This window comes from Bacillus sp. RSS_NA_20 (assembly GCF_020165915.1).
Taxonomy (GTDB): Bacteria; Bacillota; Bacilli; order Bacillales; family Bacillaceae; genus Bacillus; species Bacillus altitudinis.
Genome location: NZ_JAIUKW010000005.1, coordinates 574,124 through 804,809 on the forward strand (window position 1 = coordinate 574,124; position 230,686 = coordinate 804,809).

General features: G+C 41.2%; 223 protein-coding genes, 1 other RNA gene and 3 pseudogenes (2 of these 227 cut by a window edge). 68 read left to right on the top strand and 159 right to left on the bottom strand.

Annotation, left to right across the window (positions count from 1 at the left end):
- Positions 1-1,465: the 3' portion of a DNA topoisomerase IV subunit A gene (parC, locus tag LCD32_RS08470; protein ID WP_224563502.1), read on the top strand. The gene continues 977 nt to the left of window position 1, outside the view; only the last 1,465 of its 2,442 coding nucleotides appear in the window; its start codon lies off the left edge, out of view; it ends in the stop codon at positions 1,463-1,465.
- 53 nt (positions 1,466-1,518) lie between these two features.
- On the opposite strand, the gene LCD32_RS19245 is transcribed toward parC, so the two are convergent.
- The 3 genes from LCD32_RS19245 to LCD32_RS08480 form a co-directional block, all read right to left on the bottom strand.
- Entirely contained in the window at positions 1,519-1,644 is a 126-nt protein-coding gene (locus LCD32_RS19245; protein ID WP_008343787.1) for a hypothetical protein, read from the bottom strand.
- Positions 1,645-1,673: 29 nt separating this feature from the next.
- Positions 1,674-2,021 carry a hypothetical protein gene (locus LCD32_RS08475; protein ID WP_008343786.1) on the bottom strand — a complete coding sequence of 116 codons (348 nt, stop codon included), beginning with the start codon at positions 2,019-2,021 and terminating at the stop codon, positions 1,674-1,676.
- A 195-nt stretch (positions 2,022-2,216) separates the two neighbouring features.
- A complete protein-coding gene (locus LCD32_RS08480; RefSeq protein ID WP_060832363.1) occupies positions 2,217-3,389 on the bottom strand; it encodes an MFS transporter in 1,173 nt (390 codons plus the stop codon).
- 77 nt (positions 3,390-3,466) lie between these two features.
- Between LCD32_RS08480 and LCD32_RS08485 the strand changes: the two genes are divergently transcribed.
- From LCD32_RS08485 to LCD32_RS08495, 3 genes and pseudogenes are all read left to right on the top strand, one after another.
- The gene (locus LCD32_RS08485) at positions 3,467-4,630 is read left to right on the top strand and encodes an isocitrate/isopropylmalate dehydrogenase family protein (protein WP_056703236.1); all 1,164 of its coding nucleotides are present in this window, start codon (positions 3,467-3,469) and stop codon (positions 4,628-4,630) included.
- A 2-nt stretch (positions 4,631-4,632) separates the two neighbouring features.
- Complete coding sequence (locus tag LCD32_RS08490) at positions 4,633-5,187, top strand: sugar O-acetyltransferase (protein WP_224563504.1); 555 nt, start codon at positions 4,633-4,635, stop codon at positions 5,185-5,187.
- 489 nt (positions 5,188-5,676) lie between these two features.
- Positions 5,677-6,394, top strand: a pseudogene (locus LCD32_RS08495) (DUF421 domain-containing protein).
- A gap of 193 nt (positions 6,395-6,587) precedes the next feature.
- On the opposite strand, the gene LCD32_RS08500 reads toward LCD32_RS08495, so the two are convergent.
- Positions 6,588-7,253, bottom strand: a complete 666-nt coding sequence (locus LCD32_RS08500; protein WP_035700953.1) for a potassium channel family protein — start codon at positions 7,251-7,253, stop codon at positions 6,588-6,590.
- A 130-nt stretch (positions 7,254-7,383) separates the two neighbouring features.
- On the opposite strand from LCD32_RS08500, the gene LCD32_RS08505 reads away from it, so the two are divergent.
- On the top strand, positions 7,384-8,721 hold the full coding sequence (locus tag LCD32_RS08505; protein WP_224563506.1) for a TrkH family potassium uptake protein: 1,338 nt from the start codon (positions 7,384-7,386) through the stop codon (positions 8,719-8,721).
- Between the two features lie 69 nt (positions 8,722-8,790).
- On the opposite strand, the gene arsC is transcribed toward LCD32_RS08505, so the two are convergent.
- The 7 genes from arsC to LCD32_RS08540 all read right to left on the bottom strand — a co-directional run bounded on the left by arsC (position 8,791) and on the right by LCD32_RS08540 (position 14,371).
- A complete protein-coding gene (arsC, locus tag LCD32_RS08510) occupies positions 8,791-9,210 on the bottom strand; it encodes an arsenate reductase (thioredoxin) (protein ID WP_224563508.1) in 420 nt (139 codons plus the stop codon).
- A gap of 14 nt (positions 9,211-9,224) precedes the next feature.
- Entirely contained in the window at positions 9,225-10,523 is a 1,299-nt protein-coding gene (locus LCD32_RS08515) for an arsenic transporter (RefSeq protein ID WP_224563511.1), read from the bottom strand.
- A 12-nt stretch (positions 10,524-10,535) separates the two neighbouring features.
- Positions 10,536-10,883 carry an ArsR/SmtB family transcription factor gene (locus tag LCD32_RS08520; RefSeq protein WP_411908496.1) on the bottom strand — a complete coding sequence of 116 codons (348 nt, stop codon included), beginning with the start codon at positions 10,881-10,883 and terminating at the stop codon, positions 10,536-10,538.
- Between the two features lie 697 nt (positions 10,884-11,580).
- Positions 11,581-12,033 (bottom strand): VOC family protein, encoded by a 453-nt coding sequence (locus tag LCD32_RS08525; protein ID WP_224563514.1) that lies wholly within the window; start codon positions 12,031-12,033, stop codon positions 11,581-11,583.
- A 106-nt stretch (positions 12,034-12,139) separates the two neighbouring features.
- A complete protein-coding gene (locus LCD32_RS08530; RefSeq protein ID WP_224563517.1) occupies positions 12,140-12,853 on the bottom strand; it encodes a DsbA family oxidoreductase in 714 nt (237 codons plus the stop codon).
- Positions 12,854-12,978: 125 nt separating this feature from the next.
- Entirely contained in the window at positions 12,979-13,599 is a 621-nt protein-coding gene (locus LCD32_RS08535) for an FMN-dependent NADH-azoreductase (protein WP_058337567.1), read from the bottom strand.
- Between the two features lie 127 nt (positions 13,600-13,726).
- Positions 13,727-14,371, bottom strand: a complete 645-nt coding sequence (locus tag LCD32_RS08540) for an NAD(P)-dependent oxidoreductase (protein WP_224563522.1) — start codon at positions 14,369-14,371, stop codon at positions 13,727-13,729.
- A 225-nt stretch (positions 14,372-14,596) separates the two neighbouring features.
- Here LCD32_RS08540 and LCD32_RS08545 point away from each other — a divergent pair, with 225 nt between their 5' ends.
- Positions 14,597-15,184 (top strand): TetR/AcrR family transcriptional regulator, encoded by a 588-nt coding sequence (locus LCD32_RS08545; RefSeq protein WP_017359569.1) that lies wholly within the window; start codon positions 14,597-14,599, stop codon positions 15,182-15,184.
- A gap of 218 nt (positions 15,185-15,402) precedes the next feature.
- On the opposite strand, the gene LCD32_RS08550 is transcribed toward LCD32_RS08545, so the two are convergent.
- Complete coding sequence (locus LCD32_RS08550; RefSeq protein WP_224563524.1) at positions 15,403-15,984, bottom strand: NAD(P)H-dependent oxidoreductase; 582 nt, start codon at positions 15,982-15,984, stop codon at positions 15,403-15,405.
- A 123-nt stretch (positions 15,985-16,107) separates the two neighbouring features.
- Here LCD32_RS08550 and LCD32_RS08555 point away from each other — a divergent pair, with 123 nt between their 5' ends.
- On the top strand, positions 16,108-16,452 hold the full coding sequence (locus LCD32_RS08555; protein WP_017359567.1) for a winged helix-turn-helix transcriptional regulator: 345 nt from the start codon (positions 16,108-16,110) through the stop codon (positions 16,450-16,452).
- A gap of 62 nt (positions 16,453-16,514) precedes the next feature.
- On the opposite strand, the gene LCD32_RS08560 is transcribed toward LCD32_RS08555, so the two are convergent.
- The 5 genes from LCD32_RS08560 to LCD32_RS08580 form a co-directional block, all read right to left on the bottom strand.
- Positions 16,515-16,769 (bottom strand): hypothetical protein, encoded by a 255-nt coding sequence (locus LCD32_RS08560; protein ID WP_224563526.1) that lies wholly within the window; start codon positions 16,767-16,769, stop codon positions 16,515-16,517.
- A gap of 78 nt (positions 16,770-16,847) precedes the next feature.
- Complete coding sequence (locus LCD32_RS08565) at positions 16,848-17,951, bottom strand: threonine synthase (RefSeq protein WP_224563529.1); 1,104 nt, start codon at positions 17,949-17,951, stop codon at positions 16,848-16,850.
- 72 nt (positions 17,952-18,023) lie between these two features.
- A complete protein-coding gene (locus LCD32_RS08570) occupies positions 18,024-18,398 on the bottom strand; it encodes a RidA family protein (RefSeq protein WP_035700977.1) in 375 nt (124 codons plus the stop codon).
- A gap of 11 nt (positions 18,399-18,409) precedes the next feature.
- On the bottom strand, positions 18,410-19,060 hold the full coding sequence (locus LCD32_RS08575) for a transcriptional regulator (RefSeq protein ID WP_008343772.1): 651 nt from the start codon (positions 19,058-19,060) through the stop codon (positions 18,410-18,412).
- An 830-nt stretch (positions 19,061-19,890) separates the two neighbouring features.
- Positions 19,891-20,784 carry a multicopper oxidase family protein gene (locus tag LCD32_RS08580; RefSeq protein WP_007499295.1) on the bottom strand — a complete coding sequence of 298 codons (894 nt, stop codon included), beginning with the start codon at positions 20,782-20,784 and terminating at the stop codon, positions 19,891-19,893.
- 195 nt (positions 20,785-20,979) lie between these two features.
- Between LCD32_RS08580 and LCD32_RS08585 the strand changes: the two genes are divergently transcribed.
- Entirely contained in the window at positions 20,980-21,570 is a 591-nt protein-coding gene (locus LCD32_RS08585; protein ID WP_035701085.1) for a DUF421 domain-containing protein, read from the top strand.
- A gap of 63 nt (positions 21,571-21,633) precedes the next feature.
- Here the strand turns inward: LCD32_RS08585 and LCD32_RS19295 are convergent.
- Positions 21,634-21,978 (bottom strand): annotated as a pseudogene (locus LCD32_RS19295) (choline esterase); the annotation flags it as partial.
- Positions 21,979-22,277: 299 nt separating this feature from the next.
- Between LCD32_RS19295 and LCD32_RS08590 the strand changes: the two are divergent.
- Entirely contained in the window at positions 22,278-22,910 is a 633-nt protein-coding gene (locus LCD32_RS08590; RefSeq protein ID WP_224563531.1) for a pentapeptide repeat-containing protein, read from the top strand.
- A gap of 43 nt (positions 22,911-22,953) precedes the next feature.
- Here the strand turns inward: LCD32_RS08590 and LCD32_RS08595 are convergent, their stop codons facing one another.
- The 6 genes from LCD32_RS08595 to LCD32_RS08620 form a co-directional block, all read right to left on the bottom strand.
- Positions 22,954-23,376 carry a cytidine deaminase gene (locus LCD32_RS08595; RefSeq protein WP_224563533.1) on the bottom strand — a complete coding sequence of 141 codons (423 nt, stop codon included), beginning with the start codon at positions 23,374-23,376 and terminating at the stop codon, positions 22,954-22,956.
- A 224-nt stretch (positions 23,377-23,600) separates the two neighbouring features.
- Positions 23,601-24,527: an alpha/beta hydrolase fold domain-containing protein gene (locus tag LCD32_RS08600; RefSeq protein WP_035700990.1), complete on the bottom strand. Its 927-nt coding sequence runs from the start codon at positions 24,525-24,527 to the stop codon at positions 23,601-23,603.
- A 26-nt stretch (positions 24,528-24,553) separates the two neighbouring features.
- Positions 24,554-24,955 carry a MerR family transcriptional regulator gene (locus tag LCD32_RS08605; protein WP_017367349.1) on the bottom strand — a complete coding sequence of 134 codons (402 nt, stop codon included), beginning with the start codon at positions 24,953-24,955 and terminating at the stop codon, positions 24,554-24,556.
- 236 nt (positions 24,956-25,191) lie between these two features.
- Positions 25,192-26,667 carry a glycoside hydrolase family 1 protein gene (locus tag LCD32_RS08610; protein ID WP_035700993.1) on the bottom strand — a complete coding sequence of 492 codons (1,476 nt, stop codon included), beginning with the start codon at positions 26,665-26,667 and terminating at the stop codon, positions 25,192-25,194.
- Positions 26,668-26,681: 14 nt separating this feature from the next.
- Entirely contained in the window at positions 26,682-28,574 is a 1,893-nt protein-coding gene (locus LCD32_RS08615) for a beta-glucoside-specific PTS transporter subunit IIABC (protein ID WP_224563535.1), read from the bottom strand.
- Positions 28,575-28,692: 118 nt separating this feature from the next.
- Complete coding sequence (locus LCD32_RS08620) at positions 28,693-29,535, bottom strand: PRD domain-containing protein (protein WP_008343748.1); 843 nt, start codon at positions 29,533-29,535, stop codon at positions 28,693-28,695.
- 374 nt (positions 29,536-29,909) lie between these two features.
- On the opposite strand from LCD32_RS08620, the gene LCD32_RS08625 reads away from it, so the two are divergent.
- A complete protein-coding gene (locus tag LCD32_RS08625) occupies positions 29,910-30,218 on the top strand; it encodes a DUF4870 domain-containing protein (protein ID WP_007499277.1) in 309 nt (102 codons plus the stop codon).
- A 54-nt stretch (positions 30,219-30,272) separates the two neighbouring features.
- On the opposite strand, the gene LCD32_RS08630 is transcribed toward LCD32_RS08625, so the two are convergent.
- The 18 genes from LCD32_RS08630 to LCD32_RS08715 all read right to left on the bottom strand — a co-directional run bounded on the left by LCD32_RS08630 (position 30,273) and on the right by LCD32_RS08715 (position 51,147).
- Positions 30,273-31,676 (bottom strand): sensor histidine kinase, encoded by a 1,404-nt coding sequence (locus LCD32_RS08630; protein WP_224563538.1) that lies wholly within the window; start codon positions 31,674-31,676, stop codon positions 30,273-30,275.
- Positions 31,677-31,678: 2 nt separating this feature from the next.
- The gene (locus tag LCD32_RS08635) at positions 31,679-32,386 is read right to left on the bottom strand and encodes a response regulator transcription factor (RefSeq protein WP_017367353.1); all 708 of its coding nucleotides are present in this window, start codon (positions 32,384-32,386) and stop codon (positions 31,679-31,681) included.
- A 131-nt stretch (positions 32,387-32,517) separates the two neighbouring features.
- Positions 32,518-33,783, bottom strand: coding sequence for a glycoside hydrolase family 30 beta sandwich domain-containing protein (locus tag LCD32_RS08640; RefSeq protein ID WP_081298151.1), 1,266 nt, complete (start codon positions 33,781-33,783; stop codon positions 32,518-32,520).
- A gap of 40 nt (positions 33,784-33,823) precedes the next feature.
- On the bottom strand, positions 33,824-35,368 hold the full coding sequence (locus LCD32_RS08645; RefSeq protein WP_017359553.1) for a glycoside hydrolase family 43 protein: 1,545 nt from the start codon (positions 35,366-35,368) through the stop codon (positions 33,824-33,826).
- A 223-nt stretch (positions 35,369-35,591) separates the two neighbouring features.
- Positions 35,592-37,052 (bottom strand): CoA-acylating methylmalonate-semialdehyde dehydrogenase, encoded by a 1,461-nt coding sequence (locus LCD32_RS08650; protein WP_224563542.1) that lies wholly within the window; start codon positions 37,050-37,052, stop codon positions 35,592-35,594.
- Positions 37,053-37,426: 374 nt separating this feature from the next.
- Positions 37,427-38,758: an alpha-glucosidase/alpha-galactosidase gene (locus LCD32_RS08655; protein WP_224563545.1), complete on the bottom strand. Its 1,332-nt coding sequence runs from the start codon at positions 38,756-38,758 to the stop codon at positions 37,427-37,429.
- Positions 38,759-38,789: 31 nt separating this feature from the next.
- The gene (locus tag LCD32_RS08660; RefSeq protein ID WP_113747417.1) at positions 38,790-39,620 is read right to left on the bottom strand and encodes a carbohydrate ABC transporter permease; all 831 of its coding nucleotides are present in this window, start codon (positions 39,618-39,620) and stop codon (positions 38,790-38,792) included.
- Positions 39,620-40,552, bottom strand: a complete 933-nt coding sequence (locus LCD32_RS08665) for a carbohydrate ABC transporter permease (protein WP_224563548.1) — start codon at positions 40,550-40,552, stop codon at positions 39,620-39,622. Before LCD32_RS08665 ends, LCD32_RS08660 begins: the two co-directional genes overlap by 1 nt.
- 30 nt (positions 40,553-40,582) lie before the next feature.
- Complete coding sequence (locus LCD32_RS08670) at positions 40,583-41,839, bottom strand: ABC transporter substrate-binding protein (protein WP_113747419.1); 1,257 nt, start codon at positions 41,837-41,839, stop codon at positions 40,583-40,585.
- A gap of 217 nt (positions 41,840-42,056) precedes the next feature.
- Positions 42,057-43,097, bottom strand: a complete 1,041-nt coding sequence (locus tag LCD32_RS08675; RefSeq protein WP_224563550.1) for a LacI family DNA-binding transcriptional regulator — start codon at positions 43,095-43,097, stop codon at positions 42,057-42,059.
- A gap of 183 nt (positions 43,098-43,280) precedes the next feature.
- Positions 43,281-43,973, bottom strand: a complete 693-nt coding sequence (gene alsE, locus LCD32_RS08680; RefSeq protein ID WP_008343724.1) for a D-allulose 6-phosphate 3-epimerase — start codon at positions 43,971-43,973, stop codon at positions 43,281-43,283.
- A gap of 17 nt (positions 43,974-43,990) precedes the next feature.
- Entirely contained in the window at positions 43,991-45,253 is a 1,263-nt protein-coding gene (locus LCD32_RS08685) for a PTS ascorbate transporter subunit IIC (protein ID WP_025207436.1), read from the bottom strand.
- A gap of 26 nt (positions 45,254-45,279) precedes the next feature.
- Positions 45,280-45,546 carry a PTS sugar transporter subunit IIB gene (locus LCD32_RS08690; RefSeq protein ID WP_017359544.1) on the bottom strand — a complete coding sequence of 89 codons (267 nt, stop codon included), beginning with the start codon at positions 45,544-45,546 and terminating at the stop codon, positions 45,280-45,282.
- Positions 45,547-45,561: 15 nt separating this feature from the next.
- The gene (locus LCD32_RS08695; protein WP_263485887.1) at positions 45,562-47,634 is read right to left on the bottom strand and encodes a BglG family transcription antiterminator; all 2,073 of its coding nucleotides are present in this window, start codon (positions 47,632-47,634) and stop codon (positions 45,562-45,564) included.
- A gap of 398 nt (positions 47,635-48,032) precedes the next feature.
- Complete coding sequence (locus LCD32_RS08700) at positions 48,033-48,332, bottom strand: contact-dependent growth inhibition system immunity protein (RefSeq protein ID WP_035391876.1); 300 nt, start codon at positions 48,330-48,332, stop codon at positions 48,033-48,035.
- Positions 48,333-48,492: 160 nt separating this feature from the next.
- Entirely contained in the window at positions 48,493-48,948 is a 456-nt protein-coding gene (locus LCD32_RS08705) for a hypothetical protein (RefSeq protein ID WP_051626171.1), read from the bottom strand.
- Positions 48,949-48,963: 15 nt separating this feature from the next.
- The gene (locus LCD32_RS08710; RefSeq protein ID WP_171465451.1) at positions 48,964-50,520 is read right to left on the bottom strand and encodes a T7SS effector LXG polymorphic toxin; all 1,557 of its coding nucleotides are present in this window, start codon (positions 50,518-50,520) and stop codon (positions 48,964-48,966) included.
- Positions 50,521-50,727: 207 nt separating this feature from the next.
- The gene (locus tag LCD32_RS08715) at positions 50,728-51,147 is read right to left on the bottom strand and encodes a MarR family winged helix-turn-helix transcriptional regulator (protein WP_046527668.1); all 420 of its coding nucleotides are present in this window, start codon (positions 51,145-51,147) and stop codon (positions 50,728-50,730) included.
- 170 nt (positions 51,148-51,317) lie between these two features.
- Here LCD32_RS08715 and LCD32_RS08720 point away from each other — a divergent pair.
- Positions 51,318-52,890, top strand: a pseudogene (locus tag LCD32_RS08720) (MDR family MFS transporter).
- Here LCD32_RS08720 and LCD32_RS08725 read toward each other — a convergent pair.
- From LCD32_RS08725 to LCD32_RS08745, 5 genes are all read right to left on the bottom strand, one after another.
- Positions 52,884-53,753 (bottom strand): ketose-bisphosphate aldolase, encoded by an 870-nt coding sequence (locus tag LCD32_RS08725; RefSeq protein ID WP_019744149.1) that lies wholly within the window; start codon positions 53,751-53,753, stop codon positions 52,884-52,886. The pseudogene LCD32_RS08720 and the gene LCD32_RS08725 sit on opposite strands and share 7 nt — an antisense overlap.
- 2 nt (positions 53,754-53,755) lie before the next feature.
- Entirely contained in the window at positions 53,756-54,214 is a 459-nt protein-coding gene (locus LCD32_RS08730; RefSeq protein WP_056703185.1) for a PTS sugar transporter subunit IIA, read from the bottom strand.
- 15 nt (positions 54,215-54,229) lie between these two features.
- Entirely contained in the window at positions 54,230-55,645 is a 1,416-nt protein-coding gene (locus tag LCD32_RS08735) for a PTS fructose transporter subunit IIC (RefSeq protein ID WP_079919852.1), read from the bottom strand.
- A gap of 12 nt (positions 55,646-55,657) precedes the next feature.
- Positions 55,658-56,572 (bottom strand): 1-phosphofructokinase, encoded by a 915-nt coding sequence (gene pfkB, locus LCD32_RS08740; RefSeq protein WP_224563554.1) that lies wholly within the window; start codon positions 56,570-56,572, stop codon positions 55,658-55,660.
- A 130-nt stretch (positions 56,573-56,702) separates the two neighbouring features.
- Positions 56,703-57,479: a MurR/RpiR family transcriptional regulator gene (locus tag LCD32_RS08745; protein ID WP_007499235.1), complete on the bottom strand. Its 777-nt coding sequence runs from the start codon at positions 57,477-57,479 to the stop codon at positions 56,703-56,705.
- Between the two features lie 160 nt (positions 57,480-57,639).
- Here LCD32_RS08745 and LCD32_RS08750 point away from each other — a divergent pair, with 160 nt between their 5' ends.
- A complete protein-coding gene (locus LCD32_RS08750; protein WP_041507183.1) occupies positions 57,640-59,046 on the top strand; it encodes a phospholipase D-like domain-containing protein in 1,407 nt (468 codons plus the stop codon).
- A gap of 12 nt (positions 59,047-59,058) precedes the next feature.
- Here LCD32_RS08750 and LCD32_RS08755 read toward each other — a convergent pair whose 3' ends face one another.
- From LCD32_RS08755 to LCD32_RS08765, 3 genes are read right to left on the bottom strand one after another with little or no spacing between them, the layout of a single operon-like run.
- On the bottom strand, positions 59,059-59,544 hold the full coding sequence (locus LCD32_RS08755) for a DMT family transporter (protein ID WP_039167841.1): 486 nt from the start codon (positions 59,542-59,544) through the stop codon (positions 59,059-59,061).
- A gap of 21 nt (positions 59,545-59,565) precedes the next feature.
- Complete coding sequence (locus tag LCD32_RS08760; protein WP_025207452.1) at positions 59,566-60,252, bottom strand: Crp/Fnr family transcriptional regulator; 687 nt, start codon at positions 60,250-60,252, stop codon at positions 59,566-59,568.
- 13 nt (positions 60,253-60,265) lie between these two features.
- On the bottom strand, positions 60,266-60,691 hold the full coding sequence (locus LCD32_RS08765) for a DMT family transporter (RefSeq protein ID WP_008343684.1): 426 nt from the start codon (positions 60,689-60,691) through the stop codon (positions 60,266-60,268).
- Between the two features lie 212 nt (positions 60,692-60,903).
- Between LCD32_RS08765 and LCD32_RS08770 the strand changes: the two genes are divergently transcribed.
- From LCD32_RS08770 to cysI, 3 genes are all read left to right on the top strand, one after another.
- Positions 60,904-62,331: an aldehyde dehydrogenase family protein gene (locus LCD32_RS08770; RefSeq protein ID WP_224563556.1), complete on the top strand. Its 1,428-nt coding sequence runs from the start codon at positions 60,904-60,906 to the stop codon at positions 62,329-62,331.
- 213 nt (positions 62,332-62,544) lie between these two features.
- Complete coding sequence (locus LCD32_RS08775) at positions 62,545-64,356, top strand: assimilatory sulfite reductase (NADPH) flavoprotein subunit (protein ID WP_224563558.1); 1,812 nt, start codon at positions 62,545-62,547, stop codon at positions 64,354-64,356.
- A 33-nt stretch (positions 64,357-64,389) separates the two neighbouring features.
- Positions 64,390-66,108 carry an assimilatory sulfite reductase (NADPH) hemoprotein subunit gene (gene cysI / locus LCD32_RS08780; RefSeq protein ID WP_224563560.1) on the top strand — a complete coding sequence of 573 codons (1,719 nt, stop codon included), beginning with the start codon at positions 64,390-64,392 and terminating at the stop codon, positions 66,106-66,108.
- Between the two features lie 223 nt (positions 66,109-66,331).
- Here cysI and LCD32_RS08785 read toward each other — a convergent pair whose 3' ends face one another.
- The 10 genes from LCD32_RS08785 to LCD32_RS08830 all read right to left on the bottom strand — a co-directional run bounded on the left by LCD32_RS08785 (position 66,332) and on the right by LCD32_RS08830 (position 78,538).
- On the bottom strand, positions 66,332-68,266 hold the full coding sequence (locus LCD32_RS08785; RefSeq protein ID WP_224563562.1) for an AMP-binding protein: 1,935 nt from the start codon (positions 68,264-68,266) through the stop codon (positions 66,332-66,334).
- Between the two features lie 14 nt (positions 68,267-68,280).
- Positions 68,281-69,804 carry an acyl-CoA carboxylase subunit beta gene (locus tag LCD32_RS08790; RefSeq protein WP_224563565.1) on the bottom strand — a complete coding sequence of 508 codons (1,524 nt, stop codon included), beginning with the start codon at positions 69,802-69,804 and terminating at the stop codon, positions 68,281-68,283.
- An 18-nt stretch (positions 69,805-69,822) separates the two neighbouring features.
- Positions 69,823-70,605 (bottom strand): enoyl-CoA hydratase, encoded by a 783-nt coding sequence (locus LCD32_RS08795; protein ID WP_224563567.1) that lies wholly within the window; start codon positions 70,603-70,605, stop codon positions 69,823-69,825.
- A 15-nt stretch (positions 70,606-70,620) separates the two neighbouring features.
- Positions 70,621-71,526, bottom strand: coding sequence for a hydroxymethylglutaryl-CoA lyase (locus LCD32_RS08800; protein WP_224563570.1), 906 nt, complete (start codon positions 71,524-71,526; stop codon positions 70,621-70,623).
- 12 nt (positions 71,527-71,538) lie between these two features.
- Positions 71,539-71,754: an acetyl-CoA carboxylase biotin carboxyl carrier protein subunit gene (locus LCD32_RS08805; protein ID WP_017367387.1), complete on the bottom strand. Its 216-nt coding sequence runs from the start codon at positions 71,752-71,754 to the stop codon at positions 71,539-71,541.
- Entirely contained in the window at positions 71,751-73,100 is a 1,350-nt protein-coding gene (locus LCD32_RS08810; protein ID WP_046527657.1) for an acetyl-CoA carboxylase biotin carboxylase subunit, read from the bottom strand. Before LCD32_RS08810 ends, LCD32_RS08805 begins: the two co-directional genes overlap by 4 nt.
- Positions 73,101-73,108: 8 nt before the next feature.
- Entirely contained in the window at positions 73,109-74,746 is a 1,638-nt protein-coding gene (locus tag LCD32_RS08815; protein WP_025207461.1) for an AMP-binding protein, read from the bottom strand.
- A gap of 42 nt (positions 74,747-74,788) precedes the next feature.
- Complete coding sequence (locus LCD32_RS08820; RefSeq protein ID WP_008346640.1) at positions 74,789-75,931, bottom strand: acyl-CoA dehydrogenase family protein; 1,143 nt, start codon at positions 75,929-75,931, stop codon at positions 74,789-74,791.
- Between the two features lie 159 nt (positions 75,932-76,090).
- Positions 76,091-77,626 carry a glycoside hydrolase family 10 protein gene (locus LCD32_RS08825; RefSeq protein WP_224563572.1) on the bottom strand — a complete coding sequence of 512 codons (1,536 nt, stop codon included), beginning with the start codon at positions 77,624-77,626 and terminating at the stop codon, positions 76,091-76,093.
- Positions 77,627-77,650: 24 nt separating this feature from the next.
- Entirely contained in the window at positions 77,651-78,538 is an 888-nt protein-coding gene (locus LCD32_RS08830; RefSeq protein ID WP_212047452.1) for a tyrosine-protein phosphatase, read from the bottom strand.
- 90 nt (positions 78,539-78,628) lie between these two features.
- Here LCD32_RS08830 and LCD32_RS08835 point away from each other — a divergent pair, with 90 nt between their 5' ends.
- The gene (locus LCD32_RS08835; RefSeq protein ID WP_212047454.1) at positions 78,629-79,381 is read left to right on the top strand and encodes a DeoR/GlpR family DNA-binding transcription regulator; all 753 of its coding nucleotides are present in this window, start codon (positions 78,629-78,631) and stop codon (positions 79,379-79,381) included.
- 121 nt (positions 79,382-79,502) lie between these two features.
- Positions 79,503-79,892: a tautomerase family protein gene (locus LCD32_RS08840; protein ID WP_076821573.1), complete on the top strand. Its 390-nt coding sequence runs from the start codon at positions 79,503-79,505 to the stop codon at positions 79,890-79,892.
- A gap of 33 nt (positions 79,893-79,925) precedes the next feature.
- Here LCD32_RS08840 and LCD32_RS08845 read toward each other — a convergent pair whose 3' ends face one another.
- Complete coding sequence (locus LCD32_RS08845; RefSeq protein ID WP_224563576.1) at positions 79,926-80,480, bottom strand: branched-chain amino acid aminotransferase; 555 nt, start codon at positions 80,478-80,480, stop codon at positions 79,926-79,928.
- A 125-nt stretch (positions 80,481-80,605) separates the two neighbouring features.
- Here LCD32_RS08845 and LCD32_RS08850 point away from each other — a divergent pair, with 125 nt between their 5' ends.
- The 6 genes from LCD32_RS08850 to LCD32_RS08875 all read left to right on the top strand — a co-directional run bounded on the left by LCD32_RS08850 (position 80,606) and on the right by LCD32_RS08875 (position 88,345).
- Positions 80,606-81,739 (top strand): CdaR family transcriptional regulator, encoded by a 1,134-nt coding sequence (locus tag LCD32_RS08850; RefSeq protein ID WP_318010836.1) that lies wholly within the window; start codon positions 80,606-80,608, stop codon positions 81,737-81,739.
- 77 nt (positions 81,740-81,816) lie between these two features.
- Positions 81,817-83,226: a glycolate oxidase subunit GlcD gene (glcD, locus tag LCD32_RS08855; protein WP_019743948.1), complete on the top strand. Its 1,410-nt coding sequence runs from the start codon at positions 81,817-81,819 to the stop codon at positions 83,224-83,226.
- Positions 83,223-84,569: a (Fe-S)-binding protein gene (locus LCD32_RS08860; protein ID WP_076821565.1), complete on the top strand. Its 1,347-nt coding sequence runs from the start codon at positions 83,223-83,225 to the stop codon at positions 84,567-84,569. Before glcD ends, LCD32_RS08860 begins: the two co-directional genes overlap by 4 nt.
- 78 nt (positions 84,570-84,647) lie before the next feature.
- Positions 84,648-86,135 carry a spore germination protein gene (locus LCD32_RS08865; protein ID WP_041507167.1) on the top strand — a complete coding sequence of 496 codons (1,488 nt, stop codon included), beginning with the start codon at positions 84,648-84,650 and terminating at the stop codon, positions 86,133-86,135.
- Between the two features lie 12 nt (positions 86,136-86,147).
- Complete coding sequence (locus LCD32_RS08870) at positions 86,148-87,248, top strand: GerAB/ArcD/ProY family transporter (protein WP_007499199.1); 1,101 nt, start codon at positions 86,148-86,150, stop codon at positions 87,246-87,248.
- Positions 87,245-88,345, top strand: coding sequence for a Ger(x)C family spore germination protein (locus LCD32_RS08875; RefSeq protein ID WP_224563578.1), 1,101 nt, complete (start codon positions 87,245-87,247; stop codon positions 88,343-88,345). The genes LCD32_RS08870 and LCD32_RS08875 overlap by 4 nt, the downstream gene beginning before the upstream one ends.
- 43 nt (positions 88,346-88,388) lie before the next feature.
- Here the strand turns inward: LCD32_RS08875 and LCD32_RS08880 are convergent, their stop codons facing one another.
- Complete coding sequence (locus LCD32_RS08880) at positions 88,389-88,619, bottom strand: excisionase family DNA-binding protein (RefSeq protein ID WP_017367401.1); 231 nt, start codon at positions 88,617-88,619, stop codon at positions 88,389-88,391.
- Positions 88,620-88,786: 167 nt separating this feature from the next.
- On the opposite strand from LCD32_RS08880, the gene LCD32_RS08885 reads away from it, so the two are divergent.
- From LCD32_RS08885 to LCD32_RS08895, 3 genes are read left to right on the top strand one after another with little or no spacing between them, the layout of a single operon-like run.
- A complete protein-coding gene (locus tag LCD32_RS08885) occupies positions 88,787-89,194 on the top strand; it encodes a GtrA family protein (protein WP_025207470.1) in 408 nt (135 codons plus the stop codon).
- A gap of 4 nt (positions 89,195-89,198) precedes the next feature.
- The gene (galU, locus tag LCD32_RS08890; RefSeq protein WP_017359504.1) at positions 89,199-90,080 is read left to right on the top strand and encodes a UTP--glucose-1-phosphate uridylyltransferase GalU; all 882 of its coding nucleotides are present in this window, start codon (positions 89,199-89,201) and stop codon (positions 90,078-90,080) included.
- 53 nt (positions 90,081-90,133) lie between these two features.
- The gene (locus tag LCD32_RS08895; RefSeq protein WP_007499192.1) at positions 90,134-90,736 is read left to right on the top strand and encodes a DedA family protein; all 603 of its coding nucleotides are present in this window, start codon (positions 90,134-90,136) and stop codon (positions 90,734-90,736) included.
- Positions 90,737-90,775: 39 nt separating this feature from the next.
- Here LCD32_RS08895 and LCD32_RS08900 read toward each other — a convergent pair whose 3' ends face one another.
- Positions 90,776-91,597: a uroporphyrinogen-III synthase gene (locus LCD32_RS08900; protein WP_024719426.1), complete on the bottom strand. Its 822-nt coding sequence runs from the start codon at positions 91,595-91,597 to the stop codon at positions 90,776-90,778.
- A gap of 148 nt (positions 91,598-91,745) precedes the next feature.
- On the opposite strand from LCD32_RS08900, the gene LCD32_RS08905 reads away from it, so the two are divergent.
- A complete protein-coding gene (locus LCD32_RS08905) occupies positions 91,746-92,366 on the top strand; it encodes an acetate uptake transporter (RefSeq protein ID WP_007499188.1) in 621 nt (206 codons plus the stop codon).
- Between the two features lie 39 nt (positions 92,367-92,405).
- On the opposite strand, the gene LCD32_RS08910 is transcribed toward LCD32_RS08905, so the two are convergent.
- Complete coding sequence (locus tag LCD32_RS08910) at positions 92,406-93,425, bottom strand: LLM class flavin-dependent oxidoreductase (protein WP_035704454.1); 1,020 nt, start codon at positions 93,423-93,425, stop codon at positions 92,406-92,408.
- Between the two features lie 184 nt (positions 93,426-93,609).
- Here LCD32_RS08910 and LCD32_RS08915 point away from each other — a divergent pair, with 184 nt between their 5' ends.
- Positions 93,610-99,624, top strand: coding sequence for a BclA C-terminal domain-containing protein (locus LCD32_RS08915; RefSeq protein ID WP_411908497.1), 6,015 nt, complete (start codon positions 93,610-93,612; stop codon positions 99,622-99,624).
- Positions 99,625-99,655: 31 nt separating this feature from the next.
- On the opposite strand, the gene LCD32_RS08920 is transcribed toward LCD32_RS08915, so the two are convergent.
- The 9 genes from LCD32_RS08920 to nirB (LCD32_RS08960) all read right to left on the bottom strand — a co-directional run bounded on the left by LCD32_RS08920 (position 99,656) and on the right by nirB (LCD32_RS08960) (position 112,367).
- On the bottom strand, positions 99,656-100,216 hold the full coding sequence (locus LCD32_RS08920) for a CatB-related O-acetyltransferase (RefSeq protein WP_035703200.1): 561 nt from the start codon (positions 100,214-100,216) through the stop codon (positions 99,656-99,658).
- Positions 100,217-100,280: 64 nt separating this feature from the next.
- A complete protein-coding gene (locus LCD32_RS08925) occupies positions 100,281-101,648 on the bottom strand; it encodes an MATE family efflux transporter (protein ID WP_035703202.1) in 1,368 nt (455 codons plus the stop codon).
- Between the two features lie 19 nt (positions 101,649-101,667).
- The gene (gene dacB / locus LCD32_RS08930; RefSeq protein ID WP_224563582.1) at positions 101,668-103,152 is read right to left on the bottom strand and encodes a D-alanyl-D-alanine carboxypeptidase/D-alanyl-D-alanine-endopeptidase; all 1,485 of its coding nucleotides are present in this window, start codon (positions 103,150-103,152) and stop codon (positions 101,668-101,670) included.
- Between the two features lie 131 nt (positions 103,153-103,283).
- Positions 103,284-104,264, bottom strand: a complete 981-nt coding sequence (locus tag LCD32_RS08935) for a pectinesterase family protein (protein ID WP_171465470.1) — start codon at positions 104,262-104,264, stop codon at positions 103,284-103,286.
- A 99-nt stretch (positions 104,265-104,363) separates the two neighbouring features.
- Positions 104,364-105,056, bottom strand: coding sequence for a DUF421 domain-containing protein (locus tag LCD32_RS08940; RefSeq protein WP_024718337.1), 693 nt, complete (start codon positions 105,054-105,056; stop codon positions 104,364-104,366).
- A 66-nt stretch (positions 105,057-105,122) separates the two neighbouring features.
- Positions 105,123-105,446 carry a nitrite reductase small subunit NirD gene (gene nirD, locus LCD32_RS08945; protein WP_048002871.1) on the bottom strand — a complete coding sequence of 108 codons (324 nt, stop codon included), beginning with the start codon at positions 105,444-105,446 and terminating at the stop codon, positions 105,123-105,125.
- A gap of 23 nt (positions 105,447-105,469) precedes the next feature.
- A complete protein-coding gene (nirB, locus tag LCD32_RS08950) occupies positions 105,470-107,881 on the bottom strand; it encodes a nitrite reductase large subunit NirB (protein WP_224563584.1) in 2,412 nt (803 codons plus the stop codon).
- Positions 107,882-107,970: 89 nt separating this feature from the next.
- Positions 107,971-110,109, bottom strand: a complete 2,139-nt coding sequence (gene nasC, locus LCD32_RS08955; RefSeq protein WP_135227079.1) for an assimilatory nitrate reductase catalytic subunit NasC — start codon at positions 110,107-110,109, stop codon at positions 107,971-107,973.
- Positions 110,106-112,367, bottom strand: a complete 2,262-nt coding sequence (gene nirB / locus LCD32_RS08960; RefSeq protein ID WP_224563586.1) for a nitrite reductase large subunit NirB — start codon at positions 112,365-112,367, stop codon at positions 110,106-110,108. Before nirB (LCD32_RS08960) ends, nasC begins: the two co-directional genes overlap by 4 nt.
- 169 nt (positions 112,368-112,536) lie before the next feature.
- On the opposite strand from nirB (LCD32_RS08960), the gene LCD32_RS08965 reads away from it, so the two are divergent.
- Entirely contained in the window at positions 112,537-113,739 is a 1,203-nt protein-coding gene (locus LCD32_RS08965) for a nitrate/nitrite transporter (RefSeq protein ID WP_017367412.1), read from the top strand.
- A 63-nt stretch (positions 113,740-113,802) separates the two neighbouring features.
- Here the strand turns inward: LCD32_RS08965 and gltD are convergent, their stop codons facing one another.
- Positions 113,803-115,287, bottom strand: a complete 1,485-nt coding sequence (gene gltD, locus LCD32_RS08970) for a glutamate synthase small subunit (protein WP_008346585.1) — start codon at positions 115,285-115,287, stop codon at positions 113,803-113,805.
- 16 nt (positions 115,288-115,303) lie between these two features.
- Positions 115,304-119,875 (bottom strand): glutamate synthase large subunit, encoded by a 4,572-nt coding sequence (gene gltB, locus LCD32_RS08975; protein WP_171465473.1) that lies wholly within the window; start codon positions 119,873-119,875, stop codon positions 115,304-115,306.
- Positions 119,876-120,028: 153 nt separating this feature from the next.
- Here gltB and LCD32_RS08980 point away from each other — a divergent pair, with 153 nt between their 5' ends.
- From LCD32_RS08980 to LCD32_RS08990, 3 genes are all read left to right on the top strand, one after another.
- A complete protein-coding gene (locus LCD32_RS08980) occupies positions 120,029-120,931 on the top strand; it encodes a LysR family transcriptional regulator (RefSeq protein WP_065460521.1) in 903 nt (300 codons plus the stop codon).
- A gap of 94 nt (positions 120,932-121,025) precedes the next feature.
- Positions 121,026-122,759, top strand: coding sequence for an ABC transporter ATP-binding protein (locus LCD32_RS08985; RefSeq protein ID WP_224563588.1), 1,734 nt, complete (start codon positions 121,026-121,028; stop codon positions 122,757-122,759).
- Positions 122,756-124,585 (top strand): ABC transporter ATP-binding protein, encoded by a 1,830-nt coding sequence (locus LCD32_RS08990; protein WP_216942686.1) that lies wholly within the window; start codon positions 122,756-122,758, stop codon positions 124,583-124,585. Before LCD32_RS08985 ends, LCD32_RS08990 begins: the two co-directional genes overlap by 4 nt.
- A 59-nt stretch (positions 124,586-124,644) precedes the next feature.
- On the opposite strand, the gene LCD32_RS08995 is transcribed toward LCD32_RS08990, so the two are convergent.
- Positions 124,645-125,466: a MerR family transcriptional regulator gene (locus tag LCD32_RS08995; protein ID WP_224563591.1), complete on the bottom strand. Its 822-nt coding sequence runs from the start codon at positions 125,464-125,466 to the stop codon at positions 124,645-124,647.
- 88 nt (positions 125,467-125,554) lie between these two features.
- Between LCD32_RS08995 and LCD32_RS09000 the strand changes: the two genes are divergently transcribed.
- Positions 125,555-126,124 carry a GNAT family N-acetyltransferase gene (locus LCD32_RS09000; RefSeq protein ID WP_224563608.1) on the top strand — a complete coding sequence of 190 codons (570 nt, stop codon included), beginning with the start codon at positions 125,555-125,557 and terminating at the stop codon, positions 126,122-126,124.
- 197 nt (positions 126,125-126,321) lie between these two features.
- On the opposite strand, the gene LCD32_RS09005 is transcribed toward LCD32_RS09000, so the two are convergent.
- The 3 genes from LCD32_RS09005 to proC are packed head-to-tail and all read right to left on the bottom strand — an operon-like array spanning position 126,322 to position 129,552.
- Positions 126,322-127,590, bottom strand: a complete 1,269-nt coding sequence (locus LCD32_RS09005; protein ID WP_212337993.1) for a glutamate-5-semialdehyde dehydrogenase — start codon at positions 127,588-127,590, stop codon at positions 126,322-126,324.
- A gap of 18 nt (positions 127,591-127,608) precedes the next feature.
- A complete protein-coding gene (gene proB / locus LCD32_RS09010) occupies positions 127,609-128,727 on the bottom strand; it encodes a glutamate 5-kinase (RefSeq protein WP_019743320.1) in 1,119 nt (372 codons plus the stop codon).
- Positions 128,728-128,754: 27 nt separating this feature from the next.
- Entirely contained in the window at positions 128,755-129,552 is a 798-nt protein-coding gene (proC, locus tag LCD32_RS09015; RefSeq protein ID WP_019743319.1) for a pyrroline-5-carboxylate reductase, read from the bottom strand.
- A gap of 471 nt (positions 129,553-130,023) precedes the next feature.
- On the opposite strand from proC, the gene LCD32_RS09020 reads away from it, so the two are divergent.
- Together LCD32_RS09020 and LCD32_RS09025 are read left to right on the top strand one after the other, a co-directional pair.
- The gene (locus LCD32_RS09020; protein ID WP_224563611.1) at positions 130,024-131,220 is read left to right on the top strand and encodes a cytochrome P450; all 1,197 of its coding nucleotides are present in this window, start codon (positions 130,024-130,026) and stop codon (positions 131,218-131,220) included.
- Between the two features lie 118 nt (positions 131,221-131,338).
- Positions 131,339-133,378, top strand: a complete 2,040-nt coding sequence (locus LCD32_RS09025) for a molybdopterin oxidoreductase family protein (protein WP_017367422.1) — start codon at positions 131,339-131,341, stop codon at positions 133,376-133,378.
- A gap of 46 nt (positions 133,379-133,424) precedes the next feature.
- Here the strand turns inward: LCD32_RS09025 and LCD32_RS09030 are convergent, their stop codons facing one another.
- From LCD32_RS09030 to xylA, 3 genes are all read right to left on the bottom strand, one after another.
- The gene (locus tag LCD32_RS09030) at positions 133,425-134,111 is read right to left on the bottom strand and encodes a glycoside hydrolase family 11 protein (protein WP_007500674.1); all 687 of its coding nucleotides are present in this window, start codon (positions 134,109-134,111) and stop codon (positions 133,425-133,427) included.
- A 94-nt stretch (positions 134,112-134,205) separates the two neighbouring features.
- Positions 134,206-135,699, bottom strand: a complete 1,494-nt coding sequence (gene xylB, locus LCD32_RS09035) for a xylulokinase (protein ID WP_224563614.1) — start codon at positions 135,697-135,699, stop codon at positions 134,206-134,208.
- A gap of 33 nt (positions 135,700-135,732) precedes the next feature.
- The gene (gene xylA, locus LCD32_RS09040; RefSeq protein ID WP_202734395.1) at positions 135,733-137,070 is read right to left on the bottom strand and encodes a xylose isomerase; all 1,338 of its coding nucleotides are present in this window, start codon (positions 137,068-137,070) and stop codon (positions 135,733-135,735) included.
- Positions 137,071-137,283: 213 nt separating this feature from the next.
- Between xylA and LCD32_RS09045 the strand changes: the two genes are divergently transcribed.
- Complete coding sequence (locus LCD32_RS09045; RefSeq protein WP_047946553.1) at positions 137,284-138,444, top strand: ROK family transcriptional regulator; 1,161 nt, start codon at positions 137,284-137,286, stop codon at positions 138,442-138,444.
- 46 nt (positions 138,445-138,490) lie between these two features.
- On the opposite strand, the gene LCD32_RS09050 is transcribed toward LCD32_RS09045, so the two are convergent.
- From LCD32_RS09050 to csaA, 3 genes are all read right to left on the bottom strand, one after another.
- On the bottom strand, positions 138,491-140,098 hold the full coding sequence (locus LCD32_RS09050) for a glycoside hydrolase family 43 protein (RefSeq protein ID WP_224563617.1): 1,608 nt from the start codon (positions 140,096-140,098) through the stop codon (positions 138,491-138,493).
- Between the two features lie 24 nt (positions 140,099-140,122).
- Positions 140,123-141,514 carry an MFS transporter gene (locus tag LCD32_RS09055; protein WP_007500679.1) on the bottom strand — a complete coding sequence of 464 codons (1,392 nt, stop codon included), beginning with the start codon at positions 141,512-141,514 and terminating at the stop codon, positions 140,123-140,125.
- Positions 141,515-142,030: 516 nt separating this feature from the next.
- Positions 142,031-142,363 carry a chaperone CsaA gene (gene csaA / locus LCD32_RS09060; RefSeq protein WP_017367427.1) on the bottom strand — a complete coding sequence of 111 codons (333 nt, stop codon included), beginning with the start codon at positions 142,361-142,363 and terminating at the stop codon, positions 142,031-142,033.
- Between the two features lie 264 nt (positions 142,364-142,627).
- Here csaA and LCD32_RS09065 point away from each other — a divergent pair, with 264 nt between their 5' ends.
- Positions 142,628-143,107 carry a hypothetical protein gene (locus LCD32_RS09065; RefSeq protein ID WP_007500681.1) on the top strand — a complete coding sequence of 160 codons (480 nt, stop codon included), beginning with the start codon at positions 142,628-142,630 and terminating at the stop codon, positions 143,105-143,107.
- Here LCD32_RS09065 and LCD32_RS09070 read toward each other — a convergent pair.
- From LCD32_RS09070 to LCD32_RS09100, 7 genes are all read right to left on the bottom strand, one after another.
- Complete coding sequence (locus tag LCD32_RS09070) at positions 143,104-144,729, bottom strand: YndJ family protein (RefSeq protein ID WP_224563620.1); 1,626 nt, start codon at positions 144,727-144,729, stop codon at positions 143,104-143,106. The two genes, LCD32_RS09065 and LCD32_RS09070, sit on opposite strands and share 4 nt — an antisense overlap.
- A complete protein-coding gene (locus LCD32_RS09075) occupies positions 144,722-145,327 on the bottom strand; it encodes a DUF4166 domain-containing protein (RefSeq protein WP_017359476.1) in 606 nt (201 codons plus the stop codon). The genes LCD32_RS09070 and LCD32_RS09075 overlap by 8 nt, the downstream gene beginning before the upstream one ends.
- On the bottom strand, positions 145,290-146,171 hold the full coding sequence (locus tag LCD32_RS09080) for a hypothetical protein (RefSeq protein ID WP_224563623.1): 882 nt from the start codon (positions 146,169-146,171) through the stop codon (positions 145,290-145,292). The genes LCD32_RS09075 and LCD32_RS09080 overlap by 38 nt, the downstream gene beginning before the upstream one ends.
- 150 nt (positions 146,172-146,321) lie before the next feature.
- Positions 146,322-146,894 (bottom strand): TetR/AcrR family transcriptional regulator, encoded by a 573-nt coding sequence (locus LCD32_RS09085; RefSeq protein ID WP_050827299.1) that lies wholly within the window; start codon positions 146,892-146,894, stop codon positions 146,322-146,324.
- Positions 146,895-146,897: 3 nt separating this feature from the next.
- Positions 146,898-147,617 (bottom strand): MBL fold metallo-hydrolase, encoded by a 720-nt coding sequence (locus LCD32_RS09090; RefSeq protein WP_224563625.1) that lies wholly within the window; start codon positions 147,615-147,617, stop codon positions 146,898-146,900.
- 38 nt (positions 147,618-147,655) lie between these two features.
- The gene (locus tag LCD32_RS09095) at positions 147,656-148,132 is read right to left on the bottom strand and encodes a GyrI-like domain-containing protein (RefSeq protein ID WP_035703240.1); all 477 of its coding nucleotides are present in this window, start codon (positions 148,130-148,132) and stop codon (positions 147,656-147,658) included.
- A 54-nt stretch (positions 148,133-148,186) separates the two neighbouring features.
- Complete coding sequence (locus tag LCD32_RS09100; protein WP_046343770.1) at positions 148,187-149,110, bottom strand: helix-turn-helix transcriptional regulator; 924 nt, start codon at positions 149,108-149,110, stop codon at positions 148,187-148,189.
- A 118-nt stretch (positions 149,111-149,228) separates the two neighbouring features.
- Between LCD32_RS09100 and LCD32_RS09105 the strand changes: the two genes are divergently transcribed.
- Positions 149,229-149,753 (top strand): hypothetical protein, encoded by a 525-nt coding sequence (locus LCD32_RS09105; RefSeq protein WP_035391760.1) that lies wholly within the window; start codon positions 149,229-149,231, stop codon positions 149,751-149,753.
- Positions 149,754-149,788: 35 nt separating this feature from the next.
- On the opposite strand, the gene czrA is transcribed toward LCD32_RS09105, so the two are convergent.
- Positions 149,789-150,118, bottom strand: coding sequence for a Zn(II)-responsive metalloregulatory transcriptional repressor CzrA (gene czrA / locus LCD32_RS09110; protein WP_007500691.1), 330 nt, complete (start codon positions 150,116-150,118; stop codon positions 149,789-149,791).
- Positions 150,119-150,305: 187 nt separating this feature from the next.
- On the opposite strand from czrA, the gene LCD32_RS09115 reads away from it, so the two are divergent.
- Entirely contained in the window at positions 150,306-151,631 is a 1,326-nt protein-coding gene (locus LCD32_RS09115; RefSeq protein WP_017367435.1) for an APC family permease, read from the top strand.
- A 97-nt stretch (positions 151,632-151,728) separates the two neighbouring features.
- Positions 151,729-152,391: a lysozyme family protein gene (locus tag LCD32_RS09120; RefSeq protein ID WP_017359484.1), complete on the top strand. Its 663-nt coding sequence runs from the start codon at positions 151,729-151,731 to the stop codon at positions 152,389-152,391.
- A 36-nt stretch (positions 152,392-152,427) separates the two neighbouring features.
- Here the strand turns inward: LCD32_RS09120 and prpB are convergent, their stop codons facing one another.
- The 4 genes from prpB to LCD32_RS09140 form a co-directional block, all read right to left on the bottom strand.
- Complete coding sequence (prpB, locus tag LCD32_RS09125) at positions 152,428-153,345, bottom strand: methylisocitrate lyase (RefSeq protein WP_035391757.1); 918 nt, start codon at positions 153,343-153,345, stop codon at positions 152,428-152,430.
- Between the two features lie 12 nt (positions 153,346-153,357).
- Complete coding sequence (locus tag LCD32_RS09130; RefSeq protein ID WP_025207494.1) at positions 153,358-154,794, bottom strand: bifunctional 2-methylcitrate dehydratase/aconitate hydratase; 1,437 nt, start codon at positions 154,792-154,794, stop codon at positions 153,358-153,360.
- A 2-nt stretch (positions 154,795-154,796) separates the two neighbouring features.
- The gene (gene mmgD, locus LCD32_RS09135) at positions 154,797-155,939 is read right to left on the bottom strand and encodes a citrate synthase (protein WP_019743303.1); all 1,143 of its coding nucleotides are present in this window, start codon (positions 155,937-155,939) and stop codon (positions 154,797-154,799) included.
- Between the two features lie 167 nt (positions 155,940-156,106).
- Positions 156,107-156,646: a DUF420 domain-containing protein gene (locus LCD32_RS09140; protein ID WP_008346516.1), complete on the bottom strand. Its 540-nt coding sequence runs from the start codon at positions 156,644-156,646 to the stop codon at positions 156,107-156,109.
- 204 nt (positions 156,647-156,850) lie between these two features.
- Between LCD32_RS09140 and LCD32_RS09145 the strand changes: the two genes are divergently transcribed.
- The gene (locus tag LCD32_RS09145; RefSeq protein ID WP_019743302.1) at positions 156,851-157,357 is read left to right on the top strand and encodes a GNAT family N-acetyltransferase; all 507 of its coding nucleotides are present in this window, start codon (positions 156,851-156,853) and stop codon (positions 157,355-157,357) included.
- A gap of 152 nt (positions 157,358-157,509) precedes the next feature.
- Here LCD32_RS09145 and LCD32_RS09150 read toward each other — a convergent pair whose 3' ends face one another.
- From LCD32_RS09150 to LCD32_RS09185, 8 genes are all read right to left on the bottom strand, one after another.
- Positions 157,510-158,301, bottom strand: a complete 792-nt coding sequence (locus LCD32_RS09150; protein ID WP_007500712.1) for a LysM peptidoglycan-binding and 3D domain-containing protein — start codon at positions 158,299-158,301, stop codon at positions 157,510-157,512.
- Between the two features lie 256 nt (positions 158,302-158,557).
- On the bottom strand, positions 158,558-160,339 hold the full coding sequence (gene recQ, locus LCD32_RS09155; RefSeq protein ID WP_224563628.1) for a DNA helicase RecQ: 1,782 nt from the start codon (positions 160,337-160,339) through the stop codon (positions 158,558-158,560).
- A gap of 135 nt (positions 160,340-160,474) precedes the next feature.
- Positions 160,475-160,660: non-coding RNA, 6S RNA (gene ssrS / locus LCD32_RS09160), on the bottom strand.
- Positions 160,661-160,793: 133 nt separating this feature from the next.
- Positions 160,794-161,294 carry a TraR/DksA family transcriptional regulator gene (locus LCD32_RS09165; RefSeq protein WP_224563631.1) on the bottom strand — a complete coding sequence of 167 codons (501 nt, stop codon included), beginning with the start codon at positions 161,292-161,294 and terminating at the stop codon, positions 160,794-160,796.
- Positions 161,295-161,383: 89 nt separating this feature from the next.
- Complete coding sequence (locus tag LCD32_RS09170; RefSeq protein WP_007500715.1) at positions 161,384-162,031, bottom strand: SDR family oxidoreductase; 648 nt, start codon at positions 162,029-162,031, stop codon at positions 161,384-161,386.
- A gap of 177 nt (positions 162,032-162,208) precedes the next feature.
- Positions 162,209-162,550 (bottom strand): PH domain-containing protein, encoded by a 342-nt coding sequence (locus LCD32_RS09175; RefSeq protein WP_008346505.1) that lies wholly within the window; start codon positions 162,548-162,550, stop codon positions 162,209-162,211.
- A 277-nt stretch (positions 162,551-162,827) separates the two neighbouring features.
- Positions 162,828-162,965 carry a YozQ family protein gene (locus LCD32_RS09180; protein WP_017359491.1) on the bottom strand — a complete coding sequence of 46 codons (138 nt, stop codon included), beginning with the start codon at positions 162,963-162,965 and terminating at the stop codon, positions 162,828-162,830.
- 49 nt (positions 162,966-163,014) lie between these two features.
- Positions 163,015-163,227 (bottom strand): DUF6501 family protein, encoded by a 213-nt coding sequence (locus tag LCD32_RS09185; protein WP_025207497.1) that lies wholly within the window; start codon positions 163,225-163,227, stop codon positions 163,015-163,017.
- 209 nt (positions 163,228-163,436) lie between these two features.
- On the opposite strand from LCD32_RS09185, the gene LCD32_RS09190 reads away from it, so the two are divergent.
- The 4 genes from LCD32_RS09190 to LCD32_RS09205 all read left to right on the top strand — a co-directional run bounded on the left by LCD32_RS09190 (position 163,437) and on the right by LCD32_RS09205 (position 168,815).
- Positions 163,437-164,921, top strand: coding sequence for an aldehyde dehydrogenase family protein (locus tag LCD32_RS09190; protein WP_017359492.1), 1,485 nt, complete (start codon positions 163,437-163,439; stop codon positions 164,919-164,921).
- A 100-nt stretch (positions 164,922-165,021) separates the two neighbouring features.
- The gene (locus tag LCD32_RS09195; protein WP_058214057.1) at positions 165,022-166,899 is read left to right on the top strand and encodes a prenyltransferase/squalene oxidase repeat-containing protein; all 1,878 of its coding nucleotides are present in this window, start codon (positions 165,022-165,024) and stop codon (positions 166,897-166,899) included.
- Complete coding sequence (locus LCD32_RS09200) at positions 166,892-167,713, top strand: superoxide dismutase (protein ID WP_025207499.1); 822 nt, start codon at positions 166,892-166,894, stop codon at positions 167,711-167,713. The genes LCD32_RS09195 and LCD32_RS09200 overlap by 8 nt, the downstream gene beginning before the upstream one ends.
- 151 nt (positions 167,714-167,864) lie before the next feature.
- Positions 167,865-168,815 carry a bile acid:sodium symporter family protein gene (locus LCD32_RS09205; protein WP_041091269.1) on the top strand — a complete coding sequence of 317 codons (951 nt, stop codon included), beginning with the start codon at positions 167,865-167,867 and terminating at the stop codon, positions 168,813-168,815.
- A 31-nt stretch (positions 168,816-168,846) separates the two neighbouring features.
- Here LCD32_RS09205 and odhB read toward each other — a convergent pair whose 3' ends face one another.
- The 7 genes from odhB to cdaS all read right to left on the bottom strand — a co-directional run bounded on the left by odhB (position 168,847) and on the right by cdaS (position 179,089).
- Entirely contained in the window at positions 168,847-170,103 is a 1,257-nt protein-coding gene (gene odhB, locus LCD32_RS09210; protein ID WP_007500721.1) for a 2-oxoglutarate dehydrogenase complex dihydrolipoyllysine-residue succinyltransferase, read from the bottom strand.
- A gap of 14 nt (positions 170,104-170,117) precedes the next feature.
- The gene (gene sucA, locus LCD32_RS09215; RefSeq protein ID WP_035391743.1) at positions 170,118-172,952 is read right to left on the bottom strand and encodes a 2-oxoglutarate dehydrogenase E1 component; all 2,835 of its coding nucleotides are present in this window, start codon (positions 172,950-172,952) and stop codon (positions 170,118-170,120) included.
- Between the two features lie 224 nt (positions 172,953-173,176).
- Complete coding sequence (locus LCD32_RS09220; protein WP_135227102.1) at positions 173,177-175,093, bottom strand: vWA domain-containing protein; 1,917 nt, start codon at positions 175,091-175,093, stop codon at positions 173,177-173,179.
- A gap of 11 nt (positions 175,094-175,104) precedes the next feature.
- Entirely contained in the window at positions 175,105-175,983 is an 879-nt protein-coding gene (locus LCD32_RS09225; RefSeq protein WP_017367449.1) for an ATP-binding protein, read from the bottom strand.
- A gap of 89 nt (positions 175,984-176,072) precedes the next feature.
- Positions 176,073-176,651, bottom strand: coding sequence for a superoxide dismutase family protein (locus tag LCD32_RS09230; protein WP_008346485.1), 579 nt, complete (start codon positions 176,649-176,651; stop codon positions 176,073-176,075).
- Positions 176,652-176,728: 77 nt separating this feature from the next.
- Positions 176,729-178,060, bottom strand: a complete 1,332-nt coding sequence (locus LCD32_RS09235; RefSeq protein ID WP_224563633.1) for a LysM peptidoglycan-binding domain-containing protein — start codon at positions 178,058-178,060, stop codon at positions 176,729-176,731.
- A 402-nt stretch (positions 178,061-178,462) separates the two neighbouring features.
- On the bottom strand, positions 178,463-179,089 hold the full coding sequence (cdaS, locus tag LCD32_RS09240) for a sporulation-specific diadenylate cyclase CdaS (protein ID WP_224563649.1): 627 nt from the start codon (positions 179,087-179,089) through the stop codon (positions 178,463-178,465).
- An 81-nt stretch (positions 179,090-179,170) separates the two neighbouring features.
- Here cdaS and LCD32_RS19250 point away from each other — a divergent pair, with 81 nt between their 5' ends.
- Both LCD32_RS19250 and LCD32_RS09245 read left to right on the top strand, forming a co-directional pair.
- Positions 179,171-179,296: a hypothetical protein gene (locus LCD32_RS19250; RefSeq protein ID WP_003215647.1), complete on the top strand. Its 126-nt coding sequence runs from the start codon at positions 179,171-179,173 to the stop codon at positions 179,294-179,296.
- 59 nt (positions 179,297-179,355) lie between these two features.
- The gene (locus LCD32_RS09245; RefSeq protein ID WP_017359498.1) at positions 179,356-180,723 is read left to right on the top strand and encodes an MATE family efflux transporter; all 1,368 of its coding nucleotides are present in this window, start codon (positions 179,356-179,358) and stop codon (positions 180,721-180,723) included.
- Between the two features lie 21 nt (positions 180,724-180,744).
- Here the strand turns inward: LCD32_RS09245 and bshB2 are convergent, their stop codons facing one another.
- The 4 genes from bshB2 to rarD form a co-directional block, all read right to left on the bottom strand.
- Positions 180,745-181,410: a bacillithiol biosynthesis deacetylase BshB2 gene (bshB2, locus tag LCD32_RS09250; protein WP_007500738.1), complete on the bottom strand. Its 666-nt coding sequence runs from the start codon at positions 181,408-181,410 to the stop codon at positions 180,745-180,747.
- A 17-nt stretch (positions 181,411-181,427) separates the two neighbouring features.
- Positions 181,428-181,778 carry a YojF family protein gene (locus tag LCD32_RS09255; RefSeq protein WP_008346474.1) on the bottom strand — a complete coding sequence of 117 codons (351 nt, stop codon included), beginning with the start codon at positions 181,776-181,778 and terminating at the stop codon, positions 181,428-181,430.
- The gene (locus LCD32_RS09260) at positions 181,775-182,056 is read right to left on the bottom strand and encodes a hypothetical protein (RefSeq protein WP_224563652.1); all 282 of its coding nucleotides are present in this window, start codon (positions 182,054-182,056) and stop codon (positions 181,775-181,777) included. Before LCD32_RS09260 ends, LCD32_RS09255 begins: the two co-directional genes overlap by 4 nt.
- Before the next feature lie 78 nt (positions 182,057-182,134).
- Positions 182,135-183,046, bottom strand: coding sequence for an EamA family transporter RarD (rarD, locus tag LCD32_RS09265; protein WP_224563655.1), 912 nt, complete (start codon positions 183,044-183,046; stop codon positions 182,135-182,137).
- Positions 183,047-183,132: 86 nt separating this feature from the next.
- Here rarD and LCD32_RS09270 point away from each other — a divergent pair, with 86 nt between their 5' ends.
- Positions 183,133-183,606 carry a germination protein GerT gene (locus LCD32_RS09270; RefSeq protein ID WP_008346468.1) on the top strand — a complete coding sequence of 158 codons (474 nt, stop codon included), beginning with the start codon at positions 183,133-183,135 and terminating at the stop codon, positions 183,604-183,606.
- Between the two features lie 40 nt (positions 183,607-183,646).
- Here LCD32_RS09270 and LCD32_RS09275 read toward each other — a convergent pair whose 3' ends face one another.
- On the bottom strand, positions 183,647-183,865 hold the full coding sequence (locus LCD32_RS09275) for a hypothetical protein (RefSeq protein WP_003215921.1): 219 nt from the start codon (positions 183,863-183,865) through the stop codon (positions 183,647-183,649).
- Between the two features lie 75 nt (positions 183,866-183,940).
- Complete coding sequence (locus LCD32_RS09280) at positions 183,941-184,273, bottom strand: winged helix-turn-helix transcriptional regulator (protein WP_017359678.1); 333 nt, start codon at positions 184,271-184,273, stop codon at positions 183,941-183,943.
- Positions 184,274-184,414: 141 nt separating this feature from the next.
- Between LCD32_RS09280 and LCD32_RS09285 the strand changes: the two genes are divergently transcribed.
- The 3 genes from LCD32_RS09285 (at position 184,415) to LCD32_RS09295 (ending at position 186,966) form a co-directional block, all read left to right on the top strand.
- Positions 184,415-185,032 carry a nitroreductase family protein gene (locus LCD32_RS09285; protein ID WP_035703274.1) on the top strand — a complete coding sequence of 206 codons (618 nt, stop codon included), beginning with the start codon at positions 184,415-184,417 and terminating at the stop codon, positions 185,030-185,032.
- A 237-nt stretch (positions 185,033-185,269) separates the two neighbouring features.
- The gene (locus LCD32_RS09290) at positions 185,270-185,488 is read left to right on the top strand and encodes a DUF3311 domain-containing protein (protein ID WP_224563658.1); all 219 of its coding nucleotides are present in this window, start codon (positions 185,270-185,272) and stop codon (positions 185,486-185,488) included.
- Positions 185,473-186,966, top strand: a complete 1,494-nt coding sequence (locus tag LCD32_RS09295) for a sodium:solute symporter (protein ID WP_224563660.1) — start codon at positions 185,473-185,475, stop codon at positions 186,964-186,966. Before LCD32_RS09290 ends, LCD32_RS09295 begins: the two co-directional genes overlap by 16 nt.
- A 245-nt stretch (positions 186,967-187,211) precedes the next feature.
- Here LCD32_RS09295 and LCD32_RS09300 read toward each other — a convergent pair whose 3' ends face one another.
- Entirely contained in the window at positions 187,212-188,597 is a 1,386-nt protein-coding gene (locus tag LCD32_RS09300) for a S41 family peptidase (protein WP_008346456.1), read from the bottom strand.
- A 151-nt stretch (positions 188,598-188,748) separates the two neighbouring features.
- Between LCD32_RS09300 and LCD32_RS09305 the strand changes: the two genes are divergently transcribed.
- Together LCD32_RS09305 and LCD32_RS09310 are read left to right on the top strand one after the other, a co-directional pair.
- Complete coding sequence (locus tag LCD32_RS09305; protein ID WP_035703277.1) at positions 188,749-189,447, top strand: class I SAM-dependent methyltransferase; 699 nt, start codon at positions 188,749-188,751, stop codon at positions 189,445-189,447.
- 92 nt (positions 189,448-189,539) lie between these two features.
- Positions 189,540-189,803: a hypothetical protein gene (locus LCD32_RS09310; protein WP_017359682.1), complete on the top strand. Its 264-nt coding sequence runs from the start codon at positions 189,540-189,542 to the stop codon at positions 189,801-189,803.
- 49 nt (positions 189,804-189,852) lie between these two features.
- Here LCD32_RS09310 and LCD32_RS09315 read toward each other — a convergent pair whose 3' ends face one another.
- The 5 genes from LCD32_RS09315 to LCD32_RS09335 all read right to left on the bottom strand — a co-directional run bounded on the left by LCD32_RS09315 (position 189,853) and on the right by LCD32_RS09335 (position 192,760).
- Positions 189,853-190,683, bottom strand: coding sequence for a D-alanyl-D-alanine carboxypeptidase family protein (locus tag LCD32_RS09315; RefSeq protein WP_007500752.1), 831 nt, complete (start codon positions 190,681-190,683; stop codon positions 189,853-189,855).
- Between the two features lie 68 nt (positions 190,684-190,751).
- Entirely contained in the window at positions 190,752-191,447 is a 696-nt protein-coding gene (deoD, locus tag LCD32_RS09320) for a purine-nucleoside phosphorylase (protein ID WP_007500754.1), read from the bottom strand.
- Between the two features lie 110 nt (positions 191,448-191,557).
- On the bottom strand, positions 191,558-191,875 hold the full coding sequence (locus LCD32_RS09325; protein WP_007500756.1) for a YodL domain-containing protein: 318 nt from the start codon (positions 191,873-191,875) through the stop codon (positions 191,558-191,560).
- Between the two features lie 54 nt (positions 191,876-191,929).
- Positions 191,930-192,538: a phosphatase PAP2 family protein gene (locus tag LCD32_RS09330; RefSeq protein WP_017359684.1), complete on the bottom strand. Its 609-nt coding sequence runs from the start codon at positions 192,536-192,538 to the stop codon at positions 191,930-191,932.
- A 51-nt stretch (positions 192,539-192,589) separates the two neighbouring features.
- Complete coding sequence (locus tag LCD32_RS09335; RefSeq protein ID WP_008346445.1) at positions 192,590-192,760, bottom strand: YozD family protein; 171 nt, start codon at positions 192,758-192,760, stop codon at positions 192,590-192,592.
- Positions 192,761-192,879: 119 nt separating this feature from the next.
- Here LCD32_RS09335 and LCD32_RS19255 point away from each other — a divergent pair, with 119 nt between their 5' ends.
- On the top strand, positions 192,880-193,014 hold the full coding sequence (locus LCD32_RS19255) for a hypothetical protein (RefSeq protein ID WP_017359686.1): 135 nt from the start codon (positions 192,880-192,882) through the stop codon (positions 193,012-193,014).
- Here the strand turns inward: LCD32_RS19255 and LCD32_RS09340 are convergent.
- The 7 genes from LCD32_RS09340 to cgeC all read right to left on the bottom strand — a co-directional run bounded on the left by LCD32_RS09340 (position 193,011) and on the right by cgeC (position 199,111).
- Positions 193,011-193,691, bottom strand: a complete 681-nt coding sequence (locus LCD32_RS09340; RefSeq protein WP_008346441.1) for a hypothetical protein — start codon at positions 193,689-193,691, stop codon at positions 193,011-193,013. The two genes, LCD32_RS19255 and LCD32_RS09340, sit on opposite strands and share 4 nt — an antisense overlap.
- 147 nt (positions 193,692-193,838) lie before the next feature.
- Positions 193,839-194,063 (bottom strand): YozE family protein, encoded by a 225-nt coding sequence (locus LCD32_RS09345; RefSeq protein ID WP_008346438.1) that lies wholly within the window; start codon positions 194,061-194,063, stop codon positions 193,839-193,841.
- A gap of 79 nt (positions 194,064-194,142) precedes the next feature.
- Positions 194,143-194,424 (bottom strand): YokU family protein, encoded by a 282-nt coding sequence (locus LCD32_RS09350; RefSeq protein ID WP_008346437.1) that lies wholly within the window; start codon positions 194,422-194,424, stop codon positions 194,143-194,145.
- 2 nt (positions 194,425-194,426) lie between these two features.
- Positions 194,427-195,827, bottom strand: a complete 1,401-nt coding sequence (ablA, locus tag LCD32_RS09355) for a lysine 2,3-aminomutase (RefSeq protein ID WP_008346434.1) — start codon at positions 195,825-195,827, stop codon at positions 194,427-194,429.
- 116 nt (positions 195,828-195,943) lie between these two features.
- Positions 195,944-197,320, bottom strand: a complete 1,377-nt coding sequence (locus LCD32_RS09360; protein ID WP_065460575.1) for a sigma-54 interaction domain-containing protein — start codon at positions 197,318-197,320, stop codon at positions 195,944-195,946.
- Positions 197,321-197,476: 156 nt separating this feature from the next.
- A complete protein-coding gene (locus LCD32_RS09365) occupies positions 197,477-198,772 on the bottom strand; it encodes a glycosyltransferase family 2 protein (protein WP_065460577.1) in 1,296 nt (431 codons plus the stop codon).
- An 18-nt stretch (positions 198,773-198,790) separates the two neighbouring features.
- Positions 198,791-199,111: a spore maturation protein CgeC gene (cgeC, locus tag LCD32_RS09370; protein ID WP_007500768.1), complete on the bottom strand. Its 321-nt coding sequence runs from the start codon at positions 199,109-199,111 to the stop codon at positions 198,791-198,793.
- Between the two features lie 207 nt (positions 199,112-199,318).
- Between cgeC and LCD32_RS09375 the strand changes: the two genes are divergently transcribed.
- Complete coding sequence (locus LCD32_RS09375; protein WP_007500770.1) at positions 199,319-199,720, top strand: hypothetical protein; 402 nt, start codon at positions 199,319-199,321, stop codon at positions 199,718-199,720.
- A 183-nt stretch (positions 199,721-199,903) separates the two neighbouring features.
- Positions 199,904-200,698 carry a DUF3880 domain-containing protein gene (locus LCD32_RS09380; protein ID WP_224563673.1) on the top strand — a complete coding sequence of 265 codons (795 nt, stop codon included), beginning with the start codon at positions 199,904-199,906 and terminating at the stop codon, positions 200,696-200,698.
- Between the two features lie 28 nt (positions 200,699-200,726).
- Here the strand turns inward: LCD32_RS09380 and LCD32_RS09385 are convergent, their stop codons facing one another.
- Entirely contained in the window at positions 200,727-201,449 is a 723-nt protein-coding gene (locus tag LCD32_RS09385; RefSeq protein ID WP_017367462.1) for a cytidylyltransferase domain-containing protein, read from the bottom strand.
- A 253-nt stretch (positions 201,450-201,702) separates the two neighbouring features.
- Here LCD32_RS09385 and LCD32_RS09390 point away from each other — a divergent pair, with 253 nt between their 5' ends.
- Positions 201,703-202,731, top strand: coding sequence for an SDR family NAD(P)-dependent oxidoreductase (locus LCD32_RS09390; protein WP_017359692.1), 1,029 nt, complete (start codon positions 201,703-201,705; stop codon positions 202,729-202,731).
- Positions 202,732-202,783: 52 nt separating this feature from the next.
- Here LCD32_RS09390 and msrB read toward each other — a convergent pair whose 3' ends face one another.
- Complete coding sequence (gene msrB, locus LCD32_RS09395; RefSeq protein ID WP_007500777.1) at positions 202,784-203,215, bottom strand: peptide-methionine (R)-S-oxide reductase MsrB; 432 nt, start codon at positions 203,213-203,215, stop codon at positions 202,784-202,786.
- Positions 203,215-203,748 carry a peptide-methionine (S)-S-oxide reductase MsrA gene (msrA, locus tag LCD32_RS09400; RefSeq protein ID WP_065460583.1) on the bottom strand — a complete coding sequence of 178 codons (534 nt, stop codon included), beginning with the start codon at positions 203,746-203,748 and terminating at the stop codon, positions 203,215-203,217. The genes msrB and msrA overlap by 1 nt, the downstream gene beginning before the upstream one ends.
- Positions 203,749-203,886: 138 nt before the next feature.
- Between msrA and LCD32_RS09405 the strand changes: the two genes are divergently transcribed.
- The 3 genes from LCD32_RS09405 to LCD32_RS09415 all read left to right on the top strand — a co-directional run bounded on the left by LCD32_RS09405 (position 203,887) and on the right by LCD32_RS09415 (position 205,417).
- The gene (locus LCD32_RS09405) at positions 203,887-204,318 is read left to right on the top strand and encodes a MarR family transcriptional regulator (protein WP_041091282.1); all 432 of its coding nucleotides are present in this window, start codon (positions 203,887-203,889) and stop codon (positions 204,316-204,318) included.
- Between the two features lie 52 nt (positions 204,319-204,370).
- Positions 204,371-204,631, top strand: a complete 261-nt coding sequence (locus LCD32_RS09410) for a DNA alkylation repair protein (RefSeq protein ID WP_065460586.1) — start codon at positions 204,371-204,373, stop codon at positions 204,629-204,631.
- 117 nt (positions 204,632-204,748) lie between these two features.
- Entirely contained in the window at positions 204,749-205,417 is a 669-nt protein-coding gene (locus LCD32_RS09415; protein WP_008346411.1) for a DUF4397 domain-containing protein, read from the top strand.
- A 188-nt stretch (positions 205,418-205,605) separates the two neighbouring features.
- Here the strand turns inward: LCD32_RS09415 and ypmT are convergent, their stop codons facing one another.
- The 7 genes from ypmT to ilvA form a co-directional block, all read right to left on the bottom strand.
- Complete coding sequence (ypmT, locus tag LCD32_RS09420; RefSeq protein WP_008346409.1) at positions 205,606-205,803, bottom strand: protein YpmT; 198 nt, start codon at positions 205,801-205,803, stop codon at positions 205,606-205,608.
- A 24-nt stretch (positions 205,804-205,827) separates the two neighbouring features.
- Complete coding sequence (locus LCD32_RS09425) at positions 205,828-206,394, bottom strand: YpmS family protein (protein ID WP_024718556.1); 567 nt, start codon at positions 206,392-206,394, stop codon at positions 205,828-205,830.
- 9 nt (positions 206,395-206,403) lie between these two features.
- Positions 206,404-207,165: an SGNH/GDSL hydrolase family protein gene (locus tag LCD32_RS09430; RefSeq protein WP_025207511.1), complete on the bottom strand. Its 762-nt coding sequence runs from the start codon at positions 207,163-207,165 to the stop codon at positions 206,404-206,406.
- Positions 207,166-207,234: 69 nt separating this feature from the next.
- The gene (locus LCD32_RS09435) at positions 207,235-207,825 is read right to left on the bottom strand and encodes a cytochrome c oxidase assembly protein (protein ID WP_007500791.1); all 591 of its coding nucleotides are present in this window, start codon (positions 207,823-207,825) and stop codon (positions 207,235-207,237) included.
- 22 nt (positions 207,826-207,847) lie between these two features.
- The gene (locus LCD32_RS09440; protein WP_017359697.1) at positions 207,848-208,690 is read right to left on the bottom strand and encodes a DegV family protein; all 843 of its coding nucleotides are present in this window, start codon (positions 208,688-208,690) and stop codon (positions 207,848-207,850) included.
- Positions 208,691-208,877: 187 nt separating this feature from the next.
- Positions 208,878-209,129 (bottom strand): YpmP family protein, encoded by a 252-nt coding sequence (locus tag LCD32_RS09445; RefSeq protein WP_008346400.1) that lies wholly within the window; start codon positions 209,127-209,129, stop codon positions 208,878-208,880.
- A gap of 36 nt (positions 209,130-209,165) precedes the next feature.
- Positions 209,166-210,434, bottom strand: coding sequence for a threonine ammonia-lyase IlvA (gene ilvA / locus LCD32_RS09450; protein ID WP_008346398.1), 1,269 nt, complete (start codon positions 210,432-210,434; stop codon positions 209,166-209,168).
- Positions 210,435-210,614: 180 nt separating this feature from the next.
- Between ilvA and LCD32_RS09455 the strand changes: the two genes are divergently transcribed.
- Together LCD32_RS09455 and trhA are read left to right on the top strand one after the other, a co-directional pair.
- A complete protein-coding gene (locus tag LCD32_RS09455; protein WP_008346396.1) occupies positions 210,615-211,583 on the top strand; it encodes a sigma 54-interacting transcriptional regulator in 969 nt (322 codons plus the stop codon).
- Positions 211,584-211,596: 13 nt separating this feature from the next.
- The gene (trhA, locus tag LCD32_RS09460) at positions 211,597-212,232 is read left to right on the top strand and encodes a PAQR family membrane homeostasis protein TrhA (protein WP_008346394.1); all 636 of its coding nucleotides are present in this window, start codon (positions 211,597-211,599) and stop codon (positions 212,230-212,232) included.
- A 38-nt stretch (positions 212,233-212,270) separates the two neighbouring features.
- On the opposite strand, the gene LCD32_RS09465 is transcribed toward trhA, so the two are convergent.
- The 12 genes from LCD32_RS09465 to LCD32_RS09520 all read right to left on the bottom strand — a co-directional run bounded on the left by LCD32_RS09465 (position 212,271) and on the right by LCD32_RS09520 (position 223,129).
- Complete coding sequence (locus tag LCD32_RS09465) at positions 212,271-212,894, bottom strand: lysophospholipid acyltransferase family protein (RefSeq protein WP_035703293.1); 624 nt, start codon at positions 212,892-212,894, stop codon at positions 212,271-212,273.
- A 19-nt stretch (positions 212,895-212,913) separates the two neighbouring features.
- Positions 212,914-213,402 carry a type 3 dihydrofolate reductase gene (gene folA / locus LCD32_RS09470; RefSeq protein WP_017359700.1) on the bottom strand — a complete coding sequence of 163 codons (489 nt, stop codon included), beginning with the start codon at positions 213,400-213,402 and terminating at the stop codon, positions 212,914-212,916.
- On the bottom strand, positions 213,399-214,193 hold the full coding sequence (locus tag LCD32_RS09475; protein WP_035703295.1) for a thymidylate synthase: 795 nt from the start codon (positions 214,191-214,193) through the stop codon (positions 213,399-213,401). Before LCD32_RS09475 ends, folA begins: the two co-directional genes overlap by 4 nt.
- 103 nt (positions 214,194-214,296) lie before the next feature.
- Positions 214,297-214,824, bottom strand: a complete 528-nt coding sequence (locus tag LCD32_RS09480; protein ID WP_008346387.1) for a phosphatidylglycerophosphatase A — start codon at positions 214,822-214,824, stop codon at positions 214,297-214,299.
- A gap of 18 nt (positions 214,825-214,842) precedes the next feature.
- Positions 214,843-215,460, bottom strand: a complete 618-nt coding sequence (locus LCD32_RS09485; RefSeq protein ID WP_007500816.1) for a YpjP family protein — start codon at positions 215,458-215,460, stop codon at positions 214,843-214,845.
- A gap of 266 nt (positions 215,461-215,726) precedes the next feature.
- Complete coding sequence (locus LCD32_RS09490; RefSeq protein ID WP_035703297.1) at positions 215,727-216,524, bottom strand: class I SAM-dependent methyltransferase; 798 nt, start codon at positions 216,522-216,524, stop codon at positions 215,727-215,729.
- Positions 216,525-216,590: 66 nt separating this feature from the next.
- The gene (locus LCD32_RS09495; protein ID WP_008346384.1) at positions 216,591-217,025 is read right to left on the bottom strand and encodes a BrxA/BrxB family bacilliredoxin; all 435 of its coding nucleotides are present in this window, start codon (positions 217,023-217,025) and stop codon (positions 216,591-216,593) included.
- Positions 217,026-217,106: 81 nt separating this feature from the next.
- Positions 217,107-218,783 (bottom strand): dihydroxy-acid dehydratase, encoded by a 1,677-nt coding sequence (gene ilvD, locus LCD32_RS09500; protein WP_007500822.1) that lies wholly within the window; start codon positions 218,781-218,783, stop codon positions 217,107-217,109.
- Positions 218,784-219,093: 310 nt separating this feature from the next.
- On the bottom strand, positions 219,094-220,233 hold the full coding sequence (locus tag LCD32_RS09505) for a conserved virulence factor C family protein (RefSeq protein WP_058214046.1): 1,140 nt from the start codon (positions 220,231-220,233) through the stop codon (positions 219,094-219,096).
- A 30-nt stretch (positions 220,234-220,263) separates the two neighbouring features.
- Complete coding sequence (locus LCD32_RS09510) at positions 220,264-220,887, bottom strand: HD domain-containing protein (protein ID WP_058214045.1); 624 nt, start codon at positions 220,885-220,887, stop codon at positions 220,264-220,266.
- Between the two features lie 2 nt (positions 220,888-220,889).
- Positions 220,890-221,372, bottom strand: a complete 483-nt coding sequence (locus LCD32_RS09515) for a glutathione peroxidase (protein ID WP_035703303.1) — start codon at positions 221,370-221,372, stop codon at positions 220,890-220,892.
- Positions 221,373-221,446: 74 nt separating this feature from the next.
- On the bottom strand, positions 221,447-223,129 hold the full coding sequence (locus LCD32_RS09520; RefSeq protein ID WP_058214044.1) for a formate--tetrahydrofolate ligase: 1,683 nt from the start codon (positions 223,127-223,129) through the stop codon (positions 221,447-221,449).
- A gap of 138 nt (positions 223,130-223,267) precedes the next feature.
- Here LCD32_RS09520 and metA point away from each other — a divergent pair, with 138 nt between their 5' ends.
- Positions 223,268-224,176 (top strand): homoserine O-acetyltransferase MetA, encoded by a 909-nt coding sequence (gene metA, locus LCD32_RS09525; RefSeq protein ID WP_058214043.1) that lies wholly within the window; start codon positions 223,268-223,270, stop codon positions 224,174-224,176.
- Between the two features lie 228 nt (positions 224,177-224,404).
- Positions 224,405-225,556 (top strand): diglucosyl diacylglycerol synthase, encoded by a 1,152-nt coding sequence (locus tag LCD32_RS09530; protein ID WP_007500831.1) that lies wholly within the window; start codon positions 224,405-224,407, stop codon positions 225,554-225,556.
- Between the two features lie 35 nt (positions 225,557-225,591).
- On the opposite strand, the gene LCD32_RS09535 is transcribed toward LCD32_RS09530, so the two are convergent.
- Positions 225,592-226,293, bottom strand: coding sequence for an AIM24 family protein (locus tag LCD32_RS09535; protein WP_017359709.1), 702 nt, complete (start codon positions 226,291-226,293; stop codon positions 225,592-225,594).
- Positions 226,294-226,560: 267 nt separating this feature from the next.
- On the opposite strand from LCD32_RS09535, the gene cspD reads away from it, so the two are divergent.
- Complete coding sequence (gene cspD, locus LCD32_RS09540) at positions 226,561-226,761, top strand: cold-shock protein CspD (protein ID WP_003215784.1); 201 nt, start codon at positions 226,561-226,563, stop codon at positions 226,759-226,761.
- A 51-nt stretch (positions 226,762-226,812) separates the two neighbouring features.
- On the opposite strand, the gene LCD32_RS09545 is transcribed toward cspD, so the two are convergent.
- The 3 genes from LCD32_RS09545 to LCD32_RS09555 form a co-directional block, all read right to left on the bottom strand.
- Positions 226,813-226,995, bottom strand: a complete 183-nt coding sequence (locus LCD32_RS09545; RefSeq protein WP_008346368.1) for a hypothetical protein — start codon at positions 226,993-226,995, stop codon at positions 226,813-226,815.
- Between the two features lie 171 nt (positions 226,996-227,166).
- Complete coding sequence (locus tag LCD32_RS09550) at positions 227,167-227,349, bottom strand: zinc-finger domain-containing protein (protein ID WP_008346366.1); 183 nt, start codon at positions 227,347-227,349, stop codon at positions 227,167-227,169.
- A 1-nt stretch (position 227,350) separates the two neighbouring features.
- Entirely contained in the window at positions 227,351-228,022 is a 672-nt protein-coding gene (locus tag LCD32_RS09555; protein WP_017367474.1) for a ribonuclease H family protein, read from the bottom strand.
- Positions 228,023-228,116: 94 nt separating this feature from the next.
- Here LCD32_RS09555 and LCD32_RS09560 point away from each other — a divergent pair, with 94 nt between their 5' ends.
- Genes LCD32_RS09560 through LCD32_RS09570 form a run of 3 tightly spaced genes read left to right on the top strand, consistent with a single transcriptional unit; the run spans position 228,117 to position 229,372 of the window.
- A complete protein-coding gene (locus LCD32_RS09560; protein ID WP_017359711.1) occupies positions 228,117-228,806 on the top strand; it encodes a queuosine precursor transporter in 690 nt (229 codons plus the stop codon).
- A 1-nt stretch (position 228,807) separates the two neighbouring features.
- On the top strand, positions 228,808-229,203 hold the full coding sequence (locus tag LCD32_RS09565) for a reverse transcriptase-like protein (RefSeq protein WP_017359712.1): 396 nt from the start codon (positions 228,808-228,810) through the stop codon (positions 229,201-229,203).
- Between the two features lie 43 nt (positions 229,204-229,246).
- Positions 229,247-229,372, top strand: a complete 126-nt coding sequence (locus LCD32_RS09570; protein WP_008346357.1) for a hypothetical protein — start codon at positions 229,247-229,249, stop codon at positions 229,370-229,372.
- Positions 229,373-229,412: 40 nt separating this feature from the next.
- Here LCD32_RS09570 and LCD32_RS09575 read toward each other — a convergent pair whose 3' ends face one another.
- Positions 229,413-230,300: a 5'-3' exonuclease gene (locus tag LCD32_RS09575; RefSeq protein ID WP_060781131.1), complete on the bottom strand. Its 888-nt coding sequence runs from the start codon at positions 230,298-230,300 to the stop codon at positions 229,413-229,415.
- Between the two features lie 274 nt (positions 230,301-230,574).
- A protein-coding gene (locus LCD32_RS09580; RefSeq protein WP_008346351.1) for a YpbS family protein crosses the window boundary here: on the bottom strand, positions 230,575-230,686 show its 3' end. Its footprint extends 152 nt past the window's final position; the window shows 112 of its 264 coding nt (coding positions 153-264); its start codon lies beyond the right edge, outside the window — the gene reads right to left on this strand; its stop codon occupies positions 230,575-230,577.

The following is a 230,686-nucleotide window of genomic DNA, read 5'->3' on the forward strand; positions in this document are numbered from 1 at the left end:
CCCATATAACTTTAATATGGTCGCGATACATAACAGAAGACCGACTTTAATGACGCTTACAACTGTACTAGACGCTTACATTGCTCATCAAAAAGAAGTGGTGACGAACCGCTCAGCATACGAGCTTCGAAAAGCGAAAGAGCGTCATCATATTGTAGATGGGTTAATTAAAGCTCTTTCCATTTTAGATGAAGTCATTGCGACGATTCGTTCGTCTAATGATAAGCGTGATGCGAAAAACAATTTGATGGAGAAATATGATTTTACAGAAGCTCAATCAGAAGCGATTGTTTCTCTCCAGTTATATCGTTTAACAAATACAGATATCACTCAACTAAGAGACGAAGCAAGAGAGCTTGACGTGCGAATTGCAGAGCTGGAAGACATTTTAGCGAATGAGAAGAAGCTGTTTAAAGTCATTACGAACAACTTGAAGAAGTTGAAAAAGATGTATGCTGATGAAAGACGATCTGTCATTGAGGAAAAAATTGAAGAAATTAAGATTAACCTTGAAGTGATGATCGCATCAGAGGACGTGTACGTCACAGTCACAAAGGATGGATACATCAAACGGACAAGCCAGCGTTCCTATGCTGCATCAAACGGTAAGGACTTCGGTATGAAGGATACAGACCGACTGATTCACCAGTTTGAAATGAATACAACAGATGTTCTTCTGCTCTTTACGAATAAAGGGAGCTATATTTACTGTCCAGTTCACCAGCTGCCAGATATACGCTGGAAAGACATGGGGCAGCATATTACGAATATTATTTCGATTGATCGCGATGAATCCATTCAAAAAGCGATCCCAATTAAAAAATTCGATGAATCATCGTATCTCCTGTTCTTCACAAAAGGCGGTATGGTGAAGAAAACAGAGCTTCTCCAATATAAAGCGCAACGCTATTCAAAACCGCTTGTCGCCTTGAATTTAAAAGGTGATGATGAACTTGTAGATGTTCATGTTACAACAGGTCAGCAAGAATTGTTTATTGCAACGAAAAATGGCTATGGATTATGGTTTGATGAAGAAGAAGTGAGTGTGGTCGGTCCGAGAGCGGCTGGTGTGAAAGGCATCAATTTGAAGGACGGAGACGAGGTGGTCTCTGGACAAATCATTGATCCGAAGAACAATGTGCTTGTGCTCACGACACAAAGAGGTGCTGTGAAGCGGATGAACCTCTCTGAATTTGATAAGACATCAAGAGCAAAACGTGGAGTGATCATGCTAAGAGAATTAAAGAAAAACCCTCACAGAATTGTTGCTGTGATTGCTGCTTCACTGCACGATACACTTGAGATTGATACGGAAAAGGGTGCCACGATCCCGCTCGATATTTCCACACTAAGGGCAAATGATCGTTATAGCAATGGATCGTTTATTTTAGATGAGGAAGAGCAGGGAGAAGTAACTCAAGTTCTTTTATCACCTGCTGCATCTGACCAAGATGACAATAAATAAGCAAAACGAAAACCCCCTGCGTAAGGCAGGGGGTTTTTTATGATGAGGTCAATTTAACTCTCGTGATTGCCAAACATGCTTGTGATGGCATGCACTACTTCAATTCCTTGGTAAACGAAAAGAGAAAGTGAAGTGACAGAGAATAGACCTAGAATGAATACTCTTAAGAAAAATAACATCGTGTAAAACCTCCCAATTTTTGTTTGATTTAAATGGTTGGGTTAACACGAGCTACTCGGAAATTCGAAGACTGGTAGAACACTGCAAGTAAATGCTTCTTTTTCCGGTCAAATCGATCAGTATAAGTGATGCGTGCAAATCCAGCTGCCATACTGCCAATGACTAGCAGTGCTGTAAATGCCGCAAATACTGCGTTCACATGTTTTTGTTTCTTTTCATCGCCTGCTGTCTGAACGATTTTCATTTCATGTGATTCTTGATCAGCAACCACCTTTGCATGATGGTATACCTGAACGGAATGAGGCATTGAGAACAAATGAAAACTTGCAAGTGCTATGAATAAGACTGCTAATTTTAACAGCATATTTTTTTTCATTTTTCTCACCCCTTCCTGTTTATTTTCATGATCTTACCACGTTTTCAGTTATTTGAAAAGTCTTATTTTTTTACTTTCCCTCTTTAAAAAAGCGATAAACATCAAGACATCTATAAGACTGTTTCACTTCATGAAAGGTTTCAATTTTATTTTTTAAATTTAAAAAAAGTACCGAGATCAAAGATCTGGCACTTGTCAAAAAGAATGTATTGATGTCGGTTTTGCAACAGCTTTTGTGAAGATTCCCGCAATACAAATGGCAAACAGAACAAAAATAAACGCATGAAGCAGTCCGACTTGATTGGCGAGCAGTCCTAAAACAGGGGGCCCTGATAGAGAGGCTGTATACCCAGATAAAGTGACGATACTGACACGCTTGACAGCATAGCGGCTATCATCACCAGCTGCTGAAATGGTCAGCGGGAAGCCTAAGGACGCGCCAAGTCCCCATAAAAAGATAGATATCATACACACGACGAGTGAAATCTTTAAAATCACCAAGAATAGTCCGGCGGCAGCAGATAAAATCGCGATTCTTAGCAATAGCACCCTGCCAAAGCGATCAATGAAACGTCCGCTCAGTAGTCTGCCACTAATCATCCCGCACAAAAATAATGCATAGATGACCGTACTCATTGAATGAGAAACCTGATAGCCATCAACCATTGCTAGTGGAATCCAATCATTTGCAGAACCTTCTACAAATGCGAGACATAAGGCAATCATCGCTAATGAGATCGTTCGTTTGTTCAGCCATGATGTTTGAGAAGCCTCAACTGATTCTGTCTGCGTCTCATCCTGATCTTTTCCTGTCCCGTGCGGAATAAACCGTGTACAAATCAGGATACTGAGAAAGAAAAGGAGTGCAATGGTGAGAAGGTGAATGAAGACAGACACACCTAAATAAATAAAGAGTATTCCGGCACCTGCACCAATTAACGTTCCAATACTGAAAGAAGCATGCAAAATCGGCAGGATCGTTCTCTTGATCTGATACTCAATCTCCGTTCCTTCTAAGTTCATGGCTACATTGCACATGCCTGAGCCTGAACCAAAAAGAAAAAGACCAGCAGTGACAATCAGCGTAGAAGAGAGGGCGGCGCCGATTGCAAGGGTTGAGAATCCAATAAACATCAAAAAAGCGCTGACCACAATCGCCACTCGGCCGCCTTTTTTGCGAACGAATACATTGGAAAGAATCAGCCCGACAATGGAACCTACAGATAGGCCGAGTAAAATGAGTCCCATTGTGCCTGTATCTGCTTGCAACAAATCTCTCACTTCTGGTGTCCTTGAAAACCAAGTGGAGATGGAGATCCCAGACATCGTAAAAATAACAATGATCGCTTTATACCACTTTAATTTCATCTAATCCCTCATATCTATGTAGTCTTACAGAACAAATCTACTCGATTATAAAGGAGACTTCTTGATTCGTAAATAACATGAGGGAGGATCATCATGAAGAAAATATTCCAACTTCATCATTCTTTGATAGAATAAAGACAAAAGGGGCGATACATATGTCATATCGAATAGGTGTTTTAAAGGGAGACGGGATTGGACCGGAAATTGTTAATTCTAGTATGCGTATTTTTAAGACAGCGCTGTCACAGTTCAATGAACCATTTGTGGAATTTGTAGAGTGTCCTATCGGTGCTGAAGCCATTCATTCTCATCAAGATCCAGTGCCAGCTTCTACGATAGCCGCCTTGAAAAAATGCCATGGCTGGATATTAGGACCTCATGATTCAGCTTCATATCCTGATCAATTGAAAGAAAGAAGAAATCCAAGTGGAGAACTGCGTCATACATTTGATTTATTTGCAAATATTCGTCCATCGCAATCGCTACCAGGTGTGAAAAGCGTTGCCAGTGGCGTCGACCTTGTCATTTTTCGAGAAAATACAGAAGGCTTTTATCCAGACCGGAATATGTATCAGGGGACAGGAGAGTGGATGATTACACCAGATGTCGCCATATCTACAGGTGTGTTTACAAAAAAAGCAATTACCCGTATTACCCACGCGGCCTTTCAACGTGCAGTGGAGAGGAGGGGGAAAGTCACCATTGTTCATAAAGCGAACGTGATCAAATTAGGATCTGGCTTGTTTTTACGAACATGTCAAGAGGTAGCGAAAGCATATCCGCAAGTGGAGGTTGAGGATATTCATATTGATGCGATGGCTGCTCATTTAGTGAGACGTGCAGGTGATTTTGATGTGATTGTGACAGAAAATATGTTTGGCGACATATTATCTGATCTTGCAGGGGAACTAGTCGGCAGTTTAGGAATGGCACCCTCATTAAATTGTAACGAAAATCAAGCGATGGCACAGGCGGCACATGGTTCAGCACCGGATATTGCTGGTCAAAATATCGCCAATCCAATGGGCATGATTCTTTCTACAGTGATGCTTTGTAACTGGCTACATGTGAAATATCAAGATGAAAGATTAAAACAGACAGCCAGTCTGATCGAACATACTCTTGGTGAGACCTTAAAAAAGAACTTGAAAACGAAGGATTTAGGAGGAAATGAGACGACGACACAATTCACCGAGGCATTCATTCAAACGATGAATGAAGTTTCAATAAAAGGGAGATGAACATGAAAACAGAAAAAGAAAAGATGATCAAGGGAGAATACTATCATCCAAATGACCACACATTGATGGCAGATCGAGCAAAAGCGCGACAATTGACATTTGCCTATCAGCAAACAAATGAGCCATCACAGAGAAAGGCCATTTTAAAGGAGCTTTTAGGCGCTTGCGGAGAAGATGTGGTGTTTGAAGGCAGAATACAATGTGATTATGGATACAATATCGAGGTTGGTGAGCATTTTTTTGCGAATTTTGATGCTGTGTTATTAGATGTTTGCAAGATTACAATTGGAGATCATTGTTTGTTTGGTCCGAATGTACATATATATACAGCTGGACATCCATTAAATCCAGAAGAACGTCAAACAGGTATTGAATTTGGCAAACCAGTCACAATTGGACATCATGTATGGATTGGCGGCGGTGCCATTATCAATCCAGGTGTGACAATCGGAGATCATGCTGTCATTGCATCAGGAGCCGTTGTGACAAAAGATGTTCCGGCAAATGTGATTGTTGGCGGGAATCCTGCAAAAATCTTAAAACATTTAGAGGAATGAAAATCTGACGAATCAACCGTTGGATTTTCATTTTTTATTTTATCTCAATAAGATAAGTATACTTAATAATGAGACAAAGAAAATTCAATTGTTTCTTAACTTCCTAGAATATATATTATGTAAACTAAAAAGAAAATATAAAGGTGAATTTAGATCAATTATTTTATACCCATCTTTCTATACATGTTTCCAATGATAATTACGTCTTTTACTTGCTTGAACAGCTCCCTTGTCTCTATGACAAAAATTCAATCATGTTCTTTCCTCCCATCAGTGGTCTTCATTATCAAAGTTTATTTACATGAAAATCTGTATCAATTTACCATGATAAAAAAACGTTCTAACCATAAAATAAGAACTCTCCTTACCATTATCCAAAAAGTTAAGAAAGGTTGTTGAGTGATTGAAGATGAAAAACAAATTGATCATTCCAAATATCGCCTCATCTACTAGAGAATTGGGGCTTAGATACAATGGTGATAATAAATAATGGAAACATTAATGGAAATCTTAAAGGTGTATGGAAGGATCATTACTATCATCCCCTGTCTTTTAATTATGACATTGTTTATGGGAAAACGGGCCATCGGAGAAGTGCCTGTATTTGATTTCTTGATCATTATTGTACTTGGTGCTGTGGCAGGGGCAGATATCGCTGATCCGGATATTCCTCATGTGTATACATTTTTAACAATAATAGCTATAGGGGTCTTACAAATTATTGTCAAAATTGAAATTAAAACACCGAGCTTTTGGACGAATGATAACATTTGAACCAACTATTGTTATCCGAAATGGTGTTTTTATTGTAGGAAATTTAAAAAAAATCCGATATTCCTTAGATAATGTCTTACAAATGTTAAGAGAAAAAGATATTTTTGATGTAAATGATGTAGAGATAGCCTTAATCGAACCAAATGGGAAACTAACGGCTTTTAAAAAACCACATAAATTGACTATTACTGCAGAGGATTTAGGAATTAAAAAAGCATCTGATAATATTGCTTATCCTGTTATTATTGAAGGTAACATAGAAAATCAGATTCTCACTCAATTACATTTAAATGAACAGTGGCTTATTCAGGAGTTACAAAAGAAAGATCTGAAAATGGGTGATATTTTTTATGCATCTGTTAATGCGAACCATGAATTGCACGTATCATTAAATAGTCACCACAAATCCTTTAAGCCGGAGATAAATCATTAGTCTCACTTTTTTGTATATCCAGTACTGCTTGTAGAAATTCTCCAATAGCAATTAATCATCACTCCCCTTCACCCTGTAAACGTTTAAAAGAGCGATGTGCAATGTCGTATGCTACGACATCATAAGTCCTCCAAATAGGCTTTAGGCGAACTCCATCGCCCCGTTCACAGATGTATTGGACTTAGGGTGATCATTAACCTTGTAATTCATTTCTTTCAAAACGAGCGATATCTTTCATTGCTCCAATTACAATTAAGATATCGTTTTTCTGAATTTGTTCATGAGCAAGCGGGGAAATAATCACTTCTTTCCCTCGTTTGATAGCTACAATATTGATTTGATATCTTGCTCTAATATCAAGGTCAAGTAATGACTGATTTTCTAAATGGCCGTTTGCTTCAACCTCAATTAGTCCATATTCATCAGATAACTCCAAGTATTCGATGACATTATTTGTAATGATTTTATGCGCGATTCTTTTCCCCATATCTCTTTCTGGATGAACAACTCGATCGGCCCCAATTTTATTTAGTAACTTTTCATGGTAGTCGTTTTGTGCTTTTACCGTTACCAGCTTAACACCAAGTTCCTTTAATATAATGGTTGTTAAAATACTAGCCTGGATGTTTTCACCTATAGCCACTATGACATGATCAAAGTTTCGCATTCCTAAGTTTTTCAATACGGCTTCATCTGTTGAATCGCCAATGACTGCATGCGAAGCGATTTGCGCATATTCGTTTACACGATCTTCATTTAGATCTATAGCTAGCACTTCAAGTCCCTCTTCACTTAATGCTTTACATATACTTCCCCCGAAACGACCTAACCCGATAACAGCAAATTCTTTTTTTGGCATTTTAATGACTCCTTTTGTTGTCTATCAAATCTTTTCTCTATTTAAATAAAAACATCAGAGATAAACATTCCTATCCCTATTCGTTATATAATAACATTAAAATTTCAAGTGAGTGAAAGTAGGATAGGAAATGTTTAAATACGATCATTTTTTAAAAAAACCAGTAAAATTAACGCCTCCTCAAATTTTATTGTTTGGATTTTTGACGGTCATAGTGATAGGGGCATTTTTTTTAACTCTACCGTTCTCTACTGTTGAACCCATCTCAATCATTGATGCTTTCTTTACAGCTGTTTCCGCAACAACGGTTACAGGTTTAGCTGTGGTTGATACAGGAACAACCTTTACTTTATTCGGGCAAATTGTCATTATGCTGATGATACAAATTGGTGGGCTTGGTTTTTTAACTTTAGCCGTCATGGTCATCTTGTTATTTGGTAAAAAGGTAGGTTTACGAGAGAGATTATTGGTTCAAGAGGCTTTTAATCTGACAAATATAGGTGGTATTGTACGTCTTATAAAGGTTTTGTTTATCTTTTCAATAACATTCGAGTTAATGGCTATGTGTCTATTATCATTTCGGTGGGTACCAGAATATGGTTTTTCGAAAGGGGTATACATCAGTTTATTTCATTCCATTTCTGCTTTTAACAACGCAGGTTTTTCTCTTTTTTCAAATAGTTTGATGAACTATGTAAATGACCCACTGATAAATTTGACCATCACCATCCTGTTTATCATTGGTGGTCTTGGATTTACAGTGATATTTGACATTTGGAATAAGCGGAGATTTAAATTGTTATCAATCCATTCGAAACTGATGATCATAGGAACCCTCATAACAAATGGTGTTGCGCTTTTACTCATCTTTTTAATGGAATATGGAAACCCCCATACTCTAGGTTCTATGAATCTTCTTGATAAATTTTGGGCCTCTTATTTTCAAGCTGTAACACCAAGAACTGCAGGTTTTAATTCGCTTGATATAGTACATATGCATGAAAGCTCTTTAACTCTTATGATGCTTCTTATGTTTATTGGTGCGGGAAGTGCGTCCACAGGAAGCGGGATTAAGTTAACAACGATGATGATCATTTTGATCTCTGTCCTGCATTTTCTGAAAGGGAATAAAGAACCGGTTATCTATAGACGTACAATAAAACATGATGTAGTTATTAAGGCATTATCTATTAGTTTTATCAGTTTATGTTTTGTGTTCATCACCATTTTTTTATTGACGATGACTGAAAAGGCTCCTTTCATTGATATTGTTTTTGAATCTTTCTCAGCGTTTGGTACGGTAGGACTTTCAATGGGATTAACACCGGATTTAACGTTTTTAGGTAAGGTTATTCTTTCGATTCTGATGTTTATTGGTAGAGTAGGTTCTCTCACCATCGTATTTATCTTTATGAAACGAACGAAAAGCCCAATACGTTATCCTGAGGGAGAAGTATTTGTCGGTTAAAGTTAAAATAAACTTTAATGGATTCACCTTCACCATGCTGAAGGTGAATCCATTTTTCATTACAAGAAGTTACTTTCCAGTCTCAGCAAACTGTTTCAATCGATCTCCAATTTCATCTCTTACCCTTTGGAAAAATGACCACTTCTCTTCTTCTGTTCCTTCTGCTTTTGCTGGATCATCAAAGCCCCAATGGACACGTTCGACATGAGGAGGAGTCATCGGGCATTTATCAGCTGCGTCACCGCATAGTGTTACGACTAAGTCAGCGTGATGCAATATTTTCTGATTAATCAGGTCAGACGTTTGATTAGAAATATCAATCCCTATTTCTTTCATTGCTTTTACAGCATTCGGATTTAATCCATGAGCTTCGATACCAGCACTATAGACCTTCCACTCATCTCCAAGATGTTTTTTAGCCCAACCTTCAGCCATTTGACTGCGGCAAGAATTACCGGTACATAAAAAGTATATTGTTTTCTTTGACATGTTGATCGTCTCCTTTAATGTATAATCAATAGCCAGAAATACAAAGCTAAAAGTGTAATGAATAGTGTTGGTACAGTTAAAATGACCCCTATTTTGAAATATGTCCCCCAGGAAATCTTCACACCTTTTTGAGAAAGGACATGAAGCCATAGAAGTGTTGCTAAGGAGCCAATGGGCGTAATTTTTGGTCCTAAATCAGAACCAATGACATTTGCGTATATTAACGCTTCTCTCATCATTCCTTGTGTATCGGTGCCGGATATGGCTAATGCATCGATCATGACCGTCGGCATATTATTCATGACAGATGAAAGAATCGCTGCGATAAATCCCATACCAAGAGTCCCTGCCAATAAACCTTGATCTGCTACAGCTTGAATTACGCTTGAAAGAGCATCAGTAAGTCCTGCATTTCGCATGCCATAGACAACAACGTACATACCTATGGAAAAGAAAACGATCGCCCAGGGAGCTTCTTTTAGAACGCTTTTTGTTTGAACAGAAGGGCTTTTTTGTGCAATGACCAAGAATAAAATGGCGATCACACCAGCTATGACAGATACAGGTATAGATAAGAATTCGCTTGCAAAATAACCAATCAATAAAAAAGCTAATATATACCAAGATAATCTAAACATCTTTGGATCTTTTATTGCTTCACTCGGGTGTTTTAAATCATTCATATCATAGCGTTTAGGTATACTCTTTCTAAAGAAAAGGTACAGTACAGTGATACTCGCAAGCAATGAAAAAAGGTTTGGAACAACCATTCTGGATGCATATTCAATAAACGTAATGTTAAAATAGTCGGCTGTTACAATGTTCACTAAATTACTAACGACAAGGGGCAGTGAGGTTGTGTCTGCAATAAACCCACTCGCGATAATAAAAGGGAATACTATTTTTTCATTGAAGTTTAATGCTCTGACCATGGCTAAAACAATGGGTGTCAAAATAAGTGCTGCACCATCGTTTGCAAATAAAGCAGCGACGATTGCCCCAAGGATGGTCACATACACAAACATACGTAGCCCACTGCCTTTTGCAGCCTTTGCCATATGCAATGCTGCCCATTCAAAAAAGCCGATTCGATCAAGGATGAGTGAAATGACGATAATGGCGACAAAAGCTAAAGTCGCATTCCAAACAATGCCTGTCACGGTGATCACATCGTCTACATTCACAACACCTACGATTAATGCTAAAATAGCTCCTCCACAAGCGGACCACCCTATGGATAAATTTTTTGGCTGCCAAATAACCAGTACCAAAGTGAACAAAAATATGATTAATGATAAAACGGCAAAACTCAAACCCATCCCTCCTTACGAACAAGAAATGTTTGTTGCTTTATGTTGTATACTTTTTAAAAGGTCATCTTCTTTATTAATTTGATTTAAGATGATCCGAATCGTCTCAAATTCTGGAGACAGTGTATTGATTGAATAATAACGCCACTGCCCTTTTCTGTTCTCATGAACAAATCCAGCTTTTTTTAATTTTCGTAGATGCTGACTAATCGCTGGTTGACTCATTTCGAACATATCTACCAGTTCACAAACACAATATTCTTTCTCCAAAAACAATTTCATCATGATCAGTCTTGTTTGATCACTGAGTGTTTTTAAACAATTCGACATATGTGTCACACCAATTGAAACATCTGTAGTCACAATGATTCCCCCTCTTTTCAACTCCTTCAATAGTATATAACTGAAAACTTATATAATCAATTGATTATATGAATTCAAACAAAAATTGATTCGTGTGAAAATGATTGATTTAAATACCGACTTCTCTTCTTCAAATGAAACCACATAGTTATTTAAATAGCCCAGTTCTCTATATTGGCAAAAAAGGTGTTGATAAAAACAAAAGACAGAGGTCTTGTGCCTTTTATCATTCGAGTGAAATTAAATAATCAAGAAGAAAAAACTTACGAGGCAAAGACGGTTATACATGCCACTGGTACGTGGAAAAACCCTAACCCAATAAATGCTGAAGGGATTATGACAGAAAATGAAAAAAGAGTTGCTAATCGAATGGCATTCCTGATATTTTAAATCGCGATCTGACTCGGTATCAGAATTGCATTGGGCATTCTGCTGTTAACACTTTGCTAGAGCTGCCAAAGCTAAAAGAGACATCAAAAAGCACAGAAATGATATGGATTTTAAGAAAGCAGGATATTAGTGAGGTATTAAGAGGAGAAAACAATGATCAATTGCCTGTAAGAGGTCAACTAGATGGAAAGGACCCTTCTTGGTGTCCTTTGATCAGAAGGAGAAAGAGGGTCCATTAATAAAAATACAGTTATTGTTTCAACTAATTAAAGGACCCTTGTTCTTGTCTTGGTACAAATTAGATAGGTCATAAAGGTTTTTGGGGTAATTCCATTATTTGAATCTCCATCCCCCATGAAGTTGTGATATAGAAAAATCCAAGAGGGCTCAGCTCTCTAACTTTAACATCAGACTGTTCTGCAAAATATTTTAAAGCTTCTTCTATATCGGTAACTGTAATAGCTAGATGAGCTACACCGATATCACTGGGTTTTAGGTGAACATTCTGTTGATCTGGCGTCGACCATTGAACCAGTTCGATCTTTCTACCGCCATATTGCAAAAATGCCGCCCCTTCTACAACTGACTGTTCGTGAACCCCAAAGTATCTTTTTAAACTATCGTCCTCAAACTGCATCCGTCTTGGCCGGAACAAGACTTCAAAACCCAAAATATGAGTGAAGAATTCAACTGCTACTTCGATATCGGGTACTACAAATCCTGAATGCTCGATTGTGCCTTGGAAAATTGTATTTTTCATATCGCTAAACCCCTTTGATTTTTGGAAGTAAATGTTTCATTATAAAGTGGTATTTAAAGTAGCTATATCAATCTTTTGTGATTTCTATATCTTTTTTGAATATCCATTAAAATTTACATGTTCCATCTGAACAATATTCATCGAGCGACGACTCTAATTTATGCTCTTCAACCTTACGATTCCCGTACTCTTCTTTCCATACCTGTTGTAATGTTTCTAAAAACACTTCGCTAGGTTGTGCTCCTGAGATGACATATTTATCATTCACAACGTAAAAGGGCACGCCCTGAATCCCAATTTTTGATCCCTCGGCTCTATCAGCTGCAATATTCTCGCTATATTGATCATTTGCTAAAACATCCAAGGCTTCGTTGCCATCAAGACCTATTTCACTTGTAAGTTGAGCAAGTGTTGCGTGATCACCGATATCTAGTGAATCCGTGAAATGAGCTTTCAAAATACGCTCCATAAACTCCCGTATCTTCCCTTTCTCTTTTGCATAATAAGAAAGACGAAGTGCATCATATGAATTCGTAGGAATCATTGTATCAAATTGATAATCTAACCCAATCTCTTTTGCTTTCTGTTTCAATTGATTGTTTCTTGCTTTTGCTTTTTCATATGGAATACCATGCTTGGAAGATGCTACTTGATGGATATCCATTCCTGTATTTTTTTTCGCATATGGATCTAATTGAAAATGACGAAATAAGACTTCGACCTCTTCTTTATGTTCAAACTGTTCTAACCCTATTTCAAATTGACGTTTGCCAATATAACAAAACGGACAAACAAAATCAGACCAAATTTCTACTTTCATCATATGTTCCCCCTTTATGATTTTGATGAATGTATTTTGTCTATTCTTCTTTATTACGCTTTTGAACGTGCGAGGTGGGATGATGTTAATTAAAATCTTTTTAACTAATCCCACCAAAGCTTTTTTTAAAACGTTCGTGCTACCTCTTTTGCTTTTTCAATTGTTGAAGTAACAATTTCTTCTTCTTTAGTTGGATCATAGTCAATACCTTCAACAAAAATCGTTGGTTCCACTTCAATTCCTACAAACTTTAGCGCACCTCTTACGTAAGAATCAGAATGTTCCATTCCAATTGCCTGCGAATAAAATCCTCCCATTCCATGAATATGGATTGCTTTTTTCCCTTTCATCAATCCTTCTGGACCTTCTGATGTATATTTAAACGTTTTTCCAGCACTCATGATTGTATCAAAATAGGCTTTTAATAAAGGTTGGATTCCTAAATTCCACATTGAAGACTGAATGATGTATTTATCTGCTTCCATAAATTGCTTTGTGAATGCATTCACTGCTTCTATTTTTTGTGCTTCAACATCTGTTAGCACTTCCCCACTTCTTAACTTCTTTTGTCCAGTTAAAAAATCAGCATCGATTAATGGCACATTTGCATAATAGACATCTACTTCTATTATTTCATCTGTTGGATTTACTTCCTTATATTCATTGATAAATGCTCTAGCAACTTGCGTACTTCTTGATTGTTCCTCACTTTGAGGTGTTCCTTTAACAAATAATACTTTTGACATGATCATTTCCCCTTTATGATTTTGATTTTGAATACTTATAAAAAGAATTCACACGCAATGTTTTGGTATGACTCTAAATGATTCCTATAATTTCTGCTGAATCAACAACCTCATACAAAAAGCTGATTTAATCATTATAAACAATGGGCATTTTTCCGATTAATTGGTGTTGCCTAGCAGCGTCATACATGAGTTTAGCGACATTTTCCCTAGATACGGACATTTTAGCTGGCTGATCGCCGAATGAATAACCGTAAGATTGCCCGTTGTATTTGATATTAGGATTAATGATTCGAACGACTGTCCAATCCAGGTTCGATTCTTTAATCAGTTCTCCTATCTTCTTCATTTCGGCATAACCATTTGGCATGAGAAGTTTAGGCAATATTCTTGGCAATATCGTCGATAAGCTTTTCTTATCGTCTTCAGATTGCAAGGCTGGCGTCGCGAGTGTAATCAACCTTTTTTTGGTGAACTTCTTCATCGCTTTGACAATTCGGTTATGTCCGTCGGCGATCGGTGTACCTTTTTGTTTTCGAGACAAATCAATGCCGGGACCTAAGGTGCTTATCACGACATCAGCTTCTGAAACTGCCGTTTCAATAGCTGAAGTGTTCGTTAGTTCACCCGTTACAATGCGTAAATTCGAATGCTTTTGCTTGATTTTCTCAGGGTTTCTAACATATACCGTAACGATATCTCCGTTTTCTAATGCAAACTGTGTTAAAAGTTGACCGATTGCACCAGTTGCACCAAAAATAGTGATGTTCATGGTCGTCTATCTCCTTTTGTTATTCAGAATGATCACAATGATTTCCTTGATCAAAAATCTTTCGTAATAACATGTGTTATTTAAGCAACGCGCGTTGTATAATTGATGATAAGATGAAAAAGAATAATAAACAATAACCAAAATAGCCAATATGTAGTTTACGCAACACTTCTAATGTATTGTCGTTTTTAGACAAGATGATGAACCCTAAAAGGAGAAGAAAAAATGATTATGCCAAAAAAAGATCCGAGAATACTTCGTACAAGACAATTGATTGTAGACTCTTTTCTTTCGTTAGCTAGTGAAAAAGATTTCAACCATATAACGGTACGTGATATCACAGAAAAGGCTACTATTAACCGGGCTACATTTTATGCGCACTTTGACGATAAATTTGATTTGTTACATTCTACAATCACCAATACATTTACAGACAAATTGAAAAAAAGAATCAATGATCACGATGCATTCAATGAAAAAGTCATTGCAAATATTTTTCTAGCCATGTGTGATCACCATAAAGAGATAAGCGACCTATGTCCCAAAGGTTATCATTCTTTAGGAACTATTATCGAAAGTAAAATTAAAGAGGAGTTACAGAAACTAATAGCTGATCTTATGCTAAAAGGAACTAAAAACATCATCGAATTCGAGGATAAACAAATGGTAACAACCCTATCTACTATGCTAAGTTGGGGGATATACGGAGCTGCATACACATGGAATAAGGATGGAAGACTTATTTCATCAGAAGAGCTAGTGACTAAGACCCTGCCTATCTTTAAAAATGGCATGAGTCAGTATTATCTTTAATGAAAATGATGTTAACAATCTGCTTGAGCCGGCAGTGCTATAAAAAATATTAAAAAAACACAGAAATGGTATGGGTTTAAATAATGGGGTATTTGGAGGAGATCAAGAGGTCAATTAGGCAGGCTCGATTTGTTGTTGCTTAAATGACAAAACTTCTACGACCTTCTCAATAAATTAAATCGGTCGTAGAAGATGGCCCTTATTTGTTGTACTGTAAATCAAATATTCTGGGATATTTCTTTTAAGAATTGCTTTCTCTTTTCATCTGTTGTTAAATTCACTCTAGAAAAATGAATCCATTTCGTGGATTCATTTTTCAATCCCAAATCTGCTAGCGTTCTGTTAATAAAAACGCTTTGAATGGCATTTCCAGCTTCAGATTCTATATACTTTTTATCTGTAGTTGATGTTGAGATCACGGTTGTTTTTTTTATATTTGTTAATAAACCTTTTAAAGTACCAGTATTTTGATCTTCAATGAATGCGAAACCGCTTAACATCACTTTATCAATAAATCCTTTTAAAATAGCAGGTAGATCCCACCACCAGACTGGGAATATAAATACCAATTCTGTTGACTGTTTTAATTTTTCTTGATAATCCTTCACTAATAGATAAGGCGTTTCTCCTTTATGAAAATGCTTTAATTCTTCAGCTGTAAAAACAGGATTAAATCCATCTTTATATAAATCGATTACTTGAAACGGTTCTCTCTTTGTTTCTAATTTTTCTGTTATGGAAGTCAAAATGGCATGATTATAGCTTCCATCCCAAGGATGTGCATAGACAATCGTTTTCATTATTCATTCACCCTTTTTCTGAGTTTTGTATCATTTTTTGATGTACATTCATTTTATTATGTGCTATAACATACTACAAGTACGGTAATCAAAGTGCGATACTAATCCAAAGGAGAGTATAAAATGAATGAGGAGTCCTTCCAGACGAAAGCTGAGCTAAAAGATACTGGTTTTGGGTATACTTTGTCATTAATTGGTGGGAAATATAAAATGCCAGTTCTGTATGCTTTATATTCAAACGATGGTCCTGTCCGCTATAATCAGCTGAAACGTAAGCTCGGAACGATTTCTTTTAAAACATTAACCAATACACTAAAAGAGCTTGAAGCGGATCACTTAATTCATCGTAAAGAATATCCCCAAGTGCCTCCAAAAGTAGAATATAGTTTATCTGAAAAGGGTTTATCACTGATGCCTGTATTAGATGAGATATGTTATTGGGGAGAGGAACAAATGAAAAATAATTAGGTAGAGTGGAAAGAAAGCTACTACGGTTTAAACATGCTTTCTAAAGTAGCTTTCTTCTCATCTTATATCAATCCGATTGGCTCATTTTGTTGATGCGCTAACTCCATTCCTTCTGCCAGATAGAGAGCGTTCTTCTTATCTATATCATCATCAGGCCAATTGTGGATCAGTTGACGTAATCTAACTGCAACGGTCTTACAAACATCTGGCATTAAGTAACTATCAGAATCCGAAAGATTCAGCAAAGGAATGATGTCATCTGTATAGTTCTCAAATGGTATGTCCCCGCCAAAACCCTCCATATCATCTAAATTCATTTCGCAAATATTACTCCTGATTGAACCTATAATAGGACAACGAGGCACGCAACGCTCTATTCTACCAGAGTCCTAAGGTTATTTTGATTTAATCCCTGCACCACAAAGAGGAATGATGATGGTTTCTTCTGATTCCTTTTGATATTTCATGTAGCCAGCAAAATTGATGGCAGATGTCACTTCGACATAAAATCCTTTCTCACTCAGTTTAGAGCGTGCATGTAGAATTTCTTCTTCTTCAATATCAATGAACGTACCATTCGTCTTGTATACAGCTTCTAAAATTTGTTTAGAACGCGCTGGGGCAGCAATAGCGATCCCTTCTGCTACAGTCCCTTTATTTATCACAGGTGTTGCTGATTCCTCCGCATGTTGAAAAGCTTTCACAAGTGGTGCGCAGTTCTTTGCTTGTACGGCAATAATTTTCGGTATTTTATGAATGAGACCATTTTCGAATAACTCTCTAAAGCCATAATACGCACCGAGCAGCAGAGTGCCGTTTCCAACCGGAATGATTAAAGCATCCGGTGCCCCTTTTAATTGTTCGTAGATTTCATAGGCGTATGTTTTTGTACCTTCGAAAAAATAAGGGTTATAGACATGGCTTGCATAAAAAACATTTTCTTCGTCTACTGCCTTTTGGGCCGCAGCTGCAATGTCCTCTCGTGTACCATGAATTTCTTTAATCGTTGCTCCGTGGGCTTTGATTTGAGCGACTTTTTTAGGTGATGTTTTATCACTTAGATAGATGTCACAGGCAATACCACAACGCGCCGCATACGAAGCAATTGCCGTTCCTGCATTCCCGCTGCTATCAGCAATGACTTTTGTTACCCCTAATTCCTTAGCTTTTGTCATTAACACAGCTGCTCCACGGTCTTTAAATGATAGTGTAGGCATCATATAATCAACTTTTACATAAGTGTTTGGTTCATTAGGATCTAGAACGATTAAAAGAGATTGGCCCTCGCCCATTGTCACAGTTTCCCACGTCTTAGAACCTTTTGGAAATGGCATGGTTTCAACATAACGCCATAATGAATTTGGATAGTGATCCCAAGCTATGACGTCTATTTTCGGGGTATCTTTCACTAGATTGAATACTCCACCACAATCACATTTCCATAGAGTTGGTGTCATCTCATATTTTTTCCCGCAATCGTTACAACTTAATTGATTCATTCTTCATCTGCCCCTTTGAATATTTTTTTATACAAAATATAATTTTTTATATAGGGTGGTCAAAAAAATATTCTAAACATATGCAATGGCATCCATTTCAATTTTGAAACCAAAATGTAATTCATTCGTTGGTACAATCGTACGTGCTGGTTTATGTTCACCGAAAAATTCGGTATAAACCGCATCTACTTTGTCCCATAATTCAATATCTGAAATGTATAATGTCATGCGCAAAATCTTTTCTTTTTTACTTCCAGCAGCCTCTACAATCATCTCTACATTCTTAAGCGCTTGTAATGTCTCTTTTTCAATGGGGCCGAACTCTTTTTCTGTCGTTTCAGGATTGATGGCAAATTGTCCCGACACATAGACCGTGTTTTGATGAATGGTTGCGAATGCATAGTGTCCGTTTGATTTTAGATTTCCTACCTCGAGTACGCTTTCCATTTTGACACTCCTTACCTCGATTTATTTTTGATTTCATCCAAATAGCTATAGACGGTTACTTTGGAAATGCCTAACATAGATGCGACCTTCTCAACAGATCCTTTCATTAAAAAAATGCCCTTTTCATCCATGAATTTGATTAGTTCAATTTTTTCATGACGTTTCATAACTGGATGAACACTGTTTTGAATGATTTGTTGAATCAATTGATCTACTATTTCTTCCACATTTTCAAGATCATCATTTGATGTTGTTTCTTTTTCTTGAGCTTCCACTTGTGTAGAAAGAAAAGTATCCATAAATTGCTGCATTTGATTCAGTGCTTCAACATCAAAATTGATACAGAAAGCACCGATCACTTTTTGCTTTGAATCACGTATTAATGAAGTCGAAGAACGAATCGTACGCTTATCTTCTGTTATAAATGTATAACCAGCCAGATAATCTTCTTTAAAATCTTCTGATTGTAATACAGTCTTGACTAGATGATCAAATGATTGGCCGATTTCTCTTCCTGTCACATGGTTATTTACTGTAAACATGACAGATGCTTGAGGATTCGTTAAATCATGAATCACCACTTCACAATTTGGTCCAAACATTTTTGCAGTAGATTTTGCTAAAGGAATATAACTCTCTAATAACTTTTTAATATGTTCCATGCCTAAGCACCTCATTTTTTTATTCCACTAGATTATATAATTTTTTATATATAAAAACAATATATAGATTTATTTATATATTGTAATGCTCACAAGATCATAAAACGTTTGTTTCACGATTGTGTTTTAATGAAAAGAAACCAATCGCTCACCAGCATATGATACACTCCATTTAGGATGGTTAAAGGTTGTCAAATCATAACAATGATACTTGGATCAGTAGATCTCCATTGTTCTCACTCTAAGTTAAGAGGTGTTTCTATGAATAAATTATTGGCCATGTTGATATTAGGATTGAGCTTTAGTGGTGCCGCGCTCATTCTTTCAGTCCCTTTGTTATTCAAATCCAAACTAGACCAAACTGAGCTGATGTTTGCTGCTGGATCATTGGGCGCTTTCGCAGTATTTGCTGTCTCATGCCTAGTTCTTCGAAAACGATTCAAGCGCTTGACTAAGTGACATCGTAATGATCACCTATCAGCTTCATAAAGCTCGATAAAATCGTTACCTGATTCAATCCATCTTTTTGAGGTTTGTTAAGGCGTTTGAACGTTTTAAAATGAAACAAAAATAAGCCATTGATCCAGCATGGCTTATCAAATACACTCATCTATTGAAATCAAGATAGTGGCGACAAAAACTGATGTTAGAAAGACAATCGTATCCCTGGTTTTGGATTTACCGGATATATGGGTTAAACGTAAATATAAATTATTATGCATCCATTCAAAGCTTATGATCATAGGAACTCTTGTCACCGAGGGTATTGGAATATTATTTATATTTATAATGGAGTTTGTAATCCTCATACTTTAGGTCCAATTAATACTTCATGATGTGTAAACTAAAGTGGTGAACATACCACCAGCTCCATCGGTAAGGTTATTAGAAATATGATGTGAAATATGGCAATGAAAAGGCCATACACCTGGATTATAGGCTTTAAATAAGACATCCCAAGTTTCACCAGCAGCCACTAATATTGTGTTTTTTAACAATCTATTATGATCAGGAATTGGATTACCGTCTGCTTTTTCAACTAAAAATTGATGCCCATGAATATGCATTGGATGATGGTTGATTTGTATCGCTCCTAATCTCAAGCGTACAATATCACCATATTTAATTGGCATAGGTGATGTAGAAGGGAAGCATTTTCCATTAATAGTAAACATGTTGAAGTCCATGGCAAAAGGCTTTAAATCATATTGACCTGGCTCTACTTTTTCCCCTTTTTCTAAACCATCAAGGCTCCATTCCTGCATTAACATTAGATAATCTTTATTAATATGTCTTTCCTTCGGGTCTAGTATGACAAAACCTCCTAGTAATCCTAGCATGTCTTGCTTTGCTACATTAACGTGCGAATGATACATATGTGTGCCAGGAGGATTTGTTATCCTAAAATGATAATCATAATAATGACCTGGTTCTATTCTAGGAGATGCCTCCACATCTGGGACACCGTCCATCACATTTGGAACATCTAAGCCATGCCAATGAATACTTGTAGATTCTGGTAGGTGGTTAATGACTCTTATACTGATGTAGTCATCTGGATATACTTGAATAGTTGGTCCGGGTATACTCCCGTTGTATCCCCACCCTTTAATAAAAACACCAGGAAGTATTTCTTGACTTACAGGTTCAGCTACTAATTCGAAAAATTTAATACCATTTCTAAAGCTATATTCAAGCGCAGGAATATCTGGTGTTGTTACCATTTAAACACCTCATTAATAGATTGTTTATACAATGAAGAATAATACATTATATTAAAGGCTGTTTTATTTCATGACCAATTTAAAGGTTGTGACGCTGTTTTAGGAAGCAGTATGTATTTCTCTGATAAATTAAAAAGTGTATAAATTTTGGAACCAGACATACTATAAGAAAAAAATGCAGAAGGGATCATCATGATGGATGTAACATTAATTTGGAAAACACTTTTAATATTTATTGTCGGAACAATTATCTTAAGAATTGGTGGAAGAAGAACAATTTCTCAAATGACGATTCCCCAAACAGTTATGATGGTTGCTATCGGTACCTTATTAATCCAACCCGTCGCTAGTCAGAGCCTTTGGAGTACTTTTGGTATAGCTGGATTATTAGTGCTTTGTCTAATTATTACTGAACTTATCCAATTAAAATATGACAATGCAGAAACAGTTCTATCTGGTAAGGCTGTATTAGTGATTGAAAATGGTGAACTAATTGAGAGACATTTAAAAAAACTTAGATTACCCGTTGATAAATTAGAAGAACGATTACGACAAGCAGGAATTTCAAATATTAGTGATGTTCAATATGCTACATTAGAATCTAACGGGCAATTAGGATATACTTTAAAATCAGAAAAACAGCCTGCCACAAAGGAAGATATTCAAAACCTGATGAACCTTATTCAAAAGGGACAACTGGTCAATATCAAAAATCCATCAAAAGATCATCTTTTCACTGAAATTTTAAACGAAAATTCAGATGCTGACCTTAAACATTTACAATAGGCTCTACATTAATATTTGAATGCGATCATTGGTGTTAACAACAGCATGAAAACCTAACTCTTGGCTTGCCATGTCTGTACAGATGGCTGTCCCCCATTCAGGCGAATCCCCCCCCGCCGCAAACATAAAATAGTACTGGATAGCCCTCTTCCTTACGAGAAAGAGCCACGTCGTCGTAAAAATGCGTTTAGATATCAAATATTTAGTGACAAGCGGCTAGTCATGAAGCATTTCGTACACTTCAGGAAACATGTATGTGGTTGGAGTCTTTCCTTCACTGCTATCAGATGGATAGTACATAAATGCGGTCAGTTCTCTTTTGGATTGATCTGATGCCGTTTACTCAAAATCCATCTGGATTCCTATGTAGCTAACGATTGGTTCTGGAAATGTGTCAAACCTTTTCATTCTTTTATGCCCCTTTCATCATGAAAATGAATATCGGTTCTTTGCTGGCTGAGTATCGTATTGTGATATAATCTTGAGTCAAAGACAAGAGCTGATGGAAAATGAACTTGCTGAATGAACATCATGATGGTGAAAAATTTCTGAAGAAATGATAGGGTGATAGCGATGAGAAGACTTGAGTCTGGTATATCAGTAGACAACGAAGCTTTTCTGATGTGACCAGGTATGAAAACGAAACAATCAGCAGAACGACAATCATCAACTCAAATGTTCGTTCTCCTATTTTTTGGAGCTGTCACTTGGATCATCTTGTATTTGATACGTGTGATCTGACGAATGCGAGATTTTTTGCCGGTAGTACGATTGATCATTGTACTTTTAGTCATTCAGACTTGCGCTCTGTGGGCATTGGCAAAAACGAAGCTGTCTTCACCAATTGCGAATTTTCTTCCTGCGATATGAGGGGAATGACATTGGAGAATGCTACGTTTATCGATTGTACTTTCTCTAATTGTAGATTCAATGACCGTGTTTTACAGGCAGCGAACATCGTCAATTGTACCTTTGCTGGTAAGCTAATAGATATAACGTTTGAGGGAAATGGCAAACAAAAGCTGATCGCCAATTTTGAAAACTGCACCCTTGATGGTGTTCGTTTTTTAGGCTGTGACCTAGCGGTATGTATTCCGCCAGCATCCAAAAACCATTTATATGTTGAACATGTATCTGCACGTGTGAAAAAGGCCTTAGAGAAGATAGATGATGATCCTACTCTGTCTGATCATGATCGGAAAATACTAGTGCGGAGTCTGCGGAAGCTTGAACAAATGGAACAGTATATTTTTAACACGAAATATATGGAGAACATACATGGGGCCGCTTTTGTTGAACGCTTTTTCAGTCATCTTGGATGTAGCAAGGATCACATGTAACGTTTGCTACATCCCTTTTCCTACTTTATCTTTATGTCGTACATCAGCTTCTAGTATATTTGAGCGGAATGAGTTCTTCGATTTTCACCTTGACCAGCTCCCCATCCATATCAAGGATGACAAAACACGTTGGTCCAAAGTCTGAAATGAGCTCTCGGCAGATGCCACAAGGGCTGACTACCCTAATTCTTCTATCTTTTTCATCTGAATAAGGGTGTCTCACTGCAACGATTGTATCAAAATCTTTGTATCCATTCGATAAAGCGCTGCCAATCGCAATGGCTTCTGCACAAACAGTTACCCGTCCGATATAGGCTTCTATATGGACAGCTGATATGATTTCTCCTGTTTTCATGCGGATCGCTGCCCCTACATGATGCTTGTCATCTTCATAAAGACTGATCATCTTCTTTTTTGCTTCGTCTATTAATTCGATATCTTCATGTGATAGATCAAACGTTTTCATTTCGTTCCCCTTTCACCTCACTGCTCGTATGTATTATACCAAACATGAGGTGATGAACTAAACTTCACTCCCCTTTACTAACCAGCCAAAAGACCGTTTGTTCTGTAGTGAATGGCCATTCTGAATGTATTTCATATTCAATTGAAAAAGGCTGCTTTCAAGTAAGCAACCTTTTCCCTTATTTACATCAGAACATGTACCCTTTCTAGGTGTGAACTGAATCCCTATCGATTGATCGCTTGAATGATTTTCTTCAGAGCATCTGCCGCTTCTGGAATTGGCATGACAACAAACACATGCAGCATTTCAGGATAAACAAAGGTTTTGATGTCCATTCCTTGTGCTGTTAATTTTTCATCAAGCTTGATGGCATCTGGATATAACATATCATGTGTTCCAATGAAATGAGTGATCTTCGCTAGTCCTTTGAAGTCGCCGTATATGGGACTGATCAATGGATCTGTGAGACTTTGATCAGCTGCCCACAATTTTGTGATGACTTCCATTCCTTCATGACCTAGAATCGGGTCCTTTTTTGCATATTCAAAAATGAGAGGGTTGCTCATACTCATATCAACACACGCAGATAGTAACACGATATCCTTTGGCTGCGGCAGATCTTCCTTCTTTAAAAGGTGCGCAAGACCAAGTGAGATGTTTCCGCCAGCTGAATCTCCCATGATCGTCAATTGATTGGCACTTCCGGCAGTTTTCAGAAGGTCTTTATATAGGTTAAGCATTTTCGGATACGTATCCTGGTTGCTATAATGAGGTACTTTTGGGTAAATAGGAGCGACTACTTTCGCACCTAGTGATTGCGCCATTTTATCCATGAACCACCAATGGACATTCAAAGGCTGATTTGTCCACGCGCCACCATGTAGATAGAGAATGACTTTTTGATTTTGTGATGCTTGTTCATTCAATGTGAAAACTTGCATGCCTTCGAAAGTCTGCTCTTGTACCTCACTGATTAAATTCACATCATCCCCAATGGCATAAGGCTGCGTATTTTCAATTCCTTTTTGCTCAAGAAATTTTTTTGTCTGTTCGATACTAGAAAAACTCTCTTTATTACTTTGCGAAGCGAATAATGTTTCAAATTGAATACTTTCTTTAGAACGTTCACCATGATACATTTCTACACTCATTTTTTTCTCTCCTTCACCCAATAGGTTTATTGATCATCCTGCTTCGGAACACGAAATGATTCCAAGTAGACTTGTACTTTTTTTTCAGGGGTTTTTAATAAGTTAGATAAAAGGTCTTGAATGAGACGAAGGCTTTTAATTTTCTTTTCAATTTCTTCATGTTTAAGATGGACAATTTGTCTTAGGGTATCAAGGTCTATGTCTTGACTTAGCATGTCCATAATTTCAGCTATTTCCTTTAATGAATAACCGAGCGTTTTCGCATCTTTGATCAATTGAATTTTCACAACATAGTCGTCTGTATAGAATCTGTAACCGTTTGAACGTCGTCTTGGAGCAGGTAATATGTTGTGCTCTTCATAGTAACGAATTGCGGCAGGACTTACTCCTGTTTTTTTGGCAAGTTCTCCTCTAGTCATCAACTCCATCGTTACTCCTTTTTTATTATTTTGTTTTACTATATGTACATTATAAAGGTTGAACTATACTTCAAGGTCAAGGTGAAACATTTTTCGGCCAACTTTTGTTATCAAATGATTGTAGCAAAGAGATCTCTAGTGCTTGCTATGACATAATTGAGGTTACTTTTTGGGTAAACAAAAAAACACCATCGCACCCGGCCAAATAAGGCGGATGCAATGGTGTCATCATCATTCCATCTGGATTATGATAAATCTTCCCCATTTGTTGCAATCACTTTTTTGTACCAGTAGAAGGAATCTTTTTTGTAACGATTTAATGAACCATTCCCTCTGTCGTCTTGATCTACATAGATCAAACCATAGCGCTTACTCATTTGAGATGTTCCGCAGCTAATTAAGTCAATACAACCCCATGGTGTATACCCCATTAAGTCGACACCTTCTTTGACTGCTTCTTTCATCTGTTCAATATGTTGTTTTAAATAATCAATTCGATAATCGTCGTGAATTTCTTTGTCTGTTGTCAATGTATCTCTTGCGCCAAGTCCGTTTTCACAAACAAATAAAGGTTTTTGGTATCTGTCATACAATTTAATTAATGAAATGCGCAGACCCATTGGATCAATTGGCCAATCCCATTGTGATAACTCCAAATGCTCATTTTTAATTGGACTATCAAATGTACCCGCTAGCTCGGCTGCATCTTCTCGGGCTTCTGCTACGTGGGACATATAGTAGCTGATCGCCACAAAATCAACGATGCCCTCTTTCAAAATTTGCTCATCCTGCTCTTCGATATCAAGTTTGATGTCGTTGTCAGCAAAATATTTCACCATGTATGTTGGATATTCACCTCTAGCTTGAACATCCGGATAGAACATATTCAATTGGTTCGATTTTACCGCTTGCAACTGGTCCTCTGGTTTCGTTGTTTTTGCATAGGCTTCAATTTGGTTTATCATACAGCCAATTTGGACATTTGGAATGATTTCTTTTGCAGCCTTCACTGTGAGAGCGCTGGCGATAAATTGGTGATGTGATGCTTGATACGCAGCCTGTAATTTATGGTCTACTAGGTCCTCTAAAATTCCAGCACCGGTGTAAAGGCTGTTGAGGTTCATATTCATTTCATTGAATGTAATCCAATACTTCACTTTATTTTTATATCTTTCTAAAATGGCACGGGCATATTTTTCAAACAACGGGACAAGCTCTCTACTCATCCAGCCATTATATTTCTCTGTTAAAGTAATCGGCATTTCGTAATGAGACATCGTGACTAGCGGTTCAATTCCATATTTCGCACACTCATCAAATACGTTATCGTAAAAAGCCAATCCTTCTTCGTTCGGCTTGTCTTCTAAACCAGTTGGAAAGATTCTTGCCCATGAAATAGACAAGCGAAACACTTTAAAGCCCATCTCTGCAAATAGTGCAATATCCTCTTCATATCGATGGTAAAAATCGATTCCGCGTCTTTTCGGAAAATCAAATTCATCGGGTTGTTCCTTGTATCTTGTTAATTCAGCTGAACTCACATCGAAAGTAAAGTTGTTCACTTTTCCTTTTTCATAAGGATCTTTATATGCAGCAAAGTCTGACGTCGACAGGCCCTTGCCACCTTCTAAGTATGCGCCCTCTATTTGATTGGCAGCAGTTGCGCCACCCCATAAAAAATCATCTGAAAATCCTTTTTTTAATTCTTTCATTTCAATCATCCCTTCTCTTTATATTAGTGAATAAGCATTAAGAGCTTATTTTGACCTGCGGTGACATGAGCGTCACCTGTATGAATCACATCAAGATATTGCGTTGAATTTGTGACGATAATAGGTGTCACTACATCTAAATGGTTTGATTGAATGCCTTCTATATCAAACGATAATAAATGATCCCCCGTCTTTATCTTATCGCCCTCTTTTACCAGTACATCAAAGAATTGGCCGTTTAGGCTGACCGTATCAATCCCCACGTGGATCAATAATTCAATCCCATCATCTGAAACGAGTCCGATGGCATGTTTAGTAGGTGTAACAGTCACTACTTTTCCTGAGAACGGTGCTTGTACCACCCCCTTATCAGGCAAAATTGCGACTCCCTTCCCCATCATTTCACTTGAGAACACGGAATCATTCACTTCAGATAAAGGAATGACCTTTCCACTCATAGGTGCTTGAACTTCATAAGGGTTTGTTTGCTTAGACATTTGTTGATTCTCTGTACTCTCAGTGTGATTTGGCTTTTCTGCAGCTTGCTCGTTAAAAGCCGTTACAGACTCCTGAAATCCAAGGAGAATGGTGATGAGAAGTGACACGATGAAGCTAAGGGCGATTCCAATCAGAGCCAGCTGAAAATTATTTGTCCCTTTCATAATGTAAGTTGGCAGTGAAGTAATGCCTGGGATCGAAAAGGCTGTCGTTTTAACTGAAAATAAACCGTAAAAACATCCACCGACTGCGCCGCCAATTAATGAAGCATAAAAAGGTTTTTTTAGTCTAAGTGTGACTCCATAAATGGCTGGTTCTGTGATCCCGAAGAAACTAGGAAGCAATGTTGAAAGCGCTAAAGACCTTGTTTCTACCCGCTTGGTGCGGATGATGACACCTAACACAGCGCCTGCTTGTGCCATATTCGCAATGAAATTCATTGGAAGCAGCATGATATCGTAACCCACTTTTTCAAAGCTGGCTAACGTGCTTGGGAAGAATGCGTAATGCATTCCAGTTAACACAATGAGTGGCATAAGGCCCCCCATTAATAAACCGGCAATCGGACCAGCGAAATTGAACAATGAAGTGAAAAAGATTTCTAAATATTGCCCAGAAACGTTCCCAATAGGAGCGATAAAAGCCAGTGTAAGAGGAGCCGTGATCATCAGGCTCAGTACCGGTGTAAATACGATACTTAAGGATTTTGGGATCGCTTTTGTTATCCACTTATCGACAAAACTTAGTAATAGCACACCTAAAATAATTGGTAATACAGAAGATGTGTAATTATTTAGTGGAATACTTAACCCTAAAAAATTTAACGGATCTGCTCCTTTTGCTGCACCTTCGATCATCGTTGGATATAGTAAAATCCCTGCTAATGCGAGCGCAAGAGATTCTCGCGTTTTAAATTTCTTCGCTGCCGAATAAGCAATGAGGAAAGGTAAAAAGTAAAAGACAGCATTTGAAAAAATTTGAAGTACTTGATAGGTAGAACTTGTCTCCGTCAGCCAGCCTAAGCTAACGAACAGTGCCATGATCCCTTTGATCAATCCACTACCAACAATCGCTGGCAAAATAGGTGTGAAAATCCCGCTGATCACATCGAATACGACTTCAATTGGGTTCATCTTTGACGTGTTTTTAACAGGAGCAGAATTATTGCTACTATGACCGGCCAGATGATCGATTTCCTCATAAACCTCTGCTACCTTTGCTCCAATAATGACTTGGAACTGTCCACTTTGGAATTGAGCACCTAAAACACCATCTAATGTTTTCAGCTCATCTACTTTTACCTGACTTTCATCGTTGAGATTAAATCTTAGCCGTGTGATACAATGCCAACTTTGAGATATATTTTCGGTTCCACCGATTAATTTCACAATTTTTCCAGCCAATTCTTTGTTTTCCATGCTTTCACCCCTTCATTTTCACAAAAAAAACCTAAACAAAATCCACCATAGAAAAGATCATTCTTTCTCATGGAGATTTGTTTAGGTTAATGCTTTTTCATAACACGCCTAAAAGAAATCATTTATTTTTTTGGTGTTCCTTTGTGATTCTCTCAATATGGATGACTAAAAAAACAAGTTCGTCTTCTGTCACATTCCAATTGAATTCTCGTTTTAACATTTCTTTGATGATCAATCCGCAGGCATAACTCTTCATATAACGATCCTGTATTAATTCTTTTAACGAGTCATCCATCTGCTGCGGTGGTTGATTGGTTTCCTGCCTGACAATAAAATATCTCAAGTGGGTAATAAACCTCGAATAATTAATGGATGATTTATCCAATATCATCTCGAAAATATTTTGAATGATTTTGACGATTTCTTTCGTCAGGTGAGTCATCTTAATGGTGTCTCCCATAGACTGACCATCTATTTGAGCGTTTACAAAATGCAGGGCAATGAGTGAAGCTTCAGTATCTTCAAAAGAAATGCCCATCATCTTTTGAATAATTGTCAGTGCTTTTTTCCCGACTTGATATTCTTGAAAATAGAGATGTGGAATTTCCCACACAATGGGGTTTTCATACGCCATTTTTTCTTCGTGCCTTTGAATAGCGAAGGTGAGATGATCGGATAGCGAAAAGAGCGCGCTGGAACCTAACTTCTTATTCAACATCTCTTCGCCTACGCGAATGATTTTTTCAGTTAATAAAAGGATATCAGTTGGGATAGCGGCAAGTTGAGATTCTAATGGAGACGTCTGATCAGAATAAAATGTCTTACTGACAGCGCTCTCATCAAGTGTATCACCTTTCTTCTTTTTAAAACCTATTCCTGTTCCAAACACAACGACTTCATTTTGAGCCTCTGTTAGAGCTAATACGATATTATTATTTAAAACTTTAACGACGGTGAACATCCTCATCCCACCTTACCTAAAATGCTAAAAAAAGCATAAAAAAACACCAAAATCTCAGCAAACAACGTACAAATGTACAATCTGTTTACCTGACTTGGTGGTGCCTGATCATATCAGTAACACTCCTGCATCGGTTACGACTTTATTTTAAATAGAGGAATGACCAAAGTCAACTATTTTTTTCTGAAAAAATAGATTGAAATACCCAGAATCATTTTATCTTTCCTTGTCTTTTTAAAGTTTAACATATTTAAGGTTGCTGTAAGGTTCGGATTAATACAAGTTAAGGTTGAGGTTGTACAATGGGTTTGTAAGGAATTGAGGGATGAGTCAAATGGTCCCCTCTTCTAAATCAATCATAGAGGTGAAAAGCTTTGAGAGAAAATAAAATTTTGTCTTCATTATGTTACTTCAGTATCTTTTTTGCACCGTTTCTATTTCCGATTATCGTTTATTTCTTAGGAAAAGACGAAGTGAAATACCATGCGAAAAAATCACTATGGACACATATTATTCCTTATTTGATTTTCGGTCTTGGTATTGCCGGTTCAGGTTTACTTGGCATGAACGATATCAGTCATGCTGGTCCGTTCTTAATTGCAACGTATGCTGTGACATTCCTTGTGGCGATCTACTTCTTCATTTGGAACATTGTGAAAGGCATAAAAGTGTTTTCAGAATAAGAGTTAGAAAAAACGGTTCTGTGATTGAGCAGAACCGTTTTTTTGTATGTCCGTTTAAGCGGGTAATTGGATATCAATCGTTGTTCCTTCTCCTATCATACTTTGTATTGTCATATCTCCCCCGTGTTTTTGGATGATATCTTTTGCAATCGCCATTCCAAGGCCTGAGCCTGCATGTGTCCCTCCAGTATTCGTCCCTCTATAGTAGCGGTCAAACACTTTTTCTAGCTCTGCCTCTTCAATTCCTTTGCCGTTGTCTTGAATGGTGATGTGGGTATGTTCTTTTTGTTCAAGCTGTACAATGATTTTCACATCAGCATCATTGTGAACAAGGGCATTTAAAATGAGATTGGTGACCGCTCTTCGTATGAGGATCGTATCAATATTTAGCATAAGCTTGTCTACATTCGTTTGCAGCTCAATGGTCTGATCTGCATATCTCGAATCGTTGAGGATATCAATTAACGTTTCACGCAGCAATGGCACAATGTTCACCAGTTCTTTATGCAACATCACGTCGTTATTTTTCAGCCTTGTTGTTAAATTGAGATCCTCCATCACATCTTTGATGTACAATGATTTATTCTCTATGATGCTGGCATAATGTCTAATGTCTTGATTTGAAAGAGGATAATTTGGATCTTTCATGATTTCTGCATAGCCTTGAATAGAGGATAATGGTGTTTTAATATCATGAGAAATATGACTGATCCACTCTTCCCGCATTTGCTCTAATTTGTCTTTTTCTTTTTGGCTTGAAGCGAGCTGCTCGGATAAGTGATTGACATTATAGAACACATCTTTATATATCCCCTTCGTTGGCAGCTTCGTCGTATAATCTCCGTTTGCGAGCCGCTGAATGCCGTAAATGGCACGGCCGAGCGGTTTGATGAGTTGCCGGCTGAATAAGTATCCAATGAATAAGGCAATGATGGCATCAATCGATAATAAAATCATCGTCCCGATATTGAATTGCGATATTAATTCTTTCGTATCAAAAGAAAATAAATATTTTCCGATGGAAGGGTCCTTAAATCCGATGAAGTAGCTGTATTCTTTACCCTTTCCATTTTTCCCTCCAGCATAGATCGTCGACATCAATTGCTTATCTTTATATTTATGTAAGTTTACAATTTCTATAGGTGTGTATTTGCTCTTTAAGCCTTTAGGTGCTAGTGCATGATAGACGTCTTGTCCATTTTCGTCTAATATTTGAATCCACGCATTTTGTTGTTTTAAGGCTTGCTGTCCTTCTTTATTCACAGTGATATTTTGATTAGACAAGGTGATGTATTGTTCAAATGTTCTTGTGAAGGTTTCCGGCGTATTTTCTTCGTTTTGCTGACTGCTTGCTTGTAGTACAAGCCATATCATGAATCCAAATAAGTTAATAAAGACCGTGATAATGGTCACGATAATGACAGAGACCATGTATCTGCCTGTTAATCGCCATTTCATCTTTATGCATCCTTTACAACAAATTTATAGCCAAGCCCTTTGACCGTCACGAGAAATTCTGGTGTAGATGGGGAATGTTCTATTTTTTCCCGCAGTCTTCGTATATGAACCATTACCGTATTATCAGAACCGAAGAAATCCTCTCCCCAAACCGTTTGATAAAGCGTTTCTTTACTGATGACGCGATTCGGATGCTGCAAGAAATAAGTCATCAACATAAGTTCTTTCGGAGTGAGTTCAATTGTCGCTCCGTTTTTCGTCAGTTCGGCTTGCTGCTCGTTTAACTCAAATGGGCCTTTTTTGATCACGGGCTCCGCTTGAGAAGGCTGTAAGTAGGATGACCGTCTTAGCTGGGCTTTTACCCGGTAGGCGACTTCTTTTGGACTGAACGGTTTTGTAATGTAATCATCGCCGCCAATGGCAAGTCCTACAATTTTGTCTGATTCCTCTCCCTTTGCTGATAAAAAGATAATCGGAACATGCGAGACATCTCTGATTTGTTTGCAAATATCGTAGCCTTCTCCGTCTGGCAGCATAATATCCAGTATGACGAGATCTGGTTGTTCTTGATGAAATTGCGTGAGCCCATCACGGGCAGTTGAAGCTGTTAACACCTGGTCAATGCCTTCTCTTGTTAATACGGTATGGATTAATTCTAAAATTTCTTTTTCGTCATCTATAATCAATACTTTGCTTTGAACCTTTGGCATAATGATCACTCTCCTGAAGTCATTGTTATTATTATACCCAAAGTGTTGACGTCGTGAAAAATCAACTTTCTATTTACACAGAAAAAAGCCAATTTTCTTTTTTAATGAGAAAATTGGCTTTTCGTGTTTCTCTAGCGTTTGACCACAAATGTTGTCACACTTTGAGCAGGGAGATGAGCCCAAAATTGATTTCCTGATATGTTTAAGTCAGTTCCAGGTTGAAGGTTGCTGCTGCCGCTCGTCACCCATCTAGACGCCTGAGAAACAGAGCCATTTTGCACGACGAAGTGTTGATTGACCCCTGCATTGTTTTTATTAATCGCCACAATGACGACCTGATTGTTTCCTTTATAGGCTGAGACGAAAACATTCGGTTCAGGACTTTTCGTTGCATCAATTCTGACGAAACCTGGTCGCACAAACTTGGAGAAATGCGCCATGTTGTATCCACGCTTGCTAATCATTCCATCTTCCTTCATAGGACCGTATGATCTCCTAATGTACCACCACACATACGCCTGAAAGTCCCCTTCCACCATTGAATGGTGAATATGCTCTGATACCCCTAATGCCTCAGGCCAGCGGTCCGCTGAATTGTTATCACTATTCGGGTAGTAGACCTCTGTCATCCATAGCTCTTTCCCTGCCCCTTTTTGTTTGAAAAGAGGGTACGGAAGCTGGCTAATTTGGGTTCCGTATAGATGAGCGCCGAGAATGTCCATATTCCTTAGCGCCTGCGGATCGTTTAAGATAGGATCTGAGATATTCTTAAGGTATTGAAAGGATTCTGGTGCAATCACACGTGCATTAATGGAGCCGGCATTTTCTCTCATGAAACGCAGGATTTCTTGCGGTGTCCACCATGTCCATTCATGCGCATAATCGGGCTCGTTTTGAACAGAAATCGCATAAAGATTGACTCCGTTGTTTTTCATGTAAGTGACAAAATCATTCAGATGCTGAGCATATGCTGCGTATTGATTGTATTTAAGCCGCTTGGCAGGTGATCCATTCCGGTTAAATGTTTCAACCATACTGCTTGGAGGATTCCAAGGGGAAGCAATGACTAGAGCACCATGCTCGATCGCTCGTTTGGCCGTCGCGACTTCTCTGCTCCAATTGTTTCTGTTTTCGTCTACATAAATTCTAAGAATGGAAAACCCTAACTGATTTTGTCCATTGCCAAAGGCAGTCTCCCTTTGTGGCGCTGTCAAATCACCAATCCAAGCTGGATGGTTCATTCCGCCAAAACCACGAATCACTTGTCTTTCTGCATTAAGGTTAATGTTTGCGTCAGCTGCTGATACTTCAGCTACTCCGGGGCCTATGAACATGACAGACAGCATGGTGAAACACACCAATAAAGCAAGCATTGTTTTTTTTATACATGACATCACATACTCCACTCCTCTATCAACCTTTTGGCAACTTTATTCGTTACCTTTGAGTAAACTGCCAAGAATCAAATTGGAATAGATTTCCCCCGCCTGTTCCGGTAAAGACAAAAAATACGTTGTGCACTCCGGATGCGCCGTTAATCGCTGTTTCTATTTCCCGCCAGTTTTGTGTTCCACCGGTGGAAGGGACATTCAGTGTACCGACCAGTCTGCCGTTTGCGCTGCCAAGGCGTACTTCTATTTTCCCGCCTACTGTCGATGCGACATTGGCTTTAAATGTTCTAGCGCCATTTGAACCAAAGTCTACATTCCCTAAAGCCACCCAATCGCCATTTTGAATATTGGTGACATGCTGGTTATTCACTGGTCCTCCTGGTGCTGACGAGGCTTCTGTCAAAATGCGTCCATTCCAAGCGAATGTTTCAGCTTCAACACGTTGATATGGATTCAGATTAGATAGCTGTTTCACCCCTTCATAATTGGCTGCTACTTCTCGAAGGGAGCCATCTGCATTATGCACAAGCTTGTTAATATGTGGAGAGCGATAGCCTTTGCCACTTCCGTATAAGGCAGAGCTAACGGTTTGCGTATGATACACCACATACCACTCATTTTTAAAATTGAACACCGCATGATGGTTGTTACCGCCGCCACCAAAAAAAGCACCCGGATTTTTCAGAAAGTGTCCTTTATACGTGAAGGGTCCCATCGGACTTGAGCTCGTCATATAGCCGATTTCACCAGGTGGTTTATCGGCAGGATGTGAGCCGCCAAAATTGATGCAATAGGAATAGTAATAGGTTCCGTTATACTTATGCATCCCTGAGTCTTCAAACATAAAAGGAGCATCAATGGTGGATGCGCTACTGGCCACACTTGTCATATCAGCACCTAGCTTCAGGACTCTTGCTGTTTTAGGATTTGCCCATTGTCCCTGCGTTGGATTGGAACCGCCTGGAACGCCTCCGCCGGCATATAGATAACCAGTACCGTCATCATCTACAAATACGGCCGGATCAAAAAGCCATACAACTCCGGACATGCCAGGTGTACTTGGCGTAACGAGTGGTTTTCCAATTGGATCAGTCCATGGGCCAATCGGGCTGTCTGCTGTAAGGACTCCAATCCCTCCGCCGCTGTTAGCGAAATAAAGGAAAAATTTATCCTTTCCGTTGATCTTCTTTACCGCTGCTGATGGGGCCCATGATGCGCCTGCCCATTTGGCAATGCCTCTGCCGCCGTTTGCCCCATTTGCCCCCGCTACTGGAATCGCTCCGTGATCGGTCCAGTTGACCATATCCGCCGAAGAGATGACGAATACTCTATTCAGATTTGCAAATGAATTGTCCTTAATCGTTCCGTTGCTTTGATATTCATAGTCATCACTCGACATATAAAGGTACACTCTTCCGTTATAGGTAAGCGCAAACGGGTCTGCTCCTAAGTGATGATCAATGAGCGGGTTTGCATTTCCTACTTGCTTGGCAATAGGAGTGCTTGCCGCATTCGCTTCATATACCGGCAAACAACTCAGTACCAAAGTGAAAATCAATAAACAAACGCTGCACTTCATCCTCGTCCTCATCGTGTCATTTCCTCCTGTTTTCATCTTCCTGATATTGGGGTTTAGACCCAATTTCAAATTATGTTGATGTTTCGTGATGAAGAATGAATACAAAGAATGATTTCTCCCTGCGAATCCCTGTAAAGAGTGCGATGAAAACCCTTACTTTTTAACTAGAAGACAACAAAAAAATGCAGTCTCCATGATGGAGCTGCATTCTTCCTCAATGTTTAATAAATGTAGGCTATATATAACGAGCGGTCACCATTTTCTTTCTCGTGTAAAACTCTACTCCATCTGTTCCATTGGCGTGCAAGTCTCCGTAGAAGGAATCTTTCCAGCCGGAAAATGGGAAGAAAGCCATTGGAGCAGGAACACCAATGTTAATGCCTAACATGCCGGCTTCGATGTTTTCACGAAATTCTCTTATGCTTGAAGCGCTGTCTGTGTATAGGCAGGCACCGTTTGCGAATTTTGATTGATTGGACAGGTCGATTGCTTCTGCGAGTGATGAGACACGGACAATGGATAAGACTGGGGCAAAAATCTCGTCCTGCCAGATTTTCATTTGATTTGTGACATGATCAAAGATCGTTGGTCCGACAAAATACCCTTCTCCATTTGTTTCGTTATCTTGTCTGCCATCACGAATCAGGCTTGCGCCTTCTTCAATTCCTGATTGGATATATTGAAGAGTTCGTTCTTTATGCTCTTTCCGAATGACTGGTCCGAGAAAGACATCTTCATTTATTCCGTTTCCGATGACAAGCTGGTTGGATTCATCGACCAATTGTTGAATCAAGTCGTCTGCCACGTCTTCTTCAACTGCGACAACGGCTGCTGCCATGCAGCGTTCACCTGCTGATCCAAAAGCAGCGCCAATGATTTGTTTTGTGGCCGATTCTAAATCAGCATCTTTCAAGACGATGGAGTGATTTTTTGCACCGGCAAGTGCTTGTACACGTTTACCATGTGCTGTCCCTTTTTTATAGACGTATTCTGCGACTGGCTGAGAGCCGACAAACGAAATGGCTTTTACCTTTTCATGTTCAAGCAGACCGTTTACTACATCGTGAGCGCCGTTGACAATGTTAAGCACACCTTTTGGAAGTCCTGCTTCTTCAAATAGTTCTGCTAACCGTGCAGCAAGGATTGGCGTCCGTTCTGAAGGCTTTAAAACAAATGTATTTCCGCAAGCGATGGCAAGCGGGAACATCCAGCATGGGACCATCATCGGAAAGTTAAACGGGGTAATGCCGCCGATGACGCCAATTGGGTAGCGGTACATGCCAGACTCTAGACCAGTCGCAATATCAGGCAGTTGTTTCCCCATCATTAAGGTTGGTGCACCAGAGGCAAATTCCACACATTCAATTCCTCGCTGCACCTCTCCTTTTGCTTCTGTTACACTTTTTCCGTTTTCCAGCGTGACGAGTTCAGCTAACTCATCCCATTTCTCAACGAGTAACTGTTGGTATTTAAATAATATACGTGCGCGCCGGGGAACAGCTGTTTTAGACCAAGTGGTAAACGCTTCTTGTGCTGCTTGGACTGCATGTTCTACATCCGTTTTTGTAGAAAGCGGTACTTCTGCGATGACTTCGCCAGTAGCTGGATTATAAACAGCTTCCGTTTGGTTCGTTTCGGCGTCCACCCATTGTCCATCAATATAATTTTTCAACGTTTGTACATCTGTTTTGGTCATGTTCCCTCTCTCCTCTTTGTTTGGATTGTGATGCAATCGTGTGTTGATTTATCGTCATTGTCTCATCTAAGGGGCCTTCATCTGTATACACTCTTTGTCAAATGAAACCACAGTTTTGCTTTACGTTCTGATAAAACATGTGAAGTCTATCGCTTTCAGCTCTTTTGGTTCCGCAGATCTGTCCCCCCTTTTAGGTCGTTTTATCTGTGTGTCATGTGGCATGATCATGTTAACTAATTGATGATGTATTTTTGGTTAACTGTTGGTTAACTTTAGAAAAATCATAATATTAAAAACGCTTTCAGTCAATGATCAGTTTGTTGATCTAAAAAAACCTGATGCCAAGTGCATCAGGCTAAGACTGTTTATGTTAGTTATTTAGAAGAAATTGCGTATTGACTCGGCTCTGTATAAGCCGGGAGCATCTCCCCGTGTGCTTCAATTAATTCATTACATAGTTTAATGGTGTCATCAATTGATAATTCAGCACTTGTATGCGGGTCTAATAATGCCGCTTGGTAAATGTGTTCTTTTTTGCCGCTGATTGCAGCTTCAATCGTCATGAGCTGTGAGCTGATATTGGTCCGGTTGAGTCCAGCCAATTGTTCAGGTATCTCTCCGATATAACATGGCATGATACCGCTCCGGTCTGCAACACATGGCACTTCGACACAGGCTTTTTCAGGAAGGTTGTGAATGAGTCCTCCTGTGTTCAGTACATTTCCTCCAAATTTAAAGGGAACGTTCGTTTCAATCGCTTCAATGATACGTGAACCATATTCTTTAGAGCGCGTATGCGTGATTTGTGTGTTCCCCACAAGGTCATGTTTCATCGTATTCCAATTGTTGATTTGTTCCTCGCAGCGTCTTGGATATTCATCGAGCGGAATGTTAAACTGTCCAATCAGTTCTGGATAACGAGATTTGATAAAATACGGATGATATTCTGCATTGTGCTCTGAGGATTCGGTGACATAGTAGCCGAATTTATCCATTAGTTCAAAACGAACCATATCTGGATGCCGCGTTTTTTGTTTTTCTTTTGCTCTTGCTTTGATTTCTGGATACAAGTCTTGACCGTCCCGTTTCACTTCTAATAACCATGCCATGTGATTAATGCCGGCAATTTTTTCTTCAATGCCTTCATGGTCCATTTCAAGTGATTGAAATAAATCTTTCGTACACACCTGTACGCTATGGCAAAGACCAACCGTTTGAACCCGAGTATAACGCAGCATAGCGCCAGTCAGTGTGGCCATTGGATTCGTGTAATTTAATAATAAAGCGTGTGGACATACTTCTTCCATATCCTTTGCGAAGTCCAGCATCACGGGAATGGTTCGAAGTGAACGGAAAATACCGCCGATGCCAACCGTATCCGCAATCGTTTGTCTTAATCCATATTTTTTTGGAATCTCAAAATCAATGACAGTGCTTGGCTGATAGCCTCCCACCTGGACGGCATTGATGACATATTTCGCATTCTTTAAGGCTTCTTTCCGGTTGTGATACGACTGAATGGTCACATGTGCACCGTAGTTCTCTTTTAAGTGACGCAGCATCGTTTCTGATTCTTTCAGCCGGTTGTGGTCGATATCATATAACGCAAATTCAAAGCCGGCAAGTGCGGGAACGAACAGACAATCTCCTAATATATTTTTAGCAAACACGGTACTTCCTGCACCGATAAATGTAATTTTAGACATAGACGACACTCCTTTTTACATCAAGGTTGGATTACCCTTTAACAGAGCCTTGAGACAGCCCTGCGATAAAGTATTTTTGCAACAGTAAAAACATCGTGACCATTGGCAGCATCGCAATAAGAGCAGCGGCGCCAACGAGCTGGAGCTGGTGTTGATTTTGACCAAAGAAATTGGATAAGGCGACTGTAAGTGTATGCATCTCTTTATCTTGCAAGAAGAAGATGGCAAATTGATAGTCGTTCCAAATATACACACAGGCAATGATTAAAACAGAAGCGGTAATCGGCTTCAGCAGCGGAAAAACGACGGTGAAAAAGACTCTGAGTGTTCCCGCGCCATCAATACGAGCGGCTTCTTCAAGCTCCTTTGGAATCGTCGACCGGATAAAACCGGCATATAGAAAAATCGTCAGTGGCAAAAAAGCAGCAACATTGTTTAAAATAGCGATTTGATAAGTATTCATCATGCCAATTTGTACAACCATTTTGTATAAAGGGACAAGGGCTGTGAGCGGCGGTATGACCATAATGGCAATGAATAAGAGATACACCGCTTGATTCAGCTTTGTTCCTCTTCTTGCGAGTGGATAGGCGGCAAGTGATCCAAAGATGATGAGTAGGGCAGCCGAGCTGAACGTAATGATCACTGTATTCAAAAAGGACTGGCCAAGCTGAGCATCTGTCCATGCCATGCGAAAGTTTTCAAAATGAAGCGTTGATGGGAACAACCATTTTGAGCTAAAATCTCCTATCCTCTTTAGAGATGTCGTGACTAAAATATAAAATGGAATCAGGTGAAGCAATGTTATCAAAAGGGCGAGTAAGGAGTACCATCTTTTCTTTCGTTTATAGGCGTTATCCATCACACCTCGGTCTCCTTTCGTTTGAAATAAATGAGCGCTGCGACACTAACGACAAGGATGATAATAGCCATGAAGACACCTTGCGTCGCTGCATAGCCTGCATCCTGCCGTTTGAAATACAAATCGTACATAAAAGTCGACATCGATTGCGAGGAATCTCCGGGTCCTCCGCCAGTGAGCGCGACAATGACATCAAATAATTTAAGTCCACCGATCACATTGAGCACAACATTGATGGTGATAGATGGCATTAAAAGTGGTAATGTGATGCGCCAAAATTGCTGAAGACCTGAAGCGCCATCGAGTTGTGCTGCTTCATAATAATCTTTAGGAATGCTTTGGAGTCCTGCTAAATAAATGATCATGGCAATCCCGACGAATTGATACGTATTCACAAACACGATGATCCAAGTGTTTAGCTGCGGATTACCAAGTGCGTTCATTGGATCAAATCCAAAAAGGGTGACAACGTCGTTTAATGCGCCGCCTTGGTACGCAAAGACAAAATACCAGATATAGCCCATAGCAATCGGGCTGATCATGACGGGTAAATAGATCACCGTTCTTGTGATGGCTCTCATATTTAAACTTTGATTTAATAAGAGTGCATATCCAAGTCCAATCATATTTTGTAAGATGGTGCTCCCGATGCCGTAAAGAAGGGTATTTTTCACAACAAGCCATGTGGTTGGATCTTGCAGTAGTCGTTTGTATTGATCCAGCCCAATCCACTCATACTGTTGTGAAAAACCGTTCCAATTTGTAAAAGAGAGCTGAATCCCGTTAAAAAAGGGATAAATGATAAAGGCACTGACAACGAGAACAGCAGGCAAGTACATCCACCAAAGTGAAGAATTTTGGCTATTTTTCATCTTCTGTTTTGGAAAAGAGGTAAATGTCGCCGCCTGTTTTTCTTTTGTGATGTCACTCATTGGCTTCACTCCTGTTTCAGCATGAGCCTGCTATTGTTTTTTCAGACGCTTATATTCCTCTTCCATTTTCTTCGATAGTTGTTCCGGTGTGATGGAGCCTGCTAATAATTCTTGGCCGGTCGTTGCCATGACAGCCCACATGCCGCTCGGTAAGTATTTCCTATCAAAATATGGTTCAATCTTAATATCTTCATATTGCTCGTAAAATGTAGAATAATAGTTTTTGGCTTTGACTTCTTTTAAAGCCGTTTCAGAGGAAGTGCCCTCTGCGATTTTTTTTGCGTTTTCAGGCTTTGCTAAAAAGTCAATGAATTGTTTTGCTTCTTTTAGATGCTTTGAGTCTTTCCATGCCGCAACAGTAAAGCGTTCTCCACCAATCCAGCTTTGCTCATCTCCTTCATGAATCGCTGGTACGGGCATGGTGCCTACTTTGATCGATTGATTGAGTTCAGTCGCCTCAGGTCCTAAAGATCCTCCCACAAAGGTGAAAGCGATTTTGTTTTGTGCCATCAGCTCAGGTGCTTGGGATAGTTTCGCCGTGAGCACATCTTTGTTTAAAAGCTCTTCATCTTTCAGCTCCTTCATAAACTGTGCAAGCGGTGTATAGTGAGACCAATCAAATGATCCATTTTCAAGGTCTTTTCCGTATTGATGTTTTTGATCGGTAATGAGTAAAGGCGTTGCCAGCTCATCAAAGACTTGGGCAATATTTGAATTGTCGCCTCCTGGAATCCAGAGTGGCACCACTTCCCCGTTACTTTTTTCTTTGACAGTCTGTAAAGCACTTTTCAGTTCATCCAGTGTTTTAGGAACTTTCATGCCATATTCTTTTAATAGATTGGCATTAAAACTAAGTCCGTCTTTTGCTTGATTCAGCGGATAGGCATAGACTTTGCCATCTTTGTCTTTTAAAATTTGATCGAGTGAAGGATCGAGTTGTTTTACCCAGTCCATCTCCTTTAGATCAGCCACGTATTCGCTATATCGCAGCTTGGCCCAGCCGTGTGTATCAAATAGGTCTGGCATGTCGTTTGCGCCCATTTTGACGCGTATCATATCTTCATAGCTGTTGCCAGGGAAGTTGGCATCAATTCGGATGTTTTGATGTTCTTTTTCAAAGTCACGGATCACTTCTTCAAATGCCTTTCTCTCCCCGCTGTTGCTCATTGTAGAGAATAGAGTCAAGGTCACTTTTCCGTTTGCTTCAGACGCACCGTTATTGCCACAAGCAGACAAGATTATCGACAAAACTAGAGCTGCACACAGCATCAAATTTTTTTTATTCATCGTTTCCTCCTTTTGATCACTGAAAATTCAGACGATTATCGGTAGAATTCATGCAGTTGCGGAAACAAAAGAAGTCCATTATACTGGAATTCTATTCTTTTCAAAGAGATAAGAGAGCAATTGGGTGAACTGCATTGTTTTCAGCATGATCTGGCCATCATGCTCAGCAGCTCCCTCCCTGCTTTTTTGTCTCTTTTTTGTTTGCTGAAATGCTCGTTCACCCCCTTTCATGGATTGGGCATGTGCTGCCTCTTTGCATGAGTTTTGTTGGCACGACGACTTTTAGAGGCAGCTTTCTTCCTTCTATCCGCTCAAGCAAAAGCTTTAGACCTACTTCCCCCATTTCTTCTGTATATACTTTGACCGTTGTGAGCGGCGGGCTTGAAAAAGAAGCGGCTTCGATATCATTAAACCCCACGATTGAGACATCTTGAGGTACACGAAGACCGGCTTCATGTAGCGCACGCATAGCGCCTATTGCCATAGAGTCACTTCCCATAAAAAAGGCTTCTGGAAGATTTCCTTTCTGAATGGCTTTTTGCATAAGCGAGTAGCCTTCTTGCATCGAATATTCGCCTATGTGGATGTCATTCATATGAAGAGTTCCCGCTTCTTGCATTCTTTTGATAAACGTTGTTTGTCTTTCGTCCTCAATCACAGCATTTCCTTCGAAATAATGCTCCCTCTCTTTCCCGCCAATATAGCCTAGATGTGTGTAGCCGAGAGATTGCAGATGACGAATGGCACGATCTGCCGCTCTGACAAAATCCACATGTACACAATCATACAAATCTTCATCCGCATAATGATTGATAAAAACGATATGTTCCATTCGGTTTGTCATCTTTTCAACCGTATCAGGGCTGATTCGTCCAATGACAATCAAACCGTCAATATCCTTTAGTATCGCCCCTTTATCCATGTTTCTTAGGCGAAAGGTATGGAGAGTAGACAGACCTTGTTTGGCATATTCTTTTTCAATTCCTTTTCGAATCGATGAAAAAAAAGGATCATTTAATTCTTCGTCAATGGATTGGGCGACAACGACACCGATGACTGGGGATGCGGGTGGGCTTTTTACTTCTGCTTGGTCGGCTTTTCTTGCTCTGACTGGGGTATAGTTTAATTTCTTAGCTATGTCGAGGATGTTTTGTCTTGTTGCGTGTGAAACGGCAAGCGTTTGGTCGCCATTTAACACACGGGATACAGTAGAGACGGATACTTTTGCATCATGAGCAATATCTTTGAGTGTAGTCATAGGCAAACTCCTCATCATTTTTGACTAAATGTTTACTAAAGATATTTGAAGAATAACACATAAATAAAGCGCTTTCAATTATAAATTTTTGCTTTTATGAAGTTTTTGAGTATGTTTTGATAAGGAGATAGTTTGTTTAGTAAAATTGCGTAAAAAAGAGGATGGGCTTCATCCTCCTTTTTACTAAGGTGATTTCATTGTGGCTGTTTCTTTTGCGAACAATTGCTTCATTATTTCCCATGCTTTATCTAATTCTTCGTGAAGGCCAAATAAACCTGAAGTGCCAATGATGTAAATTTCATTTCCTGCCTCAGCAAGCAACCGGAACGTGCTTTCATTACAAGAGCCGTCTACCTCAATTGAAAATGAGTATCCCCCCTTCTCTTTGATTTCTTTCACCTCTTTCATTTTCGGAAGCATTTCTTTGATAAAAGGCTGACCCGCAAACCCTGGATCAATTGTCATGATCGTCACCCGGTCTATTAAATGAATAAAAGCATCTAATGCTGCAACTGGTGTGGCGGGATTGAGAACAAAGCCGACCTCACACTTTCTTTCGTGGATATGCCGAATGATTCGAAAAACGTCTTTTTGCACCACTTCTGGATGTAAACAAATCATCGTTGCGCCTGCATCAATACATGCATCAATTAAAAATTCCTGAGGCTGTTCGGCCATTAGATGAACATCAATCGGAACATCTGTCAGTTTCCGAAGTTGTTCAATGAAAAAGGGTGATAAGGTCATATTCTTTACGTAATGACCATCCATGACGTCGACATGATAACGGTCTGCCCTTGTGTTCAGAAGCTGAATTTGTTCACGGAAGTGCGTTAAATCCATACACATTAATGAAGGTGAGAAAATGGCTGTCATCCCCTAATGCCTCCTTTTTATAGATGAAATAAAAATTTGATCAATCCAATCAATATTCCGATGATACCGAAGTCTGTATCGCCAAATGTTGTCCCTTCAAAGCCAAGAGTGCCTAACACAGGAAGTAAACAAGCTGGTAAAAATGAAAGGAGTATTCCATTTACAAAGGAACCGGCGACTGCACCTCTCACTCCCCCCGTTGCATTGCCATATACGCCCGCTGTCGCACCGCAGAAAAAGTGTGGCACAAGTCCAGGAACAATGACAGTTAAACCAAACAAAGGAAGAAGGAAAATAGACACGATGCCTCCAGCAAAACTGCATAAAAAACCGATGATCACCGCATTTGGAGCAAATGGGAAAACAGTTGGTGCATCAAGTGCCGGCTTTGCCCCTTTGACGAAACGATCGGCAATCCCTTTGAAAGCAGGCACAATTTCTCCGATTGCCATCCGTACACCTGCTAAAATAATGTACACCCCAGCAGCAAAGGTAATGGCCTGAATGAGAATGAAGACAGCAAAGTTCGTACCACCACTAATGTTTTCTATGAATGAAATTCCCGCAAACGGTGCAATCGCAAAGAAAAGCAAAGCCATTGTAATGGAGATGGCCACCGATGTATCTCTTAGAAAACCGAGTGATTTAGGCACTTGAATGGTTTCCGTTGATTTCTCTGGGCGCCCGACCCATTTGCCGATCATTCCCGCTGTAAAATAGCCGAACGTACTGAAATGACCGAGCGCCAGATCATCATTTCCAGTGACTTTCCTTGTAAACGGCTGAAGGATTGCGGGAGCAATGACCATTGCTGCACCTAATACGATTGAACCAGTGGTGATCAGCAGCGTTCCTTGCATGCCAGCTGTTGACAGAACGACTGCAAGCATAGCCGCCATATATAGCGTATGATGACCAGTTAAAAAGACGTATTTAAAGGGTGTGAATTTTGCCAAAAGCAAATTGACCACCATACCAAAAATCATAATAAGCGCTGTCTGTGTACCGAATTCCTTTTGGGCAATGGCCGCCATGGCATCAGTATTTGGGACAACCCCTTGAATGTGAAAGGCTGCTTCAAACATCTTTCTGAAAACCCCAAGTGAATCAGATACGACTGTGGCGCCCGCTCCTAATATTAAAAAACCCATTGTTGTTTTTAAGGTGCCTGATACAGTATCGGCAGCTGACTTTTTCTGCAAAAGTAAACCAGCGAGTGCAAACAAACCGATGAGAATTGCGGGTGTGCCCAATATATCGTTCATGATCAGTTCTATCATGATGTGAATCCCCCTTTTTCCGTCGATTATATGTGTTTACGAAGGACGTCTTTAATGGCTTCCTGGTCTAACAAGTTATTTAATCCAGCGACCTTTCTTGTGCCGTCATCCAGCTGATCGATAATATCTGTTGCGCCAATATAGAGGTCTGCTTGTTCATTTTTGCTTGTACTGAGATCGGTGTGATCCACTTCCGCTAATAGTCCTAATTCTTCTAATGCCTTTTTGACATTCATTTCAACAATAAAGCTGCTTCCTAAACCGTTTCCGCATACAACTAGAATTTTTTTCATCCTCTTTTTCCTCCTTTATACTTGTGAAAATCGATTGATTAGTTGTTGAATGGCTGCTAATTCCTCTGCTTCAATCAATTGTCTCACCCGTTTTTCTTCACTTAACAGCATCGTCAGCTGTTTGAGTGCTTTCAGGTGGGTCATACTGTCAATGGCAGCTAATACAATGATGAGCCGAACTTGCTTTTTTCCATCCTTTGAAAAAGAAACGGGCTGATGACATGACATAAGTGACATGCTTAATTTGTTCACGCCATCCTCTGGTCTGGCATGCGGAATCGCCACTTGTGGCGCAATCACAATATAAGGGCCATTTTGATGAACAGACTGGATCATCGCTTTCACATAACTTTCCTGAATCGCTTGTTGATCAAGCAAAGGCTGCGCTGCTTTTGTAATGGCCTCCTGCCATGTGTCTGCTGTTTGCTGGAGCTGAATGGTTTCTTCTGTTAATAAATCGTTTAACACTGGTTTCCACCCTTTCTGGTGTGATACATATGTGGAATGAAGCAGCTCCTTCAAGTCATGAAGCAATGCTTTTTCATTTTGAACGATGGTATGCTGCTGAATGATGTTGAATAAAGCATTCACATGGTGCTCATCAAGCTTAGGTTCTGAGCCTTCTCCATATTGAAGCAATGTTTTTTTCTCATAAGCAGTGAGAATCGGGTGCACGAGATGAACAGGTTTTCCTTTAAACGATATAGGTGTCGTTGACACAACAAAGTCAGCATCAATGGATGTTAATTCTTCATATGAACGTTTTGATAACAGTCCGCGTATGTCGATGTAGCCGATTAATTCAAGAAGCTGCGTTTTCAGCATGTGACTGGTGCCAATTCCTTCTCCGCAGACAATGTAAACAGAACGTTTCGCAATCGACGAAATCCCTTCTCTTCTCATCCAGCCGCCAAAATGCATCGCCACATAGGCAATTTCATGATCGCTCATCTTTGAACAGGCCGCCTTCTCTAAATGGCAAGCAACCTTTTGCGTGATGTCAAACACCTCTGGCTGTGCATGTTTCATGGAATCTGTTAATTCATTGATGATCTCAATGTGATAGATGAGCCTATAATAGGCCGGAATTAAATGCATGGTTAAGTTTTGTTCCAAGACTTCTACTTCCTGGAAGGAAATACACGCATAACGCTGAAAGTCAATGATCATTTGTCTCGCAATGGTTCGAATGAGATGTTCTTCTGGTTTTTGACTTGTTGGAAGTTTTTGTTTTTTGGCACTGAGCCATAGCGTACTAAGAAAATAGATTTCATCATCATGAACCAAAAGACTGGTTTCTTTTTGAATTTGCGCCATGAAACGAATAGCAGCCAAGCATTCATCTGTTTTCTGCAATGTCCGTTTTTCTTCTGTTGAAATGTGTACAGCACGTCCTAGCTTCATCCGTTTAAAGTAGAAAAAGAGATCCATAGACAGCTGATCCAGCATGTCATCTGCAAACTCAAGCTTCAGATCTTGTTCGGATTGTTGAAGGAGATCATGTATTCTCTTATATGAGATAGGACCCTTTAACCAAACCGATGGAAACGTTTTTTCATTTTTTATCATGTTGCGAATGAAATGAATATAAGGTTTCAGCGCCAACCGAATTATTCTTTCTTCTCCTGAAATTAAATAGCCACTGGCCGCCTGATAATGAAGTGTAAGCTGCTGTTTTGAAAGTGCTTCTTTTAGTTGTTTCATATCTTCAAGCAGTGTATTGCGGCTTACCTTCGTCATCTCTATAAAATCATCAATTTTTAGATGCTTCTCACTGCATGCAATGGATAGGAGCAAGATGGCACGTCTTTCTTTTACACATGGTTCATAGTCATGACCGACAAGAACAGTGTCAGCTTTTTCGATAATGACTTCTCTCTCGTGTGGATGTAAATAGTAGCCTCGTTGATCTTTTCGCTGGACGCCACTAAGCTGATGGGTTTCCAGCCAGCTATTCATTCGTTTGATTTCAGCGTAGACCGTTCGAGTAGAGACATTCAGTCGATTCTGTAAATCTTCAATTGATAGATAAGTGGTCGTGTGAAGCAGCATCGATAATAAAGTCGTGCCCCTTTTGGTTAAGTGCAGTTGGAATCCCTCCCCTCTTCCCTTTGGTTATAAGTCTAATCAACTCGCATGTGTCAAAGAAGTCCAAATGTCTTCAGTAAATGCTGTGCAGGTTTTGGGTGCTGTTTTTTCGTCAAAAAAGCACACCCGTATGAGTGTGCTTTTAAACTTATATCCAAAGAGTTCTTTGTCTTCTTTTATTATGAAAGGAATGAGGTCATAAATGTCCTGGTAAATCTTTTTAAATGCCTATATTTTAATATTTCTCAATGCCTTTCACGTTCTTGATTCACCCATATATACTGCATAAAACGGACATTCATCACAGGGCCAATAGCCTTTGTTTCGGTTTTATTCGGTTTGAAGCGCAACAAACACAAAAACCTTAAAAGGCATAAAGACAATCAAGATTCATTTTGTTACTTCATTTTCACTGCTTCTTTCATTTCCTCTATTACTTTATCAAACCACTGTAGAGGATTTAATGAGATCGCCGGAAAGTAGATTTCTGCATTATTTTCGATAAAGCTTTCTTTTTCCTGTATTGTTAAAGGACTATTCGAAAAATCCTGACAATCCTTTATAGTGGACAGCAGACATTCTTTGCTAGCTTCATGGATAAACTCATCTAACGCTTCCTCTGGTGAATCAATATCCTGATGAAATGTCCCACCTAAAAAATCTTCTAACTTTTTTAAATAACTAGAGCTCTCATTCATTGAATCACCTATCATAATTAAAATTATCAGTTTAAATAGTCGAGTTTAAAAACCTTCATCTCATAGAAAACAATGTAGTGGTGTTTGCTAACCTAATTAATGTCAAACGAGAGCTTTCAGGTTGTGGCTCTGCTCTTTGATCAATTAATCTTGCTTACAATTAAATTGCGCAGTTTCCAATATGAAGTTCAAAGTGTTTTTCTTCTGAAAATATTTGAGCAATTTTACCTGTTATTTTATCTGCTACAATGATGCTATGATTCTCTGAAAATAGCCAAATTTCTTCAATTGCCTTATCGAAATCTAAAGCTTTTACATTTGCCCAAACAGGAAAAGGGTCATTTTCAATTAAAATAAACCATTCTTTTTTCTCTTTGAGAAAATCTAATGAATTTTTTAACCAAGTCATAATCGAGTCTTTGTCTGTATTTGTTAATATTTTGGAAGGTGTTGAATCTATTTGACGAAATTGTTTTAATACTGTTTCACATAATTTTAGCCATTGAGAAGCATCATCTTCAAAATCAATTACCTCAATATATGCTAATTGTTGTATTCTCTTTTTAGCATTCATCAAAGCAATTTTTTTCTGTATTTTTTCATTTTTATATACCATTTTTTTCATTCCTCGTTATTCATTATAATAGATATGGTGATCACCATTTGGTCCATATATATTTGAATATCTTTCTTTTTTAAAATCATAATTAAATGGATCGGCACCCTCTTTTGGTTTCCCTGCATGAGTGTGTAATTTTCCATCATTAGTATGTTGTACTATAACTCTTTTTCCTTTTGGGGTATCAAATTCATAGTACCGACCATGGTGAGTATGGTTAGAACTGTACTCATAATTACGATGTTCTTGCCCTTTCTTAAAAACATTATCTCCTACTTGCCATTGACGAGTAGGTTGTTGAGATCTAGGTATCCCCCCTAAATCCTTAGCGTGTCGCAAAGCCCTTTTTCGATTAAATCCTTCTGGACTTTGAGAACTTAACCCTATCTTCGCATGAAACCCTTTTGCCCCAAACGGCAACAGCATCCCCAGAGCCGCATTCATACTCGCTTCCTGCTGTTCTTTCGAGATCTTATTCCCAAACATATCTCTACCAGTAATCGCTTCGCTGAAGCCGTTGGTGGCGGTGAGGCCATATAAGCCTTTTTGAGATATTTTTAAGGCATCGAAGGACTTTTGGGACGTCTTGTAGATGTCGACTGCCCTAACTGCGGCAGACGTGGCTTGAGTCGTTTTATAGACGGCTTTACCGCCTTTGAAAATGCGTCCTGCCCAGCCGATGATTGGGATATATCCTGCTGCTGCCATGCCGCCTGCGGCGACTCGTTGGCCTGCGGTGAGTTCTTCACCTGTGATCGGATCGACACCTGTTGCGGCACGTTTTGCATCGTTCACGCCTGTCAGTTCATTGACGATATTTCCTCCGTAATCAAGAGCTTTTTCATACCACGGACGGTTGGCGAGTGCTTCTTGTTCCTTTGCGATCTTGCGGGCTTCTTCTTGATCTTTTTTGATTTTTAGATATTCAGACGTTTGCTTCTCAATATCGCTTTTTGCCTTGTAGATTTCGCTATTTTGATACGCTTTCTTGTCAAAATTCATAGGCGAAATGGATTTTCCGTCATTTGTCGCATTCATCATTTCTGCGTACAATGCCATTGTAGCCTGCTGCTCCGTCTCTGACAAAGCATATTCATCTTTTAGATTTTGATCAAGCTCTATTAAATCTTTTACTGTCTTTTTTCGTTCATCTTCCGCATCTTCGATCTTTTCATCAAAGGTTTGGCTATCAAATACCTTCAGTGAAATGAGGTCATCAATATCTTGAAAAATCGTTTTGAGTGCCTTTTTTTGATCTTTTACAATGCTTTTAGCATTTTTTATACCCATATGGACAGCATTCTCTAAAAAGTGTTCTTCTACGAAGGTATCGCCGCCAAAGCTCGTATCATCAAGTGTCCCAGAAACACCTTCATGAAAGGCTTTTTGTTTATCAATGAAGCTAATAAACATGTCCACATTTCCGGCGAGTTCTTTATAGAAGCTTTTAATGTTATCGGCACCTTTTCCAGTGAAGTCGTCACCGAGGTTGGCAACACCTTGTAATGCCTTTTTTAAATCTATCATTTGTTCGCGGAGTTCCTGATAGTGTTTTGCCCTTGTATCCATGGCACTGGTTAGTGCTTTTGCATCAAGTATCTTGCCCAGAAGAATTCACTCCTTCCTATTCATTGACGAGGTCAATTTTACCAACACGAAGTTTGTCATTAAATAGGAATATAGATACAAAAACAGTACTTAATATGTAAATGATCAGAAGCATATCCTCACTATTTTATTTTTCAAAGAAAAGCACTCCCTTAACATTATGCTCTCTTAAGACTTAGACTTAAGCAATTGTAGCTCTTGGTCCATAATATCTGCTGCTTCGTTAATAAATTGAATGATCAAGTCTAAATCTTCTCGTTTGTATTCGTTTGTGAGCTGTTTAGTTGATGCCGATAAAGATTGAAAGAGTTCCTTCACTTGTGATTTCCCAGCCGTTAATGGAACAATGATGACCCTTCGCTTGTCTTTTGGGTCCTTCTCCCTTTTGACGTAACCTGCTTTTTCTAACCGGTCAATGAGAGCGGTGACCGCACCTGAGCTGAGACCGGTTTTTTCACTTAATTCACCTGCTGTGAGTGGTCCAAGTTCGTTTAACAAATCTGCTGATTTGAGATCTGTTGGGAAAAGGCCGAGCGATTGAGCGGCTGCTTGGTGAAATAGGACTGTTCGTGTAGCAAGGCGTCTCATCGTATGAATGATCAGGTCTGCTTTGTCTTCTGCGTCGTTCTTTATTGACAACTTGTTCTCCTCCCTTTAAAATCAATTTATCTTGATCATCAAGATAAATGTTCTCTTACTTTATAATTAACTTGATCATAGCAAAAAAGTGAAGAGAACGTAAGCAGGAGGTAAATGAAATGAATAACGTGGATCATAAAGGCAAGGCATCCACTCGCTTTGTTGTCATCGGTTTGCTGTTAGGGATTTTTATGGCAGCGATGGACAACACCATTGTCGCAACAGCAATGGGAAGCATCGTCGCCGATTTGGGCAGTTTTGATAAATTTGCTTGGGTGACTGCTTCTTACATGGTGGCAGTGATGGCCGGTATGCCGATTTATGGAAAGCTTTCAGATATGTATGGTCGAAAGCGTTTTTTTCTGTTTGGACTTATTTTCTTTTTAATTGGATCTGCGCTGTGCGGCATCGCACAAACAATGGATCAGCTCATTATTTACCGTGCGATTCAAGGACTTGGAGGCGGTGCTCTTCTTCCGATCGCTTTCACAATTATCTTTGATATCTTCCCGCCAGAAAAGCGCGGGAAAATGTCCGGTATGTTTGGTGCAGTTTTTGGTCTATCCAGTGTATTAGGCCCGCTGTTAGGAGCGATTATTACGGATTCGATCGGCTGGCATTGGGTGTTTTATATTAACGTACCAATCGGTATTGTCAGTGTGTTCTTGATCGCCAAATTTTATCAAGAATCGCTCGAGCACCGCAAGCAGAAAATTGACTGGTCAGGTGCCATTACACTTGTCGTTGCGGTTGTCAGTTTAATGTTCGCCCTTGAGCTTGGCGGTAAATCGTATGCATGGGATTCTGTTCAAATCTTGACACTATTTGCTGTGTTTGTTGTCTTTGGCACCATCTTCTTCATTGTTGAACGAAAGGCCGAAGAACCGATTATTTCTTTTTGGATGTTTAAAAATCGTTTGTTTGCGACATCTCAAATTTTGGCGTTTTTATATGGCGGGACGTTTATTATTCTAGCTGTCTTTATTCCTATCTTCGTCCAGGCAGTGTACGGTGAATCTGCAACAAGTGCCGGGTTCATTTTAACACCGATGATGATTGGGTCCGTGATTGGCAGTATGATTGGCGGAACGATGCAGACGAAAGTACCTTTTAGACGATTAATGACCATCTCTGTGATTTCATTTTTTGCTGGGATGCTGCTGCTTGCCAATATGTCGCCTGATACAGCAAGATTGTGGCTTACGCTCTTTATGATGATTTCAGGTTTTGGCGTTGGATTTAGCTTCTCCCTTCTACCATCTGCTTCAATGAATGATCTCTCTCCGCGCTACCGCGGCAGTGCTAATTCTACCAATTCATTCATGAGATCACTTGGGATGACTTTAGGCGTGACGATTTTTGGAACGATTCAAACCAATGTCCTGACAAATCGTTTAGCAGATGCTTTTAGCGGAATGAAAGGAGCTTCTTCTCAAGTTGGTGACCCACAAGCCATTTTCCAAGAGGGGGCACGCTCACAAATTCCGCCTGATATTTTAAATAAAGTGATTGATGCGATGTCACAAAGTATTACGTATGTATTTATGATTGCTTTATTCCCGATTGCACTTGCGGCGATTACGGTCGTATTTATGGGAAATGCACGAGTACGTACATCAAATGAAATGAAAGAAAGCGAATAATGTAAAAAAAAGCAGAGCGATGCGGCTCTGCTTTTTTTCATCTTATTGATATAAAAGTTGGGCTTTTCCTTCACTGCCAACGATCTTTATTTTAGATGTGACCATGTCTTTGGCTGCTTGTTTTGCTTTTTGTAAATACATACGCGGATCTAAGCTTTCAGGTTCGTTTGAGAAATGATCACGAATCGCTTCAGAGTATGCATTTTTCAGTTCAGTGGACACATTGACCTTTGCCATACCGAGTGCGACACATCTTTTGACATCCTCATCTGGTACAGCTGAACCACCATGAAGGACAAGTGGCACTTCGACAAGCGCTGCAATTTGTTCAATGCGGTCAAAGTCGATATCCGGCACCCCTTTATAGATGCCGTGGGCCGTGCCGATCGCAGGTGCTAAAGTAGGTACACCAGTTTCTTCTACAAATTGACGGCATTCTGATGGAATGGCTTTTTCAGCATCTTTTTCATCCACGACAATATCATCTTCTACCCCGCCTACCTTGCCTAACTCGGCTTCTACATTCACACCTACTTTTAAGGCAAGGTCAACCACTTCTTTTGTGCGGCGTACATTTTCTTCATATGAATGCATGGAAGCATCGATCATCACGGATGTATATCCTGCTCGTATACAAGTAAGAATCACATCAAAATCAGTGCAATGATCGAGATGAAGGCCGATTGGGATTTGGTATTGATCAGCTGCCGCCTTTACTGTATCTGCAATGGCTTTTGCGCCAAGCGATTGGACCGTGCCAACCGTTGTTTGCAAAATGACAGGTGATTTTAATTCAGCTGCCGTTTCAAGTACCCAGTAAATACTATCAAAGGAATGTACATTGAATGCGACAATTCCGTATTTTTCTTTTTTTGCTGCTTCAAGCATAGGTGTTGTGGAAAGTAAAGGCATAGTCAAACATCCTCTCTCGTCAGAATCTCTGTTTTTAATAAAGTGAGCATTTCTTCATTTGTTCTTGTTTCGAGCAGTTTTTGTCGTCTCGTTTCATCCATTAATCCGCGTGAAAGAGCAGAAAGTGCTTGTAAATGAGTGGTTCCTGCTTCACTTTTTGGAATGAGTAAGGATAAGAAGAAAAAGCAAGGCTTCCCATCAAAAGCGTACCATTCGATTCCGGTTTCTGTACGGACGATGACGAGTGCCGGTACTTGAATGGCGTCTGACTGTGTATGCGGAATGGCAAATCCATCTTGAAAGCCGGTTGTACTAAGAGCTTCTCTTTCAGCTAGTCCTTTTTTGACTGCCTCAGGAGATGTACAAATCCCTGCTTCAGAGGCAATGTCAGCTATGGCTGCGAAAACGCCAGCCTGTGAAGAAGCCGTTTCATGTAGATTCATATAAATATGTTCCATCATTTCTCTTCCTCCCTATTAAACTGCGGGTTTGTCTATTTTCTTGCGGTAAAGTCCGTATAGAATCGCACCTACAAGTGAGCCGATGAGTATGGAAAGCACCCACTGAAATGCCCCTGTGACGACTGGTAAGACAAGGAATCCACCATGCGGAGCAGGAACCTGTACGCCAAACAGATAGGTCAAAATGGCAGAGATGGCCGAGCCAAACATGATAATTGGCAGGACAACGACTGGGTTTTTTGCTGCAAATGGAATGGCTCCTTCAGTAATATGAGTCGCTCCGAGAATATAGTTGATCATCCCAGCATTTCGTTCTTGTGGTGTGAAATGTTTTCGGAAAATCGTTGTGGCAATCGCAATGATAAGCGGTGGTGTAATACATGCTGCTGACACCCCTGCCATGAAATAAAGGTTACCTTCTGCGAGTAAAGCCGTTCCTGTGACATAGGCTGCTTTGTTAAAAGGTCCTCCCATATCAAATCCACACATGGCTCCAACAATTAAACCTAAAAGCAATGGATTGGTGGATTGAACTGATGAGAGAAAATCCATTAATGAATGATTTAGCGCTGTAATTGGAACTAATAGCGGGGTCATGACAGCCCCGATTAAGAAAATACCAATGACAGGATAGATGAAAATTGATTTTAATCCGTCAAGTGATGCTGGTAATTTTTGAAGCAGGAATTGAAGAAGTACGATGATATACCCTGCTGCAAAACCTGCGATAATACCACCTAAGAATCCAGCGCCTCCATCGTTTGCAAGCAGGCCGCCGATAAATCCGACAACCATCCCTGGGCGTTTGGCGATTGAATCAGCGATAAATGCTGCTAAAATAGGCACCATTAAGCTAAAGCCGAGCCCGCCAATGTTTTTCAAGTAGGCAGCGAACGGATGATACGTTTCATGCTGAGGATCAGCTGAGTAAATACCGAATAGAAAAGATAAAGCGATTAAGACACCGCCCCCAACAACAAATGGAAGCATGTGTGATACACCGTTCATTAAATGCTTATAGATGGTGTGTATCCACTTATTCGCTGACTTTTGTTGAGCTGATGAAGGCGCAGATGTTTTTTCTGTTCTAGAAGCTCTTCCTTTCACTTGATGAACGGGGGCTTCTCCATTGATAATGCCTTGAATCAGTTCGTTTGGTGTGCGAATACCCTTTGCTACAGGCACTTCAATGAGTGGTTTGCCGTGAAAACGATCTGTATTCACATCTTTGTCAGCAGCGACAATGACCCCATCGGCCTCCAAAATGTCTTGATCCGTTAAAGCGTTTTCAATTCCTACTTGACCATGCGTTTCCACTTTAATGTCGACCCCTAATTGCTCAGCTGCGATTTTTAATGCCTCAGCTGCCATAAATGTGTGCGCAATGCCTGTTGGACAGCCAGTGGCAGCGACAATTTTCTTGCGGCTCATGTGAACTCCCCCTTATATGTTCTGAATGTGTATTTGCTCAATTAATGAATCAATGTCATGTAAATCACTTAACCCTTTTGAAAAGGCGGTAGATGCCCCTGTTGCAATGCCGTAGCGTAAGCATTCTTCCGAAGGTTGTCCTTCCAGCTGTTTACTTAGGAATGCAGCGAGCATGGCATCACCAGAACAAGCCGTGTTTACGACCGTTCCTATTGGTGCATTTCCTTTTAATACGGCTTCGTTTGTAAGGAATAGTGCACCTTCTCCTCCTCGGGAAATGAGTACTTGCTCTGCACCCATCTCGATCAGCTTTTGTCCTGATTCAACGAGTTCTATTTCTGATAAACGGTGGGTTTTTCCAAAAAATGCGGCCATTTCTTCTTCATTTGGTTTTAGTAAATATGGTTTGTATTGAAGTGTTTCTAAAACCGCTTTAGAGCTTGTGTCTAAAATAAATTTCACGTTGTTTTGATGACAAATAGCGGCTATCTCTGAGAAAATGCTAGCAGGAACGCCTTTAGGCAGACTGCCTGACATAATGAAGATGCTGCCTTTTGGAATGGTCGAGATTTTTTCGCGAAAGGCATCAAGCGCTTTTGCCTCAATAGCAGGTCCTTGATTCACAAGCTTGTATTCTTCCGTTGTGTTAATAAATACATTAATGCGTGTAATCCCATCCACCGGGATAAAATCAGTTTGAATGGAGAGATCTTTTAACGATTGTTCAATATATGAACCTGAAAACCCAGCAATAAATCCTAATGCAGTGCTGGTGAAGCCATATTTCTTTAGCATAATGGAGACATTAACACCTTTTCCATTCGGCTGATAATCCTCATCTTCCGTGCGGTTGACTGTATCTGCCCGCATTTCTTTTAATGCAATATATAGGTCAATAGCAGGATTTAAGGTGCAGGTATAAATCAATTGGTTTCACCTTCTTTCTTTTCTCTAAAGAAAGTATCTCATACGATTCAGTGAAAATGTTTTCAGATTGTGTAAAGGTTTTCACGGTAAAAAGCCTCCCATCATAAAGTGTGGAAGGCTTTTTGAGTGTTTATTTCATCCGAATCACATAGGCGTCTAGTAAAATGCGGGCAATGACATGAAGCGACAGGCGGGACCTGACTTCATAATCTGGGAAGAATGATTGTTCCCCTTTATATCCGACGAGTGTCATATCTGATATTTTACTTAATGTAGAATCAATTCTCGTTGTGACCGTAATGGTCGTGACCTGCTTCATACTGAGGTTTTGGCAGGCTTCCACTAGTTCTGAGGTTTCTCCATTTAATGAAACAAAGATGGCAAGTTCGTTTTTATCAATGTCACGCGACTTGAGCCGAATGATATTCGGGTCGTCATGAACTTCACATGTTTTTCCGATGAGCTGCAATTTGATGGTCATCTCTTTGGCGATCATCTCTGAAAAGCCTCTGCCAAAAATATAAATTTTGTCTGCATCATGGATCTTTTGAACCGCATCCTCAATTTGCCCAATACTTTGCAGTTGAATCGTCTTTAAGACCTCTTCTTCATTTTTTCGAATGGCTAGTTTGATGTCTTCGTCAATATTTTTTAGTTGATCACTATCATCTGTCATTTTCTTTTCTTGTTTCAATCGATATTTAAAGGATGTATAGCCGTTGTATCCGATTTTCTTCATCAGTCTGACAATGGTCGCTGTCGACACGTTGGCTCTTTCACTTAATGTGACGATGGATAAGGTGGAGATATCCTCTAAATGCTGGTGAATATAATGCAGTAAATAACGTTCTGTTTCACTTAACGTTTGATACACATCACTTGGTATATTAAATAATGGTTCATTCAATGCGATTCCCCCTTACTCATTTCATACTATAATTAAATGCCCTATGAAAACAAGGTGATTCTTTTATCCTGTATTTTTTATTAGAAAGCTGGATGAGTGAAATTTTGTTTTTAACATAAGCTAACAAAAAGAACGGTTTGTGTGAAAGGAGTTGATCACTGTGCTTCAATTCTTGTTTTTTCTGATCCTTTTATATGTGGTGTATGTATTTTTGACCGCATTTGTCTTGTTTTATTTACCGTTTCAAAAAACTTGTAAAGAACATTGCATCTATAAAGCTTCTTCCATCTCAGGAGACGACCAAGGCATAAATCAAGTCATGCTGCTTGATGACGGATTTGAATCGGGTCAAGTGAGAGTTCAAATGATTCGAGAGGCTGAAAAGAACATTCGTTTGAGTTATTATTCCATTCAAAAAGGAAAAACCGCCGAATGGGTGCTTGGTGCTTTAATTGAAGCGGCTGATCGAGGAGTAAAAGTTCAGCTGTTGTTAGATGGCATTTGCCATAGCCTGCGTGGACCGCTGAAGCATTTGCGTTATGCTGTGGCGAATCATCCGAATATGGCCATTCGTTTTTATGAGCCTTTTCGTTTGTTCAAGCCATGGACGTGGCATAACCGCCTTCACGATAAGCTTCTTTTGGCGGATGGCAGGGTCGCTGTCATGGGCGGCAGAAATATTGGTGATAAATACTTTGCAGATCAGCCGCCGAAAGACTTTGCGTATGACCGAGATGTGCTGCTGTACAACGCCAAAAAAGGAAAAGTATTAGATGAAATGGAACAGTATTTCGTTTATTTGTGGAATCATGATTTTACGAAAAGAACGAAAGATGTATTTTCCAAGGCAAAAGCGAAAAAAGGAAAAAAGTTAAGAAAACAGCTGCTTCGATCTTATCAGGAAGCCATTCGTACAAAAGAACCCTTTGTCACGTCCACATATGATTGGGCAAAAGACGCCATTCGTGCAAAGCAGATTGCATTTTTCACAAATCCAGTGGAACGCTTAAATAAACGTCCGCTCGTCTTGAAAAAGTTAAACGATCTCGCACAGCGGTCAAAGCGTTCTGTTCTTATCCAGACGCCTTATGTCATACCGACACGGCCAATGAAAGACGGGCTCACGCCATTACCAAGTGATATTCAAACGACGATCGTGACGAATTCTCTTACAGCGACACCAAACCCTTTAGCATTTGCAGGATATTTAAGCACGAAAAAGGAATTGATGAAAACAGGTGTTCATTTGTATGAATATCAAGGTCCGTATTCAATTCACGCCAAATCAATGGTCATTGATGATAACTTAAGTATTATTGGAACATATAATCTAGATGCAAGATCCAGCTTTTTAAATACTGAATCGATTTTGGTGATTGATAGTGCACCATTTGCGTTATCTCTGACGGAAGCAATCGAACGAAAAATCGCTTATAGTGTTCTCGTAGCGAAAGATCGGACAGAATATAAAGCAAGCGACTATGGACAGAAAAAAAAGCCTTTCATGAAAAGGCTCCTTTTAACTGGTTTATCTACCATAACGGTTTTATGGCGGCGGTTGATTTAAATAAAAGGGCAGCTACTTTTGTGGCAGCCCTTTTTCTCTTGACTGCTCCTCTTCTATTGGTTCAAGCTTGGTTAACTTAAATACGAGGATTCCTGCCACAATGACAAGTACACCTAATAATTTTGTAAAAGAAAATGTTACTTTTTCTAACCCAAGCCAGCCAAGCGAATCAAATAGAAGCGCACAACCTAGCTGGGAGGTGAGAACAATCGAGATTCCATAAGTGGGACCGAGACGTTTGATGCTCTGAACAAGACAGATGACAACGCCTACCCCGATGGCTCCGCTTATCCAGTACCAGGCTTCCATATGCCTTAATTGAAACATGCCGGTTCCTTCTAACAAAAGACCCATCAGAAGTGAAGCGATAAAGCCCATTCCTAGAACTAGCGTCGTTGTTGACCAAGAGCCTGTATGCTCATTGACTTTACTATTAAAAATGGTTTGTAAGCTGACAAGTGCCCCAGCAGTGACAGCTAATATTATTCCTATGATCATATATAAGTCCCTTCGTTTCTTCTATTCATAAATGTTGTGTTCTGCTATTTCTAAAAGCCCTTTTTGATCACAAATCGTAATCTTTCCTCTTCGCCTTTCAATCAGCCCTTTTTCTTGGAACTGCTGAATGACCCGATTAATATGGCGGTAGCTTGTTCCAATTAAGCTCGCTGCATCCGTGAGGCGAAGCGTGCGTGCGTGCGCGTCATCATCACCTGTTAAAACAGACAATAAATAGCTTGCAAGCCTGACCTCTACAGGGTATAAAAGGTGGAAGCTTAAATCATTTGATTTTGTATAAAATTTGTTTGTGATGCCCTTGAGCAAAAAGGCTAAAACTCGTGGATCGTCCTTTGCATGCCGCATGAGGGCTTGATGAGAAATCCTGAGCATATGTACTTCTGTAACGGCTTCAACTGTATTGACCATATCTGTCTGCTGAACGTATTCAATATCTCCAATCGCTTCAAGAGGGTTTTTAAAGCAAAGAATAAACGTTTTTCCTTCCTTTGTGGTGGTGAAAATCTTTAATTTTCCTTTCACCAGCAAGTACATATACTCCCTTTTATCCCCTTTTGAACAAATCAGCTCACCTTGCTGATAACGCCACAAGCTCACATGTGAGATGAGTTTTTGATGAAAGACATTCTGTAACTGATGCATCTTCATATAAGAGGAAAAAAGAGATTCATCATGCAGCTCCTCCATCTGATGCCCTCCTTTATAGTTTTAAGATGATGACGCCTGCAATCATTAAAAAGATGCCTGCATAATGGGGCCATTTCATTTTTTTCTTCTGAACACCAAACCATCCTTTTGCATCGATGGCAAAGGTAAACGCAAGCTGTGCGATAAGTAAAGCAGCGATGGTGAGTGTCACCCCAATGATTTGAATGGCAGTGACCTCATTAAAGATAATAATGGCTGCAAATGCACCTCCAATTAAATAAAGAGGCTGCACTTTTTTGTATTCCTTAAAGTGGCCATCCCGTACGATGAGTAAAATGACGAGAGAGATGATAAACCCTGTCAGCTGCGTGATCGTTGCTGCCTGCCACGTCCCGATATCTTGACTAATTCTGGCGTTGGCTACGCCTTGCAGTGTAATACAAGCGCCTCCTAATAATGCGAAAATAACACCTTTCATTCGTTCAAAAGCTCCTTCTTTTTTCAGTCTAGTTCCATTAAATGATAGATGCCTTCATGTTGAAAAGGACATATGTCCCACTTTGCGTATTATATCAGAAACTTTCCCTTTTACAGTTTCTCCGTTTTAGATTTTTCACAGTGGGTACAGTTTTATATCAGCTGAAAACAGAATATTGGATTGCATCACATATAAAAAGGAGACATGTCAGAATGAGAAATCAAGAGAAACACTTTATTAATGGAGAATGGGTCGCATCAACAGGAAACGAAACGACGGAGGTCATTAACCCTGCGACAGAGGAAGTCATTGGCACCATTAGTTTAGGAACGAAAGAAGATTTAGATCAAGCTGTCAAAGCAGCTCGAGCTGCCTTCCCTTCTTTCTCAAAAACATCTCGAACTGAACGAGTAGAAATGCTGGAAAACATTGTGCGCGGGTACGAAAAACGTAAGGATGAGCTTGTAGAAGTGATGACACAAGAACTTGGTGCACCATTGAAAGTGTCCGAAGAAGTTCATTACAAAATGGGTTATGAACATTTTTCTAAAGCAGCAGAAGCACTGAAATCTTATACATTTACCGAAGACCGCGGTGGACATACGATTATAAAAGAGGCGATTGGTGTCAGCGGATTGATTACACCGTGGAACTTCCCGACGAATCAGACATCTCTTAAAATTGCGGGTGCCATTGCGGCAGGTTCACCAGTTGTCTTAAAGCCAGCGGAAATTACCCCTTTTGCTGCGATGATTCTTGCAGAAATTATTGATGAAGCAGGTGTACCGAAAGGAGTCTTCAACTTAGTAAACGGAACGGGTGACGTGATTGGTGACGGCATTAGCTCACATCCTGATATTGACTTCGTTTCATTTACAGGATCAGGTGCCGTCGGCTCTAAAATTATGGAAAATGCAGCGGACAATGTGAAGAAAGTAGCACTTGAGCTTGGCGGAAAATCCCCTCTTATCGTCTTAGACGATGCAGATGTGGACGAAGCAGCAGAAACAGCCATTCATCATATTGCGATGAATACAGGTCAAGTGTGTTCTGCAGCTACACGTGTGCTGATTCCAGAATCAATGAAAGACAAGTTTGAAAAAGCGCTGCTGAACGCCCTGCCGAAGTTTACAGTTGGTGATCCGAGAGAAGATCACGCTACTGGCCCGCTTGTTTCTAAAAAGCAGTGGGATACGGTGCAATCTTATATTGAAAAAGGAATCGAAGAAGGTGCTACCCTTCTTGCTGGGGGAACTGGAAAGCCAGACGGAATCGATAAAGGATATTTCGCCAAGCATACCATTTTCACCAATGTGAAAAATGATATGACCATTGCGCAAGAAGAAATCTTTGGGCCAGTCATGAGTGTGATCACGTATCAAGACCTCGATCATGCCCTTGAGATCGCCAACGATACAGTGTATGGTCTTGCCGGGTATGTTGTTGGTCAAGATGAAAAAACATTAAAATATGTCGCTGAACATATTCGTGCCGGTCAAATCACCATTAACAATGCTGAAACAGATTACTTTGCCCCATTTGGAGGCTTTAAGCAATCAGGTATCGGAAGAGAATGGGGAGACTTCGGTATCGAAGAATATTTAGAAGTGAAAGCTGTGATGGGACTTCCAACTGCGTAAGTCAGGCGAAAAAGAGGAAAACGGTGCTCCGTTTTCCTTTTTTTGTGCCCTCTCCCCTATTCATCCGTGTTTTGTCATTAGAAATCTTAATCATGACAATCAATATTATATATTTTACTTAATGGCAAACTTTCGGTAAAGTTCAAATTGAACCTATATATATAATTCCTATCGAATTAATCTATGTTTATATTCCTTGTGAGGTGGATATTGTTGCAACTTCATGTATTGAACAGTCCGTTTAGCCAGGAGCAGGCAGAGTTACTCAATCAGCTGCTTCCGACTTTAACAGAACAGCAAAAAATTTGGCTTACTGGTTATTTATCAGCACAGACAGCCCTTGCCGGCTCAGAAGTTGTCGCTCCGGCGCCTTCTGCCGCAGCATCTGTACAGCCTGTGAGCAAAGATGTGACCGTGCTTTATGGGTCGCAAACAGGCAATTCCGAAGGGTTAGCAAAAAAGACAGCTCAGCATCTTGAAGAGAAAGGCTTTCAAGTGACGCTCTCTTCTATGTCCGATTTTAAACCGAATAATCTGAAAAAAATAAACAATTTACTGGTCATTGTCAGCACACATGGCGAAGGAGATCCGCCGGATAATGCCCTTTCGTTCCATGAATATGTTCACGGCAGACGAGCGCCAAAGCTCGATCATTTAAGCTTTTCTGTCCTTTCATTAGGTGACAGCTCATACGAATTCTTCTGTCAGACAGGAAAAGAATTTGACGAACGATTTGAAGAGCTTGGCGGTACACGCCTGTTTGACCGAGTGGATTGTGACCTTGATTATGATGAGCCATTTTCAGAATGGCTTCAAGGTGTTGCCTCTTCTTTGAGTGAAGGTGAAGCTGTATCACTGCCGCAAGAATCAGCGGGAGCCAACAATCAAGCCGTTTCTGAATATTCAAGAACGAATCCTTTTTATGCTGAAGTTCTTGAAAATATCAACTTAAATGGGCGTGGATCTAATAAAGAAACACGTCACTTAGAGCTTTCGCTTGAAGGTTCAGGCCTCGTGTATGAGCCAGGTGATAGCCTTGGCATTTACCCGACAAATGATCCTGCGCTTGTCGACGAACTGATTCAAACATGCGGGTGGAATGAAGAAGAATCCGTCACCGTTCATAAAAACGGAGACACTCTTCCTTTAAAAGAAGCACTCACCTCGCATTTTGAGATCACGGTTTTAACAAAACCACTTCTTCTAAAGATCGCTGCACTGACAAAAAGTGAATCCTTGCATGCCCTTTTAGAAGAAGGAAACGAAGAAAAACTGAAAGAATATATCGCAGGCCGGGACCTAGTAGATGCGGCTCGTGATTTCGGTCCTTTTGAAGGAACCGCCGCAGAATTCACGTCCATTTTAAGAAAAATCCCTGCACGCCTTTATTCCATTGCAAGCAGTCTCAAAGCAAATGACGAAGAGGTTCATTTGACGATAGGGGCTGTCAGATATGATGCGCACGGCAGAGAACGCCAAGGTGTCTGTTCGATTTTATGTGCAGAGCGCCTGCAGCCAGGTGATACGTTACCTGTTTATATTCAGCACAACCAAAACTTTAAGCTTCCTCAAGATCCAGATACACCGATCATTATGGTAGGACCAGGCACAGGCATCGCTCCTTTCCGTTCATTTATGCAGGAGCGTGAGGAAATGGGTGCAAACGGAAAGTCATGGTTATTCTTCGGTGATCAGCATTTTGTGACGGATTTCTTATACCAAACGGAATGGCAAAAGTGGTTAAAAGATGGCGTATTAACGAAAATGGACGTGGCTTTTTCAAGAGATACTGAGGAAAAAGTATATGTCCAGCACCAAATGAAGAAACAAAGCAAAGAATTATTTGAATGGCTTGAGCAAGGTGCTTACGTGTATATTTGCGGAGATGAAAAGCATATGGCGCATGATGTCCACAATACCCTTCTATCCATCATTCAAGAAGAAGGTGCGATGAGCAAAGAAAAAGCAGAAAGCTATCTTGCCAACTTACAGCAACAAAAACGCTATCAGCGTGACGTTTATTGATTTGATGCTTGAAAGAAAGGAGCTTTTACTTACATGGTGAAGACAGCATTAACAGCGCCGGATGGACCTCCGAGCGACGTAGAGGAAATCAAAGAAAAAAGTGATTATTTACGGGGGACGTTAAAAGAAGTGATGCTTGATCCGATTTCAGCGGGAATTCCGGATGATGACAACCGTCTGATGAAGCATCACGGCAGCTACTTACAAGATGATCGTGATTTGAGAAATGAACGACAAAAACAAAAGCTTGAGCCTGCCTATCAATTTATGCTGCGTGTCCGTCTGCCTGGCGGAATCGCCACATCTAAGCAGTGGCTTGTGATGGATGAGCTTGCTCATCAATATGGCAACGGTACGTTAAAGCTGACTACTCGTGAAACCTTTCAGCTTCACGGTATTTTAAAATGGAACATGAAAAAGACCATTCAAGATATTCATTCTACTATGCTCGATACGATCGCAGCTTGCGGCGATGTGAACCGGAATGTCATGTGTACATCAAACCCCTATCAATCAGAAGTGCACCATGACGTGTACGAGCTGGCGAAGAAATTAAGTGATGACTTACTTCCACAAACAAGAGCCTATCATGAGATTTGGCTTGATGAGGAAAAGGTTGCGGCAACGCCAGATAAGGAAGTTGAACCGATGTATGGTCCGCTTTATTTGCCAAGGAAATTCAAAATTGGTGTGGCGGTCCCTCCTGCTAACGATATTGATGTCTTTTCGCAGGATTTAGGCTTTATTGCCATTATAGAAAACGATCAACTGGTCGGTTTTAATGTCGCAATTGGCGGCGGAATGGGTATGACGCATGGTGATACAGCGACTTATCCGCAGCTTGCAAAGGTCATCGGCTTTTGTACACCTGAACAGGTCGTAGAAATTGCCAAACAAGTCATCACCATTCAACGTGACTACGGAAACCGTTCCGTCCGAAAAAATGCCCGCTTTAAATATACGGTGGACCGCCTTGGTCTTGAGAATGTAAAAGAAGAGCTTGAGCGCCGTCTTGGGTTTACTCTTTTAGAGGCAAAGGATTATCACTTTGATCATAACGGTGACCGTTACGGCTGGGTAAAAGGCATTAACGGCAGATGGCATTATACGATGTTTGTAGAAGGCGGACGCATCACAGATTATGATGATTATCCACTGATGACAGGCATCCGCGAAATCGCCAAAGTTCATACAGGTGACTTCCGTTTAACCGCCAATCAGAATTTAATCATTGGGAATGTGACAACTCATAAAAAGAAACAAATCGAACAGCTCATTCAGAAGTTTGGTTTATCAGACGGCCAGCAGCACTCTGCCCTGCGCCGCAGCTCAATGGCTTGTGTGTCTTTGCCAACATGCGGTTTAGCGATGGCTGAAGCAGAGCGCTACCTTCCACGATTGATTGATAAAATCGAAGACATCGTTGAAGAAAACGGATTAAGTGATAAAGAAATCACCATTCGAATGACTGGTTGTCCAAATGGCTGTGCTCGTCATGCGCTTGGAGAGATTGGATTTATCGGAAAATCACCTGGTAAGTATAATATGTATCTTGGTGCCGCATTTGATGGCAGCAGATTAAGTAAATTATACCGTGAAAATGTGGGTGAGGAAGACATTTTAAAAGAACTTGGCTCTATTCTCCCCCGCTACGCAAAAGAACGAGAAGAAAATGAACATTTCGGCGATTTTGTCATTCGGGCAGGGATTGTGAAAGAGACAACAGATGGAACGAATTTTCATATGCAATAAAAATAGACAGGAACCATCCTGTCTCAGATTGTTGACAAAGGGCTAAAATGAACTTTATTTTAGCCCTTTGTCTTCTTTTCAGCGTGATAGAAAACCTTTGCAGCCCTAGGAAGGACGAGCATCGGCGCGGCGCGAATTTAACATTCGTGAGCACCGAAGCGCAGGACTGACACCGAATGCGAGGGTTTGTCTACACGCTGAGACAGGAACCATCCTGTCTTTTTTATTTTTTCTGTTTCTTATTTAAGTATTCGGTCAGACTCTTATATACATCTGGATTGTCTAATGAAGATAGATCGGGTGAAGGCTGCTCTTCATACGCCCCTTTAAGTAAACGTCGTACGATTTTTCCATTCCTTGTTTTCGGCAAAGCTGAAATGAGATGAACTTCTTTTGGTGTGAGCGCTTTTCCGGCATGTGAACCAACATGGGCTGAAAGCTCTTGGATAAGGGCTGCTTCTTCAAAAGCATGAGGACTGGTCACGATGAAACAGACGAGCGCCTCCCCTTTCACCTCATCCTTTACCCCAATCACAGCGGCTTCATGCACGGCAGGATGCCAGGTAAGGATGGATTCAATTTCAGCTGGCCCGATGCGTTTACCTCCTGTATTAATGACATCATCCGATCTGCCGGTGATGTGGAATTCTCCGTCCTCTGTTTGCATGACCCAATCTCCGTGTGTCCATACACCGTCAAATCGTTTGAAATACGTATCTTCATAACGCTCCGGTTCGTTCCAAAAACCACATGTCATGCCGACCCATGGCTTTTTCACCACAAGCTCCCCTACTTCATTCATCACGCTTTGCCCAGCTTCATTGTATACATCTGCCGCCATTCCCAAGATCGCCGCATTAAAGAGAATCGGTTTGATGGGACGAAGCAGCGTACTGCCTACAATGCCGCCAGAAACCTCGGTTCCTCCTGAATAATTTAAGATTGGAATGTTCTTTTGACCAATGGTGTGAAATAACCATTGCCACGGAGCTTCATTCCATGGTTCCCCTGTAGAAATAATGGCTTTGACATGCGATAGCTCGACCCCATCAATCGTTTGCTGCATCGCAGAACGAACAAATGTAGGGGAAAGCCCAAAATGAGTGACTTTCTTCTCGTGGATGAATGACCAGAGCTGCTGCTCATCTGGATAATCGGGAGCGCCGTCATATAAAACGATGGTAGCTCCATTGATCAAGCCGCCAAAGACGAGAAATGGCCCCATCATCCAGCCCATATCAGTCAGCCAAAACAGCCGGTCTCCTTTTGCCACATCCATACATAGCCCGGCATCAAAAGCTGCCTTTATCGGAAAGCCTGCGTGTGTATGAACGGCTCCCTTTGGTGTGCCGGTTGTGCCTGATGTATACAAGATCATCAGCGGGTCTTCATTTGTGACATAGGTTGCGCCGATGATCGGCTGTTCTTTTAACAAATCATTTAGCAGGACATCGTCCTGATATCCAGTATGAGAGGAAGTGTGCACAATCACTTTTTGCACAGTTGTGGTTCTGTTGATGGCATCAGCCACACATTCCCGCATGTTGATCGTTTTCCCTCGCCGCATCATTTCATTCGCTGTGACGACAATGGATGCGCCTGACGCACGAATGCGTACAGCGAGTGGCTCGCTTCCATAGCCTGAGAAGACTGGGCTGAAAATAACACCAATCTTTGCAAAGGCAAGCATGACGGCGACCGTTTCTGGAAGCATTGGCATATAGATGATGGCTACATCCCCTTTTTGAAGTCCTTCTTTCAAAAAGCCAGCTGCAAGACGGCTCACTTTCTCTTGAAGTTCGAGAAATGACCATTTCTTTTCTTCACCGGCTTCATTGCTCCAAATGATGGCGGGCTGATGCCTCGTCTCTTCTTTTTCTGCCCATTTGTCCACAGCCGTTTCGGTGATGTTTAGTGTGCCGCCCTGATACCATTTCGGCCACATCAATGAGTGGTGACCTAATGCCGCTTCATATGGTTTTTTCCACTGAATGCCGACTGCCTTCTCCGCTTCTCTCCAAAACCAGTCTGTGCGATCAATACTGGCTTGATAGAATGAGTCATACGTAGAAAAACCAAGAGATTTCATCCACTGATGCAAACGTGTTTTTTGGCTCTGCTTTTCTTCCGGTATCCATTCTGGTTTCTGGTTGATCATGAGGTCAGCCCCCTTTAGACCGGATAGACCGGATGTTTTCGTTTCGTAAATGTCATGTCTTTCGATGAATAGGCTAGTAATCTATGACAAAGTTCCGTTCTGAGACGGTCAAATGGGATGACGCCATCGACAATCATTTCAGAGGCAAGCTCATAGATATTCATATCTTCCTGGTATTCCTTCCGTTTCTCTTGTATAAATGAAGCCCTCTCTTCGGGCGGGAGTTCTGCAATTTTATTTGCATAGACGGCATTTACAGCGGCTTCTGGACCCATCACAGCGATTTGCGCCGATGGAAGAGCGAGACAGCAGTCTGGCTCAAATGCAGGGCCTGCCATTGCATATAGTCCTGCTCCGTATGCTTTACGGACGATGACGGATATTTTCGGAACGGTCGCTTCTGACATAGCGGAGATCATTTTTGCCCCATGACGAATAATGCCGGCTTGTTCCACTTTTGTTCCAATCATAAATCCTGGTATGTCCGCAAGAAAGAGCAGCGGGATATGAAAGGCATCACAGAGCTGAATAAACTTGGCGGCTTTATCAGCTGAGTCGTGGAATAATACGCCGCCTTTGACCCTTGGCTGATTGGCAATGAGACCGACAGGCTGACCGTTCATTCTGCCAAAGCCGGTGATTAACTCTGCGGCAAACAGCTTTTTGATTTCAAAAAATGATCCTTCATCAATCAGTAAATCGATGAGTTGATACATATCAAATGGGGTATTCTGGCCTTTAGGGATTAAGTCTTGGATGGTGGTTTCAGATGGTTTAGGTGCTTTTGCTACTGTCGTTTTTGGTTTTTCTGTATAGTTGGCAGGCATATAGGTTAAATAATCACGTGCAATTTGAATAGCCTCTTCCTCTGTTTTGGCTAATATATCTCCGCATCCAGAAATGCTGCAATGCATTTTCGCACCGCCCATTTCCTCAAGTGATACTTTTTCACCGATCACCATTTCAGCCATTCGCGGCGAGCCTAAATACATAGAGGCATTTCCTTCGACCATGACGACAATGTCACAAAAAGCAGGGATATACGCACCACCGGCTGCAGATGGACCGAAGAGTAAACAAATTTGAGGAATGCGCCCAGACAGCTTGACTTGGTTATAAAAAATGCGCCCTGCTCCTCTTCTGCCTGGGAACATGGCGATTTGATCGGTGATTCTTGCACCCGCAGAATCGACTAAATACAGCATTGGACAATTGAGCTTCTCGGCCGTTTCTTGAATTCGAATGATTTTTTCTACTGTTTTGACGCCCCACGATCCTGCTTTAACCGTAGAGTCGTTTGCCATGACACAAACAGTCTGCCCATTCATACGCCCGGTTCCTGTGACGACACCATCTGCTGGTAAATGTTCATCTTTGCACTCTGCAAACATGGCATCTTCAATGAAAGAATCCTCATCTAATAACAAATGAAGCCGATCACGGACAAATAATTTTCCTTTTTCTTTGTTTTTTTGATGGTAGCGTTCTGCCCCGCCCTTTTCAATTCGTTGTTTATTTAATTCATATTCTTCGATCATAAACATTCCCCTTTCTTACTATTTGCCAATGTAATGAGGCGTTCGTTTTTCTTGAAAAGCCTTGAGACCTTCTAGTCGATCTTCTGTATGAATTAGCCGCAGATAAGCTTCGTATTCTTTCGTCAGCCCTGTTTGCAAATCGTGATCAAGGCTGGATTGAATGGCTTGTTTTGCTTCTTTTAAAGCAATCGGTCCATTCTTGGTGATTTGTTTTGCGAATGTGATAGCATCATTCATCAGTGAATCGACTGTAGAGATACGTTCAATCAGTCCGATTTGAACGGCTTCTTCTGCTCGTAAAGAAGTGCCTGTGAAGATCATTTCTTTCGCTTTCCCGGGTCCGATCAGGCGCGGAAGTCTTTGTGTGCCCCCTGCTCCCGGCAGGATAGCTAGTCCTGTTTCCGGCAGGCCGAGCGCTGCACCCGCTCTTGCGATGCGGAGATCACAGGCGAGCGCGAGCTCAAGACCTCCGCCAAGTGCGTGTCCGTTTATCACGGCAATGACAGGAACGGGCAAAGATTCAATGTCTGTAAAGGTTTGCTGAATGGTCAGAACAGCTTCTTTGGCTTCTTGTTCTGTCATCAATCGCCGTTCTTTTAAGTCTGCTCCTGCGCAAAAAACTTTAGCGCCAGCTCCTGTCATGAGCAAACAGCGGATGTTTGCATCATGTTTGATTTCTTGAATTGTTTGGTTGATTTCCTCTAGCATAGCAGCTGATAGAGCATTGGCTTGTGCTGGTCTGTTTAAGGTCATGATGCCAATGTAATCATCTTGTATTGAAAAATGGACCAATGATGTCATGTGATTCACCCTTTATCAAGTAGTGTGAGACTGAAAAGCACGTAAACAGTGACTTGGCAGGGTTCGATCCACTTTTGCTTCAATCCATTCAGCCGCTTTAATCAAGCGAGGGAGGTCGACATTTGTTTCGATCCCGAGTTTGTGAAGCATGTGCACCACGTCTTCTGTCGCCACGTTTCCGCTGGAGCCAGGTGCATAAGGACAGCCGCCAAGCCCCCCGCTAGAGGCATCAAACATGGTGATGCCGGCTTTTAATGCTGTATAAATATTGGCAAGCCCCATTCCTTTCGTATCATGAAAATGAAGTGCGATTTTATCAGCAGGAAAGCGTTCAAGTAAAAGGTCTAACCGTCTTTCTACTTGCAGCGGATGGGCTTCCCCAATGGTATCCCCGAGTGATATTTCATCAATGCCGAAGGACAGCAGTTGTTCCGTTAATCGCAGCACTTGGTCCATCGGCACTTGTTTTTCATAAGGACATCCAAACACGGTTGAAATATAGGCCCGCGTTTGCCGTCCTTCTGCTTTTAAATCGGCTGTCATTTGTTTGATCACAGGCAGTGTTTCCTGTATAGATCGATTCATATTCTTTTTGTTATGTGTCTCACTCGCTGAGATAAACATAGCCCCTACCTCAAGGTTTGCTTCAAAAAAATCAGCTAACCCCTTTTCATTTGGGATGAGTGCGGCATAGGTAATATCCTCTTTTTTGTTTAATGATTGGGCTAATTCTTTGGCGTCTTTTAAGGCTGGAACCCATTTCGGATGAACAAATGAGGTGACTTCAATATAAGGAAGATGGGCTTCTTCGAGTAAATGGATCCATGTTCGCTTCTCCATTGTGTCCAGCCAAACGGATTCATTTTGCAGGCCATCGCGCGGGCCGACCTCTCTAATGAGCACGTTTTTTGGTAATGCCATGCGGCTTTCCCCCTATTCTGTCAGCTCCAAAAGTACCTCTCCCTCGTCAACAAATTCCCCCTCCGCCTTATACACTTTACTGATCACACCTGCTTCTTCTGCAACAATGGGAATCTCCATTTTCATCGATTCTAAGATGGCGACTTCCTGTCCTTTTTGCACATCATCACCCTGTTTCACAAGAAGCTTCCATAAGTTTCCGGCCATTTGTATCGTGACAGTTTTCATGAACGGTTTTCCTCCCTTTTTTTCATCAGATAATCGGTTGTGATGCTGCCATGTAAAAAGGCAGTTGATTCGGCCATTTCCTTTAAAAGCGGTACATTGGTTTTGATCCCTTCTATTTCATATGCTTGTAATGCTGCTTTTAATCGTTCTATGGCGAGTTTTCGAGTATCACCGTACACAATCATTTTCGCAATCATTGGATCGTAAAATGGGGTAATGACACTTCCACTCGTTACGCTTGACTCATGACGGATATATGGGGCATCAGGTGTAGAAAGCCGAGTGATCGTGCCTGGCGAAGGGTAAAATGTCACAGGGTCTTCAGCGTATATTCTAACTTCAATCGCGTGCCCAATTTGATGAATATCCTCTTGGCTGAAGGACAGGGGCTCTAATGCTGCAATTTTTAGCTGCTCCTCGACAAGGTCAATCCCCGTAATTTCTTCAGTGACAGGGTGTTCTACTTGCAATCTCGTATTCATTTCTAAGAAATAAAATTGCTGGTTTTGATCGACTAAACATTCAATCGTGCCCGCATTTTCATACCCAATCGCTTTGGCAGCTTTGACGGCCATCTGTCCCATTTGCTGTCTCACAGTTTCTTCAAGACAGACGGCTGGTGCCTCTTCAACAATTTTCTGATGTCTTCTTTGGAGTGAACAATCTCTTTCAAATAAGTGAACGCCGTGACCGAACGAATCAAAAAGAACTTGAATTTCGATGTGCCGTGCGTGTTCAATCACCTTTTCCATGTACAACGTACCGTCTTGAAAGAAACTTTGTGCTCTTTTTTGATTTCCTTCAAACGCTCGATGCAGTTCTTCGTCATTGCGGACGAGCTGCATACCAATCCCACCGCCACCACTCGATGCTTTTAGCATAATGGGATAGCCGAGTGTCTGTGCTTTATGAACACCTTCGTCTGCATCATGAAGCGGGGCTGAAACACCAGGAACGATTGGGATGCCCGCTTGTTCCATCGTTTTTCTCGCTTCAATTTTATTTCCCATCTGCTGAATGACTTGTGCAGATGGTCCAATAAAGGCAATGCCTTCGCTCCGGCAGCGTTCAGCAAATGCCGCATTTTCTGATAAAAGACCATACCCTGGGTGGATAGCATCAGCATTTGTTTGTTTGGCAACCTTAATGATCGCTTCCATGTTTAAATAGCTTTCAGAAACTTTAGCGCCGCCGATATAATAAGCGCTGTCTGCTTCTTGCACATGAAGTGCATGCTGATCAGCCTCTGAATAAACGGCAACGGTTTTGATTCCGAGCCGTTTACATGTCCGAATCACTCTACGGGCAATTTCGCCTCGATTGGCGATCAATACTTGTTCAAACATCGCTGCCTTCACTCCTTTATTAGATCAAGCGCCTGCTTTTTCAAGCGGAATTTCTGAATTTTGCCTGAGGCGGTCATTGGGTACTCATCTGTAATGAAAAAGTATTTCGGGATTTTGTAGCGTGCCATTTGTGACTGACAATAGCTCGTTAATGTCTCAATTGAGACCGACTTCCCTTGTTTCAGCCGAATGAATGCGGCTGCTTCCTCGCCGTATGTCTCGTCAGGAATACCAACGACCTGTGCGTCAAGAATGGCAGGGTGAGTGTATAGGACATCCTCAATCTCTTTTGGGTACACATTCTCTCCGCCTCTGATGATCATATCTTTGAGCCGGCCTGTGATTTTCACATAACCGTCATGATCCATCTCAGCTAAATCCCCTGTATGAAGCCATCCGTCCTCATCAATGACTTCATTTGTTGCTTCTTCGTTTTTATAATAGCCCTTCATGACATGGTAACCTCTTGTACAAAGCTCTCCTTGCTGTCCTCTTGGCACTTCTTCTGATGTCCCTGGTAAAGCAATTTTGACTTCAATTTGAGGAAGCGCACGTCCGACCGTTTGAACACGTCTTTCAAACGAATCATCGGTTCTTGTTTGGGTAATGACGGGTGAACTTTCGGTTTGACCATAGGCAATCGTGAGCTCTCTTAATCCCATTTTTTCAATGACTGCTTTCATGACATGGGATGGGCAGAGTGAACCGGCCATAATCCCCGTTCGTAATGTGGACAGGTCATAAGAGTGGAAATTTGGATGATCGAGCTCTGCGATGAACATGGTTGGTACACCGTGAAGAACCGTGCATTTTTCTTTTTCTACTGTTTGAAGGACTCGTTCTGGATGGAATGATTCAAGTGGAATGATCGTTCCCCCTTTTGTGAGACAAGCAAGTACACCAAGAACAGAGCCGAAGCAATGAAAAAACGGTACTGGGATACACATACGGTCCTGCTCTGTTAATTTCATACAATCTGCGATCTGACTCGCATTACAGACGATGTTTGTGTGGCTGAGCATGACGCCTTTTGGATAGCCGGTTGTGCCTGAAGTGTACTGCATATTAATAACGTCATCAGGCGTGAGCTCATTCATTCGCTTCTCCCATTCATGATCTTCGGTTCTTTTGGCTGCCACTTGAAGACGATCCCAGCTGAGCATGCCGTTTGGTACATGCTGACCGATATAGATACATCTTTTTAAATAAGGAAATTGTGTGGAAGTGATTTCCTCTTGATGAGCGGTTTGAAGTTCTGGAATCAGCTCTTCAAGCATGTTGACATAGGACGTTTCTTTAAAGCCGTCTACAATAAACAACATTTTGCTGTCAGAATGCTTGAGTAAATAGGCGAGTTCCTGTGATTGAAAATTGGTATTCACAGTGACAAGAACAGCACCAATGGAGGCGCAGGCAAATTGAAGAATGAGCCATTCAGGTATATTTGGTGCCATAATGGCGATGTGATCTCCCTTTTGAACGCCTAATGCCATGAGACCTTTACCTGTTGCCTTGACCTCTTGATAAAACGCTTCGTACGAATAACGTAAAGAACGTTCTGGGTAAACAATGGCTTCATGTGCTGGATGCTGTTCTTTTTTTTCTCTTAATAGGGAGCCAATCGTTTGCGGGTGAATCGACATCATTGCTTTCCTCCCTTATGTTTAGTAAGCGTTTTCATTAAGGTATTACGCTAACAGCTGTCTTGCGATCACGAGCCGCTGAATTTCAGAGGTTCCTTCTCCAATTTCCATCAGCTTGGCATCTCTCACAAGCCGTTCAACACCGCATTCTTTCATATAGCCTGTTCCGCCATGAATTTGGACCGCATCAAGACTTGCTTTTGTGGCCATTTCTGAAGCAAACAGTTTGGCATAGGCCGCTTCTTTTGTAAATGGTTTGCCTTGATCTTTCAGCCAAGCGGCTTTCCAGACCATTTGTCTTGCAAGCTCTATTTGCATCGCCATATCCGCCAGCTTAAACTGAATGGCCTGGAAGGATGAGAGCGTCTTTCCAAATTGCTTTCTTTCTTTTGCATAGGAAAGTGAAGCATCAAGTGCCGCTTGCGCAATTCCGACAGATAAGGCTGCAATGGAAATTCGTCCGCCGTCTAATGTATATAAAAATTGCTTGAATCCTTTCGATTTGTCTCCTAATATATGATGCGCTGGTACACGCACTTCGTCTAAAATGATTTCAGCCGTATCTGAACCACGAACCCCCATTTTGTCATATGGGTTTGTAATCGACAGTCCCTTTTGTCCTTTCTCCACAATAAAGGCGGAGATGATTGGACGTCCGTTTTCATCATGATCTGTTACAGCGGTGACAATAATCGTTCTGGCATAATTGGCATTTGTGATCCAGCACTTTTCCCCACTGATGACATATTCTTGTCCGTCTTGAATGGCTTTTGTTTTTGTTCCTTTTGCATCTGATCCAGCGTTTGGTTCTGTTAATCCGAAGGAGCCAAGCGCTGTTCCAGAGGCTAATGGAACAAGATGGTCCATCTTTTGCTCCTCCGTCCCGAAGTAATAAAGTGGACTTGCGCCTAAGGAAACCGCTGCGGCATAACTTAAACCTGTACTCGCACACTGTTTTCCAATTTCCTCGACTGCCAGTGCATACGAGATCGTATCTCCTCCAGATCCTCCATATTTCTCTGGAAAGGGTATACCCATAAAACCGAGCTCCCCCATTTTTTGAAATGTTTTTACGGGAAATGCTGCCTGTTCATCAACAGTTTGAGCGTGCGGTGCAATTTCTGTTTTTGCAAATTCTTTGACCATCTGACGGATCATTTGCTGCTCTTTCGTTAATTCAAAATCCATTGTGCTTCCCCCTTTGGCGCTTTTCTATCATATTTATTATTGAAATAGCTGCTTCATGCCAAGCTTGATTGAATTCAGAAAATTAAAATAAAAATAGTAGAAAAATAGAGAAAGCAAAAAAGCATAAATGGAGGAAAACCCTCATTTATGCTGTCTTTGTTATTTTACTGTTTTTGTAGAAGGTTTGCTTTCATGATGAAGGCGATTGAGTGCCGTCACTTTATAGGTATAGCTCTTCTTTTGATTGGCTAAAATGTCTTTCGTTTGTGTGAAGGAACCTGTTTCTTTTCTGACCGTTTGCACAAATTCGTATGTCCCTTTATTCGACAATCGATAGACTGCATAATAGGATGCACTAGAGCGCGGATCATTTTGTATCTGTAAAACTGCGCCATACTCTGTCTTTTTCACAGATTGGATGATTGGTTTTTTTGGCGCTTTTTGATGAAGCCATGGCATCTCTGGTATGAGAGCTGGTTTGCTATAGGTTTCTTCTATTAATCGTTTCTTTACATTCAAGGGATTCCGATTGATATCTTTCAGACTAAAATGCATGCTTCCTTGTACGAGCTGTGACTGCCTGTTCAGCTCGATCTGGCGAAAATACTCCTCTGGATCAGACCAAGCAGGATCACTGTTTTGATTGATTTTATACGTCGCTTGACCAATGTACAAATGAACAGGCTGCCCCTTCACTTCATTTGACCACCATTTCGTCAGCACATCATAGGCAGCGGGCTGAAAGCCGATACTCCAATAAATTTGCGGGGTGATATAATCAATATGGTGCTGCTGTATCCATTCTCTTGTATCAGCATACAAATCATCATAATTGGTCATCCCTGCTGTTGTGTTTGAACCGGTTGGGTCATCTTTTATGTTGCGCCATACACCAAATGGGCTAATGCCGAATTTCACATACGGCTTTTCTTTCTTAATGGTGTTATTGATTTGCTTCACTAGCTCGTTCACATTATCTCTTCGCCAATCTTCTATATGTGTGAATTTCTGCCCGTAAGTTTCATACGTTTCTTGATCTGGAAATGGAACACCAGCGATTTTATTCGGGTAAAAATAATCATCCATATGCACCGCATCAATATCGTAGTTTTTCACTACTTCCTCTATCCCGTCAACAATGAAGTCCTGAGCATCAGGAATGCCTGGATTAAAGTACAGCTGATTTCCGTAGGCGATGGTCCACTCAGGGTGTGCTCTTGCAGGATGATCGGCTGATAACCGGTTGAGATCGGTATGATTCATGGTGATTCGATAAGGGTTAAACCAAGCATGAAATTCAAGGCCGCGTTTATGTGCTTCTTCTATCATAAATTCAAGCGGGTCATATCCAGGGTCTTTCCCTTGTGTACCAGTCAAATATTCAGACCATGGCCCGAATTTCGACGGATAAAAGGCATCTGCTGTTGGTTTAATTTGCATGATGACGGCGTTCATATTCATCGCTTTGATGTCGTCTAACAGTTGAATGAACTCTTGTTTCTGCTCATCTGCGGGCAGTCCTTTCTTTGAAGGCCAATCTAAGTTATAAACCGATGCGACCCACACTGCACGCATCTCTCTTGTGCTCTCAAGCTTCCCTTTTGGCATCGAACGAGCTAGACTGCTAGACGGAATCATTAAGAAGACACCCATGAAAACTAGTGTCAGAACCGTCATACTGATCTTTTTCAGCATGTTTTGCATCACCTCATATTAAGTTTATTCTGCGTTTTGTGATGGAATGCCAGCAGATGGTGTAAGCAAGATGTTTTTCATTTTAAGCAGCTGAGCTTTCGGGACGTCGCAGGCTTCTAGTAAATACCGCTCTGCATTTCCGTATGTATCCATCATCTCATTCAGTACATCTTCAAGATAATCTTGCTGCACACCAAGCAGGGGTTGAATTTGTTCTTTTGACACCCGATATAAACTCATCATGCGAACAAATCGTTCTTGTCTTTTCACTAGCATTTTCACGCCTTCATTGGAACGCATGTATTCACTTAAAACGGTATGCACCGGCACACCCGCTGCTAATTGAATAAGAGCAGATAAAAAGCCTGTACGGTCCTTTCCGCTTGTACAGTGAAGCATAAGCGGATAATTTTTTTCATCTGACAGTAGAGTAAACAATTGCTGAATCTCTTTTTTTCGCTCATAGAGCATGCTTTGATATACATCTTTCATGATCGGTGTAAAGGATAGAGATTTTCCTTCTGCTATCAGCATACGAAACATGGTCCATTTGCTAGGCATCATGCTGTCAGGCTGCATAGGGATATGAACAATTTTGTCATGTTCCATGATCTTTGGCGGGTGTGATTTTCGTTCTGAGCTTGTACGCAGGTCACAAATCGTTTGAATTCCAAGTGTTGAGAACGTCAATATGTCTTGCTTCGTGAGACGTGATAAATCGGCAGATCGATAAATCATTCCTTGTTTGATGACCATCTGATCCGTTGTTTGGAGTCCCCCTACCTCTCTAAAATTTGCTAGCTTTGAAAATTGTATGTTGTGCTCATTCATAGAAGTGAAAATCCTTTCTATCCTCTTTTCTCTATCATACGCTTTTATGAAAAATGAGAAAAGATAAGAGAAAAAGATCATTCAATTCTCCCATGTTGATCAGTGACATCTTTTACGTGGAATTATTGTTATAATAGAATCAGCATATTCGTATTGATTGGAGATTGTAGCATGATAAAAACAAAACGTATTCAGCAAATAAAAGAGTATGTATTTGACCGGGAATCTGCCTCTCTTGATGAGCTTGTGACGCATTTTGGCGTCTCAAAAAACACCATACGCCGAGATGTACAAGCATTGGTAGAATCCGGCGTGCTAAAGAAAGTGTACGGCGGCGTCGCTGTGAACCACTCAACGTTGGTGGTGTATCAGGAGCGAAAGACTCGTCAGCTGAGTAAAAAACAAATGATCGGACAGGCTGCCGCCGCTTTTGTTGAACATGGTGATATGATTTTTGTTGATTCTGGTACAACGACACTGGAGATGCTTCCCTATTTGAAGGAGAAACGGATTACCGTTGTGACAAATAACGTGGATTTCATTACACAGGCTATGCCTTATGAACACCTCACCATCTTTTCAACCGGGGGTATGCTAGAGCGAAAGACAAATTCTTTCGTTGGTTATCAAAGTGTTGAGCGTCTAAAAGCATACAATGTCAATAAAGCATTTATTGCATCAACTGGTTTATCCATTAATCATGGCGTCACGAATTCCTCCCCGCTTGAGACAGATATTAAAAAAACGCTCGTTGAAAAAAACGCCAAAACCTTTTTATTAGTCGATGATAGTAAGTTCGACCATTATGCCTTGACCACGTTTTGTGACTTAAAAGACATAGACATCGTCGTGACGAACGAACAACCAAATGAAGATTACCTTCAATATGGAAAAGAGCATGATGTGAAGTTTGTCACGCCTTAGCCCAGAGCGAAAAAGCCAAGCGCCAATGTTTTGGCTTTTTTCTTATGCGCAAAAGAGTGAAACGGCGAAGTGTTGGTTACATTATGATTGTACATTTAACACATATTTGGAGGTTGACCTGATGCCGTTGTTACGATTTGACGTGATAGAAGGCCGTTCAAAAGAGGAATTAAAAAAACTGCTGGACACTTGCCATGAAGCAATGGTTGATGCCTTTGGGGTACCTGAACGAGATCGCTATCAAATTGTTCATCAGCACCGCCCTGAAGAGATGATGATTGAAGACACTGGGCTTGGTTATCCGAGAACAAAAGATCTTGTTGTCATTAGTGTTGTCAGTAAACAGCGGACGAAAGAGCAAAAGGAACAGCTTTATGCACAAATCGCAGAACGTGTAGAAAAAGAATGCGGGGTTGCCAAGACGGATGTGATGATCTCCATCGTGGAAAATGGAGACGCCGATTGGAGCTTCGGGATGGGTGAGGCTCAATTCATAAGAGGATGGCTCTAAAAAACGGCTCAGGAATGTGAGCCGTTTTTTGATTCATTCATTTTCAAGCTGCATGAGCAAGTTGAATAAATAGCGGTACACTGCTGAGATCACAACTATCAAAGGCGTATCTTCTTTGATGTCCTCTAGTTCAAGAAGCGGAATGTTGACATCAAATAACCCGTCTTGTCCATTAAATTGAAGCTGAGCACCATTTAATGTTGAGAGCATCTCTTTTAGTAATCCAGTATCTTTTTTAGGACGCTTCAATCCGAATAACACGGTATACGTCTGAAATACTTCATCCCATTCTATGGCAAGTCCGTCGACTCTCACCACATCAAACCACTTCGACTCGATATAAATGAATTCTTTTTGTTGTTTTTTTACGTATGTAAGAGGTGTATTTAAAAAGGAAGCATTTTCTGTTTGAATCATTTCCTCCGATTCCTTGTCTACACGTTCTATATAAACATCAGCAAAGCGTGCTTCTTCTGTCATTTTTGCCCCTTCTAGCGGCCAATTTTGACTTGCGGCTTTGTTATATTCAAAGTCGGTGAGCGCCTGCCCTTCTTTCAATAAATCTTGTAAGCGATTTTGCAGTGACATGACTGTATCTCCTTTCATCTACTTCATATGCGTTTTTTATTTTAGCATAACACATGAAAAGAAAGATATGCCTGAGCATATGATGGTATGATAGTGGAAAAAGAAACATCTCGGAGGGGACCGTTTTGCTCACAATGACACTGGCAGAAAAAATCGTAGATGAGGTCAAAAAGGTACTGACGGAAGAAATCATCATCACACAAACAAACGGTACCATTATTGCTGCAACAGATCCAGCACGCATTGGTCAATTTCATGAAGGAGCATATGTCACATCCTTAGAAGGGCAGAAACGAATTCTCACAAAGGATGATGTGCTGCAGATGAAAGGCGTCAAAGCCGGTATCAATCTGCCTATTTATTTTAAACAAGAAGTCATTGGGGTCATTGGAATGACAGGTGATCCTAGGCATGTCTCCCCTTTTGGCGACATTTTACGGAAAATGACGGAGCTGCTCATTCAAGAGCATGAATTTTTTCAAGAAACGGAAACAGATGAACGGCAGCTTGAAGCATTTGTATTCGACTGGCTTCATCTGCCAGAGACAGCGGCAGGTATGACCGAGAAGGCGCAGCGGCTTGGCCTTGATGTCAACAAGCAGCGTGTCGCTATTCTCATTGATTGTCAAGACGAATCGTTTATGAAGCAGGATCAATACAAACTGATGAAGGACAAATTGCAACTCACCAATCAGGAGATCATTGTGCGCTGGGGGCATGCACGTTTTTTGCTCATGCTACAAGCCACACCAGATGGTCGTGATACATGGCACAAGCGCTTGTTCCATATTCATGCTGCGCTCACAGCGCTGTCACCATCGAGGATTTTAATGGGGGCAGGAAAACCAGCAGCTTCTCATGTCATGAAGCAGTCCTTTCATCAAGCGTTTCGCGCTTTAAAATTGGCGCATGCTGAAACACCCATTGTGTTTGATGAAGATTTGACGCTTGAACTTTTTATGGAGGAAATCAGTCAGGAAACAAAAGATGCGTTTCTTGATCGAACGATTGCGTCCCTTTTCCCCTATCCAGAACTAATGAAAACTTTGCGGGTACTCATCGCTTCGGATTACTCATTGAAACATACAGCGGAAGCCTTGCATGTCCATATTAATACACTTCATTACCGATTAAAACGAATCCAGGATTTAACGACACTTGATCCAAAGCGTATGCAAGATGCGATGCTTTTTTATTTGGCCTTGCTGCTTTTAGATCATGATACAAAAAATACGATAAAACAGCCTGATATTTTGTAGAATCGTCTATAGTCATGTGACGGTTCTTTTTTTATACTGGTAGAAACGAGTTGTTAAATGAGCGGGAGTGATTGTATATGCTAGATTCAGAATTTTCAAATCAATTAAAAGAGATTGTCGGTGCGCCCAATGTCCAAGACAGCAAGGCGGATCGTCTTGCCTACTCTTATGATGCGACACCAAATTTTCAACAGATGCCAGATGCGATCGTGCGGCCTCACACGGCTGAAGAAGTACAGCAAATTGTGAAACTGTGCGCCTCATACAAGGTGCCGATCGTCCCAAGAGGCTCAGGGACGAATCTGTGCGCAGGAACATGCCCTACTCAGGGCGGATTGGTAATTCTCTTTACTAGAATGAATCAATTATTAGAAATAGACGAAGAAAATTTAACCGCAACGGTGCAGCCTGGCTTAATTACGCAGGAATTGATTCATCAAGTAGAGGAAAAAGGTCTCTTCTACCCGCCTGATCCAAGCTCTATGAAAATTTCCACATTAGGCGGCAATATTAACGAAAATTCAGGGGGGCTGCGGGGATTAAAGTATGGAGTGACAAGAGATTATGTCCTTGGGCTTGAAGTGGTTTTGCCAAACGGTGACATCATCAAAACAGGCGGAAAGCTTGCAAAAGATGTCGCTGGATATGATATGACTCGATTGTTCGTTGGTTCAGAAGGAACACTCGGGATTGTCACAGAAGCGGTGCTAAAGCTCCTACCGCTCCCAGAAACGAAACAAACAATGCTTTGTTTATACGAAAGCCTTGAAGAAGCTGCGACTTCTGTATCGGCCATCATTGCTGAGCGTATCATTCCTGCTACATTAGAATTTATGGATCAGCCGACCCTTGAAGTCGTTGAAGATTTTGCGAACATCGGCCTGCCTACTGACGTTCAAGCTGTGTTATTAATTGAACAGGACGGCAACCCTGAAGCTGTTTCTCGTGATATCCAAAAAATCGCAGAAGTCTGTGAGCAACACGGGGCTACAAGCGTCAAGATTGCACATTCAGAAGAAGAGGCAAGTGCTCTCTTAACAGCGAGACGCTCTGCTTTATCTGCCCTCGCTCGATTAAGTCCTACAACGATTTTAGAAGATGCTACCGTTCCCCGGTCTGAAATTGCCAATATGGTTCGTGCAATTGAAGACATTGCACGAAAGTATAAGGTGAACATTTGTACGTTTGGTCATGCAGGTGATGGCAACTTACACCCCACTTGTGCGACAGATGCAAGAAATGAAGAAGAAATGAAACGGGTAGAAGCTGCCTTTCAGGCCATTTTTGAAAAAGCCGTTGCACTTGGCGGCACGATTACAGGCGAACATGGCGTGGGTCTTATGAAAGCGCCCTATTTGGAGCTGAAGGTCAAAAAAGAAGGAATCGCTGCCATGAAGGCGATTAAACAGGCACTTGACCCTGCACATATCATGAACCCAGATAAAGTGTTTGGAAAAGCCTCAAGAAAGCGAGTGGTGGTCTCATGAGTTCTTCTTCTAAGCAAAAAGAGATCCAGCAGCAGTTTCAGGAGCAAATGGATGAAAAGGAGCTGCTTAATTGCATGCGCTGCGGATTCTGCCTCCCTTCCTGCCCTACTTATATTGAATCTGGACAACAAGAAACGCACTCCCCTCGGGGCCGAATTGCGTTAATGAAAGCTGTAAGAGATGGCGTCATTGAGCCAGATGAAGATGTTGAACATTCCCTTAATCTTTGTCTTGGCTGCCGTGCATGTGAACCAGTCTGCCCTTCTGGCGTCAAGTATGGACAGCTGCTAGAAGATGCAAGAGACATTATTCAACAACATAAAAAACAATCGTTTCCCGTCAAATTGATGAGACGTGTTGTGTTTAAAGGTCTCTTTCCGTCACAAAGTCGTATGCGACAAGCTGCTAGTTTTCTTCGATTTTATCAAACATCTGGTCTGCAAACAGCCGCCAGGAAGACTCGCATACTGAAGGTGCTTCCCTCCCATTTACAGTTGATGGAACAGGCACTTCCAAAGGTGCCGCCTCAAAAGAAAAAGAAAAAACGTTTGAATGAATATAAAGCCATTGGTCAGGCAAAAAAACGGGTGGCGTTTTTTACTGGCTGTTTAATGGATACAGTTTTCTCAAACACAAACAAAGCGACCATTCATCTCTTACAGCTGGCAGGCTGCGATGTGATCGTTCCTCCTATACAAACGTGCTGCGGCGCGCTACATGGTCATAGCGGAGAAAAAGACCAAGCAAAACAGTTAGCCAAGCGGAATATTGAAGCATTCGAGGAAACAGATGCTGATGCGATTGTCATGAACGCGGGCGGCTGCGGCGCCTTTTTAAGCGATTACGGTCATTTGCTTCAGGATGATCCAGATTTTCAAAAACGAAGTAAAGCCTTCTCACAGAAAATAACCGATATATCAAGTATCCTTGTAGAGCTGGAGTTTCACCGCCACGTGCCACTGGCTTTGCCAGCGCAAGTGATCACCTATCAAGACTCCTGTCATTTACGAAATGGGATGAATGTACAACAGGCGCCGAGGGTGCTCATGAAAGCCATTCAAGGGGTAACGTTTAAAGAAATGAAAGATGCCGGCCGCTGCTGCGGATCTGCAGGAATCTACAATATCTTGCAGCCAGACATGTCGATGCAAATTTTAGATCATAAAATGACTGAAGCGAGCAACACAGCTGCAGCTGCCATTGTGACGTCGAATCCAGGTTGTCAATTACAAATGGCAGCTGGCGTCAAAAAGGCAGGACATATGCCTAGCATGAGAGCGATTCATCTGGCAGACTTTTTATTAGAAGCCGTTCAATATGGAAAAAAAGCGTCCAGTTCATGAAGCTGAACGCTTTTTTTATGCATATCTTCAGACGATTGGTTGGATAATAGAGGAAAATCGCGGAAGGAGATGGTTCAAGTGCTGAAGAAAAACAAATCAAAACAGAAAGACCCGAATTCAGTATTTGAGGCACTATCGCGTTCCTCTGATTTTATCAATGAATTATCAAGTTCCGGAGGTTTCCTTTATAGAATTTCTTTTTTTCGTCCTTTAATTAATGGCAATCTCCTTCATGAACAAATCTTGCCTTTTATTCAGCAATTGCATCTGACACCCACCCTTGAAGAGCTGAAAGAACACATCCCAATCGAACAAGCTGTGATTACGAGGGACCTTCAAAAAGTGGAAGAAGCTCTTCATCGAGGCAGTATTGCTGTTCGAATTGAGACAGACTGGGGCAAAGCGCTCCTTTTGCCGATTGAAGAAAAGAAAGGCAGACAAGTGAGCCAACCTGAGATTGAATTCGGGATTATCAGTGCGCAGGAAGCCTTTGTGGAAGGGCTGGATACAAACTTAAACTTGCTCAGACGCAGGCTGCCCACTCCTGACCTTAAAGTAGTTGAACACACAGTTGGTACCCTTTCTCAAACGAAAGTAGCCGTTGTATACATAGAGGATATCGCCAACCCGCAGAACATTGAAACCGTTCTTCAGCGGATTCAAGATGTTGACTATGACCAAATTCTAGATTCTAATTATCTTGCGCAAATGCTTTATGATGTGTCCAATACAATCTTTCCATTGTTTTTAAATACAGAACGGCCAGACAGGGTTTCCTCAGGTTTAACGGAAGGAAAAATAGCCATTATGGTTGACGGTTCGCCTCATACCCTGCTTGCACCTACAATTTTACTCGAGTATTTTTCTACAATGGAAGACTATAACATGTCTTGGATCGCAGCATCTTCCTTTCGGCTGTTACGCATTTTTGCAGTGATATTTTCTATTTTTGCAACCCCTTTGTATGTAGCAGTTTTAACGTTTCACTATGAACTGATTCCTAAGGACTTATTAGAAACGATTGTCGCATCACGCTATCTCGTGCCCTTTCCGCCTATTATTGAAGCATTATTTTTAGAGATATCGATTGAGCTACTTAGGGAAGCCGGGTCTCGCCTCCCTGCAAAAGTCGGACAGACGCTCGGGATTGTTGGAGGTATTGTGATCGGACAGGCTGCGGTTGCAGCGGGATTAACAAGTAATATTTTGCTCATTATTGTCGCATTATCAGCTCTTGCCTCTTTTGTCACTCCTATTTATAAAATGGGGACAACCATTCGTCTCTTACGTTTCCCATTTCTTTTTGCTGCACAAGTGTGGGGAGCGCTAGGGATTTCGCTAATGGGGGCTTTTCTTCTTACACATTTAATGAAATTAACGTCTATAGGCCAGCCTTACTTAGAGCCAATCTTTCCACTTCGATTGGCCGATTTAAAAGGTAGTTTGATTCGGCCCCAACTCCGCTTTTTGAAAAAACGTCCAGAAAATTTACGGCCGCAAAATGAAACGATACACCGCCAAAAGCCAAAGCAAGGCCGTAAGGGGAAAAATGATTTTTATGAATAAGGAAGTGAAGGCATGAGCTCTTCTTCTGTGAAAGAAAAATTTCAAGTATCCCCTTTTTTTGTGTTTTTTCTGATCAATGCCAATCAAGTTGGTGTTGGTATTTTAAATTTCCAGACGAATCTGGTCCGGACGATTAATAATGATGGGTGGATCGCCATTTTAATTGCTGGTGCAAGCGTCAATTTGATGATCTTCCTCATTTACTTTTTGTTTAAAAAAGCACCTACTGACGAATTTAGTGACATTACGCAATCTGTGTTTGGTAAATGGCTTGGACAATTCATCAACATTCTCTACATTTTGTATTTTTCTTCATTATCTTTGATTGTGCTTGTTCATTATATGGATGTAATCCATGTTTGGCTGTTTAAAGAAATTCCCGGTCTTCTATTTGCATCAGTGCTGCTCATCCTCGTCTATTACATTCACACAGGCGGATTTAGAACAATCGCTGGCTGGGCATTCTTTAGCATTGTCCTAACGTACTGGATGACCTTTATCTGCTTTTATGTCATGAAATATAGTCACATCCGCTTTATGTTCCCCATGTTTGATCATTCATTTTCACAACTCATGATGGGGGTCAAAGATGCCTCTTTATCCATGTTTGGTTTTGGAACATTGCTTGTCTATTATCCCTTTATTAAAAAAGCACAAACGTCGCAAAAATTTGCACATATGGGAGTGTTGCTGACTACATGCCTGAATTTGCTTGTATTTCTCGTCTCTATAGCGTACTACTCAAGTGCTCAGCTCGAACTAACGAAATGGCCAACATTGACATTAACCAGCATTGTCAAACTTCCGTTTATCCAGCGCTTTGAATTTATTGAAGTGTCCCTATGGCTTTTGCTTATCGTTCCAAATATCGCCATTCCATTATGGGCAGCCAGTAGAATGGCAAAACAAGTGTTTCACACGAGCCAACGCATGACGTTAATTGTTCTCAGCCTTCTCATTCTCGTCATGTTTTCATTTTTGATCGAGGCCACCTCTTTTGAGACGTTTAATAAATGGGTGGAATATAGCGGATATATCCTCATATATGGATTGACTGGATGTATGATCATTGGGCTGCTGCTGAAAAAAAGGTGGGTGAAAAAACGCGCATGAAACATTATATTCTCGTGTGTCTCATGTTATTGAGCCTTTTCTTAACGAGCTGTGCACAGCCTCGTCTCTTAGATGAATTAAGTATCTCGCAGGCAGCGGGATTTGACTTATTGGATGATGGAGAAATGAAGGGCTTCTTTGTTTTCCCTGTTTTTAAAAGCGAAGAACAAGGCAGTTACCAAATTGTAAGTGCTAAGTCAAATACCATTAGTAATATTCAGTTTCTTGTGTCGGAAAAATCGCCTTTCCCCGTTGTCATGGGACAAGTACTCGTGATTTTAATAAGTGAAAAGCTGGCGAAAGAAGTGGGTATGATTGATTTGATGAATTACATTTATCGTGATCCGATCATTGGGTCCCGTCAAGTATTTGCCATAGTAGGCGGAGAAGTTGAAGATTTGTTGTATACAAAGATGAATCAAACCAACTTAAATATCGGTGTATATCTTTCAGATTTGCTGGCCCAAAACATGCGAAATGGCAATCAACCTGTGACCAATCAGCATATTTTTATGAATCAGATGATGGCAAAAGGCGTGGATGCCTACCTCCCTTACATTAAAAATACAAGCAACTCTATTAAAGTGTCGGGTGTCGCTCTTTTTGATCAAGAAAAAATGGTTGGGCATATTCCAGGGGAAGATACATTTACGTTTAAAGCGATGATTGAAAATCATAAAAATGGGATTTATGAGTTTCGATTTAATGACACAAAGAAAACCCATGTTGTCATTGAAAATATCAAATCACATGTGTCTTATCACATTAAACCAACTGAAAACCTTTCAAAAAAGCCTCATATCACCATTGATATCAAGCTGAAAGGTGAGTTGAAAGAATTTATGAAATCAAAAAAAATCGATACGCCTTCTATCTTGCAGCATGTTGAAAAAGAAGTGGAGAAGCGTGTGGCCCAGCAAGGAAAAGACCTTGTTCAATCCTTTAAAAAGCAAAAAATTGATCCGCTTGGACTTGGTTTGAGATATCGTTCTAAAGATAAAGCCATGACACCGGAGAAATGGCAAAAAATCTACCCTGATACAGATGTCCAAGTGAATTGTCATATGAACATTGTCCAAACGGGTGTCAGCCAATAAAAAAGACTGTATGAAAAGGTTCTCCCTTCTCGTACAGTCTTTTTTAATCTTCATCTTTTACGTCCGGGTCCTCAGGGATTGGTTCATTTAAGATGTCTTGAATGAGCTCTTTATATTGTTCTAGCTGTTTCATATGGGTTTGAAACTGCCCTTGATAAATGAGATACGATTTCCCGTCAAATACGTAACGAATCTTTTTTTGCTGGATTAATTTTTCAACATATGCTTCTGATACTTCTAAGTATTCAGCTGTTTCTCCAATTGTTAAATACATGCATGTGCACCACCGTTCGTTTCATCTTACAAATTATATCACGAGCTGGTGAAAAAACAGATATCGCTTGTTCATGTTTTTTTCATCTTTTCTTCACTGATTCGTCAACTCGCTTTTGTACAGTATTCATACACCCACTCAAACACTAGGAGGTGATGATCCTTCGCATGACAAAGAAAAATATTCGGACCTATGCCGCATTTTTAACTGTAGGCGCTAGCAATACGATGATTGACTTTCTGTTCTTCTTTTTTTTAACTGCTTGCTTTGTCCCCTCTTTTCTTGCACAGTGCCTGTCCTATACAGCAGGAATGCTGAACAGTTATGTTTGGAATCGAAAATGGACGTTCCAAGTGAAAAAGAAAGCTGACAAGTGGGAATGGATCAAGTGGGCCACAGTCAACGGCGCAGCGTGCCTCCTCACCTATGTTGTCTTATATGTCATGCAGCAAGCAGGTTTCTCATTATTCATTAGTAAAGCGATTGGTACCCTTCTTGGCATGATGATCACTTTTACTGGAAGCCGCCTATGGGTGTTTCCATCAGAAAATAAACCATCAGAAATGGAGCGATGATTCAATGAATATCAAAAAAGCCGTTATACCAGCAGCCGGATTAGGCACACGTTTTTTACCCGCAACGAAAGCACAGCCAAAGGAAATGCTGCCGATTATCGACAAACCCGCTATTCAATACATAGTTGAGGAGGCTGTTCAATCAGGCATTGAAGATATACTAATTATCACAGGAAGAAATAAAAAATCAATTGAAGATCACTTTGACCGTTCGATTGAGCTAGAACACACGTTGCTTGAAAAAGGGAAAAATGAACAGTTAGCTGAAATCAAACATATTGCGGATATGGCCAATATTCATTATATTCGTCAAAAGGAGCCCTTAGGTCTTGGACATGCGGTATTATGTGCACGTCATTTTACTGGCAATGATCCTTTTGCGGTCCTTTTAGGTGATGATGTCATGGTGTCAGAAAGACCTGCACTCTCTCAGCTCATGGAAGTCTTTGAAGACAAACAAAGAGAGGTCATTGGCGTCCAGCAAGTGGATCGTCTAGATGTCAGTAAGTATGGTATGATAAGACCAGCTAGAGTAGACGGTCAAGTGTTTGAAGTCACAGACTTAGTGGAAAAGCCAGCTATTCATGAAGCTCCTTCCGATTTAGCCGTGATGGGCAGGTATCTGTTAACACCATCGATTTTTCCTATTCTTCAAGGAATCGAGAGAGGTGCCGGGAACGAAATTCAGCTGACAGATGCCCTGAAAATCATTGCACATGAATCACCCATTTATGCAAAACAATTAGATGGGATGAGATTTGACGTTGGTGATAAGCTGGGCTCATTTAAGGCAGCGGCTGAAATTGGATTGATGCGTCATGATATGCGGACAGCCATGCTAGCATATATGCAAAGCATACTCATGAGAGAAGCAAAACAAGCATAGGCTCTTATAAGGATGCTTGAAGAAAATTCGTATTTAAAGGCAGAGTGAAATGAATGGGAACCTTGTTTAATGAAATTTTAACCTGGCTGACAAGCCTTGGTTACGCAGGTGTTGCACTTGGACTGATGATTGAAATTATCCCGAGTGAAATTGTACTTGCCTACGGCGGATATATGGTGTCAACAGGAAGCATAGGATTTGTTGGAGCCGTCATCGCTGGGGTTATTGGAGGAACACTTGCCCAGTGCTTTATTTACTGGATCGGCCTTTACGGCGGAAGACCTTTTTTAACAAAGTATGGGAAGTATTTATTCATCCATGAGCATCATATTGCCACGGCAGAACGCTGGTTTGACCGATATGGAACTGGTGTCGTATTTACAGCTCGATTTATCCCAGTCGTGCGCCACGCGATCTCAATTCCAGCTGGTATTGCAAAGATGCCATTTCTGAAATTTGTTCTTTTGACCGGATTAGCCGCCATCCCTTGGTCCATCCTATTTATTTATCTTGGAATGCAGCTTGGGACAAAATGGGACCACATTCAAAGTGTCGCTCACACGTATACAACACCAATTATGGTCATTGCCATCGTTCTCATCGTACTGTATTTCGTTTTGAAAAAAATTCGCACAAATCGAAAACGGACAATCTAACGAAAACGCCTTTCACTCGTCATGTGAAAGGCGTTTTTTCTATGCGTGCGTCGATTGTTTTTTCATATATTGAGATAATTCCATAATCATTGCACCCATTCTTTCAAGTGAAGGGGCTAGAATGCGGCTTATCCCCTCTTCTTTTAATGCTTCAGCTGTGACTTTTCCAACAGCTACAGCTAATACATGCTGCTCGAATAGATGTTGCAGTTCTTCTTTTTTGCCCCATTCTTCTGCTAGTTTGAAAAAGGCATGAACCTGAACAGCGGTTGTAAAACAAACGGCATGGACCTTCCCTTCTTTCATTTCTTGAAGCAAAGTGTCCGCCGCCTCTGGTTCAGGGGGCGTGTGCTGATATGGCATGAGCTGCAAAACGTCTGCTCCCTTGTGATGTAAAAAATCAATGAGAGCTGGTGCATTTTCGCCGTGAAGCTGTACCATGACCCGTTTACCTTGAAGTTCTTTGTCTTCTAACTTTGAAATGAGGTCACGAACGGTTCCATCTTCATCAGAAACATCTGGCTGAATGCCGTGTTTTTTTAGAGCCGCAAACGTTTTGTATCCTCTTGAAGCGATATGGGCACTTGATAAAATGTTCATAAATGCTTCTCCAAGCTGGAGCTCTTCTGCACTTTCAATTAATGTGTCTGTGCCGATACCCGTTGTTAAAATGACCCAGTCAGCTCCCTTCTTTACAAAGGTTTCTATGCCTGGCTTCAATTCCTCTTTGGCTAAAAATACAGTGCCCTGAAGAGAACGAATAACAGCTTGTCCTCCTTGCTTTTCAACAAGTGTACGCATTTCTTCTGTTTTTCTTGTTCCGCATATGGCAATGGTCTTTCCAGCTAAGCCTTTACTCATTCTCATCCCTCTTTTTCTATCACATGTATGATGTATTGTATTAAATATAGATTTATTTGGAAGACGTTGCAAGTGTCTACTAAAAAAGAGCTTGACGTTTCTATCGAATTCGAGTATCTTTTGTAAGTGCAAATTGTAGGAGGTCATTATGGAAAAACAGAATGTTCAAGCAATTCGATTATCAATCGCAGACCCAACACCACTTGGTTTGTTTGGTTTAGCAATGGTGACGCTTGTTGCGTCTTCACAAAAACTAGGAATCACAGATGGCACATCTCTTATTTTACCTTGGGCTATCTTCCTTGGAGGAATCGCGCAGCTGATCGCGTCCATACAAGATTCAAAGCATCATAATATTTTTGGAGCCACTGCCTTCGGCGCATTCGGTCTTTTTTGGATGGGTGTTGGAACCACTTGGCTCATTCAAGCTGGCGTTTTTGGGAAAACGCTTGCGGGAGCTGCGGACCCAAAACAACTAGGTTTTGCTTTTATTGGTTATTTGATTTTCAGCTTATTTATGACGATCGGTGCAATGGAAACACATAAAGTATTGTTTTTGATTTTCGTCTTTATTGATTTCTTATTCATTGGCCTTTCCCTTAGCTCGTTTGGTGTGATGTATGATGTAACTCATACGATGGCTGGTATTGCAGAATTGATTATTTCTCTTCTTTCATTTTATGGTTCTGCAGCTGTTGTGCTGAATACACATTTTGGTCGTACAGTACTGCCAGTTGGACAACCATTTCGAGTGTTTACTAAAGCATAAATAAAAAAGAACTGCTCTTGGCAGTTCTTTTTTTTATTCTTATTTTTCTTGTTCCTCTTGAAATATCTCTGCAATGATTTCATAAGAACGCATTCTTTCTTGATGGTCAAACATATCAGAATTAATCATGACTTCATCTGCTTGAGTTGCTTCAATAAAGGCTTCTAACTCTTTTTTCACCTTTTGTTTATCCCCGATCATCGTCGAACTTAATTGTTCGTCCACCATCGCCTTCTCATATGGACTCCATAACCCATCCATACTTTCAACAGGGGCTTTGAGTTTTCCTGGTGTATTACGAATAAGGCTCAAAAATCGCTGATAATGAGACGTCGCCAAATATTCAGCCCGCTCTGTTTGATCAGCAGCAAAAACCGTGACACCAACCATCGCATAAGGTTCTTTTAACACATCTGAAGGTTGAAATGACTGTCTGTATAATTCTAAAGCAGGAATGGTATTTTTAGGGGAGAAATGTGCCGCAAAGGCAAATGGCAGTCCCAGTTCTCCTGCAAGCCTTGCACTAAAACCACTTGAACCAAGAAGCCAAATTGGTATATCCAATCCTTCTCCCGGAACGGCTCTTACATGTTTTTTGACCTGACCAGTCGGTTTGAAATATTGCCGAAGTTCTTCAAGCTGCTCAGGGAAATCCTCCCCATTATGAAGATTACGTCTAAGTGCCCTTGCCGTTAACTGATCTGTTCCTGGTGCCCTGCCAAGACCTAAATCAATTCTCCCTGGATACAGAGTCTCCAGTGTTCCAAATTGTTCTGCAATGACGAGTGAAGAATGGTTTGGAAGCATAATCCCCCCAGAACCAACCCGGATCTTTTCAGTCCCTCCAGCAATATGTCCAATCAAGACGGATGTTGCTGAACTCGCAACCCCTTCCATATTATGATGCTCCGCAAGCCAATATCTATGGTAGCCCCACTTCTCAGCTTTTTTTGCTAAATCCATACTATGTTCAAATGATTCTTTAATTGTGCCCCCCTCTGTTACAGAGGATAAATTTAACACGGAATATGCTGTGTGTTGTAAAACTGATTGACTCATACATGCTGCCCCATTTCTTTCAAAAATCATACTAGTTTCATTCTTTCAACACCATAACATAAAACGATTTAACTTTTAAATGATTTGATTCGATGAACTTCGAACTAAAAAATATCATTAAGCTCAATTCCGCTTTTTAAATTTCCACATAGAATAAAATATTAACTTTTAGGAGATGGGGAATTTGTATAACCAGTACGATAACAAATGTCCCTTTTGCGGAAAAAATCATGATTGGCAACCTCATTACAGAAAATCTCGTCACGATAGACTTACATTTGATGATTGCCCTCTTCTTAAACGAGAATGTAAAAAGAAAAAAGTTGTTAAACATCACAGCACTTGTGCTAAAGCAAAAGGACGAAAAAAAGCAAATAATAAGATTGTAAAAAGAGGTTCTACTGGTGTTACTGGGCCTACCGGAGTTACTGGAGCTACTGGTCCTACCGGTGCCACCGGGGTTACTGGATCCACTGGAAATACCGGACCTACCGGTGATACTGGTGTAACTGGAGATACCGGGCCTACTGGTGCCACTGGTGTAACTGGTGATACTGGGCCTACCGGTGCCACTGGTGATACCGGACCTACCGGTGCGACTGGTGATACCGGGCCTACCGGAGCCACTGGTGCAACTGGAGATACTGGTCCAACCGGTGATACTGGTGTAACTGGTGATACTGGGCCTACCGGTGTAGGATTAACAGGAATTGAAGCGTTTGATCCGGTAGTAAGTCCTACTTACCCGGTAGGGCAAGTAGTGACCTTTAATGGCAGTACGTATGTAGTAAATACTGCACCACCGACAGGTACACCAGATACTTCCCCAGACTACACATTACTGGCTGCAGCAGGATCAACTGGAGATACTGGAGATACTGGGCCTACCGGTGCGACTGGTGTAACTGGTGATACCGGGCCTACCGGAGCCACTGGTGCAACTGGAGATACCGGACCTACTGGTCCAACCGGTGATACTGGTGCAACTGGTAATACCGGGCCTACTGGTGCCACTGGTGTAACTGGAGATACCGGGCCTACTGGTGCCACTGGTGTAACTGGTGATACTGGCCCTACGGGAGCCACTGGTGTAACTGGAGATACTGGGCCTACCGGAGCCACTGGTGCAACTGGAGATACCGGGCCTACCGGTGCGACTGGTGTAACTGGTGATACCGGGCCTACTGGTGCTACTGGAGTAACTGGTGCGACTGGTCCAACCGGTGATACGGGTGCACCTGGTAATACCGGACCTACTGGTGCTACTGGAGTAACTGGTGCGACTGGGCCTACCGGTGCCACCGGAGTTACTGGAGTTACTGGAGCTACTGGAGATACCGGTCCTACTGGTGCCACTGGTGTAACTGGAGATACTGGGCCTACCGGTGCGACTGGTGTAACTGGTGATACTGGGCCTACCGGTGCTACTGGTGTAACTGGAGATACTGGCCCTACGGGAGCCACTGGTGTAACTGGAGATACTGGGCCTACTGGTGCCACTGGTGTAACTGGTGTAACTGGTGATACCGGACCTACCGGTGCGACTGGTGTAACTGGTGATACCGGGCCTACCGGAGCCACTGGTGCAACTGGAGATACTGGGCCTACCGGTGCTACTGGTGTAACTGGTGATACTGGACCTACCGGTGCGACTGGTGTAACTGGTGATACCGGGCCTACCGGAGCCACTGGTGCAACTGGAGATACCGGACCTACTGGTCCAACCGGTGCAACTGGTAATACCGGGCCTACTGGTGCCACTGGTGTAACTGGAGATACTGGTCCAACCGGTGATACTGGTGCAACTGGTAATACCGGGCCTACCGGTGATACTGGTGTAACTGGAGATACTGGCCCTACGGGAGCCACTGGTGTAACTGGTGATACTGGGCCTACTGGTGCAACTGGTGTAACTGGTGTAACTGGTGATACCGGACCTACCGGTGCGACTGGTGTAACTGGAGATACTGGACCTACCGGAGCAACTGGTGTAACTGGAGATACTGGGCCTACCGGAGCAACTGGTGTAACTGGAGATACCGGGCCTACTGGTGCCGCTGGTGTAACTGGTGATACCGGACCTACTGGTGCGACTGGTGTAACTGGAGATACTGGGCCTACCGGTGCCACCGGAGTTACTGGTGCTACTGGAGATACCGGGCCTACTGGTGCGACTGGTGTAACTGGTGATACTGGGCCTACCGGTGTAGGATTAACAGGAATTGAAGCGTTTGATCCGGTAGTAAGTCCTACTTACCCGGTAGGGCAAGTAGTGACCTTTAATGGCAGTACGTATGTAGTAAATACTGCACCACCGACAGGTACACCAGATACTTCCCCAGACTACACATTACTGGCTGCAGCAGGATCAACTGGAGATACTGGTGTAACTGGAGATACTGGCCCTACGGGAGCCACTGGTGTAACTGGTGATACTGGGCCTACTGGTGCAACTGGTGATACCGGACCTACCGGTGCGACTGGTGTAACTGGAGATACTGGACCTACCGGAGCAACTGGTGTAACTGGAGATACTGGGCCTACCGGAGCAACTGGTGTAACTGGAGATACTGGTCCTACTGGTCCTACTGGTGCCACTGGTGTAACTGGTGATACCGGACCAACCGGTGATACTGGTGTAACTGGTGATACCGGGCCTACCGGTGATACGGGTGCAACTGGTGCCACTGGTGTAACTGGAGATACCGGGCCTACTGGTGCCACTGGTGTAACTGGAGATACCGGGCCTACTGGTGCCACTGGTGTAACTGGTGATACTGGGCCTACTGGTGCCACTGGTGTAACTGGTGTAACTGGTGATACCGGACCTACCGGTGCGACTGGTGTAACTGGTGATACCGGGCCTACCGGAGCCACTGGTGCCACTGGTGATACCGGACCTACCGGTGCTACTGGTGTAACTGGTGATACCGGACCTACCGGTGCGACTGGTCCAACCGGTGCCACCGGAGTTACTGGATCCACTGGAGATACCGGTCCTACTGGAGCCACTGGTGTAACTGGTGATACTGGTCCAACCGGTGCGACTGGTGTAACTGGTGATACCGGGCCTACTGGAGATACCGGGCCTACTGGAGCCACTGGTGTAACTGGTGATACTGGTCCAACCGGTGCGACTGGTGTAACTGGAGATACTGGGCCTACCGGAGCAACTGGTGTAACTGGAGATACTGGGCCTACTGGTGCCACTGGTGTAACTGGTGATACCGGACCAACCGGTGATACGGGTGCGACTGGTGTAACTGGAGATACCGGGCCTACTGGTGCCACTGGTGTAACTGGTGATACTGGGCCTACCGGTGCCACCGGAGTTACTGGTGCTACTGGAGATACCGGGCCTACTGGTGCCACTGGTGTAACTGGTGCAACTGGTAATACCGGACCTACCGGTGCGACTGGTGTAACTGGTGATACCGGGCCTACCGGAGCCACTGGTGCAACTGGAGATACCGGACCTACTGGTCCAACCGGTGATACTGGTGCAACTGGTAATACCGGGCCTACTGGTGCCACTGGTGTAACTGGAGATACCGGGCCTACTGGTGCCACTGGTGTAACTGGAGATACTGGTCCTACCGGTGCTACTGGTGTAACTGGAGATACCGGGCCTACTGGTGCTACTGGTGTAACTGGAGATACTGGACCTACCGGTGCCACTGGTGTAACTGGAGATACTGGTCCTACCGGTGCCACCGGAGTTACTGGAGCTACTGGAGATACCGGGCCTACTGGTGCCACTGGTGTAACTGGAGATACTGGGCCTACCGGTGCGACTGGTGTAACTGGTGATACTGGTCCAACCGGTGCGACTGGTGTAACTGGTGATACCGGACCTACCGGTGCGACTGGTGTAACTGGTGATACCGGGCCTACTGGTGCTACTGGAGTAACTGGTGCGACTGGTCCAACCGGTGCCACCGGAGTTACTGGAGCTACTGGAGATACCGGGCCTACTGGTGCCACTGGTGTAACTGGAGATACTGGTCCTACCGGTGCGACTGGTGTAACTGGAGATACCGGGCCTACTGGTGCTACTGGTGTAACTGGAGATACTGGACCTACCGGTGCCACTGGTGTAACTGGAGATACTGGTCCTACCGGTGCCACCGGAGTTACTGGAGCTACTGGAGATACCGGGCCTACTGGTGCCACTGGTGTAACTGGAGATACTGGGCCTACCGGTGCGACTGGTGTAACTGGTGATACTGGTCCAACCGGTGCGACTGGTGTAACTGGTGATACCGGACCTACCGGTGCGACTGGTGTAACTGGTGATACCGGGCCTACTGGTGCTACTGGAGTAACTGGTGCGACTGGTCCAACCGGTGCCACCGGAGTTACTGGAGCTACTGGAGATACCGGGCCTACTGGTGCCACTGGTGTAACTGGAGATACTGGGCCTACCGGTGCGACTGGTGTAACTGGTGATACCGGGCCTACTGGTGCCACTGGTGTAACTGGAGATACTGGGCCTACCGGTGCCACCGGAGTTACTGGTGCTACTGGAGATACCGGGCCTACTGGTGCCACTGGTGTAACTGGTGCAACTGGTAATACCGGACCTACCGGTGCGACTGGTGCAACTGGTAATACCGGTCCTACTGGTGTAACTGGTGATACTGGGCCTACCGGTGCGACTGGTGTAACTGGTGATACCGGGCCTACCGGAGCCACTGGTGCAACTGGAGATACCGGACCTACTGGTCCAACCGGTGATACTGGTGCAACTGGTAATACCGGGCCTACTGGTGCCACTGGTGTAACTGGAGATACCGGGCCTACTGGTGCCACTGGTGTAACTGGAGATACTGGACCTACCGGAGCCACTGGTGTAACTGGAGATACTGGGCCTACCGGAGCCACTGGTGCAACTGGAGATACCGGGCCTACCGGTGCGACTGGTGTAACTGGTGATACCGGACCTACCGGTGCGACTGGTGTAACTGGAGATACCGGGCCTACTGGTGCTACTGGTGTAACTGGAGATACTGGACCTACCGGTGCCACTGGTGTAACTGGAGATACTGGTCCTACCGGTGCGACTGGTGTAACTGGTGATACCGGGCCTACTGGTGCTACTGGAGCCACTGGTGTAACTGGTGATACCGGATCTACTGGTCCAACCGGTGATACTGGTGCCACTGGTGTAACTGGAGATACTGGTCCTACTGGTGCGACTGGTGTAACTGGTGATACCGGACCTACCGGTGCGACTGGTGTAACTGGTGATACGGGTCCTACCGGGCCTACTGGTCCAACAGGTGCCACTGGTGCAGGATTAACAGGAATTGTAGCCGCTGATCCGGTAGTCAGCCCTACTTACCAAGTAGGGCAAGTAGTGACCTTTAATGGTAGTACGTATGTAGTAAACACTGCACCACCGACAGGTACACCAGATACTTCCTCAGACTACACATTACTAGCTGCAGCAGGACTAACTGGAATCACTGGTGCCACTGGAGACACCGGTCCAACTGGAGCTACTGGAATCACTGGTGCCACTGGAGACACCGGTCCAACTGGAGCTACTGGAATCACTGGTGCCACTGGAGGTACCGGTCCAACTGGAGCTACTGGAATCACTGGTGCCACTGGAGGCACCGGTCCAACTGGAGCTACTGGAGGCACCGGTCCAACTGGAGCTACTGGAATCACTGGTGCCACTGGAGGCACCGGTCCAACTGGAGCTACTGGAATCACTGGTGCCACTGGAGCTAGCGGGCCAACTGGAGCTACTGGAATCACTGGTGCCACTGGAGCTAGCGGTCCAACTGATACGGCACTTTATGCTGGAAATACAACAGGTCCTACAATCATTACTATTGCTGGTGGTACGAACATTGCTTTACCAAGTAATCAAAATATTAATGGATTTACGCCGAATGGTTCAAATGATACATTCACAGTCCAGCAAACAGGTAAATACTATATCACATATCAAGTAAATACCACTACTGCACTTTTAGTGAGCACAAGGCTATGGTTGAATGGATCAACTGCTATTCCAGGTTCAATTCAGTCCTCTGCCGTATCCACAACTTTTATGAGCAATACAGTTATTGTCAATTTAACAGCAGGAAATACAATTTCATTACAATTTTTCGGAGCGGTTGTAACAGCCATTCTAATAGGTGGTGGTGCAACCGGTGCATCACTTACCATCATCAGACTCAGCTAAGTGAAACGAAGATAAAAAAAGAAAGGCTCTGTCAGCCTTTCTTTTTTCTATCTTCAATTACGCTTATACAACGGTCAATATCAGGAGATTGCAAGAGGTGAAAAATAGACTGTATGAAAGAAAACTCTAAATTCCACCATTCTAATAACTGAAGTTTTTCAATGATATCAGAAGAAAACCGATATTTCATGAGCCGCTGCGGGTTCCCTGCGACAATCGCATATGGAGGCACATCTTTTGTAATCAGACTATTTGCTCCAATGACTGCCCCGTTTCCTATCTGTACTCCTGACATGATTGTTGCTCCATATCCAATCCAAACATCGTGCCCTATACACACATCCCCTTTTGATCGTGGATGTCCTTCAATATGGGCAGCATCTGTGAAAATTTGATTGAAGGGATATGTGGTGACCCAATCTGTTCGGTGTTCACCACCAAGAAAAACTTTTACTTCGTTTGCGATGGAACAAAACTTCCCTACATTCAGCGTTGTTCCTTCTCCCCACGTCAAGACTTGAAAATTTGGTCCAGCATAAGTGTAGTCACCTATATCATACGAACTGAGCTCACTTCTTTGATTTAAAAACATAGAAGATCATACCCCCTACAAAGTAATCGATCTTCGTATGTATATGCCAGATGATAGGCTCACATTATGATTGGACAAGTGCAACGATCTGCTTTTTCTTCCATACCAGTCGATAATAGCCGTATTGGAGCAATAAGTTTACAAAAAAGGCTGCAGGATATCCTATCCAGATTCCTTTGATCCCAAGCGATGTATGGTGTGATAGCACATAAGCCACTGGTACTTCAACAAGCCAAATGGAACAAATACTAAAGATGGTCGGCCATAGAACTGTGCCACTTGCTCTCATTGTGGCTGCAACGATTTGTGCTGTTCCAAAAATGAGATAGCTCCATAGGGTAATCACGACCAAACTATATGCAATATCAATCGTTGCAGGATCTGTTAAAAAGATAGATAAAATTTGTGGTGCGAAAATATAGACGAAAATAATAATCAATCCGCCTATCGCAAAGTTTAGCCCCAGCCCAATTTTAATGACATCCTTCAAACGATTCATGTTTCCTGCGCCAATGAATTGTGCGGCGAAAATAGAAACCGCAATACCAAGGCTCACTGCAGGCATCTGTACATAACTTACAACTTGGTTGACAACGCCATAAGCTGCGGTCGCCTGTGATCCATAATCGTTGACAAAAGAAATGACAGCAATTTCTGATAAAGAAATGAGAATCATATTAATACTAGAAGGGATACTTAACTTTAATAGCGTTTTTAATAAATCCCCTTTCATCAATAAATGCTTTCTAACCGACGCATCAATGCGCAGCGGGTGCTTTGTTTTATAAAGATAGATATGAAGAATGATAAACGTAACGATTGTAGAAATCACAGAAGAATACGCAGCACCATATAAACCAAATGCCGGTAAACCAAGCCAGCCGAATAATAAAATTGGCAGCAATAAAATATTGGTTCCTGTACTAATCATTAAGAAATAAAATGGTGTTTTCGAATCTCCTGTTCCACGTAAAAAGGTCGTATAGACAAAATAAAGAAATAAGATGGGCATGGAGATGAATAGGATTCTGGCATATGCCGCACTTTCCTCCACAATATTTGCAGGTGTCCCCATCAAATGTAAAATATCTGTGGCAAAAAAACCTCCAATGACAGCTAAAGAAAGTCCGATTAAAAAGGTGAACGAAAGCGTTGTACCGATAATTTCCTTTAACCTCTGCTCATTTTTTGCTCCGTATGCTTGTCCAATCAGGATCGAGCTCCCTGATCCAATCCCAATGGAAAAAGAAACAAGTAAAAAGAAAAGTGGAAAGAATGCCGAAATTGCAGCTACTGCATCCTCTCCAATCCATCTACCGACAAGCACAATGGAAACAAGCTGTCCAATTGATTGCAAAATATTGCTTAATAAAAGTGGAATTAGAAAGATCGACATGGTTTTTACTAAAGATTGATTATTATCTAACGTCATGATGGTTCTCCTTCTCTGTCTAAAGATCCTCAGCTAACATGCTGACAATGCGGTCTTCTATCTCTTTTCCTTTTTCGTCATCAACGAGATGATTCAATAAGATGGAAAAAGCAAGCGTTTTTCCACTCTGCGTTTCAATATATCCAGATAGTGTGCTGACCGTTGATAGTGTACCTGTTTTTGCACGCACTTTTTCTAGTGTAGCTGGTTCTTTCAATCTGTTTCTTAATGTACCTCCCACCATACGCTCACTTGCCCCAGCTAACGGAAGTGCATGGACATAGGTGTTAAACCATTTTTCCTTTTGAATGTTTGTCAAAAATAACGTGAATTGATTTGCAGAAACAAGATTAATCGGTGATATGCCTGATCCGTCTCTCAACACAGTCATAGATGCATCTATGCCATAGGCTGGAAGACGTTCATTCAGCACGTCAAGCCCTTTGTCAAAACTTCCTTTGTTCTTTACCCGCTTCCCAAGTTCTTTTAACAGAATTTCTGCATGTGTATTGTTGCTTAATTTCATCATCGGAACAAGAAGATCGGATAAAGGCATTGATGAATGGGAAGCGATTTTTTTCGCTTTTTTAGGAACTTGTTTTGTTTTGAGTGATCCTTTCAGCTCAATCCCCTCAGCCTTTAATGCTCGTTTCATTAAGTCTAAAGCATACGTTGTCGGTTCCCATAATGCGACCCATTGTTTAGACGATGATGCTTTTAGCGGAATCGTCCCAGTCAGTGTAATTTTGTTTGTACCGTGAGAGCGTTTAAAAGATATTTTCTTCTTTCCGCCTTCTGGCACAGTTTTCACTTGATTGATAACTTGAGCGACGTCAGTCTTCGGGATCATCTCATAGCTGGCCTTCTGCCCTGCTTTCTTTCCCGGCTTAACTTCGAGAATGATCGTTCCTGCATCATAATCCTCATTCGGTGAAGCAGTAAGAGCAGATATTTGAGCGCCGTAATATTGATCTTCATCACTCCACGGCAGATCGATGGAATACCTTGTGTCATCAAACCAAGTATCATCAGCCGCAAGCTGTCCACGAATCGTATGTATTCCGGCCTTTTTGACTTGTTTGGCTAATGCGGCAAAATCGCTTTCTAACAATGTCGGGTCTCCAGTGCCTCGGAGATAAAGATTGCCGTGCAATGTTTTCTTTTGGATTAAACCATCCATCCAAACGTCTGTTGGAAAAGTGTGTGTTTCACCCAGTAGATCGAGTGCGATAGCAGATGTGAGTAGTTTCATATTAGAAGCAGGAGTCAGACGGATGTCCGCTTGATGTTCATAAAGAAGGGAAGTGTCAGAAGTATCGCGTACGCTGATGCCAGCAATCGCGCCCTCTAGATCAGGTGCTGTTCGAATGAATTCGTCTAAGGAAGTGATCCATTTTAATTGATCATCATGAGCTGTTAGTTGTTCATCTTTCACTGAAAAAGGGAGAAATAACATCGACAAAATACATAGTTGTAAAAACATGACCTGTGAGAAACGTTTCACGCAATCCCTCCTTTTTAGAAAAGCAGCCAAATTTAGCAGATTATGTTCATTATACACAAAAGAACGTTTGTTCTCAAAGGTTTTTTAAACAGAAAAGTCAGCTTTCTTTGACGAAAACTGACAAGCCTCTTTTACCTATTTTCAGGATTCCAGCCATCGCTTCCGCTAAGCACGGATTGAACGGTGATTTGACTTGCTTCGTTTTTTGTTAATATCGTTGACCACTTCACCCGGTTTGCCAAATGACTCCCTGCGCCTGTTGATCCATATTCTTGATATCTAGCCGTTCTTTCATTGTCTTTGTTATCCCAGTTATGCCATCCCTCAGCTTTAATATGTTCATCCATTTTTGTTTGGAGGAACGTGACAGCCGAATGAGGTCTCCACGGACGGCCTAAGTACACAGATTGAGACGCAGCCGTTCCTTTATTTAACGTGGAATCAATAAAAACGTAGCCATACTTTTGCGCTTCTGTTGTGGATGCCGCTGTAATATACCCATTTCCAAGACTTTTTATTTCAGCTCTTTTAAATACAGCCGTTGCTGAACCAAAGATGAAGTCAACCGTGCCCTCGATATAGCAATCTTCATAATACTGTCTACCTGTGCCTGTGGCATATAGTGTATCTTGATACCCGAGAACACGTACGTGTTTAAACACAGCCCGGTCCCCGGACACATAAAGGGCAACCGCCTGCCCTGCGTTTCGGCCAGCTGTATTTTGAAACGTGATATTTTCTGCGTAAAAATGATTTGCCCGAATCATTGTACTAGAGCTATTGGTTGTACTCCCGCTGCTTGCATTTGTATCATCATACGTCAGAATCGTCTGATACTGATTTTCTCCAATAAAGGACACATACGGCTTATTTTGCGGAAGGAGAATCTTTTCTTTATACACACCATTTTTAATATATATCGTCGTTTGCTGTTGATTGTTCACTGGTATCGCATCAATGGCAGATTGAACCGTTCGGAATGTCCCATTTCCTTTTTGATCGACAATAAGCACGCGGTTTGTTTGATGGTTGTGTCCAGCTGCTTGCGCATAAGCTGAGTCAAAAAGCAGTAAGGCCAATACCATCATCAGCAGTCGTTTTCCATACTTCATCACACATCTCCCCCTTATATTGTGAACGTTTTCATTGACGTATTCTTTTTGATCCTATTCAGTGATAAAACAAAAAAACACAAAAAAACATCCACTGTGTTAGGTTGTGGATGTTTTTTCATATTTCATCGCATAAATTCCTTCATTTTCAATCCATTCACAAAATAGGACGTCTTTATAGGAGGAAATGTGCTGCTTTTTCAATTGCTCTCTCAGCCACGCTTCATCAAATCCAGCTTCCTTTAAATCTTTTCTTAAAATCTCTCCGTCGATAATAAACGTTCTAGGCAATGTGACTTCTTTTCCTTTCACGTTCACATCTTCGGCTGTAGCTGGTGCATATTTCATTTTCGGAAGCACACTCACAGACCCATCCGTTTCCAAAATGGCAAATTCAATTTCATTAAGAGCAAAATGCCCTTTCGCCCGAATCAGTGTCTGCAGCTGATTTAAATCGAGCATATTTTTCTTTAATCGATTGTAGTGAATCTTTCCTTTATCAATCACAAGAGTCGGTCTTCCTTCTAAAAAGGCGCGAATGGATTTGAATTTTTGTGAAAGCCATTCAACTGTGTAGATTAAAACGCCCCAGACTGCAACTGCAAAAAGGATATGTAGCACGCTGACTTCTGGATCAAAAATGGCGTTACCGACCATCTCCCCTAAAATCAGTGCAGAAATAAAATCAAACGGCGTGATTTGTGCAAATTGTGTTTTCCCTAATAGCTTTGTAATGGAAAATAAAGCAAAAAATCCGATAAAGAGTTCAATCAAAATATTAAAAAATGGCACACATATACCTTCCTTTCTCACTGCATGTACTTACAGCATGTACAGGAAAGGAAGGTTCTAAACCATTTATGAAGGCAGTAAAATAAAGACGTCGTCTTCCTCAACCAATGCTTCATATGTTTTCACGCATCCATGATCTGGTTCTTGAACATTTCCTGATGAAAGGTTGATTTTCCAATCATGCATTGGACAGAAGACATGATCTCCGCTCACCATTCCTTCAGCTAGTACACCGCCTTTATGAGGACAGCGATTTTCAATGGCTTTGAACTGCTTGTTAGAGGTTTGAAAAACAGCTAATTCAAGTGGACCGGCTGCGACTGTTTTCCCTAGCTGCAACGGGAAATCTGATATTGTACCAATATGAACTTTTACAATTGAAACTGTCATCTGATCTCATCCCTTCAATTGATTTAGACGGAAGCAGTTGCCTTTTGAAATAATTGTCTTGTTTCTGTTTCGTTCTCTCGAATCTCTTGCCACGGTTCTTCATAAGTTGAAAGTGCGATGTCCATTCTTTCGATGAGTGCTGCACGTTTCTTGTCATCTAGCAGGACCGTTTGGATATGATTCAATCCAAGCCGTTCAACCCAAGCGGATGTTCTCTCTAAATAATTTGCGGTTTCTCTGTAATATTGAAGGTAGGCTGCGGCCATTTGTTCTACTTCTTCTGCTGTACTTACTTTCATTAATAAGTCTCCAGCTCGTAAATGTGTCCCTCCATTCCCGCCAGCATACAATTCAAATCCCCCATCGATACCTACGATGCCAAGATCTTTAATCCCAGATTCAGCACAGTTTCTTGGACAGGCTGATACGGCCATTTTGACTTTGTGCGGTGTGGCAAGTCCTTCAAATTTCTTTTCAAGTGCGATCCCAAGAGAAATGGAATCCTGCGTTCCGAATCTGCAAAATTGTTCTCCAACACAAGTTTTGACGGTTCTTAATGATTTTCCGTAAGCATAACCAGACGGCATATCTAAATCAGCCCATACTTTTGGTAAATCTTCTTTTTTGACACCTAAAAGGTCGATTCGCTGCCCTCCAGTCATTTTCACAAGCGGTATCTCATATTTGTCAACGACATCCGCTATTTTTCTCAGGTCATTAGCATTTGTCACGCCTCCGTACATACGTGGAACGACCGAATAGGTACCATCGTTTTGGATGTTGGCATGCATTCGTTCATTCACAAATCGCGAGCTTTTTTCATCTTTGTAGTCAAGCGGATACATCATCCCTAAATAGTAATTCAGTGCAGGCCGGCACTTTGAACAGCCTTCTTCTGTTTCCCAGTCAAGTACATTCATCACTTCTTTGACATGCTGCAAACCTTTCTCTTTTATTTCATGAATCACTTCATCTCTTGATAAGGTGGTGCAGGCGCAGATGGTTTCTTTTTGCGCAGTGCGGTTTGCATCATCGCCTAAAGTGTGCCATAAAATCTCTTCCACAACAGGTTGGCAGCCTCCGCATGATCTAGAAGCACTTGTACATTGCTTGACCTCTTGTATGGTCGTTAGGCCTTCTTTTTGAATAGCTGCCACTATTTGACCTTTTGAGACACCATTACAGCCGCAAACGATATGGTCGTTTGCCATATGTTCAATCGTGTTTTCTTGCGTCAGCTCATTTGATGTTAAGACAGATACTTTTTCCATATCTGACATATCAACACCTTCTCTAATGTACGAGAATAAACGTGGTCCATCGCTTGTTTCTCCAAATATGACGGCGCCGACTAAGCGGTTTTGCTGGAAGACTAGTTTTTGATAAATGCCTTGCTGTTCGTCAAAAATCTTAATCGCTTGTTTCTCATCGTTTTCGATAAAATCACCAGCTGAAAATACATCAACCCCTGATACTTTTAGCTGTGTCGATAGTACAGATCCTTCATAAGGCGTCGGGGCCATATCACATGCATGCTTCGCAAGCACGTTTGCTTGATCGTATAATGGCGCGACAAGACCGTACGTTTGTCCTCTATGTTCAACACATTCTCCGACTGCGTAAATCCGCGGGACACTTGTTTCCATGAAATCATTGACGATAATCCCCCGGTTCACTTCAATGCCACTCGTTTCGGCAAGCTTGTGATTCGGTTTAATTCCTGCCGCCATGACCACCATATCTGTCTCTAATGTGGAACCATCCGAAAATGTTAATCCTTCTACTCTTGTATCTCCTAAAATTTCATTTGTCTGTTTTCCTAATAAAAAGCTCATGCCTTGTTTTTCTAATGCTGTTTGCAGAAGTTGACCTGCCATCGGATCGAGCTGCCGGTCCATTAGATGAGAGCCAAGATGAATAACGGTCACTTTCATTCCTAAGTTTAGTAGACCACGCGCGGCTTCAAGTCCAAGGAGCCCGCCTCCAATGACGGCTGCTTTTTTGTACATCATAGATGCTTTGACCATTTCCTCTGTGTCTTGTAATGTACGAAAAGCTGTTACCCCTTTTTTATCACTCCCTGGAATGGGGGGGATGAACGGGAGTGACCCTGTCGCTAAAATTAAACGGTCATAATGCACGGTCCGTCCTTGATCACTCATAACGGTTTGATTGTCTGGATCGATCTTCACAATGGTCTCATTTGTAAACAGCTGAATATGATGTTCCTTGTACCAAGTCCAATCGTTTAACGTAATATCCTCTGTCTTTGTATCCCCTTGGAGAACTTTCGATAAAAGAATCCGATTATAGTTAGGATACGGCTCAGTTCCAAATACAGTCATGTCGAATCGTTCATTGTCTGTTTTTAAAATGTTTTCGAGCGTTCGGATACCAGCCATACCATTCCCTACTAATACGAGTTTTTCTTTCATGAAAAACACCCCTCATGTGATCGTTTTTTAGAAAGTACCATAATCTAAACAAAGATGGAAAATACATGTTAAAATTTCTCACATAGTTTTCAATTCTTGTAGGCTGACAGCTGTACAGGACAATATTTAAAACCTGGCATTTTACTGTGTGGATCTAACTGTTTACCAATTAATAGGTTAATTGATTGATGTTTGTTCCAGTGAAATGGAACAAACACAGTATCTTTTCGGGTGGTATCTGTTATGTGACACCTCATGATGACACTACCTCGTTTTGACTGGATGGTGACGAGTTCCCCGTGCTGAATCCCGTAAGCTTTGGCTGTATCAGGATGAAGCTCTGCATAAGCTTCAAACTGCCGGGCAACAAGAGAGGTGCTTTTTCTTGTTTGAACGCCCGTTTGGTAATGAGCCATCACCCTGCCGGTCGTTAAATAGAGTGGATATTCTGGACTGACTGGTTCTTTTGCACCCTGTTGTCCATGTGCAACGACTGCAAATTTTGCTAATTTATCAGGATGTGAGAATTGATGCTCAAATAGTCTTTCTGTTCCTCGGTCTTCCAAATGAGAGCAGGGCCATAATATGCCTTGCGTCTTCCTTAACCTGTCATAGGTCATACCGGAATAATCGGCTTTGGCTCCTTTCGTTGCTGTTCTCAATTCCTCAAAGATGTCTTCTGCAGATGAAAAAGAAAAAGAGCCGCCTTTGCCTAATACTGCTGCTATATCACAAATGATTTGCCAATCGTGCTTTCTTTGGTGTTTGAGTGGATAGGTTGCTTCTCTCAGCGTAACGCGTCCTTCTATGTTCGTCATGGTCCCTTCGTCCTCTAAATATGACGAAGCTGGTAAAATAACATCTGCGAGTGCAGCCGTTTCAGAGATAAATAAATCAATTGCGACAAAAAAGGACAGCTGCTCGATGGCTTTTTTGATAAAGCTTGCATGCGGACCTGATTGAACGGGATTAGAACACATTAAAAAGAGCGCTTTTATCTCTCCTTTCTGCATTTTTTCAAACATTTCAAATGCAGATACACCTTTTCCAGGCAGTTCTTTTTCATCGATCTTCCATATTTCAGCCATTTCTTTTCTATGTACTGGGTTTGTGATATCACGGTAACCAGGAAGCTGATCTGCTTTTTGTCCATGCTCTCTTGCACCCTGTCCATTTCCTTGCCCAGTAATGGCACCATAGCCACACCCAATCCGACCAATTTTCCCAGTAACAAGCAGAATATTCAGGAAATTACGAACGGATGCTGTCCCGTCTATTTGCTGCTCAATGCCTCTTGCAGTCAGAATCATGCCTGTTTTTTCGCGGGCGAATTTTCTCGCTATTTTTTGAATGACTTTCATCGATACACCGGTTTGCTGCGTAATGTCTTGCAGGGACATGTGTGAAATATGCTGTTTCATTTCTTGAAAACCTGATGTTCGTTTTTTAATAAATTCTTCGTCTAGTAACTGTTCATGAAGCATGACGTGTAAGATTCCATTTGCGAGTGCAGCATCTGCCCCAGGCCTTAAGCTGACATGTAAGTCAGCTAGTTTGGCTGTTGCTGTTTTTCGCGGATCGATCACGATGAGAAATGCCCCGTTCTTTTTAGCTTCTTCCAAGTACGGTATGAGGGTCGGCTGACATTCCGCTATATTGGTTCCAACCAATAGTAAAACCCGGGCATGCTTGATGTCACGAAGCGGAAAGGTTAGACCCCGATCAAGTCCAAATGTTTGGTTAGCTGCTGTTGCTGCTGAAGACATACACAGTCTTCCATTGTAATCAATGTATTTCGTTTTAAGGGCGACCCTTGCAAATTTTCCGAGTAAATAAGCTTCTTCATTTGTAATCGATGCACTACCATACACACTGATAGCATCGTGCCCATGTTCCGTCTGAAGGGTTTGAGTGCGTGCTTTGATTTCGTCAAGTGCCTCCTGCCAAGTCACTTTGACAAATTGACCGTTTCTTTTGATGAGGGGGTGATTCAATCGTTCCTTGTGCAGTGCGTGCTGGTGGGCATGCTGCCCTTTCATACAGATCCTGCCGAACGTGGTTGGATTATGAATACCTATCGTCTGGTAGCGTGTTCGCCCTTCTGCGTGCTGCTCGACTAATTGCATTTTGCACTGCATACTGCAAAACGGACATTGAGATGGGAATACCCTTTTTCGCTCTTGCTGCTCTGATGTTTGCTGCACATATTGTAAAAAAGATTGATTCATACATTCACACCCTTTTGTCTACTTTGCTCAAATTGCTCGCAGAGCTCTTCTCTCATTTCCTCATCGAGCAATTTTTCTCGGATGGAAATGATGCCGTTTTTTTGGATCCAGTCTCCAATAGATTCTTGAAAATATGCACGTTTTCTATAGTCTTCAAGCAGTGCTTTTAAAAAAGGAATCAGCTCATCCGTTCGGCTCACAGAATAAAAAAGTTGACCTCCCTTAGGTTGACGTATGCTGCCTCCTATATAAATGTCCCATTCATCCAGCTGCTTCTTGATGCAGATGTCATAGATGGGGCTGAAATGACATACGCAGGAAGGACCAGCGATATGAATCGATGTGACTGCAGGTAAAAGCGTGTTTTCTAGTTGTCTTTCGATCTCCATGACAAGTGTTGTGACAGATGAATCGTGACGACAATCACATGAAAGAACATGAGAAAGTCTCTTGGTTTCTTGTGGCATGATGTGTCCATGTTCTTTTACAATATGGGCGGCCTCTTGTGAAATACCGATCAGCCGAATTCGTTTATTCTCCGTTAGTTCTACGTGCTGAATTTGCTTTTGCTCTAATAATCCGGTTATCATCTGTAAAAATGTCAGATCAAGACGGCCACCATATAACTGAGGCATTAGTATGGGCTCATGATCTGATGGGCTGTCTTTTACGAAAAGATCTTGAAACTGCTCAAGATAGTATGGAATGGCTGCGCGGCACTTGTCACAGCCGTTATCTGTCATCCAATCAAATTGTCTTCTTACTTGCTCTTCATTCAGCGGATGCTGATTTTTGATATACGAAAAAATGGTCTGTTTTTCTACATTTGTGCACGAGCAAAACGTGTCCAGTGCTTCCGTTAGCTGATTTGATGAGACATGGCAGCAGGCACGAACAAGCTCTTGACAGCCTCCGCAGCCCGTTGCGGCCCCTGTCTGTTTTTTTATCTCTTCTAAATTTGTCAGCTGATGGACCGATATGCTTTTGAATATTGTTCCCTTGGTCACCGTATGGCATTGGCAGATGAGATCCTCTGTTTTTAATGAATCTAAAGGGGATATCTGCTCTTCATTCAGTGATTTCATGACTACGCTTTTATCACGCCCCACTTTTACATCCTGCAAAAGCTGCTCAGCTCTCTCAAGTTGACCAACTAATACAACGCCTGTGAGCACATCATGTTCAAACACTAGTTTTTTATATACTTCTTGTTCTTCATCTAAGTAAGTCACCACTGAAGCGGAGGGGGATCGGTTTACAATACTGCCAGCAGAATAAATAGATATGTCATTTACTTTCAATTTTGTTGAATAAATGGCAGGAGGTAAATTCGTGACCAGTTCATCTAATAAATGATTCGCAAGCACGTTTGCTTGTTCATAAATAGGCTGCACAAGACCGTGCACCATCCCCTTATGCTCTGCACATTCTCCAATAGCATAAATATTCTCAACGTTTGTCTGCATGACATCATTTACAACAATGGCTTTTCTTGTATGAATGCCGTGCTGTTTTGCAAGCTCTATATTCGGACGGACCCCCGTTGTGAAAACCACGAGATCAGCATCCACGATGTCTCCACTTTTTAACAGAACGCCTTCTACTCTCTCGTTTCCTAAACATGCAATCGTATGAGCATTTGTTTTTACCTGAATCCCCTTGCGACTTAATTGTTGAGACAAAAGCCCTGCAGCGGTTTCATCTAATTGGCGTTGCATAAGCCAATCCGTGTGATGAATCAAGGTTGTCTTCAGTCCAGCGATCTGTAAACCAGCGGCCACTTCCACACCAAGTACACCACCTCCAATGACTGCTGCACGCTCATAGCGTAAAGAATCAGCGTAAATGGCCTCATAATCGTCAATCGTACGAAAAGCATAGACCCCTTTTTTGGATACGCCTTGTATAGGTAGAAAATGAGGCGATGAGCCTGTGGCGATAACCAGTTTGTCATACGGGATATTCCGGCGTGCTTCTGTCATGATCAATTGCCGGCTTGTATCGATGTGGACAACTGCTTCGCCTGTTTGGATGGTGATGTCATGTTTGGTGTACCATTCTTTTGGCTTTAGTTCAATTTGAGACAATGATTCACTTTTTTGTAAAACCGATGAAAGTTTTATTCGGTTGTAGGCCGGGTGCTTCTCTTTTCCAATGATTGTGATGGAATAGCGTTCTGGCTGATTCTTTACGATATGCTCGATACATTTCATACTCGCCATGCCGTTTCCGATAAACACGAGTTTACGTTTTGCCATGTGAGATCAACCTTTCTAGCTTTTTGCGCCAAAGCAATGTTTGCCTAGATTATGGCACACATTTGTAAAAAAGTGTTTATCCATGTCATTTTTTCTAACACAATACTTCCATTCCTTCTATCAACTCGCTATCTTTAAGTCAGAAAATTCAAAATAAAGGAGGGGTTTTGTGAAACTCTCAGAATTGACTTCTAGTGGTCATCCTAAGACATTGTTTGGTTCATTTTTATATTTTGACGTGAGTTTCATGATTTGGGTTTTGCTGGGGGCACTCGGTGCTTTTATTGCACAAGATTTTGCCTTATCGACAATAGAAAAAGGCATGATTGTAGCCATTCCGATTTTATCCGGATCTTTTTTTCGAATTGTGCTAGGCCTATTAACAGACCGAATGGGACCTAAAAAAACAGCGATGATGGGCATGATTTTGACCACCATTCCGCTTATATGGGGGTTTTTCGGTGGTACAACCCTTTCAGAGCTAGTACTGATCGGGATTTTATTAGGGGTTGCAGGTGCGAGTTTTGCGGTCGCTTTACCGATGGCAAGCCGCTGGTACCCTCCTCATTTACAAGGGGTAGCGATGGGAATTGCCGGCGCCGGAAACAGCGGAACACTGATCTCGACACTCTTTGGACCAAGGCTTGCGGAGATGTATGGCTGGCATACAGTGATGGGGCTCGCTCTTATTCCTTTAAGTTTCGTCTTTTTGTTTTTTATTTTCACAGCAAAAGATGCACCAAACCAGCCGGCCCCTCAGCCGCTTCGGTCCTATTTTTCAGTCTTTAAAGTAAAGACAACGTGGTTTTTCTGTCTTCTTTATGCAATTACATTCGGTGGTTTTGTCGGACTTTCAAGTTTCTTGAGTATTTTCTTTGTGGACCAATATGCGATTTCAAAAATTCATGCCGGTGATTTTGTGACGCTTTGTGTGGCGGCAGGCAGCTTCTTTCGGCCAGTTGGCGGTTTGATTGCCGATAAAATTGGCGGGATGAAAGTACTGCTCGGTTTATTTGCTTTGATTGGTATCTGTTTAGGGGCAGTGAGTAGTCTACCTGCTTTACCAGTGGTCATTGCGCTTTTATTTGTCGGAATGATGTGTCTTGGTATGGGGAATGGGGCGGTGTTCCAGCTTGTGCCGCAAGTGTTTCATAAGGAAATTGGGATTGTGACTGGAATTGTAGGGGCTGCAGGAGGCATTGGGGGATTCTTTTTACCAAACGTTCTTGGCAGTTTAAAAGAAATGACGGGCTCCTATACATTTGGCTTTTTGACCATTTCTCTTTTTGTTCTTGCTGTCTTCCTCTGTTTGGTTGTCTCCCAGTTCAAACGTAAAAAAGTCATTATCCAGCCAACCATGTCTGAATCATAAAAAGCCATGACCACTCTTTGGTCATGGCTTTTCTCTATATATGGTAAACACCCTTTGTTTGACCTATTTTGGCAGAACCGAACTCCCCATTAAATAACGGTCTACCTCATGCGCCACTTGTCTGCCTTCGTTAATTGCCCAGACAATCAAGCTTTGACCGCGTCTTGCATCTCCCGCTGCAAATACGCCTTCTACATTCGTCGTATATTCCCCATATTTTGCGTCAATCCGATTGTTTTTGCTGTCCACGCCAAAGTGTTTCACTAGCGGCTGTTCAGTTCCCTCAAAACCAATCGCAATAAAGACTAGCTGAGCTGGCCATACCTTCTCTGTTCCTGGAATCTCATGAAATTCAAACTTCCCTTGCTCGTTTTTCACCTTTTCCATTTGAATGGTATGAAGCTCTTTTAACTTCCCATTTTTATCAGCCACAATCTTTGTGGTTTGAATCGAATATTGCCGCGGATCTTCTCCAAATTTTGCTTGTGCTTCTTCGTAAGCATAATCTAGAGAGAAGACATAAGGCTGTTCTGGCCACATGTTATCCCCTACACGTGTATCTGGAAGCTTTGGATGCTTTCCGAATTGAACAACACTTTTTGCTTTTTGGCGAAGTGCAGTTGCGACGCAGTCAGCGCCTGTATCTCCTCCGCCAATCACAATGACGTCTTTCCCTTTTGCGTCAATAAAGTTTTTATCTTTGAATCCTGAATCAAGCATGCTTTTTGTTGCGAGTGTTAAATAATCCATTGCCAGGTGAATCCCTTTTGCTTCCCTGCCTTCAATTAACAGGTCACGCTGCTTTTGTGCACCTGTACAAAGGATGACCGCATCAAATTGCTCTTTCAGTTCATCAGCCGTGATATCCACACCAATTTCTGTATTGGTCACAAAGTCAATGCCTTCTTGTCTTAGCAGTTTAACTCTGCGCTCAACGACTTCTTTGTCGAGCTTCATATTCGGAATACCATAAGTGAGCAGTCCACCAAGACGATCAGATCGTTCAAACACGGTTACAGCGTGCCCTGCTTGGTTTAGTTGGTCTGCACTTGCCAGTCCTGCTGGTCCTGATCCGACAATGGCAACCTTTTTCCCTGTACGGCTTGAAGGAATTCTTGGTGTAATCCAGCCATTTTCAAAACCTTTATCAATGATCGTCCGTTCGATATTTTTAATCGATACTGCTGGATCATTGATCGCGACGGTACATGAGCCTTCACAAGGTGCTGGACATACTCTTCCAGTAAATTCAGGGAAATTGTTCGTTTTTTGTAGTCTTTCAAGCGCTTCTTTCCATCTGCCCCGGTAGACAAGGTCATTCCATTCTGGAATTAAATTGTAGATCGGGCAGCCAGAAACGCCGCCCCTGATCTCCATCCCAATTTGACAAAACGGTGTTCCGCAATCCATACATCTAGCACCCTGCTGTTTCAATACCTCATCTGTATAAGGAGCTGAATATTCTTTCCAGTCATTTTGACGAGTGAGAGGGTCACGTTCATTTGGCTTTTCTCTTTTATAATCCATAAAACCTGTTGCTTTGCCCATTGTCCTCTCCCCTTTCTTAATGAGCGACGGCTGCTTTTTGCCCGTTTGCCGTTTCTTTATTTTTCGGTTTTGTGTTTGCTTCAAATGCGAACATAACAGCTTCCTCGTGGCTGAGGCCTGCTTGTTTTTGTTCCTCAATGCTTTGAAGCATCATTTTGTAATTTCTCGGAATGATCTTAATGAATTGATTCTTTTCTTGTGCCCAGTTCTCTAGAAGCGCTGCTGCTTTTGAGCTGTTTGTATAATCAAGGTGTTCCTGAATCATTTGCTTCACTTCTTGTTCTTCTTCGTGATCTGTGAGTTTTTCAAACATGATCATTTCCATGTTACACATTCTTTTGAACTGTTTTGCATCGGATGTATGCACATAAGCGATACCGCCAGACATCCCTGCGCCAAAGTTCTTCCCAACGTCACCTAAAATGACAACACGTCCGCCAGTCATGTATTCACAGCCGTGATCACCGATTCCTTCAACGACCACATTGACACCTGAATTACGAACGGCAAATCGTTCACCTGCACGACCGTTAATATACGCTTTTCCGCTTGTCGCGCCGTAAAATGCAACGTTACCGACAATCACGTTCTCATGTCCATTTTGTACAAAGTGATCAGATGTTTTGACAGCAATTTTGCCTCCAGAGAGTCCTTTGCCGATATAGTCATTTGAGTCACCTGTTAAATATAAAGACATCCCCTTTGGAACAAATGCGCCGAAGCTTTGTCCAGCTGAACCAGTGAACCGAAGTGTGATCGTATCCTCTGGCAGACCTTCTTCTCCGTAGCGCTTAGACACTTCACTGCCCGTAATCGTTCCAGCTACACGGTGAATGTTGCGAATGTTTAGTGACAGATCAACCGGTGTTTGATGATCGAGCGCTTCCTGTACGTAAGGGAGAATCTCATTCATATCCAGTGATTCATCAATTTTATGATTTTGCGGCGTTCTGAATGTGCGTGGTCCCTCTGGCTGATATAGCAGGGTTTCAAGGTTCAGCTGTCCTGCTTTCCAGTGTGCTTTTGCTCTTTCACTTACTGATAAGACATCCGTACGCCCAATCAATTCATCCATTGATGTAAAGCCAAGTTCAGCTAAAATTTCTCTTACTTCCTCTGCAATAAACATCATGAAGTTGACAATGTGATCAGGGTCACCCATGAATTTTTTGCGAAGTTCTGGGTTTTGAGTAGCGACTCCGACTGGGCAAGTATCTAAATGACATGCTCTCATCATGACGCATCCTAATACGACAAGTGGAGCTGTCGCAAAGCCGTATTCTTCTGCTCCTAAAATCGCAGCCATGACAACGTCGCGTCCTGTCATTAATTTGCCATCCGTTTCAAGAACGACTCGCTCTCGAAGGCCGTTTAAGACAAGGGTTTGATGCGCTTCTGCCAATCCAAGCTCCCAAGGAAGTCCTGTATGTTTAATACTTGTTTTCGGAGAAGCTCCAGTACCGCCATCATATCCACTAATTACGATGACATCCGCTGTCCCTTTTGCAACACCTGCTGCAATCGTTCCAACGCCAGCTTTAGAAACTAGCTTGACACTGATGCGTGCGTCACGGTTTGCGTTTTTCAAATCATGGATCAATTGAGCCAAATCCTCGATTGAATAAATATCATGGTGAGGCGGTGGTGAGATTAGGCCAACACCTGGCGTAGAACCACGTACGTCTGCGACCCAAGGATATACTTTATTCCCTGGCAGTTGTCCGCCTTCTCCAGGCTTTGCACCTTGCGCCATTTTAATTTGCAGTTCATCTGCATTGACTAAATAATGACTTTTCACACCAAAGCGGCCAGAAGCAATCTGTTTAATTGCACTTCTGCGATCATCCCCGTGCTCATCTACTGTGAAGCGTGCAGGGTCTTCCCCGCCTTCTCCGCTGTTGCTTTTGCCGCCAATTCGGTTCATCGCAATCGCTAGTGCTTCATGCGCTTCTTTACTTAATGAACCAAATGACATCGCACCTGTCTTAAAGCGGCGTACAATGGATTCAGCAGATTCAACTTCTTCCAGACGAACTGGCTTTTGTTTTGAACGAAAAGCAAATAGATTTCTAAGGAAACCAATTCGTTCTTCATCCGCTGCCTTCGTATATTGCTTAAATAAATCATAATCTTCGTTGCGGCATGCCCACTGAAGGGTATGAATGGTTTTTGGGTTAAAGGCATGATGCTCTCCATTTTTTCTCCACTGGAATTCACTGCCTGATTCTAGCGTTTGATCAGTTGATGCCTGATACCCAGCCTCATGACGAAGCTTTGCTTCACTTGCAATGGTGTCAAGATCAATACCGCCTAACTGCGAAGCTGTTCCTGTGAAATACGCCTGGATGACATCTTCACTAATACCGACTGCTTCAAAAATTTGTGCGCCTCGATAGCTTTGGACAGTGGAAATTCCCACTTTAGACATTACTTTAACTACGCCCTCAGTCACACTTTTCCCAAACTTTGTGACAGCTTCATCAAAGCTAATCGCAATCGCTTCTTCAGCAATAAGCTGTTTGTATGTTTCGTAAACGAGGTACGGATGGATCGCATCTGCGCCGTAGCCAATCAGTGCGGCAAAATGATGAACCTCTCTTACTTCTCCAGATTCGACGATTAAGCTCACCTTTGTTCGTAAGCCTTGACGCACAAGATGCTGATGAAGTGCACTCAATGCAAGAAGTGGTGGAATCGGCACTTTTTCTTCTGTCATGTCACGATCAGAAAGAATTAGTAAAGATACCCCTTCACGAATGGCTTTTTCTGCCTCTTCAAACATCGCATCAAGACCGCGTTTTAGGTCATCAGTGAAAAGTGTATGAATCGTTTTGCTTTTAAAGGCGTTATGAACAATCGTTTTCAAGCCGTTGAACTGCCCGCTTGTTAAAACTGGTGTATAAAGTTTAATTCTTCGGCATGAATATTCATTTGGATGTAAAATATCTCCCTCAGCACCTAACCAAGTCATGGTCGATGTGACAAGCTGCTCACGAATGGCATCAATTGGCGGGTTCGTCACTTGAGCAAACAGCTGTTTGAAATAAGAAAACAGCGACTGCGCACGATCTGATAACACAGCAAGCGGTGTATCACTTCCCATCGAGCCTATTGGGTCCTTGCCTTCTTCTAGTAAAGGAATTAAATACTTTTGAATGTCTTCGTACGTATAATGGAAAGCACGCTGACGCGTTAACAAATCACTCATTATACTAGAATTTTCTGAATTTTCTTCCGAGCGATTGACGTGAACCATTTCTTCATCGAGCCATTTTTGATAAGGAAGTTCATTCGCAATCGAAGATTTCACTTCTTCATCAGAAATAATGCGTCCTTCTTCTAAATCGATTAACAGCATTTTACCTGGTTCAAGACGGTCTTTATACTTCACATCTTCTTCATTCGTGTCGATGACGCCAACTTCAGATGAGAAAATGATATGATCGTCATTTGTCACGTAGTATCTCGCGGGTCTTAATCCGTTACGATCTAAGATGGCGCCGATTTGTTTACCATCCGTAAACGAAATCGCTGTTGGGCCATCCCATGGCTCCATTAACGAACTATGGTATTCATAAAATGCCCGTTTCTCTTTTGACATGTGCGTATTCTCCGTCCACGGCTCAGGAATCAGCATCATCGCTGTATGAGCAGGAGTACGCCCTGCAAGCACGAAAAATTCAAAGGCATTGTCTAAAATGGATGAATCACTTCCGTCTGCATTCAGCACTGGCAAAATCTTGTCTAGATCTTCTCCGAAGGCTTCAGACACGAATTGTTGTTCTCTTGCTCTCATCCAATTGATGTTTCCTCTTAATGTGTTAATTTCTCCGTTATGAATTAAGTAACGGTTTGGATGCGCTCGTTCCCATGTCGGGAATGTATTTGTACTAAATCTTGAATGAACGAGTGAAAATGCAGAAACAAATGTTTCATCCTGTAGATCAAGATAAAAAGCATCAACTTGATCTGATGTTAAAAGTCCCTTATATACAATGGTTTGACTAGACAGGCTGACAAAGTAAAATTGTTTTTCCTCTGCCGTTCCCCAATTTTCAGCCTGCTTGCGGATGACATATAATTTTCGTTCAAATGACAAACGGTCTGTAATGTTGTCGTTTGCTCCGATAAAGACCTGTCTCACAACCGGACAGCTCTTCGCTGCAACCGTTCCAATTTTCCCAGCATCAACAGGGACCGTTCTCCAGCCAATTAATGTTTGCCCTTCTTGTTTAATGAAGCCGTTGATCTTTTGTTCGATCGCTTGACGCGTTTTGGCATCATCATCTTTTGAAAAGAACACCATTCCTACCCCGTAACGGCCCTTTTCTGGAAGTGCAAAGTCTTGGCAGTTCTTTCTAAAAAAAGCGTCTGGCAGTTGTACCATTAAACCGGCACCATCACCTGTATACGGATCACTGCCTTGCCCGCCGCGGTGATCAAGCTGGCACAGCATTTGCAATCCCTTTTTGACGATGCTATGTGTCGCCTCCCCTTTTAAATGGGCGTACAGTCCGATTCCACATGCATCATGTTCAAATTCAGGACGGTAGAGACCTTGTGGTTGTGGTAGTTGATTATAAGTCATCGTTTCTCTCCCCCGTTTAAAAGATCCGTTTTTTCACAGTAATAAAATCTCACAAACTCTGTAACTTATTTTAAGTTTTCAAATTAATATAAACAATATATAATTTAGATCAAAACAATCTCTTTTTGAGATAGATGGGTGTGAAGTGCAAAAATGGAGCTTCGTCAATTACGTTATTTTGTAGAAGTTGCTGACCGTGAACACGTGTCAGAAGCGGCTGAAAACTTACACGTTGCCCAATCTGCCATCAGCCGGCAGATTGCCAATTTAGAAGAAGAACTTGGAGTGGCTTTATTCGAACGAGAAGGACGAAATATCAAATTAACGAAAATCGGCAGACAATTTTTAGATCATGTCAGAACTGCACTCAAAGCCATTGATTACGCAAAAGAGCAAATTGATGAATACTTAGATCCGCACAAAGGGACGGTGAATATTGGCTTTCCTACAAGTCTAGCAAGCCAAGTGCTCCCTTCTGTCATTTCCGCATTTAAGCTGGAATATCCAGAAGTCGATTTTTTACTTCGTCAAGGTTCTTATAAGTTTCTCATTGAAGCCGTTAAAAATCGTGATATCGATCTTGCCTTTTTAGGACCTGTACCGACAAACGATTCTCAAATAGAAGGAAATATTTTGTTTTCTGAAAGCATTTATGCCCTTTTACCGGTTAGCCACCCCTTTAGCGGACAAAGGAGCATTCATTTAAGTGATTTAAGAAAGGATCATTTCGTGTTATTTCCTGAAGGGTATGTGCTGAGACAAATTGCGGTTGATGCTTGCAAGCAGGCAGGCTATGAGCCTACCATTTCATCTGAAGGAGAAGATTTGGATGCCATAAAAGGTCTCGTATCGGCAGGAATGGGTGTTACCTTATTACCCGAAAGTGCCTTTTATGAAACAACACCGCGATTTACAGTGAAAATTCCGATCGATTTTCCTCAAGTGAGAAGAACGGTTGGCATTATTGCATCTAAAACGCGAGAAATGTCTCCTTCTGCCCATGATTTTTATGTGTTTGTGAAGGATTTCTTTTCTAAAATTGAACAATATAAATAATTCACTAAAACAAGACATTTCATTTGTAGAAATAATCCCTCTTTGTATATGATGAGTTACAGAACAACAGACTATATGGAAGAAAGGTAATCGTATGAAATCAATTTTATCGTTTTTAAAGCCCTATCGGCTATCCGTTGTGTTCATTGTGATTCTCACCTTTTTGAGCAGTATGCTCCAGCTGTATTTACCGACGCTTACAGCAGATATCGTTGATGTCGGGATCGTCCAAGGAGATGTCGCTTATATATGGAAGGTTGGGGGCTGGATGGTGGCTTGTTCTTTACTTGCCATCTTGCTCACGATTTGGAAGTCCTACTTGTCATCTAAGACAGCTCTAGGCTTCGGGCGTGATATGAGAAGACAGCTGTTTGTGCATGTCGAACAATTCTCATTAGAAGAATTTCAAAAAATCGGGACATCTTCCTTTATTACAAGATCCACAAATGATGTGAAACAAGTTCAAGATGTCACGATCATGATCTTACAAATGATGACACGGGCGCCTCTTATGCTCGTTGGTGGAATTATTTTGGCTGTATCTAGAGATGCTGTGTTATCTCTCATCTTTTTAGCAGCTCTCCCCCTTCTTGGCGGGTTCATTTATTTGGTGTCAAGAAAAGCGATCCCCCTCTTTGGCCAGCTTCAGAAAAAAACGGACCGGCTGAACTTGATTATGAGAGAGTCGCTTTCAGGCATTCGGGTCATTCGTGCGTTTAACCGAGTAGATGACGAAAAGGAACGTTTTCAAGAAGCCAATACATCGTATAAGGATACTGGCCTTAAGGTCAATCGATTAATGGCGTACTTGTTCCCTTTTATGCTCATTATCATGAACTTCACGAATATCGGCATTGTCTGGATTGGCGCTAATCGGATTGATGCCGGACAGATGGAAGTCGGGAATCTGATCGCCTTCATTCAATATGCGATGATGATTTTAATGGCACTCATTATGCTGTCTATGAGTTTTATTATGGTGCCTAGAGCTCAGGCATCAGCTAAACGGATGAATGAAGTGTTAAATCTAGAACCAAAAATTAAAGACAAAAAAGAAGCTGTCACTAAACTTGATCAGCCAGCCCAGTCCATTCGCTTTGAGGATGTGTCATTTTATTATTCAAATGCTGAAAAACCAGCCGTTCAAGACATGACGTTTGAAGCCAAAAAAGGTGAAACGACGGCGATCATCGGCAGTACAGGTTCCGGGAAAACGACCCTTCTTCAGCTGATGACACGTTTTTACGAGGCAACAGAAGGAAAAATTACATTAGATGGTGTCGATATTAGAGAATTGCCTCAAGAGAAACTGAGAAGTCAGATGGGTTATGTTTCTCAAAAAGCCATTTTATTTAGCGGAACCATTGCTGATAATGTGCGCTTTGGCAAACGCGATGCTACAGATGACGAGATTTGGCAGGCACTGCGGACAGCACAGGCCGAAGAATTTGTTTTGCAAAAAGATGGCGGAATTCACGCAGAGATAGACCAAGGGGGTTCGAATCTCTCTGGCGGTCAAAAACAGCGTCTTTCGATCGCAAGAGCACTCGTAAGAAAACCCGCATTCTACCTGTTTGACGATAGCTTCTCTGCCCTTGATTACAAAACGGATGCAAAACTTCGGTCAGCGCTAGAAGCTGAAAAAGAGCATGCTGCTTTGATTATTGTGGCCCAAAGAATCAGCACAGTGAAGCATAGCGATAAAATCATTGTGTTAGATGATGGAAAAATAGCAGGTATCGGTACACATGAACAGTTACTGAAAGATAACCTTGTCTATCAAGAGATCGTCGCATCACAGGAAGGTCAGGAGGTGGAGCAAGGATGAGTAAAAAAATGTCTTCTGGAATGGGACATAAAGGCGGTCACCCAAGGGGTCCAGTACAAAAACCGAAGGAATTTAAAAAAACACTTCTTCGTTTAACGGGCTATTTAAAACCGAGGAAATTTCAGCTGATCATTGTCCTGATTGCAGCGATCGGTTCAACCGTTTTTAATGTCGTCAGTCCAAAATTACTTGGGGATGCCACCTCTTCCCTATTTGAAAGTTTTACACAAGGAACTGGCGTTCAATTCGATGTCATTTCACGCATTTTATTGCTGCTTGTTCTATTATATGTCGTAGCATCTCTCTTCTCATTCGTGCAGCAATATGTAATGGCGGGTGTCTCGCAGCAGACCATTGCTGAACTAAGACAAGAAGCGAGTGACAAACTCACACGTCTCCCCCTTCGTTATTTTGATAAAACAACACATGGAGACACGCTGAGCCGGGTGATGAACGACATTGATAATATTAATACTTCTTTACAGCAGGCACTCACACAAGTGATCACATCTGTCATTACAGTCATTGGAATTGTCGTCATGATGCTTTTCATCAGTCCGCTGCTGACGCTGCTTGTTTGTTTGACGCTGCCTCTTAGTTTGTTTGCGATTCGAGGCATTACATCATTTTCGCAAAAGCATTTTAAAGCACAGCAAAAAGAACTAGGGATGATCAATGGACATATTAATGAAATGTTCACAGGACATCAGACGGTTCGTGCGTATGGCTATGAAAAGAAAGCCATTGATACATTTGATCAATTAAACGAACAACTATATGAATCTTCAAGAAAAGCACAATTTATCTCCGGCTTAATGATGCCGATGATGACCTTTATTGGGAATCTTGGCTATGTGGCGGTAAGTGTTGCTGGCGGAATTCTTGTCATTAATGGGAATATTCGTGTTGGGGATGTGCAAGCATTTATCCAATACACACAACAAATGTCGCAGCCACTTGTGCAAGCATCCAGTGTTGCAAACTTAGTTCAATCTGCTATCGCTTCTGCTGAACGGGTGTTTGAAATTCTAGATGAGGAAGAAGAACATGCGCAAGAAGATGCAGCGATTGATCTTAAATCCCTTTCCGGAGATGTGGCCTTTGAGCACGTTCACTTCGGTTATGAGAAAGATCAACCCATTATTAAAGATTTGAATTTACAAGTCCGAGAAGGACAAACGGTGGCCATTGTTGGGCCAACAGGCGCTGGAAAAACAACGATTATTAATCTGTTAATGCGCTTTTACGAGCTAGATCAAGGCTCCATTCGCATTGGCGGCGTAAAAACAACCGACCTCAGCCGAGAGCAAGTGCGTGACTTATTTGCGATGGTTCTTCAGGATACATGGCTCTTTGAAGGCACAATTTATGACAACATCGCATATGGCAGACCAAATGTTTCAAAAGAGGATGTGTTGAAGGCCGCTAAACATGCCTATGCAGACGATTTCATCCGCACCCTTCCAGATGGATATGACACACTCTTAACAGAAGATGCCGGCAACCTCTCACAAGGTCAGCGTCAACTGTTAACCATCGCCCGTGCCATCTTATCTGATCCGAAGATATTAATCTTAGATGAAGCAACAAGCAGTGTCGATACACGGACAGAGATGCATATTCAAAAAGCGATGAATCAATTAATGAACGGCAGAACAAGCTTCGTCATTGCACATCGACTTTCAACGATTAAAGATGCCGATCTCATTTTAGTCATGAAAGATGGCACGATCATTGAAAAAGGAACTCATCGTGAGCTTTTGAAAGAAAAAGGCTTTTATGCCGACCTCTATATGAGTCAATTTGCCGAAAACCAAGTCGGTTAAACAGCACCAAAAAGGATAGACAGCATGTGAAAATGCCTGTCTATCCTTTTTGTGATGCCTTAAGCTTCCCGTTTTCTGACTTTCACACTAAGTTTCGTCATGTAATCCGCTTCATTTTTAGACATCAGAGAATGAAGTAAATACTCCTCAAAGACATCACCATCCAGTATCATATCCTCTGCTTCGATTCGATCTAATAAACGTGAATAGGCAGTCTCCATCTCTTCATATGTTCCTTGTTGATACATGACTGCATATAGACCCGCAGGCTTTTTGACTGCATCCGGCCCTTCCATTCGGCAAAACAGCCGATCAGATTGATGATAATGACGCTGCAAAAACTGCTCCTTGTTTAAAACAGAACCATTTGCCGCGGCACCTTTAATACCAATCCCTTTCAGAAATTCTCCTACAATTCGAGAAATTTCTTCTATAGGTGTGTTTGAATCAATCGGGTTTGATGTACTAAGGACGATCGGTTCTTCTGGCAGTTCTTGAAACAAGACCTCCCCTGTTTTCACTGATGATAATTCATTCGTTGTCTCGATCACACGAAAAAGAAAAGATTGAATATCCTGTAGTTTTTGGATCTCCTCCCCGACCTTTTCTGCTTGCTCAACCGCAAGGCTTTGCAATTTCTCCTGAGAAGGCTCAGTAAAGTATTGTTTTAATTGTTTGATCGGAAATTGAACAGCACGAAGGGATTGAATGGCCATGAAATGATCAAACTGTTCAAATGTATAATAACGGTACCCATTTTCCTGAACACCTGCCGGCTTAAACAAATCGATTTTATCATAATAGAGCAGTGTATCTTTTTTCACTTCAAATAATGACGCAAATTCTCCAGTTAAAAATGTTTTTTGAACATCGCTCATCATTTTTAGGGCTCCTTTCTTGACTATGGAGTTACTCCATCCTTTATGATAACATGCATAAACACCACGTATGTGGAGAAAGGATTTACACATGAACAAAATCGCACAAGATCAAGTCACATTATCACTTGCAAATCAAGAAGACTTCCCTTTGATGAAAAAGGAACTGCAAGATGCTTTCACAGCTGGCATCATTGATGCATTTGGCGATGCAGAAGGTGGACCAATTCCTCCTGATGAGTCGATTGATGAATCTTTTTATTCGACAGAGAACCTTGTCTATCATATTTTACTAAATGGTCAAAAGGCAGGAGGGGTTGTCTTAAAAATCAACCATCACACACACCGCAATTCGGTGGACCTATTATATATCTCTTCATCATCTCATAGCCGCGGCATTGGTCAGGCAGCATGGAAAGCCATTGAGGCGCAATATCCAGAAACGAAGGTGTGGGAAGTTGTCACTCCTTATTTTGAAAAGCGCAACATTCATTTTTATGTGAACAAATGCGGGTTTCAGATTGTTGAGTTTTATCACTTACACCATCCAGATCCGAGCTTCCCTCATGAGAAGAATCAAGAAAATGACCCTTTAGCGCCTGAGACATTTGAATTTTTCAAATTTGAGAAAGTCATGAAAAAAGACCGTTCAAGTTCATAAAAAAACTCCCTCTTATGGGGAGTTTCAGATTGTTGACAAAGGGCTAAAATGGACTTCATTTTAGCCCTTTGTCTTCTTTTTCAAGAGTTGTCAGTGCTTCAGCATCGTTTCCATGTCGTTCCCTTTTTTCTCTCTTTTTTTATCATACACTAAAGAACACTACCCCAAGGAGAAAGGTAGTGTTCGTTACATTCATTTTAGCTTCTAATCTGACCATCACCAGACAGAAGCAGCTTTGTCGTTGTCAGTGCAGGAAGTCCCATTGGCCCTCTTGCGTGCAGTTTTTGAGTAGAAATGCCAATTTCAGCGCCATATCCTAGTGCACCGCCATCTGTAAAACGTGTAGATGCGTTATGGTAAACAGCGGCCGCATCGACTTCGTTTAGAAAGATTTGTGCGTTTTTTTCATCCTCTGTTACGATGGCTTCTGAATGTTTGGTCCCGTACTGATCAATGTGGTGAATGGCGTCCTCAATTGAGTCAACCACTTTCACCGCAAGATCCAGACTTAAATACTCATCTGTCCAATCTACTTCCTCCGCAGGAACCGCTTCGGAAAAGAAAGGTTGAGCGTCTTGATCTCCATGCACAGTGACTTGGTGCTGAAGCAGTGCTTCATTCAATGCTGCACCATTTTCTTTTAGCCAATCACGATGAACGATCAGAGTCTCAAGCGCATTACAAACGGCCGGGCGATTTGTTTTCGCATTGATAACAATCTGAATGGCTTTTTCCACATTCGCTGTTTGATCAACAAAAACATGGCAGTTCCCTGTCCCTGTTTCAAGAACTGGAATGGTCGATTCTTCTACAACGGTTTTGATTAAAGAAGCCCCGCCTCTCGGGATTAAAACATCAATCCACTCTTTTAGATGAAACATCGCTTGAACCGATGAACGGTCTGTTTGTTCAATAAACTGTACCGCATCACGAGGGATCTTTGTTTGATCCAATGCCTCATGAATGACGCGGACGATGGCTTTGTTGGAAGAAATAGCGGAGGAACCGCCTTTTAAAATCACTGAGTTGCCTGCCTTGAGGGCAAGCCCTGCTGCATCGACAGTGACATTCGGTCTCGCTTCATAGATCATCCCGATCACGCCGAGCGGTACTCTTCGGCTTTTCACATGTAAGCCGTTTTCAAGAGTCCATTCATCCAATATTTCTCCAACAGGATCTGTTAATCTCGTCACAAGCCGCAAACTTTCCGCAAACTCATGAATTCTCTCTTCATTTAACATTAATCGATCCATTAATGCTTCAGAGAAGCCCTTTTCTTTTCCTGCCTCTAAATCCTTTTGATTTTCCTGTAAAATAAAATCACTTTGCTGTTCGAGTGTTTCTGCTATTTTCAGCAGCGCCTCATTTTTTTCCTCTGTTTGAAGTAAACCTAGTTTTTTTGATACGTGCTTTGCTTTTTTCGCTTTTTCTTTGACCGATGTGACAACTTCAGCTGTCAGTGTCATGAAATTCCTCCCTTATGATTAGCAAACTGGTATTGATAAATCTAAATGACAAACAAATGCTTCAAGATCTACGACATGCACCACTTCATCCTGTAGCAAGTCACCGTTCAGTGCGAGTTCGTCGGACGCATAATTGACAATGCCAAGCCCTATTTCTCTTTCATCTTGATCTAAAATACGGACAACATCGCCTTTTTTAAACGAACCCTTTACATCGACTATGCCGTCAGAATCCAGACTTTTCTCACGATGCATGAGAAGCTCCTGTGTTTTCTCTTGAACAACGATTTCGCCTTTTGGGCCAGAATGAAAAGCAATCCACTGTTTTTTATAATTCAGCGGCGCTAAATTTTCGTCAGCTGTAAAATAAGTGCCGTCCTCTGTCCCATTGATGGCTTTGTCTAAAATGTGAGGCGTATCGGCTTTTCCCAAAAAGCCATTGATGCCTGCGGCCATTGAAATTTTAAAGGCATCGAGTTTTGATTTCATTCCGCCTGTGCCAACGCTGCTTCCCGCATCTCCAGCGGCTGCTTCGATGTCTTCTGTAATTTCTGTGACTTCTAGAATTCTCTTCGCATTCGGGTTTGTATGAGGGTTATCTTCATACAAGCCGTCAATATCAGATAAAATAGCGAGGAAATCCGCATCAATCAGTCCAGCTACTTTTGCAGACAATGTATCATTATCTCCAAACTTCAAACGATTGATCGTCACTGTATCATTTTCATTAATAATCGGGATGATCCCTCGATCTAATAACACATTCATTGTATTTCGCACATTTTGATAGCGCGTTTCATCTGAAAAATCGCTTCTTGTAATTAATAGCTGTGAAGCAATATAACCGTGCGATAAAAATAAAGTAGAATATGACTCCATTAAAAGCCCTTGCCCTATTGAGGCAGACGCCTGTTTTTCTGGCAGTGTTTTCGGTCTGTCAATAAATCCTAATTTTCGGTAACCAGCTGCAACCGCACCAGATGAGACCAAAATGACTTCGTGTCCTTCATCTTTGAGTTTTACAATTTGATTGACGAGGTTTTCTAGTTTTTTTAAACTAATCTCACCTTGAAAGCTAGTAAGAGAGCTGCTTCCGATTTTCACAACAATTCGTTTTCTCTCTTTATCTGCGTACACCTTATCACTCCTGTATTGAGGCTCTATTTATATCGTTACTTTTTGTTTTTGCTGTTCACTTATTTCTTTTGATCGATTGGCGGCATGTTTGACGGCCTGCTTGATGGCTTCTCCTCCGCCAAAATCATCTAATGCATCTAGTCCTGCAGCAGTTGTTCCATTAGGTGACGTAATTTTTTCTCTGAGGACAGAAGGGTTTTCAGCTGTTTCTTGCAGCATCTTCGCTGCACCGAGAAGTGTCTGTGTACCGATTTGACGGGACATTTCTTTTGATAAGCCAGCTTCTTCTCCAGCCTCTTCGATTCTTTCCATTAAAAAATAAAAATAAGCTGGACCGCTTCCGGCAATTCCTGTGAAAATATCCATTTGCTCTTCCTGAATGGTATACACTTCTCCCATTTCAGATAAAAGAGCCCGACTCATGCTTACATGTTCATTTTTCACATCACGTCCAGCAGATAAAGCGGTCGCCGATGCCCCAATCGTACTTGACGTATTTGGCATTACTCGCATAACAGGCTGCCCTTCATGCAGCATGTCTTCAATATACGATGATTTCACACCTGCAAGCACAGACAGGATGAGCTGATCTTTCTGAATATGAGGTTTTAATGATTCAAGTGCTGTTTCAGCATCCTTTGGCTTCATTGCCAGGATCAACATATCCATCTCTTCAAAAGGAAATGAATCCATTGTGGCTGTTTGGATTCCGTAGCGTTTCGTTAGTTCGTTTAATCGCTGCTTATTTTGCTTGTTTGTTGCGTAAATTTGGCTGAGCGGCATCTGACCTGATCGCACAATACCTGCAATCATTCCTTCCGCCATAGAACCTGCTCCAATGAAAGCAACTTTCTTTTGATCAATGATATTGATCCTCTCCCTTGTTCGCTTTTTGTTCGTGTTTTTCGCACGTTAGTTATCGTAACATGATGAGAAATCGTGTCAAGAAAGAGCCAGCACTTTTCAAAAGTCCCGAATGCACGCTGAACAGCTTGCGGTATGTATGTTAGCCGTGTTTTTTTAAATCATCAATTTAGATCAAAAGAACTATACAGATTTGAATCATAGTACCCTTTCGTTCGACTGAATTCACCATTTTATTTTTGGTTTCGGTGACTTCAATTCTAGTTTTTAGAAAGCGTTATCATTTTTGATGACTTTCTATTTTCCTATAGGATGAATGTGTTTGAATCTTTCGATTAGACTATTGACATATTTTAGAAAACATGTCCGTTGAAATGCGTTTTTCGTGGTGATACCGTGAAAGGGAAATCAAGTGAAAAAGGAGCGTTCATAATGAAAGTAAAAGAAAATTACGTCAATGTCATCCCAATGAAAGAAATCCGATCTACAGATGACCTTCTTTTCCCATTCCCTATCTACAATGAATTACGATCGCAGGGTGATATTCGATACGATGAAACGAGAAAGTGCTGGGATCTCTTTCGATATGCTGATATTCAGTCCGTTCTGAAGCAGCCAAAAGTGTTTTCATCACAGCGAGGAAGAAGTACATCTAAAACGAGTATTTTAACAATGGACCCTCCAAAACATACCAAAATGAGAGCACTCGTCAATAAAGCCTTCACGCCAAAAGCGATCAAACAAATAGAAGAAAAGATCAAAGACTTGACCCATGATCTATTACATCAAGTAAAGGATCAACGGACCTTCGATATTGTGCAAGATCTGGCCGCTCCCCTACCTGTCATGATCATCGCCGAGCTTCTCGGGGCAGAAGTGAAAGACAGAGAGCTGATCAAAAAACATTCAGATGCTCTAGTTGCAGGAGCCAAAGATGATTCAAAAGAAGCTATTCAAGCCGTTGTCGACATGCAAAAACAAGCAGAAAAAGAGCTGTCAGCGTACTTTGCTCATTTGATCCAAAAACGAAAAGAAACGCCAGCCGATGATTTAATCTCCCTACTCATCCAAGCGGAAATTGACGGTGAGCGTTTATCAGAAAATGAACTACTTGGCTTTTGTATACTCTTACTCGTTGCTGGTAATGAAACAACAACGAATTTAATCACAAATGCCGTACGTCTTTTAACAGAGCAGCAGCATATCGCCGAATCAGTGCGGCAAGACCTGTCTCTCATTCCTCAATTGACAGAAGAAACGCTACGCTATTATCCGCCTGTTCAAGCGATTGGGCGAGTTGCAGCAGAGGATGTTCAGATTGCCGGTTCTCACATTGAAAAAGGAGACTATCTTATCAGCTGGGTGGCATCTGCAAATCGTGATGAACGGAAGTTTGACGATCCAGATACGTTTCGTCTTGACAGAAAATCAAATCCACATTTGAGCTTTGGCTTCGGCATCCATTTTTGTCTTGGTGCCCCTCTCGCCCGGCTTGAGGCTCATTTAGCACTTGAGATTTTACTCCGTACGTTTCGGGAAATCACCTGTGCGGCAGATCAGCTGAAACCGATTCAAAGCACGTTTGTGTTTGGGGTCAAAGAATTTCCTGTGCAGGTCACCCGTTTTTAAAAGTCCCTTTCATTAGGGGCTTTTTTTCATATGCTTATCCTTACCTTCCTGGTCTTAACATGCTAAAATAAAATCCATATGTACAGTGATCACGGAATTCGGAAAGGAAGCTAAACGTATGACCGATTACACAGCAATGAAAGACGGAATATTCAAATCAGTTTGTTCGTTAGATTGCCCTGATCAGTGCGGTCTTTTAATCCATAAAGAGAACGGAAAGATCGTTAAAGTTCAAGGAGACCCAGATCATCCAGTCACTCAAGGAAACATTTGCAATAAAGTGCGGAATGTCACAGCTCGTTTATATGATGAAAAACGTCTGACAACGCCATTAAAACGTGTAGGTCAAAAAGGTGACCGGCAGTTTGCACCAATTACGTGGGAAGAAGCGATTGAAACCATTCGTCAAAAATGGACAAAGCTGATCGAAGAAAAAGGACCAGAAAGCATTTTGCCTTACAGCTTCTATGGGAATATGGGGAATCTTAATGCAGAAGGAATGGACCGCCGCTTTTTCTATCGACTTGGCTCAAGTCAGCTAGACCGAACCATTTGTCAGTCAGCCGGAACAACAGGCTATAAATATACAATGGGCGCAAGCATCGGGACAGACCCAGAAGAGACCATTCACACGAAACTATTTATCTTTTGGGGCATCAATGCGGTTTCAACCAATATGCATCAAATCACGTTGGCACAAAAAGCTCGAAAGCAAGGGGCTAAAATTGTCGTCATTGATGTGCACAAAAACCAAACGGGCCGGATGGCAGATTGGTTCATTCCGCTTCGCCCTGGCACTGACAGTGCGCTAGCTCTTGGGATCATGCATGTCCTTTTTAAAGAAGACCGCACAGATGCGTCATTTTTAGAGACTTACACGGTCGGTCACAATGAACTTCGCGAGCATGTGAAGCAGTATGATCCAGAAACGGTTGAACAAATCACGGGTGTCCCGAAAGAAGACATCATCACACTTGCGAGAATGTACGCAGAGACAACGCCGTCTCTCATTCGTATTGGCAACGGGCTACAGCATCACGATAATGGCGGCATGAGTATTCGAACCATCTCCTGTCTCCCTGCCCTCACCGGTCAATGGCTGCACAAAGGCGGCGGTGCGATGAAATCGAACTCTTCTTTTCTTAGTTATAATGAAACCGCTCTTCAGCGACCGGAATTATTAAAGGAACGCGAACCTAGAACATTTAATATGAATCAGCTGGGCAGCGTGCTAACGAACGCAGAACCTTCTATTGATTCTCTTTTTGTCTACTCTTGCAACCCGGCTGTTGTGACACCTGAAGCAAATAAAGTAAGAGACGGTTTAATGCGGCAAGACTTATTTACGGTTGTCCATGACTTGTTCATGACAGAGACAGCCACTTATGCGGATATTGTTCTGCCAGCGACATCTGCCTTTGAAAACGAGGATTTTTATACTTCTTACTGGCATCATTACATTCAAATTCAAGAACCTGTTATTGAACGTTATGGAGAAAGCAAATCAAACACAGAAGTGTTTCGTCTTTTGGCTCATGCGATGGGCTTTGAAGATGAAGCCTTTAAAGACACAGATGCGGAACTAATGGAACAAGCTCTTCATCATCCTGAAAATCCGCACTATGAAAACATCTCATATCAAGCGTTAAAAGAGAAAAAGTGGATCAAAGCAAAACGAGGGCCTTTCAAAGATTTAAAGCTCCCTACCCCAAGCGGGAAAATTGAGCTTTACTCTGAACAAATGAAAAAAGATGGATATCCAGCCCTTCCAACCTATGTACCTTTATTCAAGGAAAGTGATTATCCACTAACGTTTATACCGGGACCAAACCATAATTTTCTTAATTCCACCTTCTCTCTTCATGAGAAGCATCAAAAGCTAGAGAAATTTCCGAAGCTTCATATGAATGAACAAGATGCAAAAGAAAGACAGATTGAAGATGGGGACATGGTTCGTGTGCTGAATCATCGAGGAGAATGCGAGCTGATCGTGTCAGTCGGACAAAATGTGTTATCTGGTGTTGTTGTCAGCCAGGGATTATGGGCAGACCAAAAAGGCAAAAAACATTTGGTGAATGGCCTCACACCTGATCGCTTGGCAGATATGGGCGGCGGTGCGACGTTCTTTTCCGGCAGAGTCGAAGTTGAAAAATTATGATAGAAAAAGCCAGGAGTTTTGCTCCCGGCTCTTTTCTTTGACTTTTTTAGTTGCCAATAAACAGCTGATTGGTCATCACATTTGCACTTCCGCTGCTTTGGTAGCCTTCTACAGTAAATGCCGTTTCATACATTTTCCCCATTGGCATCCCTAAGCTTTCCCATTTTCTAAAATGCGCACTGACGGAGACCGTTCCGCTTGTACGTTTCGTTTGACGTACACTCCAATATTGCTTGAAGGTTGCGATCCCGATAATGGAAGGCTGATTGACACGGGTTGTTTCATAAATGTCATATGTGCCTCCATCAGCATAAAATGATCCTTTATACGCTCCTGTTGGACGATATGTGCCCCATGAATCAACAATGTAGTATTCTGCTAATGGAGATTGTGTCCAGCCATAGACACATAGATAGGAATTCCCGCCTGGGTTAAAACTTGCGTTGTAATTGATGGAGATGTTGCCAAGCTGATGGTGAGTTCTAGTGGAATCAAACTTTTTCCCTTTTCTAAATAAAGCATTTCCGATATTGTTCCAGCCTGCACTAAATGCCCCGCCGTTATTGAGTGTCATCGAGGTGTTTCCATAATCCTTCCATAATTCATAATCGTACCCGCTATGGTTACCCATTTCATTATTCGTAATGGTTCTCGCATGGGCTGGTACAGCCGTCAGTATAAGCGTCAGTCCAATACACATCACAAACAACAGTCTTAATTTTCTCAAATTCATCGTCCATTCCTCTCCTTTTTCATCCTTTTAATTCTGTCATCTCTAAGATGAAATGAATTCATCACCTCCTTTCATGCCCCTACTCACTACTAGATTATCGATACTGTGCTAGACCCGCATGAATGTCTCTTGTGTTTGTATAAATGCTTTGATACAAACGAAAGAGATGATCATATACATCGACATGCTGTTGATTTGGTGTCAATACGGCCGCTTGATGGATAAACTGATCCGCGCACGCCTCAAGTGACTCGTACCAGCCGCATCCAACTGCTGCAAGCATCGCTGCACCTAATGCGGGCCCTTGCTCATTTTCAAGCTGTATCACCTCAGCTTGAAAAATGTCTGCCTGCATTTGAAGCCATGTATGACTTCTCGCACCTCCACCAATAGACACGATGGAATCAATGCTTTTTCCCGCCTGCTTGAATAAAGCGATCGATTCATTTAATGAAAAAGTGATTCCTTCAAGCACAGCTCTAACCATATGCGCTTTTTTATGCCGGCTGTCTAATCCAATGAAGCTTCCACGAATGACTGAATCTGCATGAGGCGTTCTTTCCCCAACTAAATATGGCGTAAATAGCAATCCATTTGCGCCAGGCGCTATATCTTTTGCTCCGGCTAAAAGGTCTTTAAACGAATCATTTGGAGCAAGTAAAGATTTAATCCAATCGAGGCTATAACCTGCTGACAAAGTGACTCCCATTGTATAAAAAGCGTCTTTTTTTGCATGATGGAACAAATGCAAGTTTCCATTCAGCTCTCTGTTATGATTTTCTTCATAGGAAAGAATGACACCTGATGTGCCAATGCTGCATAGTGTGTGACCTGATGATAAAATGCCGGCACCAATGGCACCGCAAGCATTATCCGCTCCACCCGCAAAAACCTTCACCTCTTCTGCCATCCCGGTTTCCTTTGCGATCTGCGGCAAGAGTGTTCCAACCTCCGCCTCCGATGAAACGAGCGGCGGGCAAATACGAATCGGAATATCAAAGGTTTGACAAATCTCCTCACTCCATGCTTGTTCTCCCATATCCAACAGTAACGTACCAGCCGCATCAGAATAGTCCATATGAATAGCGCCGGTTAATCGATATCTGACATAATCTTTTGGAAGTAAAAACAAATGGATTCGTTGATCAATTTCTGGTTCATGTTCCTTTACCCATAACAACTTTGGCAGTGTAAATCCTTCTAACGCCTGATTTTTTGTGATCGCTTGCAGCCTGCCTCCTAGCTTTTCTGTCATGCGCACGCATTGCGGTGTTGTTCTTGTGTCATTCCACAAGATGGCAGGCCTGAGCACCTGAAGGGATTCATCCAATAAAACAAGTCCGTGCATTTGTCCAGAAAAACTGATGCCTTCTACCTGCATTGACTGAACAGGCTTTCTCTCCATAAGTTCTGTCATCGCGGCCATCGTCTGCTCTACCCAGTCTTCAGGATTTTGCTCACAATAACCTGGTTTGCTTTGAATGAGGCGGTAAGATTTAGTCGTCTCGCAGCATACCTTCCCGTTCTCATCTACTAATATCGCTTTAACTCCGCTCGTTCCAAGATCAATTCCCATCACATACTTCATGTGTTCACTCCTTCAAAACATCCGCCTGCTCCATTAATCTTCTAACAAATATTGATTTAATCTGGCTTTCAGCTGTTCCTCTCTGCCAGATTCGTTTCTGATGAGCGGATGTTTCAGTGCATATTCTTCTAATGTATGAAAGTTTGCCTTTCCTTCTGAAATCTCCCGTCCAATTCCTTCAGAAAAACTGCGGTACCGGTGCTTGATCACATCTTCAAACACACGGTCTTCTATGAGTCTATGAGCCACCCGCAGCCCTTTTGCGAATGCATCCATCCCCGCAATATGGGCATACAGAAGATCTTCCAGTTCAAAGGAGGCTCTTCTGACTTTTGCATCAAAATTGAGACCGCCTGTTCCAAGTCCGCCATTTTGCAAAATTTCATACATGGCGAGTGTTGTGGCATATAAATCCGTTGGGAATTCATCAGTGTCCCAGCCTAGAAGGGAGTTTCCTTGGTTGGCATCAACGGAACCGAGCAGTCCATGAATTCTTGCTACACGCAGCTCATGCTCAAACGTATGACCCGCTAATGTCGCATGATTGGCCTCGATATTTAATTTAAAGTGTGTATCCAATCCATATTGTTTTAAAAAGGCGATTGATGTCGCTGCATCCGTATCATATTGATGAGTTGTCGGTTCCTTCGGCTTTGGCTCAATTAAAAATTGACCTGTAAATCCAATTTCTTTTGCATAATCGACCGCCATATGCAAAAAGGTCGCCAAATGGTCAAGCTCTCTTTTCATATCTGTATTCAGCAGTGTGTCGTAACCTTCTCGTCCTCCCCAGAAAACATAATTTTCTGCGCCGAGTTCCTTTGCTGTTTCGATGCCCTTTTTCACTTGTGCAGCTGCATAGGCAAATACATCTGCATGACAGGATGTCGCTGCACCGTGAACAAATCTTGGATGCTTAAACATATTAGCCGTGTTCCATAGAAGCCGAACCCCGCTTTGCTGCATGTAATCTTTCATTCTTTCTATGATGATGTCTAACTGCTGATTGGTCTCTTGAAGCGTGTCGCCCTCTGGTGCAATATCACGGTCATGGAATGAAAAATACGGAACATCCAATAGATCAAAGAGCTGAAAAGCCACTTCCAATCTAGCCTTCGCCAAATCCATTCCACTATAAGAATCCCAGGCCCTTTTCATCGTGCCAGTTCCAAACATGTCTGTTCCATCAGCAGTCAATGTATGCCAATAAGCGACGGAGAATCGCAGGTGATCTTTCATTGATTTTCCGCCAATCATTTCGCTCGGATCATAATATTTAAATGCGAATGGGTTCTTTGAATGTTTTCCTTCATATTGAATGTTGCCAATCCCTTGTAAACGACTTAACGAAGTCATATTTGATTTGACCATAAGTGATTCCCCCTATATATTCACTTAGTAAGTTGATTCAACAAACAAATGAACGAGTTGACCAACTAATCTCTTTGAATTTTCCATATTTTTTAGTTTTTTAGAAATATTTTCGTTATAATAAAGTGAAAAGCATGTTTTATAGAGAATAAACACGACAAAAAATGGCTTTTCTTCACTTAATCTAAAGACGAAACAAATGGAGTGGATACAATGGATATTGCGGATCAGAACTTTGTGAAAAAAATAAATCAAAAGCTATTGCTAAACGAAATTCTTCACCATGCACCAATTTCCAGAGCAAAATTATCTGAACGCACTGGGTTAAATAAATCGACCGTTTCTTCTCAAGTGAGTACATTAATGAAAGAACATCTTGTTTATGAAATCGGTCAAGGCGAATCTAGCGGCGGAAGAAGACCCGTGCTCCTCATGTTTAATAAACGTGCAGGTTACTCTATCGGCATTGATGTCGGTGTTGATTATGTCAACGGCATTTTAACAGACCTTGAAGGGTCGATTATTCATAATGAGCAGCTCAAGCTCCCATCCAGCACACCTGATGTGACCGTCCGTATTTTAATTGAATTGATTCAGCAGTTACGTTCACACATTCCTTCTTCTCCATACGGGCTGATTGGTATAGGGATTTGTATACCTGGTCTGGTCGATGCAGATGAACAAATTGTGTTTACGCCTCATTCAAAATGGAAAAATGTCGATCTGAAAACAAGTCTCCAAGACACATTCCAAGTACCGGTTTTTATCGAGAATGAAGCAAATGCCGGTGCGTACGGTGAAAAAATCTTCGGTGCTGCTAAACATTATGACCATCTGATCTATGCAAGTATCGGCACTGGTATTGGAATAGGCATCATTATCAATCATCATTTATATAGAGGTACAAACGGTTTTTCTGGTGAAATGGGACATATGACGATCGACTTTAATGGACCGACATGTAGCTGCGGAAATCGTGGTTGCTGGGAACTGTATGCATCTGAGAAAGCACTGTTCCAATCGCTCCAAACAGATGGTCAGCCATTCACCTATCAAGATATTGAGCGGCTGGCGAAGTTAAATGATATGAAAACACTCAATGCCTTGCGTAACTTTGGCTTTTACATTGGGGTAGGTCTCACAAACGTTCTGCATACCTTCAACCCACAAGCCGTTATTTTACGAAACAAGGTCATTGAATCTGAGCAGGCCGTTCTAAGTGTCATTCAAGATGAAGTATCCTCTAGAATGGATGCACAATTCAGCTCACGGGTGGAGCTGCTCCCTTCGTCATTAGGACAAAACGCACCAGCCTTAGGGATGACATCTCTTGTCACTGAAGCTTTTTTGCGTGATGTCACGCCTTCACCATAATGGAATACATGTTAAAGAGAGACAGCCTTTAGAGTGTTGTCTTTTTTTATTCAGTTGTTTCTTCGTATCGAAAATACTTAAAATCGGCAGGCAGACGTTCACCGCTTGTGTCTTGGCACTGCATTCCAACAAAAGCCCCTGTAAAGAACCCCCCTCCTCGAATAAAATCATCTGACAAATGGGTCGATTCAAGCGGTACATCTATTTTTTCCCACTCTTGTTGATCAAAAGAATAAGAATACGTGTACGTCTCTCTCTGAACGGTCACTTTTAAATACACATACGGAATCTCGTCTGGGATGATGATTTTTTTAATTAGCGGCTGAGAAAAGGCCAGGTTTTCACACACAGATAACTCAAGGATACGGCCAAGCGCATCGTCATAAGTTACCTGAAGTGCAGTCCAATTTTCCGTATTATAATAATTCACAAGACCTGCCGCTTGCTGAAAGTTTTTCGGAAAGAAGGAAACCGCTGTCTCTGCTTCAAAATAAAAGCTTTGCCAGCGCCTCGCAACAAACGCTTGGGTAAATTTAGACGTTAAAGATTCCTGCCCATACAGCCTTAAATGATGAGGATTTTCCGTCACTGAACCAATCTGATCCGTAAATGGGATTCTTAATGTTTGGAAATGTCTATTTAACGATGAATCTTTAAATTCATCGACTATGTGATAGGTTGGAGAGAACTCTTTTACGCTCATCGCAGGCGCTTCAACCTCTAGGAGCCCCTCTTTTCCGCCTACCACATACGGCCAGCCATCTTTCCATTCAAGCTTTTGTATGGCTGTCTCTCTTCCTAAAGGGCACCAGCCTCTTTGCTGAAAAATGGATTCCTTACTTGAATGAATTGGACGGCCAGTCAGATGAGCCAAATACCATTCATTTGTATGCGTTTGTACAATGGAAGCATGCCCGCATTTTTGTAGTGGATGGCTAGGCGCATGAAAAGCCGTTAAAATTGGGTTGTCAGGATGAACCTCGTACGGCCCATCAATACGCGAGGAACGGGCGATTGTGGCTGCATGTTCGTAACGTGTTCCCCCTTCAGCTGTTAATAAATAATAGACATCATTGATGTAATAAAGATGCGGGGCTTCTGTCAGTTTGATTGGTGTGCCTTTAAAAATGACCTTCCGCTCACCGACCAGTTTTTTTTCAGATACACTGTATTCCTGTAAGGCTATACCTGCAAAGGAGTGATGTTTTTCTCGATGGTCCCACAGCATATTCAACACGTATTTCTTTCCGCTTGGATCATGGAACAAGGAAGGATCAAACCCAGAACTATTGAGTCGAACCGGATCGCTCCACTCGCCATCTACTGCATCAGCTGTGACCAAATAATTATGACCATCCTTAAACGGACCATCTACTACTTTAATATCTGAATAGATGAGCCAAAACTGACCATCCGCATAACTTAAACACGGTGCCCAAATCCCGCCGGAATCTGGATTTCCTTTCATATCGAGTTGAGAAATTTTTTGCAAGGGACGCGCGGCGAGCCGCCAGTGGACGAGATCCTTCGAGTGATAAATTTGCACCCCCGGGAACCATTCAAATGTAGAAACCGCCATGTAATAGTCCTCTCCCGTACGGCAAATACTTGGATCGGGGTTAAACCCTTTGAGCACTGGATTAGAAATCTTCATTGAACTTCCTCCTCTTTCAGAGAGCTACATTTTAAAGTCGTCCATATGATCGATATACACCTTGTCTCTATTCTCAAGCTCTCGTATGACTTTTTTATGTTTTTCTTCATCTAGGTTATAAAAATTAATATCAACCATCGCTAAAATGAGTAAGCATACAGGAATCACCGTTGTCGTGATTAAAATGCCCAGTAAAGCTTCTGGTGTTTGCACTTGATTTGCAATATAACCAAATCGGTCAAGGACAAGCCCTGGAACGATGCCGCCTAAGGCCATCCCAAATTTAAAAAAGAAGCCAATCACTGCGTAAATCAGTCCACCCATTCTTTTCCCTGTTTTATATTCGCCATATTCAACGGTTTCAGGAATGAGTGCCCACATGTAAGCACCTGCTGTAATACTCCCTGCAGCCGCAACGAGCCTGAAAATAAGTATTAAAGTGATTTGACTCGGCGGGATCACAAGTAATGCAAGAAGGCCTACAATATTCAGCAATAATGAATAATTCAGCAGCTTTTTCTTTCCTAACAACTTGTGTAGCTTAGGAATAAACGGCAACACCATTAAAGCTGGCAGACTGCCAATCAGGCCGTACCACTTCACTAAATCTTCTCTGCCGAGGTTATACGTCACATAATAGATCCCGACTGAGTTGCTGATCGAGTTCACACCAAAGATAATGATAAAGAAAATGCTTAACACAACAAGCGGACGATTCACTCGTAACTGGACAAAGAGATCACTGAACTTGATCTTTTCCTCTGGCTTTTGAAGCGTGACGCGCTCATTCGTACTTTTAAAACAGAAAATCAGTAATCCGCCCCCAAGTACACCGAGAAATGCCATTGTGATCTGCCAGCCAAGTGCTGTATTTCCTGTCGTATCACTCAAAAACGTCGCAAGAAACGGAACAAAAAAAGCAACAACTAAACCACCGAGATTTGCAAAAAGCATACGAACAGACGTAATACTGACGACCTCTTGGTTATTTCTTGTCATTGCGGAAGTTAAAGCACCATAAGGAACATTGATGAACGTGTATGTAAGCGATAAACCAACATACGTGATGTACGCATAAATGAGTTTTCCCATTTCGGAAAAATCCGGTGTCGTAAAACAAAGAATGGCAAGAACGGCAAAAGGTAACGCACCAAATAACAAATAAGGTCTAAACCGGCCAAAACGGCTGTTCGTTCGGTCAACCATCGCCCCAATAAACGGATCTGCAAGCGCATCGATGGCCCGAACCACCAAAAACATCGTCCCTGCTGCTGCTGCTGATAATCCATAGACATCCGTATAAAAAAATAATAGATACGTAGAGACAGTTGCATAAATTAAATTACATGCGAAATCTCCTGAAGCATACCCCACTTTTTCAGACATACGAATCTTCTTTAAATTCTCACTCACCATGAGTTTTCTCCCTTCTTCACTTAGCCTCTTCTAACGGACAGATGGTGCAGGGCAGCAGCAATCAATAGGTCAAAAATAAAGCGCTTTCAATTCGTTGTAAAAATGAAGCTGAACATCTCTTTCTTTCAGCTTAGCCCACATAGCAGCAAATCATTCGCTTTAAACAATAGATCAATAGATGATCGCCATCTTAGTTTATCGATTAAACAAACTAAGATGAATTCATTTTATAAAATATGATCTGACTTTTCAATATTTTTTGAAAAAATAATCCAAATAATTGATTTCTTGTCATTTTTTCTATGATATGAGGATATGAATCTCTTTTTATCTTCCAAAATCAAAGAGAACTCAAATAATGGTTGCATTCATACCAATCCCATGCTATATTAATCAAGCGATGAGCTGAATTGTGTAAGTCGGGTAACACGTCTCTTTGAGACACACACGAATGTGGCGTGTGGTTATTCCGCCTCAATACGCAAAAGACATCTTCTGATGAAGATGTCTTTTTTCTTACCCTATTTTGGTGCCATTTTCAACCGGCTCATCAGTGGCAAGCAGGACAACGTCTTCTTTTGACGGCATGCCTCCTAAGACAAGTACCTCTGATTTAAACCCGGCAATTCTTCTTGGCGGGAAATTGACCACTGCAATAATTTGTTTCCCAGTGAGATTCTCAGCCTGATATCGTTTTGTCAGCTGTGCACTAGATTGTTTTATGCCAATCTCATCCCCAAAGTCAATCTTCAGCTTGAAAGCAGGCACTCTCGCTTCTGCAAAGAACTCTGCTTCTACTATCGTCCCAACACGAATGTCTAACGCTAAAAACTGTTCAATATCTGCCATTAGAATCTCTCTCCCTTTCAATCTTTCATAAAAAAGGTCACATTTTTCTTCTGCTAGATGACCACTTGTCTTCCACTAATTTCTTAATTGTAGCACACCCTACTCTTCTAAAAGAAAGGGTTAAAAAGCCTATTGATTGAAATTTTTTAGTTTACATAATCATTTTATAGTAGTCTATTAAATGTTTGCATCATGAAAATGAATTCGGTAAAATGGCAAATAATCCTACTGCTTCCTCTCGAATATTTCAGGGAGGGTTAACACTTGTTTACATTATCAGATATGTGGACGTTTTGCTGGTCGTTTTTCGTCATTCTTCCTATCGTTGCCATCTTGCATCAGCTGGGCCATATTGTAGTCGCCTGGCTGTTTGGAGCAAAGGTTTCGTTTGCGCTTGGCCGAGGCAAAAAAGTATTGAAAATAGGCGTCGTTGAAATTAGAAGAATCTATTTTCTTGATGCATTTTGCCACTATGAAGAAATGAGGAGAAATAACCGTTTCTCACACATTCTTGTCTACTTAGGCGGATCATTATGCAACCTGCTCAGTGTTCTTATATTGAACACAATGATCGCCAACGATTTCCTGCCAGAACATCAATTTTTCTATCAATTTGCTTACTTCTCAGTCTACTATGTATTTTTTGCTTTACTTCCAGTACAGTATGCAGATCATCATCCGAGTGATGGGCAAGCGATTGTGAACATCATTCGTCACGGTGAACCATGCGACATCATTGACTAAGATGAGTGGCTTTCACTGTCGATTTGATACTGAATCGTTAAAAAAGGAATACCGAATAGCTTCATTTGATGAATCGCTGTGAGACTTTTTTCCGTCTCTGCTTTCATATGAAAGCTTTCTTCCATTGGCAGTTTCATGGTGATGAAAGACGTATGCAAATACAATCCTTCATCACCCGTACTGCCTTTTGGACTTTTACTTTTTAATAGAAAATCTTCCTTTTCATTCAAAGGTTTTAAAATAGCCGTAAGCTGTGAAAAAGGAAGCGGCAAAGCAATATTCATATAGACTGTCTCTTCATCATGGTGCTGAGCATAGAGCGCATAAAAGACTTGCTCGCCTTTCTCATTGCGCCTGACCCACACACGTACATTCTCCCTTTCTTCAAGAGGATGTTGAAATCTTGAAAGACTCCCCGACATTTCATATGGCATTCGTGATGACCCTAAATAGAGCTGTCCTATTTGTCTAAAAACAGGCTGAAGCAAAAAGACAAACGGCCTTACCCACCAATGAAAACAGACGGCTGCTTTTAACGTAAAGGACATCGGGTCTTCATAAAATCTGCGAATAACAGGTGACACACTCTCTGCTGAAAATGCCTTTCCATTTAATTGGTCAAGAGAATCGACTAAACCAATCTTCTCATCATGCTGCAAGTGGTCATGTTGAAAAGACATGATCTGAAAACGACCGTGAACTCTCGATACCGGAAAATCCTTCTGTTTCAATCGATCAGCTGGTCTTTCAATCAACCATCCAATGAGGCCTGGTAAAATAACCAAACTTGCATTGATACTGCCATGAAACCAAATCATTTGATCCATGCTGATGTAGGTAACATGTAAAAGCATTCCGGTAGAATAAAGGAATGATAGGACGATGGTTCCCATTAACATGATGCTAGAAAACACAACGAACCCTTTTGCGACAGTTGAACGAAAAGAAGTTGTCATACATAAAATTCCATACAAATAAAGTGCGATCACATAAAGAACGACGCTGAACGTATCAAACAGGCGAGAATAGCTGATTCCCACAGCAATCATCACTGGCGACAATAAAATAACCCAGCCACCCACTTTGTATAGCGTCGTCTCTTTTTTCCGCTGCCTTCCTAATAAGCCATAAAAGATTGGGATAAAAAAAGCCGAATAATGAAAATGAATAGCGGTCAAAAGAACAATCATCGGTGAAAATGTCATCACTTGTATATCTGCTATGTACAGCCAGAACCAAAGCCCACCTAGAGCGATATACATACATGCGCCATCGATCATCAGCTCATGAAGCGGATGGGCTCCTCTTTTCAGCAAACGGGTGAAACCAAATAAAGCCAGAATCATTGTAAAGAAAAGCCATCCCAATGCAAGCCAAAGAGAATGATAAATGAATGCGCCTGTTGCACATAGAGCTGCTACTGGAAAGGCTTTCATTATGAAGCCGATCAGCCCCTTCTGCTGCCGTTTCTTCTCTTCCTGATAAAAAAAGTGTAAGAAAGCGGGAAGAAAAAATAAAATCGCAATCAAAACAAAAAATTCTGGTATGGGAGCTGTCGTCAAACGTGTAAGGAGAAAGCAAGCCATCAACACGATGCTACACATCAAATGCCATTTATTCATGAGATGACACCCTTTCCGTAAACCGGCCCTTATACGTAAAAAGAGTGCCAAAAAGGCGATTTTTCACTTGAACATCAATCGTATACTCACCTGCACGCTCATCGTACCCTTCTGTTACATCAGATTCACCATAAAGCCAAGAAGGGAGCGGCCACTCCCGCCCAAACAGCAAAAACTTTTGCTTACCTGATTGAATGTGCAAGAATCCTTTTTCCGTGACTGTAAAATGAAGCTCTGACACAAGAAGCCTAGGTTTTCCAAAGTAGTCTAGTACTTGATGGCTCTTCTGATCAATGATCATATCTGCATCAAAATGTCTTTCCTTGTCAGGAAAATAGAACGTTCGAAACCAGTGCATCCCTTCTTCTCCCTTACTTGTCGTAAAAGGCTTGTTCACAATTTGGAAGGGAATATTTCGCCCTCTTTCAGGAAAAAAACAGCGAAACAATGGACCGACTTTGAATAACAATCGGATGAGCTTTGTCCCGCCTCCTATTTCCTCCATGATGCCTTCGGCCGTAAACGCGCGGTTATAACGTTCTTTTAATGCTGGATGCAGCTTATCGTAGTCCTTTACTTGATGATGATGAACGACCATGTCTACCTCCCCTTTTTCGTTTGATCGAAAACACATCTACACAATCTTTTAAATTAATCATTCCTGCAACGGATAAAATGAAAAATGCACTCAGCACCAGCGGCTCGTGCAGAGTCGTTTCTGGCGATAAAATCCCTATACCAAGCACCAGCAGCAGAAAAATGCTTTGAAGGATAAATATATATTTTTTTGGCAGTTTAGGCATGAGCCATGATACACCTAATAGCGCATAAAACAATCGAAATCCGGTGCTATGATCAAAAGCAGAAGGTGAAAAAGGAATGATCGCTTGACATAACCAGACGATGGCAAACAACAAACAAATGCCATAATGGGCAAGTGTTCTCTCTAGCAGCAAACGGGGATGCGTTCCCTTTTCAAGCCACGTCTTTAATGCGCCAAAGCTAAAGGCAGTCATAAACCCCATCATTGGCCGAAAAAAGAACCGGTCTGCCCATTTCCACCCTTTTCCTTCCTTTGTTTCATAATCAAATTGCGTTTGAAACACAATGTGATCATTCGTTTTCATGTATTTCCAATACCCTCCGCCTTCTTTGATGAAAGACAAAGGGTGTGATGATTTAAATTGAAGTGAGGATGCTCTTTCATGACGCTCATCCTTCACGCTCGTTCGATACGCTCCTGTCCCAGTTACACTAATGCCAAATCCAAGGTGTTTCTCATACAAAAAGGATTGGGGCTGTTCATCACTAGGTCCATTTAATGAAATGGTCGAAAATCGCAAATCCCATTGTTCATGAAGCTTTGGATTTTGCGTATACTCCCATACTTTTTCAATAGGTGCTTGAATGGTTGTTTCCACATAAACAGGCTTTCTTTTCATCTGCCTCTACTCCTCTATGTGAATTATTTCACATAATAAGCATACCATGTTTCACAAAACTGTCAAATCTTTATTGGTTTTTGCCCAAAAAATGTTTTGATTCGTTTACATCTCCTTCATCATATCAGTTCGATACATAAAAAAGACCTGTCAATGAGACAGATCTTCTTGCTCTTTGATGCCTGCAATATAAAGACGGACCGCATAGCTCACACTATCTTCAAGCTGTTCTTTCCGTTGAAATCCTTTTTTGTTTGAAATATCTCCAAAGCCGTGCAGTAAGCTTCTGAGACCTCTGACGACATGCGTCATGTCCTCTTCTTTTACACCAAAACGAGACATGATGGATTGGACAAAATCAGCAAGATTCTCTGCAGCCACACTGACTTCTTTTTCATTCATATGTGAAAAAGCAGCCTCATAAAGACCGGGATGCTGACGAACAAATTGAACATATTGTCTTGCAAATGCTAAAACAGCGTCTTCTTTTTCCAGCCCCACTGTTACTTGTTTGCCGGCCTCACAAAGCATTGTCAGCCCCTTGACAGCAAGAGCTGCCTGTATTTCATGAAGACCAGATATATGGTTGTAAAGAGATGGTGGTCTGATGTTAAGCCGTTTGGACAATGTAGCAATGGTCAAAGCGGAAAAGCCCTCCTCATCGACAAATTCGATGGCAGATTCAACAATTTTTTCTTGTGTGATACCCATTCTTGGAGACATGGCTTACTGTCCTCCCTTTTGTAGCTGATGCTTCCTTTTTTCGATAGCGGCTCTGAGCTTTGCCTCAGGCTCTATGATGAGATCACCATGTCCTGCTGCGAGACAAGACAAGCGAAGTGCCAGTAATTTTTCAGCGCTTTTTAGTGCTGTTTCTGCATCCCAAGTGGCAAAAGCCGGGAATGGGAAGGTCAAGCGAAACTCACCCGTTACAAATAAACCGCCTTTTGTCACAACTGCATCACCCGCAATGACAACCCCTGACTTTTCATCGTATAAAGAGATGCTTCCTGGTGTATGTCCTGGTGTGGCAATGACTTTAAGTGACCCAATCTCGTCCCCTTCTTCAACAAGCACGTCTGGTTTTGTGAGAATGTCTTTTGAAAAACTGCCTTTGACTTTTTTCTCTGGTTCACCAGGAAGTAAAGAGAAATCGCCAGCAAACAGGCGAGCATCTCGTTTCGATAAATAAACAACTGCCTCTGGAAAAGCCTTTTTCACTTCATCTAGTGCGCCAATATGATCCATATGACTATGAGTCAGAATAATTTTGTTAATGGGTTTGTTTAATTGATGTGCAAATTCAATGATCGAGCTTGCTGCCATTTTCAAAGCTGCATCAATTAAGATGAGTTCATTCTCTTCCTCAAATACATAACAATTTACCGGAAAAATACGTGGCATGAGTGTAAGCTGGTGCAAACGGTCAAATGTTGTCACTCTCATCTTGTTTTCCCCCTAAAACTAATGTCGTTAGTTTTATATTAACTAATACCATTAGTTTTAGCAACTATTTTTTCATCGACTGCTATATAAATATCAATTTGTGCTTCTTTTGGATCAATCGATCGTTCGTCGTACCATTCAAAATCGCCAGTATATGTTCGCAAGTGACGCTGATCCCAGCTCCAAATCTGCTGCCATGTTTCAAACACAACCTCTTCAATCGGGCCCTTTCTCGTTTGAAATCTTGCGTAGGTGGAGCCTGGAATCTCTTTTGCATCTTGTGCTAGCTGCTGGTCAACCAATTGCCCCGCTGTGAACAAATAAGCGCCATTTTCATCCTTTTCATAATCTGAATACAGCCCTATGACTGGCGCATGGCCCCCGTCGAGCTGCTGCGTGAAAAATTGCTGCCAAAGCGGTGCAATCTTCCGCTCGTTTGTTTGCTCCATTTCATTTGTTGTTCGAACAGATAATCCCTTGATCCATTGTTTCTGTAAAATCACGATATCGTACATACATTCTCATCTCCTTTTTTTCCATCATATAAAAAGAAACCTGACAACATTGTGTCAAGTTCCTTTTGGTTTTTGAAATTGTTTCAACTTGAGATCAAATGCTTCCCGAACGGATAGCGGAGAGACAATCTCGACATCTGGCCCTAAATAAAAAAGAAAGCTATATAACCAATCATCCTGAGGCAACGTGATTGTGGCAAGATACGTACCATCTGCACATACGGTGAATTCATTTTCATCTATCCATTCCTTCACTTTACCAACAGAATCTTGAGTCAACCTGAGCGTTAGTGTACTGACGGAAGGTTCTTCATGCCAAGAATCATTCCAAGGCTTGTCTTCATTTTTTATTCGTTTAGGAAGAAAAGATACTGAATGCGTGATAAGGTCTGACATTCTTTTGAGTTTAAACAGACGAAACGCTTTTTTCACGCAGCAATACGCATACAAATACCAGTGTCTTCCTTTTAAGACAAGTGTATAAGGCTCTACTTTTCTAGGAAGTGTTTCGCCTTTTGCATTGCGATAGGTGAACTGGATATATTGATGCGCTGAGGCAGCGGTATGAATGAGCTGGAGCTTCTTTTCTAAGTAGCTGTCTTTCCCCCAAGAGCTTAAATCAATAAAGACATGTTGCTGTTTCTCATTTTGAGGCGGGATCAGGGATTTCATTTTCTTTAGTACATGTTCACTTTCTTTAAAGGTGTATGCACTCGTAATGCTTTCAAGAGCTGTTAAAATCAGTTCAATATCATCATCGGTGAATAATTTTTTCTCTAGACGATAGTCGTCAACGAGTGAAATTCCACCCCCTGCGCCTTGTTTTGTGACAACTGGAATCCCCGCTTGATTAATCGTATCAATGTCACGGTATATGGTTCTTACGCTCACTTCATGTAGTTCAGCGAGGTCTTTCGCCTGTACTTGCCGTTTGCTAATCAGTATCATCACAATGGACAAAATGCGATCGATTTTCATGACTTTTCCTCTTTTTCAGAAATATAGGTTTTGATTTGATAAAAAAAGAAAGAATGGTAATGATAAGTAACAGCCAGCATTCGTTTACATCCCTGCCTGTGCAGGAGGAGGTTGCATCATGACACATCACGTATGGCAGTTGTTCATGATCGGGATCGTCATGCTCGTCTGGATCATCATTCGAATGAATCGAATGAGACGCTATCAGCTTGTGCGCCCGGTAAATCTTTTCATGAGAATGTATGTATTTAGTCTCACTGCCCTTATTCTCTTATCAGAAGGATGGCAAAATCACAGTATTTTTATCTATGCCGTCATTGGCATGATCTTCGGGAGCAGTCTCGCCGTTCACGCCTATCAGACGATTCAGATGAAATTAGAAAATGGCCGGCTGTATATGAAAACAAGTAAATGGATTGAAAGCTTTATTTTATGTTTGTTTTTATCTAGGCTTGCATTTAAATCGGTCAATCTGACAACACATGCGATCACCAAAATGGATATCGTTGAATTGTATCAGCATATTGTCAGCGATGATGCGTTGACAATACTCAGCTTTTTCCTTCTAGCGGCTTACTATATTGTGTTTTCTTATCAAATGATGAAAGCAAATAAACGATCAACCCAAGTACATCATGCATAAAAAACCTTCCTATATAAAAGTAGGAAGGTTTTTTCTCAATCATGCTGTGCATGGTGTATCATTTGTTCAAGCACTTCCATCACATGCTGATCTTCAGGACTGTAAAAAATCGAGGTCCCTGCTCGTCTAGATTTCACGAGACGAAGATTTTTTAAAAAGCGCAGCTGATGAGATACGGTTGATTGCATAAGGTTTAGTGTTTCTGCTATATCATTTACTGAATGTTCACCTTGAGACAGCAAATGCAGAATACGAATACGCGTCGGATCAGATAAGGCTTTAAATGTTTGGGAGACAAGAAATAGACTTTCTTCGTCCAGCTCCATCCGTTCCTGTTCTTGATTTGTATTCAGTTCTTCCTTCATTTCGCTTCACCTTTCTTGTCAGTCAACTCACGACTTATTCTATGTATCATCATATACCAAAACGTGTAGCATGCAAAGCTTCCACACCTTTTGAAAAAAGATTTATTCAAATAGCATTGACACGTGGTAGCATTCTTTTTAAAATGAGCATTATTTATTCATTTTTTTAGAGGAGCTGATAGGCAAATTGACTGAAGAGCCAAGACTAAAACGCAGCCTGACTGTTTTTCCGCTTGTTGTGATCGGGCTTGCTTATATGGACCCACTTGTCGTATTTGATTCATACGGCATTGTTGCTCAGCTGACGAAAGGACACGTTGCTGCAGCTTATATCTTTACTTTACTGGCATTACTATTGACAGCGCTTAGCTATGGGAATATGGTGAAGGCTTTTCCAAAAGCAGGATCTGCATATACATACGCGCAAAAAAGTATTCATCCTCACGTCGGCTTCCTTGTAGGCTGGACACTATTGCTGGACTATTTATTTTTGCCTATGGTGAATTTTGCAATCGGAAGTGCATATTTAACCGCAGCCTTTCCTGATGTACCTCATTACATTTGGATCATCATACTTGCTATCGCCATAACGACTGTCAATGTAATCGGTATACGTCTTACAGCCAACATTACAGCGCTATTTGTGACCTTTCAGGTGATTGTCGCTGTTACATTTGTTGGGTTTATTATTTATGGGCTCACGCAGCATGCAGGCACGGGAGAGTTACTGTCAACCCGTCCGTTTTATTCAGCGAGCTTAGATCCCGCCCTTATTTTTTCCGGCGCAACGATTTTATGTTTTTCTTTTCTAGGATTTGATGCGATTTCGACCATGTCTGAGGAAACAATTAAGCCAAAAAGAACGATTCCTCTCGCCATATTTTTAACGGTCGCTATTGGAGGTGTGCTGTTTACCCTTACCTCTTACTTTTTACAGCAGGTGTTTCCAAATTTTCAACAGTTCAAGCATCCAGATGCGGCATCACTTGAAATTGCGGAATTTGTGGGCGGCGCGTTTCTCCACTCATTCTTTTTAGCCGGCACCATGGTCGCTGTCATCTCTTCCTCCCTATCATCACATGCAAGTGCCGCAAGACTCTTGTATGCGATGGGAAGAGATCAATCATTACCAAAGCGTTTCTTCGGTTATATTCACCCAACATTGAAAACGCCTGTATTTAATATTTTATTAATTGGTGTTTTTTCGTTAACCGCAGTTGTTGGTGAGCTTGAGGTCATTTACTCGTTTATCAGCTTCGGGGCATTAATTGGATTTACGTTTGTTAACTTGTCTGTTTTCGCTTACTATTTCATCAAACAAAAACAAAGAGGTGTATTAAACACACTGAGGTATGCCATCATCCCTCTTTGCGGAACGGCTTTTTGTATTTGGCTCTTAACAAGCATCAGTACAAATGCATTAATCATCGGCATGGTGTGGCTCATGATCGGTTTTGTTTATTTCTGCTATAGACTGAAAACAAGAACAGAATTTACGTTTGGCTATGATTGAATATAAGGTTTTCACTTGGTATCCTGTGCAGGATATGGCATAATATAAAGGCTGTACTTCCCTTTTAAAAGCGGGGCAAAACAGGGGTGAACTGACCTTGAAAAAGAAAAAAACAGGATGTTTTGCCATTTCAGGCTGTTTCACGATTTTTCTGTTTGTTTGCGTATTAGCGGCCATTGTCATTTCCTTTAATCAAAAGGAGTTAAAAAAGCTGCCGATTGATACGGAATCAATTGTTTTGTCGAGATTGGATGATTACAAACCGCTTGTAGAAACAGAGTTAAGAGATCAAGATTTAGATCAATATACCGCGTTAATTCTCGGTATGATGTATCAAGAATCAAAAGGCAGAGGCGGAGATCCAATGCAGTCCTCTGAATCTCTTGGTTTGAAACGAAATGAAATCAATGACCCTCAGAAAAGCATTAAACAAGGAGTCCATCATTTTTCAACCATGTACAAGCATGGGAAGAAAAAAGGCGTTGATTTGGAAACCATTATTCAAAGCTATAACATGGGAATCGGCTATATTGATTTTGTTGCAAAAAACGGGGGAAAACATTCCGAAAAATTGGCAAAGCAATACTCCAAAAAGCAAGTGAAGCGAAACCCTGAAGTCTATACATGCGGGGGCGACAAAGATAACTTCCGCTATCCGTATTGCTACGGTGATTTCACTTATGCTGAAAAAGTAAAAGAAAAAACGAAAACAGTTGAAGAAAAGATGAAATTGGCTTCATCATCCACACCATCATCGTAAAAAAAAAGCACTTCCTAAACGGAAGTGCTTTTCATTTTATGAATGCTCTTTCCCGATTTCCGGCAGGATCGTTTTGGCTAAATGCTGATCCATTTCTTCATATTCATCATAATGAATCGTTTCATATAGTTCTTTTCTCGTTTGCATGTCCTCCAGCATTCCCTGCTGCGTCCCTTTTTCCTTAATCTCTGTAAATAAACGCTCATACGCTTTTGCAGCAACTCTCAAGGATGACACTGGATAAATCACCATTTGAAAGCCAAACATAGAAAATTCGTCTGCATGATAATAAGGTGTTTTTCCAAACTCCGTCATGTTTGCAAGAAGCGGCCCTTTTATATTGTTTGAAGCATACGTGAAATCTTCTGCTGTAATCAGCGCCTCGGGGAAAATGGCATCTGCTCCTGCTTCTAGATAGAGATTAGCCCGGTGAATCACATCCTCCACCCCGTTTACTGACTTCGCATCCGTTCTTGCGATGACAAGAAGTGTAGGTGCCGCTTGTTTGATCGCTTTGATTTTCGCCATCATTTCTTCTACAGAAACAAGTAATTTTCCGTTTAAATGTCCGCATTTCTTCGGCATTTGCTGATCTTCAATTTGAACAGCCGCTACCTTGCTCTCAACCATCTCTTTTGCTGCTCTGGCTGCATTTAATACACCGCCATAGCCAGTATCCATATCAACCAAAAGAGGCAGCTGAGAAGCTCGAATGATTTCCTTTGCCTTTTCCGCCATTTCAGTGGAATGAATCATACCAAGGTCAGGAAGCCCTTTGCTTGCGCAAAAAGCGGCACCCGATAAATAAAGCCCTTGAAATCCCATTTTCCTCGCATAGAGCGCAGACATTCCATCGTGAACGCCTGGAATTTGAAATAAAGCGGATTTGTGCATTTGCTCTTTAAAAGCTGCGGCTAAGTCAGCTTGACTTACTTCATCATTCACGATCCACACACTAGCTCCCCCTTATATGACAAATAAGTCCATAAATGCTGGTACTGTCGTTGTTTTTAATTGATTTGGATTTTGGCAAAGTGAAACAATTTGATCGACTTGTTTTTGTGGAAATCTCGTTTTCAAATGATATACCCATTTCTTTTCAAGCAGCGGGATCCCTTCCTGCCTTCTTCTGCGATGACCAAGCGGATATTCAATTTCGATTCGATCTGTCATCGTTCCGTCTTTAAAGAAGATTTGAACACAGTTTGCAATTGATCTCTTTTTCGGATCTAAATAGTCTTCTGTATACCTTTTATCTTCTTTCACGATCATTTGATCACGCAAACGGTCAATGAGCGGATTCTGCGCCGTTTCTTCTTCATAATGATCAGCGGTCAGCTCACCATAGATTAACCCAATGGCTGTAATATACTGCAAGCAATGGTCACGGTCTGCCGGGTTGTAAAGCGGTCCTTTTTTATCAATAATTCGAATGGCTGATTCATGTGTCGTAATCTCTATCCTGTCAATCTCATCTAAACGGTCTTTTACCGCGTCATGTAGAATGACAGCGGCCTCAGCGGCAGTTTGCGCATGAAATTCTGCTGGATAAGCAATTTTAAAGAGTACATTTTCGATCACATATGACCCAAGCGGCTGGGCAAGTGTGAGTGGTTTTCCTTTCATTAACACATCTTCAAACCCCCACTTTTCTGCACTGAGGGGCGTTTGATAGCCCATTTCTCCTTTCAATGTCATCATCGCTAGTCTCACTGCACGGCTTGTTGCATCCCCTGCTGCCCATGATTTCCTCGATCCTGTGTTTGGGGCGTGGCGGTACGTTCTAAGCGGTGAATTGTCCACAAATGCTTGTGATAATACATGCTGCACATCTTCTTTCGTTCCGCCAAGCATTGCACAAACGACTGCACTTGATGCCACCTTGACAAAAAGAACATGATCCAAGCCATTTCGATTCAAACAATTTTCTAAAGCAAGCACACCTTGTATTTCATGTGCCTTTACAATCGCATGCAGTACGTCATTCATCGAAAGCGGTTCTTCTCCGTTTGCAAGCCTCGTTCTGCTGATATAATCGCTTACAGCCAATATCCCGCCCAGGTTATCTGAGGGATGCCCCCACTCCTGTGCAAGCCACGTGTCATTATAATCTAACCAGCGAATCATACAGCCAATATCAAAAGCCGCTTGAACAGGATCTAATACAAATGAAGTGCCGGGCACTCTTGCTCCGTTAGGGACAACAGTTCCAGGTACGATGGGTCCAAGATGCTTCGTGCATTCTGGAAAGTTGAGCGCCAGCATTCCGCAGCCGAGTGTATCCATGAGTACATACCGAGCTGTTTCAATGGCCTCTTTGCTCGTAATTTCTCCATCCACGGCATAAGCTGCGATATCTTCTAATAGTTGATCTGTTTGATTGGCTACTGCTGTTTTATTCATATTCATTCCCCCGTTTTTCCATCATCATTTGAGACTTTTAATCCTCTTGGTCCTAAATACCTTACTCTCGGTCTAAAAATCCGATTGTGTGAATGCTGCTCGATGACATGCGCTGCTAATCCGCTTGCTCTCGCAGCAAAAAAAATCGGTGTATAAAGTGAAATAGGAATACCGAGCACGTAATAAATAGGTGCTGCGTAATAATCAAGGTTTGGATAGAGGTTTTTCTTTTCTTTCATGTATGCCTCGCCTGCGACGCACATGTCATAAAGCGTCGTGTCTCCTTTTGATTCAGTAAGCGTTTTCAACGATCGTTTTAAAAGTGCCGCTCTTGGGTCCATTTTTCTCATGTATACCCGGTGTCCAAAGCCCATCATTTTTTCTTTTGCGGCTAATTTACGTTCGATGAGCGCAAGGAAACCTTCTGTTGTTTTGCCTTCGAGCAGCATGTGCATGACTGCTTCGTTTGCGCCTCCGTGTAAGTCACCTTTTAATGAAGAAATCGCTCCAGTAAAAGCACCATACATGTCAGAATGAGTAGATGCAATGACTCTTGCTGCAAATGTTGAATTCGGCAGCTCATGCTCACTATAAAGCGTGAGCGTTTGGTCAAATGCTTTGATTTCGTCTTGTGCCGGAGTGCGGCCTGTTAACATCGCTAGAAAGTTTTCAGTGTAGGATTTGGTCTGGTCTGGAGTAGGTGTGGTGTCTTGTGTGAGAATATGATAGCTTCCCGCAACAATCGCTGGCAGCTGGCCAAGTAATCGAACGGCACGCGCTTGTTGGCATGCTTCTGATCGATCATTCAGTTGTTCATCGTACCCTGCAAGAGCAGATAAACACGTTCTCATGGCATCCATTGGGTGAGTGGTTTTTGGCAGTTTTGTCAAAATGGTTTGAATGGTTGGATGTAAGCTTGTTTGTGAGGAAATATCTTGCTGAAATTGGTGATATTCCATTGCATCTGGTAATCTTCCATAAATGAGCAAATAGGCTGTTTCTAAGTACGTCTTGCTTTGTGCCAGCTCGATGAGGTCATAACCGCGAATCACAATTTCTTCTTGCTGGACATCTAGGAACGAAATTGACGTTTCGCTTGCCACAATGTCTTCAAGCCCCGGTTTGTACTGCAATTGTTCAGTCATCATATAACCCCCGTTTCGTTCAATTGTGTTCTCCAAACGAGCAAACGGCCAGACATGATGTGATTCTATAGGTGGGAAGATACCGTGCAAGTCGGATACCCAATTCCCATTTTATCCAAAGCACTTCATCTTGTAAATAAAAGAACGTATGTCCAAATGGACATACGTTAGCTGTAGTATGGAGAAATCATGATATATACGATGACACCTGTTAGACTGACATAGAGCCAAAGAGGCATGGTCCATCTGGCAATTTTACGATGACGTTCGACTTGCATTTGTGCGCCTCTAAAGAGAGTGATCAGTGCAAGCGGTACAATGACGGCAGATAAGACGATATGTGTGATGAGAATAAAGAAGTAAATCGGACGAATGATTCCTTCTCCCCCGAAGTGTGTATCAGCTGCCATTGAATGATACGTCACATACGAAATTAAAAAGACAAGTGTTGTTGAAAAAGCCGCAAAGATAAATCGTCTATGGGCTTTAATGTTCTTTTGTTTAATCATAATGAGCGCTGAAAGTAAAAAGATAAACGTAAAACTGTTCATCACGGCATTCAGTAACGGCAGAAATGTAATATCCAGATGACTAAATTTATCTGTTTTTGGCATGAAAAATAATAAAGCAATTAAGCCGTTTATGGCAATTGTTAAAAAGACAACAATGCCGGTGAAATTTTTCGGTTTTTGATTCTGTTCGTTCATGTTTGAAAACCTCTCTTTATTAGTTCCGACTAAGAGTATGTTATTTAACTTTCTCTCTAAAGTCAATGAATTCGCTGTCTTCGTCGAATTTTAGACAAACTTGCCGATTGCCTGCCTTCTAGCGGCTTGAAAGATCCACTCACTTCCTTTAGAATGGGAATTTGTGTGGTTTTTATCAACTCTTCTATGAAAGGAGCAATAGACTTGTCAATCTTACAGGAAACAACAAAAGATGTGAAGACATTAGAGCAAGAATTACAGCAGTTGCAGTTCCAAATGTATCGAATGCAAGAAAATATAAAAGATATTTCAAAAAAAGCAAAGATTATTGGCATTGATCAAGCGAAGGAAGATGAATGGATGATCGTCTCTGCAATTGAGAATGCAGAGACGTGCAAAATCATGTTAAGCGATTGCGAAAAAGCTTTTCGCGGACAATCTGATTTTTCCTTGATCGCGGAATATCCTGAAGAAGGAAAGATTCACATTGCCGATATTAAAGGCCCGCCTGATAATGGCTATGGATCCATCTGTATGAAGCATTTAAAAGAAATCGCAAGAGAGCAAAACATTCCAGTCATTACTGGGGATCTCGTCAAAAGAGATTGGAATCATGTGGACCGCCTGATTCATTTTTATGAAAAACACCATTTTGATGTCCAAATCAATTGGAAAGAGCAAAGCGGAGAAATTTATTGGGTGGACAGCTAACGACACAAAAACCAGCGTTGAGATGGGCTTATACGCTGGTTTTTGTCGAAAATGCGAATTTTTCAGAAAAATATGTGTATTTCCGGCCAAAAAAAGGTATAATAAAAGCATCAGGCCGCCACCTGATGCTTTCTTCCAAAAACAATAGACTACTAGTTAAGTACTTTCACTTTGACTGATTTTACGCCCCAATTTTTAGCTTGGGATTTGCTTGGTACGTGTACATCAATTTTGTTACCTTTAATTGCGCCGCCAGTATCTGCTGCGATGGCTTCACCGTAGCCTTCAACATAAACCTTACTTCCTAATGGAATGACATTAGGATCTACTGCGATTACTTTTGCATTTGGGTTTTTGTTTAAGTTTACCCCTGTTGCAGTGATACCTGAGATGCCACCATCATTTGCTGTATAAGCCGTAGCCGTTACAGTCATTTCTTTTTGAACACTTTGACTAGCAGAAGATGATTCTGCTTTAGCTGTTTCCTTTTTAGGAGCAGCTTTTTTCGTTGTTTGCTCTTTTTGGACAGGTGCCTGTTTTTGAACAGGTTCTGAGCTTACCGGAGCTGAGCTTTGACCAGCAACACTTAGTGTTGAACCAATCATAATTATATCTGAGTTTAAGTTATTCCAAGACTTAATATCGCTAATTGACACATTGAATTTTTGAGCGATTTTCCAGAGGCTGTCCCCCTTCTGGACTTTGTACTGCTCCTGAGTTTTCTCTTTTGAAGAGATTGTCAATTTATCTCCTACATAGATCATGTCTGTAGATAAATTGTTCCAACCCTTTAGGTCCTTTAGAGACACATCATTTTTTTGAGAGATTCCCCAAAGTGTATCACCTTTCTGTACAGTGATTTCCTTTGCAGAAGCTTGCTGTGCTCCTAATGCTGTTGTTGAGATTGCTGCAACAGCAACCAAGGACATAATAGTCTTCTTCATAAAGTAAATCCTCCCTTGTTAGCTTTTTATGGCGGCTAACGAGTGCTATCGTAACATATGTAAATGTCATTTCAATAACAAAACGATATGTTTTAGATTACAGTTCCTTTACATGAAACATCTCTCTCCATTGGTAAATCAGCCCACTAAATGGCTCAATTCCGCACCATATCAAGGTTTTGTAGGGATGGAAATCATCATGATGAAAACGCGTCCAAGTGAAACGAAAAAAATTTATTTTCCTTCTTCAAACTTTTTATTTTTTCTCTTTTTCTATAAATAAACGAATTTCTTCTAAAAAAACATCTCCATATTTCTCTCTTTTTTGTGCACCGACACCTTTAATATTTAAAAGTTCTTCTTCTGTTTTAGGCTCTACTGCTGACATTTCCTTCAATGTTTGATCAGAAAAGACAACAAATGGCGGAACGCCCTGCTCTCTTGCCAACTTCATTCTGACCATTCTTAACTGCTCAAATAATGCATCATTTTCTTGAATAGCCTCTGCCTTTATCGCCTGCTTTTTATAGACGGTCTCCTGCCCCACTAGCACTTTCTTTCCTTTTTGTGTCACTTTTAGTGTTGGAAAAGCTCCTTCAGACATGTGTAAATACTCTTCTGTAATTAAAAATTCAATGAAATCACTGATATGTTGGGCTGAATGCTGTTTCATTAAAGCATAAGTAGGGAGCCGGTCGAAACCAAAATCAAGCACTTTTTTGTTTTTAGAGCCGGCTAATACTTGAGCTATCATCATTTTTCCAAATCGTTCGTTCATTCTAACGGTACACGACAAAACCATTTGTGCTTCTCTCGTGACGTCTTCACGCTCTCTCTCGTCTAGACAGTTGCTACATTTTTGACAAGGGGCACTTGATGATTGGTCAAAGTAATCCATCACAAATTGCTGAAGGCACTGTTCCGTATGACAGTAGTCTACCATTTGTCTCAGCTTGAGCAATTCATGCTGATACCGCAATTCATCTTCTGTTGATTGTTCAATGAGAAAGCGCTGCACGCGTACGCCTTGCGGTGAAAACAGCAAAATGCATTCACTTTCAAGTCCGTCTCTCCCGGCACGTCCTGCTTCTTGGTAGTAACTTTCAATATCTCTTGGAATTTGATGATGAATGACAAAACGTACATTAGACTTATTAATCCCCATACCAAATGCAGATGTAGCTACCATTACTTGAATATCATCATTTAAAAAAAGATTTTGCTGTTCTTCTCTGACTTCATCATCTAATCCTCCGTGATAAACACCCGCTTTGATTTTTTGCTTTTTTAGACGATGATAAATTTGATCTGCTTCTTTTCGTGTGGCTGTATAAATAATGCCTGACTCAAGACTGTTTTTCTTCATATATTGTGTGATGAATTGGTCGCTGTTTTGCCCTTTCACCACTTGAAAAGACAAATTTTCTCTAGCAAAACCAGTAAAGATTGTTTCTTCTTCGTCCATGCCAAGTTGCTCACATATATCCTGTTGGACCTTCTTTGTAGCAGTGGCTGTTAATGCTACAATAACAGGTCTATTTGAAAGCTTGTTTACACATTCTTGTATAAAGCGATAGCTCGGTCTAAAATCATGTCCCCACTCAGATATACAGTGCGCTTCATCAATAGCCATTAAAGGAATCGTCAATCGATCAAGCAGCTGAAAAAAACGTTCATTTTGTAAGCGTTCAGGGGTGATATAAAGCAAATCATACTCCCCCTGTTCACATCTTTTCAGCCTTGTATTCATTTCACCTGCTGAAAGTGTACTATTTAAAAAGGACGATCGTATTCCCATCTCATATAACGCATCAACCTGATCTTTCATTAAAGAAATAAGCGGAGATACAACGATTGTCGTTCCTTCCATCATAAGGGCAGGAATCTGGTAGCAAACCGATTTCCCTCCGCCTGTCGGCATAATGCAGACCGTATCCTTCCGTTTATTCACAATCGATTCAATGGCTTGTTTTTGTCCTTGTCTAAAAGCATCAAAGCCATAATATTGTTTAAGAAGTGCTTCTGCTTGTTGTAACATCCAATTCCCTCTCCGTCGTTTGTTTTGTCTATTTTAACATACATTTGTACATGCACATTCGGTCTGTTCAAAATCGTATTTTGGACAAAATAAAAAGCCATTTTCCAAAAATGGAAAATGGCTTGAATCATCCTAGGAAAAGCTGCGGATGCCGTAATCTAAGTAAGAAAGTTTTAAACCACCACTCCTCAAAGTGGGTGTTTGCAGAAACGTTCCTGTCTTCCTCTCGAAGGAGGCGTGACATTCCGGCTTCAATATAAAACTCCCTATTACAGCTTAAAGGTTAAAACTTAATTAACATTACGCGCATCGCAGCCTTTAAACTATACTACACGAAAGTTTATTAAATTTCAAGATATGTTTTTTCTAAAAAAATACTCATGTATACAAGATTTTTGTCCATGTAGACGTGGGAAAACATTATGTTGAGAAAACATAAATTCCTCTCATCATGTTATTTTTCCTCATCTATATCAACATCTTGCTCTTCTTCTAGCCTTTCATACGTATCTGAATGTAATTGATCCATTGTTTCTCTATTTGTTAAATCACGCATTTGCTCAGAGAACGAACGGTCAAATTCATTTGGATCTTGATTGGTTTCTTCATTTTTCTTTGCATCAATTGAATAACGAGTATAGGGTACTGCTTTCAAACGTTCATATGGAATGTCTTTTCCTGTTTTTTCACAAATTCCATATGTTCCGTCTTCCATCCGCTTAAGCGCCGCATCAATTTCACCTTCGAGCTGATCATCGACTTGATCCAGCGTCTGTTCGGTCATGCGATCTAAATAGATGCTTCCGTGATCTGCGATATGGTTTCCAACACCATTTGAAATCTCATTCGATTCGACCAGCATGGATTCTTCTTTCTTTTTTGATCCTTTCACATCTTCTTTTAATTGAATAAGTCTTTCATATAAATCAGCTTTTTGCTCTTTCGTTAAGCTCACGGTCAATCACTCCTTTCTCTTTACCTTCCCGCTCCATGCGAAATGAAAACATCAAAAAAGCCGCCGCCTTTGGCAGCAGCTTTCTTCATTTAAAGATTGCGAAGTGCTTCTTCTACTGGTGTATCACCTTTGATTAAGTCAAAGGCTTTATTTTTCACATTGGATTCCGTTAAGCTTTCCACTAAGACAGTGGCTACATCTTCTCTGGAAATCTCAATGTCACGATCGTCTGGAATATGAGCCGCCGCTTCTATTTTCCCTGTCTTCTCCTCATGCAGCAGTGCTCCTGGCCGCACAATGGTGTAAGAAAGACCAGACTGTTTTAAATGTTCATCGGCTTTTCTTTTCGCTTCATAATAAATCTCCATACTGCCTTGTCCTTTTCCTTGATGAGGATCGTCGGCATTATAAGAACTCAGCATCACAAAATGCTGAATATTTTCTTTTTTGGCTGTATCAACGAGGCGTTTTGCCCCCTCTTGATCAACAGCGATGGTTTTATCTGCACCTGTTTTTGAGCCTGAACCAGCTGCAAAGATGACAGCTTCTGCTTGCTTCACAGCATCTGTCACATCCTCTTCAAGATCACCGATGACAGGCGCTGCACCAAGTTCTTTTAGCGCATCTGCTTGTTTTTCATCTCGAATGAGAGCAAGCGGCTCATGTCCTTTTTCTTTTAAATATCGAATGACAAGTCTCCCTGTATGTCCGTTTGCTCCAGCAACTAATACTTTCATTGTTCATTCTCCTTTCTGTATCTGTTTCATCTTTATCCTTTTTTGATGTGATTCAAACACACGAATAGAAAAAAGCCTTCCCCACTGTGTTGGGAAAAGCTCAAGGGATATGCGATAGATAAAAATAAGAACAAAGAATGAGAAAAGTGCATGTGATCTATGTAATCGCATCGTTGATCAGCAAAGATGTTTTGTTAAAATGGCCTGCACGTCACTCAAATCTGTATCTTTAGAAAAATCGAGTTCAAATACTTTTGAGCTTGTAACAAGCAGCATACCAGTGTCCTGATCAAACACGCCAGCTTCTTGAATGGCAAAACTTTCAATTGATCGATACGGCAAGGAGACCCTGACTTTCTTTTTAGAAAATACGCGGTTATCGCCAAAGATCAGTCGTTTATTAGTGAAACAAATTTGGTCGTGACGCAGTCTGTAAACAGCCTCAATTCTTTCTCCTTCAATTAATAAGGATTCGAATTTTTTATGATCATTTTGTTTACTGACAGAAAAAATACCCACGTAAACCCCCTCTTCCTGCATCAAATTCCTTTATGACAAAACGGCCACACGGCTCTGTGGGTACGTTTTATTCTCACTTATAGAATACGCTATAAATCGTCGTTATTCCATTACGAATAGATTAAATTTCATTTAACTTTTTCTTTTTGATCCGATGCTCTTTCCTCTACTTATTTAGACTGTTAAAGCAGGAAAAAAGTTTCATTTTTTTTCAAGAAATCATTCGTTATGAGATCATAAAAAAACAGTGATTATGTAAAATCACTGTTTTAAATGACTATTCATCTTTTGGGGTATCAATCGTTCCTTCGGCATACACATCAGAAATCTGCTCAAGTGTAATCGCCATATCAGCATCTTCATTGTCATGCCAAGCATTTTGATGTTTCTGCTCTTCTTGCTGCTGCTTTTTCATCTTCATCACCCTTTACTGTTTTTCTTAGTATGAGTGATGACCCTCAAAATCATTCAGCAGAATTGTCTTCGAAATACTCTTTGTAATACCCGCCTACTTTACCCGTATTATCAACGACAAAGAGGAATTCCTCTGTTTCATTTTTCACATCATATGTGTGTCCAACCGTTAATGCCCGGTCAACCATATATTTTTTCGCATTTGTATGTACACATTTTACTTGTTTTACCGTTTCAGCCGTTTGCCATTTTTGATGGATCATGATTTAAAAACTCCTTTTTTCATCTATACATTTATTGTAGCCAATTTTTCATGAAATGCAATGAGTGTTATCGATTGCTTTCAAACATGTCGTGTAATATGATAAATGTATACGTTTACATCTGTGTGCGTATACAAATGGCTTCATGTCCACTTTTTCCACCTAGAACTCGCAGAACAACCCATATCTTTAAGGAGGTTTGTTTATTTATGAGCTCTACAACACTTCAAATCAGTTCAAAACTCGAATCTTTTCTCCAAGGGACGAAAAAACTCTACATTAACGGTCAGTTTGTCACAAGTCATGATAACAAAACATTCTCTACGCCTAACCCTGCCACAGGAGAAACCCTTATTGATGTATATGAAGCAGGTGCAGCCGACATTGATGAGGCAGTAAAAGCTGCTAAAAAGGCGTTCCATGGACCTTGGCGTTCTATGTCTGCAGCCGAACGTGCCCGCTTGATGTTTAAGCTGGCAGATTTAATGGAAGAACACCAAGAAGAACTGGCCCAGCTGGAAACACTTGATAATGGAAAACCAATTAATGAAACAACCAATGCGGATATCCCTCTTGCCATTGAGCACATGCGCTATTATGCAGGGTGGACCACAAAAATGACTGGACAAACCCTTCCTGTCAGCCAGGGATATTTTAATTATACTCGCCATGAGCCTGTGGGCGTTGTGGGACAAATCATTCCTTGGAACTTCCCGCTACTCATGGCCATGTGGAAAATGGGTGCTGCACTAGCAACAGGCTGCACCATCGTTTTAAAGCCAGCCGAACAAACACCGCTATCTGCTTTATATTTAGCTGAATTAGTGGATAAAGCCGGATTCCCAGAAGGCGTGATTAACATCGTTCCTGGATTTGGTGAAACAGCCGGTGAAGCATTAACCGATCACCCTGATGTCAATAAGCTGGCTTTCACTGGATCAACAAGTGTTGGAAAATTGATCATGGAGAAAGCAGCCAAATCCATCAAGCGTGTTACTTTAGAGCTTGGCGGAAAATCGCCGAATATTATTTTACCAGATGCCGATTTAAAGAAAGCCATTCCAGGTGCATTAAACGGCGTGATGTTTAACCAAGGTCAAGTGTGCTGTGCAGGATCAAGGGTCTTTGTGCACCGGAGCCAATATGATGAAGTCGTCGATCAAATGGCTAAATATGCGACATCCTTAAAACAAGGAGCTGGTCTTCATCATGATACCCAGATTGGGCCTCTAGTGAGTAAAGAGCAGCATGAACGTGTGTTAGGTTATATCGAAAAAGGGAAGTCAGAAGGTGCAACAGCCGTAGTCGGTGGTGACTGCCCTTATGAAGCAGGCTATTTCGTCTCCCCTACTGTCTTTAGAGATGTAGAAGATGAAATGACAATCGCAAAAGAAGAGATCTTCGGTCCAGTTCTATCTGCGATTCCTTACGATTCCATTGATGAAGTGGTCGAACGGGCCAATCAATCTGACTATGGGTTAGCGGCAGGACTTTGGACAGAAAACTTAAAGCATGCCCACGATATCGCTGCACGCCTAGAAGCAGGAACCATTTGGGTCAACTGCTATAATGTCTTTGATGCCGCCTCCCCGTTTGGCGGATATAAACAGTCAGGCCTTGGCAGAGAAATGGGATCATATGCCCTTAACAACTATACAGAAGTCAAAAGCGTGTGGATTAATCTGCAAGACTAATCATTTAAGAAAGCCGATGACGATGTCATCGGCTTTTTTTGAGCTGTCATGTGACAGGCCGACTCCTGAATATAGTGATAAAGGAAAGGAGCATGGCCGAATGCAAGATTTTAAAACGAGAGTCTACGAATATATCGATGAACTGCACATGCAGGTAGAACGCAGACAAAGAGAAGATGGCGCATTTATTTTCTGCTTTGAAGGACCTATGATGACAAATGCTTTTTTCATTATGCTGTTAAAAGCCGTTGGTGACCCCGATCAGCAATTGATCCATCAATTGGCCGAAGCAATACATGCCAAACAAAATGAAGATGGTTCCTTTTCTTTGTATCATGACCAGTCGGGACATCTCACAGCTACAGTACAAGGTTATTGCGGCATGCTCGCATCTGGCAGATTTCAAAAAGACGAGCCCCATATGGAAAAAGCAGCACAATATATTCGCTCAAAAGGTGGCCTAAAGAACGTTCATTTTATGACAAAGTGGATGCTTGCCGTAAATGGCATGCACCCTTGGCCCTACTTCTATGCACCTCTTTCCTTTTTACTCATCCCTACGTCTTTTCCGCTACACTTCTACCACCTTAGTGCCTATGCAAGGATTCATTTTGTACCCATGATGATCGCACTGAACAAACGGTATACCTCTCATGCTGCGTTTCCATCATTAGCCCATCTTGATGAAAACATGTCTAAAAATCCATTTGACTGGTTTATGGCAAGAGAAGAACGTTCGACGGATCACTTCCTCATGTATATGCGGTCATATACAGCCCTCGACAGCCGGCTCGACTTTTTCGGATATGAAGCGGCAAAGCGATATATGTTTGACCGTCTTGAAAAAGATGGGACGCTGTACAGTTACTTAAGTGCAACCATCTTTATGGTCTATGCCCTCATGAGCCTTGGGTACTCCCCTGGACATCATCTCATCCAAAAAGCAGTCAGAGGTATGAAAAAGCTCGTCACCTCCTGTCAAGGCAAGATATATGCTGAGAATTCCACCTCGACTGTGTGGGATACAGCGCTTGTCAGTTACGCTTCTCAAAGAGCAGGAAGAAAACGAGAAGATCCCATGATCATGAATTCCTTCACCTATTTGCTGGACCGCCAGCAAATGAAGAAAGCGGATTGGGCAGTTCATAACCGGCATGCTGCTCCTGGTGGCTTTGGTTTCTCACATATCAATACGAATAATCCTGATTGTGATGACACGCAAATTGTGTTAAAAGCGATCCCAAAGGAATACACTCCACTTCAGTGGAAACGAGGATATGACTGGCTTCTCTCCATGCAAAATCGTGATGGCGGCTTTTCTGCTTTCGAAAAAAATCAAGATCACTTTCTGCTTCGTCACCTTCCGCTTGAATCTGCGGAGGATGCGGCGATTGACCCGTCAACTCCTGATATTACTGGCCGTGTGCTCCATTTGATTGGTTTAGAAGAAAAAGATACTGCTTCACCCACGATTCTCAGGCAAAAAGATCGATGTGTAAAATGGCTCATTGACCACCAGGAGAAAAACGGATCATGGTTTGGCAGATGGGGTGTTTGTTATATTTATGGAACTTGGGCAGCGTTAACAGGACTGAAAGCGGCCGGCATCCCCTCCTCACACCCTGCTGTGCAAAAAGCGTGCCGTTTCCTAAAGCAGATTCAGCTTGAAGATGGCAGTTTCGGAGAATCGTGTAAAAGTGCAGAACTGAAAACCTATGTCCCGCTTCCCTTTGGCACAGTGGTTCAAACCGCATGGGCGACAGAGGCGCTCCTCCAATATGAGAAAGCAAATAACGCAGGCATTTTGAAAGCTGTCTCTTTTTTAGTGAACCATCACCATACTGAAGAAGCCATGTACTATCCGGTCGGCATTGGACTACCAAAACAATTTTACATCACCTATCATAGCTACCCATTTGTGTTTCCGATGATGGCTTGTTCTACATTTTTAGAGGAAATGAGGCGTATACATGAATAAAGAAGAATATCGCTCACAGCTCAAAGAGTGGCTTAGCACGATTCAACATGTTTGGCAAGATGATAAAATTCATCGAAAAGTGGAACATTTACGACTCAAAATGGAGGATGACCATTCGAGTGAACAAGAATGGTACGAACTAGCTGAAAGGATTGCAGAAGACATGCAGCCACACGAAGAAGTGCGCGATGTAGCAGCTGGAAATCATCAGTTACCACCACTGCCTTATCAGTATGACGCGCTCGAACCTTATATTTCAAAAGAAATTATGTACTTGCACCATCAAAAGCATCATCAAACTTATGTTGATGGGCTAAATCAAGCTGAACTTGCGCTAAAAAAAGCAAGAAGAACCAATGACTTTACGATGATCAAGCATTGGGAACGTGAGCTTGCCTTTCATGGGGCAGGACATTATTTACATTGTATCTTTTGGTTTTCAATGAGTCCTTCAGGAAAAAGAAAACCTACTGGTCAAATGCTTCGTCTCATTGATCAATCATTTGGCAGCTATGAAGCGTTCAAGTCACATTTTTCAGCTGCTGCCAAACAAGTAGAAGGTGTCGGATGGGCGATCCTTGTATGGTCCCCGCGATCTCAGCGTTTAGACATTTTACAAGCAGAGCGCCATCAGTTCCTCTCGCAATGGGACGTCATCCCCCTGCTTGCTCTTGATGTGTGGGAGCATGCCTATTACCTCCAATATCGAAATGAAAAGGCGCAATATGTAGACCGGTGGTGGAATGTCGTTGACTGGCGTGAGCCAGAAGCAAGACTAAAACAGGCTCAACAAGTAAAATGGACACCTTTTTGATCGCATACTCCACATAGTTCATTTACTATGTGGGTTTTTATTAGTTTACATAATAATATTATGAACACCCCTTGCAAAATCATAGGTTGTTTTTTCAGAAAATTCATTTAAAATAGAAAAGATATGAAAAGAAAGAGAGTTGAAAGATAGTATGAACACCCTTTTACACATTAGTCACTTTGCAGGAAGAACATTCGCTATATGGGTCATTGTCTTTGCTTGTCTAGGTTTTACTTTTCCTGCGGCATTTTCTTTGATTGGACCTTATATCCCTTTTTTACTGGGCATTATTATGTTTGGCATGGGGCTGACGCTGTCTTCTGAAGATTTTAAAGAGCTTTTTAGAAAGCCTCTTTATGTATTGATTGGGGTTTTAGCGCAGTATACACTGATGCCACTCATAGCATTTTTATTGGCCTATGGGTTACATTTACCTTCTGAAATCGCTGTCGGTGTCATTCTCGTCGGCTGCTGTCCAGGCGGGACTGCATCCAATGTAATGACCTTTTTGGCGAAAGGAAATACGGCCTTATCCCTTGCCGTGACAACGATCTCGACACTACTTGCTCCCATTTTGACCCCTGTTTTTATTTATATTTTTGCAAAATCTTGGTTATCTGTATCACCGGGTGCTTTGTTTTTGTCGATTGTCCAAGTTGTCTTAATTCCGATTATTTTAGGTGTCATCGTCAAATTGTTTTTTAAAAAACAAGTGACGTATGCTGTACAAGCACTTCCACTTGTATCTGTTACTGGCATTGTCGCCATCATTGCAGCTGTTGTCAGTGCAAATAAAGAACAGATTCTGCAATCTGGACTGCTTATTTTTGCCGTTGTTGTTTTACATAATGCTCTTGGTCTATTATTGGGTTACCTCATTGCAAAATGGTGTAAAATGGACATTCCTTCTCAACGAGCAATTTCAATAGAAGTAGGGATGCAAAACTCTGGACTTGGCGCAGCCCTTGCGACCGCACATTTTTCTCCGCTTGCCGCCGTCCCCAGTGCCATTTTTAGCGTATGGCATAATTTATCTGGCTCTTGGCTGGCAACATTTTGGTCAAAAAGAGGCTACCCAGAAAATAAAGACCAAAAAAGCTAGTACCCTCATCGGTACTAGCTTTTTCTTTCGATTATCCTTCAAGCAATAGCTGTTCAGGATCTTCAAGTAGATTTTTAATCGTGACAAGGAACCCAACAGCTTCTTTACCATCGACAATACGATGGTCGTATGAAAGAGCTAAATACATCATTGGACGGTTTTCAAAGCGTTCTTCATCAATTGCAACAGGACGAAGTTGAATTTTATGCATACCTAAAATTCCAACTTGAGGACTGTTTAAAATTGGTGTTGAAAGCAGAGAACCAAATGTTCCTCCGTTTGTGATCGTGAATGATCCACCTTGTAATTCATTGAGCGATAATTTGTTATCTCTTGCTTTTTTCGCAAGATGACCGATTTCTTTTTCAATTCCTGCAAATGATAGTCTGTCTGCATCACGGACAACTGGTACCACAAGCCCTTCATTGGCGGCTACAGCAATACCGATGTCATAGAATTTTTTAATGACAAGCTCATCACCTTGAATTTCTGCGTTGAGAAGTGGATATTTTTTAAGTGCTGCTACCACTGCTTTTGTGAAGAAGGACATGAAGCCCAGTTTCACATCGTTTTGTTCAAGGAAGGCATCTTTGCGACGCTTTCTTAGATCCATGACAGCTGTCATATCGACTTCATTAAATGTTGTCAGCATCGCTGCCGTTTGTTGAACTTCAACTAAACGTTTTGCAATGGTTTGTCTGCGGCGTGACATTTTTTCACGCTCAACTGGTTTCCCTGCTTGATCATTTTGCACCGCAGCATTTGCTTTTGGCGCGGCTTTCGGTGCACTTGCAGGAGCTTCATTCTTTTGGTAAGAAGCTACATCCTGCTTTCGTACCCTGCCCAGCGGATCTGCGGTTGGAATCTCAGATAAGTCTAACCCCTTCTCTCTTGCTAGTTTTCTAGCTGCTGGAGAAGCGATCGTTCTGCCATTACCAGATTTCGGCTCTTCTTTTGCTGCCTCTTCTTTTTGTTCAGCTGCTGGTTCTTCTTTCGAAGCTGGTGCAGAATCTTGCTCAGGTGCTGGAGCTGCGGACTCGCTTCCGCCAGCTTCACCTGCTGCAATCGTTCCGATGACTTCTCCAACTTGGACAGTGTCACCAGAATCTTTCAGTACTTCTTTTAGAACACCAGATTCTTCAGCTGTCAATTCGACATTGACTTTATCTGTTTCAAGTTCTAACAGGTATTCCCCCTGCTCAACATAATCGCCCGGCTGTTTTAGCCACTGAGCAATTGTTCCTTCCGAGATTGATTCCGCTAGTTCAGGTACTTTAATTTCCGCCATTTTTCATTTCCCCCTTAGTTTTTGCGAGTCAAGCTATCAGATACAATTCGTTCTTGTTCTTTTTTATGAACAGTTGGATCACCCTCAGCCGTACTTGAACGTCTTCTGCGGCCGATGTAACGTACTTTTACTTTTTCAGATGCAATTTCACGTAAATATGGCTCAATATATCCCCAAGCGCCCATATTTTGCGGTTCTTCTTGCACCCATACGATTTCTTCTAAGTTCGTCAGTTTTGATAAAATGGCTTTAATATCTTTGGCTGGGAATGGATATAATTGTTCCACTCTCGCAATATGAAGCCAATCTTTTGAGTCTTCCATTTGAGTAAAACGATCACTAATATCGATCGATACCTTCCCGCTCGATAGCACAAGGCGTGTTACTTTTTCATGATCATGCACAAGGCCCGGCTGTTCAAGAACTGGACGGAACTGTCCATCTGTTAGTTCTTGGACTTCGGATAATGTGTTCGGGTTTCGAAGCAGACTCTTCGGTGTCATGATGACAAGAGGACGAATCTCTTCACGAAGCAGCATTTTCGCCTGTCTTCTAAGAATATGGAAGTATTGAGCTGCACTTGTCAGGTTCGCAACTGTCCAGTTATTCTCAGCAGCTGATTGCAAGAAGCGTTCTGTTCTTCCACTAGAATGTTCTGGACCTTGTCCTTCATATCCATGTGGCAAGAGCATCACAAGCCCTGACTTTTGTCCCCACTTGGCGCGGCCTGCTGAAATAAATTGATCAAAATACACTTGAGCCGCATTTGCGAAGTCTCCAAATTGAGCTTCCCAAATCACTAATGTTTCAGGAGAATAGACATTATAACCATATTCAAACCCGATGACAGAGCCTTCTGACAGTGGACTATTATGGACTGTAAATGATGCATTTGCATCACTCAGTTCATGAAGAGCAATGAATTCATCTCCCGTTTGACTGTCGTGAAGAACAAGGTTTCTTTGAGCAAATGTGCCTCGCTCAGAATCCTGTCCGGTCATTCGAATCGGCGTACCGTCTTTTAATATAGATGCAAATGCCAGTGCTTCACCAAGTGACCATTCCACTTTGCGATCATCTGTAAACACTTTTGCACGTTTTTCAAGGATCCGCTTTAGCTTACCGAATACTTGGAAGTCTTTCGGCCAGCTAATTAATTCTTCATTCAGCTTTCTTAATACATCAAACTCTACAGATGTATCAACTGCAGGGAAGCCGTTAGATACAGGCTCTGGCAGTTCGATTTCTTGAATCGTATGTTCTTTCTTTGAAGGCACTTTTTTATAAGCTTCTTCAATTTTTGCCGTGACAGCCTGCTCAATTTCTTCTCTTTGTTCTTTTGACAGAAGGCCCTCAGTGACAAGCTTATCTGCGAAGATATTCTTGACCGTTTTGTGCTTTCTGACCGCATCGTACAGCATTGGCTGAGTAGTAGATGGCTCATCCATTTCGTTATGGCCATATCTGCGGTAGCCAATCAAGTCAATTAAGAAATCCTTTTTAAACCGTTTACGGTATTCTACCGCCAGCTGAACAGCTGCTAAACAAGCTTCTGGATCGTCTGCATTGACGTGAACAATTGGAATCTCGAAACCTTTTGCAAGGTCACTAGCGTATTTTGTTGAACGAGATTCATTGCTTTCTGTGGTAAATCCAATCATATTGTTGGCAATGATATGGATCGTTCCCCCCACTTGATAGCCAACTAATTGACTTAAATTTAATGTTTCTGCGACAATTCCCTCTCCAGGAAATGCAGCATCCCCATGAATTAAGATGGCTAACGCTTTTTCAACGTCTTGAACTGGATAGCCTTTTTGAGTACGCGATTCTTGAGCTGCACGAGTGCTTCCTTCAATAATCGGGTCAATAAATTCCAAGTGACTTGGGTTATTGGCAAGTGTGACTCTTGCACTCTTTGTATCTTCATCTTTGATTTGGCGGTCAGCACCGAGATGATATTTTACATCCCCTGTCCATCCGTAGCTGATGCCGATAGAGCCTTCTGATGGTACAAGCTCTTTATTAGGCGCATGCTGGAATTCCGAGAAAATGATCTCATATGGCTTTCCTAACACATGTGCTAATACATTTAAACGGCCTCTATGTGCCATTCCAATGTTAATATTTGAAGTCCCTTGTGTAACAGACTCGGATATAATTTCATCAAGTACTGGAACAAGTGCGTCTAATCCTTCAATAGAAAAACGCTTTTGTCCAACAAATGTTTTGTGAAGGAACTGCTCAAATTGCTCGACTTCTGTTAATCTTTTGAGTACAGAAACTAGTTTATCTGCTGGTTTTTTCTTAAATAATTCGCCAGACTCAATAGATTTAGAGAGCCAGTTGCGCTCTTCGAAGTCATGTACGTGATCAAACTCAAATGAAATGGTACGCTTATACGTATTTCTCAAATGGTTAATGGCTTCTATGCCGTTTGAAATGTGTTTAGGTGCATCTGGACTAATAATTGATATTGGAATATTCTTAACGTCTTCTTCAGTTAAACCGTATTCCTTTAATGGAAACAGCTCTTGTAATTCCTTTTCTTTGCGAAGAGGATTGACGGAAGCATTTAAATGGCCATACGTTCTGATGTCTTCTGCCAGTTTAACGACTGATGCTATCTTTTGGATTTGTTCAGAAGTAACTACGCTATTTTCTTTTTTCCCAATTTCCTCCTTCATTTCACTCGGTGGTGCACCAAGTTCATCAAATATGCCTCTTATGTCTTCATCAACACTAGTAGGATCCTGGACATATTGATCGTAGAGCTCGAGCACGTAGCCGAGGTTCGGACCATGAAATTCTTCCCAACTCAACGGTTGTTTCACATCATTTTGAAACATTTTGAACACTACCCCCAACTTTGATCATCAAGTGATTGAACACTATCTCGATATAACTTCCAGAACACAATGACCAAATTTATGTAATAAAACGCTTCCAATCATATTCTACCACTGTTTCGGATTACTTTCTACATTCTTTGTTCAATTAAAGATAAAAAATTCAAAGAAAAACAAAAAATTTAAATCATTCCGAAAAATATTTTAAAGAAAGGGGCAAAACCTTATGCCCCAATGCTTTTATGCAGCAATTTCTTGAGTAATGGATAGAGCACATCTGGCAATGTATCGACATCCGGTACAAAAATGCTGAACTTGCCATACATATCTTGGATCGTTTTCATCTGCGCCTCTTCAATCGGAGAATTGGATAAAAACACATTGATCACTTCAATTCCCTTTTTTCTCGCTTCGAGAACCGCTTCATGTGTATCCACGATCCCATTTTGTTCGTAGCTGAATGCAGCCGGCTCTCCGTCTGAGAAAACAATGAGGAATTTTTGCTCTTCTCTTCGTTTTAAAATCATTTTTGTCATTTGGCGAATCGCATATCCATCCCGGTTATCCTCTTCTGGCTCAAGTGACATAATGGATGGTCCTGCGTCAAATAAGGAATCTTTGAACGATACGACGGTGTTAAAGTAGTTCGGCTGACTTGTTTCAGTTGCGTCATTTGTATCTTCCCAGAACCCTACAATTTGATGAGGTACCTGCACTGATTTTAAAGCTTCATGAAACAGAACAATCCCTTTTTTTGTCTCATCCATTTTGTCAAACATACTTGCAGAGCAGTCAACTAATAAAGTGAACACAGCATCAATTTGAGAAGATGGCGCTTGTTTTTTATAAAATAGTCGAGGATTGGACTCTGTAAAATAACGAATGAGCTTTTTACTGAGACGCCCTGCATGAAGATCTGTTTTTGGCCATGATTTTTTATGCTCAAGTGTTTTTTGAATCATTTGTTTTAAGCGTTTCTGATAAGGCTCGATTGCCTTTGCGTGCTGCTTGTACACATCTATTTGCTCTGGTGAAGGAGGTTCTGGTGAAATCATGACTGGAAACGCATATTTGTTTTCTTTTCCATTCTCATGCGCATCTGCCCCGCTTTCTTCTCCTTCTGCCTCTTCTAGTGCTTCAAGCTTTGAATAGTCTTTTCGATGGGTTTGTTTGGCTGAACCTTGAACCGTTCCAAGCGCCTGATCTCCATCGTCACCTTCTCTTGCTGCATCTTTACCGAGGTCGCTTTTACCACCGTGTTCTAAATCAAATTGAAGGAAACTTTTAGATGGTGCTTCCGTTTCTCTATGCCATACTTCCATATATTCATTATGGATGTCTTCATCCCCCTCTTTTTCCCGATCGACTTTTATATCCTCACTTAATTTTGGCTTTCTTTTGAGGTCATGGAAAAGCGGTTCTTTTGCCGCTTTTTCATAGTCCAATTCTGGGAAGAAAAAGTATGTGTTCAGCATATCCTTTTCAAGGAGCTCATCGAAGCCTTCTGTCAATTCCTTCACAATGATGGCGATATCAGATGTCGAGCGTGCGTCATATACACGTTCAAGACTTGACTCAATAAACGGAATCATTGGATCTATCCGCTCATGAAGGGGTGGAATTTCTTCAAGCGGAGATTCGGCTGTCAGCTTCACGTATATCGCACAAAAGAGTGCATCTGTTAAAATACTGCGCTCTTGGTTAATCGTTAATTGTGTTTTAAAGTGACGTCTGTAAAGCTCTCTTCTTCGTTTAAATACCTTTTTTGTTCCTGGGCGGTCACGTTTAATCCGCTCTTCAATGCGGATATCTTCAAACAGCATAAACAATTGTTTGCACACATCAGGAATGGATAATGTGTGGGCATAGGAAATGATGTCTTCAAATACTGTAAGATCGCTATACACTGTCCCTACTGCTCGCAGAAACACATCACTTTTTAGGCCTGCCATCATATCCTCTTGATGACGATCATCCCAAAAATGGCTGATGAAAATTTTCTTTTCAAACGGTTCATAGTACGATTGAACACCGTATTCAAGCTCCACATCATCACTTTTGGCAAGTGTTTTGGCTAAATCCGTTAATTCCATAAATAGAAATGAATCGATTCTGCTGTCATTAAATTTGATGAATTTCAAAAGTCAGAACCTCACTCGAATAATGTTTGAGCGATATTTCTTACCGCTGCTTTTTCCCGGTCATCTTCTAGCTTCTCTACAATTCCTCGTTCAATTGCACGAAGCGGCGGGATATATTGCGCAAGATCACATGTATCTAACAGTGCGCGAATGGATGCGGCTTCTTCACTGACCTGTCCATTGTGTGCTTGGACGATGAGATCTGATGAGAGCTGTACGAATTGATCGATTAAACGCTCATCCTTTAATACGGATTGAGTGTGCAGTACTTCTTTTAAAATGCCACCGCCAATGTAAGGAACTTCAATGACGACAAAACGGTTTTTCAGTGCTTCATTGAGCGGCACTGTCCCCACATATCCCTCATTGATTGCTGCAATCACGCCAAAACCTTCTTCTGCTCTAACAACTTCACCTGTAAATGGGTTTGTCATCATTTTTCTGTAATCAAGCACACCGTTTAAAATAGGCAGTGTTTCTGGTTTTGCCATGTTGATTTCATCAATATATAAAAGGTGTCCTTTTTTCATTGCTTTTGTAACGGGTCCTTCAATGAATTCTATAGAAGCAACTTGTCCATCATTATGGATGGTTTTATAGCCAATAAGACTTTCTGCATCAAGGTCAACTGAGCAGTTTACACTGTGCATCGGCTGTTGAAAGAACGCAGATAAAGTTTCTGCTAGTTTTGTTTTACCTGAGCCCGTCGGTCCTTTTAACAGAACATTTTTTCCTAGGGCAAGTGCAATCATGGCATCTTGAATAATAGACGTATCTTGTGATTCATAGCCGCCTGTTCCGATAAGCGGACGAAATTCTTCTTCGAGAACTTTTCCTTTTGCTTCGATCATTGCTTGAATTTCTTCTGGGAGTGATGGTTGGTTAAACATATATGATTAATTCCTCTCTTCGATCATTTTCCTCACCAAGTATACTAAAAAAACCTTTATGCACTCAATACATAAAGGTTCGTCTTCTGTTATTTTACCATTTCTTTTGTGATGGCTCCGCAAGCAATGCGTTTCCCTGAGTTGCCAGAAGGGTTGCTTAAGTAATCATCTGCTTCTGCATGGATGATGAAACTTCGCCCGTTTTGATCAACCAATTGATTCGGGCCTCCTTTGACCGTCACATTCGGAACATTCACAACGACGTCAATTTGACCATCTGCCCCTACTTCTAAATTAGGCATATCTCCAGCATGATGCCCTTTTGGGTTGTCGAAGCCATGCTCTCTATGGGTCGGATTAAAGTGAGCCCCCGCCGTTTCAAAATCTGGCGTTTCACATATTCCTGTTTCATGAATATGAAAGCCGTGAGGACCTGGCGGCAGTCCTTTCGCTTTCACATGCAGATCCAGCCCATTTTCTGAGGACTCTCTTATTTCAATGCTCCCTATTTTTTGCCCGCTTTCGTTTATGAGTGACGTTGTGACTGGTGCTTGTTTAGGTGCGGCAACTTCTCTTGTTTCTTCTGTCGTTTCTTTTTTCGGCGGTGCATGACATGCTGATGCGGTAAAGATCAAACATATCATGATCATCCACACTGACTTTTTCATTTATGACTGCCCCCTTTTGTTATCAGTATGGACAATCACAGCAACGGGCAAACAAAAAAAGCCGAAAATCGGCTTTTTTAGAAGAAACGTTTCGCACCTAGGTAGGCTTTTTTCCAATAAGGATTGCTTAAGTTTGAAATTCCTACTCCGCTGTCACTTGCATGAAGGAAATCTCCTCCACCTAGGTATAGTCCCATATGAGAAGGACCTGCTTTGTACGTTGTGAAATAAACAAAATCTCCAACTTGTGGTGTGCTGACAGGCGTCATCATATTCCAGTATCCTGCTGTACTCAATCTAGATACTGATGAAACCTTATTAATGAGATAGTAAACAAAGCCGCTACAATCAAATCCAGCTGGTGTATTGCCGCCCCATCTGTAAGGTATGCCTGTGAGTTTTTTACCTTCTTGAATCATTGTCGTGATTTTGGCATTCATTGGAACGTCATTTTTATTATTGTTGACCGGTGTTGTTGAACCGTTTGACGTAGAACCATTAGATCCAGTTGAACCGGAAGCTGTTCCGTTGATTTTTAATACTTGTCCAATTCTCAGCACATCACTTTTCAAGCTGTTTGTTGTGCGGATTGATTGAACCTGCACCTTAAACTGATTCGCAATTTTCCATAATGAATCACCTGATTTAACCGTATAAGATGTGGTTTTACTACTTGAAGACTGATTGCTGTTTGATGGCGTGCTAGGTTGAGCAGGTGCTTTCGGCTGACTTGGTTTTGACGTCACCGTTCCTTTTACCTTCAATACTTGATTTGGATAAATCGTATCAGATTTTAGCGAGTTCAATGTTTTAATTTCACCAATCGACATATTTAACGAATTGGCAATTTTCCAAAGTGAATCGCCTAATTTCACTTTATATGTACTAGATGCTGACGACGAACTATTAGAATTCGTTGATTTGTTACTTGAGCTAGAATTAGATGTTGAGTTTGAATTTGTGGACTGGCTGCCGCTCGTTTTCGTCGTTCCAGACACTTTCAGCTTTTGTCCAGGACGAATGAGGTCACTGTTTAAGCTGTTCAAACTTTTCAAACTTGCAACTGACATTTTGTGATTCTTCGCAATCAGCCATAATGAATCCCCAAGCTTGACTGTATAGCTAGATGTTGTTGAAGCACTTGATTTCGTTGCTTTTGAACTTGTTGATGAGCTGGATTTTGAACTTTTTGCACCAGGAATCTTTAAGCTTTGTCCTGCAAAAATCATCGTCGTTTTTAATTGATTAAGAGATTGAAGTTCCGAAATACTTGTGTTGTACTGTTCGGCAATCTTCCAAAGTGAGTCACCGCTTTTCACCTTGATCGTCTGTGCTTCTGCCGGTGCAGCAATAACAGCTGAGCCTGCGATCGCTGAAACTGTGAGGCCGGTTACTACTTTTTTCTTCATAGATAAATCTCCGCCTTTCATGATTTCGTACCGTAAGACTTATGTACTAGTTTTGAGTTTAGCATTTAATGGTTCTGCTTCTCTTGCACTATTTTATCTTTATTTCTATTATATTACTCGACATGAAGACGTTGGGCAATACTAAATAGGTTAGAGCAGCAAACTCAAAATGCTAAAACAAAGCCATATCGTTTCTATCGGCTGTTTGCTGTATTTATAAACAATTTTTAAGGAATTTTTAAGTTGACGTTTAGAAATTTGTCAAAACAAGCACGTTGCTAGTTTCATAGTTCTATTCTACATGACAAATTTTTCTGTATCAAATGACTTTTTACTTAATTGCCTGTTTTTTCTCCTCAATAAAAAAAGCACCCTTCCCAATGAAGAATGCTGTGTTCATGTTTACTTTCTGATTTCTTGATCTTTTACAGTTAACGGATAAAGGACGCCTTCTTTCGCAAACGACATTTTCCCTGTTTCTTCTGATACCACAAGAACAAGGGCATCGGTCATGCCAGAAAGTCCAATGGCTGCCCGGTGTCTTGTGCCTAGAGAAGGGCTGACTTTTTTTGAGGTGAGCGGTAGGACGTTTGCAGCGGAAACAAGCGTGTTTTCTTTTACTAAAAGGGCGCCATCATGAAGTGGGTTTCCAGGATAGAAAATGCTTTCTATTAATGATGCGCTAATTTTCGCATGGAGGTTTGTCCCTTTTTGTATATAATCCTCTACCTCATCTCTCCTTTGAATCACAATCAGTGCGCCATGCTTTTGTTTTGATAAGTTCTCAATGGCTAAAGAAAATTGAGCAAAACCTGGTGTGAATTCTTCCATATATGCTTGTAAATAAAATGAGGAAGCCTCTGCATGCATTTCATTAAACTGATCATGCAATGATTCGAGTTCACAAAGAAGGCATTGTTCCGTCTGGTCAAGTGAATCGACGATTTTCCTTGCATCCATCATAATTTGCATTAAATGAGATTTCATTTCTATCTTAAACATCGCTTCTTCATTTGTGCGATTGATCATCTCACCATGTCCCTCCTTCTTTCGCTTGTGTCATAAAATAACAAATTGTGCACATTCTATTTGTATGGAGGTGAATTCAATATGACCATTCAAAAAGTGATTCAATATGCTTGCAGCATTTTAGGTGTTGTCAGTCTTTCTTTTATTTATGCCCAAATGTTCAAAAAAACGAAGCCCTCAAAGAAAAATAATCCGACGGAGAATTGATTTTTTTACATAGCGTGATATAATTCCTCTCGTTATTTCTGTTCAGAGAGGAACTTATGATGAGAGAAACGAATAGTATTCGAGCAAAGCTGTCACAATTTTTAACCATATTGATTCCGATTTTAATTACACAAGCAGGTCTTTCGCTTATCACATTTTTAGACACGGTGATGTCTGGAAAAGTGAGTGCAGAAGACCTGGCAGGTGTAGCGATCGGTTCGAGCATTTGGACACCTGTTTATACTGGTCTTGCTGGTATATTAATGGCTGTTACCCCTATTGTGGCTCAGCTGATGGGTGGCGGCCGCAGGGAAGACGTTCCTCGTGCAGTCTTCCAGGCCATTTATTTATCTTTTCTTTTAAGTATCGTGGTGATTGTTATTGGATCGTTGTGTGTTCCGTTTATTTTAGGGAGACTTGGGCTTGAACCATCCGTAGAAACTATTGCCCGTCATTTTCTCAGCTTCCTTGCTATTGGGATCATCCCGCTTTTTGGTTATTCAGTCATGAGATCGTTCATTGATGCATTAGGAAAAACACGTGTGACGATGTTCATTACGTTAACCGCACTTCCTATTAATTTTGTTTTAAATTATCTCTTTATTTTTGGAAACTTTGGGTTTCCAAAGCTTGGCGGTGCAGGGGCTGGTCTTGCATCTGCGCTGACGTATTGGGCGATTTTCATCATGAGTATTTGTATTGTCATCAAAGCCGAACCGTTTGCATCCTTTCGGTTGTTTCAGACATTACCTCGTTTTAACGTCTCCCGAATGGGTCAAATACTGAAAATCGGTATCCCTATTGGGTTTGCGATCTTTTTTGAAACAAGTATTTTTGCAGCTGTCACGCTCTTAATGGGTCACTTTGATACCGTGACAATCGCCAGTCACCAAGCAGCGATGAACTTTGCTTCTATTTTATATATCCTGCCGCTTAGTATCTCAATGGCTTTAACGATTGTTGTAGGTTTTGAAGCCGGTGCCATGCGGTATAAAGACGCAAAAAGCTACAGCTATATTGGCATTGCAACAGCTGTTTTGTTCTCATTATGTACTGCAGCACTCATCTTGTTATTTAGACCTGAGATCGCTGGTTTATATACAACTGAATCAGCTGTTTTACAAATGACACAGCACTTTTTGATGTATGCGATCTTTTTCCAGCTGTCTGATGCGATCGCTGCACCCATTCAAGGGGCTCTGCGCGGCTATAAAGATGTGAATTACACACTGATTGCTGCGTTTGTCTCTTACTGGGTCATCGGCCTTCCAGCTGGCTACTTGATTGGCACGTATACCTCATTTGGAGCGTTTGGTTATTGGGTTGGGCTGATTACTGGGCTTGCCGCAGGTGCCATCGTCCTATTTGTTCGTCTCAGGTTGATTGAAAGACGTATGCATTCTGATACAACAGGAAAAGGCAGCTGACTTCAGTCAGCTGCCTTTCATTTAGTCATTCCATTGATACGTCCAGAAAATTTCTTCATCAAACCATTTTTGAACGACTGGTTCTTTGTTTTTCAGCTTTTGTTCAAGCTCTCTTAGCATGCCTTCTGTTTGTGTTCTATGCGCTCTTAGTGCATTTAATTTGATATCGGCTACATCCGTAATATCAATCACAATATCGGCATTTCCTAGCACTTCTTCTCGATTTTTCGTAATGGCCATGCAGTATGTGACAGGACGGTCTTCTTTTTTCTTGCGGTATAGAGCACGAATGACCGCTTCACCTGTCGCATCATGATCAGGGTGTACGCCATGACCTGGATAAAACGTGACAATAAGAGTTGGTTTCACTTCATCAATTATGCGTTCCATCACATCCGCTAAATACTCATCATCTTCAAATTCCAACGTTTTATCTCGAAGACCAAGCATTCGCAAGTCTGTGACATCCATTTCTTTACATGCATTGATTAATTCCTGTTTTCTTAATTCAGGAAGTGTCTCACGGTTAGCATAAGTTGGACTTCCCATATTTCTTCCCATTTCTCCAAGTGTCCCGCATGCATACGTCACTGGAATTCCACGTTTTCTACTTTGCGCGATGAGCCCTGCGACCCCGAAGGATTCATCGTCGGGGTGAGGCAGCATCACAAGTACATGTTCGTTCATCACTGTTCCCCTCTCTCCTACACCTGAAATGGTGTTTCACTAATTTGTAATGAGATCGCTAGTTTTCCGTCTGGCAGGTGTCCTGCTAACAGCAGGCGGCCTTGTTCATCAAACACGTAATCGGTTAAACCTTCTGCGTAAATCCAGCCATCTTCTGTTTTCATCCCGACACGGTATGGACCTTGTCCTTTAATTTTTGCCTGTGAATAGACAACTTTTGCGTTGCGGATATACGCCACGACCGTCATATTTTGCTCATTCACATGAGCTGAATAAGAACCAGTTGTCGTTTCAAGATGAACGAAGACTGGCCGATTTAAAAACGATTCAAGATGTGCTGTGACATCTTCCGTTTGAATTGGTTTCATGAGTGGTTCCTTCCTTCATTTTGAATTAGTTCTCGCAGCTTTTTCGTATGTAAGCTGATCAACTGTAGTTGATGACCCTGCTCAATAGCACTTTCTAAAATTCTTTCCACAGCGAGTACATACTTTTGATGTAATGACTTTCTTGCGCGAGGATGGGTGCGTGCATCAAGCAAATCATCTCGTATCGACTCGTGTAATGAAGTCATATCCACTACATCAAGCTGCCGATTTTTCCATAAAGATTGATAAGCGTGTGCAAGCTCATCGACTGATGACATGTAATCACCTCTACAGTTTTGGTAACAACTTATTATGACATGATCCGCCTGCAAAAAAAAGCAAACTGCTTCGTCTCTTTAATGAGAATTCGCTGTTTTTTTCATTCGCAGTTGAGAGGTTGTAAATAGTAAAATCGCCACCCAAATACAGAGGAATGTCACGATTTTTGCTGCAGATAAGTGTTCGTGATACACAAACAGCCCCAAAAAGAGTGTAATGGTCGGTGCAATATACTGCAAAATACCAACTTGGTATAAAGGAATTCTTTTGGCCCCTTCAGCAAATAAAAGAAGCGGTACAGCTGTAAAGACACCTGCAAAAAATAATAGCCCAAGAGAGCCGAAGCTGCTCGGATTCATTGTGACGACAGGTTCTTTTAAGAAAAAGAATAAGTAAACAAGCGCAGCTGGTGCAAGAAGCAGTGTTTCAATGGTTAATCCAATGGCACTCGTAAAACTCATCCTTTTTTTAATCAGTCCATAAAACCCAAAACTAAAAGCCAATACGAAAGCCACGACAGGAAATGAGCCGTACTGAACAGTTGAGATGATGACCCCAGCTGCGGCAATGAGAATGGCGGTGGTTTGCATTTTATTCAGTCGTTCTTTTAAGAAAATGATGCCTAGTAAAACTGATACAAGCGGATTAATATAATACCCTAAACTCGCTTCCAGCATCAGATCGTGATTTACCGCCCAAATGTATACATACCAGTTGACCGAAATTAAAATTGCCGATAAAAGTAATGAAAAAAGTGCTTTTCCATCTATCATCAGACCTTTCACAGTCTGCATCGCTGGACGGACTTGCTTTAAATATAAAAGAATACCGCACATAAAAACAAAGGACCATACGATTCTGTGCGCTAAAATTTCGCCTGACGAAATATGCTCCATCAGTTTCCAATATAATGGGAACAACCCCCATAATGTAAAAGATGCAGCCGTATATAAGACACCTTTTGATTGTTGTTCGTTCAATCTAACCATTCCTTTCTAAACCTATCGTATATTATAGCACGCACATCACTTTATGGGCATATACTAATTCAGGGCATTTAGAAAGGATGATTTGCATGTTTGACTGGAACCGATTATTCCCTTTTCAAAAGCAATTTTCAAAAGAAGCGTTAAAAAATTCAGATCCTAAAGACGTTGAGCAATATGTCAATCAAGTCATGGAAAGTGTTTTCGGCTCCAATTATTCTGCTCAATTCCCCTTTCAGGATCCGCTGTCTCAGAAGCAGAAAGAAAGAGAGACAGACGATAAAAAAAAGAAAGAGCCGAATGTTGAAGTATTTGAGACGACAGATCACGTGTTTGTCAAAATAGAGCTCGATCGTCCGAATACAGAAAAAGTAAAAATCAAACATACAGCCAATCTGCTGTTTATTGATCATTTTCCTGAAGAGAATAAACAAAAGAAGGTTGTCCTGCCTGCTGCTGTGAAAAGAAAAGGAACGAAGGCTTCGTATCAAGATGGTATTTTAGAAATTATGTTTTTAAAGCATGATGATCCAGGCATTTCTGAAATTGATATTCCATTATAAAAAGCCTGCTTTGAAATGGAAGCAGGCTTACTCTTTTTTCTTAATAATATGGTGGATATCCGCCGCCATAAGGTGGTGGAACAGGCGGTGGTGGTGGCGGGTAATATGGACGAGGATAATTAAAAATCGCACTTCCTAGAAATCCGCCAAGCAGTCCGCCGACTAAAGGAGCGCCAAAACCAAAAAACAAAGGGACTCTAGATTCATATGGCGGAATGCCAGGGGCACCGCCTCGAAAATACGGAGTATGAGGGTACATGCTTTTCTCCTCCTTTGTCATGTGCCTAATATCAGCATATTCATTAGGAGACAAAACGTTTGGGCAAACCTAAAACTAGGCTTGCTCCTTTTTTTCATGAGATCCAGCATACTCCCCTGCCCAGCGCGATACTTCTCCGAACACACCATGTAATGCACTCCCTTTTTCGGTTAGACAATAGATGACTTTGACTGGCGTTTCAGGAAGTACAGTGCGCTTTATGATTCCTTCTTGCTCAAGCTCTTTTAAGCGTTCTGCGAGCATTTTTTGACTGATGGATGGAATAATGTCCGTCAGGTCTTTAAACCGCTTCGGACCATCAAGCAATACATGAATGATGAGACCATTCCACCTTTTGCCAAGAAGCAAAAAAGCTTGCTGAATGTTTGGACATAATTGAAATTCCATATATTTCAGCCTTTCTTTTCATAATCGTTTGACAAACTAACGGTGTACAATTTAAAATATATCTCTAGTTACAATAAGTAAGTTTCTCACTTTTTTATTTATTGTACCATACTATTTGCAAAAACGGGAGGAAATATCCATATGGCGAGCGATCAAAAAACGATTGACATTTTAAAAGAAAGAGCTTCAGTAAAAGAGTATGATACAACTCATGAAATGACAAAAGAAGAGTTAACAGAGCTTCTTGATATCACAACAAAAGCACCATCTGCTTGGAACCTTCAGCATTGGCATTTCACTGTTTTCCATAGTGCTGAATCAAAAGCAAAACTTCTTCCAATTGCTTATAATCAAAAACAAGTCTCACAAGCATCAGCTGTGATTGCAGTGCTTGGTGACCTTGAAGCCAATCTAAATGGTGAAAAAATCTACAGTGAGCTAGCAGAACAAGGTTTCATCACAGAAGATATTAAAGAAACATTGATGACGCAAATTAATGGTGCTTACCAAAGCGAGCAATATGCACGTGAAGCTGCTTATTCAAACGCTTCGTTAGCTGCTATGCAATTAATGATTGCGGCGAAAGCAATGGGATATGATACATGCGCAATGGGCGGTTTCAGCAAAGAAGCGTACGTGAAAGAATTCAATGTGAGCGGTCGATACGAACCAGTGATGTTGATTTCTGTCGGCAAAGCAGCAAAAGAAGCTCACAAAAGCAATCGTTTTGACATCGAAGAAGTATCTGATTTCCTATAAAAAACGGCACAGTCTCAGCGTCATGCTGGGGCTTTTTTATTTGCTCTAAATATTATTTTTCCATACTTATTTTTAAGTCTTCCTTTCTCATTCTTCACTATTTACCTCTTTTTAAAAATGAAAGCGTTATATTAGTATGATATTCATAAAAATGATTGTTTTTTCTGAAAATGGTCTTGTGATCTAATCTGACAACTGCTATTATTATGAAATTACAAAATATTAGAGGAGGAAAACATGAACAAAAAACTGATACTGGCGCTACTCATCGCGATTCCATTCATAGGACAGCTTGCACTGCTCCCCTTTGTGAATCGTATTCATCCATTTGTCATCGGGATACCTTTTTTCCACTTCTGGCTCTTACTATGGATTGTACTCACACCCGTTTGCACATTTATCATTTACAGGATGCAACATTCAAATGGAGGAACTGACGAATGCAAGGAAACTTAACAGCTTTATTGATTACTGCAAGTATCATTTTCATCGTCGTGATCATCGGTTTTGCCGCTGGTCGTGATAAATCATCAAGACAATCAGTCGAAGAATGGTCTGTTGGCGGGAGAAAATTTGGTGGGCTTCTCGTCTGGTTCCTTGTTGGCGCAGACTTATATACTGCTTATACCTTTTTAGGGCTCACAAGTACAGCTTATACAGCGGGAAGTGTTGCTTTTTTCGCTATCCCCTATTCAGTTCTTGCTTATTTTATTGCATATTTCTTCTTACCAAAACTTTGGACGGTTGCAAAAAATCACAAGCTGACAACACTTGCTGATTATGCACGTGAACGATTTGACAGTAAACTGTTATCCAGTTTGATTGCCATTGTTGGTGTACTCATGCTCATTCCATACATTTGTCTTCAGCTCAGCGGGATTCAAGATACGTTAACTGTCGCTGGAACGAGTTATATTAATGTGAATGCAGTTGTTATAATTTCATTTATTTTAGTTGCACTTTATACATTTTTCAGTGGTATTAAAGGTCCTACATATACAGCCATTATTAAAGATATTCTTGTTTGGGTGATCATGCTCTTTATGGTCGTTTCCCTCCCGATTATTCATTTTAACGGCTGGACCCCAATGATGAATACGTTAGCTAAGGAAGCCCCACAGCTTCTGACGATTCCTGAAGGCGGGCCTAAAGGCATTTTGTGGTTTATTACCGCATCAGGTGTTTCTGCACTCGCATTATTTATGTGGGCACATGCAGCAACTGGCGTTTTCACTGCAAAAAGCGCAGATGCCATCCGTAAAAACAGTATGTTTTTACCTCTTTACAACATTGTATTGATTTTGGTCATCTTCCTTGGCTTCATTGCCTTTTTAGTCTTACCGGAAGATACAAATCCAAGATTTGCTCTTCTTCATTTAATACAGACGTCATATGGCGGCGTGATGCAGGGGCTTGCGTATTCAACGATTGCACTTGCTTCTCTCATTCCATGTTCGATCATGGCCATTGGGGCATCGAATTTATTTGCCAATAATTTGTACCGTGATTTAATCCATCCAAATGTGTCACCTAAAAGATTGACCATGATCACTCGTTCAATGGTATTTATCGTTATTGGGCTGGCTCTTTTATTCGGTATGCTGTTCCCGACTGCGCTTGTCACGCTTCAGCTGATCGGTGTTTCTGGAATGGTTCAAATTTTCCCAGCCATTGCCATCAGCTTATTCTGGAAAAAACAATCTAGAGAAGCAACGATCGCAGGGCTCATCGTAGGAATTATCGTGACCTTTACAGCGAATATGACACAAATGACATTCGGCCTTTATGAAGGCTTTCTCGGCTTACTAGCAAACGTTGTGGTCATCTTGATATTGAATCCATTCTTCCAGAAGAATGTCGCATCTAATTCTGTGACAAGTGATTTGTTTGAAAAGAATGGTAAAACAACGGAACCTGTGGCTAACAAAGCGTAACACAAGAAAAAAGCAGTCCCCTGATAAGGACTGCTTCAGCGTGTAGACAAACCCTCGCATTCTTTGTCAGTCCTGCGTGCTGGTGCTCACGAATGTCAAATTCGCTCCGCTCCAGTACTCGTCCTTCCTAGACTTCAAAGGTTTTCTATCACGCTGAGCTGAAAAGAAGACAAAGGGCTAAAATAAAGTTCATTTTAGCCCTTTGTCAACAATTTGAAGCAGTCCCCTGATGAGGACTGCTTTTTCTATTTCATTTCTTTTTTCAACACTTCAATGGCTTTTTTCATTTGCGTGTCATTTTTCTTGAGCTTATCTTGGATGTTTGTCATCAGTACCGTCGTTGTGTCCCCTGTCAGAATACCATCAGCCTTTAGATCGTGATCTGATTGGAAACTTTTCACGATCGACTGGAATGCTTGATCATATTCTCCATTGGCTTTTGCTTTGTAGCCAAGCGCTTGGAACATTTTTTGAGCCGCTTTGACTTCATCTCCATCATCATTCAGTTGATACGTCTTTTTCGGACTTAAGTATGGCAGCTTCGCATAACTCGGCAGAGATGCTTTCACCTGTGGCTCAATTCCTTTTTTGTGAATCCAAGACCCGTCTGGTGTCAGCCACTTGGCAATGGTTAATTTCACACTAGAGCCATCATTGTAGCTTTGCGCATTTTGAACAGTCCCTTTACCAAATGTCTTTTCTCCAACAAGTTGAATGCTAGAGGATTGGTGCAGAGCTGCCGCCATGATTTCAGCAGCACTCGCTGAACCGCCGTTTACAAGAACAACTGTCGGCTGATGAACTTTGCGTTCTTTTTCCGCTTTGTACACTTGTTTCTTTCCTTTTTCCTCAACCTGCATAATGACTTTTCCTTTATCGATAAAGTCATTGCTCATTTCAATTGCTTCTGTCATAATACCGCCTGGATTATCTCTCAGATCAATGACAAAACCTTTTGCCCCTTTTTTCTCGAGGTCATCAATCGCTTTATCTAACTCTTTAGACGTGGTTTCAGCAAAAGAAGTGATTTGGATTTCACCTATTTTATCTTTTGTTAGTTTTGCATACACCGTTTCAAGTGGAATCGTATCTCTTGTGATCGTCACATCCACATTTCCAACACCTTGTCGGTTCAAATGCAGTTTGACATCCGTTCCTTTTTTCCCTCTGATAAGAGAAACGGCTTTATTCACTGACATGCCTTTTGTACTTTTACTATCCACTTTTAAAATACGATCATGAGGTTTCAAACCAGCTTTTTCAGCAGGAGAGCCTTTAATCGGTGCGACAATTAAAATTTGTCCATCCTTCTCTTCTACTTGTGCACCAATTCCTTCAAATGAAGATGAAATCGTGTTGTTAAATCCTTCGGCTTCCTCCTGATCCATATATGTAGAGTATGGATCATCAAGTGATGCAATCATTCCTTGAATCGCACCGTCTACTAGTTTTTGATCATCCGTTTTTTCGTAATACTCGTTTTTTACCTTCGTATATGCAGCCATGAGTTTACTAAACTTCTCATCTCCTGAAACGCTGACAGCACCTTGTTTTGTGATCACAAATGTAATCGCTGAGGAAAGCGCTGCTGTCACCAGAATGGCTATCACGAACTTGAATTGTTTTTTCAAAAAAACACCACCTTTATCTCCTTTCATTATTATCAAGGACGATTCTTCATCCGTCAACCAAAGGATCAAACTTCTATTTGAAAAGATAAGCCATTTCGCCTTGCAATGCATAATCTTTAGAGAGAAACATGATAAAGAAAGAAGGGATTCCATGAGTGACTATGTAGAAATGCTTGCCTATTTTGGTGTATCAGGTGCCCATCCTGGCGGAATTGAGCTAACAAAAACGATGATTGAGCATCTTCACTTGGCGTCTGACGATCGTATACTGGATGTTGGATGCGGCACAGGACAAACAGCCGCCTATCTAGGACATTTAGGTTATGAAGTAGAGGCGATTGATACACACCCTTTGATGATTGAAAAAGCCAATCTGCGATTCGAGCGGGAACAACTACCTTTCCGTGCACAGCAAGCATCGATCGAACACCTGCCATTTTCAGATGACTCGTTCTCTCTACTGATCAGTGAATCTGTTTTAAGTTTCACCCATTTACCTGCTGCGCTTGCTGAGATCAAACGGGTGCTTGCTCCTGGAAAACAATTGATCGCAAATGAGGCTGTGTTAAAAGTGCCGCTCCCCTCAAAAGAACAGGCAACCATTCGGGAGTTTTATGGGTTTCACTCCCTCTTTTCATTTCCTGAATGGAAAAAACAGTTAGCGTCCGCAGGATTCCGTGACATTCAGATTCTCTCATTTGATGAACACATGGTGCAGGAAGAGCCGACCGAAATGGAATTATCAGATCAAATACCACCTTCTCTTTATGATACATTACAGACACACTATGACCTGATTCAAACACACCGAGAACATCTGAGTCACCTTGTATTTGAATGTACAGTATAAAATGAGCGAATCTCCTATATGTTTTGTCCAAACTCTATGAAGTCTTTCGCATAGGATAAGAGTGAAAAGAGTTTGTCATAAGGAGGAAAAACATGGAGCGCTACTATAAACTTTGTCAGCAGCATATGGGGAAAGTAGCTAGAATTACTGATCGAAATGGCAGAGTACATGTTGGACGTATTGAGCGGGTGTCAAACCGCAAAGTTTATATCCGACCAGTCGGCGGGTCCCGCAGGGGCTTAGGCTTTGGCTATTACGGAGGTTATTACGGAGGCTATTATGGCTGGGGTCCAGCTTATGGCATTGGACTCGGTTTTATTACCGGCTTCGCATTAGCAGGTTTGCTCTTTTTTTAAAACGGCGTATAAAAGAAGGCCTCCCAGCTTCGGGAGGCCTTTTATTTGTTTATATTTTCTTCACTTTGTTCATATACTCTTCGAATGTTAAATCATGATCGTGCATCGCTTTTGCAGCTTCTTTCCCTACATAGCGCAAGTGCCACGGCTCATATTCATATTTCGTGATGTCTTCTTTCCCTTTTGGATAACGGATGATAAAGCCATATTTATAAGCGTTTTTGGCTACCCATTTACCATCAGGTGTTTCACCAAATTTTTCAGAGATTTCAAAGCCGGCACTTTTTGAGGAAATATCCATAGCTAAACCTGTTTGATGTTCACTTTCGCCTGGTAAGGCTACGGCTTCTTGGGCTTTTTCTTTCCCTTTTAGTTTCACTTCACTATCAAAAATGACTTTTTGACGATCATAGGAACGATAGCCCGATACTGCAGCAAGCTCAAAGTTTTCCTTTTTAGCACCTTTGAATAACTTCGCAAGTGCCTCCGCTGCTTCTTTTCGAATATATCGTTTTTCAATATCCTCTGAAAAAGAGAATTCCACTTTTGGTACAACGAGATCAGAAGGTTTATAGGTTCCTGGCAGTGCATATTCTTTGTTCACTAAAGCAAGCACATTTTCAGGGTTTTGAATGGTCTTCAGTCCGCTCACTACCTTGATGTCATTGAAATATTCACTCTTTAACGTCAGCTCTTGATTAGATGAATCTGCCGTATCGTTTGAGTTTTGCTGGGATGATGAACTTGCTGCGTTCTTTTGTTCGTTTGTTTTGTTAGATTCAGTGGTACCGCTTTTCTGATCCAGCAACTGGCAGCCTGATAATGCGGCCGTCAAACCAAGAATCGATGCGATTGAGAGTATTTTATAGCTTTTCTTCATGACATACCTTCCTTTTGCTCTACTAAAAAAATAAAGATGCGCTACATCGTAGCACACCCTTTATACTATTATAAAACAGAATCTAGTGCAATTAAGATCATTTCGTCAAATGTCGTTTGACGCTCTTCAGCAGTTGTTTCTTCTCCTGTTAGCACATGATCGCTCACTGTCAGAATCGACAACGCTTTTCTGCCAAATTTTGCAGCAAGCGTATAAAGAGCCGTTGTCTCCATTTCGATCGCTAGAATTCCATATTGGTCCATCAGCTCAAGTGGTTTTTCATTATAAAATTGGTCTGCTGTAAATACATTCCCAACACGCACAGCTACATTTTTCGCTTCTGCTGTGTCGTAGGCTTTTTTCAGTAAACCAAAATCAGCACATGGTGCGTAATCAATCGGTCCAAATGCCACACGGTTCATTTGAGAATCTGTTGATGAGGTTTGAGCTAAGATGACGTCACGTACATTGACATCTTTTTTGATCGCTCCGCAAGAACCAACACGGATTAAGTTTTGAACATCATAGCTTTGGATCAGCTCATTCACATAAATCGAAATAGACGGTACGCCCATTCCAGTACCTTGTACAGAAATGCGTTTTCCTTTATATGTTCCAGTATAACCATACATGCCGCGCACTTCGTTATAGCACACAACATCTTCTAAATATGTATCTGCAATATATTTCGCACGAAGCGGATCGCCTGGCAGCAATACCGTTTCTGCAATTTGTCCTTTTTCTGCTCCAATATGTACACTCATTTTTTAGCCTCCACTTACGTTTAACATGTGTTTAGTCCCATTTATTATAAACGATTGAGATCAAAAAAGAAAATACCAGCTGAAAGTAAAGCTGGCATCGTCGTTTATATTTAACTCATCGTCATTAGGCGTTCACTGCGTTTCCATCCTGCCGGAAAGAGCTGGTAGTAGCACTTCCCTTTTTTCTGGTCATCAATCACAACGATATCCCCTGTTGTGATAAACCGTGCATTGTAATCATTAGGGACTGTATCTTGTACATTAAATGTCGAGAATGCTTTTTCTAGTACATCAAGGTGTGTCCTGCCGCCAATCTTTGTCCGGTACACAGGCTGATGTCCGCTTTCTGCACCATATTCAGGTGTTTGATAAATGGTTAAGTGATAAGCTGAAGGTTTCTTTTGAAAAAATCTCAACGTCAATTGCATTCAAATCCCTCCCCTTTTATATAAAATTGGCTGGGATCTATGAATTTCCTTCTTCTATTTTTGTCGAATGACGGACAATTTTTCGTCAATCTTTTTACATATGAGAAATAAAGCTAGTCCTATCGCAAAGCCCCCTGCTACATCAGTGACATAATGAACACCGATATACATCCTGCTGATGCCGATCATCAGCACATAGCACCCTGTCACCATGTAGACTGCTTTTTGTCTCTTTTTCAGCCACGGAACCATTTCAATGAATAGATAGGCGATAAATGGATAGATCGTTGCTGCATTCATAGAATGTCCGCTCGGAAAGCTGTAATAGGTCTCATTCACTAGATGATCAAAGGCTGGACGCTCTCTAGCAAACAGTCCTTTCAGTTCATGATTGACCGTTTTTTCTGCTATATATAGTAGAAAAAGCAGCATAATAGAGTGGTAGCGTTTATACATAAACAGCACCACGCTAAAGATGAGCATGATTGGGACAAGCAGCGCACTGATACCAAAGTCAGTCAAAGTCAGCATGACATCATTTAAAAAAGGAAGTCTGATGTTTTCAAACGATAAGATGATCTGGTTGTCCAACTCCTGGAACATGCCAGACACCATAAGCGCTGCGATGGCGCCAAACAAAAGGAAAAAAATGATGACATACACGCGAACCAATTCCCCTCCCTTTCTACTCAGAATCTCTTCAAAGTATAGTGCCTACCGCGCCTCTTCTTCAACTATCATTGCTTTCCTCAGCATATATTCAAATGTAATATCGGCAAGCTCAAACGTTTCCAGCTCAGATGGTATGTACCCTCTTTTGACCAGCTCCGTGTAGAAGAATTCTGCAATTTCCTCTGTATCAATCACCAAATCTGCTTCTTTCATTGCTTTCCGCCTCCTTTTTTATGATGTATGAACGCTGCCTTATTTTTATTACAGTTTGTCATAATGGCTCATTCCATACATATAAATGCAGTAAACGAAAAGAAAAGGGGCATGAGGCAATGAAATGGTTAAGCATTTTAGATGGACATACTTTTGATCAGGTGATGGGCCGTATCTTGAGGGGATGGTTTTATGTGATTGCTTTTTTCTGTGTTCCTTACTTTTTATTCGTGTTAGGACAAGTCTTCTTTTAACCAAAATGCTCGTTTAAACTTTCCAAAATAAAGTCCATCATATCCTTATATTCTGGGTCTTTGAAAAATTCATAGAGAATTTTATAATCATTGTAAATATCAAGAAGCTCATCCACTATAGATACAGCGAGAAATTCTAGTGATGCTTCGCTTTCTTGTTTCTCTTCTAACTGTAATAGAGCGGTTTGCACCATATCTTCCTCTATTTCTTTTGAGGTTTCTCCAACGTAATGCACAAAAAGAAGCTGATGAACAAACTGATCCATCTCATATTTTCTTAGGACAAGCGTCAAGTCTTCTTCTTCTGTTTCCAGCCATTCTCCGTCTTTTAACCTTGTCAGTTCATAAATGACATCTTCCCAGCCATCTTCAAGGTAGCGCCATATCTCAGTCCGATGGCCAATGATTTTAAATAGCTCTTTCCCGTAATCCTTTACATATACAACATCGCCAATGAGGAACTCATATTCAATGTCCAGCTTTTCTGTATCTACAATCACCCCGTCGTATTCATCGTAAAGCTGGAGTGATGTTTCAAAATAAAGCACCTCATTATGATTGACCTCATATAGATAATGTTGGTCAATTTGATGGACTTTTGTTATCGTTCCAACTGTGCCGTACATGACAACGACGACAATATCCCCTACTTTATATTTTGGTGCTTTCGCCTTCATTCTGTCTCCCCCTTGCCCGACTTTTGGTCTTAACGTATCGTATGCCGGCGCAAGGAATTCTGCATGGGCAACCACACCATGCAAAACGCCATTTTATTTCTTCATGAAAAAACCGCTTCTTCCATACGGAACAAGCGGTTGTGTGTGTTATTTTTTTTTGACTTCTACTTCGTATTGCTCAAAAGCCTCATCAAATGTCGTCATGGAGCTTAAATAGTCCCCATTTAACTCTAAATAGGCACATAGCTCATGATAATCAGTGGATGCTTTAGGAAAGCTGTGATCTTCATAAGCAGCATTTGCAAAATGACTGATGTCATCCTTTGGTTTTGGATGTCTGTACTTCATTAAATAATGGTAAAACGACTTCACCTGTTTTTCCCTCCGCGACACTCTATTTTGTTGTTATATTATACAGGAATTTGATGACTTGTATAGGCGGAGGTACAACTTATGAAGAAAAATCAAAGTAATTACGCTTTAATAACCGCTCCATGCTCATTAATTCTTCATATAAGATTTTTTCTGGAAGTTTTGTTTGATCGACTAAAATTAATTGATCTTCTATCTCTTTTACTGTCTCATCCTTCTGATACGTCATCCCGCAATGCGTGCAAGAAATCGAAGGCGTTTCCAAAATCTCAATCGATTGTGTGCCCGTGATGAGTTCCCAATAGACTGTGGTCTGTCCTGCGTTCGCTTTCTTCTCCTCACACCAATCACATGTCAGCAACGTTATTTCTCCTCCTTTACGGTTTGTTCTTTTTTGAGCTGGGCTTGATATTTCTTCTCTTTTAATTCATCTCGTTTTTCACGTTTGTTTTTGAGCGTATCATGTTCAGGATTCGTTTCATAAGACTCTCTTCGTTTCATTCGGCTTAAATTTTCAGGCGTAAAGGATCTTGCTTCATCTTCAAATAGAGCAGTTATGCCAATGGCGGGTTCTTTCTTTTCTTCATAGATTTCATTAAAATACGCATCTGCTTGGCCTGCGACGTAATGTTCTGGCTCCGGATAAGAGGTGATCACACCTTCAAAGTTACGCAGGACCACTTTCTCTGGGCTTTGAGATAATAAATAATTTGGCTGTAAGGTGATCTTACCTCCGCCGCCTGGCGCATCTACAACAAAGCTTGGCACGGCATAACCACTCGTATGTCCTCTTAAGCCTTCAATGATTTCAAGGCCTTTTGAAACTGGTGTTCTAAAGTGGCCGATCCCCTCTGATAAATCACATTGATAAATATAATAAGGTCTGACGCGAATCATGACGAGATCATGCATCAGCTTCTTCATAATTGGCACACTGTCGTTAATTCCTGCTAGGATCACCGCCTGATTGCCAACAGGGACGCCAGCATTGACAAGTCGCTCACACGCTTCTTTTGCTTCTTTTGTGATTTCAATGCTTGTATTAAAGTGAGTGTTCAGCCAAACAGGATGATATTTTTTTAAAATCTCACACAATTCATCTGTAATTCGCTGCGGAAACACGACCGGTGCACGTGTTCCAATTCGAATGATTTCAACGTGAGGAATGTCTCGTAAGTTTTTCAAAATGTATTCAAGCACTTGATCATTAATTAACAGCCCGTCACCGCCTGAAATTAACACATCCCGCACTTCAGGGGTTTCTCTAATATATCCAATGGCGGCATCTAATTGCTTTTTCGGCACGCCCATCCCGATCTGACCGGAAAAGCGCCTTCTCGTACAATAGCGGCAGTACATGGAGCACTGATTTGTGACAAGAAACAGCACACGATCTGGGTAGCGGTGCGTTAAACCCGGAACAGGTGAATCCTCATCTTCATGGAGCGGATCTTCGAGGTCATATTTTGTTTTATGAAGCTCTTCTGCAATCGGTACAGACTGCATACGGATTGGGCATCTTGGATCGTCTGGATTCATCAGTGAGGCATAGTAGGGTGTTATGTTGAGTGGAATGGTTTTCGTGGAAATCTTCACCCCTTCTTTTTCCTCTTCTGTTAAGTTCACGACTTTTTCTAAATCTTCAAGCGTTTTGACCGTATGCGTCAGCTGCCAAATCCAGTCGTTCCACTTTTCCTCGGGTACGTCCTTCCAAAGTTCAATGTCCTTCCAATGTCGCGCAGGTTGATACAGTTTTTGATTCATATCCATTCCCCCTATCAGCATTCACTTTATACTATGCAAGTTATGTGCCAACATGGGAAAATGCCCCTATTCTTTACAAAAGGAGCTTTTCCGTCACATTCACCTGTTTGAAGTGCCTACTTTTCGGCATCTGTATATTTTTTTAGTTTATACTGCAATGTTTGTCGAGGAATCTTTAAAGCGGCTGCTGTTTGCTTAATATTCCCTGCGTGCTGTCTTAAAGCTTCTTGAATCAGCGTTTGTTCAAATGACGTCACTTGACTTTTTAATGAGGACTCTGGTGGATGACTTTCTATCTGATGCGTCCGCAAATGGGCAGGGAGATATGCTGGGGTGATTTCTTCTGCTTCCTTTGGCATCATCAAGACGGCATGCTCGATCGTATGTTTTAATTCTCTGACATTCCCTGGCCACTGATGGGCCATAAATACTTGGACAGTTTCTTCTGAAAGGCGGTTGACGTTTTTTGAAAATTGCTGATGATACGTTTGAATAAAGTGGCGGGATAACAGCTGGATATCATGCTTCCTTGTGCGAAGCGGCGGGATATGAAATGATGACACATGCAGTCTATAAAATAAGTCTTCTCTTAACATTTGTTTTTTAACGGCTTCAAATGGGTCGATATTGAGGGCAGTAATCACTCTGACATTTACTTGAACCGCCTTTGCATCACCTATCCGGCGGACAACACCATCCTCTAACACACGCAGTAATTTTGTTTGAAGCGTAAGCGGCATCGCTTGCAGTTCATCAAGAAAAAGCGTACCGCCATCTGCTAATTCAAACAGCCCCTTGCGATCTATTGCGCCCGTATAACTTCCTTTGACAGACCCGAATAAAAGACTTTCAAGCAGCGATTCTGGAAGAGCAGCGCAGTTTTGCGGGATAAAGACTTGATCTTTCCGATCAGATGCATGAACAATCGCTTGTACGAGTACCTCTTTTCCTGTCCCAGTTTCCCCGAAGACCATAACCGACGAAGGATATGCAGCAGCTTTTTTCGCTTTCTCCAGCATCTCTTTTAAGTGTGGATCATTTGTTAAAAATGAAGAAAAATCGAGCATTTGAGTGGTCTCCACGGCACCATCCGTTCGTTTTTTTTGATCTAAACGATTCGAAAGCGCCGACAGCTTCGACACATCCTTCGCTACTTCTACCGCCCCAATTAACTTGCTGCCTTCCATAATGGGCAGTGTGGTGTTGACGGTCTCAATTTTTTCTCCATTTTTATTCAAATAGGTTTGCAACGAATGATAAATGGGTTTTCCTGTTCTAAGTACATGCATGAGTGTACTTGTCTTTTCAGTTAATGAAGGATACACATCCAGTATGTACTTGCCAATCACTTCTTCTTTCGCTAAACAGTCGAACTTCGCTGCATTATGATTATAAAAGATGGTGACCCCTTGATCGTCTACAACGTGAATCGCTTCATCGATGGCTTCTAAAATTAATTCAAACCAATCCGCTCTTTCGACAACCTTCCCCACTATTTCTCCCTCACTTTCTATGCTGAAAATTCGGCACTGTATTGCCCAATTTTCAGCGGCTTGATGATGTTCAACGTGTTCCCCTATCCTTTTCACGATTCGCTTTTTCCTGTCGATCTCCTGCTTTTTTCATCTATTCTAAAAAAAGCACCCCTCTTAGGAGGAGTGCTTTCGCCCTGACGTTTGATAAAGAGACAAATCAAATTCCTGAAGAGACTCCATATACAGCGGCACAATTGGCTTTCCTTCTTGAAAAAATGCAAATTGAGAAGGTTGTAGTTTGATTGGCTGATGGTAAAACGCAAATATTTTCACTACCTCAGGGACAATTCGGCAAAAGGTATCATGCACAAATAAATAGACATCTTGTTTCCATTTAAACAGCCGTCTATTTGGTGGGCTGAATATTGGAGATACTTGAATGATGCTGCCTTCCTCAAACGTCTCCAGCTGCTGTTTTGTGACCGTGTAAATCTCCTTTTGATGAAACTGAAAATATTGCACATCACGTCTTGAAGCAAACCGTCTTTTTGTCTGATGTTCAATATAATAAAATGTTCTGCCGTTATCTGCAGTGACGACTGTATAATTCGGAACTGTCAGCGGCTCGTTCATTTCATATTTCATCGTACATAAGGAAGGAACACGAATCGCACGCCTGTTCTTTTCATTCACCCAGCGCTTGTCAATTAGATGAAGACATCCGTGAGCGATTTGATAATAAGCGCCATCTCTTTCAATCACAGTTCCGTCAATTAAATCGTAGGGCATACTCGCAAACATATGATGGAATGATTGTGGCGTTTTATATGTGGTATCAAGTACTTCTTGTAATGGAAAGAACGCAGCAAAATGATTCAGTCTCATCCAAAACACAGAGTCAGCATGATGCCAATGTTTTGGTTCGTCGGCCCAGTATTGTCCGTATTTTTCATGAATAAGCGAAAGCAGCCGGCTTCTATGCATAACAGAGCAATGGTCGACTTGAAAAGATGCATGCTCCAACACTTGATCTGCTTTTCGAACGAAGCTCGCCGTTTCCACCAAATGCTGATTCACATGCACGACACGCTGCGAGGAATAGACGATATCTATGTGAGGCTTCGATTGAAAAACCTCGACCATTTTCTCTAAACGATCTTTTCTGTAGACTGTATCATCAGTTACATAACAAACCAGCTCACCTGTTATACGTGTTAATGCTTCATTAATTAGCGTTGCATAACGTACAGTCTTCAGCCGGTTTGCAGGATGAATTTGGTGAGAATACAATTGAATGCGCTTATCCTCTAAATAAGGCTGCATCTTTTGGATCATTTCTTGTTCAGAGCCATCATCCATGATCAAAAGCTCCCAATGCTGATACGTTTGTTCTACCACACTCTTTAGCACACGTTCAATGAAATCAGGTTTGTTGTAGCTTGTTAATATCACTGATACTTTCATGACCATTATCCTTTTTTAAATAGATTAAAAAGCCCCCCAGCTGACAATGTTCACATAAGGAACACTTACTCTTAGCTGATTTGTCGCATTTTTAAAGACTGCTACTGAGTCAAACAATTGTACGACAACCACGTTTTGCAGCACATCTCCATTGACTAAATGAACACGCGGCAGCGGAATACCGAGCTCAAGCCACGGGCGCAGCAATTCTTTAATCTCTGACGCACTCCCTTCCTCACTTTCCTCTAAAAGATGAAGAAGAAGTATAATCAACACAACTTCAAGTATTCCTTCTGTTTCTAGTAATTCTTCGTTCCAGCCATTTAATAGTTGTTCAAATTCCATTCAGATTCCCTCTTTCTTCTCGTTTGATCTTTACTAGAGTATGAGGATCACTTCATTTAGCATCAGCATTTGAAAACATTTTTCAAAAATGTGTGAAGTCATTAAATGAAAAAAGAACAAGGAATGAGCATTCTGCTTATACAAAAAAAAGAGAACGGCATATACATAGTGGTGTGTTTGAATGGATGAAGAAAGGATGGGGAAAACATGAGCGAAAAGCGTGCCGAATTAAAAAAAGAGCTATTAAAGCTGTTTTTCAAACCGCTTAGTCATGCGTTAACAGTTAATCTCGAAGAAGGAGGAGTTCAAGTGGAAGAAAAATTGAACGATTTATTTAGTGAGGTGGCTGCTGAAGCATCACCTTCAGATTCTGCTACAACACTCGACGTATCTCAACCAGCAAGATGGATTTTCGCAAGACTTGCACCTGGAACAGTCATTAGCATTGTCATGGACTCAGGTGACTTAATCGGACCCGTTCAATTCGTATCATTCGATGCTTCAACAGGTGTTGTTTTCGTCACACAAGAAAGCTCTGTGACACCTACGGGCTCTGCAACGACTCTATTAGATGTAGATAAAGTAGAAAGTGTTACGTTCACATCTTAATGTGAGAGGGCCATCATGAAGCTTCTTTATATCAGCTCTGGCTACGGTGGAATCTATCGGATGTTCGATCAATGGATAGAAGATAGCTTCATTGATTCCCCCTTTTCATGCATCAAGGTGGAAAGGGAAACTCTACCCGCTCATATGCACAAAATCCGGACATTTTCTCCGGATTTTGTTTTCATGATGATCGGTGACCATATTCCAACAGAACTGCTTCATCAATTCAAACAAGAAAAGATCCCCGTTGTACTGTGGATGACAGAAGACCCTTTTTATATAGATGTGTCAGCTGCATGCGTAAATGATGCACAGCTGATTTTAACGATTGACGAAGGTGCTTTGTCATTTTACAAACAACTGGGCGCTGATCACGCGCACTACTTTCCCATTCCAACCAATACACACGTATTTCAGAAAAAAGAATCACCACATGAGTCGTGCATCTATGACATTGCACTCATTGGCTACCCTTATCCAAACCGCATCAAAGCCATCGATACACTCTTACATCAAAACAAATGGCGCATTCTCGTAGCAGGAAAAGAGTGGCATCGCGTGTTGAATAAATCACGCAGACGATATCGTGATCTCTCACTGATGACCCACTGGCTGAGTCCCGAGCAGATGGCAGACATCTATCAAACATCAGCCATTGTTCTGAATCCGCACAGGCCCGCGCAATTTGCCTATAATCAAAACAAAGCCAATGTTCAAAATATGAGTCTCAACAACAGAGCATTTGATATCGCTGCAAGCGGAGGCTTTCAGTTGACAGATCTACAACCGTCACAGGCATTTTCAAGCTTCGCTTTTTACACACATGAAAACGATTTGATTGAGCAGGTCGAGCACTATGTAAAAAACCCTCAACAAAGACAATCGGTTGCAGAGAACAATTACGAGCAAGTCATTCGCTGGAACACATTTGATACGCTACCTTACAGACTTTATGAAATAGTCAAAAGCGCCCTATGACCGGGCGCTTTTTCTAATTGTCATCATCTTATGCCGTTCCTTCTGCATCTTGTCGAGCCAATAAAATCTTCTCTGCCTTTTTCCGATCCTCCTCACTTTTCACAACAAGCGATTGCGCATGATCCATCATATATGCACCAACAGATCCTTCTAAAAAGGAATGAATGCATTCTTTTGCATATGGAACATGAAACGCATAGACAGCTCCATTTAAACGCCCATACGTATAAGGGTGCTCCTGAGTTGGTACAAAAAAATAATGATTGTCCTTATACAGGCTGGCTTCATTGGTGTCATGAAGTGTCCAAGTTTCATTTGGATTTTCTAACGCCTCTGTAAAAGAAGCAGCACAATCATATCCTCCCTCTACTAGAAGCTGTAAGCAGTTCTCAATATCTGCCGTCTGCCTTAGTGGTGATGCTGGATGCAAATACAAAACAATATCAAACGTTTTTCCCTCTCGTTCTAAATAAGCAAGTGCGTGCTTCACAGCTACTAAAGAAGGTGTTTGTTCCGTCACATGTGTGCTTGGCAGTTCAATGACATTTGCCCCATAGTGGGACGAAATGATTTGAGTATTCACATCCTCTGAAGATACGATGACTTCATCTAATTCAATCATTTGTAATAATGGCTGAATGGTCCAATAGATTAGCGGCCGCTCCGCCAATACGCGAATGTGTTCAGCATGATGCCCCTGCTTGCTGCTAAAAGCTGGTATCATGGCTAAAATACGATTTCCCCTATACATGTATGATCTTCTCCCCTCGCGCAGCTCAGTATCAGTGAATACATTCTGAGAGCTGAACTGATCGCCGTACTGAAGTCTTCAGGTGCCTCGTTATTCTACTTAATCTTCTATCTCTACATATTCTATTAAGTCATCAAGCAGATGGTTATAATTGGTTCACCTAATTTATGCATGAAGTGGTTCTTTTCCTCAAACGTCTTCCTCTCTTTCACATATGATGCAAAGTAGAGAAATGAGAGTTGGGGGATTAGATATGTCCAAACAAATAGAAACGAGTTTGAAGACCTTTTTTCGTGACAAAATCATCTTGGTCACAGGCGGTACGGGTTCGATTGGCCGGCAGATTGTGAAAAAATTAACAGCCTGCTCTCCTAAAAAGGTCATTGTCTTCAGTAAAGATGACAGTAAACAATACATGATGAAAAATGAATATGCGGCGCATCCAGAGGTTGTATTTGCACTTGGAGATGTGAGGGATGCCAGCCGCGTCAGGCAGCTTGTCAAAGGGGTAGATATCATCTTCCATGCAGCTGCACTCAAACAAGTACCCACCTGCGAAGATAATCCGTTTGAAGCTGTCCAAACCAACATCATCGGCGGACAGCATGTCATCGAAGCAGCACTTGAACATGAAGTCAGTCATGTTGTGAACATTTCAACCGACAAAGCGGTTTCTCCGACAAATGCCATGGGAGCTACAAAATTAATTTCAGAAAAATTGTTTTTTCAAGCGAATGAAAGTATTTCAAATCAGAAAACGAGATTTTGCTCTGTCCGGTTTGGCAATGTGCTTGGATCAAGAGGTTCCGTCATCCCCATCATGCTTCAACAGTTGTTAAATGAACAACCTCTAACTGTAACTGATCCTAAGATGACACGCTTTTTTATGTCTATCGAAGAAGCTGTATCTCTCACGCTTGAAGCAGCTATCATGATGAAAGGCGGCGAAACGTTTATTCTCAAGATGGAGTCATTACAGCTGGCTGATCTATTGAAAGCATTTCATGAATATGCCGGTCAGATCAACGTTCCTTCTCCTGATATTCTCGTTGTCGGCAAAAGACCTGGAGAAAAACTTCACGAGGAACTCACATTCCCTCACGAGGCAGATGCACTATTTGAACATGAACAATTTTATGCCATTTTACCGAGACCACATCTTCACCCTCATTTTCAAAAAGTCCATTTGACCCATTACACATCAAACGAAGCACCGCTCATTACAAAAGAGAAACTGTTTCACATCATTGAACAATTACATCATACACACCATAAAAAATAAAAAAATCGTCACACGGAAGCAGCTGACTTCCATGTGACGATTTTTAAATCAATTATTGAAAGATGTGTTTCAAATGACCATAGCCTTCTTTTTCAAGATCATCCTTCGGGATAAACTTTAAAGCGGCAGAATTAATACAATACCGAAGACCGTTTGGCCCTGGGCCGTCAGGGAATACATGACCAAGGTGAGAGTCGGCCGTCTTACTGCGAACTTCTGTCCGCACCATGCCATGGCTCGTATCTACTTTCTCTTCTACCTCTTGATCTTCAATCGGTTTTGTAAAACTTGGCCAGCCGCAATGGGCATCAAATTTATCTAAAGAAGAAAACAATGGTTTGCCTGAAATGATATCTACATAAATGCCCTCTTCCTTATGGTCCCAAAATTCATTTTGAAATGGCGGCTCAGTTCCATTATTTTGCGTCACTTCGTACTGCATTCGGTTTAATTCTTTGATGCGCTGCTCTTTTTCGTTAGCCATTATTTATCACTCCAATGAGATTGAATAAAACCTGCTCTGCCCGAACCGACATGGTATCGTTCGTAGTGCATTTTGTTCTTTTTATAATAATGCTGATGATATTCCTCAGCAGGATAAAAAGGACCAGCCTCTAAAATTTCTGTCACGATTGGCTTTTGGAAAACTCCACTTTGGCTCAGCTGCTCTTTTGATGTTTCTGCAAGTTGCCTTTGTTTTTCATTGTGGACATAAATCCCTGTACGGTAGGACTCTCCTCTATCACCAAATTGTCCTCCATCATCTGTTGGGTCTATTTGCTGCCAATATAGTTCTAATAGCTTCTCATACGGAAAAATGTCTGGATCAAAGGTAATTTGAACGGCTTCTCTATGGCCTGTCGTATTTGTACATACTTCCTCATAGGTTGGATTCACTGTATGTCCGCCAGTATACCCTGATTCAACTTTGATAATGCCTGGCTGTTCATCAAAAGGTTTAACCATACACCAGAAACAGCCTCCAGCAAATGTGGCTAATTCTTGTTTTTCAGACATATTAGTGCCCCCTTCATTTAAAAAATGGTATCATCATATTATAACATGATAAAAAATAATGAAAATGATACGACTTGTATACCTAAAAACAAAAGAAAGCATTCTGTCGTATCTTAAAATATAATGGGGGTTTAATGATTGGAACAAAGAAAACAAATGATGTATGAAATGGATACTTTACTGAGAACCGTATTTAAGCAAATACGTTATGAAATTAACAGCCTGCTTGAAAACGAATTATCTCGGAATGAATTTCTCATTTTAAATCTGCTGCGTGAACAAGGCGCAAAAAAAGTAACGGAATTCGCCTCAATTCTCGGTGTATCAGCAAGCCATATTACAGCTGTAACCGACACACTTGTAGAAAAAGGCTGGATCACTCGTATCCGTTCAAAAGAGGATCGACGCATCATCAAAATCCACTTAACCGATAAGGGTAAGGAAATTACTGAGCATTTTGAGAAAAAGAAAACAGAATACTTCATGGAACGATTTGAATCATTTGAGGATGAAGAACTGAAAACGATGATCAAATTATTTAAAAAGCTGGATAAAAGTCAAAAAGATTAAGCATAGATTTTAGCGTGGAGGACATGCTACGGATAAAAAGGTGGAATGAACCATGACAAGTCCATATCTTTGTCCGAACTGCAAAACCAACAGAACGCGTTTTAATCTCATCGAGCAGCATTCAGAACCTGTGAAACTTGATCCAGCAACTGGAGCTATTGTCGAAACATATGAAGGAGATCAGCTTTCTCCTTTTCACATGAACTATCAAGGACCGAAAATCAAAGTCCAGTGCGGCGTTTGCGGATTAATTGAAGATGAAAAAACGTTCATTAAGTTGGCTGAATATAATCAATATTCATCTCCTTCTTAATACGAGAGCCTGACACTTTTTGTCAGGCTTTTTTCTATGTTTCTTTTGCCTATACAGATCGTCCCTTTCTTGCATACGCTACAAAAAACACATTGCAGAGAAAGAAGGGATAAAGACGTGCAGCAGCTCTACGAGATGAATCAATTTCTATATCGTCCATTAGCTACCTTTCCCCCATACCATCCGAGAAACACCATTTCCAAAGCTGTTATTCGATTATTTCACGCTGCACCGGATTTAAGTGAGCTTGCTGTATTTGTAAATCAGCAGCCAATCCAAAAAAAGCTACCATACGGTCAGCTGTCTGCTTATATGGAATGGGATGAGGGTGTTTATGAGATAGAAGTATTCAAGCTGGCTACAAAAGAAAAAATTCTTTCTTCCCGTATGATGATTAATGGAAACGAGACTTACACGCTATGTATCACAGGAGCTCATACCGGCTTTGCGCTGCTCACAGAAAAGCAAGACTCGCTGATTAAGCAAGATGAGCTATCAGCACTCACGTTTATCCAGCTGTCACCAGACCTCCCTTTCATTGATATATATGAACGAGATCAAGGCATGTTATCAAAGGAGCTCGGATATGTGAACGGCACCCAAACCCACCACTTCTCTCCGAATAAGTATCACTTTGAATTAAAAGCTGCCGGTACTCAAAGTGTACTGCTAGATATTCCGAAAGTTCACCTGCAAACAAAGCGGGCCTATCTTATTTTACTTCATGGATTTGCAAACGGAGAGCCAGAGCTAATGGCAAAAGTCGTCTTGTCTCACCAAATGTAAAAAGAGCCTTTCCAAATGGAAAAGGCTCTCAGCGTGTAGACAAAGCCTCGCATTCGGTGTCAGTCCTGCGTGCCGGTTCTCACGAATGCCACATTCACTCTGCGCCAGTACTCGTCCTTCCTAGAATGCAAAGATTTTCAATCACGCTGAAAAGAAGACAAATAGCCTTCCCAAATGGAAAAGGCTATTTACGAGACATCTTCAGCTTTTTCTTGTTTTTGAAAATCAAAAGCAAGAATCATGGTACCTAAAAATAATGCACAATAGGCGATATTTAAGTAAAACTGGTCGATATTTTCTGCTTTTAAATGAGAGGCAGCTGTCATGCCAAAGTATGCAGCAAATAAGAGCGACAGTAAACTAAAATATTGATAGACTCGCTTCATCGTTTCACTCCTGACTTACACGTTCTATTGCTTTGGATGATAATATGAGAATTCAATTTCATCATTCTCAAGATCAATTTTGTTCGCTTTGACATACATATCATTCGTCAGCGGCATTTCTGAAAGGCGCACTTCCACCGTTTTTTGGTCTGGTTTCACATGAACGAAATCAGGCAGTTCATAGAATTGACCCATGTAACTTAAAACAAAACTGATTGGGATGCTTAATTGTCCAATTGAAAAGTCATCTACTTTCAGCAGAACATCCCCATTATCTTCAACAGATGGTGTAAATGATACATTTGCATTAATCGTTGAAGAAAAAGCTTTGATTGCACCTGTTACTTTCACATCTTGGTCAATCGCAACATGAAAGTCGGGCATATCGCTTGATCCTTGGTTTTTTAAATAATCATTGACAAAGCTGGTGAGCGATTCTTTTGAACTAGAAATGTTAAAAGCATACTCGCTGTTCACTTCTTTTTTCGAAGCGGATTGATCGCTCGGCAGCAGCATAAAAATACCGCATACAAGAACAATCAATAGATTAATTGACAGTAAAATAAAAAATAAACTCTTCCATTTTTTCATCTTTTCACCCTATTCCTTCGGCAGTCCTTCTTTTTTCACTTCTGAGAATAAACGATTTGCCATAAGAGAGTACCCCTTTTGGTTTGGGTGGAAATCATCATCTGCCAGTAATTTTTCATCTTGATCATCTTCAAATAAATCTGCAACATCGATCATATCAGCATTGCCGTCTTTTTTTAGTTCTTTTTCGGCAGCAGCATTCCAGTCTTTGACGACCTCATCAATATCTCTCAGCTCAGACAAGCTGAACTTAAAAGGATTGTACATACTGACATACATGATCTTTGCATGGTCATTATGCTCTCTTAATTGAGCAAGAATGGTCTTAAAACGCTCTTCAAAAGGACCTTGCTCTTTTTGAAAAGGAGCAAATGTCAAGTTGAGCACATTTTGACGGACGACATGCATTAAGTCATTTCCGCCGATCGTAAAGAAAATATAATCAGCGTCTTTCAGTCCATCCTGCACTTTTTTTTCTTTTAATCTTTTTAATAAATCTACCGTTCTACTGCCTTTAATGGCATAGTTTTTTAATGTAACAGACTGTACACCGTCCACCGCTTCTATCTTGTCACGGGTGATGCCGGCATACCCTTTTTTATTTTGATCTCCGATTCCTTCTGTTAAGGAATCTCCAACCGCTGCGATCGTAATATGTTCTTTTACGTTTTGTGTGTCTTCTAGTTTATCCTTTATGCCAGCCTCTTGCGCGGAACATGCAGAAAGAACAAAAGCTAGAGACATCACAATCAAAATCAAACGAGCCTTCAAACGATGATGTCCCTCCTTTTTCTGATTAAAAAAGTGTATCATGTTTTCGCTCATTTGAACATCCTTATGCTAGCTTCGATTCAGTGTTTTGATGTCCTTGATGATTTCATCATATGGCGTATTTTGAACACCATCATAGTTTTTCATCACTTTTCCTTCTTGATCAACGAGGAAAAACAGAGATTGATGTATCACTTGGTCTTCGTCTTCAGGTTTTTTCACAATCGTCTTAAAGCTTTTCATTGCAAATTTTTCAATCGCTGACTGCGAGTAACCAGTGAGAAAATCCCAATTTTTAAAGGATAATGGATATGCTTTTGCAAATTCCTTTAGCTTTTTCGGTGAATCCACCTCTGGATCGACGCTAAATGAAATGATGTGCGCATCCAATTTTTCTTCTTTTAACCGTTTTTGTAGCTCTGTCATATGTGCGGTCATCGGCGGGCAAATCGTTTCACAGCTTGTGAAAATAAAATCTGCCACCCAGACTTTCCCCTTTAAATCGTCGAGCGACACCTTTTGACCATCCTGGTTTTGATACTCAAACGGCTGGATTTGATAATTTAATGCATCCTTGATTTGTCCATTTGAACATGAGACTAAAAGAAGCACGCTTATAATCGTAAGCGCACCAAATAAGGCTCCCCTTTTTGTATACATGACCATTACATCCCCTTTTCAATCAATCGGTATAAAAAGTAAAGCCTATAGCGCCCTTACCAGTATGACAGGAAATAATCGGTGTTGTATAAGCGATGTCAACTAGTGCATCAGGTGTATGATCAAGCAGTGCTGCTTTAAGCTTTTCTGCAAGTTCTAATGCGTCTGCATGTGCAATCCCAATGGCCTGAACGGTTTTCCCTTTCACCGCCTGTACATACTGTTTTGTCAAATAGCGGACAAGAGCGGAGTAACTTCTCACATTCGCTTCTGGTGTGTATATGCCGTCTGTTAAGCTGGCAATTGGTTTAATATGAAGAAGTGAACCGATCAGCGCCTTTCCTCTTCCAATTCGTCCACCTTTCACGAGATTTTCTAATGTATCGATTGTGACAAATAGCTTTGTTTTAAGACGAATTTTGTCCATTTCTTTGAGGATGTCATCACGGCTTGCCCCTTTTTTTGCAAGCTCTGCTGCTTTGGTGACTTGAAACCCTAAACCATAGGAAATAAAATTCGAATCGATGACAGTGATATTTCCGTCTACCATTTTAGAAGCGCTTTCAGCAGTTTGAACCGTACCACTCATCCCACCAGTTAAATGGATACTAATGACTTCGCTTCCATCTGCCGTCAGTTTTTCATATAATTCGACGAATTGACCGATCGCAGGTTGAGACGTTTTCGGCAGTTCCTCAGCGGCCTCCATTTTTTCAATAAATTCATCTGGCTGTATGTTCACTCGGTCAATATAATCAACCCCAGAAATGGAGATATTGAGCGGAATGACATGAATGGAAAGATCATTGATTTTTTCTTGCGGAAGGTCCACAGTTGAATCTGTTACAATTTTAATTTGTTTCACTATCGTCTCATCCTTGCTGTCTTAGTCTTTACATATGATATTACCTTATTTCGTGCATACTTGAAAACAACTGTCAGAACGTTTTTGAAATTGTCACATTTTCTTCTTTTCATGTAAAAAATCCTTGCCAAGATGGGTAGCCGCTATTTGAAAATGGCCGCTCACTCTCTTTGGCAAAGATTCCAATTTACGCATTGTGTTTTAGTGTAGGCTCTTGGTAGATCTGTTCATATGTGCTCCACTTGACGTTACGTTTCACATCCTCCCTGAAAGAGTACACATGCCTCTTTCCCTTAGATACATAGACTTTTTTCAAGAAAGCTTCAAGTCTAAAGGTGAGCATGAAACCATAGGATTCATCTCCCTTTAAAACAGGGACTTCTGTTACCTTGATCTGAGCTCCATCCATCCGTCTAAAACATATTGTTTTGAGCAGCACAAACGATCAATCCTCTTTTCCAATTATCTGTTAAGCCTAAATAAATAGGTGGAATAAATCTTGATCTTTATTCACTTCAACATAGTGGAAGCCTTTTTTATTCATTCGGTCAATCAGCGCTGCATAGTCATCTCTTTCTTTCAATTCGATCCCAACAAGCGCTGGTCCTTTGCTTCGGTTATTCTTTTTCGTATATTCAAAGCGTGAGATATCATCATTTGGCCCTAACACTTCATCTAAAAATTCCCTGAGAGCACCTGCTCTTTGCGGAAAATTAACGATGAAATAATGCTGGAGTCCTTCATAAATCATGGAGCGTTCCTTGATTTCTTGCATTCGGCCAATGTCATTATTGCCTCCACTGACAATACAAACGACATTTTTCCCTTTAATCTCCTCACGATGTGCATCTAAAGCCGCGATCGGTAACGCACCCGCTGGCTCAGCTACAATGGCACATTGATTATACAGCTCTAAAATGGTTGTACATACTTTTCCTTCTGGTACAAGACTAATCTTATCGACAACAGACTGAAGCGATGTAAACGTCTTTTCGCCAATCCGCTGAACCGCTGCTCCATCTACAAACTTATCTATTGAATCAAGTGTGACAACCTCCCCTTTCTCGTGGGAAGCATGAAGTGAGGCAGCACCAAGCGGCTCGACTGCAATAATTTCTGTTTCTGGTGCGATATTTTTCATATACGTGCCAACGCCAGATAACAAACCTCCGCCCCCAACACTTGCAAATAAAAAGTGAGGCTCCACTTCGATATCATTTAATATTTCTACAGCAGTTGTTCCTTGTCCTGCCATGACATCTAAATCATCAAATGGATGGATAAATTCCCGCTTTTCCTTATCTCCGCATTTGACTGCTTCATGATACGAATCATCAAAGGTATCTCCGGTTAAGATAATGTCAACATATTCTTTTCCGAAAAGCTCCACTTGAGATACTTTTTGCCTTGGTGTGGTAGCAGGCATAAAGATTTTCCCGTGGATACCTAAATATTTGCAAGAATAGGCAACGCCTTGTGCGTGATTTCCTGCACTGGCACAAACAATGCCGTTTTCTAGTTTTTCTTTTGGCAACTGGCTCATTTTATTAAAAGCGCCTCTTAATTTAAAAGAACGAACAACCTGCAGGTCCTCTCTTTTTAAGTAGACATTACATTCATATCGTTCAGAAAGTCGCTCATTTTTTTGAAGTGGTGTATGAATCACTACATCCTTCAAATTTTGATGGGCTTTTAAGATGTCTTTCACTTGAATTAGCGTGTTTTCTTTGAGCAACGGTTTCATGTACAAGATCCTTTCTCTTTAACCTTATTTAATTTGTCATTATAACATGAATATTCAAAAAATAAACCGATAGATCATGGATCGGAGATAAATTTCATGAACTTTTTCGTTTTTCTATACATTTGTTCTAATTGGGTGTTATAATAAAACCAATTAGAACCAAAAGAAAGGAATCGCTCGATGACCACACATCCGTTTGCTAATATATATGGAGAACACCAAGATATAAAACACGCCATTCATTTGGCAAAACAATTCACGAAAAACGATCAGCCTGTGTTGATCACAGGTGAAATTGGAACAGGCAAATCACGCTTTGCACAAGAAATGGCCCATTCATTTGCTGCGCAGGCTTCGATGAAACATATCTACTGCCCCATTGTAGATGAAGCGACTTTGCAGGAAGCATTTACTCATGCGGCAAATCATGTGCTTTATTTAGACGAAGTCAGCGCATTCAGTATTCCTATGCAGCATCAGGTCATTCGTTTTCTCGAAGATTCTCCTGCAACAAAAATCATTGCTTCTTCGTCTTTATCATTAGAGGCGATGAGCGTTTCATCCAGTTTTTTACCTGAGCTGTTTTATCGGCTCAATGTGCTTCATATCCCTCTCCCGCCCTTAGAAGATCGAAAAACAGATATTCCTATTTTAACCGCTGCTTTCTTTCAAGAACTGAACATGACGCCTGACATCGACTCAAGTGTGTGGGAAGTCTTACAGCAATATTCGTTTGAAGGGAATGTCCAGGAGCTCAAAAATATCGTTCATTATGCAGCAGCGATTCTCGAAGGGCAAACAGTTTTCTTGCATCACTTGCCACCTTTTGTATTATTACCTCAACAAACAGCTGGTAAAGGAAAAAAAGAAGAACACCAGCTCACGCTTATGGAGAAACAAGAATTTGTTTTCTTACTCGAAGCCATTAAGTCTCTAAATGAAAAAGGAGAAGCAGCCAGCAGACGTATCTTGTCTGAGTTAAGCAAACAAGGCGACATCCCGCTGACCCCTCAGCAAGTCAGGAGTCGATTAGATGATCTTGAGAAAAAAGCTTATGTGACGAAAGGGAAAGGCAGAGCTGGAACGAAGATTACACTTGAAGGTCTCTCATTTCTGAAGTCGCTTGATGGTTATATACCGGTTCAATAAAGGAGGACATCCATTGTTTACTGTAAAAGAAGAAATTGCCAACGCGATTACACATGGCATTGGCGTCATTTTATCCATTCCCGCCATTGTTTTTCTCGTTTTATTCGCTGTTCAATACGGCACTGTCACTGACATTATTAGCTTCTCGATATTTGGCGCGTCGATGCTACTGCTTTATTTAAGCTCTACTTTGCTTCATAGCATTCGGCACAAAAAAACAAAAGATGTATTTGAAATCCTTGACCACTCTGCGATTTATGTATTGATTGCTGGTACATATACGCCATTTTTGCTTGGCCCATTAAAAGGCGCACTTGGCTATACTCTTCTTGCAATCGTATGGGCTCTCGCTGCAGGCGGTATCGTCTTTAAGATCTTTTTCGTCAAACGGTTTATCATTGTATCCACCCTTGTTTATTTATTAATGGGCTGGATGATTATCATCGCAATTAAACCTCTGTACATTCAATTAACAGGAGCTGGATTCAGCCTCTTACTATTAGGCGGTATTTTGTATTCAGTCGGAACGATCTTTTATATTTGGCGGAAAATTCCCTATCATCATGCGATTTGGCACAGCTTTGTTCTCGGTGGAAGTGCATCCATGTTCTTCTGCATTCTATTTTATTGCGTCAACATCCCAGCATGATTAAAAAACCAGCATCCACATTCGGATGCTGGTTTTTTCTATGCGCGCTTTTGTGCGTAATCACTCATCTTGACCGGTGCTTTTATATGGATATCGACATTAACTGGACGAAGTCTTTTGACGATCTTCCCTGTTAAAAGACGGTCTGTGCCGCTTGTTTCAACCGGAACAAGTGAGCAGTTACATTCTTCAGCAAGCGTTTCTGCCATGACACGATACTGTTCAGAAAGCAACAGACTCTGGCCAGATAGAACTCTTTCTCTTGCTTCTTCTAATAACGCCTCATCAGATTGATTCTGCTTGATCACCGCCATCTTCTTCAACCATTGTTTTAAGATGGGATAGCGAAACAGATGCGGTTTTGCCATAAAAGCAAATGGCTTCTCTAAGTGACCAATCAGCAATGTCGTCGTCACTGGATGATGTGCTTCTGTGACATAAATAACAGGGCCATCTGGCAGCTTTTTTTGCTGATGAATGGTCATGACCGATCCTGATTGATCAATACACCCTCTGGCAAACCTTTTTGCATGCTCATGGATGAGATGCATTCGTTTCGTATAGGAAATGCGTGGATCCGTTAATTCATGATCATACAAATGCCTTATACTTTTAAAAAAGGATACAACAACATAAATCGTTAAAAACCAATAACGAAACAACCGTACTCCTCCTACTCACTTATCCTTCTTTTCTGTCATAGACGACAAATTCATAATTGTAGGGGTTCTTTTCGTCACGATGGCCTTTTTCACGTGATACAACCGTCCAATGATCTTCATCGTAATAAGGGAAGAAACGGTCGCCTTCAAATGAATGATGAATGTGCGTGATATATAGACGATCTGCGTATGGCATCATTTCCTCATACAGCTTAGACCCGCCAATGATCAATAATTCTTCCTCGGTCTTCGCAATGGTTAAAATATCATCGATTGAATGAACTACCTCGCATCCTTCAGCTTGAAAAGAAGAACTTGTGGTCAACACGATATTCCGGCGGTTAGGCAGTGCTCGTCCAATTGATTCAAACGTTTTTCTGCCCATGACAATGGTATGGCCACTTGTGACTTTTTTAAAATACGCTAAATCAGCGGGTAAATGCCAAGGCATTTGATTATCTTTGCCAATGACTCTGTCTTTTCCTGTCGCCACTATCATGGAAATCATACACTGACTTCTCCTTTAATATGCGGATGTGGATCATAGTTCTCAAGCACAAAATCATCAAACGTAAAATCAAAAATACTTTTGACATCTCTAGTGATGCGAAGCTGCGGAAGTGTGCGCTCCTCACGCTCTAACTGCATTTTGACCTGCGGAAGATGATTTTGATAAATATGAGCATCTCCTAGCGTATGAATAAACTCTCCTGGCTCAAGGTATGTCACTTTGGCAATCATCATCGTTAGTAGTGCATACGAAGCAATATTAAAAGGCACACCTAAAAAGATATCTGCCGAACGTTGATAGAGCTGGCACGATAATTTACCGTTTGATACGTAAAATTGAAACAAGCAATGACAAGGAGGCAGCGCCATCTGATCAATCTCTCCTGGATTCCACGCACTGACAATCAATCTTCTCGAATTAGGATGATTCTCAATATCATGGATCAGTCTGCTGATCTGATCTACTGTCTCTCCGTCTCCGCTCGCCCATGATCTCCACTGCGCACCATACACACGCCCTAGCTCTCCATTTTCATCTGCCCATTCATTCCAAATACGGACACCATTTTCTTGAAGATATTTGACATTTGTATCACCTTTTAAAAACCACAGTAACTCATGAATGATTGATTTCAGGTGTAATTTCTTTGTTGTTAATAAAGGAAACCCTTCCTGTAAATCAAATCTCATTTGGTAACCGAACGTGCTGATAGTGCCTGTTCCTGTTCTGTCACCTTTTTCATCCCCGTGCTGTAATACATGACGGCATAACTCTTTGTATTGTTTCATTTTTTTCATCCTTTATTTATGTTCTTGTTGTAGTTTACCTTATTTCTGCTTTTGTTGAAACCAAAAAAACATGTCTGCAAGATGAGCAGACATGTTTTTCTTTTTATGCTTGATTCACTCGATCCTGCTCTTCGTCCTTAATATCTTGGTGAGAGTGAGCTATGCGACTTGCTGCTGCGGCGGCAAGCGCAGCGACAAGGTCATCAAGGAAGGTGTGTACTTCACCAGGACGACCTTCATCTAATTCTCTAATAATACCAAATTTCTCTTTGTCTAGGTAACCGAAGTTGGTCAAACCGATTGATCCATATACATTGACAATGGAAAGCGGAATAATCTCATCAATTCCATATAGCGGTTCATCTGTTTCAACTAAATGCTGCAAAGGTTCTGGCAAAAGCTTTTTTTCTGCCAGCTGATCAAGCGCAAGTCCTGTCAAAACTGCGTGGACAATTTCCCTTTTATTCAGCACTTTTTCAACATTTTCAATGCAGACACTAAGTGGAAGATTTGGGTTGTATTTCTCTTGGAGTTTCAGCACAATGTGTGCAATATCTTCTATTTTCACTCCACGCTCGTTTAACATCTGTTTTGTAATGCGAACCATTTCGTTCATTGTATACTTTTTCAATTGGCATGACATCTCCTTCTAGTGGCTCATCCAGCTCGGCGGGGTGTTTTTATCCCAGTAAATATTACCGAGTTCATGATGCGTCTGGAATCCATCTTCTGCTGTATGGTAGTGAAAATTAAACCAATATCCGCTGTGAGGCGGCTGATCTCTCCTGACATGAAAACGAAGCAAATCTTCTCCAGTCTTTCTATTATAAATGTGGAAGATTTTTTCCCCATTTCCGCTTGAAGGTTGATCAGTTAAAACAACATCTTGAAATTTTTCGTCATCTTTGAAATTTGTTAAAAAGTCGGTTAACACTTGTTCAATTTTTGGTTGAATCTCTTCTCTATACTCGTCCTCAATGACAGGTGTGATTTTACGACCAAATTTGAGAAAGGATTGGTTTTCTGCACTTGATAGAACCTCTTGCTTATATTGCTCAAAGGGGTCTACCCGCTCTTTGTTGTCTTCTTGCGATAATTCCCAGCTGCGCGTATCATCTGATGTATCATAAACTGCTGTATAAGGTGCTTTATCAGATGAAGAAAGTTCAGATGGCTTGTCTGTCATCAAAGCCGATGGAGGAGAGATTAAACCAAAAGTCGCAATCGTAAAGAGTGCAACAAGCGTTTTTCTCATCCACATTTTCATGATATCTAATTCCTTCCATAAGTTATCATACTGCTATTCTAGCATATAATGAATTTTCAGTCATTCAATTTGGTCATTGAGTTGAGACTTTCTTTTTCATGATAAAACGTTTACAATGACAGTAACGACGACTAAAATTTGGGAGGAATGGATATGCTTGAAGGGTTTTTCATCACAGCTTCCTTGCTGACGTTATTTTATTTTGTCTATATGGAGATCACCGATTAAAAGCCCTGAAATAGGGCTTTTTTAATTGTTAAGAGTGATTAAAGTTTTGTTGATTTGTCTTCTTCTATTGAGATATATCCGTAATGGAATTGGGCGGTTTTACGTTTCATCACCTGAAATTGATAGGAATCAGTGGTAAATCGTGTGCTTTTCCAATGATCTTTTAAAACCACTCTTTTTCTAGCCACTCTCATTGCTTCTTTCACAGCGGTTTCATGGTCAAAATGATGCTCAGCTGCATGACGAAGCGGCATCATACTAGCAGACTCTTGTATGGTTTCTTCAAACATTGGGTCGAAATAGACGATATCATAGGATCGATCAGGGAGCTTCTTTAACTGCTCAATACTATCCCCGCTGATGACAGATATCCGTTTCATCGCTTCGTCTGCCTCTCTCACACCTGTTTCCCATGTGCTGAGTCCTTCTCGAACAAGCAATGCCGTCATTGGATTTTTTTCAATACCGGACACTTTTCCATTGGCTCCTGTAGCGCAGCTTGCGGTAATCGCATCAGATCCTAAGCCAAGCGTACAATCTAAAAAGGAATCGCCCGACTTTAATTGTGCTGCTTCTATTAATGGATCTTTTTCACCACGAAGGACCCGCTTCACCCTAAACATCGCTGAGCTTGGATGGAAAAAGAACTTTTCACCATTTGGCTGATACCATTCAAATCGTTCTTTCCCAACAACGAGTACATCCCCCCGCTTGATCGCAAGCTGTTTGACAGATTGTTTACGCCGCTCGATATACTCACCATGTAAGTCCTTTGCGAGGGCCTTTGCCGTTTCAATTGTTTGTTCATTTGCTCTAAAGCTTGTTGTAATGAGCATGTCGTTCCTCCATCATAATCAAGAAAAAATGCCCTGATTGGATCACAGGACATTTCAATATTTGTATTAGCAATGTTTTTCAAATGCAGATAAGACGTTCTTCATAATATCTTCCATTTCATGACCTTCAATTTCGTCACGCGGAATAAAATGAACGAGTTCATTTCCTTTTAAAAGTGCCATAGATGGAGAAGATGGCTCCTCACCTGTGAAGTATTCTCTCATTTTAGCCGTTGCTTCCCGGTCCTGACCAGCAAAGACCGTCACCATTCGATCTGGTGCTTTTTCTGCTTTCATGACAGCTTGAGTAGCAGCAGGGCGTGCTAAACCGGCAGCACATCCGCATACGGAATTGACGACAACAAATGTTGTTCCTTCTGCTTCCTGCATCGTTTTTTCTACTTCTTCTTCAGTCGTCAATTCTTGAAACCCTGCACTTGTCAGTTCTTGGCGCATTGGTACGACGAGCTGACGCATATATTCTTCATATGCCATTGACATAAAAAAGCCCCCTCTATAATCCTTATGTTGTGAATAAAGGATACTATAGAGAGAGCCAATTTTCAAATGATCAATTTCACATTAAATTTTCATGATTCCGCCTGTATTGGCTGATGTCACAAGTTTTGAGTATCTGGCAAGGTAACCTGTTTTTACTTTTGGCTCAAAGCCTTTCCAGTTTGCTTTTCTTTTTTCCCATTCTTCTTCCGGGACATCTACGCTTAAAATGCGTTTTTCGATATCAACAACGACATGATCACCATTTTCAACAAAGGCAAGCGGGCCGCCTTCTGCTGCCTCTGGAGAAACGTGTCCAATAGACAATCCGCGAGAAGCACCGGAGAATCGTCCGTCTGTAATTAAAGCAACCTTTGGACCAAGTCCCATTCCAACAATTTGTGAAGTTGGTGCAAGCATTTCAGGCATACCTGGACCGCCTTTAGGTCCTTCATAACGAATAATGACAACATGTCCTGCTTCTACTTTTCGATTAATGATTCCTTCAAGTGCTTCCTCTTGGGATTCAAATACGATCGCAGGTCCTTCATGACGTGTGATGCCGTCTTGTACACCGCCTGTTTTAATGATTGCTCCATCTGGCGCAAGGTTTCCAAATAAAACGGCTAAGCCGCCCTTTTCAGTAAATGGCTTGTCAATTGGATAAATGACGTTATAATCTTTTACCTCATGACCTGCAATGTTCTCGCCTAACGTTTTCGCTGTGACGGTCATGGTATCTAAATGAAGAGCCCCCTCTTTTTTGGACAATTCATTTAGTGCAGCGGTCACTCCGCCAGCTTCATGTAAATCTTCAATATATACATCTGAAGCTGGAGCAAGTTTAGATAAATGCGGCACACGTTCTGCGACTTCATTGATACGCTCAAGTGAATATTCAACGCCTGCTTCGTTTGCAATCGCCAATGTATGAAGAACTGTATTGGTTGAACCACCAAGTGCCATATCTAAAGCAAATGCGTTATCAATCGCTTTTTCCGTGACAATATCACGTGGTTTAATGTCTTTTTTGATCAGCTCCATCAATTGTTTTGCTGACTTCTTCGCAAATTCTCTTCGTTCTGGTGAAGTCGCCAGAATGGTTCCATTTCCAGGAAGAGCAATCCCAAGCGCCTCTGCTAGACAGTTCATTGAGTTTGCTGTAAACATACCAGAGCAAGATCCACATGTTGGACAGCCAAATTGCTCTAATTCGTTTAATTCCTCTTCATTAATTTTCCCTGATTGGTATGCGCCTACGCCTTCAAAGACAGAAGAAAGCGAAATTTTTCTGCCATCACTTGTTCTCCCAGCTTCCATCGGTCCACCACTGACAAATACAGTTGGGATATTCACACGCATGGCAGCCATCATCATACCTGGCGTGATTTTATCACAGTTAGGAATACAAACCATGCCATCAAACCAGTGTGCAGACACTACGGTCTCTACTGAATCAGCAATGATTTCACGGCTTGGCAATGAATATCTCATCCCAATATGCCCCATCGCAATACCATCATCTACCCCGATTGTATTGAATTCAAATGGAACACCGCCAGCTTCACGAATGGCTTCTTTCACAATTTTTCCGAATTCCTGAAGATGGACATGTCCTGGGACAATATCAATATAGGAATTACATACGGCAATAAACGGCTTGCCAAAATCCTCATCTTTTACCCCAGCTGCTCTTAGTAAGCTTCGGTGAGGTGCTCTGTCAATTCCTTGTTTAATCATATTACTGCGAAGTTCTGCCATCTGTTTAAAAAGCCTCCTATACTACTAGTCTTGTTGACTGTATGATTTTGAGTTCATTTTATTTTACAAATTTTCTGTTTATTTAGCCACCTATAATAGATAGTGACTGATTTCTCTGCTGAAGCAAGTGCTCAGCAAGGATTGTGTCATAAAATCTGACCTCCAATATTCTATATTGGTACTACTATATAGAGTTTTTTCTCATATTTCAACAATATTCAAAATAATTTTTCTAAAAAAATTTTTCTGCCAATAAAAAAGCCATTTTCAGAAAACAAGCTGCCTTTTATTGGCAGCCTGCTCGTCTTTCTTATGATTCTGATGCATTTTTTCTACTTTCTGTCATTTGCTTCCACACAGAGCCTTTTGCTTCTTCTCCGTGCTCAATTCGTTCGATGGCCATTTTCACTTGAAGACTGACTTCAAATTCAGGGTCCTGCTCCGCTTCTTTTAAAGCTTCTAGTGCTGTTTCGTCACCTTCTTCATAAAGGAACATGGCCGCACGCCAGCGGACAAGCTTACTTGGGTCCTTTAAGGCTTGGATCATCGCTTCAATCGCACTAGAATCACCAAGATCTGAAATACAATCTCCAGCAGTTCTTCTAACTGTCACTGTTTTATCTTCAAGCCCTTTATACAAAATAGGCAAAATGTCTGGATCTTCAATCATGCCAGCATTCACAACAGCTTGTCTGCGAATCGATGTTTTTGGGTCCTCCATCGCTTTCATTAAAACAGGTATATCTTTTTTCTCTGGCTGCATTTGCTCTAAATGAGCAAAACGTTTCTTCCAATCTTCATCGCGCAGCATCTCTTCTGTCACATCATATGCTTTTCGGTTCACTTGTTTATCTACAGCCTCTTGACCTTCCTTCACTGCCTCTGTTAAACGGGATAAACGCTCGTCGTCATATGCAGCTTGCAGCTCTTCTGTGACTTCTTGACCGATATCAGCAAATTCTCCAAAACGAACGCCATGTTCTTTCCACACACGTTCAAATACAACATTATCTGAACTGCTTCTTAGCTTTAAAATCGCTGCCTGGAAACGTTCAGGCATTCCAAATCGTTCTTCTCTTTCACCGTCTGTCAGCTTCACCTGCATCGGAATCCCATTAAACATTTGAACAAACACTTTGACTTCTCCAAATGTGTCATCACCTGACTGCAATTCTCCCTGAAGACCTTCTGTTTCTTGTCCAAAGGCTTCTCTGACTTGCTGTAAAATACCTTGCCAGTCAAATTTCGCATTGCGCTCAACCGCTAAGAAATCGGCTACATGGTAAACACCTTTTACACCTTCAATGGTTAAAATGCGCTTGATCATCTCTGGCGCTTCGTCTTTTTGATCTTTTTTGTAGTTATTGCTTTTACCGCCTGCAAGCGCTTCTGTCAAAATGACTTTCATTGTATTCGGGCTTGGCGTTGGTTCTATGGCAGTTATTTTCATCTATACATCCTCCTTACACACATAAAGACCCTACTCATCTGTAAGGCCGCATTCTTCTTTCCATGTCTTAATAAATAGACACATAAACTCATGCCGCTCATGAGCCAGCTGCTTTCCAGCACGTGTGTTCATCAAGTCTTTTAAATGAAGCAGCTTTTCTTGCATATGCAAAAGTACTGTGCCTTGGTGAGCACCCTCTGTATAGTGAGGCTCCCCTTTTGCACCTGCATATGTAAACACCCTTGCAATCCCGGTTGCACCTATTGCATCTAGCCGATCTGCATCTTGAACAATGGTCCCTTCTAATGTCACTGGTTGATGCTTCATATGCCGGTGACGAAAAGACATCGTTGTAATGATATCCATGATATAGCGAATATCTCGCATGCCCACATCCCACAAAAGGAGCTGCTGCTTGAGATCATGCGGTGAAAGCTTCCATTCACTAGACAGCTTGTCATCAATGACATCATGGACAATCGCTGCCATTTCAATGACAAAAAGCGACCCGCCCTCCTGTTGTGCAATATGGACGGCAAGCTGGCGCACACGATTGATATGAGCTTCATCGTGTCCAGTCGGTTCATTCTTTAGCTGTTTTGAAACAAAGGAGGCAGCTGCCTCCAATTGTTCTTGTTGCTTACTCGAATACATGCTTATTTCTCCAAGAGAGCGATAATGGAGCTTTCTAATTCTTTTGGTGGTGTTTTAGGAGAGAATCGTTCAGTCACTTCTCCGTTTTGGTCAACGATAAATTTTGTGAAATTCCATTTCACCGTTTTTGTACCAAGCACACCTTTCGCTTGACTCGTTAAGTATTTGAAAAGCGGATGCGCATTGTCACCATTGACATCTACTTTTGCAAACATCGGGAAGGTCACACCATAGTTTAACGAACAGAATTCTTGAATTGCTTCTTCCCCTTCTGGCTCTTGATTCATAAATTGATTGCACGGAAATCCTAAAATTTCAAGGCCCTTTTCATGATATTGATCGTATAACTCTTGTAATTGTTTAAATTGAGGGGTCAGTCCACATTTGCTCGCTGTGTTCACGATGATCAGTACTTTCCCTTTGTAATCTGCCATTGATTTTTCCTGACCGTTAATGGTCTTGACCTGAATATCATAAATTGACATCTCATAGCCTCCTAGGATTCACTTTTTCCTATCGTAACATGCTTCTTTTAGAAAATCGCTTTTTATGCTTCCTGCTAAAAGAGTCCAGTCACACTGCCGTCTTCTAATAAATTCATCTCAAGTGCCGCAGGTTTTTTAGGGAGACCTGGCATGGTCAGAATGCTTCCCGTTAGTGCAACGATAAAACCTGCTCCTACAGATGGTTTTAACTCTCGAATCGTAACGGTAAAACCTTTTGGTCTGCCGATTAAAGCCGGATCATCCGATAGTGAATATTGCGTTTTTGCCATACAAACCGGCAAATGGGCCCAGCCATTTTTTTCAATTGCAGCTAGCTGCTTTCTTGCTTTTGATGTAAGGTTGACGCCGTCTGCACCATAAACCACTTTGGCGACTTTTGACAACTTTTCTTCAATGGAATCTTGCTCCTCATATAAATAAGAAAAGCTGTTTTCATTCTTTTCAATGAGTGTCGTGAGCTCTTCGGCAAGTGCTACGCCGCCAGCTCCCCCTTCTTCCCATACATTGACCGCTTTGACTGGATGTCCATTCGTTTCGCACCAGTTTTCTATTGCTTGAATTTCTTCTTTTGTATCGGTAATAAAACGGTTCACTGCAACGATATATGGTAGACCGAAGGCTTGCACTGTTTCAATATGCTTCTCTAAATTATGTATACCTTCTAATACAGCCTGTGCATTTGCTTCCTTGAGCTCTGTTTTCTGCATTCCGCCATGCATTTTTAGCGCCCTGACAGTTGCTACAATGACAACAGCGCCTGGTTTAAAATCACCGGCTCTTGTTTTGATGTGAAGAAATTTTTCCGCGCCGAGGTCTGCACCAAATCCCGCTTCTGTTACGACGTAATCTGCTAGTTTTGCCGCCATTTTTGTGGCAATTAAACTATTGCATCCATGTGCAATATTGGCAAAAGGACCACCATGAACAAGGGCTGGAGTTCCTTCAATCGTTTGAACAAGGTTTGGTTTCAGCGCATCTTTTAAAAGCAAGGTTAATACGCCTTCATATCCTAGATTTCCAACTGTGACCGGTTCACCTTCTTGATTGTAGGCAACAACAATAGAAGAAAGACGTTTTTTCAGATCGTTTAAGTCGTCTGCTAAACAGAGGATGGCCATCATTTCGGATGCAACCGTAATATCAAATCCATCTTCTCTAGGGTACCCATTTAATTGACCGCCAAGTCCTACGACCACTTGTCTTAGAGCACGATCGTTTAAATCTAACACTCGTTTCCATACAATTCGGCGTGCGTCGATTCCAAGCTCATTTCCGTGATGGATATGATTATCAATAAAAGCAGATAAAGCGTTATGTGCAGATGTAATCGCATGAAAATCCCCTGTGAAATGAAGATTAATTTCTTCCATAGGCAACACCTGTGAATATCCGCCGCCAGCTGCACCGCCTTTAATACCCATTGTGGGACCTAGTGAAGGTTCACGCATGGCAATGATCGCTTTTTTCCCAATTTTCTCGAAGGCTTGACCGAGGCCAACTGTTACGGTGGACTTCCCCTCACCTGCTGGCGTTGGGTTGATCGAAGTCACAAGAATCACATTTCCTTCTTTTTGTTCCTTTAAACGGTCAAAAATAGTCAAAGATATTTTCGCTTTTGTGAAACCATAGCATTCTAATTCTTCGTCATGTATTTGTAATTTTGCTGCGATGTCTTGAATCGGTCTCAGCTTTGCCTTTTGGGCAATGTCAATATCTGATAAATGCTTTGTAATCATGATTAATGGCCTCCTTTTTTGACAGAAACAGCTTTCTTTTTTGCTCTATTTTTCATTGTAACATAATTGAAACATTGAAATATCGCCAGAAAGTTCCTATAATGAAGTGAAATTAGCTTTGGTTCAGGGGGTGGCGAGTTGCCTATTAACATACCAGTTCATCTGCCGGCAAAACAAATACTAGAGAGCGAAAACATTTTCGTCATGGATGAGACAAGGGCATTCAAACAAGATATCCGTCCTTTGAATATCGTGATCTTAAACTTAATGCCCAAAAAAATACAAACTGAAACGCAGCTGCTGAGAATGCTCGGAAATTCTCCGTTGCAAGTGTATTTTACATTTTTGATTCCAAGTACACATACACCGAAGAATACATCGAGAGAGCATCTAGATGAATTTTATACGACCTTTGAATCGATTCGCCATAAAAAATTTGATGGCATGGTCATTACAGGTGCACCAATTGAGCATTTAGCTTTCGAAGAAGTTTCCTATTGGAAAGAACTGCAGGACATTTTGGACTGGAGTAAAACGAATGTGACGTCTACTCTCCATATATGCTGGGGGGCACAGGCAGGTCTATATCATCATTATGGCATTGAAAAAATCAAGCTTCCAGAGAAAAAATTCGGTGTCTTTGAGCATCTTGTCAAAAAGAAAAAAGAAAGATTAGTAAGAGGTTTCGATGAAGTATACTATGTCCCACATTCTAGGCATACAGATATTAATACAGAACAATTAAAAAACACGCCGAATCTAAAAGTATTGAGCACGTCTGAGGAAGCTGGTGTTTGTTTAATTGTTTCAGATGATGATAAACAAGTATTTTTAACTGGACATCCTGAATACGATACAGATACATTGAAGCAGGAATATGAAAGAGATTTGTTGAAACATGATACAGTCAAAAAACCCGTCCACTATTTCATAGAAGATGGAGACACATTAGTTCCAGTGAACCGCTGGAAAGCCCATGCTACTTTGCTGTTTATGAATTGGCTTAATTACTATGTTTATCAAGAAACACCATATGTGTGGGAATAAAATAGACTGTAGTCTGATGATAAATGCTTAAAATGTGTTAAAATACAAATGGCTCTGTCTTCCATTATCAATTTAGTCTGTTTGTTTTTTAAAATTAGTTTAATTCTTTCGTAACGAATGATATGCTCTCGCTGTTTATATGTTATCTTTATGTATATGTAGACCTATGAGATTTATAGTTTTCGTACGAAGTTTTGTTGTTGTTGATTACATTTGAGGTGAATATTCTTGAATACCAATAAAAAAATATTAATCTTGACCGCAAATTATGGAAATGGACATATGCAGGTTGCAAAAACACTGTATGATGAATGCAAATCCCAAGGGTTTGAACATGTGATAGTTTCTAATTTGTATCAAGAATCAAATCCCATTGTGTCTGAAGTGACTCAATATTTATATTTAAAGAGCTTCTCCATTGGGAAACAATTTTATCGCTTGTTTTATTACGGTGTAGATAAAATTTACAATAAACGCAAATTTAACATTTATTTAAAGATGGGAAATAAGCGTCTTGATGAATTAATTCAATTACACAATCCGGATATCATCATCATTACATTCCCGATGATTGTTGTACCTGAATACCGAAACAAAACAGGTAAAGTCATTCCAACATTTAATGTGATGACAGACTTTTGTCTTCATAAAATTTGGGTACATGAAAACATTGACCGATACTATGTTGCAACCGATTATGTGAAACAAAAGCTAGTAGAAATCGGCACACATCCAAGCGATGTCAAGGTAACAGGCATTCCGATTAGACCACAATTTGAAGTAGACGTGCCTAAATCGATCATCTATAAAAAATATGGATTATCATCAGACAAAAAAGTCCTTCTCATTATGGCGGGTGCCCATGGTGTACTAAAAAATGTGAAGGAACTGTGTGAAGCACTACTTCTTGACAGTGAAGTACAAATTGTTGTTGTGTGCGGTAAGAATGCAGCGCTGAAGCAATCGCTTAGCGAACTTGAACAAGCACACCCAAATCAATTGAAGGCGCTTGGATATGTGGAACAAATTGATGAATTGTTCAGAGTAACGGACTGTATGATTACAAAACCGGGCGGAATTACATTAACAGAAGCAACAGCAATTGGTGTCCCAGTTATTCTTTACAAACCTGTTCCAGGACAAGAAAAAGAAAATGCTCTTTTCTTTGAAGATTACGGCGCTGCCATTGTCATCAACAGACACGAAGACATTTTAGAATCTGTCACCAACTTGCTGCAAGACGAAGAAAAATTAGAATCCATGAAACAAAACATCAAAAAATTACACTTAAAACAGTCTTCTCAAACCATTTTAGAAGATATCGTCGAACAATCAGATCTGATCATGAGCAACAAATCGTATGCTCAAGCATTATCATAAAAAGGTGCCCGTCATTGACGGACACCTTTTTTCTTTTAACCTTGATTTCCATTCGTTGTATATACTTCTTCAAACGGCTGAACAACAACAAAGCCACTTCCGCTAAACTTCATTTGAATGGACTCTCCGCTTCCCCTGCCAATAAACGTTTTGAACGATACATCTGTCACAAATTCAGTCTGCAAATCTCCTGACCATGCGACCGTCGCATTCGGATCTGTATAAACAGAATCACCTGGCTGAACAATCAGCGTCAGCGGTTCGTAATGACTTGTGATTGCCACAAGACCTGGTCCTTCAAGTTTGACATTAAATAATCCGCCTGCAAGCATGCCAGACACCTTTTTCATTAATTTAATATCCCACCGAACTGACGGTTCAAATGCGAGCAGGTCGTTTCCATTAACGAAAATAGACTCCCCTTGAGCCAATCGAAGAATCGAGATTTTTTTCCCTTGGTCTGCTACATATAATTTCCCATCACCTGTGGCCTTCATCAAAGAGGTTCCTTCTCCTGATAACATTTTTTTGAACATCTTTGACACACCGTGTTCAAATACACCTTCACGTTCAAACTTTATTTTCCCGCGATACGAAACCATGGAGCCTGTCTTTGCCCAAATGGTATCTGTTAAATTAATTTCTAACAATCTTGATGTTTCAAGTTCGAAGACCCCTTCCCCTTTGTCTTCTTGCTGCGTATTCTGAACAAACTCCTCAATTGTGTAACGATTCATGACGCACCTCTTTCTGTATTTTTACTATATACGGACAAGTTATACATTAGGTTTCATGAGATTAGGACGTTTTATAGATAAATGTCATTCACTAAAAAAACAAAAAAATCAAACATTCTGCTCAAAATTTGGCTTGCCTGCTTGACGCTTTACTTTTGATGGTGTATAGTGGAACCATCATTTAACAACTGCTTAAGTCGTTAGGTGATGAAAAATTTTTTTTAGTATGCCAAAAGGTGTGCTACAGTACTAGGAGGAAAAAGCAATATGCAAAACGGTAAAGTAAAATGGTTCAATAATGAAAAAGGTTTCGGCTTCATTGAAGTTGAAGGCGGAGACGACGTATTCGTTCACTTCACAGCTATCGAAGGTGACGGTTACAAATCTCTAGAAGAAGGACAAGAAGTTTCTTTTGAAATCGTTGAAGGTAATCGTGGACCTCAAGCTGCAAACGTAACAAAAATCTAATCAACTCAATCAATGATGAAACGACAAAATAAAGAGAGGCGTATGCCTCTCTTATTTGATTTTCAGCTGAATTTCAATCGCTAAAATATTTTGCTTTAATCTTTGTTCAATTTCAGAGATATCTTTTTCGAGAAAAGGTCTTCCCTTCTTTGCTACATCTACCAGTTGCTCTAGATCACTGTACACCTCTTGAAATGTCCGATGTAATACCGTTTCAAAATCCTTATTATCCATGCCGGCCTTCCCCTTTTCCTCTATTATCCGTCACTTAGTCAAAAAGTAACTCAACCAAAACTTTCTATAGTTATATCGGCTCATTTTTCAGAATATGTTCTTTTTTTACACATTCTATTCGTTTTTTTTCGTGAGCGTATGATACATCTAGAGGAAAACCGGAGTGTACGCTTATTTTTTGAGTAATTCATTCCCGTATTGTTTGATCTTCTCTCCTACCGTGCATTGCTGTATACAAAAGGAGTGCGCGTATTTTTTGCCAAATTCTTTGCGAAAGTGCTTCTTAATCAAGCAATCTGAACAATACGTGTCTTGAAGATCTGTTAATTCTTTTACTGCTGTTTTTTTATCCACTTTATTCAGCTCCGTCTGCTTCTAATTTCAACTTACTTTCGATGGGGACGTCTGCAAGTATCTGTCTGGCAAGCTGATCTGCTTCTGCATTTTGTTTACGATCGATGACTTCATATGTTGGCGTGAGCTTCAGCTCTTTGATCGCAGCCTCAATTCGGTCGAGCCATTTGTTATGTATATCATCATAACAAGGCCATTCCCCTTTGAGCTGATTCATCACAACAAGAGAATCTCCTCTAATCGTAACAGAGTTTCTGCTGGCTCCCAGTTCTTTTAAAGCTTTTACCGCTTCAAATAAAGCCGCATACTCTGCCTCATTGTTCGTGGTGCTCTGAAAAGGCTGATTCTTCCTTAACCGGTATGCATCCTGTCCGAGCTGATAATACACGACAATTCCAAGCCCAGCATCACCTGTTTCTTTGCGAAAACTCGCATCAAAATAGACCTGAAGCTGATCGGGTTCAAGCCTAAGTTCTTCGTTTAGCTTTTCAAGTTCTTTCATCGACCACATCGCACCCTTTTCATCTTCAAATGATAGAAGTGACTGCGGTTCTTTTTTGTCTATATGTTTTGCTAAAAGCAAGGCTTCTTTGAGCTCCATCCAATCTTCTTGGAAAAAAGCAATGGACCCAATCGATTTCACTTTCATTGTATAGTGTGCTCTTAGTTTCATTGATCACATCGCCTTCCCGTACTTTTAAGGTAAACGTTCGTTATGCTATAATCAAAAAGTTACATTTTACATTTAGAAAGGAAGTTCATGTCACTTGTTTAATGAAGGTATTTGGATCTTATTTGCGATCATTAATTTTATCATTGTTCTTCTATTTTATAAAGGATTTGGCAAGATGGGGCTTTTCGTCTGGATTGGTTTTGCAACAGTTGCTGCCAATTTACAAGTGGTCAAAACCGTTGAATTATTTGGCTTAACGGCAACACTTGGCAACATTTTATACGGCAGTGTGTTCTTTGCAACGGACGTCCTAAATGAAAAATATGGACAAACCGAAGCGAAAAAAGCTGTCTGGATTGGCTTTGCCACCCTTTTAACATTAACTGTTGTCATGCAGGAGGCTTTGCTTTTCCATCCCGCTCCATCTGACATTTCCCAATCATCATTAGAAACGATATTTGGCTTTATGCCAAGGGTCGCTCTTGGTAGTCTTGCTGCTTATATCATCAGTCAAATGTTAGATGTTTATGTATATTCGTTTATTCGCCGGATATTTCCTTCAGACGGTGCGCTCTGGCTGCGAAATGCGGGGAGTACAATGATTAGCCAGCTGCTTGATACACTCGTTTTCACAACCATTGCCTTTCTTGGTACCTACCCATTCCATATATGGATCGAAATTTTCATCACGACTTATGTGATTAAATTTATCGTCGCTGCCATTGGCACACCTTATGCCTATGCGGCGAAAAAAATGGTTCCGATTGATGAAAGGGGGAATTAAATTGCCAGCTGAAATATATATTGACGGTGCTAGTGCCGGAAACCCAGGTCCATCTGGCATCGGCATTTTCTTGAAATATGACGGAAAAGCTGAGTCTTTCTCCATTCCTCTTGGCATCATGAGCAATCATGAAGCAGAGTTTTCTGCGCTCATTGAAGGCATGAAAATATGCGTAGAAAAAGGATTACGGACCGTTTCATTCCGCACAGATTCACAAGTAGTGGATCGTGCAGCCAATGCAGGATTTGCTAAAAATCCATCTTTTCGTCATTTTATCGAAGAAATGCTGCAGCTTCAAAGCGAATTTGATTTATTTTTCATTAAGTGGATTCCGAGCAAGGAAAATCAAGTGGCTGATCAGCTCGCTAGAAAAGCGATTCACCTTTCAAAAGGATGAATCGCTTTTCTTTTGGTTATGCTAATGTGTGAGGTGATACGAATTGGATAAAGAGAACAGAGGCCGTGTCACAAACGGAACGACTCCTCAAGGTGATGCGCAGACAAAAGATAAACAGCCAATATCGCAATTAGAAAATAAGGCGAAAAAAAGCAACACAAAGGGCTAATACATGTAGCCCTTTGTTTCTTTTCTACGTAAGAACAACCTTAACTGATTCCTAATTGACTTAAGCGGTTAACCATTGGTTCGATCCCTTTAATTTGATGCAAGCGCAGCATCGCGGCTACCCGTTCTGGATTGATGTTCATTTTTGTTTGATCAATCGGACAGCTGAGTGGTACATCACATTTAATTTCTGCCAGTATACGAGAAAGCTTCAGATCTTCTAAACCTGCTTGCATTTTCTTTTGCTGAGCTGCCGTTAATGCATGAACATTTTCTAACAGTCGATCAATCGTTTCATACGTTTGAATAAATTTCAATGCTGTTTTTTCGCCGATTCCTTTTACACCAGGGTAATTATCGCTAGAATCACCCATCAGCGCTTTCATATCAATCAGCGCCTTTGGAGAAATGCCCATTTCCTCTTCAAAAATGGCTTTTGTATAATGCTTATAATTCCCGATGCCTTTTTGCATTAAAGCCACGGTCACTTGTTCATTCAAGATCTGCAGCAAATCTTTATCTCCTGTTAAGACGGTCACATGTGCTTCGTTTTGATAGATTGATGCAAGCGTTCCAATACAATCATCTGCTTCAAAACCTTTCACACCAATGTTCATGATCCCCAGTTCTTCTGTCGCCTCTTTTGCTAAATCAAACTGCGGGATAAGCTCAACAGGCGCCTCACCTCGATTGGCTTTATAATCTTGAAATAATTCGTTCCGGTATGTCTGGCTTCCCATATCCCAGCAGCAAACTATATGAGTCGGCTCAAATGTTTGGACAGCTGTTAACAAATGCTTCAAATAACCATTCACTCCATTTGTCGGTACACCACGATCATTTATCATAAAATTGCGATGGACAGCCGTCGCATAAAACGACCTAAAAAGAAGTGCCATTCCATCTACAAGTAAGACGTGTTTATTCATTCATCTAAACTCCCTTTTTATAAACAATACTCCTATTCTATCATAGAACATCGAAACGAACATAAAAAAGGCGCCTTCTTCTTTTGATAAAGAAGAGGCAGCCCGATTACTTTTTACCATATTGCATTTTTTTCGTTTCCGCTTCTGCGTAGGATGGCATGTCTTTTTCCTTCGGCATGCGCTCCTCCTGCTGCTTTACGTTTTGCTTTTTTGCCATGATCATTCCCCTTTCTGGTTCATTTGTTAAGATGACCAAAAATGAGAAAATTACTCTTTACTTCTGTTTACGCTGGGTGTATTCCTCCACCATCTCAATCGTCACGTGTTTACGAAGCGGAACAATTCCGCCTCGGGCAAGCTCATTCATTTTAGACGTAATGGCGTTG

Bases quoted from the DNA above. Each gene is read 5' to 3' on its own strand.
- LCD32_RS08630 (WP_224563538.1), bottom strand. From the start codon at position 31,676: ATGAAATGGCGATTAACAGGCAGATACATGGTCTCTGTCATTATCGTG.
- LCD32_RS09295 (WP_224563660.1), top strand. From the start codon at position 185,473: ATGCAAGGAAACTTAACAGCTTTATTGATTACTGCAAGTATCATTTTC.
- LCD32_RS09385 (WP_017367462.1), bottom strand. From the start codon at position 201,449: ATGTATAGGGGAAATCGTATTTTAGCCATGATACCAGCTTTTAGCAGC.
- LCD32_RS08920 (WP_035703200.1), bottom strand. From the start codon at position 100,216: ATGTTTTTAAATCAAAGAAGTGAGCTCAGTTCGTATGATATAGGTGAC.
- LCD32_RS08860 (WP_076821565.1), top strand. From the start codon at position 83,223: ATGAGTTCTTCTTCTAAGCAAAAAGAGATCCAGCAGCAGTTTCAGGAG.
- mmgD (WP_019743303.1), bottom strand. From the start codon at position 155,939: ATGACTGAACAATTGCAGTACAAACCGGGGCTTGAAGACATTGTGGCA.
- LCD32_RS09535 (WP_017359709.1), bottom strand. From the start codon at position 226,293: ATGAATCGTTACACAATTGAGGAGTTTGTTCAGAATACGCAGCAAGAA.
- LCD32_RS09205 (WP_041091269.1), top strand. From the start codon at position 167,865: ATGAACACCCTTTTACACATTAGTCACTTTGCAGGAAGAACATTCGCT.
- LCD32_RS09275 (WP_003215921.1), bottom strand. From the start codon at position 183,865: ATGTACCCTCATACTCCGTATTTTCGAGGCGGTGCCCCTGGCATTCCG.
- nirD (WP_048002871.1), bottom strand. From the start codon at position 105,446: ATGACAGTTTCAATTGTAAAAGTTCATATTGGTACAATATCAGATTTC.
- xylA (WP_202734395.1), bottom strand. From the start codon at position 137,070: ATGGTCAAATCAAATATGACTTCGTTAAGTCGTTTACAAGGGATTGGC.
- LCD32_RS09095 (WP_035703240.1), bottom strand. From the start codon at position 148,132: ATGTACGATATCGTGATTTTACAGAAACAATGGATCAAGGGATTATCT.
- LCD32_RS08605 (WP_017367349.1), bottom strand. From the start codon at position 24,955: ATGGAGTTGATGACTAGAGGAGAACTTGCCAAAAAAACAGGAGTAAGT.
- LCD32_RS08725 (WP_019744149.1), bottom strand. From the start codon at position 53,753: ATGCCTTTACTTTCCACAACACCTATGCTTGAAGCAGCAAAAAAAGAA.
- LCD32_RS09070 (WP_224563620.1), bottom strand. From the start codon at position 144,729: ATGAATAAATGGCATTTGATGTGTAGCATCGTGTTGATGGCTTGCTTT.
- bshB2 (WP_007500738.1), bottom strand. From the start codon at position 181,410: ATGAACGAACATGTACTTGTGATGCTGCCTCACCCCGACGATGAATCC.
- LCD32_RS08705 (WP_051626171.1), bottom strand. From the start codon at position 48,948: ATGGTATATAAAAATGAAAAAATACAGAAAAAAATTGCTTTGATGAAT.
- LCD32_RS08690 (WP_017359544.1), bottom strand. From the start codon at position 45,546: ATGAAAAAAATTCTAGTTGTATGCGGAAACGGTTTAGGAAGCAGCTTT.
- LCD32_RS09225 (WP_017367449.1), bottom strand. From the start codon at position 175,983: ATGTTTAACCAACCATCACTCCCAGAAGAAATTCAAGCAATGATCGAA.
- LCD32_RS08480 (WP_060832363.1), bottom strand. From the start codon at position 3,389: ATGAAATTAAAGTGGTATAAAGCGATCATTGTTATTTTTACGATGTCT.
- LCD32_RS09410 (WP_065460586.1), top strand. From the start codon at position 204,371: ATGACAAGTCCATATCTTTGTCCGAACTGCAAAACCAACAGAACGCGT.
- LCD32_RS08570 (WP_035700977.1), bottom strand. From the start codon at position 18,398: ATGGAAAGCGTACTCGAGGTAGGAAATCTAAAATCAAACGGACACTAT.
- LCD32_RS08615 (WP_224563535.1), bottom strand. From the start codon at position 28,574: ATGGAAAACAAAGAATTGGCTGGAAAAATTGTGAAATTAATCGGTGGA.
- LCD32_RS08800 (WP_224563570.1), bottom strand. From the start codon at position 71,526: ATGGCATTACCAAAAAACGTGCTCATTAGAGAGGTCGGCCCGCGCGAT.
- LCD32_RS09290 (WP_224563658.1), top strand. From the start codon at position 185,270: ATGAACAAAAAACTGATACTGGCGCTACTCATCGCGATTCCATTCATA.
- LCD32_RS09575 (WP_060781131.1), bottom strand. From the start codon at position 230,300: ATGAATAAACACGTCTTACTTGTAGATGGAATGGCACTTCTTTTTAGG.
- deoD (WP_007500754.1), bottom strand. From the start codon at position 191,447: ATGAGTGTACATATTGGAGCAGAAAAAGGACAAATTGCAGAAACGGTA.
- LCD32_RS09190 (WP_017359492.1), top strand. From the start codon at position 163,437: ATGAGCTCTACAACACTTCAAATCAGTTCAAAACTCGAATCTTTTCTC.
- LCD32_RS08490 (WP_224563504.1), top strand. From the start codon at position 4,633: ATGAAAACAGAAAAAGAAAAGATGATCAAGGGAGAATACTATCATCCA.
- LCD32_RS08540 (WP_224563522.1), bottom strand. From the start codon at position 14,371: ATGAACATCACTATTTTTGGTGCAACTGGTGCAATCGGTCAACTTTTA.
- LCD32_RS09435 (WP_007500791.1), bottom strand. From the start codon at position 207,825: ATGTATACAAAAAGGGGAGCCTTATTTGGTGCGCTTACGATTATAAGC.
- LCD32_RS08895 (WP_007499192.1), top strand. From the start codon at position 90,134: ATGGGAACCTTGTTTAATGAAATTTTAACCTGGCTGACAAGCCTTGGT.
- LCD32_RS09075 (WP_017359476.1), bottom strand. From the start codon at position 145,327: ATGGTCGTTCATCATCATCAAGTAAAGGACTACGATAAGCTGCATCCA.
- LCD32_RS08925 (WP_035703202.1), bottom strand. From the start codon at position 101,648: ATGACGTTAGATAATAATCAATCTTTAGTAAAAACCATGTCGATCTTT.
- LCD32_RS08550 (WP_224563524.1), bottom strand. From the start codon at position 15,984: ATGAAAACGATTGTCTATGCACATCCTTGGGATGGAAGCTATAATCAT.
- LCD32_RS08985 (WP_224563588.1), top strand. From the start codon at position 121,026: ATGAAATCAATTTTATCGTTTTTAAAGCCCTATCGGCTATCCGTTGTG.
- LCD32_RS09045 (WP_047946553.1), top strand. From the start codon at position 137,284: ATGGATATTGCGGATCAGAACTTTGTGAAAAAAATAAATCAAAAGCTA.
- galU (WP_017359504.1), top strand. From the start codon at position 89,199: ATGAATATCAAAAAAGCCGTTATACCAGCAGCCGGATTAGGCACACGT.
- czrA (WP_007500691.1), bottom strand. From the start codon at position 150,118: ATGAAGGAAGAACTGAATACAAATCAAGAACAGGAACGGATGGAGCTG.
- LCD32_RS08990 (WP_216942686.1), top strand. From the start codon at position 122,756: ATGAGTAAAAAAATGTCTTCTGGAATGGGACATAAAGGCGGTCACCCA.
- LCD32_RS08815 (WP_025207461.1), bottom strand. From the start codon at position 74,746: ATGATGTCGATTCACCCGCAAACGATTGGCTCCCTATTAAGAGAAAAA.
- LCD32_RS09515 (WP_035703303.1), bottom strand. From the start codon at position 221,372: ATGTCAATTTATGATATTCAGGTCAAGACCATTAACGGTCAGGAAAAA.
- LCD32_RS19250 (WP_003215647.1), top strand. From the start codon at position 179,171: ATGACCATTCAAAAAGTGATTCAATATGCTTGCAGCATTTTAGGTGTT.
- LCD32_RS08525 (WP_224563514.1), bottom strand. From the start codon at position 12,033: ATGAAAAATACAATTTTCCAAGGCACAATCGAGCATTCAGGATTTGTA.
- LCD32_RS09020 (WP_224563611.1), top strand. From the start codon at position 130,024: ATGAAAGTAAAAGAAAATTACGTCAATGTCATCCCAATGAAAGAAATC.
- LCD32_RS09050 (WP_224563617.1), bottom strand. From the start codon at position 140,098: ATGAAGATTTCTAATCCAGTGCTCAAAGGGTTTAACCCCGATCCAAGT.
- LCD32_RS08830 (WP_212047452.1), bottom strand. From the start codon at position 78,538: ATGATCTTTTTCTCTTATCTTTTCTCATTTTTCATAAAAGCGTATGAT.
- glcD (WP_019743948.1), top strand. From the start codon at position 81,817: ATGCTAGATTCAGAATTTTCAAATCAATTAAAAGAGATTGTCGGTGCG.
- LCD32_RS08565 (WP_224563529.1), bottom strand. From the start codon at position 17,951: ATGAATCAATTAAGTTGTAACGATTGCGGGAAAAAATATGAGATGACA.
- rarD (WP_224563655.1), bottom strand. From the start codon at position 183,046: ATGGTTAGATTGAACGAACAACAATCAAAAGGTGTCTTATATACGGCT.
- LCD32_RS08835 (WP_212047454.1), top strand. From the start codon at position 78,629: ATGATAAAAACAAAACGTATTCAGCAAATAAAAGAGTATGTATTTGAC.
- LCD32_RS08505 (WP_224563506.1), top strand. From the start codon at position 7,384: ATGTTTAAATACGATCATTTTTTAAAAAAACCAGTAAAATTAACGCCT.
- cspD (WP_003215784.1), top strand. From the start codon at position 226,561: ATGCAAAACGGTAAAGTAAAATGGTTCAATAATGAAAAAGGTTTCGGC.
- LCD32_RS08635 (WP_017367353.1), bottom strand. From the start codon at position 32,386: ATGCCAAAGGTTCAAAGCAAAGTATTGATTATAGATGACGAAAAAGAA.
- LCD32_RS08880 (WP_017367401.1), bottom strand. From the start codon at position 88,619: ATGTATTTAACAATTGGAGAAACAGCTGAATACTTAGAAGTATCAGAA.
- LCD32_RS09475 (WP_035703295.1), bottom strand. From the start codon at position 214,193: ATGAAACAATACAAAGAGTTATGCCGTCATGTATTACAGCACGGGGAT.
- LCD32_RS09080 (WP_224563623.1), bottom strand. From the start codon at position 146,171: ATGAAAAGAAAGCCTGTTTATGTGGAAACAACCATTCAAGCACCTATT.
- LCD32_RS08700 (WP_035391876.1), bottom strand. From the start codon at position 48,332: ATGAATGAGAGCTCTAGTTATTTAAAAAAGTTAGAAGATTTTTTAGGT.
- LCD32_RS09305 (WP_035703277.1), top strand. From the start codon at position 188,749: ATGAGTGACTATGTAGAAATGCTTGCCTATTTTGGTGTATCAGGTGCC.
- recQ (WP_224563628.1), bottom strand. From the start codon at position 160,339: ATGTTACAACAAGCAGAAGCACTTCTTAAACAATATTATGGCTTTGAT.
- LCD32_RS08905 (WP_007499188.1), top strand. From the start codon at position 91,746: ATGGAAAAACAGAATGTTCAAGCAATTCGATTATCAATCGCAGACCCA.
- LCD32_RS09150 (WP_007500712.1), bottom strand. From the start codon at position 158,301: ATGAAGAAGACTATTATGTCCTTGGTTGCTGTTGCAGCAATCTCAACA.
- LCD32_RS08655 (WP_224563545.1), bottom strand. From the start codon at position 38,758: ATGTCTAAAATTACATTTATCGGTGCAGGAAGTACCGTGTTTGCTAAA.
- LCD32_RS08595 (WP_224563533.1), bottom strand. From the start codon at position 23,376: ATGAAAACGTTTGATCTATCACATGAAGATATCGAATTAATAGACGAA.
- LCD32_RS09495 (WP_008346384.1), bottom strand. From the start codon at position 217,025: ATGTCAATGGCATATGAAGAATATATGCGTCAGCTCGTCGTACCAATG.
- LCD32_RS08980 (WP_065460521.1), top strand. From the start codon at position 120,029: ATGGAGCTTCGTCAATTACGTTATTTTGTAGAAGTTGCTGACCGTGAA.
- LCD32_RS19245 (WP_008343787.1), bottom strand. From the start codon at position 1,644: ATGTTATTTTTCTTAAGAGTATTCATTCTAGGTCTATTCTCTGTCACT.
- LCD32_RS08785 (WP_224563562.1), bottom strand. From the start codon at position 68,266: ATGATCAACCAGAAACCAGAATGGATACCGGAAGAAAAGCAGAGCCAA.
- LCD32_RS09310 (WP_017359682.1), top strand. From the start codon at position 189,540: ATGGAGCGCTACTATAAACTTTGTCAGCAGCATATGGGGAAAGTAGCT.
- proC (WP_019743319.1), bottom strand. From the start codon at position 129,552: ATGGCGGAAGGAATGATTGCAGGTATTGTGCGATCAGGTCAGATGCCG.
- LCD32_RS08660 (WP_113747417.1), bottom strand. From the start codon at position 39,620: ATGGATAACGCCTATAAACGAAAGAAAAGATGGTACTCCTTACTCGCC.
- LCD32_RS08545 (WP_017359569.1), top strand. From the start codon at position 14,597: ATGATTATGCCAAAAAAAGATCCGAGAATACTTCGTACAAGACAATTG.
- LCD32_RS08500 (WP_035700953.1), bottom strand. From the start codon at position 7,253: ATGCCAAAAAAAGAATTTGCTGTTATCGGGTTAGGTCGTTTCGGGGGA.
- LCD32_RS08730 (WP_056703185.1), bottom strand. From the start codon at position 54,214: ATGATGGAACATATTTATATGAATCTACATGAAACGGCTTCTTCACAG.
- LCD32_RS08810 (WP_046527657.1), bottom strand. From the start codon at position 73,100: ATGTTTGAACAAGTATTGATCGCCAATCGAGGCGAAATTGCCCGTAGA.
- LCD32_RS09260 (WP_224563652.1), bottom strand. From the start codon at position 182,056: ATGTCATCAGTCGATGAGCTTGCACACGCTTATCAATCTTTATGGAAA.
- LCD32_RS09490 (WP_035703297.1), bottom strand. From the start codon at position 216,524: ATGCTCATTACAACAAGCTTTAGAGCAAATGAACAAACAATTGAAACG.
- xylB (WP_224563614.1), bottom strand. From the start codon at position 135,699: ATGAAGTATGTGATGGGAATTGATCTTGGAACGAGCGGAGTTAAAGCG.
- LCD32_RS09085 (WP_050827299.1), bottom strand. From the start codon at position 146,894: ATGTCTCCAAGAATGGGTATCACACAAGAAAAAATTGTTGAATCTGCC.
- LCD32_RS08555 (WP_017359567.1), top strand. From the start codon at position 16,108: ATGAATGAGGAGTCCTTCCAGACGAAAGCTGAGCTAAAAGATACTGGT.
- msrA (WP_065460583.1), bottom strand. From the start codon at position 203,748: ATGTCTGAAAAACAAGAATTAGCCACATTTGCTGGAGGCTGTTTCTGG.
- sucA (WP_035391743.1), bottom strand. From the start codon at position 172,952: ATGTTTCAAAATGATGTGAAACAACCGTTGAGTTGGGAAGAATTTCAT.
- LCD32_RS08790 (WP_224563565.1), bottom strand. From the start codon at position 69,804: ATGATCGAAGAATATGAATTAAATAAACAACGAATTGAAAAGGGCGGG.
- LCD32_RS09180 (WP_017359491.1), bottom strand. From the start codon at position 162,965: ATGAAAAAGCAGCAGCAAGAAGAGCAGAAACATCAAAATGCTTGGCAT.
- LCD32_RS09485 (WP_007500816.1), bottom strand. From the start codon at position 215,460: ATGAAAATGTGGATGAGAAAAACGCTTGTTGCACTCTTTACGATTGCG.
- LCD32_RS09555 (WP_017367474.1), bottom strand. From the start codon at position 228,022: ATGAAACTAAGAGCACACTATACAATGAAAGTGAAATCGATTGGGTCC.
- LCD32_RS08805 (WP_017367387.1), bottom strand. From the start codon at position 71,754: ATGAAAACTGTCACGATACAAATGGCCGGAAACTTATGGAAGCTTCTT.
- LCD32_RS08650 (WP_224563542.1), bottom strand. From the start codon at position 37,052: ATGACCAAAACAGATGTACAAACGTTGAAAAATTATATTGATGGACAA.
- LCD32_RS09545 (WP_008346368.1), bottom strand. From the start codon at position 226,995: ATGGATAATAAGGATTTTGAAACGGTATTACATCGGACATTTCAAGAG.
- nirB (WP_224563586.1), bottom strand. From the start codon at position 112,367: ATGGCAAAACGTAAACTCGTGTTTATCGGAAACGGCATGGCGAGTATG.
- LCD32_RS08735 (WP_079919852.1), bottom strand. From the start codon at position 55,645: ATGAGCCGCAAGAAAATTGTCGCTGCCACTGGCTGTCCAACAGGCATT.
- ypmT (WP_008346409.1), bottom strand. From the start codon at position 205,803: ATGAAGCGAGTCTATCAATATTTTAGTTTACTGTCGCTCTTATTTGCT.
- LCD32_RS09005 (WP_212337993.1), bottom strand. From the start codon at position 127,590: ATGACACTGACAGCTGAAGTTGTCACATCGGTCAAAGAAAAAGCGAAA.
- LCD32_RS09425 (WP_024718556.1), bottom strand. From the start codon at position 206,394: ATGAAAAAATGGAAGAGTTTATTTTTTATTTTACTGTCAATTAATCTA.
- LCD32_RS09130 (WP_025207494.1), bottom strand. From the start codon at position 154,794: ATGAATAAAACAGCAGTAGCCAATCAAACAGATCAACTATTAGAAGAT.
- LCD32_RS08820 (WP_008346640.1), bottom strand. From the start codon at position 75,931: ATGGATTTTGAATTAACGAAAGAGCAGCAAATGATCCGTCAGATGGTC.
- LCD32_RS09100 (WP_046343770.1), bottom strand. From the start codon at position 149,110: ATGAAAATCGATCGCATTTTGTCCATTGTGATGATACTGATTAGCAAA.
- LCD32_RS09025 (WP_017367422.1), top strand. From the start codon at position 131,339: ATGACCGATTACACAGCAATGAAAGACGGAATATTCAAATCAGTTTGT.
- ilvD (WP_007500822.1), bottom strand. From the start codon at position 218,783: ATGGCAGAACTTCGCAGTAATATGATTAAACAAGGAATTGACAGAGCA.
- LCD32_RS09325 (WP_007500756.1), bottom strand. From the start codon at position 191,875: ATGCAATTGACGTTGAGATTTTTTCAAAAGAAACCTTCAGCTTATCAC.
- LCD32_RS08795 (WP_224563567.1), bottom strand. From the start codon at position 70,605: ATGACATCATTGGTCCATTTTTCAATACAAGATGATTACATTGGCATC.
- alsE (WP_008343724.1), bottom strand. From the start codon at position 43,973: ATGACAGCCATTTTCTCACCTTCATTAATGTGTATGGATTTAACGCAC.
- LCD32_RS09090 (WP_224563625.1), bottom strand. From the start codon at position 147,617: ATGAGAGTGACAACATTTGACCGTTTGCACCAGCTTACACTCATGCCA.
- cysI (WP_224563560.1), top strand. From the start codon at position 64,390: ATGGTGAAGACAGCATTAACAGCGCCGGATGGACCTCCGAGCGACGTA.
- LCD32_RS19255 (WP_017359686.1), top strand. From the start codon at position 192,880: ATGAAATGGTTAAGCATTTTAGATGGACATACTTTTGATCAGGTGATG.
- LCD32_RS09105 (WP_035391760.1), top strand. From the start codon at position 149,229: ATGACACATCACGTATGGCAGTTGTTCATGATCGGGATCGTCATGCTC.
- LCD32_RS08825 (WP_224563572.1), bottom strand. From the start codon at position 77,626: ATGCTGAAAAAGATCAGTATGACGGTTCTGACACTAGTTTTCATGGGT.
- LCD32_RS08885 (WP_025207470.1), top strand. From the start codon at position 88,787: ATGACAAAGAAAAATATTCGGACCTATGCCGCATTTTTAACTGTAGGC.
- LCD32_RS08845 (WP_224563576.1), bottom strand. From the start codon at position 80,480: ATGTCACTGCAAAATCGCTTACAAGATTTATTGAAAGAAGGGCAGGCG.
- LCD32_RS09390 (WP_017359692.1), top strand. From the start codon at position 201,703: ATGTCCAAACAAATAGAAACGAGTTTGAAGACCTTTTTTCGTGACAAA.
- LCD32_RS09055 (WP_007500679.1), bottom strand. From the start codon at position 141,514: ATGGTGAGTGAGAATTTAAAGAAGATTCGTATGTCTGAAAAAGTGGGG.
- LCD32_RS08585 (WP_035701085.1), top strand. From the start codon at position 20,980: ATGGATGTAACATTAATTTGGAAAACACTTTTAATATTTATTGTCGGA.
- LCD32_RS08675 (WP_224563550.1), bottom strand. From the start codon at position 43,097: ATGACTACACTCAAAGATATTGCTCATGATGCAAAAGTATCCGTCTCT.
- nasC (WP_135227079.1), bottom strand. From the start codon at position 110,109: ATGAATCAATCTTTTTTACAATATGTGCAGCAAACATCAGAGCAGCAA.
- LCD32_RS08475 (WP_008343786.1), bottom strand. From the start codon at position 2,021: ATGAAAAAAAATATGCTGTTAAAATTAGCAGTCTTATTCATAGCACTT.
- gltB (WP_171465473.1), bottom strand. From the start codon at position 119,875: ATGACTTATAATCAACTACCACAACCACAAGGTCTCTACCGTCCTGAA.
- LCD32_RS08685 (WP_025207436.1), bottom strand. From the start codon at position 45,253: ATGATAGAACTGATCATGAACGATATATTGGGCACACCCGCAATTCTC.
- LCD32_RS09000 (WP_224563608.1), top strand. From the start codon at position 125,555: ATGAACAAAATCGCACAAGATCAAGTCACATTATCACTTGCAAATCAA.
- LCD32_RS09285 (WP_035703274.1), top strand. From the start codon at position 184,415: ATGGCGAGCGATCAAAAAACGATTGACATTTTAAAAGAAAGAGCTTCA.
- LCD32_RS09365 (WP_065460577.1), bottom strand. From the start codon at position 198,772: ATGGTCATGAAAGTATCAGTGATATTAACAAGCTACAACAAACCTGAT.
- LCD32_RS08670 (WP_113747419.1), bottom strand. From the start codon at position 41,839: ATGAATAAAAAAAATTTGATGCTGTGTGCAGCTCTAGTTTTGTCGATA.
- LCD32_RS09375 (WP_007500770.1), top strand. From the start codon at position 199,319: ATGAGCGAAAAGCGTGCCGAATTAAAAAAAGAGCTATTAAAGCTGTTT.
- LCD32_RS08645 (WP_017359553.1), bottom strand. From the start codon at position 35,368: ATGAGGACGAGGATGAAGTGCAGCGTTTGTTTATTGATTTTCACTTTG.
- LCD32_RS08770 (WP_224563556.1), top strand. From the start codon at position 60,904: ATGAGAAATCAAGAGAAACACTTTATTAATGGAGAATGGGTCGCATCA.
- LCD32_RS08900 (WP_024719426.1), bottom strand. From the start codon at position 91,597: ATGAGTAAAGGCTTAGCTGGAAAGACCATTGCCATATGCGGAACAAGA.
- LCD32_RS08620 (WP_008343748.1), bottom strand. From the start codon at position 29,535: ATGTTCACCGTCGTTAAAGTTTTAAATAATAATATCGTATTAGCTCTA.
- LCD32_RS08535 (WP_058337567.1), bottom strand. From the start codon at position 13,599: ATGTCAAAAGTATTATTTGTTAAAGGAACACCTCAAAGTGAGGAACAA.
- LCD32_RS08910 (WP_035704454.1), bottom strand. From the start codon at position 93,425: ATGAGTCAATCAGTTTTACAACACACAGCATATTCCGTGTTAAATTTA.
- LCD32_RS08665 (WP_224563548.1), bottom strand. From the start codon at position 40,552: ATGAGTGACATCACAAAAGAAAAACAGGCGGCGACATTTACCTCTTTT.
- LCD32_RS08875 (WP_224563578.1), top strand. From the start codon at position 87,245: ATGAAACATTATATTCTCGTGTGTCTCATGTTATTGAGCCTTTTCTTA.
- LCD32_RS08610 (WP_035700993.1), bottom strand. From the start codon at position 26,667: ATGATTGAAATGAAAGAATTAAAAAAAGGATTTTCAGATGATTTTTTA.
- LCD32_RS08485 (WP_056703236.1), top strand. From the start codon at position 3,467: ATGAGGGAGGATCATCATGAAGAAAATATTCCAACTTCATCATTCTTT.
- LCD32_RS09195 (WP_058214057.1), top strand. From the start codon at position 165,022: ATGCAAGATTTTAAAACGAGAGTCTACGAATATATCGATGAACTGCAC.
- LCD32_RS09230 (WP_008346485.1), bottom strand. From the start codon at position 176,651: ATGAAAAAGTCAGTGTGGATGATCATGATATGTTTGATCTTTACCGCA.
- LCD32_RS08995 (WP_224563591.1), bottom strand. From the start codon at position 125,466: ATGATGAGCGATGTTCAAAAAACATTTTTAACTGGAGAATTTGCGTCA.
- LCD32_RS09140 (WP_008346516.1), bottom strand. From the start codon at position 156,646: ATGAACGAACAGAATCAAAAACCGAAAAATTTCACCGGCATTGTTGTC.
- LCD32_RS08715 (WP_046527668.1), bottom strand. From the start codon at position 51,147: ATGAGACGCCTTGCTACACGAACAGTCCTATTTCACCAAGCAGCCGCT.
- msrB (WP_007500777.1), bottom strand. From the start codon at position 203,215: ATGGCTAACGAAAAAGAGCAGCGCATCAAAGAATTAAACCGAATGCAG.
- gltD (WP_008346585.1), bottom strand. From the start codon at position 115,287: ATGGGCAAAGCAACAGGTTTTATGGATTATAAAAGAGAAAAGCCAAAT.
- odhB (WP_007500721.1), bottom strand. From the start codon at position 170,103: ATGGCGGAAATTAAAGTACCTGAACTAGCGGAATCAATCTCGGAAGGA.
- LCD32_RS09505 (WP_058214046.1), bottom strand. From the start codon at position 220,233: ATGAAAATAACTGCCATAGAACCAACGCCAAGCCCGAATACAATGAAA.
- cdaS (WP_224563649.1), bottom strand. From the start codon at position 179,089: ATGATCAATCGCACAAATGAAGAAGCGATGTTTAAGATAGAAATGAAA.
- nirB (WP_224563584.1), bottom strand. From the start codon at position 107,881: ATGAAAGAAAAACTCGTATTAGTAGGGAATGGTATGGCTGGTATCCGA.
- ablA (WP_008346434.1), bottom strand. From the start codon at position 195,827: ATGAATCAAAAACTGTATCAACCTGCGCGACATTGGAAGGACATTGAA.
- LCD32_RS08870 (WP_007499199.1), top strand. From the start codon at position 86,148: ATGAGCTCTTCTTCTGTGAAAGAAAAATTTCAAGTATCCCCTTTTTTT.
- LCD32_RS09170 (WP_007500715.1), bottom strand. From the start codon at position 162,031: ATGAAAGTATTAGTTGCTGGAGCAAACGGACATACAGGGAGACTTGTC.
- LCD32_RS09270 (WP_008346468.1), top strand. From the start codon at position 183,133: ATGTTTGACTGGAACCGATTATTCCCTTTTCAAAAGCAATTTTCAAAA.
- LCD32_RS09245 (WP_017359498.1), top strand. From the start codon at position 179,356: ATGAGAGAAACGAATAGTATTCGAGCAAAGCTGTCACAATTTTTAACC.
- LCD32_RS08530 (WP_224563517.1), bottom strand. From the start codon at position 12,853: ATGAAAGTAGAAATTTGGTCTGATTTTGTTTGTCCGTTTTGTTATATT.
- LCD32_RS09280 (WP_017359678.1), bottom strand. From the start codon at position 184,273: ATGGAATTTCAATTATGTCCAAACATTCAGCAAGCTTTTTTGCTTCTT.
- LCD32_RS09200 (WP_025207499.1), top strand. From the start codon at position 166,892: ATGAATAAAGAAGAATATCGCTCACAGCTCAAAGAGTGGCTTAGCACG.
- LCD32_RS09340 (WP_008346441.1), bottom strand. From the start codon at position 193,691: ATGAAGGCGAAAGCACCAAAATATAAAGTAGGGGATATTGTCGTCGTT.
- arsC (WP_224563508.1), bottom strand. From the start codon at position 9,210: ATGTCAAAGAAAACAATATACTTTTTATGTACCGGTAATTCTTGCCGC.
- LCD32_RS08760 (WP_025207452.1), bottom strand. From the start codon at position 60,252: ATGGAGGAGCTGCATGATGAATCTCTTTTTTCCTCTTATATGAAGATG.
- LCD32_RS08600 (WP_035700990.1), bottom strand. From the start codon at position 24,527: ATGAGTGTAGAAATGTATCATGGTGAACGTTCTAAAGAAAGTATTCAA.
- LCD32_RS09510 (WP_058214045.1), bottom strand. From the start codon at position 220,887: ATGTATTCGAGTAAGCAACAAGAACAATTGGAGGCAGCTGCCTCCTTT.
- LCD32_RS09255 (WP_008346474.1), bottom strand. From the start codon at position 181,778: ATGAAACCAATTCAAACGGAAGATGTCACAGCACATCTTGAATCGTTT.
- LCD32_RS08765 (WP_008343684.1), bottom strand. From the start codon at position 60,691: ATGAAAGGTGTTATTTTCGCATTATTAGGAGGCGCTTGTATTACACTG.
- LCD32_RS08580 (WP_007499295.1), bottom strand. From the start codon at position 20,784: ATGGTAACAACACCAGATATTCCTGCGCTTGAATATAGCTTTAGAAAT.
- LCD32_RS09315 (WP_007500752.1), bottom strand. From the start codon at position 190,683: ATGAAGAAAAGCTATAAAATACTCTCAATCGCATCGATTCTTGGTTTG.
- csaA (WP_017367427.1), bottom strand. From the start codon at position 142,363: ATGGCAGATATTGAACAGTTTTTAGCGTTAGACATTCGTGTTGGGACG.
- LCD32_RS09235 (WP_224563633.1), bottom strand. From the start codon at position 178,060: ATGAAGAAAAAAGTAGTAACCGGCCTCACAGTTTCAGCGATCGCAGGC.
- folA (WP_017359700.1), bottom strand. From the start codon at position 213,402: ATGATTTCCATGATAGTGGCGACAGGAAAAGACAGAGTCATTGGCAAA.
- LCD32_RS08755 (WP_039167841.1), bottom strand. From the start codon at position 59,544: ATGATCATAGGAATAATATTAGCTGTCACTGCTGGGGCACTTGTCAGC.
- LCD32_RS08575 (WP_008343772.1), bottom strand. From the start codon at position 19,060: ATGGAACATATTAAAAAGTTATTAGAGAGTTATATTCCTTTAGCAAAA.
- ilvA (WP_008346398.1), bottom strand. From the start codon at position 210,434: ATGAAACCGTTGCTCAAAGAAAACACGCTAATTCAAGTGAAAGACATC.
- LCD32_RS08840 (WP_076821573.1), top strand. From the start codon at position 79,503: ATGCCGTTGTTACGATTTGACGTGATAGAAGGCCGTTCAAAAGAGGAA.
- cgeC (WP_007500768.1), bottom strand. From the start codon at position 199,111: ATGGAATTTGAACAACTATTAAATGGCTGGAACGAAGAATTACTAGAA.
- LCD32_RS08560 (WP_224563526.1), bottom strand. From the start codon at position 16,769: ATGAATTTAGATGATATGGAGGGTTTTGGCGGGGACATACCATTTGAG.
- LCD32_RS09335 (WP_008346445.1), bottom strand. From the start codon at position 192,760: ATGAAAGAAGCAGATTTGGTGATTGATACAGAGGAAATTGCAGAATTC.
- LCD32_RS09455 (WP_008346396.1), top strand. From the start codon at position 210,615: ATGACCACACATCCGTTTGCTAATATATATGGAGAACACCAAGATATA.
- LCD32_RS08935 (WP_171465470.1), bottom strand. From the start codon at position 104,264: ATGAAGTATGGAAAACGACTGCTGATGATGGTATTGGCCTTACTGCTT.
- LCD32_RS08710 (WP_171465451.1), bottom strand. From the start codon at position 50,520: ATGGATACAAGGGCAAAACACTATCAGGAACTCCGCGAACAAATGATA.
- LCD32_RS09520 (WP_058214044.1), bottom strand. From the start codon at position 223,129: ATGATTACAAAGCATTTATCAGATATTGACATTGCCCAAAAGGCAAAG.
- LCD32_RS09185 (WP_025207497.1), bottom strand. From the start codon at position 163,227: ATGATCCATCAAAAATGGCAAACGGCTGAAACGGTAAAACAAGTAAAA.
- LCD32_RS09030 (WP_007500674.1), bottom strand. From the start codon at position 134,111: ATGAATTTGAGAAAATTAAGACTGTTGTTTGTGATGTGTATTGGACTG.
- LCD32_RS09380 (WP_224563673.1), top strand. From the start codon at position 199,904: ATGATGATCGGTGACCATATTCCAACAGAACTGCTTCATCAATTCAAA.